Origin of the sequence: Polyangium spumosum, from assembly GCF_009649845.1 — a bacterium.
Taxonomy (GTDB): domain Bacteria; phylum Myxococcota_A; class Polyangia; order Polyangiales; family Polyangiaceae; genus Polyangium; species Polyangium spumosum.
The window spans coordinates 288,358-519,043 of the sequence record NZ_WJIE01000003.1 but is presented as its reverse complement, the minus strand read 5'-3'; the positions used below and the strand labels follow the sequence as shown (position 1 = coordinate 519,043).

Below are 230,686 nucleotides of genomic sequence, written 5' to 3'. Positions count from 1 at the left end.
CCCGACGCAGGCGGCGAGGGCGGCTTCGACGGCGGCGGTGCAGGGCCGCCGGCGCCGGATGCGGGTGGCTACTGCGGCAACGAGGTGCATCAGGCGGTCGTCGACGCGCCGAACCTCTACTTCGTGCTCGACGCCTCGGGGAGCATGCAGGCGCCCGCGCCCGGAGGCCTCACGCGGTACAACGCGGTGCGGGTCGCGGTCGTGGACCTCGTGCGCAAGCTCGGGCCGCTCGTGAAGGTGGGGGCGGCGATCCTGCCGAACCAAGGTTCGAACCAGGATCAATGCGCCGCGGGCAAGCAGGTCTTTCCGGTGACGCAGGGTGATCCGATCACGGGCGAGGACGGGCCCACGACCACGGGGATCCGGATCGCGACGGCGACGAACCCGGTCGGAGGGACGCCGATCTCGCCGACGATCGAAGCGCTCACGCCGATGCTGCTCGGGCTCGAAGGCAAGACGTACGTGATCCTCGCGACGGACGGCGGGCCGAACTGCAACGAGTCGGCGGCGTGCGGGGCCGACGCGTGCGAGCCGAACCTCGCGGGCGACGAGGCCTGCCTGGCCACGGGGACCAACTGCTGCGCGCCCGGACAACTTTGGGGTCCAACGTTCTGCGTGGACGAACCCGCGTCCGTGGCCGCGATCGAGGCGCTCCGCGCGGGAGGGGTCGAGGTGTTCGTCGTGGGGATCCCGGGCAGCGAGGCCTACGCGGGGGTGCTCGACGCGATGGCGATCGCGGGCGGATCGAAGAAGGACGCCGCGCCGTTTTACGAGCCGGTGACGGAGCTCGGATCCCTCGGCAGCGTGCTCGGGGAGATCGCCGCGGTCGCGGTGACGTGCGAGTTCGCGATCGTGGATCCGCCGAGCGAGGAGGACATGACGAACGTGTACCTGGACGATGAGGTCCTGCCGTACAACGATCCCGACGGCTGGGCCTGGAAGCCGCCGTGGATCGTGCGCCTGCTCGGCGAGGCTTGCGAGCGGCTGCAGGGCGGGCAGGTGAAGCAGGTGCAGATCGTGAGTGGTTGCCCGACGGAACTGCCGAAGTGAACGATCGTCTCCGGGTGGAAGTGGCGCGCGTCGAGCGCGGGGTCGAGGACGCGGAGGAGCTCGCGGAGATCGCGCGCGTGGCGTTCGCGGGGCCGTCGTTCTCGCCGGTGGACGAGCTCGAGCGGCCCTGGGCGCGCGTGTGGGTCGCGCGGGGCGGAGAGGCGGGCGAGGCGCCGCGGGCGCTCGGGTTCCTCGTCGCCTGGCACGTGGTGGACGAGCTGCACGTGCTCAACGTGGCGACGGCGCCGGCGGTGCGGCGTCGCGGGATCGGGGCGGTGCTCGTGGAGGCGGCGCTCGCGTTTGCGGTCGAGAGCGGCGTGCGACTCGTGCTGCTCGAGGTGCGACGCTCGAACGAGCCTGCGATCCGGCTCTACGAGAAGTTCGGCTTCAGCGTGTCGGGGGTGCGGGAGAAGTACTACGCGGACAACGACGAGGACGCGCTGGAGATGCAGCGCGTCCTCGGCTGATCGCTGGCGCTAGCGCCGGAACGGGTTCGGGAACCGCTCCTTCGGCTTGTCGACGTAGTTGCCGCCGCCGACGCCCGCGAGGCGCGTGCCCGAGATGCGGAGCGGGTTCAGGAGCAGCGGGCGGAGCAGCGCCTTGGCCTTCTCGTCGAGCGGCTGCAGGAAGGCTTCGACCTTCTTCGCGACGTCCGAGAGCTGCTCGCTCAGGTTGATCATGTCGTTCGACGTCGGCGGGCTGGGGAGGTCCTGCATCACGCGCCGCAGCTCGGTGAGGCTGTCGATGTACTTCAAGAGCGGCGTGTCCGTGACGGGCTGACCGGGGCGCGTGTTCTCGGGCGGGACGCCGAAGGAGATGAGCTTCTCGAACGAGGGCGGCACGGTGCTCGGGCGCTCGCCCATCTTCGTGACGTCGACGTTCGTGGTGACGCGCAGGCCGCCGGTCTTCTGCGAGAACTGCTGCTGGAGCTTGGTGTTGAACATCTTGTTCAACTCGTCCTTGTTCACGCTCGGACCCTCGCCCTTCTTGTACTTCTTCCACTGCGTGTGGTCCTCGACCGCGCGCAGGATCTGCAGGTACGGGTAGGGCGTGTTGAGCAGGATGTTGTAGAGGTCCAGCGCCTCCTTCACGGTCGACGGCGGGGCGATCGTGATGTCGGCGAGGAAGTCGCTCCACTGCTCGATGTAGCGCTGGTCGTAGTCCTGCGAGAGCCGCACCAGGTTGGTCTTGAGCTTGTCGACGCCCTCGTCGGCGCTGAGCGGGACCACCCATTGCTCGCTGAGCAGGAGCGCCTCGGCGTTCGCCACGTTGAGGACCACGATGTAGTGGCCCTTGTCCGTGTACGGCCCCTCGACCTCCTTGAAGCGTTTGTCCTTCTGGTACCGTGCGCTCTGGATGAGCTTCGTCGCGTTCGGGCGATCGACGAAGAGGTCGGCGAGGCTGAGCGGCGGGTACTTGCGGTTCTCTTTGCGGTCGTCGCCGGCCTCGTCGTACCGCTCGTCGTTCAGGCTGTTGACGAAGAGCTCGTAGTAACGGTCGTGGATGGGGACGGACTGGAGCGTCTTGCGGACGTTGTCGACGAGGACCTTGTCCGCGGGCAGCGGCAGGACCTTCTTCTCTTTGATGAGCTCGAGGTAGTACTTGACGTGCTTCTGGAGCCGCTCTTTGAGCTCGTACTCCGGCATCGTGCTGTTCGTGCCCTTGAGCAGCTCGGCCCAGAGGCCCGTGAGGCGGCCCGTCTCCCACTCGACCTCGAGGTTCTCGACGTCGCTCATCATGAGGTACGTCTTCAGGTCCGTACGCTCGCGGAGGTACTGCTTGCCCTTCGCCGCCTTGAGCCGCTCCTCGAGCTTGGCCTTGCAGGGTAGCACGAAGCCGGTCTGCAGGAGCGCGACGTACGCGGTGACCGCGGGGCGGTAGATCTCCTCGCCGCGGTACATGCCCCAGCCGTAGCTGAGGGGCAGGCTGGCGCGGTACTCGTCGAGGAGCTTCAGGCGATCGTAGACGGGGTCGAGCTGATCGAGCTTCGGTCCCGGCTCGCCGTCGCCCCAGTTGATCTTCATCGCCGTCTCCACGCGCTCCTGCGTGGTGAACATGAGCTCGCGGTTCAGGGCGAAGGAGCGGATGCTCGGGATCGAGAGGATCAGGCCGAGCGTGAAGGCCGCGCCGCTGACCGCGATGCGCATGATCTTCTGCCGCTTGATCTCGGCCGCGCTGCGCGAGGCGACGTCGCCGTCGGGGAAGACGACGTTCATGAAGACGTCGTGGAGGAAGTAGCTCTTCGACTCGGTGACCTGCTGCGCCGCGGTCTCCGGCGGGCGGATGCCCATCGCGTGGCCCATGCGCGCGAGCACGCGGTCGAGCGGGCGGCCCTCCTGCGTGCCGCTCGTGAAGTAGAAGCCGCGGAAGAGCGGCGTGCCCTGGAAGGCGTTCACCGCGAAGATCGTCTGCACGAGCTCGGTGAGGTTGCGCTTGATGCCCGCGAGCTCGAGCGGGAACTGGTAGATGCGCTCGCGCGCCTCGCGGTTGCGCTCCTGGGCGAGGCGCTTCAGCGCGCGAGCGTGGACCTTCTGGATGAGCCCGTCGAACTCGCGCTCGAAGAGCTGCTGCGGGTTCGACTTGTTCTCGGCGAGCTTGATCGTGGCGCCCCAGGCCTGGGCGCGGTCGCTCTTGCGGATGTCGCCGAAGAACTCGATGAAGCCGGCGATGAGGTCGCACTTCGTGAAGAGCACGTAGACGGGCACGACCATCTGGAGCTGGGTCATGACCTCGTCGATGCGGGCGCGGAGCTTCTTGCCGGTCGACTCGATCTGCTGCTCGGAGGCGTCGATGAGCTCGGCGATGCTGATGGCCACGAGCACGCCGTTGATCGGCTTCCGGCTGCGGTACTTCTTCAGCATCGTGAGGAACGAGATCCACTCGTCGTGGTCGTCGCCCTCGGTCGTGTAGCGGCCCGCGGTGTCGAGCAGGATCGCCTCGTTCGTGAACCACCAGTCGCAGTTGCGGGTGCCGCCGACGCCGCGGACGCCGCCGCCGCGCGGATCCGCGAAGGGGAAGACGAGGCCGGAGTGCTTGAGCGCGGTCGTCTTGCCGGCGCCCGGAGGGCCGATGATCACGTACCAGGGCAGCGAGTAGAGCGCGGCGGCGCCGCCCTTCTTGTTCTTGCCGAGCTTCGAGGTCTTGAGGGCGTTGATGCCGCCCTGGACCTGCTTCTGGAGCTCCTGGATCTCGGCGCGCCGTTCGGGCCGCGCGTTGAGCGCCTGCTGCGCGCCTTGTTGCGCGATGGCGCGCTCGAGCGCGGAGGCTGCGCGGCTCGCCCGGATGCGGCCCCAGAGCAGCCGCACGATCGCGACGAGCACGATGAGCACCGTGCCCACGATCGCGAGCCACAGGGGCAAGTTGAGGATGTACCAGAGCGCCCAGACGATCAGCGCGAGGAGCGCAGAAAGAACCCACCACACGGTGGAGCGACAGTATCACGAGGGGCCGCCCGGGCTCCGCATCCTTTGGATCGAGAGAAGACGCGTGTTCAGGAGTAGTCGTCTGGCTCGAGGTGCGCGTCGGCTTCCATGCCCGCGGCCATGCGGCGGGCGCGGATGGTCTCGACGATGATCTCGACGACCTCGAGGTGGGTCGAGGGCGCGTGGTACTCGGCGCCGGAGACGGGCGGGAGCAAGGCGAGGCGCTCGGCCACGGCCGCGCGGTCGTCCTCGTCGAGCTCGAGGAGCGCGGGGCCGAGGTCATCCGTGGGATCGGGGGGGATGAATTCGCCCGGCTTCTCCGTGCTCTCCGCGCTCACCTCTGCGGCCTCGGTCTCGTCGTCGTCATCGTCGTCGCCCTCGTCGTCGTCCTTGCGTGAGCGGATGGGCGTCGCGTCGCGCGGGGGCGCGGGGGGCAGATCGAGGGCGCGCGTGGCGAGCTCGACGGGGCGGATGATCAGGTAGACGGGCTCGAGCTCGACGCGCCAGGAGCGCGGGTCGTGTTCGTCTTCGAGGCGCCAGAAGCCGTGGAATTTGCGGCGCGTGATCTCGCCGAGGTAGGCGCCCACGGCTTGCGCGACGAGCGGGCGCGCCTCCTTGCGATCACGCGTCTCTTCACGCGCCGTCTCGAGGTAGTGATCGAGCACGGGCAGGGTCTCGGGCTCGAAGTCGAGCTTGAAGCCGATGGCTCGCTCGACGAATCGAACACACGACTCCGCGAGGTCCTGGATCACGCGCGGCGGCGGCGCGACGGGAGGGCCCGAGCGCGCGCCCGCGCTCGCCTCGCCGCGCGATGGGATCGCGTGACCGTTGGTTTTGCCGTTGCTTTTCCCGTTCGTGCCTGACACGCGAGCCTTCCTTCCATCTCTCCCGCAGAGGCTCGTCGAGCGCTCGCTTCGCGTTCACGAGGCCGTTCACGAGCCGCGAGAAAGTGCTGGATCTTCGTGTTCGTTCTCTAACGAAGGGGCAACGTTTTTGGCGACGAAACCCTTTAAAAAACGCGGTTCCGAAAGAAAATTTTTTTCTGCGAAAATACTACCGTAACGGCAGGTGCCTCATGCTACCCTCCGGTCCTCACGCACATGCGGATTGGAGTCTTCAGCGACACGCATGCCAACTACGAGGCGCTCAGTGCTGTGCTGGAGGCGTACCGGCGCGAGCGCATCGACGTCTACTACTGTCTGGGCGACACGGTAGGCTATGGCGGCAGCCCGAACGAATGCGCCGATCTGGTCCGGAAGATCGCCAAGAAGACGATCCTCGGGAATCACGATGCGGCCGTCGCCGGGCGAATGGACTACTCGTATTACTACGAGGCAGCCCGCCAGGCCCTCGACACCCACGCGTCGATGCTCTCGGCCGAGAACGCCGCCTGGCTCAAGAACCTGCCCTACCAGGAGAAGTTGACGGACATCGGCGTCGACCTCTGCCACGGATCGCCGGTTCGCCTCGAGGAGTTCGAGTACATCTTCGCCCCAGAGCAAGCACGCGAGTGCTTGCCGATGTACAGCGAGCTCGGGCATCTCACCCTCATCGGCCACTCGCACCTCTGCAAGGTCTTCGCGCTGACGCCGACGACCGTTGAAGAGCTGCCCGCGGTCGACTTCAACCTCGACGCGAACAGGAAGTACATCGTCAGCGTCGGATCGGTCGGACAGCCGCGCGACTACGACAACCGCGCGAGCTACACGATCTACGACAGCGAAGCAAAACGCTTCGAGTTCAAACGAGTCGAGTACGACATCGAGACCGCCGCAGAGAAGGTGCTGCGCGCGAAGCTCGAGCGTAACTTCGCGCATAGGTTGTACATCGGGGTTTAGTTACGGTGGGAGGCTCCGGTCGGCTCGCAAAGCGAGCCTTCCTCTGCCCCCCACACCCCCCGCGGGTTCGAGTTGAGGCGGGTTTCCTTGCGGGCCCGGGCTGGGAACGTCGTGCGCTCGCTGCGCTGAAACGTCGCGCTTGATCAGCGATGGCGGGCGCGGGTGCGTAGGACGAGCGTGATCGAGTCGCGGGTCGGGGGCGAGCGGTCGAAGTCACCCCACGCGTCGAGGAGCTCGAAGCCGTTGTAGTGGAGCAGGGCCTCGAGCTCGCGCGGGTAAAACTGGCGATGCGCGAGGGGCGTCATCCAGGGCTCTTCGCCGGAGACGGGCGAGAACTCCATCGCGACGAAGAGGACCTGGCGGATCGGGTCGTAGTCGAAGCGCTCGGTGTACCGAACAGGCATGCCCTTGCCGTCGAGCGTCGGGTAGTTGAAGCGCGGCGCCGCATAAGCGCGCGCCGGATCCCGCGCGAGCTCCTCGGGCTGGGGGATCGAGACGTCGAAGACGAACTCGCCCCGCGGCGCGAGGTGCTCACGGACGCGCGCGAGGAAGCGCTCGACGTCCTCCCGCGTGTAGAGGTGCAAGAAGGCGTTGAACGGGCAAAAGACGAGCGGGAAGCGCCGGCCGAGGCGGGCTCTGCGCATGTCGCCGCGCTTCACGGTGACGCGAGCCCGGACGTCCTCGGGCTCGGCGCGCAGACGCTCGCGCAAATCGGAGAGCATCTCGGCCGAGAGGTCGACGCCCGTGACGTCGACGCCGAGCCGCGCGATCGGGAGCGTGATGCGGCCGTTGCCGCAGCCGTACTCGAGGACGGGTCCGCCTCGCTCGGCCGCGTAGTCCGCGTAAAAACGAACGTCGTCGAGCCGCGCGCGGTAGGTCTTCGTGTAGTAGGCAGGGTCTTCGTAATGAGCCGAGGTGCCTGCCTCGAGCTCGAGATCCCGCCGAGCACGCGGGCGCGCGCTCTTCGTTCGGGGAGAGGACATGTCCGGGGCTGCCCGGCGTGTTTCTCAGCGGTCGAGGGCGTGCTGGTGGCGGAGCCACTCGTACACGACTTCCGAGGAGTTCCGGTGGAAGTGCACCTTGCCCGCCGCGATCTCGCGCAAGCTCGTCACGGCAGGTTTGTTCCTCGTCTTCAGCAGCGGCTCGGCGCCCTTCATGAGCTGCCGGGTGCGGTTCGAGGCCAGGACGACGAGGGCGAAGCGGTTCTCTTCACGCTCGAGGCAATCTTCGACGGTGACACGTGCCATAGGTGGGGTCCGGGAGGTTAGCCGTCCTCGCGGAGCGGCGCAACTTGCGTTCCTGATCTCGGTTTCGTCGAGGACGCGCGGATCACGCCTCGACGACGGTGCCGATGTTCTCGCCTTTGCAGACGCGCAGGATGTTCCCGCGGGTCGTCAACTTGAAGACGCGAATCGGGAGCTTGTTCTCGCGGCAGAGGGTGACGGCGGTCGAGTCCATCACGCCGATGCGATCGACGAGGAAGCGGTCGTACGAGAGCTTCGTGAACATCTGCGCGTTCGCGTGGGACGCCGGATCGCGGTCGTAGATGCCCTCGACCTTGGTGGCCTTGAAGAGGGCCTGCGCCTGGATCTCCATGGCCCGGAGCGCCGCGGCGGTGTCCGTCGAGAAAAACGGGTTGCCCGTGCCAGCCGCGAAGATGACGACGCTGCCCTTCTCCAGGTGGCGCATCGCGCGGCGCCGGATGTAGGGCTCGGCGACCTGGCGGATCTCGATCGCCGTCATCACGCGCGTGGGGACGCCGTGTTTCTCGAGCGCGTCCTGGAGCGCGAGCGAGTTGATGACCGTGGCGAGCATGCCCATGTAGTCGCTCTGGGAGCGATCCATGCCCTGGCTCGCGCCCTTCAAGCCGCGGAAGATGTTGCCGCCGCCGACGACGATGCCGATCTGCACGCCGAGGCTCGACAGCTCCGCGATCTCGGCCGCGACGCGCTGGAGCGTGTCGGGGTGGATGCCGAAGTTGCCCTCGCCGCACAGGGCCTCGCCGCTGATCTTGAGGACGATGCGGCGATACTTGAGGCCAGGAGCCGGGCTCGGCGGAGGAGGGAGGGTCGAGTCGTCGCGGTCTTGGCGGGTCGCGTCGCGGGTCACGCGGGTCTCGTAGTCCCGGTTCGCCTCGTCCGCAACGCGTCGTTCCGCGAGCCCGACCGGAGGGGCTCGACGGCTCCACGCCGTGGGCCGGAAAAGGCCGGAGAAGTGGGGGCATGCGGCGCGAAAACCTCGCAAAACCAACCCCCGGACGCGCCGAAGAAGTGCTAGACCGGCCGCTCGATGCTGGTCCGGCGCGCGCTCTCGTCCCTGTTCGTCGCGGCAATCGTCGCGCTCTCCGCGGGCTGCAACGACAAGGCCGTGGCGCCCCCCGCTGCCGACGCAGCGGCGCCCGCGGCAGGTCTGTCGCCCGAGCAAGCCACGCGTACGCTGGCGAAGGTCGGCGACCGCGTGATCACGCTCGGCGATTTCGCCGCGACGCTCGAGCGGATGGATCAGTTCGACAGGCTCCGCTACCAGACGAAGGAGCGTCGAAAAGAGCTGCTCGACGAGATCATCGACGTCGAGCTGCTCGCCGCCGAAGCCAAGCGCCGCGGGCTCGACAAGCAGCCGGAGACGGAGGAGGCGATCCGGCAGATCCTGCGCGACGCGATCCTCGCCGACGCACGCAAAGGCCTGCCCGCGCCGGGCGAGATCCCGCCGGCCGAGGTGCGCGCGTACTACGAGGCGCACGTGGAGCAGTTCCGCGAGCCGGAGCGGCGTCGCGTGGCGGCGATCGTGCTGTCGGATCGGAAGACGGCGGCGCGCGTGCTCGAGGACGCGACGAAGATCAAGACAGCAGCCGAGTGGGGCGAGCTCTTCCAGAAGCACTCGATGACGGCGCCGAAGGTGAAGGATCCGAACACGTCGCTCGACCTCGCCGGTGATCTCGGCGTGGTGGGCGCGCCGGACGATCCGCGCGGCAAGAACCCGAAGATCCCCGAGCCGATCCGCGCGGCGGTCTTCAAGATCCCGAGCGTGGGCTCAGTGCTCGACGAGATCGTGGAGGCCGAGGGCCGGTTCTACGTGGTGCGGATGAACGGGATCACGGCGGCGCACAGCAGGACGCTCCAGGAGGCCGATCGGTCGATCCGCGTGAAGCTCCTGCAGCAGAAGATACAGGAGCGCGAGAAGGCGCTCGAGGCCGACCTGCGGAAGAAGTTCCCCGTGGAGATCGACGACGCGGCGCTCGGGAAGGTGAAGCTGCCCGAGGGGGTCAAGCCGTACGAGGGCAAAGGCGCGGACCCGTGGACGTTGCCCGGGCAAGAGGCCGCAGACGGCGGCGCGGGCGACGCGGGATCGAAGTAGGGTTCGGAAGGAAAAACCTCAGCGCCTGCGCGGCAGGTCGTGCGCGACGCGGAAGCCGAGGTGCGTCGCGCGGGTGAGGGCGAAGAAGCGGGTGCGCGCGGCGCTGCGGATGTACTCGTGCGTGGTGGACCAGCCGCCCGAGCGGATGACGCGCCACTCGGAGGCGTCGCGCACGGCGCCGGGGATGGGCTCGGGCTCGGCGCTCGTCTCGGACCACGTGCGCTCGCCGTGCACGTCGCCGACCCACTCGCGTACGCCGCCGGCCATGTCGCGCACGCCGTACGGAGACGCGTCGAGCGGGAAGGTGCCGACGGGCTCGGGCTGCGGGAGGTAGGGGCGCGAGGCGCGCATGAGGCAGAAGGTGGGGTCGAAAGGATCCCCCCAGGGATGGATGCGGCCGTCGGTGCCACGCGCGGCCTTCTCCCACTCGAGCTCCGTGGGCAGCCGGATCTCGAAGCCCTCGCGCTCGCTGTGGAAGGCGCAATAGGCAGCGGCGTCGAACCAGTCGACGAGCAGGACGGGGACGTCCATGAGGTGCCCCGCTTCGTGCGGGAAGGCCTTGCGCGCCTCGCCCTCGATGAGGCCGGGGATCGGCTCCCACTGGCCGTGTTCGCCGCGGCGCACGACGTAGCCCTCGGTGCCGCGGAAGTCGCGCGGGGCGCGCATGAGCGCGAGGGCGTGCGAGCGATCCTCGATGCGGTCGAGGAAGTCGCAGTACTGCCGGAAGGTGACGGGGAAACGCGAGATGGCGAAGTCGGCGACGACGGGCTCCGTGCGCGCGAGCGAGTCGGGCGCGTCGTCGTCGCCGCCCGCGATGAACGAGCCGCCGGGGACGTAGACGAAGCCCTCGCCGATCTCCTCCTCGGTGTAGAGGTTGACGGCGGCCTCGTGGCGTTCGCCGCGGCGGAGCAGGACGGGGTAACGGACGTCGCGAAAGCCCGGGCGACGCAGGACGAGGAGGTAGCTGCCCGGCGAGAGGCGGACCTCGGCGACGGGGGTGCGGCCGAGGTAGCGCTCTTCGCTCGGGACGAGGACACGATCCTTCTCGACGTAACGATACGCGAGCACGCGCGCGCCGGGCGGGTTCGTCTCGATGGCGAGGCAGGCGTCTGCGCGCAGGAGCGCGGCGTAGCTGCCGACGTCGAACTCGGAGACGAGGGCCTCGTAGTAGATGCGGCTCGCGTGGCGTCGCTCGGCGTCGGCGGCCTGGGCGCGGGCCCAGTAGAGATCGGCGAGGCCGGAGCGCGCCTCTTCGAGGTCGGGATCGTAGGCGAGCGCCTTCGTGTAGAGGTCGATCGCCTCGGCCATGGCGCGCGCCTGCTCGCGCTCGACGGCGGCGGCGCGATCCTCGACGGCCCACGCGGGGCGCTTGCGATCGATGGGATCGTAGCTCTTCACGTCCGCGAGCAGGCGCCTCGCCTCGACGTCGAGCCCCGCGCGCTCGAGGCGCAGGGCCTTGTCGCGTTGCGCCGGCTCGCGCGCGAGCTCGCAGAGAGAGCGCGCTTCGGCCCTCCGGCGATCTCGCTCCCTCGCGCCTTCGAGGAAGGCCTCGGCGCCGCCGGCGACGCGCTCGGCGCACGCGGGCCGCTTCGCCGGATCCTTCGAGAGCATGGCGAGGCAGAGGTCTTCGAGCAGCAGCGGGCAGCTCGGGCTGATGGCGCGAGGCGGCTTCGGATCACGCGTCTGCGTCGCGAGGATCACGCCGAGCACGGTGGGCGCGTCGAAGGGGTGCTCGCCCGTGAGCATCTCGTAGAGCACCACGCCGAGCGCGAAGATGTCGGTGCGGTGATCGATGCCCGCGCGCTCGCCGCGGATCTGCTCGGGGGCGATGTAGCCCGGGGTCCCGGACAAACCGCTCGGGTAGCCGCCCTCGCCGCGGATGAAGAAGGGATCGTCGTCGGGCAGCGAGAGCGGCGAGGTGGGCTCGATGCCCGTGAGCATGCGCGCGTTGCCCCAGTCGCTCAGGTAGACCTCGCCCTCGTCGCCGAGCAGGATGTTCTCGGGCTTGATGTCGCGATGCACGACGCCGCGGCGGTGGGCGTAGGCGAGGGCGCGCGAGATCTGGACGAACGCGGAGGCGAGGCGCGCGAGCGGCCATTTCGGGCGCAGCTCGGGCAACGCGAGCACGTCGTGCAGGCTCTGCTGCTTGACGATGCGCATCGTGTAGTAGGGCCGCCCGTCGGGCAGGCGGCCGACGTCGTAGACGGGGACGATGTTCGGGTGCTCGAGCTGCGCGGCGACGCGGGCCTCGTGGAGGAACAAGCCGGCGCTGTCGTCCGGATCGTCGCCGTCGAGCTTCCGCGTCTTGAGGGCGACGAGGCGGCTCGCTGCGCGGTCCTCGGCGGCGTAGACCACGCCCGTGCCGCCGATGCCGAGGCGCTCGACGATGCGGTACCGATCTCCTCCGTCAGGGAGCGTGGGCGCGTGGCCCTCCGTCTCCTCGAACGAGGGCGCTTCGCCTCTGGCGATCGGCTGTGCCGACGCTAGAGCCTCGCAGGTCGGGGCAGGCTTCATGAGCTCGTTGCCGGAGCGGGCGCGGCCCCCCTCTTCTCATCCGTCGCACATCCGTCACCACGCAGGCGCGGGCTCGCTCGGCAGGGAAATCGTACTTGGCGACGCGCGCGGCGCAACGCCCGTTCGGCCGCTCTCGTGCCGGGGGAGGCGGCGCGCGCGCGCCCATGGTAGGGGCGAGGTCGCGATGTCCGAACAACAGAGCTCCCGCGCGAAAGACGCGATCGAACGACTCGACGACATGAACCGCCGCGCCCTCGAGGGGGGCGGCGCGGCGCGTATCGCCAAGCAACACGAGGCTGGCAAGCTCACGGCGCGCGAGCGCGTCGAGCTTTTGCTCGACCCTGGATCGTTCGTCGAGCTCGACCGCTTCGTCGTGCACCGTTGCAACGACTTCGACATGGAGAAGACGAAGGTCCTCGGCGACGGCGTGGTCACCGGCTGGGGCCTCGTCGACGGCCGCAAGGTCTGCGTCTTCGCGCAGGACTTCACGGTGATCGGCGGCTCGCTCTCCGGGGCGTACGCGCAGAAGATCTGCAAGGTGATGGACCTCGCGATGAAGATCGGCGCGCCGGTGATCGGCCTCAACGACTCCGGCGGGGCGCGTATCCAGGAGGGCGTCGAGTCGCTCGCGGGTTACGCGGACATCTTCTTGCGCAACACCCTGGCGAGCGGCGTCGTGCCGCAGATCAGCGCCATCATGGGCCCGTGCGCGGGCGGCGCGGTGTACTCGCCGGCGATCACGGACTTCGTCCTGATGGTCGAGGGGACGAGCTACATGTTCATCACGGGCCCCGAGGTCATCAAGACGGTGACCAACGAGGACGTGACCAAGGAGGACCTCGGCGGCGCCTCGGCGCACGCGGTGAAGAGCGGCGTCTGCCACCTGACGGCGCCCGACGATCGCGCGGCGCTCGCGCGCGTGCGGGAGCTCGTCTCCTTCCTGCCCTCGAACAACACCGAGGATCCGCCGCGCAGGCCCTCGACCGATCCGACGGACCGCGAGGTGCCCGAGCTCGACACGATGGTGCCGACCGAATCTTCGAAGCCGTACGACATCAAGAGCGTCGTCCGCGCGGTCGTCGACGACGGCTACCTCTTCGAGGTGCACGAGCGGTACGCGCAGAACATCGTGTGCGGCTTCGCGCGCGTCGGCGGGCGGACGGTGGGCGTCGTGGCGAACCAGCCGAACGTGCTCGCCGGTTGCCTCGACATCCGCGCGAGCATCAAGGGCGCGCGCTTCGTGCGGTTCTGCGACTGCTTCAACATCCCGCTCGTCACGTTCGTCGACGTGCCGGGCTTCTTGCCGGGCACCGATCAGGAGTACGGCGGCATCATCACGCACGGGGCGAAGCTGCTCTACGCGTTCGCCGAGGCGACGGTCCCGAAGATCACGGTGATCACGCGCAAGGCCTACGGCGGCGCGTACGACGTGATGGCCTCGAAGCACATCCGCGCGGACTACAACCTCGCCTTCCCGACGGCCGAGATCGCGGTCATGGGGCCGGACGGCGCGGTGAACATCGTCTACCGCAAGGAGATCCAGTCGGCCGCGGATCCCGCGGCGGCGCGGGCGCGCTTCGTCGAGGAGTACAAGGCGAAGTTCGCGAACCCCTACAAGGCCGCGGAGCTCGGCTTCATCGACGAGGTGATCCACCCGAGGACGCTCCGCATCCGCCTCGATCGCGCGCTCGAGCTGCTTCGTGACAAGCGCGACAAAAACCCGCCCAAGAAACACGGCAACATTCCGCTCTAGTCCCGAGGGGGATGCCTCGCATCCCCCTCTCGTCCGGGCAAAGCCCGGCCGATTCACCCCCTGGAGTGAGCTCGCTTCGCGATCTCGTTGCCTTGTCGCTGGGGCGCGTGTACGGACGCGTTTGTCCTTGGAGGTTTCCGATGATGAAGTGGACGTTCGCGGCGTTGGTCGTGTCGCTCGGGGCGCTCGTGGCGTGTAGCAGCGGCGGCAGCAGCGGTAGCGGTGGTAGCGGCGGCGAGGGTGGTGACGACTGGGGCGGTAACGGCGCCAGCGGAGGCGGCAAGACCACGTCGTCGGCCTCGGGCACCGGCGGCATGGGCATGGGCGGCGCGGGAGGCATGGGCGGCGCCGGCGGTGGCGGCTCGACCTGCGACGACACCGGCAACTGCCAGGGCTGCCAGCAGTGTGCCCAGACGGCCGGTGGTCCTTGCCAGGACGAGGCCGGGGCGTTCCAGATGACCACGAACTGGCAGACCTTCTACCAGTGCATCACGCCCTGCACGATGCTGCCCGCGGCCGAGCAGCAGATGTGCTTCCAGACCTGCTGCATGGCGAACCAGCCCGAGTGCGCGGCGTACGGCACCTTCGTGAATTGTGTCGTCTGCGACACGTGCCCCAACGACTGCGCGCAGCAGGCGGCCATGTGCCCGCCGTGACATAGTCTGTCCGATGTAGGGCGGTGTGCCCCTTTCGCGTGTAGCCGCCCCGAAGTACGCTGATCCGTTGCACTCATGGCGCAACGGAACGGCATCTTCGGGGCGGCGCTCGTGTTTCTCCTGGCCTGCTCGCAGGCTGACGAAGCGGGGCGGTTTTCCGGAGGAGACCAGGGCGCCGGGGGCCTGGGGACCTCGGGGAACACCGGCAGCGGCGGCGGAGGTGGCGGCGACGAGGCCGACGCCGGCCCCATCGAGCCCCCCGAGGTCTGCGACGAGCTCGGCTCGTGCGGCGATTACAGCCGCGGCTGCACGGACTGCGCCGTGAAGGGCCCGTGCCTCGAGGCCTACGAGGGCTGCTTCAACGACAAAACCTGTGTCGAATTCAACATGTGCATGGCCGCCTGCAAGAACGACGTCGGCTGCCAGAACACGTGCGCCACGGCGAACCCCCTCGGCGCCGAGCGGTACAACACCCTCGTGACCTGCATCGTCTGCGACACCTGCAAGGCCTCGTGCGAGGCGAGCGCCAGCATCTGCCCCTAGATCGGCGGAAACCTCCATCTTTTCCGGTACTTCCTCACTTCGGCCCGCGAGGCCGGTCAGGCGCGCCGGCCTCGCCCCGGCGGCGCTCGGTCGAGCCGATGGGGGCAGCGGCGGAGCGGGGGTCCGTCGGGAAGGACGATCCCTGAACGAAAGGCGAGCCAATCGGCTTCATGGCCCGGGCTTGTCGTGGTAACCCTTCGCTCGCGGCGCGGTAAGAAGGGCGCTCCAGTGGGCATGGGTAAGAATCTCCTCGTCATCAACGTCGACATCCGCGAGACGCGAGTCGCCCTCATCGAAAACGGGATCATCGCCGAGCTGCACATCGAGCGAGATGCGCAGAAGGGGACCCTCGGGAACATCTATCTCGGCAGGGTCAGCCGCGTTCTCCCGGGCATGCAGGCCGCGTTCATCGACATCGGCCTCGAACGCGCGGCCTTCCTGCACGTCGAGGATCTGATCCGTCCGGACGATTTCGACGCGTATCTCGCGGGTCGGCACACACACAGCTCGGCGCACGAAGAAGAAGAGCGCCCGGCGCTCGTGGCTCCGCCCGAGATCACCGCGCACATCGCCGAAGAGGCCGTGCGCAACGAGCGCGACGTCTCGATCTCGTTGCCGACCGCGCTCGACGTGATGGCCGCGCCGAGCGCCGAAGAGGTCTACGAAGAGGGCGAGGAAGAGCCGTCCGCCGAGGCCCAGAGCGCCGAGGAGCCGGCCTCGGACGAACCCAGCTCGGAGGAGCCCGTCGCGGAAGAAGACGCCACCGCCGAGCCTGCGTTCGAGGTCGGCGAGGTCGCTTCGGACGAGGTGCGCGCCGAGGACGAAGCGGAGTCCGAGGACGAAGCGGAGTCCGCGGACGAAGGTGAGCAAGAGGAAGCTCTCGCGGCCGACGAGGGCGCGGAGGCGCCGGCGGCCGAGGTGAAGGCCGAGGGCGGCGAGGCCGTCGAGGTCTCGCCGACGGAGCCGCGTGGGGGTCGTTCGCGGCGCGGGCGTGGGCAGCGTGGTCGCGTGCGTCGGTCCGGACGAACCCGCGATCGTGCAACCGCAGCCGTGACGGCGGCCGTGGCGGCGGCGCCGGTGAAGGAAGCGCCCAAGGAGGCCGCGCGCGAGGCGAGGGCGCCGAAGGAAGGGCGCAGCCGGGACCGCAGCGAGAAGGGTCGCGGCCGGGATGGCGGCGGCCGCGGCGGTCGTGATCGCGGAGGCGAGCGGGCGACGACGAAGCGCGCGGGTGGTCATCACGAGCCGATGCGCGTCTCGAAGACGACGCCGATCCGCGAGGTGATCCGCGAGGGCCAGGAGGTCCTCGTGCAGGTCTCGAAGGAGCCGATCGGGACGAAGGGCGCGCGCGTGACGAGCCACGTGTCCTTGCCGGGCCGGTACGTCGTGTACCTGCCGACGGTCGATCACGTGGGCATCTCGAAGCGCATCGGCTCGGAGAAGGAGCGCTCGCGGCTGCGCGAGGCGATCGAGTCGATGAAGCCGCCGCAGGGCGGGCTCATCGTGCGCACGGTGGCCGAGGGCCTGACGAAGAAGCAGCTCAAGAGCGACGTGGGCTACCTCGTCCGGCTCTGGGGCGAGGTCGTGAAGAAGCGCGAGAGCGTGGTGCGCGGCCCGGCCTGCCTCTACACGGAGCTCGATCTCGTGCTGAAGACGGCGCGGGATCTGTTCACGGACGACATCGAGAAGATCGTGATCGACAGCCGCGAGGAGTACGTGCGGCTGAAGCGCTTCATGGAGATGTTCATGCCGGAGCGCGTGGACGCCGTGGAGCTCTACGAGGGCGAGGAGCCGATCTTCGACGCGTACGGCATCGAGGACGAGATCCAGCGCGCCTTGTCGCGCAAGGTCCCGCTGACCTCGGGCGGCCACCTGATCATCGACCAGGCCGAGGCGCTCACGGCGATCGACGTGAACACCGGAAAGTTTGTGGGCAAAGGATCGAGGGATCTCGAGGAGACGATCCTCACGACGAACCTCGAGGCGGTCGAGGAGATCGCCTACCAGCTCCGCTTCCGCAACATCGGCGGCCTCATCATCCTCGACCTCATCGACATGGAGCGGGCGGGCAACCGCGAGAAGGTGCGCAAGCGCCTGGAGGAGCTCCTTTCGCGGGACAAGGCGAAGACCACGTTCAACCGGATCTCGGAGCTCGGCCTCATCGAGATGACCCGCAAGCGCACGCGGGAGAGCCTCGGGCGCATCATGCTCGAGCCTTGCTTCTACTGCGACGGCACCGGGCAGCTCCAGTCGAAGCAGAGCATCGCGTACGAGATCTTGCGGCAGATCCGGCGCGAGCGCATGAACCTGCCGGGCTACGTGGTGATCGTCAACGCGCACCCGGCGATCGTCGACCTCCTGAAGAACGACGAGCGCGTCGCCGTGCAAGAGGCCGAGCGGCTGTTCACGCGACGGATCGAGCTCGTCCCGCGCAAGGAATACCACCTCGAACAGTTCGACCTGCTGGGCAGATGAGGTGACGCATGAACGAGAGCGACCGTCCTCCTGTTGAACATGCCTCGCGCAAGGACGAGCGCGTCACGATCAACAAGGAGTTCGAGAGCTACGACTCGTTCATCAACGAGTACGTGTCGAACATCTCCCGCACGGGCGTGTTCGTCCGCTCGAAGACCCCGCTCGAGGTCGGCACCCAGGTCAACCTGCGCTTCACCGTGATCATGGACGACATCGAGACGATCGAGGGCGTCGGCGAGGTCGTTCGCGTGCACGACGATCCGCCCGGCATGGGCGTCGTGTTCACGGAGCTCAGCGAGGAGTCGAAGCGGATCGTCGATCGGCTGCTCGCCGCGCAGGCCAACAAAGAGTAAGCGCTCGACAGGATGTTCACGGGCCTCGTCGAGACCATCGGGATCCTCCGGCAGAGGGCCGGCAGCCCCGTCGCGCGCGCGTTCATCGAGTGCTCGCTCGGGCCGCTCGAGCTCGGCGAGTCGATCAGCGTGAACGGCGCGTGCCTGACGGTGGATCGGATCCGACCGAGCGGGTTCGAGTGTGACATGTCCTCGGAGACGCTCGCGCGGACGACGCTCGGCGCGCTCTCCGTCGGCGCGCGCGTGCACCTCGAGCGGGCGATGAAGCTCGGCGGGCGGATGGGCGGGCACATGGTGCTCGGACACGTGGATGGCATCGGGCGCGTGAGCGAGCGGGCGCCGAGCGGGGACGCGACGCGGGTCGTGGTCGAGGCCGAAGGCGGGCTCGCGCCGTACCTGGCCGACAAGGGCTCGGTGGCGATCGACGGCGTCAGCCTGACGATCAACCGCGTGACGGATCAGGGGCAGGGGCGCTCGTCACGGGTGCTGTTCGAGGTCATGCTCGTGCCGCACACGCTCGGGCGGACGAACCTCGGCGATCTTCGGCCGGGGCAGGCCGTGAATCTTGAAGTCGATGTGCTCGCGCGCTACGTCGCGCGGCAGCTTTCGATCGCGAGCGGAGCGCGCGCTACGCCTTCGTCGGAAGAGGCGCCGGGGTGGGGAGGAGAGGCCAGGGAGAACGATGAGCACCACCACGACGAATCCAGGGACAGCCGCCTCCTCGCGAAGCTCCGATCGGGGGGATTCGTTTGACGAGCTCGTTCACCCTTCCCACGCGGGAGACAAGGGCGGTGTCACCATGCCGCATCGACTGACGATCGATTCTGCCGTCCTCAGCCGCGTGAACCGCGCGCTCGACGAGATCCGCAACGGTCGGATGGTCATCCTCGTCGACGACGAGGACCGCGAGAACGAGGGCGACCTCTGCATGGCCGCCGAGCGCGTGACGCCGGAGGCGATCAACTTCATGGCCAAGCACGGCCGCGGCCTCATCTGCCTCACGCTCGAGGAGGAGCAGGTCGACAGGCTGGAGCTGCCGATGATGAGCGCGCCGGGGCGCGGCGGTCCTCCGCTCGGGACGGCGTTCACCGTGAGCATCGAGGCGCGCACGGGCGTGACCACGGGCATCAGCGCGGCCGATCGGGCGCGGACGATCCAGGTCGCGATCCAGCCGGACGCGCGGCCTTCGGACCTCGTCACGCCGGGGCACGTGTTCCCCCTGCGCGCGCGGCGCGGCGGCGTGCTTGTTCGGACCGGACAAACCGAGGGTTCGGTGGACATCGCGCGGCTCGCGGGGCAGCGGGCCGCGGGCGTGATCTGCGAGATCATGAACGACGACGGCACGATGGCGCGCATGCCGGACCTCGAGAAGTTCGCGGCGCAGCACGAGCTCGTGATCCTGTCGGTCGCGGACCTCATCCAGTACCGCCTGCAGAAGGAGCGGCTCGTGCGGCGCGTGTCGGAGCGGCAGATGCGGCTCGATCTGACGGGCACGACGTGGACGGCGGCGGTCTACGAGATCATCGGCGAGGCGCGGCAGTTCCTCGCGCTCGTGAAGGGCACGGTGGACGGCTCGAAGCCCGTGCTCTGCCGCGTGCACGCGGGCGCGCTCGTGGCCGATCTCTTCAGCTCGACGCCGTTCGAGGGGGGATCGAACCTGCGCGAGGCGATCTCGCTGATCGAGAAGGCCGGCGAGGGCGTGGTGCTCTACATCCCGCCGCGGCTCGATCTCGCGGCCGAGCTCGATACGAAGGGGCGCGCGGCGTCGCCGGACGCGCGCGCGCCGCAACAAGCGCTGCGCGAGTTCGGGCTCGGCGCGCAGGTGCTCGCGGACCTCGGCTGCCAGAAGCTGCGGCTCTTGACGAACAGCCAGACGAAGATCGCGGGGCTCGACGGGTTCGGCCTCGAGGTGGTCGAGCGCGTGCCGCTCGTGTCGATGCAGGGCGAGGCTTGAGGATCCTATGAGCACCAACGGTGAGCGCGGCACTCCGCGCACGGTCGAGGGCCACCTGGTCGTCCCGGCGGGGGCGAAGTTCGCCCTCGTCGTGAGCCGGTTCAATCACTTCATCGTCGACCGGCTGGTCGAGGGCGCGCTCGACGCGATCACGCGGCACGGAGGCTCGAACGGCGACGTGACGATCGTGCGCGTGCCGGGCGCGTGGGAGATCCCCGTCGTGGTCCGGAGGCTCGCGGAGAAGAGCCGCGTGAGCGCGATCGTGGCGCTCGGCGCGGTGATCCGCGGCTCGACGCCGCACTTCGAGTACGTGGCGTCCGAGGTGACGAAGGGGATCGCGCAGGTCTCCTTGCAGACGGGCGTGCCCGTGACGTTTGGCGTCCTGACGACCGACACGATCGAGCAGGCGGTCGAGCGGGCCGGCACGAAGGCCGGTAACAAGGGCTGGGAGGCCGCCGTGAGCGCGATCGAGATGGTCTCGCTCGCCTCGGCCCTCGACGGCGCCGGGCTTTAGTCGAAAGCTTCGGGACCATGGGCGCTCGGTCGACGGGCCGCGAGGCCGCGCTTCAAATGTTGTTCGCGCTCGAGCAGGGCACAGGCTCGGCCGAGCGCGTGATCATGCATTACTGGCGTCTCACGCCGGGGGATCCGGAAGGGCGGGAGTACGCCGATCAGATCGTGCGAGGCGTCGAGAAGGACCTCGGGAAGGTCGACGAGACGATCCGCAAGGCGAGCGTGAACTGGCGGCTCGAGCGCATGGCGCGGGTCGATCGGAACGTGCTGCGCCTCGGCGCGTGGGAGCTGATCAACGGCGGGGACGTGCCGCGCGCGGTCATCCTCGACGAGGCGGTCGAGCTCGCCAAGCGCTTCGGCAGCGAGGACTCGTCGGCGTTCGTGAACGGCGTGCTCGATCGCATCGCCGAGGACCTCGGCCGCGTGGATCGGGATCGCGCCGCGGGCGGAAAGCCGGCCGAATCCAGCGGCAAGGGCGACGGCAAGCGTGGCGGCGGGGGCGGCGGAGGACACCGGCCCGCTAAGCGCGGAGCCAGACGACCGTGACGCCGTCGCCGCCCTCGCGAGGTTCGCCGGGGCGGAGGCGGGAGACGTAGGGGCTCTGGCGCATCGCGTCCCGCACGGCGTCGCGCAGCGCGCCCTTGCCGTGGCCGTGGATCAGGAAGGCCACGCGTCGGCCGGCGCCGACGGAGCGATCGAGGAACTGCTCGGCCATGCCGACGGCCTCGTGCGCGCGCAGGCCGCGGAGATCGACGGTGTTGTCGCTCGTCTGGATGGGGACGTCGGGATCGGAGGCCGCGTCGAAATCGACGCGTTTCTTGGCGCCGCCGGCGCGGGTTTTTTCGGACGAACCCCCGTCGGCCGCGCGCACCTCGCCGACGGAGGTCGTGAGCTTGAGGGGCCCTGCCGCGACGCGGAGCTGTCCGCCCGCGAGGACCTCGACCACGTCGGCTTCGGCGCGCAGGCGCGGGACGTAGACGCGCGTGCCGACGCGGATCTCCGACGGCGCGAGGGTCCCGCGGGACAAACCTTCGTCGCGGCCTTGGGGCTCGAGCTCGCCGAAGGTGCTGGTCTTCTGGGCGACGGCGTCGATCGCGCGGGCGGCGGCGCGAAGGTCCTCGGCCGTGGGCTTGGCGCGGAGGCGCGCCTGCGCGTCGCGGATGTCCTGCCGCGCCTTGCGGATCGACTCGACGATCTCGCGGCCCGCCTCCGTGATGTAGCGGCGCTCCTCGGCCTTGAGGCGCGCGAGCTCCTCGTCGAGCGCGCGCTGTTTGTCCCGCGCGATCCCGGCCTCGCGCTCGGCCGACGCGCGCGCGAGCTCGAGCGCGTTTCGCTCGGCCTGGAGCTTCGCGACCATGTCCTCGAAGCGCACGGTCTCGGTCGACAGGAAACGCTCGGCGCGGTCGAGCACGGTGCCGGGGATGCCGAAGCGCCGCGCCACGGCGAGCGCGCTCGACGCGCCGGGGATGCCCATCGAGAGCCGGAACGTCGGGCTCATCGTGGCGATGTCGAAGCCCACGGAGGCGTTCGTGAAGCGCGGATCGGCGAGCGCGAGCGCCTTGAGGCCCTCGTAGTGCGTCGTCGTGGCGACGGTGCCGCCGCGCGCGCAGAGCGAGTCGAGCACGGCGGACGCGAGCGCCTCGCCCTCGCGGGGATCGGTGCCGCCCGCGAGCTCGTCGAGCAAAACCAGCGCGCCCGAGCGTGTGTCCGCGAGGATGTGCGCGAGGTTCTGCACGTGCGCGCTGAACGTGGAGAGGTTCTTGTGCAGGCTCTGATCGTCGCCGACGTCCGTGAGCACGACCTCGAAGACGTCGACGCGCGAGCCCTCGTCGGCCGGCACGGGCAGGCCCGCGCGGACGCAGAGCGCGGCGAGGCCGAGCGTCTTCAGCGCGACGGTCTTGCCGCCCGCGTTCGGGCCCGAGACGATCATCGCGTGGCCCGCCGTGATCCCGAGGTCGCTCGGCACGACGGAGACGCCGTCGAGCGCGAGCAGCGGATGGCGCGCTCCGACGAGGTGGATCGTGCCTTCGGCCGCGCTCTCCGGCACCTCCGGGAACGTGAAGCGTAGGTCCTTCGCGAGGCGCGCGGCCGCGGCGCGGATGTCCGCGTGCGCGAGGGCATTGACGGCGGCCGCGACCGAGTCGATCTCGTCGCCGATCTTCGCGCTGAGCGCCGCGTAGACGAGCTCCTCCTCGTGTTGCGCGAGGGCCTCGACCATCTTCAGGCGGTTGCCCATGTCGACGACGACACGCGGCTCGACGAAGAGCGTCGCGCCGCTGCCGCTCGTCGCATGCACGATCCCCGGGAAACGCTCGTGCGCGTCGGCGCGCACGGGCAGCACGTACCGGCCGTCGCGCTCCGTGTAGTACGTGTCCTGCAGGATGTCCGCGTGCTTGCGCATGATCTCGTCGAGCTTGCGGACGAGGCGATCCCGGAGGTTCCGCCGCTCGGCGCGCAGCTCGGCGAGGCGCGGCGAGGCGCGATCGGAGAGCGTGCCGTCGGGGTCGAAGGACGAGCTCACCTCGCGCTCGAGCACGTCGAGGCCTGGATCGGTCGAGCAGGCGCGGAAGAGCAGCGGCAGGCGCGCCTTGCGCGCGGCCAGGAACCGACGCAGCCGGCCGGCCTCCGCGAGGCAACGGCCCACCGCGCGTAGCTCTTCGTTCGACAAGGTCGCGCCGATGCGCGCGCGATCGAGCGCGGCCTCGACGAAGGGCACGTCGGCCGCGGGCAAGGGCTCGGCCGTGTGATCGAGGTCGACGGCCTCCTTCACCTCGCCGAGCGCGACGAGTACGCCCTCGTGCGTCGAGGCGAACGGGAGATCACGGGCGATGCGCTTGCCTGCTTCGCTCGCCGCGCGATCGGCGAGCGCCGCGAGCAGCCGATCCCACTCGAGATCGGAGCGCGTTTTGTCGGGGCAGGGGTGGGGGAGGGTCCGGGCTTCGGTGATGTCCATTCAGCCTTCGGAGGGATCACGCGGCGTGCCGCCCGCGCCGCTCGGCATCGGGTTCTGCTCTTTCTCCAGGTACCGGAAGATGGTGCGTGGATCGACGCCGAGGTCGCGGGCGGTCTGCGTGCGGTTCCCGTTGTTGCGTTCCAGCACCTCGAGCACGTACCTGCGCTGGAATTCTTCTTTCGCTTTCTCGAGCGGCAAGATGGCCGTCTCCGCGCCGGGACCGAGATCGAGGTCTTCCGGCCCGAGCAGCGTCTTGTCGCAGAGCACGAGCGCCTTCTTGATGCGGTTCTCGAGCTGCCGGATGTTCCCGGGCCAGCCGTATTTCTTGATCGACGCGAGCGCCGCGGGGCTGTAGCCGCGCACCGCGCTGCCGAGCTCGTCCGCGTACTTCGAGAGCAGCGCCTTCGCGATGATGAGTACGTCGTCGCCGCGCTCGCGCAAGGGCGGCAGCCAGAGGTTGACCACGTTGAGCCGGTAGTAGAGGTCCTCGCGGAAATTCCCCGCGCGGATCTCCTCTTCGAGGTTCCGGTTCGTCGCGGCCACGATGCGGATGTCGACCTTCTCCGGCTTCGAGTCGCCGACGCGGAAGACCACGCGCTCCTGCAGCGCGCGGAGCAGCTTCACCTGCAAGTTCAGCGGCAGCTCGCCGATCTCGTCGAGGAAGAGCGTGCCCTTGTCCGCGACCTGGAACTTGCCGGGCCGGCTCGCGATGGCGCCGGTGAACGCGCCCTTCACGTGGCCGAAGAGCTCGCTCTCGATGAGGCTCTCCGGGATCGCGCCGCAGTTGATCGTGACGAACGGCCCGCCCTCGCGGTTCGAACGCCGGTGGACCTCCCGCGCGATGAGCTCCTTGCCCGTGCCGGTCTCGCCCGTGATGAGCACGCTGATGTCCGTCGCGGCCACCTTCGTGAGCTTGCGGAAGACCTCCAGCATGCTCGCGCAGGCGCCGATGATCTCGCCGAACTTCTTGTCCTTGAGCTCCGCCTCGAGCTTGGCCTTGTCGGCACGGAGCGCGGAGAGGAGCATCGCGTTCTGCAGGATCAGCGAGGCCTGCGAGGCGAAGATGCCGAGCAGCTCGAGCTGCGTGCGATCGAAGAGGTGCTTGACCTTGTCGTTGCCGACGTAAAGCGCGCCGATCACCTCACCTTGCGAGAGAAGAGGCGCGCACATGACGCTCGAGAGCTTCATCGCGATCACGCTCTCGCTGCGGCCGAACTGGGTGTCGGCGAGCGCGTCCGAGACGATGATCGGCCGACCCGAGGCGAGGACCTGCCGCGCGATCGAGTCCGAGATCGAGCCCTGCGCGTCGGTGATCGCCTCGCGTCGCACGTTGCGCGACGCCCGCACCACGAGCTTGCGCTCCTCGCCCTGGGCCTCGCGGCGCGCGCCCTTGCCGGGATCCGCGGCCGCCTCGGCGCCCTCGACGAGCAGCAGGAATCCCTTGTCTGCGTGGGTGAGCTCGATGATGTCGTCGAGCATCGCCTCGAGCAGCTCGTCGACGCTGCGCCGGTTGATGAGCTTCTCGCTGAACGCGAAGAGCTTGCGCACGCCCGCGAGCTCGTTCGAGACGCCGGGCGCCTCGCGCTTGTCGCCCTCATCGTCGTCTGCGCGGGCCTTCGTCGACTCGGAGAACATCGAGAACCCGAGCTCGACCGCGCCGAGCGCGATACGATCGCCGTGCACGAGGCGGGCGCGACGCTTCTTCTTGCCGTTGATCTGGATGTCGCCGTCCCGGTCGAGCTCCTCGAGGACGAAGTCCCGGCCGTCGAAGGAGATCTGCGCGTGGTGGTCGGCGAGACCCGCCCCCGCGAGCGCGACGTCGTTTCCGAGCGCCTTGCCGATCGTCGTGACCGGCTTGTGCACGGCATACACCCGAGGCGCCCCGCGGGCGGCGAAGTACTTCAGTGTCGGCATGGGGACCCGGAGGATAGCGCTTTTGCCGCGGGCGTCGGCCCCGGCAGACAGCGTTCGAGGAAGGGACGCTTTGCTACGTCGCGGAGCGTCAGTAAAGCTCGCCCACGAGCGAGATGCCGCCGCCAGGACCCTGGACCGGCATGAAGGTCGGGCCGAGGATGCGCGCGAACTTGGGGTGGTTGCCGAGGCCCATCATCGCCGGCGGCTGCTGCGGCGCCGTCTGGCTGCGGCCCTCGGGCGCGCCGATGAGCGCACCGCCGGCCGCGCCGAGCAGGGAGAGGACTCCCTGGAAGATCAGGCCGCTGCGCGGGTCGGCGTCGTCCGAGAGCGCATAAAACGGGTAGACGAGCGCGGAGACGGCCGCGCCGGCGCCGAAGCCGCCCCACATCCAGCCGAGCTGGTTCCACGAAGGTGTCCACACGACCGAGACGCCGGCGGCCGCGGCCATGCTGAGGTTGTAGCCGAGCAGGCTGCCGAGGAAGACGCCGTCGTTGGCCCACGCGCTCCACGATCCGCTGCTGCCGCCGCCGCCGAACGCGCCGCCCGCCATCGCGCCCCACATCGCCGCCGAGCCGACGAACATGCTCGTCTGCGGGCGGAACTTGAGGCCGTAATGCGCGACGAAGCCGCCCACGCCGCCGAGCGTCGAGCTGATCACGTGGGCGCGGAAGTACTCCTTCGGGCCCCACTCCTCGCCCGCCTTGGCCGTCGTGTACTGGCGTGACCAGATGAGCGCGGCCTCGCCCGAGCCGAGCAGGACGCCCGTGGCGATCGCGGCGGGGCGGCCCTCGGGCATCTTCGGTCGGTCGAGGAAGAAGATCGCCGTCGGCGCGGCGGCGCCGAAGAGCGCGGGCGCGATGAGCGCGAGGCCGGGGTTCTCCGTCTCCGCTTCGAAGTCGATCCAGATGCCGGTGGAGAGGCCCCAGGCGATCGAGGTGCCGTAGAGGTAGCCGATCTCGAGCTTCGAACGATCACGCGGCCCCGTGATGATCGGCTGCTGCGGCGGGCAAGGCGGGCCGTAAGGCTGCTGCACGCAGGGCTGCTGGCCATAAGGTTGCTGCCCATAAGGTTGCTGCCCATAAGGTTGCTGGCCATAAGGCTGCTGTCCGTAGGGCTGCTGTCCGTAGGGTTGCTGTCCGTACGGCTGCTGTCCGTAGGGCTGTTGCGGCTGTCCATACGGGTTCGGCGCCGGCTGCGTCGGCTGCGTCGGTTGCGTCGGCTGCTGCGGGACGAGCGGGGGCAAACCCGGGATGGGCGGCAGGCCGGGGATGATGGGCTGCGGCTGGTTCGGATCCGGCTGCTGCGGCTGCTGCGGCGGCGGCTGGTTCGGATCGGTCGGCGCGGGCTGCTGCGGGACGAGCGGGGGCAAACCCGGGATCGAGGGCAACGTCGTCGGCAGCGGGAAGGGCTGCGGAGGCGGCGGCTGACCCGAAGGATCCGGGACCGGGTTCTGCGCCGCGGCGGAGGCGGCGACACCAAGGGAAAGAGCAGCAGCAAGGAGAGCGAACCAACGCGCACGTAGCATCGCGGGTCCGAGTCTACACCTTTCCGTCTCTCCAGCGAGGCGGGATCCGCCGCGTCACTCCTTGCGCAGCGCCCGGTTCATGAGGTCGACGACGGCCTGGAGCGGGGTCTTTTGCTCGTAGAGCACGCGGTAGACCTCGGCCGTGATGGGCAGGTCCACGTCGAGCTTCACGCCGAGATCGTAGGCGCTTTTCGCGGTCTTGACGCCCTCGGCCACGTGGCCGAGGTGGGTGAGGACGTCCTCGAGCGTCCGCCCGCGCCCCATTTCGTAGCCGACGGTGCGGTTGCGCGAGAGCTCGCCGGTGCAGGTGAGCACGAGGTCGCCGAGCCCGCTGAGGCCCGCGAGCGTGAGCGGGCTGCCGCCCTTGACCATGGCGATGCGCGCGATCTCCGCGAGGCCCCGCGTGATCACCCCGGCCCGCGCGTTGTGCCCGAAGCCGAGCCCGTCCACGGCGCCCGCCGCGATGGCGACGACGTTCTTCAGCGCGCCGCCGACCTCCACGCCGACGACGTCGTCCGACGAGTAGACACGCAGCCGCTCCGAGGCGAACGCGTGCTGCACGGCCAGGGTCTCCTCGTTGCTCTTGCCCGCGACGACGACGGCCGTCGGTTGTCCCGCGGCGACCTCCTTCGCGAAGCTCGGCCCCGACAGGTACGTGAGCCGCGGCTCGACGGCGCGCCCGAGCTCGTCGACGACGACCTCGCTCATCAGCATGAGCGAGTCGTTCTCGATGCCCTTCGTCGCGCTGCAGAGGAGCGCGCGCTCCGGGATGTACGGCCGCGCCTTCGCCACGACCTCGCGCATCGCGTGCGAGGGCACGACGAGCACGACGAGCTCGGCGCCGGAGAGGGCCTCCTCGAGATCACCGGTCGCGCGTAGCGTCGGCGGCAGCGGGGCCGAGGGCAGGTAGCGCTCGTTCACGCGCCGCTCGTTGATCAAGAGCGCGAGCTCTTCGCGGTGCGACCAGAGGAACGTGGGGTTCTGTTTGTCTGCGAGGACCTTCGCGAGCGCCGTTCCCCACGCGCCCGCGCCGAGGACTGCCACCTTCGACATGCGGCCGAAACGCTAACATCCGCCAGAGGCCCGGTGTATGCACTATTCTCCCCCGCCATGTCCTTCCGTGCCGTCACGACGCGCCTGCTCTCCGTCGCTTTCGCGCTCTCCTTCGTGGGCGCGAGCTGCGGCCAGACGTCGCTCGCGGTGATGCCCGGGGTCGTCAACGATCCGGGCAACCTCACGCTCCGCCGCGGCATCTTCTCCTTCGCGCGCGGGCAGATCTGCCGCGAGGTGCAGAAGCGGAGCATCCCGCTCATGCTGCGCGAGGAGGACCCCGCGACGGGCCGCTTCTTCCCGCTCTCCTGCGCCGCGCAGGAGCTCGCCTCGGGCAACCTCTTCCTGCAGTTCGGCGGCTACGGCTACGCCTGGACCAACCTCACGAAGCGCATCGGCTTCGATGCGAGCGCGGCGGTCGAGTACGACCACGACTTCCTGATGGATGGCAGCACGATGTACATCTACTTCCGCGAGCGATCGACGAGCGCGACGACGTTCACGTCGCGCCTCGTCGAGCAGCCGCCGCAGCCCGGGACCTTCGGCCTGCCCGGCGGATCGCCGCAGGGCTTCCTCGACACCGTGGGCGGCGCCATCCTGAAGAAGGAGATCAGCCGCGGATTCACCGTCATCCGCGACGCCGACGGCAGCGTCGACTTCGGCCTCGGCATCGTGGAGAAGGGCAAGCGGCCAGGATCGCCGTACGAGAGCGCCGACAACGGCAGGCTCGTGCTCGCGAACGAGCGCGTCGAGGTGCACCAGGGCCAGCGTGATCACGTCGGGCCCTTCGAGGTGAAGGGGAAGGGGCAGGCCCTTTACCTGAGCGTCGCCGTCGACGGCGCGCCCGCGGTCGACGTGATCGTCGTGCATCGCGGCGTGGGTGACGCGTGGCTCCAGCACTACACGACGGCGGTGGGCCTCGGGCCTCCGCCCGCGGCCCCCGTCCTGGACGAGCCCGTGTCCTCCGGCATGGTCTGGCGCAGGCCGCTGCCGCTGCCGGCCGGCCAGTACTACGTGGTCTTCGACAACACGGCGGCGGCCGGCAGGACGGCTCCGCCCACCACGGCCGGTGATGACCGGGCCGCACTCGTGAGTTACGCGGTCGAAGTCGGGGCCGCGCCTTGAGCCCCGCGACGCCTCCCGCCCTTGCCCTGCCCCGGGGCGGCGTATAGAAAGGCTAACCCCTTGGCAACCACGCCGGATGAACGGTCCCCCGAGAGCTCGCCCGCCCTCGCCAAAGAAGGCGGCGCGGCGGAGGGGTCCGATCCGTCTCCCACGCAGCGGCCGAACTCGAACAACCCAGGACCGTCCTGGCTCCGCGGGCTCTTTTACGCGATCTGGATCGTCACGCTGCCGTTTGTCCTCGCCATCCTCGCCGTCTGGCTCTTGACGCCGGCGCCCGGCGACGTCTCGGCCGGAGGCCTGCGTGTATTCGTCGCGGAGCAGCAGATCCCCGCGGGCATCGTGCTGTTCACGATCTTCGCGATGCTCGCGTGGCACTACCGCTACGAGCTCCCGCTCTCGAGCGCGATCGGCGTGGGCCGCAAGGACATCCCGCCGCAGGCGCGCGCGCGCTTCGAGGAGGCGCAGGCGCTCGTCGACGAGGCGCGGCGTATCCTCAAGCAGAACGCGCGCGAGGTGCAGAAGGGCCTCCGGAGCGCCGAGCGCGAGCGGCTCGAGGAGGCCATCAGCGGCCTCGAGAAGGTGATGCGCGCCGAGACGTTCGAGCTCGCGGAGTTCGACACGGCGCACGCGCGGGCCGACCGCGCGGTGGGCGAGCACCTGTCGCGCTGGCGCAAGGGCGAGATGCGCGAGTACGCCGAGTCGATCGGCGTGGCGGTCGCGGTGGCGCTCATCCTGCGCGCGTTCGTGATCGAGGCCTTCAAGATCCCGAGCGGCTCGATGATCCCGAGCCTGATGATCGGTGATCACATCTTCGTGAACAAACTGACCTACGGCCCCTTGATCCCGTGGACGGAGAAGCGGCTCTTCTCGAGCCTGCCGCCCACGCGCGGGGACGTGATGGTCTTCAAGTTCCCGGAGAACAAGGAGCAGGACTTCATCAAGCGGGTGATCGCGGGCCCCGGCGACACGCTGGAGGCGATCAACGGCCGGCCGATCATCAACGGCTGGCTCGTCCCGCACTGCTACGTCGGGCGTTACGGCAACGACGGCTGGCTCTACGTGGAGTTCCTGGAGGACAAGTCGTACTTCACGCTCTTCGCGCACGACGACATGCACCCGAACGGCCCGGACGAGCCCACGTGCAAGGGGCAAGAGGACTGCGGGCTCGGCCAGTCGTGCAAGGCGGGGCTCTGCGGCCATCACCAGGGCCCGTTCAAGGTGAGCGCGGACGAGGCGTGGGTGATGGGCGACAACCGCTACAACAGCCACGACTCGCGGAGCTGGCGCGGCGGCATGGGCGCGGGCGTGCCCTTCGAGAACATCAAGGGCCGCGCGATGTTCGTGTGGATGAGCTTCGCGCCGGGCGGCGGTATCGCGCAGGACAGGCTCTTCGTGAACGTGATGGGCCGTCCGAAGCTCCCCGGCGGGCTCGACGCGACGCTGCAAGCCGGCCTCGACAAGTGCATGCGCGAGCGTCCTCCCGTCTCGCAAACCACGCCGCCTTCCGCCCCGCCACCCCAGCCCCGCAAGCCGCGTTAACCCGCTGCGTCAAGCAGCGTTCGTTCGCCTTGGGACTTGCGCAGTCCTGCGCCACGACGACACTGGCCGACGTGTCTTTCGAGGAGGCGCCCAACGTGAGCGACGCGATGCAGGCTCTGACGTACGACCGCGAGACCGATCCGTGGGAGAGCTCCACGGGCCTGCGAAAGACCGAGGTGGAGCGGCCCCGCATCGACGAGGCCAGCGACTACCACGACCGGTCGATGGTGCTCATCAAGCCCATCATGACCGGCTTCTGCGGCTCGGACCGCGGCATCTGGTTCCGCACGGCCTTCAAGGACATGATCTTCAAGTCGCTCGAGCGCGACAAGAAGGCGACCCGCGTGATCGGCCACGAGCTGCTCGGCCGCGTGGTGGAGCTCGGCACGGACGCGAAGCGGCACCACGGGCTCGAGGTCGGCGACGTGGTGACGACGGAGAGCCACATCCCCTGCGGCGTCTGTTACCAGTGCCGGATCGGCGACACGCACGTCTGCGCCGACGACAAGATCATCGGCATCAGCGAGGACGGCTGCTTCGCCGAGCTCGTGAAGCTGCCGGCGAAGAACCTCTGGCGCACGGACATCACGAAGATCCGGCCGGAGGTGGCGGCGATCCAGGAGCCGTTCGGCAACGCGGTGCACGCGTGCACGAAGGTGAACCTGCGCGGCAAGCGCGTTGCGATCGTCGGGTGCGGGACGATCGGCCTGTTCGCGGTGGCGATCGCGCGGGCGATGGGCGCGAACTACATCATCGGCGTCGAGCCGCTGGAGAACCACGCGGAGATGGCGCGGCGGCTCGGCGCGGACGTGGTGCTAAGGCCGCAGAAGGGCGCGCCGGACCGGCCCCACGCGAGTGATCCGGAGCTGACGGAGCGGATCCGGAAGCTGACGGACGGCGTCGGCGTGGACGTGGCGCTGGAGATGAGCGGCGTGAACTCGAGCGTGAACAACGCCATCCACGCGGTTCGTCGCGGCGGCGACGTGATCCTGTTCGGGCTGAAGAGCGGCGACGCGGTGATCGAGAACTTCGATCGGCTGATCGTCGACGGGATCAGCCTGCACAGCGTGATCGGCCGTCGGATCTTCGAGACGTGGCACATCACGCGGCACCTCCTGGAGTCGCGCGACCCGAACATCCACGACCTCATCTGGGAGGTCATCCTGAAGCGCGGCGAGGGGACGATGTTCGACTTCCGCGACTACGACCCGACGACGTTCGAGAAGGCGATCACGACCTTCCCGAAGGTCGTCATCCGCTACTGAACGTCCTTCCTCTTCCGAGCCCTCGCGTCCCGCGAGGGCCGGGTGTCGTTCCGCGAGGGCCGGGTGCCGTTCCGCGAGGGCCGGGTGCCGTTCCGCGAGGGCCGGGTGCCGTTCCGCGAGGGCCGGGTGTCGTTCCGCGAGGGCCGGGTGCCGTTCCGCGAGGGCCGGGTGCCGTTCCGCGAGGGCCGAGTGTCGTTCCGCGAGGGCCGGGTGTCGTTCCGCGAGGGCCGGGTGTCGTTCCGCTTGGACCGGGTGTCGTTCCGCGAGGGCCGGGTGTCGTTCGGCAAGGGCCGAGTGCCGTTCCGCTTGGACCGAGTGTCGTTCCGCTTGGACCGAGTGACGTTCCGCTTGGACCGAGTGACGTTCCGCGAGCGCGGAGCTGTCAGCCGAGGACGCCGAGCTTCTTCCCGACGCGGGTGAACGCGTCGATCGCTCGCTCCACGTGCTCCGGCGTGTGCGCCGCGCTGAGCTGCACGCGGATGCGGGCCTCGCCCTTCGGCACGACGGGGTACGAGAAGCCGATCACGTAGATCCCTTCCTCCAGCATCGCCGCGGCCATGTCGGCGGCGAGGCGCGCGTCGCCGAGCATGATCGGCACGATCGGGTGGATGCCGTTCTTGATGGTGAAGCCCGCGGCCGTCATGCCCTCGCGGAAGCGGCGCGCGTTCGACATCAGCCGCTCGCGCAGCGCGGGCTCTCGCTCGAGCAAGGCGAAGACCGCGAGCGAGGCGCCCACGATCGGCGGCGCCACCGTGTTCGAGAACAGGTACGGGCGCGAGCGCTGGCGCAGGAGCTCGATGATCTCGCGCCGGCCCGTGGTGAAGCCGCCGCTCGCGCCGCCGAGCGCCTTGCCGAGCGTGGAGGTCATGACGTCGATGCGGTGCAGGACGCCACACTCCTCGGGCGTGCCGCGGCCCGTCGCGCCGATGAAGCCCGTCGCGTGCGAGTCGTCGACCATCACCATCGCGCGGTACTTGTCCGCGAGGTCGCAGACCACGTCGAGCTTCGCGAGGTAACCATCCATCGAGAAGACGCCGTCGGTGGCGATCATGCGGATGCGCTTGTCCTGCGTCTTGCGCAGCGCCTCCTCGAGCGCGGCCATGTCGCCGTTCGGGTAGCGGTGGCGCTCGGCCTTGCAGAGGCGGACGCCGTCGATGATCGAGGCGTGGTTCAGCGCGTCCGAGATGATCGCGTCCTCCTCGCCGAGCAGCGTCTCGAAGAGGCCGCCGTTCGCGTCGAAGCACGACGAGTAGAGGATCGTGTCGTCGGTGCCGAAGAAGCGGCTGATCGTGCCCTCGAGCTGCTTGTGCAGGTCCTGCGTGCCGCAGATGAAGCGCACGCTGGAGAGGCCGAAGCCGTGGGAGTCGATCGCTTGCTTGGCCGCCTCGATCACCGTGGGGTGCGAGGAGAGGCCGAGGTAGTTGTTGGCGCAGAAGTTCAGGACCTCGCGCGGCGCGCCGCTCGCGGGGTCGCCGCTCGTGCGGATGTTCGCGCCTTGCGGCGTGGTGATGACGCGCTCGTCCTTGTAGAGGCCGGCACCACGAATCTCGCTGAGCGTCTGGGCGTAGATGGGCTTCGCGACGTCGAACATGACGCGGGCAGTCTAGATCGAGCCGCGTTCGTGGTCGATGGCCACCGGATCGAGCCATTTCCCGAATAACGGGCTCGATCGCGCAACCGTCGCCTCCGCTGGGGCGTAGCCGACGCACCCCGATAAAGGGGTATCGCGGGTCGATCCACGTATCCTCCCTCGCTGCAGCGCGTGTCACTTCCTCGCATTGTCGTGACACGTGCCGAGCGCGGCGGCTGGGTGGGCAGGCCCATTGAAGGAGGAAGCATGAGGGAAACGAGGCATCACCGCCTCTTGCGCCCCATCGCCGTGACGAGCTTGCTTATCGCCGCCATCGCCGCTCAGGGTTGTGGTGACGATCCGCCGCCTCCGAACACGACGACGTCGAGCTCGAGCTCGTCCGGCATGGGCGGGGCGGGCGGGGGCACGGGGGGCACGGGTGGCATGGGGGGCGCCGGCGGCATGGGCGGCGCCGGCGGCTCGGCCGAATTCAACGCCGCGCCGGCCGCGAATGGCATGCAGTTCCGCCGTCCGTTCGACGCGACCCCGGATGTCGCGGGCGCCGACGTGTATTTCACGGCGCTCGACGCGAGCGGCGCGCCGGCCCTTTTCAAGGCGAAGGGCGATAACTCCGCGCCTCCGACGGCGCTCCATACGGGCGCGCCGCTGGTCGCGCCGCTCAACCTCGCGACGCGCACCGACGGCGCCGTGCTCTTCATCGCCGACGTCGGCGCCGAGGATCCGACCGGGGATCGCGGGCGCATCTTCACGATCGCCAACGACGGCGGCGCGCTCACCCCGATCACGGCGGCGGACGGCTACCGGCCGCGCGGCATCGAGATCCGCGACGAGGGCGGCAACGACGTCATCTATTTCGCCGGCACCGATCCGCAAGGCCAGCCCGGCATCTTCAAGCTCGCCGCCAATGGCAGCGGCAGCGTGGCCACGGTCGTGAAGGGCGCTCCCTTCCAGGATCCCAGCGGCGTGGCGATCTCCGTCGAGGGCACGGTCTACGCCTGCGACACCACGCAGGGCGACGGCCTCGGCAGCATCATCAGCGTCGCGCCGAACGGCACGGCGACGACGCTCCTCTCGGGCATTCGCGTGGGGTACCCCTGCGGCGTCGCCCTCATGGATGGCGACCAGACGCTCCTCGTCTCGGCGTTCAGCCCCGACAAACGAACCGACGCGGTGATCTCCGTGGATCTCGCGACGAACGCGCCGACGTACCTGTCGAAGGGCATCGACACGTTCACCGAGGCCGGCGGGATGCATCGCGCGAAGAAGGGCGGCAATACGTTCGCCTTCGTCGATGGCACGGCCAATGGCGGGACCGTGTTCCGTGTGACGTTCGAGTGAGCGCCAGAGGGCGAAGAAAGGAGTTTGTCTCATCATGATGAAGCGAATGACGTGGACGAGCGCGGCCCTCGCGGCGCTCACGACGCTCGGCACGGCGGGTACGGCGATGGCCTCGAGCCACGCCGAGGCGCCGGGGATCGGCGAGGACCCGCGCGCCGACAACACCGATCTGTATGCCTGGGTCGAGGGCGGAAACCTCGTGATCCTGGCGAACTACATCCCCCTCGAGGAGCCCGCGGCCGGCCCGAACTGGCACAAGTTCTCCGACGACGTGCTCTACGAGATCCACATCGCGCGTGGCCCTTCGAGCCTCGAGGACGCGCTGACCTACCAGGTCCGCTTCTCGTCGACCCCGTACCCCTACGTCGACCCGGCGGACATGAACGCGCCCGTCGGTAATGGCAAGGAGTTCTTCTCGCAGCTCGCGGGCTCGACGCAGTCGTATTCGGTGACGAAGCTCGTCAATGGGCAGAACCCCGTGGTCCTCGTGCAAAACGCGCCCGTCGCGCCGCCGAACGTCGGCCCGCGGACGAACGCGCTCGCCTATCAGATCCCGATGGGCAAGACGTACGAGCAGTTCTTCGTGGACGACGGCCCGACGAGCGTCGTCCGTCCGCTCGGCGGCGGCGCCGAGGGGCGGGCCTTCGCCGGCCCGCGCGACGACGGTTTCTCCGTGGATCTCGGCGCGATCTTCGACCTCGCCGGCCTCGAGACCGTGCTCGGCGGCCAGCCCTACGACAACGTGTCGGGCTACAACGTGCACACGATCGCCCTGGAGATCCCGCTCGCGGTGGCGAACGGCGGCGCGGCCGTCGTGCCGGGCACGGCGAACGACAACCAGACGATCGGCGTCTGGGCCTCGGCGAGCCGCCGCAAGACGCGCATCCTGCGCAGGAACGAGGCCGCCGACAATTTCGGTCCGTGGGTGCAGGTCTCGCGCCTCGGTCTGCCGCTCATCAACGAGGCGGTCATCGGCCTGCAGGACAAGGACAAGTACAACCGGACGCACCCGAAGGACGACGTGGCGAATTTCGGCGCGTACATCCTGAACCCGGTGATCGTGCGTGACGCCGAGTTCGCCGGCTTCTACGCGGCCGGCGGCCCGCTCGCGGCTTGCCCGGGCGGCGCGGCGGGGCACAAGACGAACCGCACCGATATCATCGACGTGATCAGCCTGAACGGCGGGCTCGGGCACAACATCACGGCGATCGGCGACGTCTTGCGCGTCGACCTCGGCCTCGCTTCGCAGTTCCCGAACGGCCGCAAGGTCGAGAAGGGGACGAACAAGGAGGAGGACGTGACCGATATCGAGCTGAGCCTCCTGCTCTGCAAGCTCGCGGCGAACGTCCCCGACGGCGTGGACACGAACGACGCGACGTTCAAGAGCACGTTCCCGTACCTCGCGCCGCCCTGGGAGGGGTCGACGCGGGGCAAGGGCGAGGCGCCCTGAGCGCGGCGCTCCGATCGACATCGATTGCAATGGATAGCCTCGCGCATGCGGGGCTTTTCCTTTTCGGCGTCTCGTTCAGGGCTCGGGCGGCGCGAGGCGTGTGCTCGCGGGCAAACCCCGCAATGTCGGGTCGTCGACGTATTTCTGCACGTAGGCGCGCTTCGACGCGAGGACGTCCTGCACCGCGGGCGAGGCGCCGGCCGCGATCTCCTCGAGCGCGCGCGCCAGGTGCTCGGCGGCGCGGGGCACCGTGAGCGTGGTTCCGCGGAGGAGCGTGATCTTCTCCTCGTCCGTGGGCGCCGCGCGCAGGGCCTCGATCACGATGAGGTCCGGGAGGACGTCCGTCGCGAGGCGCTCGGCGATCTGCAAGCGACGCATCCCCTCGCCGCCGTCGAAGGCCGCGAGCACGGCATTCTCGGCGTCGTCGTAGGAGACCAGGATCCAGGGCTCGCCGACCCTGGGCGGAGGCGTGACACGAAACCCCTCGTCCGGGAGCTCGAACCCCGAGATGTGCCGCACCGACAAACCCGCGGCGAGCCGCTCGGGTCGCTCGAGCGGCGAGAGGCCCGCGAGCGCCGCGATGTATGCGACGAACGAGGGCGAGGCGGCCTTCGCGAGCGCCGCGTCGATGTGCGCCTGCGTCATCCGCGCGGGCAAACCGTACGTCGGGCCGAGGGCCGTTCGAAACGTGATCCGGCGGCTGCCGCTGCCGAACAAGGCGAGCGCGACGAGGAGCAAAGCCGCGCCGATGCCGACGGGGAGCCCGCGCTTGCCGAGCCGCGCGGCGATCTCGGGGCGGGAGAGGGCGACGACGAGCGCCACGAGCCCGAGCACGGCGGCATAAAACCCCAGGAAATGCCCGCCCGACATGCTCCCGCTCATCGGGCGACCTCGGCCGCGCACGGGCAAGGGCGTTTCGCCCGGAGGAGGGTCGGGATACGATGAGCTTTCGTGGAGGTGGGCATGCTGCGGCGCTGGGTGACGAGGGGTTTCGTGATCACGGCTCTTTGTGCCTTCGGGTCGGGATGCGTGGATCCGGGTCGAGAGGACCGGGCGCTCGCCGAGATCGAGGCCGTGCGCCGGGAGGCCGCGGCGCGTGAAGGGCAGATGCGCATGATCGAGGAGCGGCAAGCCGCGTTCATGCAGCAAATGGCCATGGTGATGACCATGGCGCAAGCGAGCTTCCATCGTGACGCCCGCCGCGACGACGAGGGCGACAAGCGGATCGGCGAGATGGACGCCCGGCTCGCCCGCGTCGAGGAGAAGGTGTCGCGGACGCGCGCGCCCGAGGCGCCGGCCGAGCTCGACATCGCAGCGGCGCGGCGCGCGTCGGAGCTCGGCCCGGCCGAGGAGCGCGCGGCGGCCGTGCGCAAGGTGCAGGCGCTGCTCGACGCGGGGCAAGCGAAGGTGACCGTGCGCGGGGGGAAGGTGCAGATCACGCTGCTGCGACCGCTCGACGGCAAAGACCCGTACACGGGACGGCCGACGCCGCGGCCGAAGCCCGCGACGCCGCCGCCGCGGATGGATGACGACATGTTGCAGTGGCGCTGAGCAGGGTGTTCCACAGGCTGCTGCGCGGCGCGATGCGTCGGTCGGACTCGCTCAGCGTACAAAGTACGCCTCGCTCGCCCTCCCTAACCTCGCGCCGCTCGCGACGCCTGTAGAACACCCTCTGAGCCCGCCCCGCCGCGCCTTCACAACATGCGGCACTTCATCCCGCAGGTGCCGCCCTTGCCCGCGTCGCCGCGCAGGCAGCCGCCGCGGCACTCGACGTCGCCCTCGCAAGGCGCGCCCTCCTCCTTCGGCCCCACGCACGTGCCGTCTTCGCAGCGCAGCCCCGCGGCGCAGGCGCGCTTGCAGGCTCGTCCCTCGCCGGGCAACACGCCCGCGCGGCACGTGCCCTCGTCGCAGAGCTTGCCCGCGCCACACGCGACGTCGGCCTTGCAAGCGCCGCCCTCGGCCACGAGGTCGCGGCACCTGCGCTGCGCGCAGTAGCCGCTGCACTCTGGGTGGCGCGCCTCGAACGTGTCCTGCCGCGTGAGCGCCGCGAGCGTGTCGACCGAGACGCCGCACGGAAAACCCTTCGGCAGCGGCTTGCGACAGACGCCCATGTCCGTCGGCCCCGCGCCGAGGCACCGGAGCCCGTCGTCACACTCGAGCGAGGATCGACAAGGTTTGCCCTCGTCGACCGTGCCCCGCACGAGGCCGTCACACGCCGCAGGCAGCGCCGCGCCCGCCGGCCCGACCCAGCCGCACCCGTCGTGTGCTTTTTCCATCGCCGCGACGCACGCGTCGGCGCCGGCCGGGTCCACGGTGACGGCCTTCTCCCGCAGCGCGTAGCTCAACGTGCGCGTGCACTCGGCGGCGAGCGAGAAGCCGGGCGCGTGTCCGCAGCAGCTCGCCCTGCGCTTCGTGGGCAGACCGTGCAGCGCCTCGCAGAGTCTCTCCGCGAGCGGGTCCGGCGGATCGTTCGTCTTCGGATAAACCGGCTTCACCTCGTCGTCGGGCGCCGGCGTGTTCGCGGCGGGGGCCTTCACGCTCGGCGCTGCGGAGGCGGGCGCGCTCGCCGAGGGCGCGGCGCCCTCGCCCGCGTCTCGCCCGCACGTGCAGCCTCCGAACACGCCGAAAACGAGGAGCAGAAGGTAAGCGGGCCTCATGCGTCGTCATCGAATCGCAGAGACGGTCCCCGCCCAGCAAGGCTTTTTTTTGATACGTTTTCGCGGGGCCGGAGCGGCCCGTCGCGCGTAGCGCGTGAAGCCACCGTGCCCCCGAGCGAGACCTCCCGAACCCCGCGCCGGCTCCTGCTCGCCGCCCTGCTCGTCCTCGTGATCCCGGCCTGCAAGAAGGCCGAGAGCGAAGCACGACCCGCGCCCACGTCATCCGCCGCCGCGGCGCCTCCCGCCGAGGACGAAGGCGCGAGGACGACGCGCGCGCTCGCCCTGCAAAAGCCGAACGGTTCGAGCGTGATCGACAAGGAGATCGAGCTGCTCGAGCGTCGCATCGAGAAGACGCCCGAGCCGATCGATCCGTGGATCCTGCTCGGGCGCGCGTGGATCCGGAAGGCGCGCTTCGAGGCGGATCCGGGCTACTACCTGAACGCGGGGGCGGCCGCGGACCTCGTGCTCGGCCGCGCGCCGAAGAACCGGCCGGCGCGGAACCTGCGCGCGGCGGTGCTGCTCGAGAGCCACGCGTTCGTGGAGGCGAAGGACCTCGCCGCGCAGATCCTCGCCGAGGATCCGGACGATCTGCTCGCGCTCGGCACGAAGAGCGACGCGGCGCTCGAGCTCGGCCACTTCGACGAGGCGCTCGCGAGCGCGCAACGTTTCATGGATCTGAAGCCGAGCCTGCCTTCGTACGCGCGCGCCGCTCACCTGCGCTGGCTCCAGGGCGACGCGACGGGCGCGAAGAAGAACTACCGCGCCGCGATGGACGCGAGTGATCCGCGGGATCCCGAGCCGTTCGCGTGGGTGCTCGTGGAGGCGGCGAAGGTGTTCTGGCACGAGGGCGACGTCGACGGCGCGGACAAGGGCTTCGATCGCGCGCTCAGCGCCGTCTCGGACTACCCGCCGGCGCTCGTCGGCAAGGCGCGCGTGGCGCTCGCGAAGGGCGAGACGAAGCGCGCCGTGGAGCTCGCCGCGCGCGCGTTCGCGAGGAGCCCGCTCTGCGAGACGGCGTGGCTGCTCGGCGACGCGCGGAAGGCCGCGGGCGACGAGAAGGGCGCGGCGGAGGCGTACGAGCGCGTCGCGCAGATCGGCCGCGCGAGTGAGCGGCGCGCGCTCGCGGCGTTTCACGCGACGAGGGACGAGAAACACGACGAGGCCCTCGCGCTCATCCGGGAGGAGATGGCCGTCCGCAAGGGCATCCACACGACCGACGTCCTCGCCTGGGCCCTCTACCGAAAGGGTGATCTCGCCGCCGCGCGCAAGGAGAGCGACGCGGCCCGCGCGCACGGCACGCGCGAGCCCACGCTGCTCTTCCACGCGGGCGCCATCCGCATCGCGCAGGGCGAAAAAAACGAGGGCGAGGAGCTCGTCCGCGAGGCGCTCGCCATGAACCCGCACTTCGACCCCACCGCCGCGGCCGAGGCCAAAAAGCTCCTCGGCCAGGGAGATTGACGCGCCGATGCCTCGCGCTTCGTTCGCCGCGCTGATCACGCTCGCCGCGCTCCTCCTCGTGCTCCTGCCGAGGGCCGCCTCGGCCCACCAGGTGGGTTTGTCGCGGGGCGAATACCGCATCGACGGCGCGACGATCGCCGCCGAGCTCGTCTTCGCGCGGCGCGAGGTGCTCTCGCTCGTCCGCGTGATGGACGAGGACGGCGACGGCGCGGTCTCACCGACGGAGATCCAGCACGCCCGCGAGGCGCTCGGCCGCGCGGTGGTCGATCGCGTCTCGGTGCGCGCGGGCGAGGGGGTCTGTCCGGGGACGCTCGACGACGCTTTCCTCGTCGAGGAGGACGGTTTTTCCCTGCGCGTCGTCTACCGCTGCCCGGCGGCCCCCCGCGCCGTGCGCGTGCGGCTCGATCTGCTCGACGACCTGCCCTACGGCCACCGCCACGTCGCGCGCGCCGACGCGGGCGCCGGCCCCACCGAGCACGTGCTCTTCGGCGCGAGCCGCGAGTTCGGCCTCGTCGGGATCCCGGGGAAAGAGGCCCCCGCCGCGAAGAAGTCCGAGCACGAGGGAGCGGGCTTCTTCGGCTTTTTTCGGATGGGCATCGAGCACATCCTCTTCGGCTACGACCACCTCGTCTTCCTGTTCGGCCTCGTGCTCGTGGGCGGGCGCCTGCGCGCGCTCCTGCTCGTCGTCACCGCGTTCACGGTGGCGCATTCGATCACGCTCGGCCTCGCGGTGCTCGGGGTATGGGCGCCGAGCGGGCGGATCGTCGAGCCGATCATCGCGCTCTCCGTCGCGTACGTGGGCGTCGAGAACCAGCTCGTGAAGGACGCCGAGAAGCGCTGGCGCATCACCTTCCCGTTTGGCCTCGTGCATGGCTTCGGCTTCGCGGGCGCCCTCGGCGAAATCTCGCTCCCGCGCCCCGAGATCCCGGGCGCGCTTTTCGCCTTCAACCTGGGCGTCGAGGCCGGGCAGCTCGCCGTGCTCGCCGTCGTGCTCCCGGCGCTCGTCGCGGCCCAGAAGCGCAAGTGGCTCGACAAACGAGGCGTGAAGGTCCTGAGCCTCGGCATTGCCGCGCTCGGCCTCGTCTGGTTCGTCCTGCGTGTCTTCGATTCGGGAGGTTAACGTTTCCCCTCGTCCGTGACCGGCGCGGGGATCGAGATGCGGGGCGGGTGCGGGACGAAGGGGCGGGGCACGCGGATCGTGGACGCGACCTGCGCGACCTCGGGGAACATCTTGCCGAGCCCCTCGACGAACGCCGCGCGGGTTGCGTCGTCGGGCGACCGCGCCGAGGCCCCGGCCGAGGCGAGCGCGGCCGAGAGCTCGTAATACCAGGCCGAAAGAGATGCGTGCGCCTCCAGGAGATCCCGGAGCGTCTCCTCCGACACGATGACGTTTTTACCCATACCCGCGCAGCATAACCGAAAGCGCACTCAGCCAGGCAGCCAGAGCAGCCCGTCCATGATGGGCTCGAGGCAACTCACGACCTGCGAGCCGACGTCGCCGCACGAGATGTTTTGCAGGCAAACCTCGAACGCCGCGCGGCCCCGCCGGTTCATCGCGCCGACGGCGCGCTCGAGGTGCGGCCGCAGGCCGTTGCCGAGCTCGCCGCGGCACTCGTCGTACGTGGCCTCGCCGCACCGGGACATGCGCCCGCAGATCGCCGCGACGTACGGCGTGATCTCCTCGATCTTCGCCTCGACCGCGTCGAGCGCGGACGAACCGCAGCGGCTCACCTCGGCCGCATAAGCGCTCGTGAACGGATCTCCGTCGAACCTGTCGAGCGCCGCGCGCGAGCAGCTCGCCGTGCGGCGGAGCATCTCGGGCGACGCCATCGTCCTCGCCTCGACGCACTCGGCGCGGCTCGGCCAGGCCTCGTTTTCGCCCGTCGCGCGGTGGTAGAGCGCCTCGAGGTATTCACACCAGGCCTGCTGCGCGGCGCGCTCGTCGGCCGCCTCCCGGATCGCCGGATCTTCGTTCGTTCCCGCGACCCGCACGATGCTCGGATCGGCCGAGCGGGCGGCCTGGTTCCCCTTCGGCGCCCCGCCACAACCGGCGGCCGTGAAGGCGGCCCCGGCCGTCGTGATGGTCAGCAGAAGAGCCCCGAGGGAGCGACGACGTTGATTGCGAGACACGAGCCACCTGACCTTCCCGGGCGGAAGCCCGCGAGCGAGAGGGGCAAACACCGGGCCTCGGCGATGGGCAGATCGGAGCCGCATGGCCGGAGACGTCCGGGGTGAAAGGCCTCGCCGTTCACGGCCTGGCCACCAGCATCAATTTGAACATCGCCCCTTCGAGCTCCTGTCCCATCGCAATACGAGGGACGTTCAGCGCGTCGACATGGCCCTTCACGCAGAAGCCCGTCGCATTCGTGAACCCGAGGTCGAAGCCCGCGTCTTTCGCCACGCGCAAGAACGGCCCGTCGATCTGGTGCCCCACGGGATAAGCCACGGAGCGCACGTCCTCGTCGAGCACGTCGGAGAGCACGCGGCGCGATCGGCCGAGGTCGGAGAGCGCCTCCTCCGGCGTCATCGTGGCGATCACGCGGTGCTCGTGCGAATGCGAGGCGACGCTCATCCCGGCGTCCGCGAGCGCCCGGACCTCGCGGAAGCCCATGATGGTGCGCGCCGCGATCGACCGCTCCTCCGCCGGGTCGAGCGTGACGCCCGAGGCGCGCGCGAGCTCGTCGAAGAAGCGCACGAGGTCGAGCCCCGGCGTGCGTTTCACCAGGCTGAGCAGGTGGCGCTTGACGCCGCCCGGGTCGCGCCGGAGGTCGAGCACGATCGGGCGCGGGTAGTGAATGACGAGCGCCGCTCTCCGACATCGCCGGAGCAGGAGCGCGATTCGATCCCACCAGAACATGCGGCCCGCGTCGGGGTAGGCCGTGGGCACGAAGAAGGTCGCGGTCGCGCCGGCTCTCTTCAGAATGGGCAGGGCGACGTCGTGGCAATCACGATAGCCGTCGTCGAAGGCCAGCATCACGGGGTTCGGCGGCAGGGGCCCGCCCCGGAGGAAGCGCCGCACGTCGGAGAGCGACACGAACGCGCCGTGCGCCTTCACCAGCGTGACCTGCTCGGCGAGCCCACGCGCGTCGGTCTCGCGCACGTCGCCGTCGAGCTCCCCGACCGACGCGGCATCGGCGATCCGATGGTACGTGAGCACCATGAGAGCGCGCGCGGCGAGCCTCGCGCGTAGCGAGAGCAGCCGATCCAGGATTCCCAGGGTGTCGAGCGCACGCGCGAACCGCGCACGCTTGGAGGACGGTGACGTGGAGCGCACGGGATCGAGGCGCATGCAGGTGGTGTAGTTCAGCACACTTTCGGAGAAGTGCTCGTCCCCCCTCGTCCTCCTCGCGCTGGCCGAATATTCCGTCTCGGGTGTCCACAAAACGCGTCAGGGGACAGGATCCGCCGACAGCGTGCCTGCGATTTGGGGAAGACGACCTGGCTCCGGTATCATCGCCCCCATGTTCCCGAGTGAGCCCGTTCCCGAGCGTATCGGGGCGTACAAAGTGCTCCGCAGGTTGTCCGGAGCGGGCTCGGCGGAGGTGTACGTCGGACGCATGGAAGGTCCGATGGGCTTCTCGCGGCTCTGCACGCTGAAGCTCGTCCGGAACACCATCGAGGGGGACGCGATCTTCGCCGAGGAGCTCGTGCGCGAGGCGGCGATCTGCGCGGTCCTGAACCACCCGTCGATCCAGCGGATGTTCGACTTCTTCGAGCACGACAGGCACCTCGTGCTGGTGCTCGAGCACGTGGAGGGCGTGACGCTCGATCGGCTGCAGGAGCTGCTCGGGCGGCAGCAGGCGAAGCTCGACGACAAGACGATCGCGTTCCTCGGCCGCGCGCTCTCGGGCGCGCTCGCGCACGCCCACGCGGCGAAGGACGAGGAGGGCACGCCGACGCCCGTGATCCACCGGACGATGCACCCGGAGAACGTGCTCATCGGCTGGGACGGGCAGGTGCGGCTGACGGGCTTCGGCCTCGGGAAGATCCTCGGGCGGAGCCCGGACACGGTGGCGTTCGTGATCAAGGGCGCGCCAGGGTTCATGGCGCCGGAGCAGGCGCGCGGCGAGCGGGTGACGCCCAAGGCCGACGTGTACGGGCTCGGGATCCTGCTCTGGTCGCTCTACGCCGGGACGAAGCCGCCCGAGGTCGGCACGAGGCCGAAGCCACTCGCGACGCACAGGCCCGATCTGCCGAAGGAGCTGACACGCGCGATCGACGCGGCGCTCGAGCCCTCCCCGGACAAACGCCAGGTGTCGTGCCAGGAGCTCGAGCGGATCCTGAACAAAGCGCCGGGGATCGAGGAGGGGCAGAAGGACCTCGAAGCGAAGGTCGCGCCGCTCAAGGCGCCGCGGACGAAGCCGCCGGAGGGAGACGGCGGGCCGCGGCGGCGGGTGCCGCTGGAGTCGGTGCGTCCAGCCAAACCGTCGGGGTCGAGCAAGCAGCGCCTGTCGGTGCCGCCGCCGTCGAGGCCGCCGGGGCGTTTGTCGGAGCGGCCGGGCGACCCGGGGGACGCGCCGCCGGCGTCGGTGTACCCGCTCTTGCGCGCGCTGGCCGAGCGGGTGCCAGGTCCGCCGAGGTTGCCGATCGCGGTGACGGAGGAGGAGGTCCACCCGGAGGCGCCGACGGTGCGCTCGGCGCCCGTCGCCCCGGCGCGCCCGGAGCGAGGTCCCTCGAAGCCGACGATCGCCGCGCCGATCGGGTCCGTGGTGCCGGAGAGCGAGTGGAAGGAGTCGGTGCCGGACGAGGCGCTCTTCGACCAGCTCTTCGACGACGCGACGTCACGCTCGGACATCAGCCTGGCGGCGCTGGGCATCGGGGCCGAAGAACGAGAGAAGGCAGCGCTCGCGATCACCGAACCCGATCAGGTCGCGGCCAAACACGCGAAGGTCACGACCGGCGCGGGCAAGGTGCTGCCCGGGCCGGCGAAGGTCATGACCGGGCCGGAGAAGGTCGTGCCGTTGCCGGGCAAGCTCACGCCCGGCGCGGGGAAGGTCGAGCCCGGTCCGCCGAAGCTGCCACCAACGCTGCCCGAGGTGCTCGACCCGGCCGCGGCCGGGAAAATCGGCAACAAGCGGCTGGAGCTCGCGGACACGCTCATGGCGTTGCCGACGCTGCCCGAGCCGACGCCCGCGCCCCTGCCCGCCTTCGCGCCGCCGCCCCTGCCGCCGGCCGCAGGCGCAAAACCTGCCCTGACGCCGCCGCCGATGGCGCCGCCCCCGGTGCCACCTCGGTTCGGAGCGCCTGCGCCCGTTGCCGCTGCGGCGCCCGCTGCTGATGCCATCACGGCCCCCGCTCCCGTTCCGGCCCTCCGGAAGAAGCGGCCGCCGCCCATCGCGCTCGTGGCCGCGGGCGGCGCGGTCGCGCTGATCGCCGCGGGCGCGGTCCTCTTGAGCGGCTCGGACGAGGCGGCGCCGGACGTCGCGGCCTCCGCGGCCGCCGCCTCAGCCGGTCTCTCTCTCGCGATCCCCGAGACCCGCCCGCCCGAGCCGTCCGTCGCCCCGCCGCCCGCTCCGCCGCCGCCTCCCGCAGGGTACGGCGTGCTCACGGTGAACTTCCCCGCCGAGGGGCACGTGTACCTCAGCGGAAAGAAGCTCGGCCGCACGAACGAGCCGTTCCAGGTGCCCTGCGGCAACAAGTTCGTGCGCGTGTCGAGCACGGCCGAAGGGCGCTACCCGGAGTGGCTCTCGGCAGGGGTGACGGTCCGCGTGCCTTGCCAGGAGTCGCTGAAGATCGACGTGGTCCCGGGTCGCCCGCCGCCGCAGGTTCCGCGGAAGAAGAAGCGGTGAGCGCGCTTCAACCCGCCCGCGCCAGGCAAAACGCAACGACCTCGCGCGCGCCCGCCCGGAGGAGCGCACCGCGGCAGGCCTCGAAGGTCGCGCCCGTCGTGGCCACGTCGTCGACGAGCAGCACCCGGAGGCCCCGCACGGCCCGCGGCGCGCGCACGAAAAAGGCCTGCTCGACGTTCACGAGGCGCTCGGCGCGGCCGAGGTGCGCCTGCTTCGGGGTGTCACGATGCCGCACGAGCGCGCGCGCCGCGAGGGGGACGCCGAGCTCGCCCGCGGCCGCGCGCGCGAGCAACGCCGCCTGGTTGTAGCCGCGCTCCACGAGGCGCCGCGGATGCAGCGGGACGGGGACCACGACGTCCACCGCCGGCGCCTGCTCGCGCACGAGCCGGCGCAGGAGATGGCCGAGCGGGCGCCCGAGATCGGGACGCTCCTCGTACTTGAACCGCCGGAGCGCGACGGCGAGGGCGCCGCCGAAGGCTGCGAAGGCGAGCGGCTCGCCGGGGAGGTTCTCCGCGCGGAGCACGGTCGCGGCGCAGCTCGGGCAAAAGACGCGGGCGCGAAGGACCGGTGCGTCACAAGCCGCGCAGGCCGGAGGGCTCAGCGTGTCGAGGAGGGCACGCGCGGCCAGCGACAGGAGAGACGCGAGGAAAAAGGGGAGCCGCAGCGACATGCACGAACATCGACGGCGAAGGCCCGCAGTTGCGCGGGGGCGAACGAAATTCCGCGCATCGTCGCGGGGGTCGCTGTACGATTCGCGCGAGGTGCTCGCCCGAAACCAACACGAATCGGGGTCCCCCCGGAGGCCCGCGTGACCGGCCGCGACGAGTGGCGCTGGACCGACGAGCAAGGCGTGCAGCGGCTCGTGCGGACCGAGGAGCTGCGGGAGGCGATCGCGTCACGCGTGCTCCCGCCGTCGGTCCTCGTCTGGCGCGAGGGCATGGACGAGTGGGTCCCCGCCTTCACGGTGCCCGCGTTCGCCGACGCGACGCCGACGACCGAGGAGCCCGGCGCGCCGCAGCACCAGGTCTCGGCCCCGCGCATCGGCGGCGGCCCGATGCCCGAGAAGCGCGGGCAACTGAGCACGCTCCTCGGGATCACGGGGCCCGCCGCGCCGCCCAGGACCGCGCAAGGCGCGCCGATCGTGGTGCCCTCGGGCGCAGGCATGGACGCCGCACCCCCAGGCGGCGCGCCGATCACGTTGCGCCCGGAGTACGGCGGCGCGGCTTTCGAGAACGCGCTGCCGCGTGGCCCGAGCGCAGAGCCCCCGGCCCCCGTCCGCCCGCCGCCGCCCGTGGGGACGGGCGCGCCAGGCCCGAAGCGCACGACGCCGAGCGCGATCGACGCGCTCTGGAACGACGTCAGCGACGACGAGACCACGAACGTCGGTGAGCTGGCGCCGCCGGCCGCGAAGCCCGCGAAAGAGACGACCACCCAGACGCCGAAGCCCGCGATGGTCGCGCCGCGCGCCGCGGAAGGACCCGCGAAGCAGCCGCTGCCGCCGCCCGTCGCCGCGCCCGTCAAGCCCGCCGAGGTCACGCGCCCCAAGGCCAGCGTCGGCGCGGAGAACACGTCGATCGGCCCCCTGCCGAAGGCGAAGGGCTCCGAGCTCTCGACGGTAGGGCCGAGCCCGGTGCGCGCCCCGTCGAAGGTGCTCACGAAGCCAACGACGGGCGAGGCCACGCGCCCCGCGGTCGGCCCGGCGATCCCGCGGCCGGTCACGGACAAGGCCGCGGACAAGCCCTCGGCGATCCTGCGGCCGTCGGCGCTCCTCAGGCCCACGCCCGCCGTCGCGCCGCGCGCAGGCGGGCCCGCGAAGGCCACGCCGAGCACGCCTCCAGCCGCGCCGGTCGAGCCTGCCACCGCAGCACCTCCGGCCGAGCCGCCCGCGCCCGCCGCGGCCCTCGCGCCGACGGTGCCCACGCCGCTCGAGCCTCTCGCCGCCGCGCCGCCCGCGGCCGAGGCCGCGCCCATCACGGCGCCTTCCCGCGTCGACGAGCTGCCGCCGGCCCCGCCTCCACGCGAGCCGAGCACGACGGCGATCCTGCCGCCCGACCTCACGGCGGGTGGCTACACGGGCCCCTCGATGGCCGGCGCGGTGAAGCTGTCGCACGAGGTCTCGAGGACGATCCGCATCGAAGGGCTGCTCGCGGATCCCACGACGTCGCCGCTGCCCGACAAGGACGCGGCAGCGCCCGCGAACGGCGCGTCCGAGCCGAAGACCACGCCGCCGCCGCCCATGGACGCCTCGCCCACGTTGCCCTCCGAGAAACACGCGCTGGAGGCCCCTTTCGGCGCGGCGAGCTCGGGCGAGCCGTACACGTACAAGGAGCTGCCGGGCGCGCGATCCGCGCTCGCCGCGACGACGCAAGGGCTCCGCGCGGCCGCGGCCGCGCCCGCGCCCGCGCCTAGCACGTTGCCCGTGAAGATGATCGCGACGAGCAGCGGCTTGCTCGTGGCGATGGTGATCTCGGCGTTCTTCGTGGGGCGTTGTTCGGTCAAGCCGACGGTGGCCGGCGGCGGCGCGCGCGCGGTCCTGGCGAACACGGTCCGCGAGATCCGCGACGCGCTCCCGCAGCCGCCCAAGCCTTGCTGGGTGGCGAAGCAGCCCGTGCGATGGGCGCCCGTCGTCTCGCACAAGGTCCCCTTCGAGCTCCTGCCGCTCGCCTCGGGCAACGTCTCGATCGGCTACGCGAAGAGCTCGGACGAGGCCGTGGGCATCGAGGTCACGCCGTCGAGCGGCCAGGTCAACGAGGGCTTCGTCGACAGGGTCAGCGGCGAGATCGATCGCGTCGCGCCGACGGGGACCGACAAGGGGTATTTCGTCGCGGCGAAGGAGTCGTCGGGCACGCTCGCGTCGGTCGTGCAGGTGCCTGCGGCCTCGCCATTTTTCGTGGGGCTCGCCGAGGGCAACCTGGCGACGGCCGATCGTGTCGACGCCGCGCCGCAGCCGCTCTGGCCGGTGAGCGGCGCGGATCCGCTCGATTCTGCGCGCGTGATCGTCGCGGGCGACAAGGGCTACGCGGTCTCGTTTCGCCGCGACGGCGTGGTGATGGGCGGCTTCGTCGGCCCGGATCGCAAGCCCAGCGGCGAGCTCGTGAAGGTCGTCGGATCGGGCGGGCAGGTGGGCAAGCCGATGAGCGGATGGAACGGCCGCGAGGTCGCGATCCTCTTCGCCGATCGCGAGAGCGACGAGGGCCCGTGGAAGATCCGGCTCGGTCACGCGCCCGCGCCCACGATCCCGGCCTCGACCGAGGTGATCGAGCTGCCGGCGGGGGGCCCAGGCGGCGACGCGTTCGCGCCGGGGATCGCGGGCCTGCCGGACGGGCGATGGGTGCTCATCTGGACCGAGGGATCGGCGGGCGCGCGCGCGGTTCGGGTGCAGACGCTCGGCCCGGATTTCGCGCCCGTGGGGGATCCGATCGCGCTCTCGCCGCCCGCGGGCAACTTCGGCCAGGGCGTGGCCGTGGTGGCCGGCGCGTACGTGACCGCGGTGTTCCTCCAGAAGGGCAAGTCGAGCTACGAGCTTTGGGGAGGCGTGCTCCAGTGCGGATGAGAGTTTCGTCGTGGCGAGGGATCGCGGCTTCCGTCGTCGTGGCGGCGAGCCTGTCCACGCTCGCGGGTTGCGGGCCGTCGCTGTCGCAGATCGAGCAGGGCAAGGCGATCACGACGAAGGAGCCCACGCTCGACGAGTTCCTCAAGTCCGTCGTCGCGCTGCGCGGCGAGGTCGATCGTGCCGAGGGGGATCGCAAGGCCGCGCGCGCCGAGCTCGTGAAGGCGCTCGGCCTCGCGGAGACGGCGGACGCGTCGGAGGCGCTCGAGGCGGCGACGAAGAAGGCGAAGGCGCTCGACGAGGCGGGCACGGCGCTGCACCTCGAGCTCACGCCCGACGCGAAGCTGCTCGTGCTCGTGCAGAAGCGCGGCAAGAAGACCGAAGATCCCGAGGCGCTCGCGAAGGCCGTGGAGGCGTCGGTGAAGGCGTCGCTCGACGTGGCGCGGCGCATGGGCGAGCTCGAGCAACGCGCGCGTTTCCTCGACACGAAGCGGACGGAGCTCTCGACGACGCCCGCGGCGAAATCGGGCGATGCCGCGCGCGAGCTTGAAGGCGCGCGGATCGTGCTCGCGGATCTCAGGGCGCGCGCGACGAGCGAGGCGGGGCTCGCGTCGTCGTTCGTCGTGGGCCTGGCGATGGCGCTCGAGACGGGCGCGGCCGAGACGGCGCTCGCGAAGTTCACCGGCAAGTCCACGCGGCCGAGGTACGGCGGGGGTGGCGGAGGCGCCGCGCCCGCGGGAGGCTCCCCGGCGCCGAAGCCCAAGCCGAGCGACGATTTCGAGCCCTGACATGACCAGATCCCAAGCCACCGCCATCGCCGCGGCCGCCGCGCTCGTGTTCACGCTCGCGAGCCCCGACGCAGAGGCCCAGGCGACGCCGCTGCCCGCGTCGATCCCCGTCGGGTCCTTCACCTTCCGCCCCTCGTTCGAACTGCGCGTGCGCGGCGAGCTCCGCACGAACCCGTTCGACATCGGCGGCGTGATGTGGACACGCGGCGCGGTGCTCGAGGACGCGTACGGCACGAACCTGCCGCCGCGCTTCGACGCGCCGACCTACGCCATGCTGCGTTACGACGCGCAGTGGGCCGCGACGAGCCGCGCGCGGCTCGGGCTCGCCGTGGATCGCGGGCCGGTGACGGCGGCGATCGTGCTGCAGGACGCGCGCCCCGTGGCGGGATCGATGGGCTACGGCGTGCTGCAAGGCAGCCAGCTCGGCGCGGGCCTCGGCCTGTTCGAGGCGTACCTCGACGTGCACAAAAAGAACCGCCGCCTGTGGTTCCGGCTCGGCCGTCAGCGCGTCATGTGGGGCGACGGGCGCCTGCTCGGCGAGAGCGACTGGACGCAGCGGCCGCGCGCCCTCGACGCGGCGCGGCTGGGTTTGTCCTGGAAGCATGTCGACGTCGAGCTGCTCGCCGCGCTCATCGGCGTCACGCCGCTCGGGGGCCTCGGCGGGCTCGGCGGCATGCCGGGCTCGGGCTCGGGATCGGCGGGGGACACGGACACCACGGTCCCCGAGACCGTTCGACCTCAAACGGGCAGCCAGCTCTACGGCGCGCATGCGGTCTTCCGCGTCTACCCGCTCCTCAACGTCGATCTCACGGCGCTCGCGCGGATCGTTCGCCCGCCGGCCGCGATCGATCTCACGCCGAGCGACACGTACGTGATCGACGCGCGCCTCTCGGGCGACTACCGCGGCTTCCGCTACGCCGTCGAGGGCGCCTACGAGCTCGGCCGCGTCGCGAGCTTCGGCGCGAACCGCGATCTGCGCGCCTTCGCCGCCGCCGCGCGTGCCCAGTGGGAGACGGCGCTGCCGTGGCACCTCACGTTCGGCGCGTCGGGCGCGTACGCCTCGGGGGACAGCGGCAGCACCGACCCGCTCGCCGTGCAGACGCGCTTCGATCCGATCCTGCCCGAGGAGCGCCCCATGCACGGCCGCATGGGCCTCTACGCGTGGTCGAACCTGGTCGAGGCCGGCGCCGACGTCTCGATGCGCCCCACCGACACGTTCTCGATGAACCTCGGCTACCGCTTCGTTGGCCTCGCCGAGCCGAAGGGCCGCTGGACCAGCGCGTCGCTGATCCCGATCGGCGCCTCCGCCACGAACGAGTCGCGCGTCCTCGGCCATCAGATCGACGCGACGCTGGGCCTTCGTGTCTGGGATCCGCTCGCGATCGAGGCCTCGTACGGCCTCTTCCTGACCGGCGAGGGCGCGCGGAACATCCTCGAGGCCTCGGGCCGCGGCAGCCCCGACATGCAGCACTTCGCTTATCTGCAGGCCGTGCTGCGCGCGCCCTGATCGTTCGACCTCGAAGCTTCGAAAGACGAACGCCGCCGCCCGGATGACGAGCGGCGGCGTGTCCTTGCCTGGAGGGGCGCTCAGGTGCTCGGAGCGGGCTTCGGCGCGCCGAAGATGCTGGCGGCGCGGCGCTTCTCCTTCGCGGCTCGCTCGCGATCGGCGTAGGTCGGGATGACGACCTTCTGCCGCTCGGGCAGCTCGCGACCGGCCACGATCGCGTCGACCTCCTCGGCGTCGAGCGTCTCGCGCTCGAGCAGCGCGTTCGCCAGCTTGTCGAGCGCCTCGCGGTGCTCCTCGAGCAGGCGGCGCGCCTCGGCGTGGCCGTCGAACACGAACTTGCGGACCTCGTCGTCGATCTGGTTGGCGACGGACTCCGAGTAGTTGCGCGATTGGCTCGTGAAGTCGCGGCCGAGGAAGACGCTCTCCTCGTTCGCGGCGTACGAGATCGGGCCGATGACGTCGCTCATGCCGAACTCGGTCACCATGCGGCGCGCGAGGTTCGACGCTTGCTTGATGTCGTTGCCCGCGCCCGTCGTGAACTGACCAAAGACGAGCTCCTCGGCGACGCGGCCGCCCATCAGCACGGCGAGGCGCGCCTTCGCGAAGTCGCGCGACATGCTCAGGCGGTCCTCCTTCGGGAGCTGCTGCGTGATGCCGAGCGCCGGGCCGCGCGGGATGATGGTCACCTTGTGCACGGGGTCGGCGTTCTTCTCGAGCAGCTTCGCCACGAGCGCGTGGCCGGCCTCGTGCCACGCCGTCGTCTTCTTCTCCTCCTCGCTGATCACCATGCTGCGGCGCTCGGTGCCCATGAGGACCTTGTCCTTGGCCATCTCGAAGTCGACCATCGAGACGAGGTCCTTGTCCTGGCGGGCGGCGAGCAGCGCGGCCTCGTTGACGAGGTTCTCGAGGTCGGCCCCGACGAACCCGGGCGTGCCGCGAGCGATGATGTCGAGGTCGACGTCCGGGCCGAGCGGCACCTTCTTCGTGTGCACGCGGAGGATGCCCTCGCGGCCGCGCACGTCGGGGCGGTTGACCACGATGCGCCGATCGAAGCGGCCGGGCCGCAGGATCGCGGGATCGAGGACGTCCGGCCGGTTCGTCGCGGCGATGATGATCACGCCCTCGTTCGACTCGAAGCCGTCCATCTCGACGAGGAGCTGGTTCAACGTCTGCTCGCGCTCGTCGTGCCCGCCGCCGAGGCCCGCGCCGCGATGCCGGCCGACCGCGTCGATCTCGTCGATGAAGATGATGCAGGGCGCGTGCTTCTTGCCCTGCTCGAAGAGGTCGCGCACGCGGCTCGCGCCGACGCCCACGAACATCTCGACGAAGTCCGAGCCCGAGATCGAGAAAAACGGCACGCCCGCTTCGCCCGCGATCGCCTTCGCGAGCAGCGTCTTGCCCGTGCCCGGCGGGCCCATCATGAGCACGCCCTTCGGGATGCGGCCGCCGAGCTTCTGGAACTTCTTCGGATCCTTCAGGAAGGCGATGATCTCTTCGAGCTCGTCCTTCGCCTCGTCGATGCCCGCGACGTCCGCGAACGTCACCTTGTTCTGCGACTCCGAGAGCAGCCGCGCGCGCGATTTGCCGAAGCTCATCGCCTTGCCGCCGCCCGCCTGGAGCTGCCGCATGAACAGGTAAAACATGACGAGCAGGAAGACCATCGGCAGGATGGTCACGAGCGCGCCCGACCAGAACGGAGAAGCGTCCTCTTTCTCGAAGGTGACGGCGACCTTGTTGTCGACGAGCGTCTTCGTGATCTCGTCGGCGTTGTCCGGGCCGATCGTGATTTTCTTGACCTTCGAGTTGCTCTTCGGGTCCTTCACCCAGAACGTGTATTCACGATCCTTGATCGAGACGGAGTCGACATGCGGATCCTTCTCTCGATCGGCCCGGACCTGGGTCATGAACTCGCTGAACGAGACCTGCGTCGCGGGCGGGCGATCCGGGCTCAAGAACTGCCAGATCACGAGGAACATCATGATCAGCAGGACCCAGAGAAGGAGCGTCTTGTGCGATTGCTTCACGAGGATCCTCGGGTTGCCCGCCCCGATCTCCTCGGGACGAGCAGACTGCGTCCAAATGTAACGCTTCTCTGCACCAGCATGCCACGCGGTGGCATGCCCGTCGATGGAAGCCAGCCGCGCCGTCCATTCGGTACGGACGCGGCCAGGCTCATTTCTTTTCGTTAAGGACGATCTTCCCCGCTGGGAAGGTCACGTCGAGCTCCCGCCCCCCCTTCATACGAATCTTCACAGTCCGCATCCCCTTCTTCTGCGCTCGCTCGATCGCCCCGCGTTGCGCACGGCCGAGCCCGCCCATCGGGTCCTCCGACGGACAGACGTCGCCGAGCATGTCCGCGAGGGCACACAGATGCTCGATGATCCGCGGTGAGAGCTCCGTGAGCAGCGGAATCAGCTCGCGGCGCACCCGGACACGGGTGAATCGAGGGTCGAGGTTGGAAGGATCGCGGGCAAACACGAGCGCATGCCGTTCGAGGTGGGAAAGGACGTCGGCCCGGCGCGCGCGGATGAGCGGACGCACGAGGTCCCGCGGCGAATCGGCCCCGCTCGGAGAAACAGGCGAGGGCGCGCGAGGCTCGAGCACCGCGAGCCCACGCGGTCCCGCGCCCCGCAAGAGGCGCAGGAGCACGGTCTCGGCCTTGTCGTCCGCCGTGTGGCCCGTGGCGATGACGGTCGCGCCTCGCCGCACCGCGGCGTCCTGCAGCGCCCTATGCCGCGCCTCGCGCGCCCGCGCCTGGAGGTTACCGCCCGGCTCGACGTCGACCCGCGTCACCTCGAAGGGCACCCCGAGCTTCTCGGCGAGCTCGGCCACGAGCGCGAGCTCACCCCGCGCCTCGGGGCGCAGTCCATGATCGACGCCGTGCCCGATCACCTCGTGGCCGATCTCGCGGCGGAGCATCACGAGCACGTGGAGGAGCGCCGTCGAGTCGGGGCCACCCGAGCAGGCGACGAGCACACGATCACCGCGGCCGAAGAGACTTTCGTCGCGGAGGGTGCGCAGAGCGAGGCGCCGCAGAGAAGGCGGGTGGGATCTCAACAGAGCTCGAAGGCCTTGCAGAAGACGACCTCGTCACGCGCGTCGAGGTCGGGCTCCTTGTGCATCACGTGCGGATAACCAAGCGAGCAACGATCCCCCTCCGGATCGTACTGCGCGCACGCGCCACACGTGAACACGAGGCGGAAGCGGCGCGCCTCGTCGCGCAGTCGTTCGTCGACGGGATGGATCATCCGCCGAGAGCCTAGCGCGCGCCGCGGCGACGCACGAGGCGCGCCACCGTCTCGACGTGGCTCGTCTGCGGGAAGAGCTCGACCGTCTCGAGGTGCGTGAGCGCGTAGTTCGCCCGCACGAGCACGCCGAGGTCCCGCGCGAGCGTGGCCGGGTCGCAGGCGACGTACACGATCCGATGAACCCGCGAGGCCGCGATCGCCGCCGTCGCGCCCTCGGCGCCGGCGCGAGGCGGATCGAGGACGACGACCTCGGCGCGTGGCGGGATCGGGTGAGCGTCCGCGTCCGCGACGACGACCTTCCCGGCAAGATCCCGCGCCGACAAGTTCTCCCGCGCCGAACGTGCGGCCGCCTCGTCCGACTCGACCGCCACGAGCGAGGCCGCCCCGCGCGCGAGCAGGATCGAGAGCGTGCCGCTGCCGGCGAAGAGCTCGAGCACGTGCCCGTTCGCCGGTACGTCCGCGCCTTCGCGAGGTGCATCCACCTCCACGCGGGCGAGCTCCGCCACGCGCCGCGCGAGCAGCGCCGCGCCACGATCCGAGCTCTGCGCGAACGATCCCGCGGCGACGACGAGCGGCGCCCCATCCGCGCCTTCGAGCACCGGCCGCGGATCACCAAACACGGCCGGCGTCTTCGCGCCTTCCATCCGCACGCGCGCCCCGGCCCACGCGCCCTCGGTGATGCGCCGATCGATCGCCGCCCACGCCGAAGGCGCGAGCTCGCCGCGCCAGGTCACGTCCACGACGAGCCGCCCGCCCGCGCCGAGCGCGACCTGCACGTCCCCTTCGCCCGACGATCCCGCGAGCACCTCCGGCAGCTCGCCGAGCGCGGCGGCGAGCGAGGGCGCGAGGACCGCGCACGAGGAGACGGGAGCGAGCGCATGCGATCCGACCGCGCGATATCCGACGCGCACGCGGCCGCGCTCGCCCCGCGCGTAGAGGCGCGCACGTGTGCGGTACGCGAGCGGCTCGGGCGCGGCGTGCACGCGCACGGGCGGAGGCTCGGCGCCGATCGCGTGGGCCACCGCGGAGCGGACGATCTCGGCGTGCGCCGCCTCTTGCGCGCGCACCGACAAGTGCATCCAGTCGCAGCCGCCTCCGCAGCAGGTGGCCTCGACGCGCTCGGGGCTCGGCGCGATCACGCGCAGGAGTTTTCCGCGCGCGGGCCTCGTGTTGCGGTCGACCTCGGCTTCGATCTCTTCACCTGGCGCGGTGCCCGGCACGAACACGGCCGCGTGATCGGCGAGGTGAGCGACCCCCGCGCCGCCCGCGGCGAGGCTCTCGATGCGGAGGACCTCGGTCGAGGGCCGACGCTTCGGGCGTGGGTGCTGGTCTTGCGCTCGAGGCCTGCGAGCGGCGCGTGGTCCTTGCGGCATCGGGCCGAAGGTTACTTCATCGACACGCGTTGCGCCGTCACCTGGCCGCTCACGACGATGACCGAGATGACCTTCTTCATGTCGCCCTTCTTGAGCGTGATGCGGTGCGAGCCCGGCTTGACGGAGGTGTGCACGATCGGCGACGGGCCGAGCGATCGACCGTTGTCCAGCACGTCATCGCAGAACGGGTTGCACACGATCGTCAGGAAGCCCGGCTCCCCGGACGCGGCCGCTGCGGTCGCCGTCGCGGTGGGCGCAGGCGCGGTCGTGTTCGTCTTCGCTGCGGCAGGCGCGGTCCCGGGCGCGGGGCCCGGCGCGGGCGTGGGCGCGGCGATCTCGGTCGGCGCGGCTGCGGCCGTCTCGGTCGGCGCGGGCGCGGGTGCGGGCGCAGGCGCGGGCACGGCGACCGTGGTCGGGATCGGCGGCGTCTCGGGGACGGCCGTGGCCGTGGGCTGCGTCGCCTCCTGCGGCGGCTGCTGCTTCAGCTTGAAATACACGAGCACGCCGATGCCGATGACGCTGAGCGCGACGAGCGCGACGACCAGGACGAACACGCCCGTGTTGCGCTTCGGTCCGCCTTGCTGACGAGCCGCTTCCTGCTGCGCCATCCAGAGCGCGGCGGGATCGGGGCGCGGCAGCGACATCGCGGTCTCGATCTGCGACTGCGCCACGCGCTGGCCGTACTGCTGCGGCACCTGCGGGTTCGGGTTGCTGATCGCGCTCGGATACGCCGGCTGCTGCTGCCCGTACATCTGCGGATGTTGCTGCGGCTGCTGCCCGAAGCCGAAGCCCGGCTGCGGCCCTCCGTTGAAGGCTGCTTGCGGCGGCGCGGGGTATCCGCCGCCAAACCCTGGCTGGGGCGGCGCGCCAAACCCTGGCCGCGGCGGCCCGGGATCGAGGATCTTCGCGTTCGCCGGCAGCGCGACCGTCGCGTTGAGGTCGTCGGCGTCGCCCGGATATCCGCCGTTCGGCAGCGCGGCCGTGCGCTCGTTTTGCCCCGGCCCGGGCATCCCTGCGGCGGGCATGGGCGTCGTGAGCTGCGGCCGCGGCCCCGGCATCGCCCCGGGCCGGCCTGCGCTCGGCAGCGGCGCTCCCGAGGACCTCTCCATGTGCTCGCGCGTCGCGACCGTGGTGGGCACGTCCTCGTCGTCGTCCATGAGCGACGTGGCGGCCATCTGCTGTGACGCGGATCGATCTTCGGGCGGCGGCATCGCCGCGGGCGCGCGGTTCGCGATCGGCTGCGCGGCCGACTTCGACGGCGCCGTCCCGCTCGCGCGGCCGCGGCGATCGTCGTCTTCGTCCTCGAGGAGCGAGTCGTCGCTCAGGCCGCCCTGCGCGCGGAGCTGATCGACGTTGACCGTCGACGTGACCTCCGCGGCCCACGCGAGGTGCGCCTCGCGCTTGGCGATGCGATCGGTGAACACGTGCCGGACGAACTGCGCGACCTCCTCGGGGCCGACGAACGCGCCGCTCTGGTTGAGGTAGACCTGCAGGGCGCGGGAGAACTCGCGGGCCGTCTGGTAGCGGTCCTTCTTGTTCTTCGCGAGCGCCTTCATGACGACCGCCTCGAGCCCCTGCGGATACCCACGCACGATCGTCGAGGGCAGCGGCACGTTGCAGGCCTGCACCTTCTCGAGCGTGTCGAGATCGGTGTCCATGCGGAAGAGCCGCTGGTTCGTGGTCAGCTCCCAGAGCACGACGCCGAGCGCGAAGATGTCCGTCGTGCGATCGACGTCCGCGCCGCGCACCTGCTCGGGCGACATGTACGCGAGTTTGCCCTTGAGCGTCCCGGCGCGGGTCGACGCGAGCCGATCGGCGACCTTCGCGATGCCGAAGTCGACGACCTTCGTGTAGCCGTCGTACGTGACGAACAGGTTGTGCGGCGTCACGTCGCGGTGGACGAGCCCGAGGAGCTGACCGTTCTTGCCGCGCAGCTCGTGCGCCGCGTGCAGGCCCTCGGCTGCGTCTGCGCAGATGCGCGCCGCGAGATCGGCGCTGATGAGCATCCGCTTCTCCTCGGCCCGCCGCATCACCTCGCGCAGCGGCTCGCCGTGGAGGTACTCCATCGCGATCCAGTAGGTGTTGTCGTCTTTGCCGAGATCGAAGACCTGCGCGACGTTCGCGTGGTTGATCCCGGCCGCGATGCGCGCCTCGTCGAGGAACATGTCGACGAACTGATCGTCCTCGACGAGGTGCGGGTGGATGCGCTTGATCGCGACCCACTTCTGGAAGCCGCCGGGGCCGTCCATGCGCGCGAGGTGCACGCTCGCCATGCCTCCGACGCCGATCTCGTCGACGACGCGGTATCGTCCGAGGAAGAAGGTCCCAGGCTGCTGCTTCTCGGGTTCTTTCGGGCGGGGACCGGACGAGGAGGCGGGGGCGCTCCTGTTGTTCGCCGGTGCCGGACCGCCCGGTCGCGAAGCAGCGGGTCGAGGCGGAGGTTGAGCCATGACGCGTTGATGAATCCTACCGCGAAAACGCTTCCACTTTCCATGCACGCCAGCGAGGGCATGGTCGCTTCCGGATGTTCAGCGGGCTCGCACGCAAAGGAAGCGGGGTTTCGGGGGCATCACCCGGCTCGCCCGTGAGCCCCCCGAGCGTCGAAAACTCAGGGGAAGGGCTGACCGGGCTGGCCGCGCTCGAAGTAGAAGCGGAAGAAGCCCGTCACACGTGATTGCAGATCCTTCGGGATCTCGTTGGCGGGCGCGTCGACGGGGGCGTCGCGGGGATCACCCATCCACACGTCGAACTCCGCGTCCGTGTACTTCTCCGTCGCGTCCGCCTCGTTCGGATCACCGCTGAAGAGCGAATGAAACGTGACCGAGCCATCCACGGCGTAGAGGATCACGTTCTGGTTGTGGCAGGAGCGCTGGAGGTAGAGCGCGATGTGAATCGCCGGCTGACCCTCGGGCGGCGGGTCGGGGAAATCCGAGCCAGGGGGCAAGACGCCCGGCGAGAGCGTCACGTCGAGCGGCTTGCCGAGCAGCTCCTCGCGGATCTGGCCCACGTCCTCCACGAGCACCGCGAGCCCGTCCGAGACCTCCTGCAAATCCGTCCCGCGCTGCACCCGCATCTGGAGCGTCTCGCGGTACGGCACGGCCGCGAAGAAGTCGGGCTTCAGATCGTAGGCGTCGAACCAGCACTCCTTGGCGACGAGCGCGTCGCTCTTGACCTCGCCTTCACCCTGGCCGAGCGAGCAGCCCATCACGCCGAGCGCAAAGAGCGTCGAGGCCACGAGGGAGGCGCGCGCCCTCATGCGGCGCCTCCGGCGCTCCCGTGGATCGCAGCCTTGATCAAGGCGCCGCCGTAGACACGGTCGCCGTCGTAGGCCACCGCCACCTGACCGGGAGATACGGCCTTCACCGGCGTGCGGAAGCGCGCGACGAGCACCTCGCCTTCGTCCGGATCGACCACGCGCTCGATCGTCGCGCGTTCTCCCTCGTGACGCGCGCGCACCCGCACGTCGGCCTCGAGCGGGAACGTCACGTCGAAGCTCCACGCGCCCGCCTCGAGCAGCGCGCCCGTCGCGAGCAGCGCGTCCTCGCCGCCGAGCCGCACCGCGCCCGACTCCGCGTCGATCCCCACCACGAACGCCGGCCGCCCGAGCGCCACGCCGATGCCTTTTCGCTGGCCGATCGTGAACCGATGCACGCCCTCGTGTTGCCCCACCGTGCGCCCTCGCTCGTCGACGATCGGGCCCGGACGAACGCGCTCCCGCCCCGCGCGGTTCTCGACGAACGCGCCGTATCCGCCGCTCGGGACGAAACAAAGCTCCTGGCTCTCGCCCTTGTCCGCGCGTGGGATCCGCCGCGCGTGCGCCTCGGCGCGCACCTCTTCCTTCGTCGCGTCGCCGAGCGGCAGGACCAGCCTTCGTAGCTCGTCCTCGCGCAGCATGTGCAGGAAGTAGCTCTGATCCTTGACGCGATCCTTCCCCCGATAGAGCCGCCCCCGCCCGTCCTCGCCGATCTCCGTGCGCGCGTAGTGCCCCGTCGCGACGAACGACGCGCCGAGCCGCTCGGCCAGCGGGAAGAGCTCGCGCATCTTCACCGAGCGGTTGCAGGCGACGCACGGGCTCGGGGTCTCGCCTTCGAGGTACGCGTCGACGAACGGATCAACCACGTGCGCGCGGAAGAGCTCGCGACGATCGAAGGTGTAATGCGGGATGCCCAGGTGATCGGCCGCGCGCCGGGCGTCGTGTTGATCCTCGGGCGCGCAGCAACGACCACGCTCGCTCCGGTCGTCGGGGTAGTCCCAGAGGTGCAGTGTCACCCCGATGACGTCGTAGCCGGCGTCGCAGAGGCGCGCCGCCGCGACGGAGGAGTCGACGCCGCCGCTCATGGCGACCACGATCCGGGTTCCTTTCGTCACGGGGCCCAGCTTAGCGCCGAAAGGTCCCGACGGCGGGCCGATTCCAGCCCGGGCCGGCCGCTGCCCGGACGAAACCGACCGGGCGGCCCCCTTGCCACTTGGCCCCCCGAAGGGCGCACGTGATACGGTTCCGCCAATGCCCCGAGGGCTCGTGCTCGTGATCGAAGACGACGAGTGGGTCAGCAGCCTGCTCTCGGGCGCGATCCGTGACGCAGGCTACGACGTCATCGTCTGCAGCACCGCGCAAGCAGGCCTCGATACGGCCTGCGATCGCGAGCCGGACTGCATCATCTGCGACATCGATCTGCCGGACAACGACGGCTACTGGGTCGCGCGGAACGTCCGCACGCAGCCCTCGCGCGTGTCGGTGACGCCCTTCCTCTTCCTCTCCGCCCTCGACGATCAAGAGGCGCGGCTCGAAGGGTTTCACGTCGGCGCCGATGCGTACATGACGAAGCCCTTCCGCGTCGACGAGGTCGTCGCGCAGGTCGGCGCGCTCGTGCAGATGGCGTGGCGCTTGCGCAAGCGGCGCGACTCGCTCGTCTCCGTCCCGCCCTCGTCCACGACCGAGACGACGGCGATCCAGGGCGACCTCAGTCAGATGTCGATCGCCACCGTGCTCACGGTGCTCGAGCTCGAGCGACGCACGGGCGTGGTCGAGGTCGTCAGCAAAAAACGCAAGGTGCAGCTCGACGTCGCCTCCGGGTTCATCGTGTCCGGGACCATCGGCGGCACGAGCACCGACGCGATCACGATCCTGCGCTCGATCCTCGGCTGGAAGGTCGGTCGGTTCTCGTTCGTCCCGCAGCCCGATCGCCCGCCGTCCGGAAATGCGCAGCCGATCGGTCACCTCTTGCTCGAGGCCGTGCGCCTCGAAGACGAGAGCGTGCACAACGGCGAGCAGCCGCGTTCGAGCAAGGCCGCGCCCTCCACGCGCCTCTCCGCGCCCTCGATGGGCGGGCCTCCGTCGCGGCACACCGACCTCGGTCCTCCTTCGTCGAAGGCGTTCGCCGAAGCGCCGAAGCCCCACGCGCCCCGCGCCGCCGCCGCCGCGCAAGCGCAGGCGCACGCGCACGACGATCAAGAAGCCGCGGATCGGAAGGCCTACTACGACTGGGCCGACTTCGGCATGGACGAGCCGGTCGCCGCGCCGCCGAGCGGCGGCCGCGCGGAAGCCGTGCCGGGCTCGCAGGAGCTCGTCCCCGAGTCGCTGTACGGCGACGAAGCGCAGCTCGTCGAGGAGCCGGGAGAGCTCACCGAGCTCTCCGCCGAATCGCTCGACGAGGTCGACGAGACCCCCGCGTCCGAATACCAGCTCGACGAGGAGGATCTCGAAGGCGCGCCGGCCTATCGCCCGAACTCGGGCGGAGCGCCGCGGCGCCCCGGCATGGGGTTGACCACGACGAACGCGGGCGCAGTACGACCCGGCGCGGGGTACGGCGCGGGGCCGGTTCGTCCGGGCGCGATGGCGCCGCGCTTGCCGGGTGGCCCTCCGCCGCGCCTCACGCCGCCCGCGAGGCCCGCGGTCTCTGCAGGTCTGCCAGGTCCGCCGCCGGGCCGGCCCGCGCCCACGCGGACCGCGGGGGGTTTGCCCGGACCACCCCCCCGCGCGCCCGGAGGCGCGACGCGCCTGCCGGGGCCGCCGCCGCGACAGCAGATCACGCCTTCCCGCACGAGCGGCGAGTATCCGGCGTACACGCGTCCGTCCGCCCCTGGTCCCGCGCCGCGCGCCCCGGGGCAGGCTCCGGGCGCCCATTCGAAGAGCACGCCTCCGCCGCTGCCGCATCCGGGCACGGGCACGGGCCCGGTGCCGCGTTCGCCCACGCCGCCGCCGCGTCTCCCCACGCAGACGCGTCCCGATCTCAGCGACAGCGGCGTGCGTCCCGCGCCTCCGCCGCTCCCGCCGCGTCACCCGCAGACGGGGCCGAGCAACGACAAGAAGCGCTGAACCTTCAGGCGAGGTTCTGCTCGGGATCGTTGCCCGGGTCGTGATCGCGCAAGTAACCGAGGTTCACCGCGTTCACGATCGCATGCGCGAGCAGCGGGCCGACGAGCGAGCCCGTGGCCGCGAAGATCGCGCCGAGAAGCAGGCCCACCGCCGTCGCCCACGCCGTCCAGACCCAGCGGCTCGGCCCGCGGATCTGATGCAGCAGACCGAAGAGCACGCCCGACCCGATGACGCCGATCACCGGCGTGAGCAGCCCACGAAAGAGGATCTCCTCGCCGAGGCTCGACAGGCCCGCGAGGATGAAGATCTGCCCGACGGAAAGATCCTTCGCGACCGGACGAAGCTCGCCGTGCAGGCGACGCGCCCAGGCGAACCGTCCCACCGCGAAGCGCGTCGTGACCACGAGGATCATGGCGAGCGCGATGCCGAAGAGAGCGCTCGTGAGCGTTCCGACCGTGGGCGTCAGGGCGAGCCACGGATCCGGGTGGACCCACGGCGTGCCGTCCCGGAGCGCCAGGGCGAGCGCGGTCGCGAGCACCGCGAGGAGCGCATAACCGGCGGCCACGCTCCACGCTGCAGCGCTCCGGCCCGTCCGGGTCCACCGTCCCCGCATGCCCGTCATGTTGGCACGTCCGCGCGCCCTCGGGAAGCGAACCGCGCCGTCCCGGTCGGGCGCCCGTCCACGTGCGCCGGGCCCGGAGCGAGGATCGGTGCGCTCTCCTCTGGCCGTGGGGCTCGCGTCGGATTAGATGCGCCCATGATGCACGCGACCGTGTTCATCATGCCCGCTCTGAAAGGCGCGAGGGCGTCGTGACGTCCAAACCGGAAGACGGCCGCTGCGTCGCTTGCGGCGTCGACGTCCCTGCCGGGGCGCCCGTTTGTCCTCGCTGCGGGACCTCGCAACGCATGGAGGTTTGTCCCCACTGCGGCGCCACGGCGGGGGCCACGCGGGACGCGGAGCTCCGGTTCCGCTGCGACGTGTGCGGCGGCCCGCGCGTGCCGCTCGACAGGAAGAAGCTGCGGCGGAGCGGCAAGGAGGTCTCGGCGCTGAAGCGGGCCGAGCTCGCGCGCAAGGGCCGCGCGAAGAACCGCGCGGCCGCGGTGTTCACGGGTGTCGCGCTCGCCGGCACGATCGGCCTGCTCGCGCTGTACGGGCTGCTCGGCGTCATCGGCGTGGTGAACCCGGGCCTCGGGTTTGTCCTCGTCAGTTTGTTCACGGCCGGCCCGCTCGCCGCGCTGGGCGCGTGGTTCGTCGCGCGCTCGCGGGCGCGGGGCAAGGAGATCGAGCCTGCGCTCGACGAGGCGTGGATCTCGGTCGCGGCGGACGTGGCTTCGCAGATCGAGGGGCCGGTCACGGCGCGCAAGCTCGCCGAGGCGATGCCGATCGCGGAGCCGCAGGCCGAGGAGCTGCTCGCGCTGCTCGAGGCGCACGAGATCGTCCGCAACGACGGGAGCCTCTCCCGCCTGCGGATCGGCGCCTCCCCGGACAAACCCGACCTCGCGGCGATGGAGGCCGAAGCCGAAGCCGAAGCCGAGGCCGAGGCGCGCGCGCCCGGCGTCACGCGCGAGAAGCTCTGATGCGCGAACGAACCAAGCCAAGCGAGCGGACGAAGCCCAACGTGCGCCGCGCGCTCTCCCACGTCGGTGGCGAGACGACCATCGAGGGGGATCCCAGCCGCGGCGCGTTGCTCGTCGCGGCGCTCGACGTGCCCCCGTCCGAGGTCGCCGAGGAGGCCGCGCGCGCGCACGTGCACGGCTTCCACAGCTACCCGGCGCGTATGCACCCGGTCACCGCGCAGCGGCTCGTCGAGTCCTTCTCGCGCCCCGGCGACGCCGTGCTCGATCCGTTCTGCGGCAGCGGCACGGTGCTCGTCGAGGCGCGTCTCCTTGGCCGAAAGGCCGTCGGCGTCGACGCGAACCCGCTCGCCGTGCGCCTCGCCGCGCTCAAGCTTCGCGACACCACGGAGGCCGATCGCGCCGCGCTCCTCGAGGCCGCGCGCGCGGTCGCGGCCTTCGCCGACGAGCGCCGCAAGGCCAAGAGTGGACCCACGCGGCGTTACGGCCCGGAAGACCTCGCCCTCTTCGATCGTCACGTCCTCCTCGAGCTCGACGGCGTGCGCGCCGGGATCGATCGCGTCGATGGCCTCACCACGCGCGCCGAGCTCGAGCTCGTGCTCTCGTCGATCCTCACCAAATTGAGCCGCCGCACCTCCGACACCTCCGAGCGCGAGCTCGAGCGCCGCATCGCCTCGGGTTACGCCGCGCGCCTCTTCGTGCGCAAGGCCGAGGAGCTCGCGCAGCGCCGCGCCGAGGTCGAGACGAGGCTCGCGTCCGCGCCGCCCGCGCGTGTGCTCGAAGGCGACGCGCGCCGCCTCGAGGGCATCGACGATCGCTCGATCGACCTCGTCGTCACGTCACCGCCGTATCCGGGCGTCTACGACTACCTCGCGCATCACGAGGCGCGCCTGCGCTGGCTCCGCCTTCGCCCCGAGCGCTTCGAGCGCGCCGAGATCGGCGCTCGTCGCAGGCTCGATCCCATGGGCCCCTCGGAGGGCGTGACGCGCTGGGAGCGCGAGATCGGCGACGTCCTCGCCGCGCTCGGCCGCGTCATGCGCCCCAGGGCGTGCGCGATCCTCCTGCTCGCCGACAGCGTCGTCGCGGGTCGCCCCGTCTACTCCGTCGACGTCATCCGCCGCGTGGCGCCGCGCGCGTTTCTCCGCCTCGACGCCGTCGCTTCGCAGCCGCGCCCGCACTTCCACGCGCCCACCGCCCGCGCCTTCGCCTCGCGCCCGCGCCGGGAGCACGCGATCCTGCTCATCCGCGACTAGCGCCGTGCGCCGCCCCGTCACGAACTGTCCCCACCGGGGCCGCGTGTGGCAGGATGCGCGCCGGCTTCTCACGGAGACGGACCGAGATGCGAAGAGAGTCGATCGTGTGGGTCTGCGCGGCTTCCCTGCTGATGTTCGGCTGCGGCAAGAGCAGCGACGACGCGGAGGGGACCGCTGCGGAGTCCGAGGGCGCGATCGGCGTCGCGGAGTGCGACGCGTACGTGAAGAAGATGGAGGCCTTCCTCGAGGGTTTGCCCGAGGAGGCGCGCGCCGCGCGTGAACCTGGATTCAAGGCGATGCAGAAGGCGTGGCGTGAAGCCGCGCAGACGCCCGGCGGCAAGGAAGGGCTCGCGGCGACGTGCAAGCAGAACCTCGACACGTTGCCCTCGAAGTAGCGCTCCTTCAGGCGAACGTGGGCAGCTCGGCGGGGTAGTGATCGCGGAGGAACGAGGCCCACGGCGGGCGGCGATCGACGTGGAAGACGTCGCCCGAGAGCATCGACGTGATGATCTTCCGGATCGTCGGGCGCTGGTTCGGCTCGAACAACGTCTCGCGGAACTGCCCCGCGTAGAAGCTCTGCACGACGCCGAGGAAGAGATCGACGGCGTACCGCACGTTCGCCTCGTACGCGACGAACGACGCGCGCGACACGTCGCCCGCGCGGAGCGCCTGATCGATCGCCTCGGCCGCGAGCGCGCCGCCCTTGATCGCGAGGTGCGCGCCCGTCGAGAACAGCGGATCGAGGAAGCCGCCGGCGTCGCCGACGAAGAGCCAGCCATCCCCCGCGAGCTGGTCGACGCGATACGAGAAATCCGCCAGCGCGCTCACGGGCCGGAGCCGCTCCGCGCCCGCGATGAGCTCGGCCGCGAGCGGCGATCGAGCGAACGTACGATCGTAAAAGGCTTCGAGCGGCTCGCCCTTCTGCTTCTGCTGCATCCACGAAGACGAGACGACCACGCCCACGCTCGTCACGTCTCCGCGGAAGGGGATGAACCAGAACCAACCGTGCTCGAAGATCACGATCTGGATGTTCCCCTCGTCCTGCCCGCTCTGCCGGAACGCGCCTCGGTAGTGCGAGAACAGCGCGGTCTTGTCGAGCCGCGTGATGCTCGCCTTGCGCCGCGTCCGTGACGCCAGGAGCGTGTCGCGCCCCGTCGCGTCGACGACGATCGGCGCGAAGAGCTCCACCACCTCGGAGGGCTCGCGGAGGTTCTTCGCGCGCACCCCGACGGCGCGGCTCCCATCGAAGAGCACGTCCTTCGCCTCCCACTCTTCCCGCACCTCGGCGCCGAGCTTGCGCGCGTGCTCGAGCAGCACCTGATCGAACTCGGCCCGCTCGACCTGATAGGCGTGATGGAACCTCGGCTCGAAGCTCTCCGCGAAGCGGTACGTGCTCTCGCGCCCCGTCGCCCCGCAGAGGAAACGCGCGCCGTACTTGCGCAAGAACCTCCGATCGAGCTCCTCGTCCACGCCGAGCTCCTCGAAGACCTCACGCGAACGAGGCAAGAGCGACTCGCCGATGTGAAACCGCGGGAACCTCTCTCGTTCGAGCACGAGCGCCCGCCGCCCACGTCGCGCGAGGCTCGCGGCGAGCGTGGACCCACCGGGCCCGCCCCCCAGGATCAACACATCCCAGCCACGCTTCTCCATCGCCCCTGGATATCGCGCTCGCTCCACGTCGCCAATGCTCCCGTCGCCTGGTCGACGGCGCGCGCCGCATCCGTTACAGGTGCGTCGTGATCCGCGTCGAGTTCCTCGCGAACGAGCTCGGCCCTGCAGCGGGCGCGAGCGCCGAGCCTGGCGACGCGCTCGTCGACGTCTCCGATGCGTGCCGCGCGCCCGTCTCCTTTTCCTGCCGCTCCGCGAGCTGCGGCACGTGCCTCGTCGAGGTCCTCGAAGGCGCCTCGTTGCTCGCGCCGCCTTCGCCGGACGAGGCCGAGGTGCTCGACATCTTCGGCGCGCCGGCTGCGCAGCGGCTCGCTTGCTCGGCGCGCCTCGTGGCTCGTGGGGAAGGTCTCGTGCGGCTTCGGTGGGCGGGGTCTGACGAATGATCGACGCTGCGGCGCTCGGTTCGCGCCACGCGTCAGTCGAAGACCCAGGCGCCGCGCAGGCCTCGTGACAGGCGCCGCTCCTCTTCCCACTTGGCGATCCAGGGCGCGACGATGCCTGCCGTGAAGGCCAGCGCGAGGCCCGCGAAGACGTCGACCGCGTAGTGCCAGCGCAAGAACACCGTCGAGAAGATGATGTTCGCCGCGAAGAAGCCCGTCACGATCCCGGGCCAGAGCCAGCGGCGGTCCGTCTTCGCGTTGTGCAGCGCGTGCAGCGTGAACCACGTCGGCGCGGCTGTGTGCAGCGAGGGGAAGATGTCCTTCATCGCGCTGCCGGCCTGCACCGTGTCCCAGACGCAGCCCCAGAAGAACCCGCCGTCGATCGGGCCCTTGAACTGCGCGGCGAGGTACTGGTGCGGGCCGTAGCCGGGCACGGCCATGTAGCCGATCTGCCCCACGCAGTAGACGAACAACGTCCCGATCGCGAACGCGGTCGTCTTCCGGCTCGGCTTCGCCAGCCACACGCTCACGACCATGTAGCCGAGGCAGATGAAGAAGTAGCTGAAGTAGAAGAACGAGAACCACTCGACCACGGGGCGCACGTTGAGCGCCTCGAGCACGAGCGCAGGCTCTCGTCCGAAGATGAGCTCGTCGATGCGCAGCAGCGTCCCATCCACCGAGTCCGGCCGCACGACGGGCAAGAGCCAGCGCAGCACGAGGTAGTTCTGCAGCAGCACGCCGACGAGGCTCACGCGGTAGACGATCTTCCGGACGATGGGCGGGATGCCCGGGATCACGCGCCCGATCAGCGCGGCGAACAGGATCACCCCGATGCAGAGCTCCGTCGTCCGGGCGCACGAGACCTGATCGGCCGTCGCCTCTCGCTGCGCGAGCAAGAGCCGCACGACCGTGAGGTACACGAGCAGGATGGTGTCTTGCGCGGTGAAGGTACCGAACAAGACCTTGAGCCACCCGCTCTGCGTGGCGCTGACTTGCGCGGGGGCTCCCTCGATGTGCTGCTCAGAGGCACGCATGTCCGACGGGCTCCAGAGTCCGTTGTGGTGCGTGGAAGTGCTCACTTGTCCTCTCCGCGTAGCCCGCATCCAGCGACGCACCGCGACGTTGCCGCGGGAGATGACGCGGCGGAGTCTAGGAGGGAAGACCACTCGGGTCGAGGCTTCATCGCCATGGTGGGTGCGGCGAGCTCAAGCAAGATCGGCGCCCGCGGAACGTGCGCAAAACGTCGAGGTTTTGTCGAATTCGCGGGAACGACGTGGGGCGTCTTGGAGAGCGGCGCGTAGCGGCATGCGCTGTCGTCTCGATCTCGGAAATCCTCTACGCACCCGCGTCGTCGGCGTCGCTCGCGCGCATCGGCGCAGCATAGGATGCCGGCATGTCCGTGCGCGCCGCTCGAGCGCTGCTGCTCGTGTTTTTCCTGGGTCTCGGGCTCGCGTGCGCGGCCGACCCGAAGAAGGGCTCCATCGGCGCCGTGCTCTCGCGGCACAACGACACGGGCGCGCTCTACGTGCGTGACCTGTCCCCGGGCCTCGCCGCCGAGCGCGCGGGGCTCTTGCCGGGCGACGAGCTCGTCATGATCGAGGGCCGCTACGTGCGTGACCTCGACGCGAAGGAGATCCGCGCGCTCCTGCGCGGCGACGTCGGTTCGTCCGTGCGCCTCACGATCGTGCGTGGGGAAGAGGTGCGAAGGGTGCGCGTCGAGCGTCGCGCCCTGCTCGACGCGAAGAAGGAAGAGCGCCCGCGCACCGAGACGATCGCCGAGTGACGGCGTTCGGCCCGGACGCAGCCTGACGCGTCACGCGCCGGCGAGTTTGTTCACGTCCTCGTGGTGTTTGTCGGCGTAGAACGAGAGCACGTCCACGGCGTCCCGGATCTCGCTCGGGTCGAGGTGCTCGATCCTGTACTCGACGCTCAGGATGATGTCGCCGTCGTCGTCGACCGAGTACTTCGCGAGGTTGATCTCCCGGTTCAGCTTGAGCAGGCGCGACATGAGCGCCTCGGCGGAGTCCGGGTCCTCGGGCAAACGCGCGAAGGGGATCACGGCGAACGTCACGAAGAGCGGTTCGAGGTGTACGAACAGCGGAAAAATACGGTCCTTGCTGCGGAAGCGGCTGCGGATCGTGGCCTCGGAGAGCCGCTCGACCGGCCATCCTTGCGCCTCGAGGACGGCGCGGATCTCGTCCAGGGTCATCGGGTCGTTATCATCAGGGTTTTTCGCGATGCGGCAACGTGAATAACGTCGACGGCCCATCGTCCACCGTCCCGTGCTGCCCTCTTCCTGGAACGCGAGGCTCGATGCTGCGGTGCATCGTGTGTGCGTGCGGGGCGAGCCTGTCTGTTCGAGAGCGACGAGCTCCGGTATACGAACATGCGCAGGCCAGGAGAAACCCTCGAGACACGTCGCGTACGAGGGTCGGAAGAACCGAGACGGAGGCTTCTCATGATGCTGCGAAGAGCGATGGTGAAACTGCTCGGCGCCCTGACGGTCCTCGCGGGGATCGGCGCGTCGCAGGATGCGAGTGCGGCGGACGTGATCAAGATCGGCACGCTCGCGCCGAAGTCGAGCCCCTGGGGGCAGGTGTTCAGTGTCTGGGAGAAGGCCGTCAAGGAGAAGAGCGGCGGCCGGCTCGAGCTGCAGTTCTTCTACAACGGCCAGCAGGGCGACGAAGGCGCGATGGTCGGCAAGATGAAGGCCGGCCAGCTCGACGGCGCCGCGGTCACGGCGGTTGGTCTCGGCAAGGTGTACAAGCCGATCCTCGCGTTGCAGATGCCGGGCCTCTTCTCCTCGTGGGCGAAGCTCGACGCCGCGCGCGAGGCCATGCGGCCCGAGTTCGAGAAGGGCGCGGCGGACGCTGGTTTCCGCATCCTCGGCTGGGGCGACGTCGGCCGTGCGCACCTCATGTCGAAGGGCTTCGCCATCCGCTCGCCGGGCGATTTCGCGGGCAAGAAGCCGTACGTGTGGCGCGACGACGCGGCGATGCCGGTGTTTTTCCAGGTCGTCGGCGGCGTCACGCCCGTCCCGCTCAACATCCCCGAGGTCCTCCCCAACCTCAACACGGGCGCGATCAACGTCCTCGTCGCGCCGGCGCTCGCGGCCGAGCAGCTCCAGTGGGCGTCGAAGCTCGATCACATCGTCGCAGACACCTCCGGCTTCGCGATCGGCGCGCTCGTCGTGAACAGCAAGAAGATCGACGCGCTGCCGGGCGACCTCAAGGCCATCCTCCAGGACACCGGCAAGGTCGCCGCCAATGCGCTCACGCAACGCATCCGCAAGGAGGACGACGCCGCGTTCGGCCGCCTGAAGGGCAAGATGACGGTCGTCGAGCTCACGGCCGACGAGAAGGCCAAGTGGCAAGGGCTCTTCAAGCAGGTGCGTGGTCGCCTCACGCAGGGCACCTTCGCTCCTGGCCTCGTCGCCAAGCTCGAGGGGCTGGGCGGCTGACAGTTTTCCAGCGAGAGTGTCGCGCGCGCCGGGCCGCCATCGAGAGGCCCGGCGCTTCGCTTTTGTCGTGTTCGGCGCGTTGACGGTGCATCGTCCACGGCGTATGCGTACGCCCCGTCCGTCCCAAGGAGCATCCATGCGCCGTTACCAGTTCACGTCCGAGTCCGTCACGGAAGGCCATCCCGACAAGATTTGCGACCAGATCTCCGACGCCATCCTCGACGGCATCCTCGCGCAGGATCCGGGAGCGCGCGTCGCGTGCGAGACGATGGTCAAGACCGGCATGGCGATCGTGGCCGGCGAGATCACGACGACGGCCTGGGTCGACATGCCCGTGGTCGTTCGCAACACGATCAAGGACATCGGCTACACGGACTCGTCGATGGGCTTCGACTTCGAGACGTGCGCGGTGCTCACGGCGATCGAGAAGCAGAGCCCGGACATCTCGCGCGGCGTGACGGAGGGCGAGGGCCTGTTCAAGGAGCAGGGAGCGGGGGACCAGGGCCTGATGTTCGGGTACGCCACGGACGAGACGCCCGAGCTCATGCCGGCGCCGATCTCCTTCGCGCACCGCATGGCCCGCAAGCTCGCCGAGGTCCGCAAGTCGAAGAAGGTCGGCTGGCTCCGGCCCGACGGCAAGACGCAGGTGACGATCGAGTACGAGAACGACGTCCCCGTGCGTATCGCGGCGGTCGTGCTCTCGACGCAGCACGGGCCCGACGTCAAGCACAAGGAGATCGTCGAGGCGATGCGCTCGCTCGTCATCGACAAGGTCGTGCCGCAGAAGCTCGTCGACAAGAACACGAAGTTCTACATCAACCCGACGGGCCGGTTCGTCATCGGCGGCCCTTACGGCGACGCGGGCCTCACGGGCCGCAAGATCATCGTCGACACGTACGGCGGCATGGGCCGGCACGGCGGCGGCGCCTTCAGCGGCAAGGACCCGTCGAAGGTCGACCGCTCGGCCTGTTACTACGCGCGTTACGTCGCGAAGAACGTGGTCGCGGCCAAGCTCGCGGCGCGCTGCGAGGTGCAGATCGCCTACGCGATCGGCGTCGCGCAGCCGGTGGGCGTCAACGTGAACACCTTCGGCACGGGTCGTGTCGCCGACGAGGTGCTCGAGAAGTACATCCTCGAGAGCTTCGACATGCGGCCGAAGGCGATCATCGAGCAGCTCGACCTGCTCAAGCCGATCTACCGCAAGACGGCGGCGTACGGTCATTTCGGCCGGGACGACTTCTCGTGGGAGAAGACGGACCGCGCCGCCAAGATGGCCGACGACCTGCTCCGCCCGACGGTCTCGGCCGCGGCCGGAACGAACGGCTCCTCGCACACGAACGGCACCGGCAAGAAGGACCAGAAGAAGCGCAAGAAGGCTTCTGCGGCCTCGCCCGAAGCCTGACATCGCGCGCCCACCGCGTTCTCTCTCACCTTCCCTCCGTTCTCCCCTCAGCCTCACCGAGCGTTCCTCGGGCCCTTCGCGGGGCCCGAGCGCGTGACAGCCTGCCCGCCGTTCGGCTAACCTGGGCATGCTTGCGCTCGCCGTGTCCAGCGATACGCGCGACTTCCTTTCCCCCAAGGTCCCGTTCGTCATGGCGATCCAGGCGGGCCCTGGGCCTCTGGCGACCGTGAGCCCGGGATCTTCTTTTTCATCACGAGGGCGTCGTCATGAAGCGGCTGAGAACATCGTCTTGGTTCGGGGTCGTCGGGTTGTGCGTGGTCGTCGCGGCGGCGGCGGGCGCTTGCGCGGCGGGCGGCGGCGGCGGCGGTAACGGCGGGGATGGGGCCGGCGGCGCGGGCGCTGCCGGCGGCATGGGCGGCTCTGGCAACAACGGCCAGGGCGGCGACGGCAACATCCTCATCACGACGAGCAACTCGTCGAGCGGCTCGGGCGGCGCCGGCGGCGGCTCGCTCTGCGACGAGGGCTTGCCCGACGCGGACAACGACGGCGACGGCTTCACGGAGCTCGAGGGCGACTGCAACGACTGCGACAAGTTCGTCAACCCGAGCGCGGTCGAGGTCATCGCCGAGCCGGACGAGATGGGCAACCTCCCCGAGCCTGCGGACGAGGACTGCGACGGCACGGTCGACGTCCTGCCGCCGGCCTGCGACAGCGGCCTCGCGCTCGCGAGCATGGATCCGGTCGACGCGGCCAAGGCGATCGGCGTCTGCAAGTTCTTGAAGAGCGCGAAGTGGGTGCTCTCGGACGGGAGCCCGCCGCCGGTCGACGAGGTGAAGGCCGCGAGCTTCCACCTCGGGCATGGCATCGTCCCGAAGCTCGGGACGAACAACAACCCGCAGGAGGGCAGCTCGATGCTGCTCTTGTCGTCGGGCAAGGCGCGCGACAAGGGCGACCCGGACGCCACGTACCGCAACTTCGAGAAGGGTTACACGAGCAATCCGCCCTTCGGCTTCCCGAAGACGAGCCCTTCGTGCCCGGACAAACTCGCGGGTTTGCCGAACGACGCGACGGGCGTCGAGCTCGAGCTGACCGTCCCGACGAACGCGCTCAGCGTCTCGTTCGACTTCCAGTTCTTCAGCTACGAGTGGCCCGACTGGTTGTGCACGGAGTACAACGACTTCTTCATCGCGTACATGATCCCGTTCCCGATGGGGCAGGGCGACGGCAACATCGCGTTCGACATGTTCGGCGCGCCGATCAGCGTGAACAACAAGTTCTTCGAGGCGTGCGGCTGCCCGAACAACCCCCCGAACGAGTGCATCGCGAGCACGTTCCCCTTCAAGTGCGCGCTCGGCAAGTCGCCGCTCCTCGGCACCATGTTCGAGAAGGACGACGCCAACCTCGGGTGGACGCACGGCTCGACGGGGTGGCTGCGCACGACGACGGCCGTGACGCCGGGCGGCGCGCCGATCCGGCTTCGCCTCGTGATCTACGACTCCACCGACGGCAAGCTCGACTCGTCCGTGTTGGTCGACAACTGGCGCTGGTCTGGAAAGCCCGGCACGACGGTCACCGAGGTCATCATCCCGAAGTGACGCTCGCGCGTGCCCGGAGCGTCATGATCTTCGTGTCGCTCCGGGCGTGATCTCTGGTTTCCGAAATCCATCACGTTGGTACACTTTCGAACCGACCGCGCGCGCCGGGTGTGCGGCTCTGCGCGCGTTTGCGTCTGGCTTGGCTTGTCCTCCGCGCGAGCGGGGGTGGAGAAGGATCATGAAGCGTAGCCATCTGGTTCTGTTCGGTCTCGCCGCGGTCCTGGGCGTCGCCGCGGCGGGCTCCGGCGGTTGCACGGCGACGGGTGAACGCAGCGAGTTCCCAGGCGACGGCGGGGCCGGCGGGGAAGACTCGTCGGGCAAGGGCGGCAGTGGCGCGGGGCAGCCGACCTCGAGCTCGGACGGCGTCGGCGGCTCGTTCGTCGGGCCGGGCGCGGGCGGCTCTGGCGCAGGCGACGCGCAGTGCAGCAACGACCCGAACGTCGACGACGACGGAGACGGGTTCTCCGAGGCGCAGGGCGACTGCAACGACTGCGACGCCAACGTCTCTCCCGGCTCGATCGAGGTCGCCACGGATCCGAACGATCCGATGGCGAAGCCTGCGGATGAGGACTGCGACACGGTCGTCGACAACGTCGCGCCTGCGTCGTGCGACGACAACATCGCGCTCCAGGACGCGGATCCGCAGAACGGCGCGCGCGCGCTCGACCTCTGCCAGTTCATCACGCCGGACGAGAAGAAGTGGGGCGTGCTCAGCGCGCAGTACGTCCGCGCGAACGGCGCGCCGGCGAACTACTCGCGGCACATCGGCATCCAGAGCGGCTTCGGGCCGAACGTGAACGTGCAGAAGGGCACGCGCATGCTCACGCTCTCCTCGGGTTACGCGCGCTTGCCGAGCCAGGCCGGCTCTTGCGGCGGCCTGAGCTGCAGCGAGATCGGCGCCGGCACCCCGCCTCCCGGCTTCCCGCAGGACGTCCCGGGCTGCTCGGGTGATCCGGACATCAACGACGACGTCGGGCTCGAGGTGAAGGTCCGGTCGCCGAAGAACGCGACGGGCTACAGGTTCAAGTTCAAGTTCTACTCGATGGAGTTCCCCGAGTGGGTCTGCACGTCGTACAACGATCAGTTCATCGCGCTCGTGCAGCCGGCGCCGATGGGCTCGATCAACGGCAACATCTCCTTCGACCAGAACACGAACCCGGTGAGCGTCAACATCGCGTTCTTCGACGTCTGCCAGTACGACTCGTTCTACCCGCAGTTCCTCTGCCCCTCCGGCCCGGCCGAGCTGGCGGAGACGGGCTTCGGCACCTGGGACGAGGCGGGCGCCACGTCGTGGCTGCAGACGCAGGCCCCGATCAAGGGCGGCGACGAGGTGACGATCCGCTGGGCCATCTGGGACACGGGTGACACCTCGTGGGACTCGACGGTCCTCGTCGACGGCTTCGAGTGGGTCGCGAACGGCGGCACGGTCGTCGTCGGCACCGATCCGATCGAAGATCCCAAGTGAGCCGCTCGCGCTGAGGAGGACGCCCTGCATGCGCGGGGCGTTTTTCTTTTGTGCTCCAAAGGTTCGTCAAACCAAACCGAGGTCCCGGCGGGCCACGAGGTCCGCGAGCGTCGCGCCTTCGAGCGGTATGTCGGGCGGCGGGGCGTCGCCGTGGGCGATGCGATCGAGCGCGAAGCGCGGCGCGAGCACGTCGCCGCCGAGCCACACGTGGCGCTCGCCTCCCTCGGGCGACGTGCTGGCCGACTCGAGCCACCCGATCGGGACACGCGCGGCCGGATGCAGGACGAACGCCTCGGGCACCGGATCGAGCGCGCTCGTGATCGGAGCGAAGGGGCTCGTGTCGAGCTCGCCCGTGTCTTGCGCGAGCGCGGTCGCCGGCTCTTCCACGCGCGCCAAAAACCCCTCGAGCAGCGCGTGGGCGAACGCCTCGGGCGCCGCGCTCGGCATGATCTCCGAGAGCGAGGTTGGTTGCTTGCCGCCGAAGCGATCGAGCGCGCGTTCATGGACGCTCGTCAGGCTCGTGGGCAGCGCGATCGGCTCGTCGTGACCGACGAACACCTCGATCAGGACTGCGCCCGAGGGTGTCACGTCGAAGCCGAGCAGCGCGGCGGGCCGCTTTCGCAGCGAGATCCACTCGCGGCCGAAGTAGTGGGCGAGCGCGCCCGCGTGAGAGAACCCTCGCAGCAGCGGCCGCACGTTCCGGTTGAGCAGCGTGCGCGGCGTCGCGTCGGCCACGAGCGCGGCGACGTGCGGGAGCGCGAGCGTGACGACGAGCCCGCGGCCGCCGAGCCACGCTGCCGTCCCTGTCGTCGCGCGGCGCAGCACCACCACGCCTCGTGTCGTGCACGCCGCGAGCTCCACGACGCGTCCTGCTCGTTGTGCTGCGCCGAGCACCACGGCGGGCCCGTCGACCAGGCTCAGCGCCACGTGGACGGCTTGGGCCTGCTCGGCCCGCCCGAGCAGCGCGGGGCCGAGCGCGAGGGCCTCGGGGATCGGGCGCTTCTTGGGCTCGATCGCGTGCATTTTCGTCCTGCTCCGGTTGACAGCCTCCCGTGGGCCGCCTAAACCTTCCGTTAGGTCACCCTAACGCATACGTGAGGGTTGGAGTTCGGGATGCGGTCGGTTCGGCATTTACCTTTAGCGCGGGGCTACGAGAGGGGTGTCCTTCCTCTCCCGGATGGCGTTCGTGCTCGGGGTGTGCAGCGGGCCGATGCGGGGCTCGTTCCGCCGGATCTGGACGAGGATCGGGACGGGCAGGGGGGCGAGCGTCTCCTCCAGGTCGGGGACATCGCGCGTGCCGTCGGCAAGACGGTGCGGGCGATCCACCACTACGAGGAGGTGGGCTTGCTCCGGCCGCATGCGCGTTCGAAGGGCCGGTATCGGCTCTACGATCGGGCTGCGGTCACGCGCGTGCGGTGGATCGGCAAGCTGCACGATCTCGGCCTCAGCCTCGCGCAGATCCAGGAGATCGTCGCGCTCTGGGAGAGCGCGCCGTCGGCGCCGGAGGCGATGGCGCGGATCCGGTCGATCTACCTGCAGCAGCTCGAAGAGACGCGCGCGCAGATCACGCGGCTCTCGTCGCTCGAGCGTGAGCTCGTGGCGAGCATCGATTACCTCGACACGTGCGACACGTGTGATCCCGAAGAGCTCGTGGCTGCTTGCACGGACTGCAGCGTGCACGACCGGACGCAGGCCGAGCCCGAGCTGGTGGCCGGAATTCATGGTGGAAACGGGCATTCCCGAGGCGGCGCGGATCGCTAGAGGGTGGCTCGAAGAGAGACGAAAGTGATGTCGATCCAGATCCCGATTTACATGGACTACCACGCCACGACGCCGGTCGATCCGCGCGTCGTGGAGGCGATGTTGCCGTATTTCAACGCGAAGTTCGGCAACGCAGCCAGCCGCAGCCACGCCTTCGGGTGGACGGCGGAGGAGGCGGTCTCGCGTTCGCGGGAGATCCTGGCGAAGCTCGTGGGCGCGTCGAACCCGAAGGAGATCGTCTTCACGTCGGGCGCGACCGAGAGCGACAACCTCGCGATCAAGGGCGTCGCCGAGCTCTACAAGGAGAAGGGCAACCACATCGTCACCACGGTGATCGAGCACAAGGCCGTGCTCGACACGTGCAAGCGCCTGGAGAAGCAGGGCTTCGAGGTGACGTACGTGCCGGTGGGCAAGGACGGGCTCGTCGATCCGGACGACGTCGCCAAGGCGATCACGGACAAGACGATCCTCGTCTCCGTGATGCTCGCGAACAACGAGGTCGGCACGGTGCAGCCGATCGCCGAGATCGGGAAGATCACGCGGTCACGCGGCGTGCTCCTGCACTCGGACGCGGTGCAGGGCGTGGGCAAGGTGCCGTTCGACGTCGAGGCGATGCACGTCGATCTCGCCTCGATCACCGCGCACAAGATGTACGGGCCGAAGGGCGTCGGCGCGCTCTACGTGCGCCGGTCGAAGCCGCGCGTGCGCCTCGTCGCGACGATGGACGGCGGCGGGCACGAGTTCGGCATGCGCTCGGGCACGCTGAACGTGCCGGGCATCGTGGGCTTCGCGAAGGCCGCGCAGATCATGCTGGAGGAGGGCCGCGCCGAGAGCGAGCGCATCCTCGCGCTCCGGGAGAAGCTGCGGCGGCGCATCACGGGTGAGCTCGAGGAGGTCTTCGTGAACGGCTCGCTCGAGCACCGGCTCCCGGGCAACCTCAACGTCTCGTTCGCGTTCGTCGAGGGTGAGGCCCTCATCATGGCGATCAAGGACGTGGCGGTGTCGAGCGGCTCGGCCTGCACGAGCGCGAGCCTCGAGCCCTCGTACGTGCTTCACGCGATGGGCATCGGCGACGACCTCGCGCACTCCTCGATCCGCTTCGGCCTCGGCCGCTTCACCACCGAGGAGGAGGTCGACTACGTGGCCGACCTCGTGATCCGCAAGGTGAACAAGCTTCGCGAGATGTCCCCGCTCTACGAAATGCACAAGGAAGGCATCGATCTCGCCTCCGTGCAGTGGGCAGCGCACTGATTTTCGATTCGAGGTAGGAGAGTTCGGAGCCATGGCATACAGCGAGAAGGTCATCGAGCACTACGAGAACCCGCGCAACGTGGGCACGCTCGACAAGAACGACGAGCACGTCGGCACGGGCCTCGTCGGCGCGCCCGCTTGCGGCGACGTGATGCGCCTGCAGATCAAGGTGAGCGACGCGGGCGTCATCGAGGACGCGAAGTTCAAGACGTTCGGCTGCGGCTCGGCGATCGCCTCTTCGTCCCTCGCCACGGAGTGGCTCAAGGGCAAGACGATCGACGAGGCCGAGCAGATCAAGAACAGCATGATCGCGGAGGAGCTCCACCTGCCGCCGGTGAAGATCCACTGCTCGGTGCTCGCCGAGGACGCGATCAAGAGCGCCATCGCCGATTTCCGGTCGAAGCAGACGGCGAAGAAGGCCCTCTCGGGGCAGTGACGGCGCGCGGCCGTAGGCGGACGGAGAACGTACGATGAACGCGAGCAGCGAGATTTCGCAGGGCAACCAGGCAGAGCAGCGAGCGCCTGCGCCGACGGACGCGAAGAAGACGATCGGCGTGACGACCGCGGCAGTGGAGGCGATGCGGACGAACCTCGCGAAGCGGGGCACGCCCGACGCTGCGATCCGCATCGGGATCCGCGGCGGCGGCTGCTCGGGGTTCTCGTACGTCATCGAGTTCGACGACGACGCTCCGCGCAAGGGCGACCTCGTGCTCGAGTTCCCCGAGGAGGGCAAGAGCACGGTGCGCGTCTATTGCGACAAGAAGAGCATCCTCTACCTCGGCGGCTCGGTGCTCGACTGGGAGAAGACCCTGATGTTTCAGGGCTTCAAGTTCAAGAACCCCAAGGAAGCCAGCCGCTGCGGCTGCGGCCACTCGTTCACCGTCGGTTGACGCCGCGGCGCGGCGGGTGCTTTCCCACCGCTCCTTCCACGATGATCGATCCCTTCAAGACGCTGGGCGTCGAGGCCCGCTTCGACCTCGAACCGGACGAGCTCGCGCGCCGGCATCGCGACCTCTCGCGCGCGCTCCACCCCGACCGTTACGCCGGCGCGCCCGCGGCCGAGCGGCGGTTGTCCCTGTCGCGCGCGATCGAGGTGAACGACGCCTTCCGCGTGCTCAAGGATCCGATCCGCCGCGCCGAGGCGCTCCTCCGGCGCGCGGGCGTGCCCGTCGGCGAGACTGCCGAGCCCAAGCCGTCGCCCGATCTCCTGATGGAGATGATGGAGCGGCGCGAGGAGCTCGGCGACGCGCGGCGGCGCAAGGATCTCGCGGCCGTACATGCGCTCGCGGATGTGGTGCGCGGGCGCGAGCGCGAGGTGCTCGCCTCGATGGCGCGTCAGTTCGCGGCGTCCGATCCGGATCCGAAGAAGCTCGCGGTCGTCCTGCCCGAGCTCGGCGAGCTCCGTTATCTTCGGCGGTTCCTCGACGAGGCGGCGGCCATCGAAGAAGAGCTCTCTCCCTGATCCCTGAAAGAGATCCTCCATGGCTCTGCTCGAAATCTTCGACCCCAAGGCGGCCCCGAGGCCGATCGGCATCGACCTCGGCACCACGAACTCGCTCGTCGCGCGCGTGCGGGACGGCAAGCCCGTGGTCATCGCCGACTGCAACGCGGAGAAGCTCGTCCCCTCGGTCGTGCACTACGACCCTCGCGGCCGCGTGATCGTCGGCAGGGACGCGCAGCGCATCGCGGTCGACTTCCCGCGCGAGACCATCGTCAGCGTGAAGCGGTTCATGGGGCGCGGGGCCGACGATCCCGAGACGCGAAGGCTCGGCCCTTACGAGTTCGCCGAGCCGAAGACGCCCGAGGAGGCGAAGAGCGTGCGGTTCCTCGTGCGTGGCCGCGCCGTCACGCCCGTCGAGGTCTCGTCCGAGATCCTGAAGGCCCTGCGTTCGCTCGCCGAGGACGAGCTCCGCTCCGTCGGCGGCGTGGTGATCACCGTGCCCGCCTACTTCGACGACGCGCAGAGGCAAGCGACGAAGGACGCGGGCAAGCTCGCGGGCCTCGACGTCCTCCGGCTCCTCAACGAGCCGACCGCCGCGGCGCTCGCGTACGGCCTCGAGAAGCAGAAGAACGGCCTCTTCGCCGTGTACGACCTCGGCGGCGGCACCTTCGACATCACGATCCTCCTGCTCGACGACGGCGTCTTCCAGGTGCGCTCGACGGGCGGCGACAGCGCGCTCGGTGGCGACGACATGGATCGCGCGCTCGCCGAGCGGATCCTCCAGGACCTCGGTGTCTCTCCGGAGAGCCGACCTCGCGAGCTCGTGCGCCTCGCGCTCGATACGGCGCGCAAAATCAAGCACGGGCTCACCGAGAGTGATCGCGTCGAGGCCGACATCGAGGGGCGCAAGGTCCTCGTGACGCGTGACGAGTTCGACGCGCTCATCAAGCCGATCGTCGAGCGCACGGGCGTCGCTTGTCGGCGCGCGCTCCGTGACGCGGGCGTCTCGGCCGACGAGCTCGACGGCGTCATCCTCGTCGGCGGCTCGACGCGCGTGCCGTTCGTGCGCACGTACGTGGAAAAACTCTTCGGCAAGCGCCCGCTCAGCGACCTCGATCCCGAGGAGGTCGTCGCGCTCGGGGCCGCGATCCAGGCCGACATCCTCGCAGGATCGACGGAGCGTGAGGGCGAGGTCCTCCTCCTCGACGTCCTGCCGCTCTCGCTCGGCCTCGAGACCATGGGCGGCGTCGTCGAGAAGATCCTGCCGCGCAACACCACGATCCCCGCCGGCGCGCGGCAGACCTTCACCACCTACGCGGACAACCAGACCGGCTTCGATCTGCACATCGTGCAGGGCGAGCGTGAGCTCGCGACCGACTGCCGCTCCCTCGCTCGGTTTGTGCTCAAAGGAATCCCGCCCATGCCCGCGGGCCTCGCGCGGCTCGAGGTCACCTTCCGCGTCGACGCGGACGGCCTGCTCAGCGTGACCGCGAAGGAGCTCACGACCGGCGTCGAGCAGAAGGTCGAGGTCAAGCCGAGCTACGGCCTCAGCGACGAGGAGGTCGAGGCGATGCTCATGGCCGCGCTCGATCACGGCGAGGAGGACCTCGAGAAGCGTCAGCTCATCGAGGCGCGCGTCGAGGCCGAGCGGGTCGTGCTCGCGACGCGCAAGGCGCTCGTGGCCGACGCGGATCTGCTCGAAGGTGACGAGGAGCGCGCGCGGATCGAAGAGGCGCTCGCCGGGCTCGAGGAGGCCATTCGGGGCACGCGCGCGGCGATCATCCGCGGCCGCACCGAGGTCCTCGACGACGTCACGCACGACTGGGCGGGTCGGCGCATGGATCGTGCGATCGCCAGGGCGATCGCGGGCAAGGACGTGGGGGCGATCGAGACGACCGTGGCGAAGGCTCGGGGCGTCGAGGCGCACCTGGCTGAACACGCGGGGCAGAGCGCAGAGGCTGCGGACGCCTCCGAGACGGGAAGCTGATGGCAAAGGTACGGTTTCTGGCGCACGGGTCGACGTACGACGTCGAGGTACCGGTCGGGACATCGCTCCTCGAAGCGGCGCGCAAGGTCGATGCGCCCGAGGGCTCGGCGTGTGGCGGCGTGTGCGCGTGCTCGACGTGCCACGTGTACGTCTTGCGTGGCAAGGAGCTGCTCTCCGAGTCCGAGGAGGACGAGGACGACATCCTCGACAAGGCCTTCGACGTGCGGTTGAACTCGCGCCTCGGCTGCCAGGCGAAGATCGAGCGCGAGGGCGACATCGAGGCCGAGATCTCGCGCGAGAGCCTCGATGCCTTCTACAACGAGCACCCGCAGCACACGGACCCGCGCAAGGTGAAGAAGGGCTAACGCAAGGCTCCGCTCGCGGGCTTCGGCTTCGCGTCGGGCAGGGCCGGGGCGCGCTTGGCTCGCTCCACGTTCTTCGCGACCTCCCGCGCGAGGTCCTGCGCGGCGTGGGCGAAGGCCTGGGCCGCCTCGCGCGCTGGCTTCGTGGAGAAGATCGCCACGACGTGTTGCGCCGACGTCTTGCCTCCGACGGGGACGAGGAAAAACGCGAGGCTCCCGAGCAGGAACACCACGCCGTTCACCAGGCGCTTGACGAGATCACCGAGCACGTAGGGCCGACCGTAGCCCGCCCACCTCCCTTTCCCCCAATTTTCGGCCGCGATCCTTGCGACGGAGTAAGCTCTTGCTGCGATCGCGGCCCGCTTGAACATCCCGGGGCGCGGGCGCACCTTACGCGGGGCCGAAAAGCTCGGCCGCCCCTCGACCTGCCCTGCCGTGAACGACGCCTCTGGAAGCTCGCCCCTGACGCCCAAGCCGATCTCGGCCGTCGAGCGCGCGCCCGAGGGGGCCCTGAGCCCGGCCGTCGTCTGGCAGATGGTGCGCAAGTACTGGTCGACGGCGCTCGCGGCGGCGCTCGTGGTCTCGCTCGCGGCCACGTTCAACACGCTCGGCCAGGTCAAAATTTACCAGGCGCAGGCGACGATCCTCTTCGACCCGAACCCACCGCGCCCGCTCGGCCAGAAGGTCGAGAACATCGTGGATCTCGGCTCGGGCAGCTTCTGGGACAACCGCGAGTATTACGAGACGCAATACAAGATCATCCAATCGATGAAGGTCACGACGGCCGTCGTGAGCGAGCTCGGGCTCCAGCACGACGGCGCGTTCCTCGGCAATCTGCCGCCGGGCGCACCCGCGCCCGAGGCCCAGGTGTCCGAGGAAATCGCGGCCGAGGTGCTCCGCGGTCGGCTCAAGGTCGAGCCGATCAAGGAGAGCCGGCTCGCGGTGGTGAAGCTCGAGGACGCCGACCCGCAGCGCGCGCAGCGCATTTTGAACGTCCTCGTCGATACGTACGTCCAGCAAAACCTCGACGACGCGGTGACCTCCACGGCGACGGCCGCGGATTGGCTGCGCAGCCAGCTCGACAAACTCAAGGTCGACCTCGAGTCGAGCGAGATGGCGCTGCACGAGTACAAGGAGACCAAGAACATCCTCTCCGTCGCGATCGACGATCAGTCGAACATGCTGCGCGAGGAGATGAAGCAGCTCAATGACACGCTCACCTCGGTCCGCACGCGCAAGGAAGAGGTGCAGGCGCGGCGCGACGAGCTCGCCAAGATCAAGGGGGACAACCCCACGGATCTGCCTGCGAGCGAGCTGCTCGAGAGCAACGTCCTGATGGGCCTGCGGACCTCGTACGAGGAGGCGATCCGCACGCGGGACGGCCTGCTCGGCGAGGGCAAGGGGCGCAATTACCCCGACGTGAAGGAGGCCGACGCGCGGGCCGAGGCAGCGAAGAAAGCCTTGCTCGCCGAGGTGAAGAACATCCAGCGCGCGCTCGACAAGGACCTCGCCGTCCTGAAGCGCCAGGAGGCTGGTTTGTCGGGGCTCTTCGAGCGGGCGAAGAAGCAGGCGCTCGATCTGAATTTGCTCGAGATCGAGTACAACCGCCTCCGCCGCTCGAAGGAGAACAACGAGAAGCTCTATTCGCTCGTCCTCGAGCGCACGAAGGAGAGCGACCTCGCGCGGGTCTTGCGCGTGAACAACATCCGCGTCCTCGATCGGCCGCTCGTCCCGCGCGCGCCGGTGCGGCCGCAGGTCACGCGCAGCATCGCGATCGGGGTGTTTCTGGGCGTCCTGCTCGGCATCGCGACGGCGCTCGCCCGCGGCCTGCTCGATCGAAGCTTGAAGACGCCCGACGAAGTCGAAAAGGACCTCGGCTTGGCGTTCCTCGGCCTCTTGCCCGAGATCGACGACGGGGGCAAACCCGGCACGTATACGCCGCGGCGGCAGCGGGGCAAGCCGGTGCGCGTGACGAACTCCGAGCTCATCGTGCACGAGCAGCCGACGAGCGGCATCGCCGAGGCGGCCCGCACCATCCGGACGAACCTGCTCTTCATGGCCCCCGACAAACCTTATCGCACGCTGCTCGTCACGAGCGCGGGGCCCTCGGAGGGCAAGACGACGGTGGCCACGTGTATCGCCATCGTCATGGCGCAGGCGGGGCAGAAGGTCGCGCTCATCGACTGTGATCTGCGCCGGCCGCGCGTGCACCGCGTCTTCCGGAAGACCTCCGAGGTCGGCGTGACGACGGCGATGATCGAAGATTCGCTCGACGACGCCGTGCTCGAGACGGACGTGCCGAACCTGTGGGTCATCCCGGCGGGCCCCATTCCGCCGAACCCGGCGGAGCTGCTCCACAGCGACAAGTTCAAGAAATTCCTCGACGACGTGAAGAAGCGCTTCGACCGGGTGATCATCGACAGCCCGCCGATCGTGCCGGTCACGGACGCGGCCGTGCTCTCCACGCTCGTCGACGGCACGGTGCTCGTCGTGCGCGCCTTCAAGACGACGAAGGAGCTCGCGCGGCACGCGGTGCGGGCGCTGCAGGACATCGGCGCGACGAAGGCGGGCGCGGTGCTGAACGCCGTGAACTTCAGCAAACACGAATACAAGTATCGATATTATTATTACCAGCGGCAGGGATATTACGAGGCCGACCCGCCGCCTCGTCGATCCCGCAAGGGCGGCGATCCCGACGCGGACGGCGCCGCGAGCGCGCCGCCCTCCTGACGGCCGATCAGAACATGTCCATGTCGGCGTCGCGATACTCCCACGCCCGATAGCGTGAGAGATCCGCGCCCGACGTCGCGATCGCCACGATGGGCGTCGTGCTGCGCCTCGATAAAAAACCCAGGGCGGAGAGCGAGCTCCCGATCCGCGGCGAGCGCGCGATCGTGTAGACCTGCTCGAGGGAGCGGCGGCGGGCTTCCATGGCGCAGGCCGCAAAAAGCGCCCGGAGCGCGCCGCGGCTGCGCGGATCGACGAGGAAATCGCCGACGTGCAGGCGCGACGGCTCGCCCGGTACGGGCAGGCGGGCCGCAGCCCAGGCCCGGAGCACGCCGCGCTCGTCCCGCAGCAGCACCTCGAGGTACTCGCGCCGCGGACGCGACAGGCGAAAGCGGACGTACGCGCGCGGGCGCTCCAGCATGCAATCGGCGTCGGCGATCACGCGCGCCATGAACCCCTCCCATTCGTGCTCGGAGGCAGGCCCGATCTCGTAGCGGTGACGCCCGAGGCGCAGCGGGAGGATTCGATCGAGCGCGGCGCCCGCACATGCGGCGACGAAGACGCCTGTTTTGCCGAATCTCGCGCCGAGCGGGCCAAAGGACACCGGGCGGGCGGATCGGTCCACGGGAAACAGCGCCGAGAAGCCGAGGCGGCCGAGATAGATGCGCAGCGCGGCCTCGTTCGGCCAGCCGAAGACGGCCTCGTGGCCACGTTCGCCCGCGACCTCGACGAGGTACCGGATCAATCGCTGGAAGAGCCCTTTGCCGCGATAATCGGGGTGCGTGAACGCGCTGCTCAGGATCGCGGCGGAGACGCGCCGCCCCTTCACGCGCAGGTGCTGCGCCGCGAACCCGACGTACCCCACGAGTTTGTCGGCGTCGAACACACCCGCGAGGAGCCCCTCGTGCGTGGGGTTCTGGAAGAACCACCAGTCCATGAAATCGACGTCGAAATCCTCCGGCCGCACGCCGTGGAGCTGCGCGAACGCCTCGACGTGATCCCGGACTTCCTCGCGCGAAAATGCCCGAACCGAGAGATCCGTCATGGCTCCTCAGGCGCGGTGCAGGCCCTCACGCAGGCGGCGCTCGACGCGGAACGTGAGGAGCGCCCGCGCGACGGGGGAGAGGCGATAACGATCCCGCAGGCTGCGCATCGACTCGCTGATCACGTCGCGATACATCCAGAAGATCGACGTGGCGTCGTTCCGCGCCGGGCCGTAGCTCGAACACGCGGCCTCGTAGCCCGCCCGGCGCACGGCGCGGACCACGCGCGCGGAGAGCGAGCCGCCCGGATACGCGAACAACGTGACGGGTTTGCCGAGCAGATCCTCGAGGTCTTGCCGGCTGCCGCGCAGCTCGTCGTCGAGGCGTGTATCGTCGAGGCGCGCGAGGTCCGGGTGCGTGCGCGTGTGCGAGCCGATCGTCATGCCCGCGTCGGCGAGCGCCCGGAGCTCGGCGGGGCCCATTCGTTTCGCGCACGCGCTCTCCTCGCGGAGATGGCTCGTGGTCACGAAAAACGTCGCCGGGATCCCGAGCGCTCGCAGGATCGGCAACGCGTGCTCGTACTGGTTTCGCCAGCCGTCGTCGAACGTCACGAACGCCGAGCGGACGTCCTCCCGGGCGCCGCCGTCGAGCTGACGAACGAGGCCGTCGAGCGAGCCGAATCGATATCCTCGGCGCCGGAGCTCCGTGAGGTGGAATCGGAGGCCCTCGGGGCTGTGCCGGAACGTGAGCCCGTCCTCTTCGGCAAACCCAGGGGCCGGGCCCTCGGGCAGGATGTGATGATAAAGAAGGATCACCGCCCGATCTCCGAGGCGGCCGCGAGCGCCGCCGCTTCGGGCGCCTCCGCGTCCGCGAGCACCCGCGGCGCGAGCAGGCTCCCGACCCGCGACAAACTCGCCTCCACCATGTCGGTCACGACCTGCAAGAGCACCTCGGTCTGCGGCGAGACGTCCCCGAAATCGCTCCGGAAGCCGAATTTGAGCTCCGCGCGCGCCGCGTCGTCCCGGCCGATCGGATAACGCGCCGACACCACGTCGCGGCCGAAGGGGTCGTCGTCCTTCGGGTTCGTCCAGCGAAACGCCGTCGGCTCGCCGCCGGTCACGGGGAGGATCTCGACGAACGAGAGCTGCCCTTCGAGCGCGAAGAGCCCGAGCGCGGAGAGCACGTCGGCCTCCGATCGAGCCGCCTCGAAGCGCGCCGGGAGCCGCGGCAAGAGGCGGCGCAGGATCTCGCTGTCGCGCGAGCGGAGCCGCTCTTTTTGGCGCCGCCGCCCGTGGACCTCCTCGAAATACCCCACGGCGCGGACGAGGCCCATGAACACCACGCTGCTCGCGACGAGCGCGAGCCCCACCTGCCAGCTCCGGCCGAGCGAGATGCCGATCGCCGCCACCGTGAGCAGCACGCTCACGCCGTAAATGATGAGCACCGCGCGGCGGTGCGTGATGCCCATGTCGAGCAGGCGGTGATGAATGTGGCCGCGGTCCGGCGAGAAGAGCGGCCGTCGCTCGAGCCAGCGGCGCACCATCGCGAAGAGCGTGTCGAAGATCGGCACGCCGAGGGCGACCACGGGCACGAGCAGCGAGACCGCGGTCGAGGCTTTTTGCGTCGCGCCGATGAGCGAGGTCGAGGCGATGACGTATCCGAGGAAATAACTCCCCGAGTCGCCCATGAAGATACGCGCCGGGTTGAAATTGTAGAAAAGAAACCCGATGATCGTGCCCATCATCGTGGCCATGAAGAGCGCCGGCAGTGTGCCGAACGAGAGATACGCCACGACGAAATTGGTCAGGCCCGCGAAGAACACCACGCCCGCGGCGAGGCCGTCGAGGCCGTCGATGAGGTTCACCGCATTCACGATGCCCACGATCCAGAGCACCGTGACGGGCAAGGCGAAGATGCCCATCGAGAGCTCGCCCACGAAGGGCAAGGAAATCGCGTCGATCCGGAATCCGCAGGCGAACGCGAGCACGGCCACCGCGACCTGCGCATACAGCTTGTGCAGCGCCCGGAGCCCGCGCGTATCGTCGATCGCGCCGACGCCGCAGAGCAGCGCGCCGCCCGCGAAGAGGCCGATGACCTTGCGGACGTCCTGCGTGAACGCCTGCGCGACGACCGATTGCACGAAAAAGAGGCCCATGAGCGGCGCGAAGAACCCCGCGAAAATCGCGAGGCCGCCGAGCCGCGGGGTCTCGCGGCCGTGCACGTGCCGGCCCCCGGGGCGCGAGACCGCGCCGATCCGGAACGCGAGGAGGCGCACGAGCGGCGTGAAAATCCCACTGACGAGCGCCGAGAGCGCGAACGCCGCCAGGTAGGTCCTCATGCGCCGATGCCTCTCGTCATCGCTGGATCTTGGTTGTTCGGACGTCCTTCCACATTCAAGAGCCAAAGGCGAGCGGGGGAGGTTCCTTCGACGCCTCCTGCAAGAGGGCGCGGAAGCGGGCCGAGGATACGGGACGATCGTACCGTTCGTCGAAGATCCTGCGGGCCCGCGCGCCCTTTTCGTCCCAGGCAGCTCTTCGCGTGGCCGCGTCCTCGAGCGCGCGGCAGAGGCCCTCGACGTCGCCGGGCCGTCCCGTCCAGCCGAGATCGTCCTCGCGCACCACGCGGGCGACCTCGCAGCGCGGCGGTCCGAGGTAGATCACGGGCCGGCCCGCGGCGAGCGCGCCGTAGAGCTTGCTCGGGACGAGCAGTCCTTCGAGGTCCTCGCGCAGCGAGACGAGGTGCACGTCCGCCGCCGAGAGGCTCTCGCCGATCGCGTCGTGGGGCTGGTACGGCAAAAATCGCACGTTTTCGAGGCCCTTTGCGAGCGCCTCCGCCTCGGCGCGCCGCACGCCGTCGCCGATGAAGAGCACGACGAGCTCGGGCACGTGGTCTTTCAAGCGCCGCGCGGCCTCGACGAACGTCCGGACGTCGTGCCCGATGCCGAGGTTGCCGCTGTACATCGCCAGGAATTTGCCTTCGAGCGCGTGGGTTTTTCGGAAAGGGTGGCCTTCGCGTCCGCGGGGCGACACGAGGCGACCGTCCGACCAGTTCGGCAACACGCGGATTCGCTCGCGTGGCGCGCCCTGGGCGACGAGGCGGTCGGCCATGCCGGAGGAGAGCGCGACGATGCGGGCGGCGGCGCGGTGCGTGGCGTGGCCGAGGGCCGAGAGCGCGAGCGAGGCGGGGCCGCGGGGCGCGAGGTACCCGAGCTTCGTCGCCGCGTCGGGGTAGACGTCCTGCACCCACGTCACGAGCGGCAGACGGCGTGCGAGGGCGACGAGCGCGCCGCCCGCGGCGATCATCGGCGGGGTCGTGAGCACGAGCAGCACGTCGGGTTTGGCTTCGAGCGCGGCGGCGAGCACGCTCGTCGCCCAGAACGACAGGTAATCGGCGAGGCGGCCGGCCATCGTGGCCTTGCCGAAGCGCGTGGCCGGGGGGCGGACGACGTCGACGCCGCGGATGTGCTCGCGGGTCGGAAGGGGAGGTGCACCTCCGCCGAGGTATCCGCCGCGGCTCGCAATGACCGTCACGTCTTCGCCGGCGTCGGCGAGGTCCTCGCAGAGCTCGGTGAGGAGCTGCGAGGTGGCGGCGTGGTCGGGGGCATAAAATTGGTTGACGGCGACGACACGCATGCGAAGGGATCCCGCGGGCCTCGGGCGGAGCCGGCTTGACGCTGCCCGCTTTTGGTCGTTACCTTTCGCCTCCGCGCGTCCTCCGCGCAACGGAGAAATGAATGTCTCGTCTGGTCTTGGGCATCAATTCGGCCCACGGGGATGCGTCGGCGGCGCTGGTCGGTGAGGGAGGGATCCTCGCGGCGATCGCCGAGGAGCGGATCAACCGGAAAAAACACTGCGCAGGTTTCCCGCGCCTCGCGGTGTCCGAGGTCCTGCGCCTCGCGGGGGCGACGCATCGGGACGTGACGGACATCGCGGTGGCGCGTGATCCGCGGGCGAACGTGGCGTCGAAGGTCGCGTTCGTGGCGTCGCGGCCTTTTTCGGGCGTCCCGAGCGTGGTGAAGCGGCTCGCGGTGCACCGGGAGGTCGCGACGAGCGCGGGCCTCGTGGCCGAGGCGCTCGGCGTGGCAGAGGCCTCGATCCGGGCGAAATTCCATCGGGTCGAGCATCACCTCGCGCACGCGGCGAGCGCGTTTTACTGGTCTCCGTTCGATCGGGCGACGGCGATCACGTGTGACGGCGCGGGTGATTTCGCGACGAGCCTCGTCGGGCTCTGCGAGGGCAATCGTATCGACGTCCTGCGGAAGAACCTCTGGCCGCACTCGCTCGGGGTGTTTTACACGGCCATCTGCCAGTTCCTCGGCTTCGACAGGTTCGGCGAGGAATACAAGGTGATGGGTCTGTCGGCGTACGGGGTGAATCGATTCGCCCGGGAGATGCGCCGCGTGGTGCGCTGGGATCCGGAGCAGGGGATCCGGCTCGATTTGACGTGGTTCCGGCACCACAAGACGAGCGAGGGGATGGAGAGCGTGGACGGCGCGGAGATCAAGGTCCCGCGGCTCTGGTCGGACGCGATGGCGTCGCTCTTCGGCCCGGCGCGGCGGCGCGAGGATCCGATCACGGACCGGGAGAGGGACGTGGCGGCGTCGCTGCAGACGCGGTTCGAGGAGGTGTACCTCGCGCTCGTGGCGGACGCGGTGGAGCGGACGGGCGTGCGCCAGGTGGTGATGGCGGGCGGGTCGGTGCTGAATTCGGTGGGTAATGGTCGAATGATCACCGAGGGCTGGGTGGACCGGGCGTATTTTCAGCCTGCGGCCTCGGATGACGGGACGGCCGTGGGGGCGGCGCTCTGGGTGAAGCACGGCGTGCACGGCGAGGCGCGGACGCCCGAGGTGCGGCACGCGTACTGGGGGACGAGCTTCCGGGACGACGAAATCGAGGCTGCGCTCGTGGGCTCGGGCCTGCCCTTCCGCAAGCTCGGCCGGGGCGAATTGCTCGGGGCGGCGGCGCAGGCGCTCTCCGAGGGGAAGATCGTGGGCTGGTTCCAGGGCCGCGAGGAGTGGGGCCCGCGCGCGCTCGGCAATCGGAGCATCCTCTGCCACCCAGGCTGGCCCGGGATGAAGGCCACGTTGAATGCGCGGATCAAGAACCGCGAGCCTTTCCGGCCCTTCGCGCCCGTGGTGCGGCTCGAGAAATTGAGCACGTGTTTCCGCGGTGATCACGAGGTGCCGTTCATGATCATCGTCTACAAGGTGCGCCCGGAGTGGAAGGACAAACTCTCGGCGATCACGCACGAGGACGGCACGGGGCGCGTGCAGACGATCCGGCGCGCGGAGAATGGGCTGTATTACGACCTGCTCGGGGTCTTCGAGGAGAAGACGGGGATCCCGGTGCTCTTGAACACGTCGTTCAACGAAAACGAGCCGATCGTGCACACGCCGGAGCAGGCCATCGATTGTTATCGGCGGACGAGGATGGATGCGCTGGGGATCGGGTCGTTCTGGCTGGAAAAACCGGGCGGCGAGGGGGGCTGACGGGGGAAGGGCGGGCGTGCTACGCTGAGGGTGGAGGTTCGGTCATGTCGGAGCCGGCGGGGAAGCTCAAGGTGACGATCGCCGAGTATCTGGCCCTCGAGGAGGCGAGCGAGACGAGGCATGAGTTCCTGGACGGACAGATCTACGACATGTCCGGGGGGACGCCGGATCATGGGCTCCTCGCGGGTAACGTGCTCCGAGCGCTCGGCAACCAGCTCGAAGGGCGCCCTTGCCGCGTGCACCCAGCGGACGTTCGCATCCGGGTCCAGGCCACAGGCTTATCGACCTACCCCGACGTCAGCGTCGTCTGCGGCAGGCTGCAGGTGGATCCCGAAGACAACAACGGCGTCGTGAATCCCGTCGTGCTCGTCGAAGTCCTCTCGAAGAGCACCGAAGGGTACGACCGTGGCGAGAAGTTCGCCCATTACCGGCAGATTCCCTCGCTCCGTGAATATGTGCTCGTCTCGTACCAGACGAAGCGCATCGAGGTCTATCGCCGGGCCCAGGAAGGAGCTTGGGCCCTGCACGAAGCGCGCAGCGGTTCGATCGACCTCTTATCGATTGGCTGTTCGCTTTCGGTGGACGCCGTTTATCGAGGAGCCTTCGAGGAGCCCGAGCTCGCCTCCTGACCCCACGCCCCTACCAGAATAGGTGCAACACGAGGATCTCCCGGCCTGTCGGGGTCTTCGTGTGCTCGATGCAGGGCTCTTTTTCGCTCTCCCCCGTGTGAACCAGCACGAATGCGCCATGCGCCGCCTCGACGCTTTTTAGATAGCGGTCGAGTTGCATGAGCCCTGCATCGTGAAGATTCCCGGACGCCTTTCTGGCAAGCTTTACTTCGACGACCGAGCGGACCGCCGGCGCTTCGTTGAGGCTGCCGATGAGGATGTCCGGTCGCGTCCCGTCGGAGAGCAAGGGCTGAACGGAGACCGGCCCATCGACGACGTGACCGAGCGCCGCGGCGATGAGCTGCGCGAGGATCTCTTCGCGCGCCGCGCTCTTCGCTACTTTGCCGCGAACCTTGTGGTGAATGAACTCCGCCACCCGCGAGAGCGCCTTCTCCAAAAATTGCGGATCCGACCGTGGAATCCGCGTCGGTCCCCCCGCTTCGAGCTCGTCCGCCGCCGTCTTGCTCAGCGCCGTGCTCATGCGTTGCTCGTCCACCACGTTCGCGAGCATCGCCGGATCGTCCACCTTCGCCGCGGCCGCCCGCGCCACCTTCTTCGCGACCTCTTTTGACATCCGGCTGCTCGGCGCCTCGATGCCGAGCACCTTCGCCACTTGCCTTTGCACGGCCTCCGGCGCGGCTTCCACCGCCTCCTCCGCCGCCTGCGCCAGATGCCGCCGCAAGACGCTCGGCGTCCGCTTCTTCCCGGGCACGCTGAACGTGTGCGTATAGCCGTCCTTGGCGTCGTCCGGAAATACCCTCGTATCGAGCACCCACGGATCCGCGCCCGAAGCGTACGCGTACGGGGTAATACGAACCTTCCCCGCGCGTGGAAAGAGCTCACCGAGCAGGCAGCCGTTCGGCCAGGGGCTGCCCTGGTAGGCCGACGGCGCCGCGAGCTCGACGAACCCGCCGCGCTGCGAGGCGATTCCGCGGCTCTTTTGCTGGTGCATGTGGCCGCGTAACACGATATCGAAGACCCGCTCGAAGCGGTGCTCGATGACGTCGCGCTCGAGCTCGTGGAGAGCCTCGAACGGGTGGTGCAGGAGCGCGATCGCGGCACGCGCGCCTTCGTCGGCGATACGATCGCCCGCGCGATCGATGTTCGGCTCGCCCAGCCAGAGTTTTCCTTGATCGTCGTCGCCCTGCGCGAAAAATGCCGAGTTGAACGAGGCCACCGCAATCCGCGCGCCGCGCACCGTCACGACCTCCACCGCATTCGCGCCGACGCCGAGCCCAAGCGCGCGGTCCTCCCCGAGCAGGGACCCGAGCGCCTGGCGATACGCTTCGAGCTTTTGCGTGTGGAACCGCCGGGCGTGCTCGTCCTCGAAGAATGTGATGGCCTCCTCGTCCTTGTCGAGCGTGCGCCGCAGCCACCGACCCACGTCGCGGTCGACGTCGTGGTTGCCGGGGACGACGAAGAAATGCGCCGGCGCCACGCCCGTCACGTCGAGGATACGCTGGAAGAGGTCGACCACGAGCTCGAATTCGTCCGGTTTGCCGCTGTGGGCAAGGTCGCCCGTGACGAAGACGAGGTCGAGCGGGAATCGCTCGCGGTCCTGCGCGAGGAAATCGACGAGGCCGCGCAGGACGCGGTCCTGATCGTATCGCTTCACCCGCTGCGGCCTCAAATGCAGGTCCGAGAGGTGGAGGAACCGAACGGGCGGCTCCTCCGCGGCGTCGCCGGCCGCGCGCTCGGGCAATGCGCCGACCTTTCGGGCGATGGCGACGAGCTCCGCGGGCGCGGGCAGCTCGTACGTCCGCGCGGCCCACGTGAAGAAATCGGGCGCTTTTTGCCGGAGGATTCGCTCGGTCTCGCGGGAGACGACGAGCAAGACGGGGCCCGCGAGCCGGCGCAAGAACTCGCGCTCGGCGTTCAAGAGGCCCGCGAAGGCGCCGCCGCTGAACGGGCCCCACGGCGCCGCGGAGAGCACGTAGGCGTCGGCCTCGTGCTCGTGCGTGAGCTCCGCCCAGCGCGCCGGGCCCGTGTCGACGTCACACGCGCCGAGGTCCTCGACCCGCATCGGCGCTTTTCGGAGAATACCCACGAGCAGGCCGCGGGCCTCGTCGAGCGTCGCGTCGGATTCGGCCACCACGACGAGCAGGGAGGGCGAGCCTTGCGCCAGCGAGAGCCGCGCGGAGAGCTCCTCGATGCGTGCTTCCGGGGTCATCCGGCCCAGTTCTCCATTTGCCGCAGGAGCTGCTCGACCGGGTCGGGCAGGCAATACCAGGCGATACCATTACGATATTCGATCACCCAGAGCCCGTAGAGGAGCTGCTTCGTGACGTCGCCCTGGCCTTCGAGGCGGAACTCGCGCCGGACCTTCTCCAGGACCGACAAGAATCGCGGATCGTAGGCGCGGCGGAACGACTCGCGCTGGTCGGCGATCGCGGCGGCGACGTCCTGCTCCTCGATGAACGTGCCGCGGCGGACGTGGGCCTTCACCACGCTCGATTGCAAGAGCCGCGCGAGCTCGCGGATGTTGCCGCCCGAGCCCACGATGGCGCGCTCGACGGCCTCGGGCATCACGATCCGCGGGTCGATCGGCTCGACGCGCGCCTCGACGATGCGGCGCATGATGGAGACGCCCTCTTCGGAGCGCCTCCGCGTGTTCGTGTGCGTGTCGAGATCGTAGAGACGGACCGCGGGGAGGACGGCGCTGCCCGCGTTGTTGTACCTCTCGGAGAGGACGTTGAACGTGGGCTCGTAGATCAGCGAAATGGGGATCGTCAGGATCGCCGCGCCCGGCGCCTCGACCATGGGCTTCTTTTCGTCGCCGAGGAACGCGTCGCGCGCCTGCACGGGCGGGAGTTTGTCGAGGCCGTCCAGGAGCACGACCGGCCGGTGCTCCTCGAGGTCGTCGAGCAGGCCGGCGAGCAGGTCGATCGGCTCGAAGCCGGACTCCTTGATTTGCCGGCGCAGCTCGTCGCGCAGGAGCTTGCTCTCGCGCACGGTGGAGAGCAGCCGGCGGAGCGCGGCGCCGAGGGCGTCGAGGTCGGGCGCGACGGGCGAGGAGAGCAGGCGTTCGAGGGCAGAGCGGAGCGTCTCGGTCGTCTTCTCCGAGAGCCCGAGGCCCGCCTTTTTCACCTCGGCGACGAGCTCCGCCTTGGCCGCGAGGTACATCTCCAGCGAGCCGAGGTCCTGCACGGCCGTCTGCGCTTCGAGGTCGACGAACGCGACGAGCCTCCCTTCGCGCCGGAGCCTGTGCGCGATGCTGAGCAGGAGCGTGGTCTTGCCGCAGCCGGGCTGGCCTGCGAGCAGGAGCTTGGCGTTGTCGTTCAGGTCGAGCGCGGCCTCGAGCTCGGAGCGATAACGCTCGTGGGCCTCGGGGACGTACGAGGAGCCGGGGCCGTCGTCGGCGTCGAGGTACGGCCGGTAAATCGGGTCGAAGACCTTGGTCAGGGCGCGGAACTTCGCTCGGGGATCGGGGCTCATGCGAGAACCTCCGAGGAAATTAGCGGCGCCTCGGCCGGGGAGCAAGCGGGCCGCACGGTCATGCCCCCGGCTTCTGCGCGACGAGGAGCTGGATGTCGCCGATCTGCGTGACCACGCTCTGCCGTCTCCGGCTCCACGCGCCCGGGTCGAAATGGCGGAGCGCGCGCCCGAGGACGGCGCCGACGAGCAGGTTTCTGAGGCGCCGCGCGACGTACCGCGGGGCCGAGCGTTCGAAGGAGGGCGTCGAATGGACGACGTCGAGGCCCGCCGCCCAGACGAGGCGCGAGAGCGATCCGTACGAGAACACGTGAATGTGCTCGGGAGGGCAGAACCAGTGTGAGCGCGCCGCGACGTGGCGCTCCGAGGCGTCGCCGCAGAGGGGCGTGTCGCAGAAGAAAAAGCCGCCGGGTTCGAGGACGCGGCGCACCTCGCGCATCGCGGCGTGGGGGTCGCGGACGTGCTCGATCACGGCCCAGGACGTGACGGCGTTGAAGCTCGCGTCCTCGAAGGGCAAGCCGCCCTCGGCGTCGAGGTTGCCCGGAAAAACCCGTACTCCGGGCGGATATTCCTTCCGAACGGAGTAATCGCAGCCGACGGCGTCGAAGCCTGCTTCGAGGGCCTGCGCGAGGAACCCGCCCTCGCCCGAGCCGACGTCGAGCAGGCGGCCTCCGGGGCAGTACCGGCGAACGAGCGCGAGCTTCGCGGCGTGGCGCTTCGGCATCTCGCGGGCGAACCGCTCGGCGCCCATGCCCGCCGTGTAGCTCTCCGAAAAACCAGCGTAATGCCGGGCGAGCTCTTCCACCGTGGGCAGGACGAGCGATTGCACGGTGCCGCAGGTGGCGCAGCGGAAACATGCGATCTCGTCGAACCACTCTTCCGCCGCGCGCGCTCCGCAGATCCGGCACGTCGGGGCCGCATTGCTTTCGCTCGTCGTGCTCATCGCGCCGCGGAACGTAGCGGCAGGGCGCCGCGGGGGCAAGCGCGTGGTTTCATCGTACACGCAGCCGATCGAGCCGCGGGCCGAGGGCCGCGAGCGCCCGCAAGGCGAGGCTCCCGAGGAGCGGCGGCCGCGCGCGGGCCGGGCCCTCGGCGATCGCCCGCGCGACGGGCAAGAGCCGCAGAGGATCCTCGTCCCGCGGAGGCCCCCGCCGCACCTCGCCCCGCGTATACCGGAGGAGCGCCGCGCGCAGGGATCCGGCGTCCTCGACGACCTCGACGCGCCCTTCGTCCCCGAGGGCGGCGACGATCTCGAGCTGATGGTCGTTGACGATCTCGCCGAACGCCGCGCGGCGCGGGGCGACGATCGGGCGGTGGCCGCGGCGAATGGCGTCCGAGAGCGTGCCGACGCCCGCATGGCAAATCACGACATCCGCGTCGTTCATCTCCCGCTCGAATTCGGCGCGCGAGAGGTGCTCGCGCGGCGTGAGCGCGCCGGGACGAACCCGGCTCGGGCCGCGCTGGCAAACGCCCTCCACGGGGACGGGCAGCGCGGACGTGGCCTCGTCGACCCAGCGGAGGAGCCGGTCGAAGGGGACGAGCGCATTGCCGACGGTGACGAAGATCCTCATCCGAAATGAATGCTCGCCTTCTCGGCCCGCGGGAAGAACCACGCGAGCGTGTCCCATTGATAGAAGAAACGGTGCGCGAGGGGCGCCATCAGCCGGCCCGTGAGCGTGGGGCGGACGATCGCCGCGGCCGTCTCGACGAACACGACCCGCGCCCGCGCGCCGATCCGCGCGACGAGCGCGACGGGGACCGCCGGGCCCGCGCCGGCCGAGAGGACGATGTCCGGATCCTCGTGGCGCAGGATCCGCGCAGCTTCGAGCAGGTTGAGGAGCACGCGGACGTCCCTCTCGGCGTGGGCGATGCGGTAGACCCGGACAAACGGAAAATCGGGCAAGGGGGCCTCGTCGTTCAGCACGAGGACGACCTCGTGGCCGGCGAGGACCGGGGCGAGCTGCATGATCTCGGTCAGGTGACCGCCGACCGACGAGACGACGAGGATCTTCACGGCCGCCTCCCGCGCGCCACGATGTCCTCGTAAGCCCCTCGCATCTGTTTTGCAATGGCATCCCAGGCGAACGCCGCGGCCACGGCGCGCCCCGCTTCTCCCATGCGCCGGGCCCGCCCGCGGTCGTTCAGGATGGCGAGCAGGGCCTCGGCGACACGCTCGGGCGTGTTCTCGACCCAGAGCCCCGCGCCGCGCTCCTCGAGGATGCTCCAGGGGCAATTCTTGCTCACCACGACGGGCGTCCCCGCGGCGAGGGCCTCGGCCACGACGATGCCGAAGTTCTCACCGTGCGAGGGCAAAACGAGCGCCGCGGCCGAGGCGAGGAGCGCCTGTTTGTCTTTCCCGTACACAGGCCCGAGGAACCGCACGCGGGGGCGCGGCGTGGCGCGGGCGAGGAGGGCCTCCACGCGCGCCTGCTCGCCATCCTCGTCCGGGCCGGCGATGAGCGTCTCCACCTCGGGCATCACGGCCGCGACGCGGGCGAGGGCCGGCACGAGCACGTCGAACCCCTTGACGGGGTGGATGCGGCCCAGAAAAACGATCCGCGCCCGCTCGCGCGGCACGTCGGGGAGCGACTTGGGCAGGTCGACACCGTTTGGCACGACGAACGTGCGCGCGCCGGGCACGTGCCGCAGGATCTCGCGCGCCTCCTCCTCGCTCGTCGCGTGGACGCCCGCGGCGGAGAGGACGTTCCTTCGCTCGACGAGCTCGAAATACGGCGCCTTTTTCCAGCGCTTCGAGCCGAGGGCCCAGGGCATGAGCGTGCCCTGCGGCGAGAGGACGGCGGGCACACGCGCGCGCCGCGCGAGGGCCATGGCCGCGGCCGAGGAGAACGAGAAGAGGGCCGTGACGTGGACCAGATCCCATTGCTGGATTTCCCGCGCGAGATGCACCGCGAGCGGCGCCGAGAACGCAAATCGGGTGCGCGGCCTGCGCGGGAAATAACGGACGGGGACCCCCTCCGCGAGAGTCTTCTCGGCGCGGGGCACGTCGAGATTCCCCGGCCCGTCGGCGTCCGTCGTGACGACCTCGACCGTCACGCCGAGGCCGAGGAGGCGCTGGCAAAGGCGGAGCACGCCCTCGATCGGGCCGCCATACCGCGTCGCGGGCCAGAAGCTCGGAATCACGTGGAGGACGCGGAGGGACATCGAAGCACTAGCGGAGATCAGCGAGGATCTTCTCGAGCCTGTGGCGATACGTGTGCTCGGCGAGGGCGCGGCGCGCGCCGGCCTCGCGGATCGGGAGCATGTCGGCCGGGAAGCGGCGCGCGTGTTCGAGGTGGCCCCAGAGCTCCTCGTACGTCTCGAAGGCGAGCACCTCCTTGCCCGGCTCGAAACATTGCAGGAGCGTCGGCCGGAACTCGACGAGCTCCAGGCCGCCCGCGCCCGCGATCTCGAAGGCGCGGCAATTGAGCGAGTTGCCCTCCGCCAGTGCGAACGTGTTGAGGCAGACCATCCCCGAGCCGAACACGCGGCTCTTCTCCTCGCGGACGACGTATTTCCCGGAAAAACTCGCCCGGATCTCCTTCGCCGACCAGGGCGGCGGCTCGGCGCCATAGAGCTCGAGCCGCGCGCCGTCCCGGAGCAGGCGCGAGAGCACGGCCTGGCGGAACGCATAATAGTTCCCCGCGACGACCACGGCGTCGCTCGTTTGTCTCGCCAGGGGCCGATGCCAGCGCGGGTTCATCGCCTCGTGGAGGAGCGCGGTCTCCTTGCCCGCGAGCCGGAGCTTCTTCACGGCGTCCGGGTCCTTCACGTAGACCTTGTCCCAGAAGGGATTCACGAGCCCGAACCTGCGGCTGTTCGCGGGCGCGTCGCCCCACCATAAAATGCGGCGCCCAGGGACGATCGCGCCGAGCTCGTCGAGGATCTCCGGGTGCACGTCCCAGGTGAGGGCGAGCAGGACGTCCGGGCGGCGATCCTTGGCGAGGCGGAGCAGCTTGCGATCCTGCGGCAAGGGCGCGTCCCCGAACACCCGCTCCTCCACCATCCGGAGCGCGCGGCGCGGGACCGACCAGTAGGCGGCGTGATCGACCTCCGCCGCCCCGAGGACCTCGTGGCCCATTTCGACGAGGGTTTCGGCGACGTTGTCGGCGAAGCCGTCCGCGAATCGCGGGCCGAGGACGAGGATACGCACGGCGCTCAGGCTCCCTTCCGCAACCGGAAGAGCATGTCGGACGAATAAATCCCCCCGCGCGAGGCCCCGTTCTCCACGAGGAACCACGCCGCGATCGCCCCGCGCATCATTTGCCAGGCGGCGTAACGGATCGCGCTCTTCACGCCGTACGGCACGGGGCCACATTCGCGAAAATCCACGCCGTCGCCAAAGCCCGTCATCGCCGCGAGCTGCGTGATGCTGTTCGGCGTGAACGCGATCTGGTGCGTGATGTCCCAGTAACGCGCGGCGGCGCCGAAGGGAGAGACGGCGTTCGGCACCATGCCCACGAGCGCGCCGCCGGGGCGGAGCACGCGGCGCGCCTCGCGGAAGAAGTCGACGAGCCGCTCTTTCGGCAGGTGCTCGACGATGTTGAAGGCCGTGAGGAAGCCAAAAGAGCCATCCGGTTGCGCGGCGAGGTGGTCGACGACGTCGCCGAGGACGAGCTCGCCGCGCACGAACTTGCGGGCCTCGTCGAGCTCCTCGGCGCAGAGGTCGACCCCGTGCGTCCGGTCGAACCCGCGGCGTTCGAGCGCGAAGATGAGCTCGCCGCAGCCGCAGGCGAGGTCGAGGCACGGCGTCTTCGGATCCGCGGGCAGCCACGGGCCGAGGCGGCGCAGGAGGCCGGCGGCGCTCGTCTCGTAGTACCGGGCGGTCGGGCGGTGGCCACGCGAGGCCGTCGTCTCGTAGTAACGCTTGGTGATGTCGTCGAGCGACGCCATGTGCGACCCGCATGGTGATGAACCCGCGGCGCCAAAGCAAGGGCGCGCGAGCGGATCAGCCCGCCGACATCTCGCGATACTGCGCCACCGTGAACCGCGCCCAGGCGCCACGCGCGTCGCGCAGGTGCACGGCCACGGGCTCGAGCGCGTCGAGCGCGCGTGGATGCAGCTTGCACTGGAGCGAACGCGCGCCGCGCCGATCCACGGCGAAATCGGGCGGCGTCTCGGCTCGGGCCGGCTCGGCCGAGGCCGCCGGCTTCGCGTCACGCCCGCCCTGCAAGGCGCGTGTCGTCCTGAGCTCGAGCACCGCGCCCGAACCCGAGAGGCCTCCGCGTCCGGATTCGAGCGAGGTCGACGTCGGGAAGACTGCGCCCGTACGCTCGTTCACGGTGGGCCGGACCCCCGACCGCAGAAGCACGTTGAGCCCGGCGTACGTCGTGGCGTGATAAAGCGACGAGCCTGGCGCCAGCGTGAACGCGCCGTTTTTCCCGACAGGCGCCGCCGCGCGTTGTGCGGACGTCGAACCGTTCGTCCTCTGCACCGTGGCCGGATGCGGCGACCTCTCCTTTCGCGCGCCGCCCGGCGCGGCGGCCTTCTTCTGCACCGTGGCCGGATGCGGCGGCCTGCTCGGTCGTTTCCCGGGCTGCGCCGTCGTTTTCCTCTGCACCGTCGCCGGGTGTGGCGCCCGCTGCTTTCTCCCGTCGCCCTCTTCGCTCGCCATCGCCGTTTCCTCCGCCGCTCAGAATGTACTTTATCGCAGCTTCTCGTACACGTCACGTGGCCCGCGCACGGCGCCGCTCACCGGCGTCTTCACGTCCGCCGCCCGGAGCACGTCGAGCGCGAAGGCCGAGCATTGCTTCCATTGCAGGTTGAACCGGTGCCGCCCCGACTGGTATTCGGCCACCTTGGACATCGCCGCCTGCGCCTGCGCTGCGTCGATCGTATACTCCTTGACCCGCACCCCTGGCTTCTCGAATGCCGACCTGTCGTCGTGCACCACGCCCGGGACGCCCGACATGAGCTTGCCGAGGTCGCGGTGCGGGTCGTACTCGCCGTAATCCCGGGGAGAAAAACCCCAGGCGTGCCGCTCGCCGCCCGGCTCCTCCAGGGCCACGAAGCTGTGGCCGGAGAGGGGCTCCGGCAAATGCTGGTCCTCGTGCATGTACGTCCCGAAGATGAGCCGGTAGTCCGCGCCCTTCGCCTGCGCCGCCCGCATTTGCAGGCGACCGACGCTCTCGGCCGGCGGCCCGAAGGCGGGGAAGGGGCGCGCGCTCGCCGCCATCTTCGGTTGCCCCGTGGCCACGGCCTTGCCCATGCGATCCGCCTCGGCCTCGAGCTCGAAATCCTGCACCACCGCGATCCCATCGCCGAGCGGGTTCGCCACCCGCCCGTCGCGCTGCTGCACCACGTGCGTCAGCTCGTGCCCGAGGAGCTCCTGCCCCCGCACCGTGTGTGGCTCGTAAAACCCGGGCGCGAAATGGATGTCGGCGCCCAGCGTGAACGCGATCGCCCCGATGGACGCCGCTTCGCCGCCGACGTGGACGCGCACGTCGGTGAAATCGGCGTCGAAGAAGCTCTCCATCTTGCGGAGCACCGAGGGCGGGAGCGGCTGCCCCTCGCAGGCCTGCTTGCCTTCGAGGAAACCCGCGGGCGGCTGGAACGCGTGTACGCCCGAGGGCTGGGCCGCGCCGGACGCGGCCGATTCATCCGCGCCGCGCCTCTGCAATGCGGCGCCGCCGCGAGGCGCCGTCGCGGCGTGGGGCGGACGCAGGGTCATCCCCCGCGGCTCGCTTTTTCGTTGCGTCACGGTCGCCGGGTGCGGGGGGGCGGAGGGGGCGCTCCGCTGGATGGCTTTTGCTGCGTGCGGCGGCCTCGTCGCGTGGGGCCGGAAGAAGGCCTGCGCCAGCATCGACGCGGGGATTCGATTGGCAGGATAACACGCCTGGATGACGCGGTGTTTCGGGCTCATGGCGTTCGCGTCCGGGAAGCGCGGGAGCCGGGGCCGTGCCCGGGGCCCGCCGGGGCCAGATGAGATTGAACGTACCACCGCACGCGGCGGACCAGCAAAGGAGCAGCAGGTTCGGGCTCGCCCCGGAGCGTCACCGTGCTCGCGGCGAAGAGGAGCAGGACGAGCGCGGGCAATACGACGAGCGCCGGCCGAAACCGCTGCAACAGGGCCTTTCGTGCCTCCGCGCGACGTAAAAGCTCCACGCGTCGCGCCTCCTCGCGCCGCGCGCGCGCCTCCGCGAGCGCCTCCTCGCCCAGCGTCCGGTCGACGAGATACACGAGGCTCGCGGCCGCGCTCCGATGCCCCAGCGGGTCCTCCACGTTCGCGGCCACGGAAAACCAGAAATCGTGCTCGGGCCATCGCGCCCGCAAGAAAAGCGCGATGTCCGAGGCGAGGGCCGACACCTCGGCGTCCACCGCCGCGGCCTCCGCCCGTCGCGCCTCGATGTGCGCGGGGTTCGTCAGGGCGCCGCGATCGGCTGGCAACATCCGGCCATACCGCGCAAAGAGCTGATCCCTCGCGGCCGCGTCCTCGTCGTCCGAGCTTCCGAGCGCGACCAGATCCGCGTACTGGATCTGCACGGCAATGGGGATGTCGCGGGCATCTCGGCCCAGGCGCGCCGCGAATTGCTCCACGAAGGCCATCGCGGCGTCGAGCCGCGCCTGCACCTCCGGGAGCTGCGCCGCGACGGGCTCGGCCGTCCCTTCGCCCGCGGGGAAAAGCTCTCCATACGCGGGCACGAGCGACGGAAACACGTGCCCCGAGACGACGCCTTTTCCGCGCGGCGGCGCGGGCGGCGCCACGCATAACACGATCCCCCCGACGCGCCCGGCCCGCGCCTCCAGCGTATCGCGCAGCGCCCCAGCCTCGTCCCGCGCGGCGTCCACGATCGCCCCCGGCACATCGAGGACCCGCACCGCGCGCTCGCCGATCTCGACGCGGTGCTCCGTCACCGCCGCCGTCGGCGCCGGGCTCGCCCCCGTCTCCACGCGCGGAGGCCCGATCCCCTCGGCCGTCACCGGCGCCATGCGGGCATACTGGCTCCACCGCATTCGCGTCCGGGTTTTTCCGGACCGACGCCAGCCGACGAGCAGGATCGAAGGCTCGTGATCTCGATCCGGCGCGGAGCTCCCGCTCATGTTCGCCCCTCGGCGATCCGCGCGCCGAGGGCGCGGAGGGCAAACCCCGTCACGCGCGCCCGCTCGCCCTTGCCGATCCACTCCACCGCGGGCAACCCCTCGATCTCCTCGGGTCGAATGCGGTCCGTCAAGAAATGCAGCCCCTGGTTCGACGAGCCCCGCAAGGGCAGCCGCGCCGCGTGATCGGCCTCGTATCGGCCGTCGATCAAGAGATCGACCTCGGCGAGGAGCTCTCGGGCGTGTGGCCGCACCTCGGACGTGATCTCGTCCCGGGAAAAACCCGAGAACACCACGACGTCCGCGCCCTCCGCCCGGAGCGCGCGGCAGAGCGCCGCGAAGCCGAGCGCCTGCTCGAACGGCTCGCCGCCGCTCAACGTGACCCCTCGCAAGTCCGGAAACGAGCGCACCCAGGACGCGGCCGATTTCACGGTGCATACGCGCCGCGGCGCCTGTCCCCACGTGTGCGGGTTGTGGCAACCGCGGCACCGGAGCGAGCAGCCCTGCGCCCAGAAAACAGCGCGTGCTCCAGGGCCGTTCGCGCGCGACGGCGCGACCGCGTCCGCGAGGTTCAGCAAAAGGTCCGTCACGACGAACCGTGCCTCCCCGTCACCGTCACGTTTTGCAGGACAACCTCGGCGCCGCCCGCGCCGTCGCCGCCCGCCGGCCACAAGGCGCGCCCGTCCTCGGCGTAGAGCTCGGCCTCGACGCCTTGCGCGCGGAGCGCCCCGAGCACGTCGGCATACCCCCCGTGCACACAGGCCGGGCCGTCCCACTCCGCGGGCCCGCGCATTTCGATCGCGTCGATCTCCGGGAGCGCGGCCCACGACACGAGGTGCTCCGCGATACGCGCGAAGACGCCGTGATCGTCGGAGAGCTCGGCGACGAACGCGCCTTCCCGCGCCTCGAAGCGGACCTCCGAAGCCCGGAGCCCCGCCGCCTCTCCGCCCTCGCAAATCGACACCACCCGCGCCCGCGCTCGCGCCGCGAGGAGCGCGTCGAGCTCGCCGAGCAGGCCCGCGATATGCGCGGCGCTCTCCTCGACCCTTCGTCCGGCCAAACCTCGCAGATCGTCCGCGAGGCCGGGCCGAAACGCTTCGAGCTGTCCCTGCCATTCGGGCGCCGAGAGCACGGCGAGCGCCCGCGCGAGCGCCTCTTGCCGGGCCGCGATCGCCTCCTCCAGCGAGCGCGGCGAGGCACGCAGGGCGAGCGCCTCCACGGCGCCGATGCGCGCGGCGTCCGGCTCTTGCGTGAATTCGGTGAGTTCGCGTCGGGCCTGCTCTGCCTCTCGATCGAGGGGAATGCCGAGCGCCCCGCAAGCCGAAAACAGCCCGAGCGCCCGCTCGGCGCGCCGGAGGCAGGCCTCCACGGCGGCCGACCTCGGCAAGACGGCCTTCGAGGGCGGCTTCGAAGCCTCCACCTTCGAGGCCTGCTCGGTTGCCTTCTTGGCTCGTTCGGCCGCGGCCCTCCGCAGGGCCTGCTCGTCCCGCTTTCCTGACCGGATGCGCAGCGATTTCACCCCGCTCATGGCCCTAGCTCCCTTGCCAATCGATCTGGGCCTCGATCCGCTTCAATGCTCCATCCTCGCCGCTGTCGTCTCCGGGCGGGGAAGGAGGCGCTTCGGCGGGGCGGGGGAGGGGGCGGGGCCGCTTCGCGGGCGGCGCAGGTGGTCGGAGGCACGTGTATTCGAAAATGGGCGCCTGCCCGCAGCGGAGGTCGTGCCGGTGCGTGACGAGCCAGCCTTCGAGTCGCCGCAGGAGCCCATCCCGATCCTCGGGGTCGAGCCGCGGCCCGCCGGTCTCGATCTCCCATTGCGTGAAGAGCGACGCGGCGAGCGCGGAGAAGCTCTGCCGGCGGTCCAGCGTGAGCTCGCAGAGCGCAGAGCGTCCCTCGTCGCGCGTCGTTCGAATACGAAGGGTGACCAGCATGCGGGCCTTCCGGTCGGGCCTACCCCGCCGGCGGGACGAGGGTACCAGGCGCCCCGAGGGCAGGGCCAAGAAGGTGGCGAAGGCGCGGATCGCGTGGTTGTGCCGTCCGAGGGATTCGCGTACGATCCACTCGAAATGTCGCGCTTTCCCCGCCGATGGGCCCTCGTCGCCGCGTTCCCCCTCTCTCTCGGCATGGGATGCTCGCTCATCCCGCTCCACGTGCAAACGAGCGGCTTCGGAGAACCCGAGCCGGTCCCGCTCCCCGCGGAGAATCGCGCCCAGCCGGACGCGCAGGCGCGAGAGGCGCAAGACAAAGAGGACGAGCGCGCGGAGGAGCTGAAGGACGAGCTCGCGTCGCTGCGCGCCAGGATCGCCGAGGGAAAAGATCCCGTCGAAGACGCCCGAGGCTTCGCCGAGCGTGTCATCGAAGCACGCGGCACGAAGGCCGCGAGGCGCGGCGAATTCGAGGTGCCGAAGCTCGAAATGGAGGCTCTGGGCTACCTCGACGATGCGATCGAAAAGGCTCCTTCGCTCGAGCTCTTCGACCTGCTCGTTGATGTCGCGAAGCTCCCCGAGGCCGACGCCGTCGTCCTCCGGGCCTGCCCCCGCGTGAGGTCGAAGGTCCCCGCGGCCGACGTTCATTCCTTCGTGGGGGAGTGCCTCCATCGCGCGGACGATGACGCGAAGAAGCTGAAATGGCAAAACGCGGCTGGCGACGTGGCCCGGTTCCGCAAGGCCGAAGCCGAGCGTGTCGCCGCCGAGGCGGCCGCCCGGGAGGTCGAACGAAAAGCGCAGGCGAAGACCACGCGTTACGTGTCCGCCGCGGTCTTCGCCTCGGGCCGCTGCAAGTTCAGCAATTGCCTGAAGGACGGCTGGACGGCCTCGACGCCCGAGGGCGACATCGACGTGCGTTGCTCCTTCGGCGACTGCCTGAAGGACGGCTGGGAGGCGCGTTTCCCCGATGGAACGACGGCGCGCACGCGCTGCTCGTTCTCCAATTGCATGAAGGACGGCTGGGAGACGAGCTTCCCGGACGGGACCACGGCGCGCACGCGGTGCTCGTTCTCCGATTGCATGAAGAATGGCTGGGATACGGACCTGCCTGGTGGTGAAACCGCCCGCACGCGGTGCTCGTTCTCCGATTGCGGGAAGGACGGCTGGACCACGGACCTGCCGGGCGGCCGGTCCGTTCAATGCCGCTGCAACTTCCAGAAGTGCTTCGTGGACGGCGCCACCTGCAATTGAGGCCTCTTCGCGGAAAACTTGCCCCGCGGCGAGCGTCCTGCTCGTCTGCCCCGGCGCCGCATGGAGATCCCCGCCCTCGTCCAGAGCCTCGACCTCTCCCGCGAGGATGACGTCCCCTCGCTCGGCTGGCTCGCCGAGAGCTGCGCGTCCCCCGATCCCTTCTGGTCCGACCTCTTCGCGTTCGCCTGCGAAAAGGGGCCGCCGCTCCGGAGCCGCCCAGGAAACCCGCAGGATCTCTATCACGACGCCATCTCTCGTCACGTCGCTGCGGGTCGGCCGGCGTTTGTCTGGTATGAACGTTCCGCGCCGCGTTCGCTCTCGTTCTCGGCGATCGACGCCCGCGCCTCCGCGTGCGCCGCCGTCTGGGCGCAGCGCGGCGCCAAGGCGGGCGCGCCGATCGCCCTCGTCCTTCCCCTCGGCCCCGCGTTCGTCGTGGCCCTCGCCGCGGCCTTGCGCCTCGGCCTCTGCGTCTCGATCCTCGAACCCGCGGGCGAACACGCGCTCGTCGCGCGCCTCTTGGCCCTCGCGCCGGCGCACGTCGTCTTCGATCCCGATGATCCACCGCCGCTCGGCGATTTCGACAAGCTCGCCTTGCCCCTCGTCGAGGGCGGCCCGGCCTTGCGCGCCCCTCCGTATGCGTACGCGCCCGACGAACCTTGCGCCCGGCTCTTCTCCCCGCTGCGGGCGCCGGTGCTCGTCCCCGTCGATCTCCCCGCCGCGCCGGCGCTCGAGAACGCGCTGCGGGACGCCGTGTTCGCCTATCGAATCGGCCCGGGCGACGCCCTCGCGGCGCCGGGCTTTATGATGCAGCAACACATGCCGGCCCTGCTCCTGTCGACCTGGCTCGCGGGCGCGACGTTTCACCATCTGAAGATCTCTGAAATCGAAGAAGACCCGAGCCTCCTCGAAAAAGCGCCCATCACCACGCTCGGCGTCTCGCCTGCCCTCGCGGCCCACCTCCGCGGGAGGCCCGCGCGCCTCTCGCGCCTCCGCCACGCCTTTCGTAGCGTCGACGAGCCGCTCGACTGGGTGGTCCACAACGATTTCGTCAAAAAAAACGAGCTCGCTCGGGTCCTCGTCGGCAATGTCCTCGTCGACGCGGCCTCGGGCGGCTGCCTGCTCTTCTCGACCCGCCGCCCCGGCAGCAGCAGCGCCCGCGCCTTGCCCGCGCCCGGCCGCCCTTACGCCCTCCTCGACGCCGGCGGCAGCGGCGAGCCCGCCGTGGGCGGCACCGGGATCTTCGTCCCCTCGCCGGAAAAAGAAGGATTCTTCATTCTGGCCAAACTCGGGACCGAGTTCCTGTATGGCTCGACCCTGCTGCCGCGCCGCGCCGCGCGTGTCTATCCGGCGAGCGAGGTCACGGCCCGCGTCTCCATGCTGCCCGGCGTCGCTGGCGCCGCCGTCGTGCCCGTGCCCACGGGAGAGCCGGGCGCCGGCTGGGCCTTCGTCCTGCTCGTCTTCACCGGCGCGAGCGGGGCCTCCGACAAGGAGGTCCAGAGCCTCGTCTCCCGCACGATCCGCGCCGATCTCGGCGAGGATTTCCTCCCCGAGCGGGTGGACGTCTTCCCCCTCCACCCGCGGCGCGTCGGTCAGGAAGTGGACCTCGACTGGTGCCATCGGCAATACTCCTCGGGCACCCTCCTGCGGAAGGCGGGTAGCCCCGTGTTTCGTGACCTGACCTCCCTCCGGGCGCAGTTGCTCGGGGACGCCTAGTTCGTCCCGACATACACGTCCGGTCCGCGGCCTTCGATATGCTCGATCCGAACCTCGTCTCGCGCGCCCTCGCCGGCCCTGGAATGGATGCGACCTCCGCGGCCGTCGACGACACGTTGCGCCTCGCCCAGGGGGGCGAGCTCCGCGCCGCCGCCGAGCGCGCCGCCCTCCTGATCGAAGACGGCGCCACCGACGCTCGGCTCGTCGCGGCCTTCCTGCTCGGCGTCTTCGCCGAGCGTGGCCCCTCCGCGTTGCCCGAGATCCTCGCGATCACGCGATTGTCGCTCGCGGAGGGTTTTCGCGCGCTCCGCCCGGAACAGCGCAAGGCGCGCGTCGCCGACTCCGCCTTCACGCTGCTCTTTCGAGGGATCCGCGCCTCGATCGATTTCCACGAGGCCAAGCGTGACGCGACGTGGAAGACCTGGGCCGCCACGATCCCGCGCGATTTGCCAGCGAGGACCGCCGCCGAAGCCGAGGCGGCGCTCGGGGCCCTCACGGCCGCGATCGAATCCTCGCTCTGCGTGCGTGAGCTCGCCGCGCTCCGCGCGCGCACCGAGAGCGTCTTCCAGCGAATGCCGCCGCCCCCTCCTGCGCCTCCGCCCGCCCCGGCGGAGCCGCTGCCCGAAGCGCCCTCCCTCGCGCCGATCGAGGAGGAGGCCGCGGCCCCTCCCGAGGCCGAGGAGCCGCTCGCGCCCGAGTCATTGTACGACTCCGAAAAACCAGTTCCCAGCGCGCCGCCCGTGCGCACCATCGAGGTCTCGGCCGCGCTCGAGCAGTTCATTCGCAAGCTCGAGGCCTTCGAGCTGCTCGTCCAGCGCGGCGAGATGGGCAAGGCCGCCATCGTGGCCCAGGACGTGCGCCGGGTCGTCGAGCGCTTCGATCCGCGCCTCTACCTGCCTGCGCTGCTCGCGCCCCATTTCCGCCTCCTCTCGTCCCACATCGGCGATATCGCGCCCCACTGGGAGGCCGAGGGCGGCCCCGCGTGGCAGGCCCTCGAACAGCTCTACCAGGTCGACCTCGACGCCTTCGTCGGGACCTGACGCATGGACGGGCCGTCGCCGCTCTCCTCCGAAATGCCGCCTGCGCCTGCCGGCGCGGGGGTCGCCGCGCTGGAGGAGGCTCTATCGCGCGCCGCGCCCGCCTTCGAGCTCCCGGCCCTCGTCGCCTTGCTCCGCTCGCGTTTCCCCGAGCGTCGCCTGCGATTTCGTAGCCACCCCTCGCTCGCGCTCGAGCCCACGCTCGTACGCGCGGTCGCGTTCGTCGGGGCCGAGATCGAGATCACGCTGAACCTCGGCCTGCGCGCGGTCACGACCCCGCTGCCCTCCTATTTCACCGAAATCTTCGCGCATCCCCTCGCGGGCCCTTCGCTCGAAGGGGTCGTCGCGCTCGCCGATCACCGCCTCCTCGGGGATCACGCCGAGGCGAGCGCGCCCGTCGAAAACGAGCGCCTCGTGCCGCGCCACGCCTCCTTGCGCCGCTCGGCATTCACGCTCGCCCGCCCCTCGTCGCCGATCACGCTCGGCTGGCTCTTTCGCAAGGTCTATCCCGAGCTCGAAGTATCGGTGCGGCGCGCCGGGCACGAGCGCCGCCTGCCGGCGCCCGACGCGCGTATCGGCCAGGCCACGCTGGGGATCTCCGCGCTCGGCGGCGAGGCGGAGGTCTCGGTGCCCGGGGTCGACGCCATTCTGGTCACGGACGCGTCGAGGACCTGGGCGGACGAGCCGTGGACCCGTGAGGCCCGCGCGCGCCTCTTCGCGCGCGTCCTGCCCGCGCTCTCCGGCGCGGCCGTTCACCTGCGCGTGTTGCTCGTCGATCACGAGGCGTCGGGCAAGCTCGTCGTCCGCGGGCCGGGCGAGCTCGGCTGGGATCCGCTTGCGAAATCGAGGCCTTCCGAGGTCCACACCTTGTTCGAGGGGCGCCCGCCCGATCGCTCGATGTGACGGCAAATTTGTCCCGACGAGCGCGCTCGTGAAACCGTATGCGCGATTGGAACCGTAAAGCCCCGAGCCCCCACGGTTCGGTCCTCGGGTTTTCTCACGAGGGGGGCCCAAGCGCATACCGGTGAAACCGGAAGGCGTCTTGTGTCGTTTCCACGACTGGTGGGGAAGGAGAACCGATCTTGAGCAAGTACATCCAGGACCAGATCTTCAAGTCCAGGCTCACCATCACCTACCGGACCAACATCACCGGCACGCCGCAGCAGGAAAAGCTGCCCTACCGGATCCTGGTCCTGGGTGAATTCGAGGGCCGCTCCAAGCGCGCGGCGGGGCTGCTCCCGGCCCTCTCCGAGCGGAGCGTCCGCTCCATCAAGCGCGGGACGACCGTCGACGATCACCTCCACGAAGTCGTCCCCACCTGGCATTTGCCGAAGGCGCTCTCGCACCTCAAATCGACGCTGCCCGGCACGGTCACGCTCGACCGTATCGTCTGCACGGTCCCGAGCGGCGCCATCGCCCGCAAGGAGCCTGGCAAGTATCCGATCACCGGCGCGGCGCATTTCGAGAGCACGCCGGAGGACAACGGCCTCAGCCGCGTCGACGGCCAGATCGTCGTGGGCGGCACGCTCGAGGTGAGCGCGATCGACGACGCGGGCAACCTGACGGTTCAGGGCGCGACGATCACGTTCTCCGGCGAGGTCGTGGGCGATACGGTCGATCCGTCGACCCGCAAGAAGGTCGGCCTCGTGACGGGCCTCTTGCGCAATCGCCAGATCGTGCTCCCCGCGGACCAGGTGCCCGCGCCGGTGGCCGACGAGAACGACGACGAGACGTCGAAGAGCCGGGTCTTCGTCCTCTCGTTCACGAAGCCGATCCCGGTGAGCGCGGAGCGCACGGTGCCCTTCGCGTCGATGAGGGATTTCTCGCCGGACGCCGTGGCAAGCAGCATCCCCGAGCTCCAGCGCCTGCGCGTCATCAAGCTGATGATGCTCGAGCTCCAGTCGATGCTGCGCAACCGCCCCGAGCTGCGGGCCCAGATGAAGCGCGCGATCGCCTCGCCCGACGGGCTCAAGGAGCTCCAGAAGTGGGCGAAGGACAATTACAAGATGCTCGAGATCTGAGGTCGAGGAACGATCATGTCTACGCAAAGAACAGCCGAAGAGCTCAAGGCGGATCTGCTCGGCGCATTCGGTGAGACCCCGGGTGATCTCAAGGAAGGCGACTCGCTGAAGCTGCTCATCAGCGAGGTCCAGCCGGCGGCCGCGCCCGCGACGCCGGACCCCGGCGCGCTCACCCTCTCGGACGATTCGGGCGCCCTCGCCCCGCTCAAGTTCGACGATCGCAACGTCAACATCAACGACGGCGCGCGGTTCATGAACGACCTCGCGGCGCTGCTCGTCAACTGCAGCGACGAGCTCACGCTCTCGCGCGGCGACGACATCGATCCCTTGCACGCCTTCGCGAGTTATTCGAATGTCGTGGAGGCGATCGCGCTCGTCGCGCAGAAGGTCGACGAGAAGCTCGGCAAGCACCTCGACGACGTCTTCCACGACGACGATTTCCAGGCGCTCGAGTCGACGTGGCGGGGGCTGCACCACCTCGCGTCCGGCGTCGAGAGCGAGGACGTCATCATCGATTTCCTCGACGGGAGCAAGGCGGAGATCGGCGCCGACGTCATCGATCACGACACCGACATCTTCGGCGGCTCGCTCTTCAACAAGGTCTACATCCAGGAGTACGATCGGTACGGCGGAAAGCCCTTCGCCACGATGATCGGCCTCTACGAGTTCGACTCGTCGGACGAGGACATCGACTGGCTCAGGGCCATGGGCCGCGTGGCGAACGCCTCCCATTGCCCGTTCGTCTCCGCGGTCTCCCCCACGTTCTTCACGCCCTGCAAGACGATGCAGGAGGTCGCGGAGATCGGCGACCTCGAAGCGGTGCTCACGCACCCGCACTTCGGCAAATACAACGAGCTGCGCGACACCGACTATGCCGCGTACATCGGGCTCGTGCTGCCGCGGTACCTCCTGCGCCGCCCCTACGGCCACGCGTACAAGCTCGAGCCGGGCAACGCCGTGGGTTACAAGGAGACGGTTCATCCGGGCCGCACCGACGACGCGAGCAATTTCCTCTGGGGCAACGCGGCCATCCTCTTCGCGAAGAACATGGTCCGCTCCTTCGAGGGATCCGGCTGGGCCCAGCACATCCGCGGCCCGCGCGGCGGCGGCATCGTCGAGGGCCTCACGGTCTACACGTACGAGAAAAACGGCTACGAGAACGTGCAGCCGCCCGTGGAGATCGCGATCCCCGATTACCGCGAGCTGCAGTTCGCCTCGAGCGGCTTCATCCCGCTCGTGCACAAGAAGAACGAGTCGGTGGCCACGTTCTTCAGCTCGCAGTCGATCAAGAAGCCGCGCACCTTCGTGGAGGACCTGAGCACGAAGAACGCGCACCTCGTGACGAACCTCGCGTACACGTTCTCGATCACGCGCATCGCGCATTTCGTCAAGCGCATGATGCGCGAGTACATCGGCAGCACGGCCGACGGGACGTACATCCAGCAGGTGCTCGCCAACTGGCTCGGCGGCTACGTCACGACGGTCGTGAACCCGGACGACCTGACCTTGCGGTTCTATCCGTTCAAGGCCGTGAACGTCACCGTGGAGCCGAAGCCTGGTCCGTTCGGCTGGTACAAGTCGATCATCTCGGTCCTGCCGCACGCGCAATTCGAAGGAATGGACGTCGAGCTCCGGCTCGAAGCGGCCCTGGGCGGGCCCTGAGACGGGCGTAAAGGGCGACAAACCGTAGAAAGGATGAGCGGCCATGCCGGAATTTCGTAAAGTCCTCGACGTTTATCAGGGCTTCAACTACAAGAAGGACAAGCAGACGTCCGTCGGATTCATCACGGAGCTGAAGGTCGGCGACACGAAGCTCACCGCCGATCTCACGTGCAAGAACCCGATGAACCCGACCGAGGACCTCGCGGTCGTCGCGGTCCTCCGGGACATCCTCTGGGAGACGGGCGTCACCGACGCGGTGTATCTGACGGGGCAGGTCTCTGCGACCAACAAGCAGAGCATCGCGCTCTTGATCTACACGTCGATGACCAACGTGCTCGTCACGTTCCAGTTCTCGGTCTACGAGTACGACCCGGTGCAGAAGGAGTATTACCTCTGCTTCCACTCGAACTCGACGACCATGAACGGGATCCTCGAGAAGCGGGGCGACGACCTGAACCTCTCGGTCGCGGACGACGCCTCCACCGAGGTGCAGTCGCCCATCAACTTCACCTTCAACACCGGTATCAAGCCCCAGCCCTCGGCGCAGTCGCTCCAGGTCGCCGTCGGCAAGGGGAAGAACTTCGCCAAGCTCTGGGGCTTGGCGCAGAGCTAGCCGGGACGAACCGTGGCGGCGCTGGCACGGCCGAAATGGCGGATCGGGCAGGTCCTGCTCCCCGAGCATTTCCTCGGTCTCGAGGAGGCGCTCTCGGCCGAAGCCGCGCTGCGCGCGGGTCATATTGGTTTGCCCCTCACCGGGATCGCGCGCCTCGAATGGAACGGCGACGACCCCAGGAGCGGCGTGCTCTGGGTCTTTGGCCTCACGGCGGTCCTGCCGGACGGCTCCCTCGTCGACGTGCCGGGTAATGCCCGGCTCAGCGCGCCGCTCGATCTCAAGGCCGCCGGGAAGAGGCGCGTCGAGGTCTTCGCCCACGTATTGCCTCCGGACGACGAGGAGAGCGCGGAGGGGGCGCTCGAGCCGCCTTCCCCCAAGGAGATCCCGCGCGTCTCTCTTCGCGTCGTGCTCTCCTGCGAGCCGAGCATGGAGGGCAGCATGGGCCGGGCCGAGCTCGGCCAGTTCGAGCTCACGACCGGGGGCCAGTTCCGCCTCTCGCCCGATTTCATCCCGCCGCTCGTGCGGATTGGGCCCACGCCTTACCTCGCGCGGCGGCTCGAGCGCCTGCGCGGCGAGCTCGCCGAGATCGAAGGCGCGCTCGACGAGCTCGCGCTCGAGGCCATCGCGCAGGGCAACTCGGCGACGTCGCTCTTTCGGGTGCGCGTCGAGGCCCGCAAGCTCGGCGCGTTGCTCGGCGACATCGATCGCGGGCTGCACCTGCACCCGTATCCCGTGTATTCGGCGCTGCGCGGCTTCGCGCTGGAGCTCGGCCTGCTCGACGAGCGCTCCGCGCCGTTCTCGCCCCCTGCCTACGATCACCACGATCTCGCCCGCGTCTTCAACCTCGTGCTCGACGAGATCTCCGCGCGCGCCCGGGTGCCTCTGCCCGAGGAGCCCGCGATCTCGTTCGTCGCCGAGAATGGGCGCCTCGTCGCGGGGGATCTGCCGCAAGAGGCCCTCGGGGCCACCGAGCTTTACGTGGTGGTCCTCAAGCATCGCACCTCGGACAAACTCCCCCTCGAAGGCACCGTCCTCTCGAGCCCGGGGCGGCTTCGCCTCGTGCGTGAGCACGCGCTCCGGGGCATGCGGCTCGTGTCTTCGCCGAATCCGCCGTTTCGACACCGGTTCGGCGGGCCGGTGGATTTTTATCGGATCGCGGGGGCGGGCTCCGGGGCGGGCGAGGACGCGCGCGAGTGGGGGGCCGTGCTCCGGGAGAAGGCGATCTGTTTCCTCATGCCCAGGGAGCTCGAAGGCTTGTCGGTGCTGCTCTCCTGGAGGCGGTCGTGATAGAAGGGACCGCGGAGGAGGCCTTCGTTGTCGTTTTACGGCAAGCTCAAGGGCGATCACGAGCCCCGGCTGGAGAGCATCGCGCGCAACCTCGAGGCTTCGCTCAACGCGAAGGGCGGGTACGCCTCGCCGGTCGAGGTGTACGGGCTCGGCCGGTACGACGGCCATTTCGCGACGAAGCCCCTGCTCGACGAGCTCTGCGCCGAGATCCTCGGCGTCGTGCGGGCGTACGAGCCGCGCCTCTGCGAGCCGAAGCTCTCCTTGAGCGGCCGCGATCGGGGCCTCTGGGTGCGTTTCTCGCTCACCGGGCTCGTCGGGGGAAAACCCGTGACGTATCACGTGTTTTTTCACAGCGTCTTCCGGAACGTCTCCGTGCGCCGCGGGTAGGCCCTGCGGGGGGAGGGGGGCCTTGAGGGAGAACCTCGAGATCTCGCTTTCGCTCTCGGTGGGGGGGACGGCGCACGTGATCCCGGGCGGCAACGTGCGGGGTTTTTCCTTGCGGATGGAGGCGTGGGGCGTCTCCGGCTCGGTCGAGTTCGTCATGCAGGACGACTCGTCCTGGGGCGGGAAATACACGGACGACCTGCTCGCGGATTTCGTGAAGGCCGACCTCGGCGAGGTTTCGATCTCGATCAAGCCGGGGCACCTCGAGACCAGCACCGAGGCGGACGACGCGGAGCTCGCGACGAGCGGGATCGTGCTCGAAAAGTCGGTCCGCGAGGAGACGACGCAGCGGGTGATGGACGAGCCGGCGGTCCTCTTCCGGCGGTACCGCGTGACGTTCGTGGACCCGGCGCAGGCCCTCTGGAGGCAACATTTCCCCTGCGCGCTTTACACGCAGAAGTCGTTCAAGGACGTGATCGAGGCGCACAAGGGCGACAAGATCAGCCTGACCTACGACTGGGACGTCGTCACGACGACGGCCTCGCAGATCTTCTTCCACCTCGACCCCGCCGCGCGCTCGAGCTTCTACGACCTCGTGATCTGGTACGTCCGCCACCGAAATGGCGTGTTCACGTTTGATCACGCGGAGGGCACGTATTCGATCAAAGGCGCCAAGGACACGAGCGGGGAGGCAAAGGAGCTGCTCCTCGACGACCTCTCGGCCATGACCTCGTTGTTCCCCGAGGTCCCGCGGTACAAGCCGCGTGTCCTGAACTCCTGCACCGAGAGCACGGCGACGAACCTCATCGACAACACGAACGCGGCCACGGGTATGGTTCGCGATACCCTGCTCCGCACCCCGATCGCGCAGGACGTCGACGATCGGGTCACGCTGGAGACGGCGCGGCCCCTCCTGCCGAAGCGCGAGGTCGAGCTCTCGTTCCGGCGTTTCCCCACGGTGCCCGTCTCCCCCGGCAGCCTCGTCGACATCTCCACCACGGGCGGCCACAGCTCGAATTTGATCGCGGCGACCGAGTCGTTCCGGGTGATTCTCCTCTCGCTCGAGGCGCGCGCCGCCGACGACGGGCCCGAGCGCACCTACGGCGACACCCGGGCGAACTTCTCGCTCGAATGCACGGCGCGGCTCGAAGAGAAGAGCGAAGCGCGTGTCCGTTTGCCCTCGAGCGTGGATCCCCGCTTCCCCGGGTTTCTCGAAGGCAAGGTCGTGAGCGCGATCGGGGCGGACACCGACATCACGTACGATTTCGCGACGGACGCCGATACCTCGATCGATCAGTACACGGTCGAGATTCCGCTCTTCGAAGATCAGGAGATCAGCGCGCCGTACGAGCCGGAGAGCGGGGCGGGGAACCTGTACCTGCCGCTCTACAAGAACCAGCGCGTGCTCGTGGCCCTCGATTTCACGAGGTCCACGGTCGTCCGGATGATCGACTGGCGCGCCGAGGCGAAGGTGGCGAAGGACGGGCAGGGGCAGCACCTCTTCCTCGGGAAGACCTCGACGAACAACACCTCCGTGCTCCACGATTATCAGGACGACAAGCCCGTCCTGCGCGTGCTCCGCACGAACGACAAGGACACCGTGCTCCTCCGATTGGAGGAGGGCAAGATGACCCTCAAGGTCGAGGAGACGGAGGGGTAGCCCGTCATGCCGCTCGTCTGCACCATCGAGATGGACAAGGCGGCGGGGATCACCCTCACGGTGGTGAACGCCGACGCCAGCATCACGCAGACCATCGTGATGGACGGGACCAAGATCGAGATCAAGGTCGCCGGCGATTCGGCCACGAGCACGATCACCCAGACGTCGGAGAAGATCGCGATCGCCTGCAAGCAATTCGAGGTCACGGCCGACGAGACGATCACCATGACCTCCACGAAGGCGTCGAGCTTCACGAGCCAGGACACGTTTTTGGTGCAGAGCACGAAGGACGCGACGATCACCTCGGACGCGAACGTGGCCATCTCGGGGGCGCAAGACGTGACCGTGGAGGGGACGACGAAGGTCGGCCTCACGGGCGCGAGCACGAATACGCTGACGCTCGAGAGCGCGGGCGCGTCGCTGAAGACGACGGCGACGCTCTCGCTCGAAGGGACGACGCAGATCTCGGCGAAGGGCGCGATGATCGAGGCCAAGGCCGACGGAATGATGAACCTCGAATCGTCGGGGATCGCGACCCTCAAGGGCAGCATGACGAACGTGCAGGGAAACCTGGTGAACCTCGGATAGGAGGGGACGATGGCAGAGGCCGAGACCTTGAATGCGCTCTTCCTCGAGGAGCTCTCCGCGCTCGACGCCTTCGCCGCGCGCCGCGAGGCGGAGGGCGCGCTCTCGCTCGGGGCCGAAGATCCCGACGTGCGCCGGATCCTCGAAGCGCAGGCCTTTTTCTCCGCGCGGACCCGCGCCGCCGCCCAGCGGGCCACGGCCGCCGCCGTGCGGCGTATCGCGGCCGGCACCCTCGACGAATTGCTCGTCTCGTCGCCCGCGTCGATGATGGTCGAATGCGTGGCCTCCGAGGAGCGGGTCGAGCCCGCGATCCTGCCGCGCGGCACGCTCCTGCGCGCCGTCTCGGCCGAGGGCAAGGTGGGGCTCTTTTCGATGATGCGGCCCCTCCCGATCCTGCCGATCGACGTCGCGGGCGCGCGGCTCGTCGAGCAGAACCGGCGGCTCTACGTGCGCATCCGCCTCCGCGCGCGGCGCTCCTGGAAAAACCCGGCCGCGCTCTCCTTTTACGTGAGGCGCCTCGACGATTACCGCGCCTCGCTCGCGCTCCACGACGCGCTCTCTCGCCACCTCGTGCGCGCCTTCGCCGTGGCGACGGCGGACGGGCCGGAGATCACCTGCCGCGCCTCCTTCGGGCCCCCGCGCGGGAGCGCCCTCGAGGACGGCGACGACCGCGGCCCGCTCGCCCGCATTCGATCGTTTTTCCACCTCCCCGAGCAGGAGCTCTTCGTGCAGGTCGAGGTGCCGCCGATGCGCGCGGCCTGGGACACGCTCGACCTCTTCCTGGAGCTCGACGAGGAGTTCCCCACGAGTTTGTCGGTCTCGAACGATACCTTCCGCCTGCACGTCGTGCCCGTGGAGAACGCGTGGGTCGATTTCGCCGAGCCGATCCTCTGGGACGGGACACGCGTGGCGGCGCCCGTGCGTTCTCCCTCGCCGCTGCTCGAAGGCGTGGAGCCCTCGGGGGTGCGCGGGGTCTACAAGGCCACGGATCGCGGGCTCGTGCCGCTCCTGCCGGCGGCGCTCGCCGCGGACGGGGATACCTACGAAATCGAGGAGGGGGACGGGACGACCACGCTCCGGCTCTCGATCGACGGCGCCTTCGAAGCGCCTCGCAAGGTGCTCGCGGAGGCGCGTTTTTCGCAGCCGGTGCTCTGGTCGGCGTCGCCGGGCAAGCTCGCGCTCGGCCTGCAGACGCGGCATTTGCCGGGCGTATCGTTCCGGCTCGTGGGCAACATGCGCGCGCCTTCGGAGAGCCCGCTCGTGCACGATCCGGCGCGCACGCTCGACGTGCTCTCGCTGCGCATGCGCCCGGCCCTCGGGCGGCGGGACCTCGTGGGGATGCTGGAGATCCTCGGCGCGAGCGGGGACGGGCCGTATCGAGGTTTCGCGCACCTCGTCGACGAGCTCGATTCACGCGAGGCGCCGGATCCGGCCCGGCGCGCGGGCGGAATCCGGCGCGTCTACAAGCTCGCGGTGAAGCAGCGTAGCCCCGAGGAGGCGCCGCTCGTGCGCAGGCTCGCGGCGCAGGTCGCCGCATTGCTCGACGCCTGGACCGAGGAGCCCGTGGACGTGGAGATCACGACGCGCCCCGTGACGGGCCAGCGCGCGCTCGCCGGAGCAAAACCATGAGCCAAACGGGCACGCTCGAACCCCGCGCGTTCGCCGAGGTCGTCGCCTGCATCGAGGATACCGGGCGCATCGTCGACGCGGCCGTGCGCAACCACAAGACCCGCGACGTCGAGGCGCTCCGCGGAAAGCTCCGGCGCAGGCTCGACGATCTCGACACGAAGCTCGACAAACTCGTCTCGCCCGCGACCCTGGAGGCCGTGCTCGTCCCGCTCGTGGTTTTCCTCGACGAACGCGTGCAGACGCGGCTCGCGCGTGAGGGAGATCCGGAGAGCCCGCCGTGGCCGCTCCTCCAGTGGGATCTGCTCGGCGAGACCGACGGCGGCGACGAGTTCTTCGAGCGCGCGGCGTTGCTCGTCCCCGAGAGCAAGCCCGAGCCGCTCGTCGTCGCGACCTACCTGCATTGCCTCGAATCTGGCTTCGTGGGGCGCCATTTCGACGATCCGCAGGAGATCCGCGCGTGCAAAGAGAGGCTCTCGCGGTGCCTGCCGCGGGGCGACGCCCCGGCCGGCGCGAGCGCCGCCCCCACGGTCCGGGCCCGGGCCGCGCTGCGGTACGGGCTGCTCGCGCTGGGCGTGGCGGCCGGCTTTCACGCGGTTTTTGCCCTCGTCGCCCTTCTGTGGTGAACTGCCGGGGCAATGGCGTCCGGAGACAAGGAACGTGAGGCGCAATCCTCGCTGCTCGCGCGATGGCGAGCGAGCGGGCGCCGTCCGTCCGCGCCTCCGCCGCCGCCATGCGCCCCGGCCCTCGCTGCGCCCCGCTCGCCGCCTCCGCCGGACGCGGCGGCCCTGCTCGCGTCCATCGAGGCCGCCGCCGCGGGCGTCGTACCCGAGACCGTGCTCGCGCCCTTCGTAAAACCCCTCCGCGAGGCCCTCGCCTCGCCCCCCGACGAGCGGGACCCGGAGGCGCTCGCGCTCGCCTTCGATCGGCTGGAGGATGTGCTCGAGGCTTTTTTCTTCGCCGGGCCACGAAGCCCTGCGGGGGGTTAAGGCGGCGAGGAGGCGCGCGTCATGCAGCAAGCCGCAGCGCAGGCCGCTTCCTTGAGCCCCTGGGTGATCGCCGCGATCGCCCTCGTGGGGGTCTTGCTGCTCGTCGTCGGCACTTTTTTGTTCCTGCGCGCGCGCAAGAAATCCGGCGAGGAGGCGCCCAGGTTGCCTTCGCCGCGCTCGCTCGGCCGGGTATGGGGCGATTTCGTGCGCCGGCTGCCGGAGAGCGTGCAGGGCGCGCCGATCGTCGTGGTGCTCGGGGAGCGTCGGGCGGGCAAGACGAGCGCGATTCAGGCGGGGCTCGCGCGCTCCGGGTCGGCCTCGCAGGTCGCGCCGAGTGATACCTCGGACGCGCGCCTCTCGATGTTCGCGGGGCAGCACGCGCTCGTGCAGGAGATCAGCGGCGAGCTGCTCGAAGACACGCGGCCCGAGGCGCGCGCTTCGTTATCGGACCTCTGGAAGCCGGTCGCGCTCCGGGTGCCGGTCGTGCTTTTCGTGATCGACGCGCGCTCGACGTCATTCACGCCCGCGGGCCTCCGGCGCCTCGGCGCGCTCGGGCGGGACGTCGTCGACAGGCTCACGTCGCTTCGTCGCGGGCGCGCGCCGCGGGTGCGGGTCGTCCTCTCGCACCTCGACGAGCGCCTCGACGGGTTTGTCCCGCTCGCGCGGGTGGCCGAGGACGAGGGCCACGCGGCGCAGACGTTGAAACCTGCGGGCCGGCGCGCGGCGGACCTCGAGGTCCTGCTCGCGCCGCTCGAGCCGTGTTTGTCCTCCGCGATCAAAACGCTCCCGGCTGCGCAGACGGCGGCGGTGACGAAGCTGCTCGCGGGCGGCGGGGGGAGCGTGTTCGCGGCGCTCGAGCCGTTCCTGGATGCGCTCGTCGGGAGCGCGACGCAGGTGGCGACGCCGGCGCTCGACGGGATCGTGGTGGCGGGTTTGCCCGAGGGCGCGGACGCGGGGATGGTGGGCGAGCCGCTCGGCCTCGACGCGCAGGTGGTGCAATCCGATTTTCATGCCCACGAGCAGCGGCGGACGCTCGGGGCGCTCGTCGTCGGGGCCTCGATCGCGGGCCTCATCGGCGGGCTTTATCTGTGGCATTGGCAGGACGTGAAGGCCGCGCCCGGCGCGGTGGAGAACTTCCTCCTGCTGCGCCCGCCGCGTCATGCGGCGCTCGACGGCGCCGAGGAGAAGGCCGGCGAGGCGCTCCGGGCCGCGCTCCGGCCGCGCTGGTGGCCCTTGCGATGGGCGTACCCGAACAAAAAAGAAGAGATCGACAGGCCGAAGACCGAGCGGGACGGAGGGGGCGCACGCGAGAGGTTCCTCCAGAAGATCCGCGACGTGTATCTCCTGCCGGCGGCGAAGGAACCTTCGCTGCCGGTGCGGCTTTACGCGGTGGCGCTCCTCCGCGCCTCGGAGGCGAACGATCTCGGCGAGCTCGCGCTGAATGAAAAAGAGACGTTCGCGCGGGTGCTCGGGGTGCCGGGGGGCGTGGTCGACGATTACGTGACGTTCTCCTATTCGCCCTGGCGAGGAGCGATCGAGGGGCTCGACCAGGGCATTCCGCGCGGGGACTGGGACGGGTTCCTCGGCTCGCTCGACGAATCCTTGAAGAAGGGCGCGGTCCCGCCGGAGGAGATCGGGGCGCTGTCCGAGAGCGCGCGCCGGCTCTCGGACGCGCTCGCGGGCGTGGACGACGCGCCCTCGCAGAAGGAGCTCGAGTCATTGCTCCGCGCGGAGAGCCCGGAGGACGCTTCCAGCCTGCTCGGCCCCGGCGGCAGCCACCAGATCCCGGACTGGGCGCAGCAGAGGAGCGAGGAGCTCGAGGGGCTCTTCGGCGAGGTGGACGGCTCGAAGGTGGAGGTGCCGAGCGCGGAGAACCGGACGCTCCGGCAGATCGTGACGGACCTCGAGGGGATGAAATGCCCCGCGGGGGACGCGGCCTCGAAGGAGACGTTTTCGATCGACAAGAACCGCGTCTATCGCGCCGAGGACTGGGACAGGCTCGTCGCTTCGAGCAAGTCGAGCGCGTACGTGAAGGCGTTCGTCGACGACGTCCGGGCGAAGCAGCGCTCACCATTCTTCGGGCCAAACCAGGTCTTCCCGGCGGTGGGCGCGAGCGACATGCCGGGGCGCGGGCCGAGCCGGCCTTTGCCGGGCCTCTACACGGCGCGGGCCGTGAACGACGAGCTCGTCCCCGCGTTCACGAAGCTCGACGGGGCGCTCACGGCGGCGTGTGTCGCGCAGGCCCAGCGTGACGAGCTCGCGCGGCTCGTGCGTGACGGGATGGATCAGTACGCGACGGCCTACCAGAGCGCGCTCTTCGCCTACGTGCAGGGCTTCGGGTTCTCGTCGGGCTCGCTCGCCTCGCTCCGCACCGATCTGCAGGACATGGCCACGCCAAACTCGTGGTTTGGCCAGTTCTGGACCACGGTGGCGGAGAACGCGGCCGTCGATCCGGGCAATGACCCGAACCTCATGATCCTGCGTAATGCGCTCCGCTCGTTTGATGCGATCGTGGCGCTCCAGCCCGAGAAGGGCAAACCCGTCAACCTCGAGAAGTATTATGCGATCCTGACGCCGCTCATCGCCTCGCTGGAGGACGGGCCGCTCGCGGCGGCGGGGGCGCCGCTCGGGGACCGCTTGCCGCTCGTGGGAAAGCTCGGTTTGTCCCTGCTCGACCCCGACCCGAAGCACCCGATGCCGCAGGTGAAGGCCTGGCTCGACGCGGCGAAGATCCCGGGCGGCGACATGCGCAGGCCCTTCCTCCTGCCGATGAACCAGGTCTACGAGTATGCCCTGACGAACGTCGAGAAGGCGGTCGACAAGATTTACAAGGGCGAGATTCGCCCGCTCGCCGCGCCGCTCTGGGCGCGTTTCCCGTTCCTGCCGACGGCGAAGACGGACGCGCCGCCGGGCGAGGTCGACGCGGTCTTCGGCGCCAAGGGCACGATGCGCCTCGCATTTAATGACGGCGTGGCGCCGGCCGCGCGGCGGAGCGACGGCGGGGCGTGGGTGGCGAAGCGCCCGCTCGATTATCGCGCCGTGGCGCTCCCGAAGGAGGCGCTCGAGGCCGGCGGTTGGCTCGACGGACTCTTGGGGCTGCTCTGGGACGAGGCGGGCAAGGCGAAGGCGCTCGCGCTCTCCGTGCGGCCGCTGCCCCTGCCCAAGGTGGAGCGGGATGATCGGGTGGCCGTGACGATGTCCTCGCTCAGCGCGGGCGAGACGACCGTCGCGGGCTTCAATCAGGCGCCGGCCTGGAAACCCTTGCCCGTGATATGGTCGACCTCGACGCCGGCCGTGGTCAGCGTGGAATGGACCGACCTCGCGAGCGGCGGGAAGACGTCGCGGTCGCAGGAGGGGACGGGCGAGTTCTGGCAGGCGCTCCGGCTCGTCTGCGAGGCGCCGGCGTCGTGGCGGGGCGCGACGCTTTCGTGGATGCTCGGCGCGCGTGTGGCCTTCGACGTCTCGTCGGATCCGTGGGAGGTGCTCCTGCCGCCGCCGAACCGCGCCTCTCGTTGCCCCTCGCGCCCGCCGCCCCCCAAGGCCGCGGCCACGCAAAGTGGACAGGCCACCGGCCCTGGTTGATACTGCGCTCGTGGCAGGACACGCCGCTCTTTGTGTCACGATCGCGCTCCTCGCCTCGGCGCTCGGGGCGGGGTGCGGGTCGTCGACGAGCTCGCAGATGGTGCTCACGCTCCGCACGGCGGCGGACGCGAATGGCGCCCGCTCGGTCTACGTGCTCGCGCGCGCGATCGACGAGAAACATTTTGGCGCGGAGTCGTACGAGTCGGTGGTCTCGCGGGTGACGTCGCCGGACGAGTCGGTGCAATCGGCGGTCGTGGTGCTGCCCGGGCAGACGAAGGTGGTGAAGGTGCCGGTGCCGGAGAAGGGGACGCTCGCGATTTACGCGCTCCTCGAGCGGCCGGACCGCGACGCGTGGCGGATGCTTTTATCGTCGCCGCCGCCGGAGAAGCTCGAGGTCCGGATCGAGCGCAGCCGGCTCTGCCGCGTCGAGAAGGCGGGTGAGACGTGTGTGCCTGCGGTGGAGTGAAGTGAGGGCGCGGCGCCGGCGCGCCGCCTGAAGGAGGCGGGCGCCGGCGCGTTATCGACTGGGATCAGCCGTCGTTCCGGTTCATCTCGTTCTCCGGCTCGGCCGTCTCGCCCGATTTCGCGCGGGTGGCGGCGCTCTTCTGGGCGGGGCCATATTGATAGGTGAAGAGGTCCTCGAGCGGGCCGAGGATCTCCGGGCCCATCGGGTCGCGCTGGCCGCGCCGCCGCGCCTGCGAGGCGATTTCGCCGAGCAGCAAGGCGAGATCGTGGCCCCGCGAGGCGCGGGTCTCGATGAGCATCTCGGTGAGCTTCTCCGCCGCGGGCACCATCGCGTCGAGCCGCCCGTGCTCGTCGGCGATATCGAGGGCGCGCTGCACGTCCCCTGCATTGAGGCCCGCGCGGTCGATCTGCGCCGGGGTGAGCTTCCTCAGATTGGCGATCGCCTTCCCGACGCCCTCGCGAATCTTGATGAACTTGAACATCTGCTCGGGGTTCACATCAACGAGGATGAGGTCGGTCGCGTCGATGTGCTTGTCGCCGGGGAGGGGGTTCTTGGGATCACTCATGGTCGGCCTCCAATGGGGTCGTTCGGGTTTGTCGTGTGGCGCCAGACGGGAGAGGTCCCGTCTCGTGCGCCGTGCCCAGATGTATTGCACGGGGTATGCCAGGGCCGAGGCGAGGGCGCGCGGAGAGGTCACGCGCGAGCGAGGCGAGGGTCTCGCGGGCGCGTCTCGGAGGCGCGTGGGCGCAAGAAAACGACGCGCGGGCAGGAGGCGAAGGCGCGCGCGCGTGACGTCGAGGCGCGCGCGCGTGACGTCGAGGCGCGCGCGCATGACGTGGAGATCGTTCGGGAATGTCGTGAAGGCGCGCGCGCGTGACGCGAGGTCGCGCGGGCAAGACCCGGAGACACGCGCGCGGGACCTGGAGACGTGCGCGCGAGACCTTCAGGTCTCGTGCAGGCGACCTGGAGACGCGCGCACGAGACCTTCGGGTATCGTGCAGGTGGTGAAGAAGCTCACGAGACGCGCGAGAATTTGTCCGGACATCTTCGGAATTTGTCCGGATTTGTCCGGATTTGTCCGGATCGTGTGGGCGGGGGTACGTGCGGAGGTGGCGGGTGGGGTCAGACGTCGAAGAAGGGCAGCTCGCCGATGAAGTCGAGCTTGCCCACGTCCACGCCGTTGTGGCGGAGGATCGCGTAGGCGGTGGCGGCGTGGAAGTAGAAGTTCGGCAGGGCCATCTTGACGAGGAAGTCGAGCCCCTTCAGGCCCTTGCCCGGCATGAACGGCAGGACGATGGTGCGGGCCTCGGCGCCTTCGAACTGCGCGGGCTCGAGGGTCTTCAGCCAGGCGATCGTCTTGTCGAGGCGGGCGCGCACCTCCTCGACGGTCTTTTCATTGTCCTCGAAGACGGGCGGCGTCACCCCGGCGAGGCGCGCGGCCGTGAACTTGGCCCCGTCGCTGATGGACTGAAACTGCCGCACGAGGGGATACTGATCCGGCGCGAGGCGCGCGCCGAGCAGCACGTCGATGTCGAACTTCTTCTGCTCGGCGAGGGCCTGGGCCTTGTCGAGCCATTTCCGAGCCTGGCCGACGGTCTGGATGAGCTGCGGAACGAAGGGATCGTAGAGGTTCATGAGGGTCTCCTTGGTCGAGGGGGAACGGGTGTAGCACGAGCGGACGGTATGCCAAAGGCGGGAAGGGAGGCGGGGGGCGGGGAGGAGCTTGGGGTGGGGATGGCGCGGGGGCGGTCGGGGTTGGTGCAGGCGTTCGCGACACCCCGTCTTGTCCGTAAACCTTCAGAGGACCGGACGGGATTCAGGTGGCTGAGGAATTCCGTTGCAGCCATAGACTGTAAATTCTAATTCGATGCGGTATTCAACTAATATCTTCAGGAAATCGACGTCGGCGTGAATGCAAAAATATGGATTGGGGGCCATGTCGTCAGGATCGATGGCAACGTCTACGCTGACGTTGCCGCCGCAGTTTGCTACTCTTCGGATTGGCTCCGAGCAATCGGTGACAAACTGAACGATCGCGCGTTGGTGGCCTTTCCAGGACGGATCGGCCGAAATGTCGCATACAACAACGCCGTCCCTCGGTCGTCGCTCGGCCCTCACATCGGGTCGGATACGCTGAATGTCTTTGAGTACCGCCTGAATGCTTTCGAAGTGCGCCGGTGGCCCGGCTACGCGCATCACTGTGTACATCATTCCCTCCTGGCCGTCGTGAACACCCCTGGCTGATCCGGATCGTCCACGCGCGCCGTACGGGTGTCCAGCAGGAGATGCAGGTAGCCCTCCGCTCCGCCGGGCGGGGTGACCTCGAACCCGAGCGGCGTCCAGTGGTCGATGCTCCAGGCACGGGACCCCCCGCGGTTTTTGCTAAAGGTCGTCGGGGTCGGGTTCCCCGTCGTGGTCGTAGTCAAGCTCTGCTTCAAGCCGATAATCGTCCGCTACACGCCACTCGGTGCCGTCGTACTCGAGCGTCCCCGAGATCTCGGCAGTGATCGCATTGCCGCATGCGACGTGATCAGGCTCTTGGTCTCCAGAAAAGTGTGCCTGTGCGCGAAACGGGATCCGAGGCACGTTGAGCTCCAGCGGTCCAACGCTGAGAACATCCAGCTGATCCAAGTAGTATCCCGAGGCGTTGGTTTCGGCCATTAGTCCTGTAATGGTATCGTTCTCATCGACAAGACGCATTGCGAACCGCTCGACGACCTCTTCCGCAAGCTGTTCAAGGTCGACCTCTAATTCCTGTTGAACGACCTCTTGTTGTTCGCTTGTCGGTTCGAGCGCTGTTGCGGGGGTTATGCTCCCGAAGAACGCCTCAGCCCACTCCGGGAAACGCTGAACGTCCTTCTGCCGTATCCAGGTGGATGCCACCATGCCCTCCGCGGGCGGAAGCTGCGCCATCGCCTCGGCGGTAGCGTCGCTGGCGCTCCACCACCCGCCAACGAGACGGTCCAGCGATTCGATACGAAGGTAGAAGTAGCCGGCGATCGCGTCGTTGAACCAGCGGTATCGCCCGAATAAAGATCCATTCTCGATCCGCAAGGAATGGTACTCGCCGGTGAGTTTGTTACCGGTACCATAGGAATATGGGCAACGGAGTTCGCCTCGCACCATCCGCATGCAGTAGGTTGACCCTGACTCCACGTTTACCCATAGCCCTTCCAGCGCTTTCAACTCGCTGATACTCGCGACGCCCACCCCTGCCCCTGGCGTACGTGCGCTTTCAACTTTGGGCGCGACCGCTGTAATCGACGCCAGGATTTCGCGGATACTGCCAGTTTGAAAGGCGAGTTGTTCCTTTTGAACCCCGAGCTGTTCCTTCAAATGAGCGATTTCCTGAATGACCGAAGCCATCTCGGGCCCCTGTTGCTTTTGAGGAGCCCCGACCGCCGCTCGGCTTGGAAATGAAAAATTCCTCCACTCCTCGGTCACAAACCTATAGAGGAACTGCGCAGCAATGAAGGCAGCATAAGGCTGCCATGAATCGGTCTTGTTCGCTGCGAAGTCGCTGATCGCTTTGACGCACAGGAACCACGGTTTGGGCGTGCAAGCGTACTGACAAGCGAGATGGATGCCGTGCGCCTCCATGTCGATGCCAATGAGCTTGCGCCAGTGCTCCACGATGTCGGTGAGCGGCTTCTTCGAGTCAAGGACTGCGGAGCCCGAGCCCATCGGGCCGATGTGGATCTCGAGCGAAGTCCTGGGCTTGTCGCTGCGCCATGCCTGACGAATGGTGTCAACGTGCCGGCGTTGTCGCTTCCAATCCTGCAAGCGTGCAGTGAGGCGCGGCTCGATCGCGAGAGGTTTCGGATCAGGTTTGAGCTTCAGGCCGTCGCCATCCGAGAAAAGCTTGCCGGAGCCGTAATCGAAGGTCGTGTCCGGTGCGAGTATATCGCCGAAGCCTTGCTTTGCCTCATCAGCGCCCGCCGCAATTCCAACCATTGCGACCAGATTCGGAGCGAAGTGCAATATCATCTTCGTGGCTAGCACGGCAGAGTCCGGCATACCCATTTGCGGCGCCGCCGCGGCAACGACCCGGAGCGGTGCGCCGTCCGTGCGGACAAAGGTCGTCTGATAGTAAGTCGCAGGATCATTGTCAAAATGAAGAGGCTGCCAGGGCGTCACTCCAGTGTCAAGGACGCAGTCGAGTTCCTTCTCGTTCAGCGCGCAGACGATGGCGATATCGAAAGAATCCATTGGGTCGGCTTGGTCGGGCAATGTTGTGGTCTGTTCGTCGAACGGGCTCGCAATAGGGGTTTGGTTTGCCACTATGAGCTTTTCGACATAATCGACACCTTCCACGGTGATCGCGACGATCATACCGGTACCACGCGTTTTCACCCACCTCTGCTGCTGGAAGTAGTGCCAGGCCGCCTTGATCTCTTCGTAAGGTATCGATTCACGCTCCCCGACCTCCTTGAGGTCAACCGCGCAGGCGAGGTTGCCTCCGCGCGCGGCTTCGTACAGGGCTCCGATGAGTCGATCTCGCAGGATTCTGCGCTGCTCGATTTTCTTGGCGTCCACGGCAGTGTCCCGATTGATCAGCTTACCCGAACAGAAGGCCAGAACGCACGCCGGTTCCTCGTGCGGAGCGCACCGCCGCGCTCAAGGTGGTTTTTCGCACAGGTCGCGCTGTTCCACAAGACGGATGGGGGGCAGGGCGCGTCGATGGTAGGTGCAAGGAGCGTGCAGCGGCTGGTCAGGGATGCCTCTCCGCCGCCTCAGGCGAAGGGTTCGGCAGAACCTTGAACACCCCTGGCTGATCCGCACCATCCACGCGCGCCGGGCGGGTCTCCAGGAGGAGATGCAGGTAACCCTCGGCTGCGCCGGGCGGGGTGACATCGAGCCGAGCGGCGTCCAGTGGTCGATGTCGCGCTGGGAGGCATACGGGAGGATGGCGATGGTGCAGCCTTGCGCCACCGTGTCGCAGAGCCGGTGCACGAGGGTGAGGTCGATGGTGCGGCCCTCGTACGCGGGGTCGATGACGAGCTCGCTGATGTAGAGGGCGTCGTTGCGGCCGCCCGCCCCGCTGTCACGGCGAGCGGCGATCGAGATCCACGCGAAGCTCATTCGTATCGCGGAGCTCCATACGAAGCTCCTCGACTTTGCGGAGCAACTCGACCTCCGTCCCCGAGGGGACGTCGAGCCACCCCAACGCGCGCCCCATTTCGGTGGCCGAAAATGCTCGGTATCCCGGGACCCCTGCGCCAGGATGCACGAGCGCTCGGTAAACTTTGCCGACGAACCACCCGTCGCGCCTGAGCGCCTCCAGCGCGTTGACCACCCCGCGCACGAAGAGCGATTCCGTCACGACCGCGACTCTCGCTTGTTCTGGCGGATGGCTGCCCCGGGACGCCCATAACTCCACCCAGCGCGACTGCTCGACACGAAAGCGCTCCGTCATGCGCTGGCGCTGGGCCGCGGTCGGCGCTCCACCGGCGGTGATGACGAGCTGTCGCATTCGTCCCGCCTGCCGGTAGGTCTGCTCTGCCCAGAAGTTCATCCAGGCTTCCCACTCCGGATCCGTCGGCGCCTCCTTGGCATGAACGAGGACGAACACCCCCGCCACGGCCCCGAACGTGAGCGTCCGCTGCATCATCGTGGACAGTGTACCGCGTCGCGGGCCGTCGATGGTAGATCCATCCGTGATGCCGAGCGCCTGACGCTCGCAGCCCGCTACGGCGAGCTCTTCACCCCCGGCGCGCCTTCGGGACCTCGATCTCCGTGACGACCTCGCCCTCGATATCGAGCACCGTCGGAGCCCGCTCGCACTCCCAGGTCGTCACGTTCGCGAAACACGTGACGCCCTCCTGGCGAAAGACACCGCCATCCTCGTGGATATGACCAAAGAGGTGGAGACGGGGCTTCACCTGAAGAACACGCGCCATCAGATCGGCACAACCACACCGCTCCTCGAACCACGAGCGATCCCCGATTCCGAACGGGGGCGAATGCGTGATGAGGACATCGAGCCCCTCGGGGATGGCGGACCATTTCTCCGCGAGCGCCTCGCCCCGCGGGAGATTAAATGCCCAGTCGTGGAACGCCGGCTGCCAGGGGCTGCCCCAGAAGGTGACGCCCTCGATGCAGGCCCCGGAGTCTTCCAGGTAAACGACTCCCTCGCCGAGCAGCGCGCGTGCCTCGCGCGGATGGTGGACGAAGGCCCAGTCGTGGTTGCCCGCGACCACGACCTTGTACCGATGGGGCAGGCTCCGGATCCACGCGGCGGCCTCCGCGAGCTCGTCGAGATCCCCGAACCGGCAGAGGTCTCCCGCGTGAACGAAGACGTCGCCCTGTGGGACGACGAGCTGCGTGTGAAAGAGGTGCGTGTCCGCGACGGCGACGATCCGCATGGGGGCGAGGATAGCAGCATGGAGTGAGGTGTGGACAATCGTTCGAAGTTGCGTGATCGATGAACGTTTTCCCGCGACCGGGAACAGATGGCTGATGAACCTTCGCAACTTCTCCTTCAAGGCAGCCATCCCGTCCCTCCTCCTCGCCTTGCCGGCCCTCATGGGCTGTGGCGGCTCGGAGCCCGCGGAGCCCGGGCAGCCTGGGCCGGAGCTGCTCGCGCCCCCGGAAGCGGGCAAGGGCGTGCAGTTCAAGATGGTCACGAAGCTCGACCCCGGCACCGAGGGCGAGCATTGCATGTTCGTGAAGGCGCCCGCGGAGGGGCTCTTCGTCAACCGTGACGAGGTGCGCTACTCGAAGGGGAGCCACCACTTCCTGCTCTTCCAGACGAGCTACGACGACATCCCGACCCAGAAGGAGGACGGGACGGCCGTCGATACGAGCGGCGTGTTCGACTGCTCCGACGGCGCGACCGACGGCTGGGAGGTGGAGAAGCTCGTCGCCGGCTCGCAAAACGCCGACGGCGACTCCATGCTGCGTTTCCCCGAGGGCGTGGCCATGAAGGTGCGCCCGGGCGCCGTGCTCCTCATGAACGCGCATTACATCAATGCATCGATGAACGTCATTGAGCCCGAGGTCCGGGTGAACCTCTACACGATCCCCGAGGCCGAGGTGAAGACGGAGGGCGACATCCTCTTCCTCTACAACCCCTTCATCCACGTCGGGGCGCAGGCCGAGGGCCGCGCGCGTATGCGGTGCCCGGTGCACGCGGACATCACGATCGCGAACGTGCAATCACACATGCACGCGCGCGGCGTCGGGTATGCCGCGTCGATCGTCGGGCAGGCGGATCCGTTCTATACGAGCACCCAATGGGAGAACGTGACCGTCGAGGATCTCGGCGAGGGCCTGAAGGTCGAGGCCGGCGCGTGGTTCGATTACTGGTGTGACTACTCGAACGCGGAGGCGAGGGACGTCTTCGCGGGCCCACGCTCGACGGACGAGATGTGTATGCTCATCGGCTCGTATTACCCGGCCGATTGGGCGACGACGCATTGCCGCGCCGAGCCCACCGGCCCCGACCAGCCGAACTTCATCGGCGCCGAGTGGGTCGGCAATGGCGAGGCGACGTGCGCCGAGTCGTTCGCCTGCGTGGAGCAGGCCCTCAACGCGGGCCAGGAGATCACGACCTGCGTGACGAGCTCCGACGCCGCGGTCTCGCGGGAGTTCTCCGACGCCTTGCGTTGTTTCCTCAAGAAAGCCGGCCCGGACCAGGATCCGGCGATCGTCTGCAAGACCGAGCTCGACGCGTGTCTCGCGAAGTGATCGTGTTCATCGGCTGCAGGAAGGAGCGGACGCATCTCACGTTTGCCCGAGCGATCCGCGCCCGCCCTTCTTGTACCGGTCGAAGAGCTTGCGCAGCTCTCCGAGCTCGATGCCGTATTCCCTGGCGATCTCCTTGTGCCCGCGCTCGCCCACGAGCATGTGACCAAAGGCCTCCTCGAGGCGCTCGAGCTCGATCGGCAACGGTACCTGCTCGATCGGCGCCGCGGGCGCTTGTACCTGGCCAAACCCGAACACACTCGCCGCCGTCGGGGCGGGGGAATCCGGCGGAGCGGCCTTTCGCGCCCTCGGCACGCCGAGGCGCACCGCGGGATCGCCGAGGAGGATGTAACCGGAGAGGTCCTGCCGGAGCATCCAGAGGTGCCCGAGCCGGGCCTCGTCGCGCCGGCCCCCGCCCGCTTCGAGATCGTAGAGGCTCGTGAGCTCGGTGTTCGCCTGCTCGAAGAATCGCACGAGCTCGCGAAAGGAGATGCCCACGCGGTCGCCGCGCACGAGCGAACGCACGACGGAGAGGAAGCGGGCCGGGCGGGCGATCGGCGTGCCCGCGTCGCGCTCCTCGAAGCTGTAGGTCCAGGCGAGATCGACGTGCCCGAGGAAGGCGAGGGGGCCGTTCGGGTTGGCCAGCGCGGCGCGAGGTAACGAGGCGATGAAGGGGGGCGCATTGCGCGGCAGGGCGCGGAGGACCTCCTCGGCCTCGCCGCCATATTGCCCGAGCTTGTACAATCGCTCGAGCCAGTGGCGATAGGCGCTCTTGTCCGGGGTGCCGCCGCCATAACAGGCGACCATGAACCACACGCCGCCGGGCACGAAGGGGCGCTCGCCCATGTCACTCGCGGCGAAGGTGCCCTCGCGGCCGAAACGCATGGCCCCCTGGCGCGCGTGTTGCTCCGCGAAGTTTTTCCAGCCCTCGCGCGGGGGGCCGGCGCCGTGGCTGACGCTGAAGAGCACGCCGGGCCCGGGGCGAGAGGAGGCTTCGAGCCATTCGTCGGGGGAGGGCGCGTCCACGCGCCCGCATTCCTCGATGGTGCTCGCGTAAAACTCCCCGGACGCGGCGCGGCTCCGCGCGAGCTCGAGGCCGGGACGCACGAGGGACCGGTACGTGGCGGAGGTCGCCGCCGTGCCGTCGTGCACGGTATAAAACGTGGCGCGCGGGGGCGAATCGTGGGCCGCGGCGCGCTCGGCCGCTAGGATCTTGTGGACGTAGGCCTCGTAGCCGCGTTCGTCCGGAAAAGCGAGTCGCCCGACGTAGCCGTCCGATTGCTGGGCCTGCTGGATCGCGAGGGGGACCTGGTCGAGATCGCCGAGGATGAGCTGATAACGCGGAAGGTCGACCGCGAGGTCCGCGCCACGATCGAAGACGTCCTTGCGCCAGCGCGCGGCGCCCGCCATGTCGAGGCGCGGCGGGGCGCGGAAGACCTTGACCTCGCGGCCGCCCTGCGCCGCGCGGCGCGCCTCGACGAGCGGGCGCACGATTTCGAGGAGGCGGTCGCCCGTTTGTCCCTGGGGTACAATGAGGCCCCAGCGCTGGGCTTCAAGGTCGTCCGGGTCGTCGCCCTCGTCCCAGAGGTGCGTCGGGCCGGGGCGCGCCTCGGGGCACTCTACGTCCTTCGCGGCCGCGGTCGTGGGCAGGCCGCCGCCGAGCACGGGGCTGCCGTCGTCGTCGTGGCTGAGCAGGAGGTGGAGGTCGTTCGCGGGCATGGCGTCCTCGAGGGGCGACGTTATCACTTCTTCGAGGGCCCGGGCGCGCCGGTCTTCGTATCGCGCTCGCAATTCGACGGGTCGAGGCCCTGCTTCTCGACGCACGCGAGGCAGGCCTTTCGCGCGGTCTCTTCGTCCTCGGCGAGGTAGCGCCGCCGGAGCGAGGTGGTGGCGCAGTCGTCGTTGGCGCGCTCGAGGCTCGCGACGATGGCCGCGGGCTCGGCGTCCCAGCGCTGGAGGAAGCCCTGCGCGTCCACCGTGAGGATGCCATTTCCCTTCACCTCGAATGCGGCGATCGGGAAGGTGGACCCGGCGCTCGCGAGGGCGAATACCTGGCCGGAGCCGTCGAGCTTCCACAGGTCGACGGTGTTGTCCCGGGCCCGCGTGAGGACACGCTCGCCGCGCGCGTCGAAGACGACGGAGAGGACCGGGGCCGGATGCGCGAGCTCGACGAACGCGCCGTCGCGCTTCCATACACGCACGGTCCTGTCCTGCGAGGCCGTGGCGACGCGCTCGCCGTCGGGGGAGAATGCGACGGCCGTGAGGGTGCCCCCGTGACGGCCGAGCACGAGAGGTTTTTCCTGGCCGTCGATATCGACCCACCAGGCGCAGCCGTCCTCGCGGCCGAGGACGACGTGGCGCGCGCCGGGGCGGCCGCTCCAGGCGACGGAGGTGAAGCCGCCCGAGGTCGCGGAGACGAGTTTGTCGGAGGCGGCGGCGCCCGCAGCCTCGCATTTCTCGGCGGAGGCCCGGAGGGGGACCGGCGCGTGGTCGCTTTTGTCGAGGTCCCATACGAGCGGCGCGCCCTCGGAGGCGACGCTGATGAATCGGTTTCCCTCGCCATTCCACGCGAGCCCGACGATCGGCGCGTGGTGGTGCCGCGGGAGGGCCCGCGAGGGGAGGACGGCGAATGCCGCGGGCGAAAGGGTCGGCCGCGCGTCGATACGCGTGAGCGCGACGTGGCCGTCCTCGTCGCCCGAAAGGACGTGTTTTCCATCCGGGCTCCACGCGGCCGTGAGGATGTGCCTTTGCCCGTGGGAGAGCACGCCGAGCGGGTGGATGTCGTCGTGGACCTCGGCGTTCGTCGACAAACGATAGAGGGCGAGCTCGCCCTCGGGTGTGCTCTGGAGCAGGTGGTCCTGCGTCGGGCTCTCCCACGCGGTCGTCACGTAATGGCCGAGGATCCGCGGGAGGACGGGCCGCGGCAGGCGCGCGAGGTCCCAGATGCGCGCGGTCTCGTCCCAGGAGCCGGTGACGAGGCGGCGGCCGTCCGGCGAGAAGGCGACGGTGGTGACGTCGGCCTCGTGGCCATTCAGGACCGCGAGCTGGGTGGGGGAGGCGGGGTCCTCGTGGTCATTCGCCCAGATACGCACCGTGTTGTCGTCGCCGGCCGTGGCGAGGACACGGCTGCTCTTCGGGTGGAAGACAGCCAGATTGACGGGGCCGATGTGGCCTTCGAGCGTGGCGATCTCCCTGCGCGTCGCGACGTCCCAGAGGCGCGCGGTGCCGTCGTGCGAGGCGGTGACGACGGTCTTGCCGTCCGGGGAGAATTCGGCCGAGGAGACCGGGCCCGTATGCCCTTCGAGGCAGGCGCGTGTCCCTCGCCGGGCGTCCCAGAGGCACGCCGTGCGGTCCCAGGAGGCGCTGACGAGGCGCTTGCCCTCGGGATCGAAATCGAGGGCGACGACGCCGTCCTCGTGCCCGGTAAAACGATTTTGCAGGACGGGGCCGGTGACCGGGGAGAGGTCCCATATCTCGAGGGCCCCCTCGTCGGTCGCCGTGGCCACGCGCTCGCCTCCGGGGGAGAAGACGGCCGCGGAGATGCTCTGCGCCTCGCTCGGGAGCTCGGCCACGACCCGGGGCTCCGGGCCGGAGAGGTCCCAGATCCTCGCAATGCCGTGGAGGGAGGCGGTGAGCACGCGGCGGCCCTCGCCGTCGAAGACCGCGGAGGAGAGGGGCTCGGCGTGCCGGAGGACGAGGGGTTTGCCCCGGCCATTGCCGTCCCATACGTGGGCCTCGCCGTCCTCGGAGGCCGTGACGAACCGGCCGCCGTCCGGGGACCAGGTGGCGTGCCATAACTTCTCGCGGTGGCCGGAGAGCGTGACCCTGGGAATGGGCAGGCCGAGGAGGCTCTGGGTGAGGGAGAGGTGGCGATGATCGGTGAGAAGATCGGGGAAGGGGCCACTCCGCTCGGAGAGGACGGACGCGGCCGCGGCGTGCTGATGGCGCGCGACGAGGTTCAAGGCGCCGCCGATGCGGAGCTGCTTCTCGGCGGCCTCTTGCTCCTCCTCGGCGGCCTTGCGCGCCTCGTCGGCCCTGGATTGGGCCTCCTGCGCCCGTGTTTGCGCCTCGACCGCGGCGTCCCTGGCGCGGCTCGTTCGAATGGACTGGAAGGTCATGGCGACGGCGACGAGCGCCGCGCCGACGGCGCCGAGGACGAGCTTGCGCCGCTCCTCGCGCTGTTTGTCGCGGGCCTTCTGGGCCTCGGCCTCCTCGGCGTGTTCGCTCGCCTCGATCATCGCCCGCGTGTCGGCGTCGAGCTCGTCCTCGGCCTGCGCGCGGATCTGCCTGGCATAACCGAGCTGGGCGCCGCGGAGGAGGGCGCCGTGCGCCTTGTAATCGGCGGCCCAGCGCTCGAGCTTGCCGATCTCGACGACACGCGCGCGGTCCTCGGCGAGCCAGGTGGCGAGGCGCTTCCACCGGCGGAGGAGGGCCTCGTGCGCGACCTCGACGACGATGCGGCCACCCTCGTCCTGCCGCGAGACGAGGCGCGCGGCGATGAAGCGCTCGAGCAAGGCGTCGAAGCGCGCGCGGCGCTCTGGTTCGGCGGGGGCGAGGCGGGCGAGGGGGACGCGGCGCCGGGTATTCGAGGCGCCGCCCTCGCCGAAATGGGTGAGGCGCGAGAAGAGCCAGCGGGCGAGTTTTTCGGACGGCTCGTCGAGCTCGGCGACGACGGCGTCCGCCATTCGCTCGAGCGCGCCGAAGACGCCGCCGAGCTCTTCGTAGCGGGCCGCGTCGAGGGTCTTTCCTTGCCGCTTTTGCCAGAGGAGGTCGAGGACGTAGGCGACGAGGGGTAATGCCGTGGGCTCGGCGCCGACGTCGGCGATGATGCGGCTCGCGAGGCCGTGCGAGAGGGAGAGGCCGACCTTGCGCGCGGGCTCCTCGATGACGGTGCGGAGCTCGGCGGGGCCCATCTGCGCGATGAAGACGCGGTGCGCCTCGTCGTAGGCGACGCGATCGAGCCTCTGGCCCGTGGCCTCGTCGAGCACGAGCTGGCCGCACTCGCCCACGAAATCGACGCGCATGCTGGTGATGCAATGGAGGTTGCCCTCGCCGGAGGCGCGCTTCCATAACTCGGCGACGAACGCCTGCCGCTCGGCCGGATCCTGCACGTGGGTGAAGACCTCCTCGAATTGATCGACGACGAGCAGGAGCGGGAGGTCCGGGTCGCGGCGCGCGGCGAGCGCCGATTGCAGGGCGGCGAGCGGAGACGCGCCGGGGCGCATGACGATGGCCTCCCAGGCGCCACTCGTGGTCGAGGCGAGCGAGGTGATCTCGCGGTGGAGCACGGAGAGCGCCTGCTGCGCGGCGGTGCCGGCGCGTTTTCGCCCGAGGAGCTGCGCGAGCCGCTCGACCGCGCGCCGGAACTCCTCGGCGTCCGCCACGTCGCCGCGCGCCTCGCCGCGCTCGAGCAGGCGCGGGACGACGCCGGCGAGGACCATGGACGATTTCCCCGTGCCCGAGCCGCCCGCGACCACGAGGAACCGAGGTTTGCCCGCGGCGGCGAGCGCGGCGAGGTCGGCGAGCGTCTCCTCGACCTCGGCCTCGCGGCCAAAGAAGAACCGGCGATGCGCGGCCTGGAAGGCGAGCAGGCCTCGATAAGGGCGAAAGGCGATCGGGCGGGAATCGTCGCCGTCCTCGGGGCGGGCGTGCAAGGTGAGGCTGGCCCAGTCGAGCCGCCCCGCCCCTTCGCGGAGGAGGGTTTGTCGCGCGGCGAGCAGCGCGTCCTCGACGGAGGAGGGCTCGACGAGCAGTTTGTCGTAAAAAACGCGGGTGAAGGTGATGGAGCCGAGGGCGGAGAGGGGGAAGCGGGAGGCGACGACGGCCTCGACGCCGGCCTGGTGGAGGTTCTGGGCGACGCTGCCGAGGTGATTGCCGATCTGGCCAGGATTGCCGCTGTCGCAGGCCGAGAGGACGACGAGGCGGATCCGGCCCGCGTGGGGCGCGAGGATCTGCCGGAGCTTGCCGGCGTCGAGCAGGACGCGCTCGCCGCTGCCGTCGTCGCTGTCGAGGGCGAGGCCGTGGGTCCGTCCGACCTCGGCGCCGTGGCAGAGGAGGTGGAGGACGTTCACGATCGCGCCCGACTCCGCGGCTTCTTCGAGGGCGCGGGAGAGTTTGCCCAGGGAGAGGTGATCAATCAGGTCGCGGGCGGGATCAAAAGGATGATGGCCACGCTCGGCGGCGGCGCGCAGGGCGCTCGATTGCTCGGCGAGGGGCACGGCGCCGGCGGCGGCGGACCAGCCGAAGAGGATACGGCCGCCCTCGGGCATCGGGGAAGGGTCCTCGGGGCGCGTGGCCGTCTCGGGCCAGGCATAACGGACGAGGACACCGGGCAGCTCGCCGAGGTGCTGGCCGCTCGATTTGAGCGTCAAGAGCTCCCAGGGCAATGCATAAAGCTCGGCGGCATTCGAGCGGAAGGTGATGCGCACGGGAGAGCCGCGCGAGGACGCAGCGGTGATGTCCTCCTCGTGGCGAGACCAGCCCGCGGGCGCGAGGAACCGGCGCAAGGCGCGGCCGAGGCGCTGGACGATGGCAGGATCGCAGCCCGGGCGGCGTACGGCGTCGAGGTCGGCGAAGAGGGCCGGGGTCCAGTCGATGGTGACGGTCTCGGCGCCGCCGCCCTCGGTATGGAGGACATACCCGACCTCACCATCTGGCAAGACAAACGACTCGTCGGCCTGCGCGGTGCGGGTGAATTCGAGGAGGAGGTTCTCGCCGGGCAGCGCGGTCACGGGGGGCTCATCCGCCGGCCATGACCTTGAACTGGCCGGGGCTCAGGATCTGGATGACGCCGCCATAGGAGCACATGAGTTTGCAGGTGTTGTGGAGGGTGGGCAGGCTCTTCAGCAGGACCTTGGTGCTGCCGGGGAGCCACGTGCCCGCGGGGACGGGGACGCAGGGCATGGGGGTGAGGACGCCCAATGCAGCGGCCGTGGCCGAGGCGACCGTGGGATTCGCCATCGAGGTGCAAGCGCCGAAGGGGGGGACGTTGACGACCGGCGCGCTGTCGGCGATGTTGCCGGCGGGCGTCGTGGCCATGACCGCGTTCGCGGGCAGGACCATGATCGAGGCGGGAGCCATGCCGAAGCTGCACATCGCGGTCGCGCCCATGGCGACTTGAACGGCCATCGTTTCACCTGCCACACGTGTTCGGGGCGAGGCGAGCGTAGCCGGAGGGGCGAGGGTGGGGCCAGTTTGTGGCAGTCAGGCCGCCGGGGCGGGCGCCCCGGGCTTCGGGCGGAGCGATTTCGCGAGGCGCCGCGCGAGCTTCTGGGAAGGGTCCTCGCAGAGCAGGAAAAACAGGTACGAGGCGCCGAGCGAGAGGGCCATGAGGAGCGACCAGTCGAGGAGGTAGCCGAGCTTCAGGTGGTAGTATTTCTTGAAGAGCTCCCACGCCGCGAGGTGGACGAGGTAGAGCGAGTAGCTGAAGAGGCCGAGGCGCTCCGAAGAGGCAGGCACGCGCGAGGCGGCGAGGTGCGGGATCTCCACGAGGAGCCACGCATAAACGAGCAACGAGAAGGCGTTCAGCGTCCAGGGATAACCGATCGGAGAATGGAACCGGAGCGCGAGGGCGACCGCGCTCGCGAGCCAGACGCCGAGGCGAAAGGCCCAGATACGAGGGTGTCTTCGGGGCGGTCGCTCGTGGAGCCGCTCGGCGAGCAGGCAGCCGAGCAGCCAGCAGGGCAAGCCGACGACCCATTGTAATGCCCAGCCATACGCAGGGTATGGGAGCGCGCGCGGATCGACGAGGACGATCACCGCGGTGGAGAGGGCGAAGGAGAGGGCGACGAGCGGGCGCCAGCCGAAGCGATCACGCAGCGCGAGGAGGAGCGGGTAGAGCGTGTAGTAGACGAGCTCGCACTGGAGGCTCCAGAGGATCGATTCGGAGAGGCCGACGTAAGGGATGCCGACGGCGGACGAGAGGGCGATCGAGGCGAGGAGAGGAACGCCGATCCGGACGTAGCGGCGGACGAGATACTCGGGCCAGTACGGGCGGCGCGAGAGGCTCGGCCAGTGAATGCAGAGGCCCGAGATGACGAAGAAGACGATCACCGCGGCCGGGCCGTTCCAGGCGACGCCATACGAGGCCGAGAGGAACCAGGCAATGGGGTGCGTGCGCTCGAGGCCCGCGAGCACGGGCGGCGGGCCGAGGTGGCTCATGACGACCATCGCCGCCGCGAAGAAGCGGAGCGTGTCGAGGCCGGCAATGCGGGCCGGCTCGGCGGCGAGGGGAGAGGCGGCGGCGCTCATCACGCAGCACGCGCTCCGGCGAGGGGCTCCGCGCGTTTTCGCGCCGCGCGGTCGAGGAGGAACATGGACGGGACGAGGACGACGGCGCGGAAGGCGATGTTGACGACGGTGGTGCCCGCCTCGGCCATGTCGATCATGTTGAAGACGATGCCGATGTAAAGCACGATGCGGATCGGATCCTGCTCGGGGAAGGCCGTCGTGAGCCGCCAGAGGGCGCCGAACAGCGCGCCGATCGCGCCGAGGCCGAGGACGACGCCGGGGAAGCCGAAGTTCCAGTAGAGCTCGCCGGCGGCGGTCTGGGCGATGGAGGTCGTGGCCTCGGCCTCGGTGCGGGCGGCGCCGATGTAATAGTAGAACCAGCCTCCGCGGGAGACGGTGGGTTTGTCGGGCCAGAAGAGGCGGGGGACGAAGGCGTAGGCGAGGTAATCGAAGGTCTCGCCCCAGCGGTGGCCGTGTCGCTCGACCTCGCCATAGAGGAAGGCGGCGGGGATCGGCTCGAAGGAGCGCTCGAAGAAGGCGGTGGCCTGCTCTGCGACGCCGTCGCCTTCGCTATAATCGCCCTGCGTGTAGGTGCGGACGATTCGATCGCTCTGGCTCTCGCCGGCGATCTCGTTCGCCTGGCGGGAGGCGGCGATGACGGGCGCGACGACGCCGAGGTAAAACGCCGTGAGCGCCATGCCGAGCACGGGCAACCAGCGGCGCAAGGCGCGCTCGCGGGCGAAGAGCAGGCCGGCGGGGAGGAAGCTGAACATGAGGAACGCCTTCGAGCCCGCGCGGAGGTTGACGACGAACTCGATGGCCGTGCCGAGAATCACGAGCAGCCAGAACGAGGCCCGCCGGTGATCTCGGGACTGGTCGATGACATATCGAGTGAGCGCCGCGAGCGAACCCCATTGCAAGAGGCCGCCGAACGCGCCGAGCCCGACGATGAACTTGTCGCCGAACCGGACGAGGATGCCGATCACCCAGAGGAGCAAGAAGCCCGAGCCCCCGGGCGGCGAGCGCTCCCCGGGCCTCGGGATCGGGCGCATGAGCTGGAGCCCCGCGTGGAGCCCGAACGTGCCGAGGAGGTACATGACATACCCCGCGGCGAGGTCGTCCGGATAGATGGTCTGGACGCTGAAGCGGATGGGGATGCCGTCCGCGAGCTTGTTGCCGTGGTGGATGGCCGCGAGGCCGAGGGCCACGGTGTTCCAGCCGAAATAAAAGGAGACAGGGGAGAGGCCGAGGGGCGCGCGTCGAATCTCGAGATAAATGATCCACGGGAAGACGACGGTGACGGCGGCGCCGGTGACGTAGAGCGTGGTCGCGGGCTCCTCGGCGAGCCAGAGCGTGACGAAGCCGATGAGGAGGAGCCACGCATGGAGCACGAGCGGGCCATAACGCCGATCGAGGAGGCCTCCCGAGCGGGCTCCTGAAGGAGGGGCGAAGGTATTTGCCAGCGTCGCGCCCATGCCGTGCTCGGGCTCAGCCGACCTCGGCGGCGGGGGTATGCGCGGGGCGGCGCTCCGCGGGGCGATAATCGGGGAAACCCTCGGTCGTGGCGGGGGCGGGCGGGAGTGCGCTCCTGCGCTCTCGTTCGGGTTTGTCGAGGTCCTTCACGGCGAGGAGCTGGCCGCCGGGAGGGCCGTAGGTCTGCCAGAGGGCCATCGCGAGCTGGAGCGGGGCGCGCGGGCCCGGCTCGACCTTGCGGCCGCAGCGAAAGCCGAGCGAGCGGAGCTCGGCCGGCGTGAAGGCCGAGCGGTGCGTCTCGGCGAATGCCCAGGCCTGGACGTCGGGGTCGGCCGTCTCGAGCTTCAAGAAGGCGCGCTCGTCGTGGCCGGTGTGCGGGTCGAGCGACTCGCGCGGGACGGTGATGACGATACGCTTGCGGGCGATCCGCTCGAAATCGCGCAGGGCGCGGAGGGCCGCGCTTTTGTCGAGGTGCTCGAGGACCTCGATGCAGAGGAGCGTGTCGACGTAATCGTCGGGGTAGGGCAGGGCGTCGGCGCTGGCGAGGACGAGCTCGTCGTAGCTCCGGTGGTGGGCGGTGCGGCGGAGGTTGTGGACCGTGAGGTCGCAGCCGCTGAGGAGCTCGGGCTCGTCGAGGCGCGGGTCGCGGCGGTCGTATTCGCGGACCTGGCGGAAGCCGATCGGCGTGTCCTGCCAGCGGTGCCGGAGCATGAAGCCGTAGACGCCGACGCCGCAGCCGACGTCGAGGATCCGGGTGCCCTCGATCTCGTCGAGGACACGCGGGATCATGCCGAGGGGGCTCTGGCCGACGAGGAGGGAGGTCTTCACGAGCGTTTCTCCGCAATGGGGGGTTTGGGGCGCAGAACGCCGAAGGCGACCCGAAGCCCCAAGCGCTGAACCGATTCGAGTGGGCCCACGAGGGGCAGGAGGGCGCGGGAGATCGGGCCCGCATTCTCGCGGAGCGGGCCGAGCGAGGCGCCGAGGCCGATGGGTTTCTTGTGGCGGAGGCGCGAGGCGACCTCGTGGAGGACCTGTTTGTCCGCGCGCAGGGCGAGCTCGGCCTGCTTGACGAGGCGCGTGGGGCCCTGGAAATGGCGGGGCACGTACTTGCGGTGAATGGCAAAGGAGAGGGCGTGGATCGGCCAGGGGTTGACGTCGACGTCGTGGCCGTCCTCGCGGTTGCGAACGCGGACGAGCGGGCGGGCCGCATAAGCGACGTCGCCGTGTTCCGAGAGGCGCAGCCACATCTCGACGTCGGCGATGAAGCCGAAGGCAGGGTCGTAGAGGCCGTACCGCTCGTGGGCCTCGCGCCGGACGAGGGTCAAGGCGCAGACGGGGGAGCTGAAGCTCTGGAGCATGGTGCCCTGCCAAACCCGGCCACGCGTGAGCTCGGGCCAGGGGCCGACGTGCACGGCGCCGAGGGGCCTGTCGTCCTGGTCGACCATCTCGAGGCCGGTGTGCGCGAAGAGGGCGCGCGGGTGGCGATCGAGCAGGCGCACGAGCTCGGCGAGGAAATCGGGGTGGTAGAGGTCGTGGTCGTGGCAGACCGCGATGAGCTCGCCGAGGGAATCCTCGATGCCGGCGTTGAGGTTCGCCGGCATGCGCAGGTTCTTCGGGTTCCGGTGGTATTTCACGCGTGGATCACCGGCCGCGGCCTCGCGCACGGCCTCCTCGGTGCCGTCGCCGCCCGGGCCGTCGTCGCGGACGAGCAGCTCGAAATCGCGAAACGACTGGTCGAGGATCGAGCGGAGCGTGGCGCCGAGCAGGCGCGCGCGTTTGTACGTCGGCATGACGACGGAGACGCGCGGACGCGTGTCTCCGTCGCGGACCTCGGGCCTCGGCGAGAGCTTCGGCGGCAAGGGAGTTTCAGTCGAGGCGCCCCGCACGAATGTACTCCACGCTGTCGCGAATGACGGTGTCGAGGTCGAACCGAGGACGCCAGCCGAGCTCGCCCATGGCCTTGTCGGCGTCGGGGTACTTGTCGTTGGCCTCCTCGAAGAGCGGGCCGAAGAGGGCCTTGGGGTCGACGTAATCGATGCGGCTCTCGGAGGCCGTGATGCGCACGGTGCGCTCGGCGAGCTCGCGGATGCTGATCTTGTTCTGCGGGTTGCCGATGTTGTAGGCCTCGCCGCGGCGGCCGTGGCGCGCGGCGCGCACGATGCCGTCGGCGACGTCGATGACGTGCGTGAAGGCGCGGATCATGCCGCCGTCGCCGTAGACGGTGAGCGGCTCGCCCGCGAGGCATTGCTTGATGAAGCGCGGCAGGACGAACCCTCCCTTGCCGGACTGGCGCGGGCCCGCGATGTTGAAGGGGCGGATGATCACGGCGAAGAGGTCCGAGACCTTGCACGTGTTGACGAGCGCGATCTCGCACGCGAGCTTGGCCACGGCGTACTCGAGGCGGACCGAGACCTTCGGCGTGATGATCTTGCTGTCGTTCTCGGAGCAGTAACCGTCGCGGCCGCCGCCGTAGATCTCGCTCGTGGACACGTCGCAGAGGCGCGCGTTCGTGCGGTTCGCGATGTCGATCACGCGGTAGGTGTCGTCCGTGATGCTCTTCGTGATCTTGCCGGCGTGCCCGAGGACGCCGACAGGGCCGACGACCGAGGCGAGGTGGTAGATCTCCTGGTACGGACCGAATGAACCACGCGCGAAAAAATCCTCGATGGAGAGGACGTCGTACGTGAGGCGCGGATCGTTCACGCGGCGCACGAAGGCCTCGTGATCGAGGGGGCTCGTGCTGAGGTTGTCCACGACGTGGACGCGCGCGTCTTCGTCCACGAGCAAGCGCTCGACGAGGTGGCTGCCCAGGAAGCCGAAGCCTCCGGTCACGAGGATGTGTTTGTCTTTCATGATGCCTCTTCCTTCGCGTGCCTGGTCCTGATCATGCGGCATCTCCCCGCGTGCCGCCGAGCTTTCGACGGATCTTTCCGGCGATCCGCCTCGCCGCGTCGCGCTCCTCGGGGGCGAGCGCGATCCAGAAGAGCCCGAGCGCGAGCGCGCCGAAGACGGGCGGGACGACGACGGCCCGCGCGAGGCCCTCGGGCAACGACCACCAGACGAGGGCCGAGAGCGCGGCCGGCAAGAGCAAGCCGAGGCCCAGCGCGCCGAGGATTTCGCGGGCATAACCGCCGAGCCGGTCGCCGAGCGCGTCGCAGGCGGCGCGCGGGACGAGCCAGGTGGCGAGGGCGAGGTCCGCGAGGAGCGAGGCCGCTGCGACGCCCCGAATGCCGAAGCGCGGGACGAGGAGGACAGACAGGACGAACACGAGAGCCGCGTTCGCCGTGAGCAGGACCGCGAGGCGACCCTGGCGGTTCGTCGCGAGCAGCGCGATGGAACCGACGCCCCAGAAGCCCCAGAGGACGGCCTGCGCGACGAGCATGCCGAGCGTGGGCAGATCGAGCGAGAGTTTCTTCAGCGTCCACGCGGCGTAGACGGGCTCGGCGAGGGGCAAGAAGCCGAGGAGCAAGAGGCCCACGAGGAAGCCCGAGAGCTTGGCCGTGGTGCGATGAGCGCGTACGAGCCGCGAAGGATCCCCGAGGGCGTCGAGCGCGGTGAGCTCGGGCCAGACGACGGTGGTGAACTGGATCGAGACCATGCGGCCCATGTTCGCGATGTTGCGGTGGGTCGCGAAGCGCGAGACCTCCTCGCCGCCGATGACGGACTGCACGACGAGCAGGTTGCCCTGGCTCGAGAGGAAGTCGCCGAGGCCCGCGAGCAAGAAGAGCGCGCCAGGCGCGAGCATCGCGAGGCCCGCCTTGCGATCACCGCCGAGGGGCGTGAGGCGAAACCAGGCGTGTTGCTTGTGCAGGTCGCGGATCACGTACGCGTCGAGCGCGAGGGCCCAGGCGACGCGGGCGAGTGCGACGAGGGGGAAGCGGGCGCCGGCGAGCATGAGCACGGCGGGCAAGGCGAGCTCGACGGCGCGCTTGAGGGCGGTGAGGTACGCGGCGCGGACGAGCTGGCCGGTGGCGCGGTAGGTGCCGCGGACGGCGCCGAGCGGGACGCCGAGGAGGAGCTCGGCGCCGAGCAGCGCGAGCGTGAGGTACGTCTCGACGCGTGTCGCGGTGGTGATGCCGAGCCACGTATCGAGCGGCAGGAGCGCCGTGACGATCGCGGCGAGGATCCAGAGGCCGATCGCGAGCGGGCCCTGGAGGCGGAGCGCGCTGTGCAGGTCGTCGAGGAATCGATCGTGCTCGCCGCGCGCGTGATGGGCGCACATGCGGTTGACGACGTGTGACTGGACGCCGAGGTCGGTCATCGTCAAGAACGCGACGAGGGCCGAGAGCGAGGTCCATTCGCCGTAACGTGCCGGGCCCCAGGCGTGCATGCCGATCGGAACGAGGACGAACTGACCGACGTAGCCGACGATCGCGACGACGCTCATGGCGGCGGCGCCGCGCAGGACTCGCTCGGCCATGCCGGGCGCGCCGAGTCGCTCGGCCCCGGCCGCGCTCATGCGGCGCCTTCGCGGAAGGCTCGGGGGTGGAGCTCGGCGAGCGCGTCCCAGATACGCGCGCCGAAGTGGTCTTCGGTGAAGGAGGCGAGGACACGCGCGCGCGCCGCGCGGCCGAGGCGATCCCGGAGAGGCGCGTCGGTGAAGAGCTGGAGGATGGCGCGGGCGAGCCCCTCCTGATCGCCGTAACGCACGGAGAGGCCGGTCTCGCCGTGCACGATGACCTCACGCGCGGCGTCGTCGAGCGAGCCGATGCAAGGGACGCCCGCGGCCATGGCTTCGAGGTAGACGAGGCCAAACCCCTCGCCGCGGCTCGGCATGGCGAAGACGGTCGTGCGCTGGTAGAGGGCGCGCAGCTCCTCGTCGGGGATGCGGCCCCAGAAGCGGACGGCGCCGCTCTCGAGCAGGCCGAGGCGCCTGGCCTGGGCTTCGTAGTCGGGGCGCGCGGCGCCGTCGCCGACGATGTCGAGGCGCGCGCCGGGACACTGGCGGCGGACCTGGGGCCAGATCGAGATCAGCTCGGCGTGGCCCTTGTAGCGCTCCTCGGGGTGGATGCGGCCGACGATCAGCGCAGACAGCGCAGGCGCATCTCCGCCCCTCTCCCCTTCGCCCCTCTCCCGCGAGGGAGAGGGGTTGGGGGTGAGGGAATCGCTCACGGGGGTGAGGGAATCCCGATCCCTCGAAAGCCCGAGCCAGCAAACCCGACTCGGCGTGCCCCGAAACGCAGGGTTCCACTCGTGAAACCGATCGAGCGTGAAGCCACTGTTGCTGATCAAAAGGTTGGAGCCCCAAAGACCGACGCGCTGACGCACGGGCAAGGGGCGCCAGCACTCGACGCCGTGGAGGAACTGCACGATCGGCGCATGCCTGGGACGCAGCAAGCGCGCGACGGGGCCGAGGCCGATGTGGGTCGTGAAGACGAGGTCGGCGTTCGAGCGCTCGCGCGCGGCGGCGGCGAGCATGCCGAGCCGCGATCCGCCGAAGGAGCGGAAGCGCTGCGGGGCGCGCTTCAGGCCGACCTCACGCGCGACGTCGCGCCCGTCGTGATGTGCGTCGTGCAGGGCCCAGACGTCGAAGTCGAGAGGGACGCGGCGCTCCGCGGCGATACGCTCGAGCTGGCGCAGGATCTGGCGGCTCACGGTGGGGATGCCGCCGTGGGGCGCGTCGACGAGGTCGGGGCAGAGCAGCGCGAGCTTCATGAGCGCGAGGCGACAGCGCGGGCCGCGCGGACGAAGCCCTCGGCGGTGTGGGGGATGTCCCAGCCCGCGATGCGGCGCAGCGAGGCCCTCCCGCGCGAGGCGCGGGCCTCGTGGCTGCCGAGCGCCTCGTCGAGGACGCGGGCGAGCGCGGGGACGCTGCCCGCGGGGAAGACCCAGCCATTGTCGGGGCCGACGAGGTCGGGGACGGCGCCGACCTGATCGGAGGCGACGATGGGCAGGCCGAGGTTCATGGCCTCGTTGACGGCGAGGCCCCAGGGCTCGAAGCGCGAGGGCAAGACGAAGACGTCGCCCATGGCATACGCAGCCGGCATTCGCTTCTGGTTGACGAAGCCGACGAAATGCACGCGGGCGGAGAGGGATTTCGCGAGGGATTCGAGCTCGCCGCGCAGCGGGCCGTCGCCGACGAGGACGAGGTGGGTATTCGGGCGCGGGCGCGCGGCGAAGGCGCGGATGAGGTCGGCGCAGCCCTTCACGGGGATGAGCTTGGCGGCGTAATTGACGACGAGGTCACCCTCGGGGATGCCGAGCTCTTTGCGGAAGGCGCGGGCCTCTTCCTCGACGGATCCGGCCTGGGACTGGAAAAACGAGTTGTCGACGGTGTAGGGCGCGATGAAGACGCGCTCCTTCGGGACGCCGTAGTGCTCGAAATACCGGGCGGAGAGGGTGCCGATGGCGAGGGCGCCGCCGAGGCCGCGGAAGATCGCGGGCAAGGCGAGGCGCTTGGCGAGCTCGACGTGCGGCGGGCGCTCGGCGAGCAGGTTGGATTCGCCGCGGAGCAGGACGGGGATGCCCTTCCTGCGCGCCCGGACCATGACGTCATTTTCGGTCGCGTGGGCATAACCGTGGACGATGAGGACGTCGGGGCGGAAGGCCTCCATCCGCGAGAAGGCGCCGGGGTTGACGAGGCCGAAGAAATGGTCGGTGCCGGGGCGCTTCGAGACGTTCGGCACGAATTCGTGGTCGTACCCTTCGAGGAGCGGGACGTCCCAGCGGATGGCCTTGCCGAACCCGGGGTCGCGGGTCTCCTTGACGCCGAAGTCCCAGCAGAAGAAGAGCTTGATGGCGACGTCCGCGCGGGCGGCGAGGGCGCGGTAGAGCGGCGCCTGGTACTGGATCGGGTGCGTCGCGAGGATGGCGATCCGGACCATGTCGGAGCCTATCGTCCTTTCGATGCGCGCTCGGCGAGCCGGGCCTGGAAATCGGCGACGGTGGCGCGTAGGCCCTCGCGGAGGCCGATCTGCGGCGAGAAGCCGAGCAGCTCGCGGGCGCGGCTGATGTCGGGCTTGCGCTGGCGCGGGTCGTCGGCGGGCAGGGGCTGGTGGATGATCTCGAGGTCCGAGCCGACGATACGGAGGACCTCCTCGGCGAGATCGCGAATGGTGAACTCTTCGGGGTTGCCGAGGTTCACCGGGCCCTCGATCGGCTCCGGCCGGGCGAGAGAGAGGATCCCTTCGAGCAGGTCCTTCACGAAGCAGAAGGAGCGGGTTTGCCGGCCGTCGCCGAAGAGGGTGAGGGGCGAGCCGCGGAGCGCCTGGACGATGAAATTGGAGACGACGCGGCCGTCGTCGAAGGCCATGCGCGGGCCGTACGTATTGAAGATGCGGGCGATGCGGACGTCGACGCCCCAGGCGCGGCGGGCGTCATTGAGGAGCGTCTCGGCGCAGCGTTTTCCTTCGTCGTAGCAGGAGCGGTCGCCGATGGGATTGACGTTGCCCCAGTACGACTCGGGCTGCGGGTGGACCGTGGGGTCGCCGTAGACCTCGGAGGTCGAGGCGTGGACGATGGTGCAGCGGCGGCCGCGGGCCATCTCGACGAGGCGGAGGGCGCCCATGACGCTCGTGGTGAGCGTGGCGTACGGATCGCTCTGGTAATGAATGGGCGAGGCGGGGCAGGCGAAGTTGAAGACGAGCTCGGCGTAGACGTGGATCGGCTCGCGGACGTCGCCCATCTGGAAGTGGAAATGCGGGTCGCGGCCGGCGCGCTCGAGGTTGCCGAGGTCGCCGGTCATGAGGTTGTCGATGCCGACGACCTCGTAGCCCTCGTCGAGCAATCGATCGACGAGGTGCGAGCCGAGGAAACCCGCGGCGCCCGTGACGAGCGCGGTCTTGCGTGCAGCGCCGAGTCCCATGTCAGCAGCGTCCTCCGTCCTGTCGTTTCGTCATCCCCGCGCCCGCTTTTCCCGCGCCGCGAGCTCGAGGTCCGCGTCGACCATGCGCCGCACGAGCTCGGGAAACGTGACCTTCGGCGCCCAGCCGAGTTTCTCCTTCGCCTTCGTGGGATCGGCGAGCAGGACGTCGACCTCGGCGGGTCGGAAGTATTTCGGATCGATCCGCACGTATTCTTGCCAGTCGAGGCCCGCGTGGCCAAAGGCGAGCTCCAGGAACTCGCGGACGGAGTGGGTCTCGCCGGTGCCGATGACGTAATCGTCGGCCTGGTCCTGCTGGAGCATGCGCCACATGGCGTCGACGTAATCCTCGGCGTGCCCCCAGTCGCGGCGCGCGTCGAGGTTGCCGAGCCACACCTCGCGCTGGAGGCCGTGCTTGATGCGGCCGACGGCGCGGGTGATCTTGCGCGTGACGAACGTCTCGCCGCGGCGCTCGCTCTCGTGGTTGAAGAGGATGCCGTTCGAGATGTGCATGCCATACGCCTCGCGGTAGTTCTGCGCGACGTAAAACGCATACGCCTTGGCCGCGGCGTAGGGGCTGCGCGGGTGGAAAGGCGTGGTCTCGCGCTGGGGGATCTCGAAGGCCTTGCCGTAGAGCTCGCTGCTGCTCGCCTGGTAAAACCGCGCGGAGACGCGCATCTTGCGCATGGCCTCGAGGAGGCGAATCGCGCCGAGGGCCGTGACCTCGGCGGTGTACTCGGGGATGTCGAAGGAGACGCGGACGTGGCTCTGGGCGCCGAGGTTGTAGATCTCGGCAGGCTGGACGTCGGCGAGGATGGACTGGAGGGACGAGGCGTCGTTGAGGTCGCCGTGGTGCAAGAAGAGGCGGACGCCGCGCTCGTGGGGATCGCGGTAGAGGTGGTCGATGCGCTCGGTGTTGAAGGAGCTCGAGCGGCGAATGACGCCGTGGACCTCGTAGCCCTTCGCGAGCAGGAGCTCGGCGAGGTAGGAGCCGTCCTGGCCCGTGATGCCGGTGATGAGCGCGCGTTTCATGGGGTTCGAGGGAGCATCCGGCGACCGACCCGGGGGGCGGACCCTAGCATCGGGGGTGGGGGGCGCCAAGACGGACGCCGGGCTCGCGGAGGGCTTGGTTGCGCGGGGAGCGGGAACGTTCGAACCTGGCAGGCGACGTGGCCCCGTCAGCTCTCGTCCCCGGTTTTCCAGTACTCCTCGTGCTGCTTGAAGGAACGCTGCACGATCTCCTGCTGCTTCTTGCCCGTCGGTTCGAGCGGCGCGTAGCGGAGGGTCAGCTTGCCGTCGGTGTTGGTATTGCGGACCGAGATGACGCCCTTCGGCTCGAGCGGCAACAGGGTCTCGATCCCCGGCTTCTCGAAGAAGATGACGTTGTCGCCCTTCTCCATGGGCGAGAGCCGCGCGCTCTGGACGGTGAGCCCCTCGAAGAGATCCTCGACGCGCCTGGACTTGCTCCACTTGGCGCGGTTCGCGAGCGCGATCGCGGTGGCGATGGAGCGTCCGCCCGCGTAATCGTGCGGGTCGAGCACGAGGCTCTCGAGCCCCTCGAGACCGAAGCGCTTCAGCGTCGCGTACTCGCTCGCGCGCTCGAGCAGGGCCCTGACGTCGACCATCTTGACGGGCCGGATCGTCTCGACGTGCATGACGAGGTCCTTCATGAACGCGAGGGGTTCGAGCACGACGTGGCCGTTCTTCGTGAGCACGGGGAGCGAGCCGTATCCCTTGATCTGCGTGGGGTCCTGGTGGACCGCGTAATGAATCTTCTCGGCGCTCACCGCCTCGGCCTCGCCCCAGTACGACGCCGCGACCCCGTCGTTCACGTCGTGGAGGAACGTGCCGCTCCACCGATTCGTATCCTTGAGCTTGTTGTGGAGCGAGAGCTTGATGATCTGGTCGCGCGTCAGGATGTAATTCGGCTGCGTGACGCGGACGAGCGGCTTCTTGGCTGGCAGCCAGAGCACCGGCACGCCGCCTTTTTTCGCGAGGTCACTGACGACGTCGAGCAGGTTGTTGTGCAGGGCGACGTTCAGGATCTTCTTGCTGTGGTTCTTGAGGGTGTGGGTCAGCGGGGTCATGGGCGGGCTCCTGGAGGCGGGATGGGACGTATCTTGCCATCACCGAGCGATCGGATTCCAGGATTCTGTTCGCGGGGCGGGGTTCAGGGGGCGGGATACGGGGATTCCGGGGGTGCGGCTGCGGCGGCGGCGGCCGGGATTCCCTCACCCCTGGCCCCTCTCCCGCGGGCGGGAGAGGGTGTTCGGGCGCGGGTCAGGCGGGGTTCGGCGACTGGGCTTCCGTGGCGGGCTCGGCGTTCGTCTCGGCGCGCGCTTGTTTGTTCTTGCGGCGCTGGTTTGCGGCCTTCTTCCCATATCGGGAGCGGTACTCCAGGGTCTTCTGGAATGCTGCCCGCACGGACGGGTCGCTGTGCTGGGCGGTGGCGTCGACGAATCCGCCGATCCGGCTGATGTCGGCCTCGCGCGCGTCCTCGTAGTAGATCTCGCTCTCCGTGAGGACCTCCGCGAGCTTGAGGACATCCTTCTTGAGCGCTCGTATCTCGTCGAGCGTGGCGGTCTTCTCGACGACCTTGTGCCACAGGCTGAGGTGAATGCCGAGGGCCTCGCCGTACTGCGGGATGGCCTTCGAAAGCTCGTCGTACACCTCCGGAAAGCCATCCTTCTCGCGCTGCGCGCCCGCGAGCGTGCCATTGATGAGGTCCACGAGCCTGACGCGAACACCGGAGACGTCGATGGTGCTGGGGCCCGTGTAGGGAGCGAAAATGTCATTCTTCATGAGAACCTCCATGCCCGCACCCTCAAGGAAGGGAGCGGGACGAATTGGGGTGAGGACCGCAAGATAAACAGGAACCGGAGGCTGTCATCGGCGGAATCTTGCTCTGTGGACGGTCACCGAGAAGGCTCGGACGCGGTTGGCGAGGACGAGGGCGCGGTGGGGGAGGGCTCGGACGGGGTTGGCGAGGGCTCGGACGGGGTCGCCGAGGGCTACGACGGGTACTGATCAAACTTGATCAGCCGGTTCGGCGCGACGAACGCGCGGCCCTTCCCGATGAGCCCCATCCGATGTCTGGCGAGGTGAGTACATGTCCTTCCTGAACGCGTGGCGCGGACCGGCATCGTCCGCCCTGGTGTTGGCACGCTTGACCCGCGGATCGCCGTGCCGATCTCCTCGGGCAAACGGCCCTACCTCGGACAATTCATGTCCTAGCACATTGCCGAATAACCACGAATTCCCGACGAATCGTGATAGATTCATCCCATCGAGTGAGCCGCTGAAACGGTCGAGCCGACAACGCGCATGGGGCGCGACGCGGCGCCCGTGGCGGCCCTTGCTGGGGTCTCGCGTCGTGGCGAACGTCCTGCCCATCGAGAAGCGCACCGACGTGGTGAAGCACCTCGTAGAGGGCGCGAGCGTGCGCTCGACGTCGCGGCTCACGGACGTGTCGCTTCCGACGGTCCTCTCGACCCTGCTTCGCATGGGCGCGGGGTGCGACAACCTGCACAACCTGCTCGTGAGGGACCTCGACATCCACGAGATCGAGTGCGACGAGCTGCACGCCTACGTCCAGAAGCGCCAGAAGAACGTGACGCCCGAGGACTCGCCCGAGGTCGGGGAAAGCTACACCTACCTCGCACTCGCCAGGACGAAGAAGCTCCTCGTGTCCTACCGCGTGGGCAAGCGGAACGAAGCGGACACGCAGGCATTCGTGGCCGATCTTCGCGCCCGGCTCGTGACGATCCCGCAGATTTCGACGGACGGATGGCAGCCGTATCAGGCCGCCGTGGGGCAGAGCTTCGCAGGCGCGGTGGACCACGCGGTCATCCAGAAGAACTACACGAGGAAGCCTGGACGGCGCGAGCACGGCTCGGATCGGTTCGACAAATACGCGCCCGAGGACGCGCCCAAATTCATCACGAAGAAGGTGGTGCACGGCGCGCCGAACCTCGACCGGGCCTCTACCTCGCACGTCGAGCGCGCGAACCTCACGGTCCGGATGCACATTCGGCGTTTCATGCGCCGCGGGAACGCGTTCTCAAAGAAGATCGAGAACCACCGCGCCGCCGTGTCGCTGCACGTCATGTGGTACAACTTCTGCCGCGTGCACGAGAGCTTGCGCGTGACGCCGGCCATGGAGGCGGGCATCACGGATCACGTGTGGAGCGTGCAGGAGCTTGTCGAGCGCGCCCTTGCCGCGGAGCCGTGCGCGCCCCCGGAGCCTAAGAAGCTCGTGCCGCCCGCGCCCATCGAAGGGGTGAAGCAGGGTGCCGCCCGCGAGCTCCCCAACGGCAAAGGATGGCTCCGCGCCCTGCCCGGGGGGAAGGGGAAGCCGAGCGACGCTCCGCGGGCGCCTACGCCGCCCACCCCGTCCCCGGCGAGGGTTGGGACTGGGGAGGTCCCGCGCGAGGCGCTACCGCCACGGGGGACGCAGTTGCAGTTGTTCGAGTGGCGTCCGAAGTCGCGAGACGGTGTGCGGTTGCCGCTCTGGGGGGACGAATGAGCGACGACTCCGACTACTCAGGTCCGCAAAGCGGCGTGCGCGCATTCCTTGGTGGGTCGCGAACGTCTCTACCTGACGCGACGACAATGTTGGCTACGATTGCGAAGGAGCGCGAGAATGGCCGATTGCCATATTGGACCGGAAGGACCCCAGCGATTGTGTATCAGGAGGGGGTGCCGCGTGACGAGCAATGGGAGCCATTAATCGACGGCGACGTCTTCGTCGGGTATCGCCGCATCAGGTGACCTTTTGAGCGCGCTTGGCCATATCTTTCAACGTGTTACGAAGAGTGTCCCATATAACGGGGCTGAACTCCGGTTTCATCCGCACTCCTGCAACGTCGATTGAGACGCCTTCGCGCATCGCTTGAGCCTGGAATTGAACCATAATGCGGTATCCGTCACCAACATCGAGCCAGAAGTTGGCCCATGCGCCGCTTCTCTCAACCACAATGTGACGCGTGCCAGGGGCACGTCGGGAACCGACGTGAATCACTTCGTCACGAACATCCATGGGGCCCCAATCATCTGGTGACAGCCCCAGCCGCGCGAAGATCTCCGGCGCGGCATCAACGATGCTTTGGGCATAGTCGACGACGTGTGCTTCGGTGCGCGCTTTGCTCAATTCATCCTTGAAACTCATGCGTACCTCGTGGACGATGCCGTGATACACGCCGATCCCTTGACGTGGGGTCGGTGCCCTGGCATGGTCGCGAGCATCCTTCGCGGGGATGACGGGCGAGCATGACGGGGCGATAGCCACGCGGCTCGCCCTTCTCTTTGGCGGACCGACGAGCCCAGGATGGGCACGCCGTGCCGAACGGACGGCGAACCGCTCGCCCGGCACGGTCATGGAATACAGGCTACAGGCTAGGGGTCAAGAGGCGGGATCAGCGCTTCCGCTTCCGGCTCTTCCACGAGGGGCGTGGAGCCTGCTTCGGGGCGGGAGCCGCGCCGAGCTTGCGGAGGGCGGCGCGGAGCTTCTTCTCGCTCTTGTAGAACGACGTCCGCGGCTGTCCCGCGGCGCGCGCGGCGTCCGCGCCGAGAAGCCCGCGCGCGGCGAGTTCCACGACGTGGGCGACGTTCGGGCTCGACGCCATGACCCGCGCGAGCAGGTCCGCCGCTTCGATCCCCGGCATCGGGTCCGGCGACAGGAGGATCGGCACCGACCGGAGCGAGGACACGGGATCCTCGCGCCCGGAGCCGCGCCGCGAGAGGTTCATGGCGTGGAACCACGCCGTCATGCGAGCGAACCCCCGGAGCGCCGCATCGGGCGGCATCTTCTCCGATCCGCGGACGCGCTCCTCGTGCAACGCGGTCCACGTCGTGATCATCGTCTCCTGCACGACGTCGGGCACGTGGCGCTCTTCCACGCCGATCACGCGGACGTGACGGAGGAGCATCGGGCGCATGGCCTCGATGTCCTCCGCCCCGGCCTCTACGATCGGCGCGCCCCCGCCGGGGGAGGCGCGATACCGGATCACGTCCCGTCCCCTCGGACGAGGGCTTCCACGTCGACGTCGAGCGCGTGCGCGACGCCCGTAGCGAAGTGCAGCGTGCAAGCAAGCTGCCCGCGTAGGAACGCCTGGACGTACATCGGCGCGTAGCCGATCGCGTCGGCCATCTTCCACAACCCGCGCGAGGCGACGACGGGCGCGAGGGCTTTCCGCACGCGTTCCGCCTGCTCGGTCGAGAGGACCGCGGGGAGGCTCTCCGGGGCCTTGTCCTGGTCGTGGGGCTCGGTCATGACGCGCCTCCCTTCCGGCGAGGGGAGGACACGAGAACGAGCGCGGGCGCCTTGCGGGGCGGCGCCTTCCCGGCGAGGGCATCGTCGAGCGACAAGCCCACGGCGCGCGCGATGCTCCGGGCGAGCGCCATGTTGCCGGGGTTCGTGCCGTCGCAGAACGCGAGGACCACGGCGCGCCGGAAGCTCACGAGGTGGGCGACCTTCGTCCACGTCCCGTGTTCGCGGTGAAGGTGGCGCAGGAGCGCGCGGAGGTTCGACCGCTGGATCTCGACCAGACCACCCGGGTAGAGGGGAGCGGCCATCACGACGCGCCTCCCTTCCGACCGCAAAGGGAGCACGCGCCCGCGACGTGGGGACGCCCGGAGAGCACTTGCTCGACCGTGATGCCGCCCGCCCGCGCGAGCAGGACGGCCACGGCGTAGGACGAGCCGCGGACGATGTTGTTGAGGGCGTCCTTCGACACGCCCATCACCGACGCGAGCACGGTGCGACCGCCGTAGGCGCGAGCGATGTTGCGCTCGGCTGCGCGCATGTGGGCGCGCTCGGCTTGGGAGGGGTAGAGGGCGGGGCTCTTCCGACCAGAAGGCGGACGAGTCCCTTGGCCCCGCGGGGCGGGGTGGACTAAACGAAGCATGGGTTGCGACTCCGGCTCTAACGGGGTTGCGGCCAAGTCGCCCCGGGGGTTTGCAGACCCTTCGGGGCGGCGCCTTTTCAGGCCCGCCGAACCTACGCGCCGAAATCGCAGCCCGCTACGGCCGATCGCCGAACTTGATCAGTCGGGGCCGATCTTGATCAGCACCCTACGACGCGGTTGGCGAGGGCTCGGACGGGGTCGCCGAGGGCTACGACGCGGTTGGCGAGGGCTCGGACGGGGTCGCCGAGGGCGCGGACGCGGGTACCGAGGGCTCGGACGGGGTAGAGATCCGCTCGGACGCGGTTGCCGAGGGCTCGGACGCGGTAGAGATCCGCTCGGACGGGTAGTGTCCTAATGGGGGCGAAAGTGTCCTAACGGCGATCGGCGGGTTGATTTCGCGGCTAGGGTTGTCGGGCCCGAAAAGACGCCGCCCCGGAAGGTCTGCCAACCCCCGGGGCGACTTGACGCAACCACGCTTGCACGAGGCCACGCCCATGCATGATCTAGACTGGCCCGGTTCGTACGGCCAAGAGAACGATCCGCCCTGCCCGCCCGATCCCCCCGCCGCGTCCGAGAAGCCGCAGAAGCAGCGCCGCTCGGACGCGCTGAAGCTCTCCCCCGAGGAGGTGAAGGCCGTGCGCGTCGCGGTGCGGAAGCTGCGCCGCGCGTTCGGCAGCTTCAACGCGCTCGCCGCGCGGCTGAACATGCCCGCGAACACCGTGCGGCGCATGGCGAACCCGAACGGCATCCCGCCCACCGGCACCTTCGCGATCCGCCTCGCCGCTGCCGCTGGCGTCGCGGTCGAGGTTCTTCTCGGCGGCAAGCTCGTCGTGACCACGCCCGTCATCGGGAGGGCAGCATGAAGCGCTCCCGCGTGAGGGAACGTGAGCGCCTTCGGGCGCCCGTCGAGACCACCGACCCGGCCGCGCTGGCGGTCTACGCGGGCGCGCTCCGCCCCGTCGTTGCGAGCCTCCGGGCACTGGTCGAGGATGCGACCGCGGCGCCGTCGCAACGCGTCCACGCTCGCGCCTTCCTGCGTCGGGAGATCCTCCGCGGCATCCGGGAGCTTGAAGCCCGGCTCGACGCCGCCTCGCCCCACCCGAACGCGTAGCCGTCCCCACGTGGGTACGCCTTGACCCATGCGGTCAGCCGTGCTCCACTTCCAATCGTTCCGCACATAGACAACAGGCGCCCTGGCAGGCGCCTGTTGGAAGGCCGAAGTCATCGGCCTACGTGTTCCGCACGTCCAGGCATCTTCGCGCACGCGGCGGGGGATGTCAAGGCGCTGCGGTACACGCCCTCCGTGCGGGTCTCGGAGGAAACATGGTCTACATACCGACATTTACGCCCGAGGAACTGCGCGCTAAGGACGCTGCCGAGCAATTGATGGATGCTGCGTTGGAGGCAAGCGGCGGCGCCTCAAACTTCACATTCGGACAAGTGCAGGCAAAAACGCCTGGGCTTACGCAACGGGTTTGGCGCGCGCTAATCAACGCCTACGAAGAGGCTGGTTATCACGTCAAGGTCCAGGGCTCGATCGTTCACGATTACGAGATTGTGTGGCTTAGGTACACCCCTCGGGTGCAAAAGCGGTGATCGCTATGGTCGCTTGTGCGGCCCGTGGATCACGATCCGGCTTCCCGGATGCACCGTGACGAACATGCCGGGCACGCAGTCGATCTCTACCAAGTGACCGCTGCCGAACCGCACCGACACACCCGCCATATCTTCAACGCCAACCAAGGCCAGCGTCTTTGGCGGCAACGGGCTGCCCATCGCCTGATCCGATAATTCCGTGCGCTCGCTCATGGGTTTGATTGTTGCACATCCAGTGCAACATGTCTATCCATCCGGGAAGAGCGAAAGCTGCCCCTTCGGGCGCCACGCGAGCAGGTTGCCTTGCCCCTTCTCATCGAACAGGGGTTCCACGGGCGCCGCCACGACCGGAGCCGGTGCCACGGGGGAAGGCGTAGGGGCCGGAGACGCACCCTTCCCACCGCCCACGACGCGGAGGAAGCCTCGCCCATTAGGCAGCTCCCGCGCCGTCGTCTCTGGCGCGCGCGGCGCGAGCGGCTGCTTCTCCGGCCCCTCGCACGGTCCCGCGGTCATCAGCACAGCATCAAGCTCCGCCAAGCTCCACACGGAATCGGCGATCCCGAGCTGCATCGCAGGCGTCACGCGGAGCGTCTTCACGACGTGGCAGAAGTTGTAGTGGACGTACCCCAGGGCGACGGCGGCGCGATGGCTCGGAAGGCGCTTGCTGAACGCCTGGCAGAGTCGGCGCATGCGGCCGACATGGTGCCGCATCGTTCCGTTGTTGCGCTCGATGTACGCCGTGCTCGCCGCGTCCAGGTTCGGCGCGCCGAAGATCGTCTTCTTCGTGATGAAAGGATCGCGCGGGGGCTCGTAGCGGTGATCGTCGCGACGCGGGCGCTTGCTGCCGTAGTTCTTCACGGTCATCGCGTAGTCAATGCCCGGACCGAACGCCGCGCCGATCGCGCCCACGTACGGCGCGAAGCCGTCCGAGGTCATGGCGGGCATCACGACGAGCCGCGCGCGGACGTCGTTCATGAAGGCGCGGGCGCTCTCCTCGTTCCGCTTCCCCACGTACCAACCGAGGACGAAGCGGCTCGTCGCGTCCAGGGCCGTGAACGTGTACGCCTCGCCGACGTCGGGCCCGTCCTCCTCGGTCACCCGGGCCTGCTTCTTCTGGACGAAGCTCCACACCTCATCCACCTGGATCAGGGAGCACGAGAGGCCCCGGGCAACGCGGTTGTGGAGGTTCTGCGCGCCATCTCCCCAGGCGAGGCCAAGCCTCATGACCGTATCGCGGTGCACACCGGTCATCCGCTCGACCGCTCGGATGCTGTTGCCGTCGCAAAGGGCCGCGAGAACGGCGAGCCGCTTCTCGGGCGCTAAAGGCGCTCCCATGGTCCCCTCATCCCGCCCCGGCGTCGCGTCGCTGCGACCCATCGGGGCATCAAGTGATGAGGTGATTCTATCAGGAATCGCCGTGGTTTCTACGATTCTCGCGAGCGGATAGGACACTAATTGTCCTATCCATGCTGGTTCGTCCTGGTACACAATGGCAAGATTCATCGAGTCAAGCTCATTCGTCAGATGGTAGGACGGGCGGCGTCAGGGCTCGCGTGTTCAGGTGCCGATCCCGACCAATCGAGTGTCCTAACATCGGGCGCGAGTGTCCTTGCTGGGACACTACCCTCGGACGGGGTTGGCGACGGCTCGGACGCGGTTATCGAGGGCTCGGACGCGGTGGGGGAGGGCTCGCTGTCGTGCTCCACGTGTTCGCGGGTAATGGGGGAGGTGATTCGTACGCCTTCCATCCGCCTGGCAAGGCGCCGCGCCCGAGCCTCCGGTTCTGCAGGCGGTCGATTGGGATTCGTACGAAGCCATCGACACGAGGCCGGGAGCTGGTACAAGGACGCCCGATGTCGCAGATCGCATGGCTGTTTCTTCACACGAATGATGTCGACCGCGCCCGCGAGGCGGCGACGACGCTCCGCGAGCGCGGCGAGATCTGCGCAGCGGACGGGTGCGGGTGGGTGCGGTTCGACCGGGCGAGCATCGATTCCGATACGGTGTGTGCGCTCGGAAGGCGCTTCAGCGGCGCGCTGGGGTGCGAGGTCATCACCATCCAGTCGCACAGCGCCGTCTCGTGGGTGCGGTCCACCTCGTACGATCGAGGCGAGCAAGTACGCGTCATCGAGTTCGACGAGGATGGATGGAAATGTGACGGTATCCCTCGGAGCTGGGAGTCACGGCTCATGGCCGACCGAGCGTCGAGCGTCGATGACGATTGCGAACCAGCCGTCCTTGCGGCCTTGTCCTCGGGCCACATCCCCGAGGGCGCGCTTCATCCGTCGTGCGACGCCTGGGACATCGTGAAATGCCTCGGGCTCGAAGGCCTCGTGCGCCATGAGACGAGGCGCCACAAGGTTGGTCGCTGGTGGTGGTTTTAGCGGCGCAAAGGTCGGGCTTGTTCGGCGTGGTGTCACGCTCTCGATACAATGTCACACGACCGTGACACGTCCCGTCACGCGCACGTACCAGCCCCCGAGAGAGGCCTGAGAGCCGCGCGGCTGCGCGCACGCAGCCTCCGCCCGCCGCCACGCACGCGCGCTGGCACGTGGCTTGCTGGACATTCGTGTACGGTTCGCAATACCGGCTGCTCGTGACGCAAGGGCGGCCAGGGCATCATGCGCTCTTGGAGCTCGAGCCCTCCACATGCTCGGAGTCTCGGGTCCTGCGCATTTCAGGACAGCACACGCAGGTCACGCGAAAACCGCTGTCTGGTTGGAGGACGACGAAATGCAACGTACGCGCCGCAAGCTGAGAGCTACGACGGCTGGACTATTTCTGCTCTCCGGAGCCGTGACCTGGTCGTGTTCGCAGGGCACGCAGTCGAGACCTGAATCGACTTCGCCGGCCGAGGAGCTCGCATCGGCGCAGCAAGCCGTGAACATCCCCTCCATCCTCGCGGATGATTATCAGGATCTGAGCTGGTTGTTGTCAGCGACGCATTGTGGGACTCGACTCTCCAAGCGCACGGACCTGGAGCACGAGAAGGGTTGTATCGCGGCCGTGGTCCACGGGACCCGGATCGTCGCGATCGGCGCGTCGGGGCTGGCCTACAAGAACCGTTCGTTCTGGAATGCGCCCAACGCCCCTGCGACGAAGGACATGGAGATCAATGACGCGTTTCAGCTGGGCTCCGTCTCCAAGGTGTACACCGTTCTTGCGTTGTCGAAGCTCATCGAGTCGGCCCCGACGATCAACGGCCACACGCTCACCTGGGAGTCGACCCTCGCGGACGCGATGCCGTGGGTGAACCTCAACACCCCGGAGTGGGACTTCCGAAAGCAGAAGAAGCTCAAGCACCTGGTCTCGCACAGAGCAGGGTACTGCAAGGAGCCCGGCTTTCGGGACACCGGGTATTGCTCGACGAGAGGAGCCGCATGCACGCAGCAGAACGAGGCGACGGTTTGTGACGGCGGCGCGTGTGGTGGCGACGGCACGTGCAGGCAGAAGGGCTGCGATGCGAGCGCCGACTGCAACGTGAGCGGGAGCTGCGTGACCCCCGCTGAGAAAGGGAGGGCTTACCCCACGCCGGCGGAGACGTACTGGAAGCCGCGCTCTCCCGCCGAGATGCGAGAAGAGGTGTCGTTGTTCTACAACGACAGCACGAACGGCGTCCCCAACTGTCCCGTTCCCATCACCGTCGATTACGACGACGGGAACGACAACAACGACGAGTATTACTCGAACACCGGCATCTTCATGGCCGCGGCGGTCATCGACTACTGGTCTCAGACCGGCCTGGAGTCCTACCTCCAGACAGCGCAGCCCTGGGGGCCGAACGTGTCCAATACCTTCCTGGGATACCCGGCGGGCCTGGACCGAGACTCGACGGCGTTCACCGGCAACGCGGCCGAAAAAGCGAACTGGCTCGGGAACCTGTTCGACGAGTCGCACCCGATGATCGTATCGAAGAACTACGCCATCGAGAATGGCTACAGCGCGTCGGGGGCCAACACCTGGAATACCCGCTGGGTCTCGCCTGCGCCGCAGGGCTCTTACGCCGTCAACGCGTATGACGCGGCGCGGTTCTTGATTCGCATGAACCGCGAGCTCGCGCCGGAGATCAAGCGGATGACGAGGGATTCGTCTTTCTTCTCGAGCACGGGGCGCAACCTGGCGCTGAATCGATCGAACACGACCAGTCTGGGCTTCGTTCGGAATCGAAAGCTGCTGCATCATCGAGGCGTGCTCTACGGGAGCACGTGGTATCAGTTCGTACCCGAGTCGGACATCGCTTACATCGCCTTCGTCCACAACACGGGCGACGATACCGGCGCGGTGGGCAAGGTCGTCGCCGATCTGAAGCGGCTCTACCCGTTCAAGAACAACCTCGGGGTATGCGACGGGTGGCTTCCGTCGTCGTGCGAAGACAACGAGGAATGCGACAGCGGCGTATGCAATGGCGGCCTCTGCGCCGAGCTGAGGTGTGACAGCAATGCGGACTGTCCCGTCACCGGCTCGTGCGAGAGCACTTCCGAGCTCGCGGTGTCCCATGGGTGCACGGACGCGGATGGCGGCGGCGTCTCGAACGTCCAGCGTTTCTATACGAACCCGAACCAGGCGCTCAGCGGGACGAAGATGTTCGGCTGCTCCGGCGCGGTGACCTGGCAAGATCGCGCGACCCTCTGCGCGCCGGGGTTCCATGTCTGCGAGGCGAGCGAGTACGTGAATCTGAACACCGACAACGAGCGCCCCCTCTACAACTACTGGACGGACGACAATCTCGGATATCTCGCTCCCTCCGTCGGCGGAATGCCGCCGTCCGGAAGCTGCACGGTAGGCACGGGGCCGGGCTACTGGGCCTGCGGGCTCGGCAGGGGGCCCATGCGCGTCACCACGGACGACACGACCGACGCCCTCGGCAGAGACGTGAACATCATCGAATGTGGGCTCAACGGGAGTCTGCAGAACAAGTGGTTTGGTGGTTGCGCCACGACCACGACCAACAACACGGCAGGCACACTCTGCTGTGGCGATAGGGCTTATATGCCGCCGACGCCGGAGCCTTCTCCGCCCGGGCCGCCCGACGAATGCCCCGTCGAGGGCTGTGGCACGACAGAGGGCGGTCTGTGCGCGACCGTCCAGCTGCCGTACCTCTCGCCGCTGGATGAGTATCGGCACCCGGACGGCAACTTCGCGTCCGACAAGTATTGCCTGGACGACTATCCCGACGCGGGCATCGAGCGCGTGTGCGTCGCGTACGGCACCAACCCCAACCAAAGCGTGGGTGTTTGCCGCACGTGCACGGATGATGCGAAGTGGCCCGGCTGCGAATGCAACCCGAACAACCCGGACTCGTGCGGCGCGCAGACCCCCGCGCTCGTGTGTATCCCGACGACGGGCTACGACAGCAACGGACAAGGTACGTTCTCCTCGGGTAAGTGCGCCTTGGCGAGCGAGCCGTTGCCTTCGTGGGACTGCCCGGCCGACTGCACGAAGATCTACGGCGATACGGGCTATTGCTATCACCGCGAAGAGGGCGGCCTGTTCGCGATGTGCGCCGACGAGCTCGACGGCCTCGACGGCGTCATCTGCGCGATCTCGGGGACGGTCTGGAACGGCAGCCAGTGCGTGAACGAGTGCGCGTCCACCGCTCAGTGCCACACGATGGGGTACCCGAGCGCATTCGTCTGCAACCAGGATGGGCGCTGCGTTCTGTGAGAGCTCAGGCCGGCGCAGCGCCACGACGGGCGCTGCGCCGCGGGCCTAATGCACCCCGAGCGCCTTCGCCCGCTCCTCCGCGATCCTCTTCCGGAGCACCTCCGTCATCCCCCCCTTCTGCGCCGCCCGCTCCAGCGCGTCCGCCGCCTGCGCGTGCGCCCCCGCGCGGCTCGCCGCGTCCGCGAGCGCCATCCACCGCGCCTCCGTCGGCTCTTCCCTCGCCGCTCGCGCGAAAAACGTCAGCGCCGAACCCGTGTCCCCGCGCCCCTCGCGAATCCGCGCCAAAAATCCCGCCGCCTCCGCGCACGCGCTCGCCGACAAACACGTCGCGGCGAGCAGATCCTTGCTCGCCGCGTCGATCCGCGAGACGCCCGGCACGCGCGACGCGATCTCCACCCGCGCGCGCAAGCACGACGCGCGCTCCTTCACGAGCACGCACCGCGCCGCGAGCCGCGCCTCCGCCTCCTCGCTCTTGCCCTCGAGCACGAGCCGCTGCGCCCGGATCCTCTCCGCCACGAAATCACCCGGGTGCGCCGCTTCCAGCGCCGCCGCGTGCGCCTCGATCTCCCGCGCGCACCGCTCACGATCGTCACACGTGCCCTTCGCGAGCGCGTCGAGCACCACCTCCGCCGCGCGCACGCGCGGGCCGCGCGCGCCCGGGTTTCGCGTGATCGCCTCCGCGTCGAGGCGCGCGGCGAGCTCGGCTCGTCCCAGGTTTCGCGCCTGCACCGCGAGCTCGTCGAGCATGGGCACGCCCGCTTTTCCTTCGGGCGCCGCGCCGAGCAGCTCGTCGAAGTCTCTCGAGATGCGGGCCGCGAACACGCCCGCCGGGCCCACGAGCGAGCTGTCCTGCGAGGCCGCGATCCGGAGCTCGAGCAAGGCCTGCCGCCGCGCGCCGCGGCTCGCGAGGACCTGCGCGAGCAAGAGGTGCGCGCGGCCGTTCACGTGGCCTCGTTCGAGCGTGCGCTGCAGCCACGGCAGCGCGCGCTCGCGTTTGCCCTGGTAGGCCGCGAGCCCCCCGATGAGCGGGAAATACGGCTCGGCCGGGTGCCTCCGCATCGCCGCGTGGAGCTCGCGCTCGAGCACGTCGTGCGAGGCCGGGTCCGCGAGGTTCGTCGCCTCGAGCTTCCTCCGGATGAGGTCACGCTCGGCGCTCACCTCGGGATGGCCAAGCGCGAGCGAGAGCGCCGCGAGCACGAGGCCCACGACGAGCGCGACGGCCGGCGCGAGGCGCGCGAGCCTCCCGGGGGCCTTCGCGGCGAACGCGCGTGACGGTCGTGATCGCGCGCGATCGCCCCACAAGGAGCCGAGCACCACGGCGAGCGCGTAGCAGACGGCGGGGATCTCCAGCGAGAGGTCGGCGAGGTTCTGGAGGAGCACCACGACGACGCCCGCGAACGCCGACGCCGCGAGCCGGCTGCGCAGGGCGCCGAGCCGAGACGGCGCGAGTGACCACGCGAAGAGGACGAGCGCCGCGAGCGCGACGGGCGCGCCCCACTCGACGAGCCACTGCGCCGGGAAGTTCTCGACGTACGCGAAGACCACGTGCCCGGGGCTCGATCGATACGCAGGAAAGACGCTCTCGAAGGCGCCGCGGCCGATGCCGAAGATCGGGTGCTCGCGCAGGACGGGCAGCGCCCAGAGCACCATCGAGAGTTTGTCGAGGTTCTTGTCGTAGAGCTCGAACCATGTGTCCCGCGTGCCGCCGAGCGAGGCGAGCAGCGCGCCGCCGAGCAGCGCCGCGCCGAGCAGCCAGCGGAGCGAGGGTTCGGCTCCGCCGCCGCTGCCGCCGCGACGCGCGGCCCGGATGCGGAGCAGGAGCACGAGCAAGAGGACGCCGAGGATCAAGGCGATCACGCCGCCACGCGAGGCCGAGGTGACGTCCACGGCGACGAGGAACGCGACGCCCGCGGCGACGAGCCAGCGCGGGGCGACGGGCTCGTGCATGAGGACGAGGCCCATGCCCGCGAGCGCGCCGAGGTTGAGGTACCCCGCGAGGGTGTTCGGGTTGATGAGAGGTCCGACGTGCCACGGCGGGAGCGGGGCCGAGGGCGTGTAGAAGCCGTAGACCTCGGTCGAGCCCGCGAGGCCGTGCACGACGGTGACGAGCGCGACGGCGAGCGCGGAGAGGAAGACGGTGGCGACGCCGGTGGCCGCGCCGCGACGCGCGGACACGGCCGCAGAGGCGGTGAAGATCGCGGCGTAGGAGGACCACTTCAAGGCCTCGACGACCGTGGCGCCTGGATCGAGCGAGAGGCTCGCGAAGCGTGGTCCCGCCTCGCCGAAGGGCAGGAGCGCGCGCGCCCAGACGTCGGCGTTGCTCGGCGCGATACGCTCGAGCAGGGCGACGGGCAGGGGCACGGCTTGCAGGAGCGTGTAGGCCGCGAGCGCGGTCGCGACGATCGCAGGCAAGGCGAGCGAGACCGAGCCCTTGCGTTCTTGCTCGCGGCGAAGCGCGAGGGCGGCGGCGGCGAAGGCGAGGGGCGCGATCAGCGCGACGACGCGGGCGTGCACGCCGCCGAGGGCGAGCGCGGAGCCAGCGACGGTGAGGGCGACGAGGGCGACGAGGGGCCGCACGGAGCCGGCGCTGCCGCGATCTCGGCTCGGGCTGGATCGGGAGGTGGGGGGCATCCGAGGCTCGTGCGGGGGGCGCACGGGAGGGCCGAGTGTATCGCAGGAGCGGGACCGGGGGCGCGAGTTCTCGCCACGCGCGTTGACGCCGGGTCGGGTTCCGCTGAGGATCGGTGGTCATGGAACGTTCGTCTCGCCGCGGGCGTCGCGGCCTTGCTTCGCTTGTGCTCTCCAGCATCGCCACGCTCGTCAGCGGCGCGTGGCTCGTCGCATGCCTCGATCAGCAGGGCTCCCTGCCGCCGGGGCAGAGCCCGTCGAGCTCGAGCTCGTCCTCGTCGACGAGCGGGAGCGGCGGCGGGATGGGCGGCGCGGGCGGGATGGGCGGCGCGGGCGGCGTCGCGGTGGGTGGAATGGGCGGCGTCGGTGGAATGGGCGGCGTCGGTGGAATGGGCGGCGCGGGTGGAATGGGCGGCGCGGGTGGAATGGGCGGGGGGCCGGTGGTCCTCGAGGAATGGACCGCGACCGAGCCCCCGGCACCCGATCTGCCGATGTACGTGCTCCCGATCGATTGGCTCAAGATCGAGTGCCCGACGAGCGACAGGACCTCGCAGGTGGGCCCGCACAGCTTGAAGCGCGGCTATCTTGCGAACGCGGCGCGTCCGAGGAACGTGGGCTCCGGTTGGGGCCTCAGCGTGGAGAGCGCGCGGAAGAACAAGATCCGGAACAGCGATTCGTGGAGCGGGATGGGCTGGTCGACGCCGGGCACGCCGGGCGTCGCGATGATGGCCACGCCTTTGCAGCAGGATCCAGCGGGAGGCCTCAGCGCCACGAGGTTCGACTCCACGGGCTCCCAGCAGTCGAATTACGCGACCGTTCCCAGCGGTTACGCCTCTGCGTGGCTTCGTGGGCAGGGCGCCGCGGGGCCCTTTGCTTATCTGGTCACGGAGCCCGGAAATGCCGATTGGAAGGTCGACGTCGTCGACGACGCCATGAACTGGAAACGTTACGAGGTCGGCGTGGATGACGGCTATTTCCTCCTGGAGACCCGCGGTGACGCAGACGGGGATCCCATGGCGATCGCGACGCCGACGACGGTGCTCGCTTATGGTGCGCAGCACGAGACGAAGGCCGACAACAAAGCCGTCAAGTATCCATCGAGCTACATCCCGACGCTGGACATGGAGCGGACGCGCGAGGCTGACGTGCTCTCGATCATCGCGCCGACGGACGTCGCGCCGGACGGGTTCTTCCATGTGAAGATTCGCTTCGCGCCGAACTACGCGACCGGCGAGAACTTCGAGAACGAGCATGATCTCCTGTTCATCAACGCGGACAACCGGATCTTTTTCAGGTTCTCGGACAACAAGATCGTCTTCAAGATCGAGAAGGACGATCTCGTATCCGCGTCGCTCACGTGGATCCGAGAGCAGCCGATCGACGTGGAGGCGATCCACGCGCCGTCCGGGCGCAAATTGATCGTCTCCGGCGGAGGCGGGAGCTTCTCGGGGCCGGCGCTGGCCCCCGTGCCGACGAACAACCCGTTCTACCTCCTCGGGCGGTCGGCGGGCGCCCAGGAATGCGCGGATCTGCGCGCGATCATGTTCTATCAGCCCAACTGACGATCGAGGCAAACCATCATGAAAAAAGCTCTCCCGGTCGTTCTCGCTCTCGGCGTCGTCGGCGGCGCCGGCGTGGCGGCGTTCGCCTACATGAAGAAGCCCGAGCGCGCTGCCTGCGTGCGGATCGCCGACCTCTGCGGCGAAAAAAACGGGACGAAGGAGGACCTCGACCGCTGCGTCGAGGAGGTCGAGCAATGGCGCAAGGTCGCCGGCGAGGAGCCGGTTGACAAGGGCATCGAGTGCGTCGACGAGGCCAAGACGTGCGGCGAAGCCATGGGCTGCGTCGCGGGCGCCGGCATGAAGGGTTTTCAGAACGTCGTCGACGACTTCTTCAAGGGCCTCGGCAAGGGGCTCGGCGGCGGCGAAAAGAAGTAGCGCCTCAACCCCTCAGGTAGGCTTTCCCCGCCGCCCGCCCGCCCGAAGGCAAGGGCGCCTCTTCGTCGAGGTCGAGGCAACGGACGATCCCTCCCTCGACCCGATATCGATATCCACTCTCGGGACAAACCATGACGCCGTCGGGCCCGGGCCGGCCGAGCTTCTGCCCGTGCCGGCTCATGGTCCCCGTCCGCCGCGCAGGGACGCCGGTCACGAGCGCATAATCAGGGACGTCGCGCGTGACGAGCGCGCCCGCGCCGACGAACGCATATCGACCCACGGTCGTGCCGCACACGATCGTCGCATTTGCGCCGATCGTCGCGCCGCGGCGGATCAAGGTCTTCTCGTAGAGGCCCCGGCGATCGAGCTCCGCGCGCGGGTTCGTGACGTTCGTCAGGACGCAGGAGGGGCCGAGGAACACGGCGTCCTCGACGATCGTGCCCTCGTAGAGCGAGACATGGTTCTGGATACGCACGTCGTCCCCGACGACGACGCCGCCTGCGACGAAGACGCCCTGGCCGAGCACGCACCGCCGGCCAATACGAGCGCCCGGCATGACATGGCAGAAGTGCCAGATTCGTGTGCCTTCGCCAAGACACGAGGGCTCGTCGACGATGGCGGAGGGGTGGACGGAAGGTGGTTGCATCGAATCAATGGCTCCCGTACTGCCAGAGCCCGAACGGCCCAACGACGGCGCGCGGCGGGCCGAGCTCACGCGCGGCAGGGCTCGAGGTGCGGCCGAGGAGGAAACGCGCGCGTGTCTCTTCGAGGCGGCGCGGGAGGCCCTCGGGGGCGTCGAAGCTCGAGGCCGCGGCGGGTTTGCGAGGATCGAGGTCACGATCGAGGACGACGTCCTCGGGGCGGCCGAGCGCAGCGGTCACGGCGAAATGGCCATAATCGCGCACCTCGACGAGGATCCGCTCGCCAGGCGGGACGAGCGCACGCGCGGCGGCGCCGATGGCGACCTCGTCGGCGCGCGGGACGAAGCCCTCGCCGCGATACCAGCGGCGCACGATGACGAGGCTGAAGACGAGGAGCAAGGCCGCCGCCACGCCCGCGCCGAGGCGAGCCTTTTGGCTCGCGCGAGGGAGCAAGGTGGCCGCGAGGTCGCCGACGAGCAGCGCGCAGAGCAGCAGGCCCACGAGGAGCGCACGCTCGGGGTGATGGGTCGGCGCGCCATCCTTGACGAGCGCCGCCGAGAGCGCGAGGAGCTGGAAGACGGCGAGGGCGAGCGGGCGAGCGTAAGGACGAAGGGTCTCCCGCGCCGAGGCGCGGAGCGTCGGCAGCGCGGCGAGCCCGAGGAGAATGGCGAGCGCAAAAAAGAGCTCGGGCTCGTGGCGAGCCATGGCAATCGGATAGGCAAAGAGGCGCGCGAGAGGAGCGTCGTCCCCGCCGCCGAGGGCGCGGCGATACGCGGCGACGCGGTCGAGGGAGTCGAAGGCATTGCCGCGGGCGAAGTGGTTCCACGTGACCCAGAGCAGAGGGCCGAGCGCCGCGACGGTCGCCCCGACGAAGTAGAGGGCGCGGTCCCGCGCGTGGAAGGAGCGGTCCGCGTCGCGCAGGGCGTCGAGGGTGGTGAGGGCGGCGAACGCCGCCGCGATGGGCCAGACGTCGTAACGCGAGAGCGTGGCGCCGAGCAGCGCGAGGCCGCCGAAGAGGCGCGCGCGCGGGTCACGCGGGCCCACGAGGGAGGCCATCGCGAAGAGGGTGAGCGCCGCGGTGGGCAGCTCGGGGACGGTGGCGACGCCGAGGCGCGCGCTCCAGGGGAAAGCAGCGGCGAGGACGGCGCCGAGCAGCGCCGCCGTGCGGTTCTTCGCGAGGCGCTGCGCGGCGAGCGCGACGAGCACCGCCGAGATCACGCCGAGGAGGAAGGCCGTGATACGAGCGACGAGCAGCGTGCGCCCGGCGCCGAGCATCGCGGCGCCCGTGATCCAGAAGGGGAAGGGCAACCAGCTCGTGCCGGTCGGGTCGAGCTTCGGCTTGAACGCGAACTCCTGCGCGATGACGACGCGCGCGAAATCGTCATCGCTGACCGCGCGGAAGCCGGTGGCGATCACGATCGCCACGGCGATCGTCTTGACGAGCGCGACGAGCGCGAGATCGCGCTTGCGATCCACCGCGGGGGCTACTTGCCTTGCTGGGTCTCGAACTGCTTGAGCTCGCGGTCACCCGCGGAGGACAGGTACGCGAGGGACATGCTGGTGAGCATGAAGATCGCGGCGCAGATGGCGGTGAGGCGCGTCATGAAGTTGCCCGCGCCGCGCCCGCCGAAGACCTGCGCGCCGCCGCCGAACGACGAGCCGAGGCCGCCGCCGCGGCCCTGCTGCAGGAGCACCACGAGGATCAGGAAGAAACAAACGATGACGTGGAGGACGTTCAGCACGGAGGTCAGCATCGGCGCTCGGCGACGTTCTACCCTCGTTCCGCCGCTTCCGCCAGCCGCTCGGCGCTGTCGATGATCTTGCCGAAGCCAGCCGCGTCGAGGGAGGCGCCGCCGACGAGGGCGCCGTCGACGTCGATCTGGCCGAGCAGGCCCTCGGCGTTGTCGGCCTTCACGCTGCCGCCGTAAAGGATCCGCGTGGACGTGGCGAGCTCCTCGGAGACGCTCGCCAGCAGGCCGCGGATCATGGCGTGGACCTCCTGCGCGTCCTCGGGGCGGGCGACCTTGCCCGTCCCGATCGCCCAGACCGGCTCGTACGCGATGACCCCGACGCCCGGGCGCTTGGCGAGCTCGTCGAGGAAGGCGCGCGTCTGGCGCTCGACGACCTCGAGCGTCTTTCCTGCGTCGCGCTCCTCCAGCGTCTCGCCGACGCAGGCGATCGGGCGGAGCTCGGCGCGCAGGGCCGCGGCGACCTTGCGCTCGATGAGCTCGTCGGTCTCGCCGAAGATCTGCCGGCGCTCGCTGTGGCCGAGGATCACCCAGGTCGCGCCGGAGTCTTTCAACATCGACGCGCTGATCTCGCCGGTGAAGGCGCCGGCGGGCTCGGGGTGCATGTTCTGCGCGCCGAGCATGACCGCGCTCTTCGACTCCCAGAGCTCGTGCGCGGCCGCGGCGAGCGCCGTGAACGGCGGGCAAATCACGACGTCGACGCGGGCCGAGCGGCGCGCCGCCTCGACCACGCCCATGGCCAGGCTGCACGCGTCCTGGCCACCGGCGTTCATCTTCCAGTTGCCCGCGATGAGGGGGCGGCGCGCGACGTTCACGACGCTTCCTCCGCCACGGCCGAGCGGAGCGCTTCCACGCCCGGCAGCTTCCGGCCCTCGATGAGCTCGAGCGCAGCGCCGCCGCCGGTCGAGATGTGATCCATGCCCTTGGCGATGTCCTCGCCCGCGGCACGGACCGCCGCCGCGCTGTCGCCGCCGCCGACGACGGTGAAACCCTCGGCGCGGCTCATGACGCGGGCGATCTCGAAGGTGCCGTTCGAGAACGCCTTCGACTCGAAGAGGCCCATGGGGCCGTTCCAGAAGACGGTCTTCGCGCGATCGATCGCGCCGCCGAAGAGCTCGACGGTCTTCGGGCCGATGTCGAGCGCCATGGTGCCGTCGGGGATCCTGTCCACGCTCACGGCCGTGCCGCTCTCCGCGTCGAGGCCCTTGGCCACGACGACGTCGACGGGCAGCAGCACCGAGGCCCCGCGATCACGCGCCTTCTGCAGGATCGTGCGGGCGAGCGGGAGCTTGTCGTCCTCGATCTTGCTCGACGCGACCTTCTTGCCGAGCGCCGCGAGGAACGTGTTGGCCATGGCGCCGCCGATGCAGAGCGTGTCGACGACGTTGAGCAGCGACTCGACGACGGCGATCTTGTCCGAGACCTTCGCGCCGCCGAGCACCGCGACGTAGGGCTTCTCGGGCCGATCGAGCAGGCGCGCGAGCGAGCGCAGCTCCTTCAGCATGAGCAGGCCGGCGCCGCGATCCCGGATCATGCGCGGCAAGGCGTGCACCGAGGCGTGGGCGCGGTGGGCCGCGCCGAACGCGTCGTTCACGTAGATGTCGCAGAGCTCGGCGAGCTGACGCGCGAAGTTCTCCTCGTCCTTCTCCTCCTCCTCGTGGAAGCGGAGGTTCTCGAGCAGGCAGACCTGGCCGGTGCGCAGGTCGTGGATGACCTTCTTCGGCCCGTCGCCGACGCAGTCGTCGGTCAGGTGCACCTCGTAGCCCGTGAGCTCGGCGAGGCGCGCGCCGGCGGGCTCGAGCGACGAGCCCTCGTGCTTGCCGGGCTTCGGCCGGCCGAGGTGCGAGGCGAGGATGACCTTCGCGCCCGCGTCCATCACGAGCTTGATCGTGGGCAGCGACTCGCGGATGCGCGCGTCGTCGGTGATCGCGCCCGTCTTCTTGTCGAGCGGGACGTTGAAGTCGACGCGGATGAAGACGCGCTTGTTGGCGAGTCCAGAGTCCTTGGCGAGGTCCTCGATCGTGCGGATGCCGGTGAGCTTCATGGCCTCACACGCCCTTCGCGACCATGAGCTTCGCGAGGTCGATCATGCGCTGCGAGAAGCCCCACTCGTTGTCGTACCAGGAGAAGATCTTCGCGAACCGGTCGCCGACGTGTTGCGTGAGCGTGGCGTCGAAGATGCTCGAGTGCGGGTTGCCGATGTAGTCGCCCGAGACGAGCGGGAGCTCGGTGTACTGGAGGACGCCCTTCATCGGGCCCTCGGCCGCGCGCTTCATGGCGGCGTGGATCGCGTCCTTCGAGAGCGGCTTCTCGGTCTCGAGCGTGAGGTCCACGAGCGAGACGTCGACCGTCGGCACGCGGATCGCCTGGCCGTCGAACTTGCCCTTGAGCGAGGGGATGACCTCGCTGAGCGCCTTCGCCGCGCCCGTCGAGGAGGGGACCATGTTCACCGCCGCCGCGCGCGCGCGGCGCAGATCACCCTTGCGATGCGGCAGATCGAGGATGTGCTGGTCGTTCGTGTAGGAGTGGATCGTGGTCATGAGGCCACGCACGATCCCGAACTCGTCGAGCATGACCTTCGCGACCGGCGCGAGGCAGTTCGTCGTGCACGAGCCACACGAGATCACGCTGTGCTTGGCCGCGTCGTACTGGCCCTCGTTCACGCCCATGACGATGGTGATGTCGTGGTTCTTCGCGGGCGCGCTGATGATCACGCGCTTGGCGCCGGCGTTCTGGTGCAGGGCGGCCTTCGTCTTGTCGGTGAAGAGGCCCGTGCACTCGAGGACGATGTCGACGCCGAGGTCCTTCCAGGGCAGCTCCGCGGGATCCTTCTTCGCGAGGACCTGGATGCGCTTGTCGTCGAGCGCGATGAAGCCGTCGCCGTGGCTCACCTTGGCCGCGCGGAACTCGCGGTGGATGGAGTCGAAGCGCAAGAGGTGCGCGAGCGTGCCGGCGTCCGTGAGATCGTTGATCGCCACGATCTCGAGATCCTTCTCGCCGCGCTCGACCAGCGCGCGGACGATGCAGCGACCGATCCGGCCGAACCCGTTGATTGCAATCCTCGTCGCCATCGGAGACTCCTGGAAAAAGGGGTGGTTTCGGGCGCTGTACGTAGCCAGGCCTCCTCCCCAGGTCAAGCTACGCCCAAGGATCGGGGGAGAATCTGCCCATGACGGTCGCCAGCGCTCGACACGTGGGGCAGGGGAGCCCGCCGAGCGAGGGGTGGGCAGAGATCAAGGCTTGTTTTTCGCGCCCGTCTCGGGGGCGCCGGCCTCGCTCGGCGCTTCGACGCTGGCCACTTCATCACCGCTCAACGTCCGGCTCGTCGGCCGCACGCGCTCGGAGAGGTCTTTTCGACCGGAGAGCCGCCACAGCCCCGTCAGGCCATCGGCCACGCCCTGATAATCGTCCACCCAGACGGTCGCCACGCTCTCGCGCTTGCCGAGCACGTCCGCGAGCTCCTGGTCTTCCCGGGCGAGGTCCTTGATCACGAGATCGAGCGCGCCCGCTTTCGCGTGGAGCATCGCGGCCATCGCGGCGCTGTCGAACGACGCGCCGTCCACGGTCACGGCGAACGGCTTCTTCTCGAGCAGGTTCGCCACTTTCCTCGCGTGGCTCACGGCGTCGCGTGGCGTCCGGGGCGTCGGGCCGTCGAGGCCGTAGACCTTCAATGCCTCCGGCCCGAGCGCGTCGAGGACATTCGAACGCACGCGCACGGCGCGATTGTAGAGATCCGCGGCGCGCGTGTCCCGGCGATCGCGGGGCTCGACATCGTCCGCGCGCTCCGCGACGACGGCGAGCTCGGCGTCGTCGAGGCGCTTGGCGCTATGGCGCAGGGTCGAGGCGAGGAAATCGATGACGATGCCGAACACCTCCTTCGTCGCCTTCGTCTCCGGCCCCTCGACCTCGATCGCCCGCGCGGCGAGCCGCTCCGCGACCTGATCCCGATGCGCCGTCGCCGCGCCGACCACCTCGGCGCTCGATTGAATGCGGTTGTCGATCAGCTTCGACTTCTTCGCCATGCGGCTCGTCTCCTCCGTGGGCCGCGGAGCCTACGCCCTCACCCGCGCGACGGGAAAGCGAGAAGAGAGGGGCGCGTTCGGGAGTTGCGCGGCATGAGCGGCGCGCGCGCGTGTCGTCGAGGCGAGGTGTCGCCGCGAAGGCGCGCGCGCGAGGCTCGCGGAGGTGGTTCGCAACGTGCGAAGAGGGTGCGCGAGCGGCGCGGAGGCGTCGGAGGAGGGCCGCGGCGGATGGACGAGCGAGGGAGGCGCGTCGGGGGAGGTGCGCGGGAGGTCGACGAGGGGCGCGGGCGCGTCGTAATGGCGACGAGCGAGGTCCACGAGGCGCGTGGAGGCGCCGGAGTCGCGACAAACCCTACGATCCAGGGCCGATCGGCCGGCGCTCCTCTCGTGCAGCTCCTCCTCGGAAAGGTGCGCTTCGTTCAGCGCGCGTCGTCGTGGAAAAATGCCGAGCCGTCCTCCGCGACCACCGTGACCCGCGGCGCGCGAGGCCAGACGAGCACGAGCGCAGCCATCACCGACGGATCGAGCGGGACGCGGATCCACCCGCCCTCCTGCCGCTCGACGAGCCGCGCGTCCGCGCCCACGGCCCACGCGACCCCCGTCGACGGATCCACCGCGACGCCGAGCAGATCCCGCGTCGTCTGCACGCTCTCGAGCGTCGCCACCGCGCCGCCGTGCGCCGGCTCGACGCGCAGCGCATGTCCCCCGCTGCCGACGGCGTACGCGACGCCGCCCGGCCCCGCCGCGATCGCGTAGAGGTGCCCCGTGCGGCCCCACGGCACGTCACGCGCGCCGCGTTCGCCGAGCTCCACGAGCGTGCCTTGTGTACCGACCGCGATCACGTGCCCGCTGCTCGTGCGCGTCACGCCCGTGAGGCGCGCTGTGTCCGGCGCGGCGAGGATCGTCGGCGCTCCTTCGTGCGGGACCAAGATCGCCACGCCGCCCGGGCGCGAGGCGCGCTCGCCGACGAGCACGAGGCCACGATCGTCCGCGTGCGCCGCGAGCAGCGTGAGGTCGCGCTCGGGGAGCGGGATCCGACGCAGGCCCGCGCGCGGCGAGAGCGCGGCGCACAGGCCCGCGTCGCCGAAGAGGAGCAGCTCGCCCGAGGGCAGGCGCGAGAGGCCCCGCACGGCCCGCGCGTCGATCCCCGCAGGCAGCGGCGCCGCGGACCACTCGCCGTGCGCGAGCCGGTAGAAACCTCGCGCGCCGAGGGCGACGATCGCGCGGCCGTCCTCCACGACGAGCGCGGCGCGCAGGCGCTCACCCGCGATCGGCGGGCCGAGCATGCCCCACGCGGGCATCGGCGCGGCGACCGGCGCGGCCGAGGGCGGAGGGATCGGCACGAGGCGCGCGCTCTCGATCGATCGCGGGAAGATCGAGTCGAAGCTCACGGGCTCGTCGGGCGCGCTGCCGCCGCTCGCCGTCGGGCGCACGGCTTCTCGCAAGAGCGGCTCGAGCGCGAGCCAGAGCTCGCGGATCGAGCCGTGCCTCTGCTGCGGGTTCGCGCTCGTCGCGCGGGCGATCTCGCGATCGAGCCCGGCCACGAGGTCCGGCCGATCGCGCAGCTCCGCCGGCAACGTCGCGCGCACGCGGCCGAGCTGCGGCCTGTCGCCCGAGAGCAGGCGCACGAGCGCCTTCTGCCGCGGCTCACCCGGCCTCGGCGCGAAGGCCGCGGTCCCGCACAGGAGCTCGTACAGGATGGCCGCGAACGAGTACACGTCCGTCTCGGGCCCGAGCGGGCCGTTCATCGCGCCGAAGCTCTCGGGCGCGCCGTAGAGCAGGTTCGGCGGATCGAGCGGCTCGTCGGCGCTGAGGGCGGTGATGCAGCCGCCTTTGATCCGCGCCGTCTCCTGGCCTCGCTCCTGCGTGATGAGGACCTGCGACGGCTTCAGATCCCGATGCACGTAGCTCGCCTCGTGCAGCGCGAAGAGCGCGCGGGCCACGTGCCCCATGATCCGCCGCGCGCGCGCCGCGGGCAGGCCGAAGCCGCCGTGCGCCGCGATCACCCGCGTGAGGTTCTGCCCGGGCAGATACTCGCGGACGACAAACGGCGCCGGGCCACGCGGGCTCTCGAAGGCGCCGTGATCCATCACGTGCGCGAGCCCTCGACGATCGGGCAGCGCCGCGAGCAGACGCTCGAGCTGCATCACCTCGCGCGTGAACCTCGCGAGCGCCTGCGGGCCGCGGAGGAGCTCGGGCCGGAACACCTTCACGGCCGCCTGTGCGCCGAGGACGTCTTGCGTGGTCTTGAAGACGAAGCCCGAGCGGCCCTCGCCGACGAGCTCGGCGAGCTCGTAACGGACGCCCTGGGCGCCTTCCAGCACCCGCCCGATCAGGCTTTGTCGGAGTTCGGCGTCCACGAGAGCCAAGCTCTACGAGGAAAATGACGCCGCGAAAAGTCACGAGCGCGAACCCCTCGTACGGCCGGGGCCCGCGCTCGTGAGGATGTCCGTGATCCGTTGCGGGTCTTACACGCCGAGGAGCTGGACGAGCTTGTCGCGGTTCGTCAGCCCCACGTGTTGTCCGATCTTCACGCCGCCCTTGAAGACCATCACGGTCGGGACGCTGCGGACGGCGTACTTCGCGGCGAGGTTCGGCGACTCGTCGATGTCGAGCTTGCCGACCCGGACCTTGCCCTCGAACTCGTCGGCGACCTTGTCGACGATCGGGGCGAGGGCCTTGCAGGGACCGCACCACGTGGCCGTGAAGTCCACGAGCACGGGGACATCGGATTTCAAGACCTCGGACTCGAAATTGACTTCATTGAAGGTGAGGACGTTCTTGCTCGCCATGGTGCCTCGCTCTCCGTCGTGCGGCCTGCCGCACCCGGTCCATCGGTAGGGCCACGAAACGTAACTTCGAGAAATGGAGCCGACAAGGCTTCCTGCAGAGGCTTTTCTTCTGCTACATGACCCCACGCTCCCGCCCGTCGGGGAGCCCACGAGCTCGAATGGCCCCGCGGATCCTCGTCGTCACGCCGACTTACAACGAGCGTGACAACCTCCCGCGCTTCGTGCGCTCGGTGCTCGAGGTCGTCCCCGAAGCGCACGTTCTCGTCGTGGACGACGCCTCGCCCGACGGCACGGGCGAAGTCGCCGACGCGCTCGCCGCCGAGGACACGCGCGTGGCCGTGCTGCATCGCCCCGGCAAGCTCGGGCTCGGCACGGCCTACGTGGACGGTTTTCGGCGCGCGCTCGAGCGCGGCTACGACGTCGTGGTCGAGATGGACGCGGATCTCTCGCACGATCCGAAGTACCTGCCCGCGTTCCTCCAGGCGATCGAGGAGGGCGCCGACGTCGTGCTCGGTTCGCGCAACGTGGCCGGAGGCGGCGTCGTCGGCTGGGGGCCCGGGCGGCACGTGCTCTCGAAGGGCGGGTCGCTCTACGCGCGGACGATCCTCGGCGTGCCGATCCGCGACCTGACCACGGGCTTCAAGGCGTTTTCGCGCCGCGCGCTCCTCGCGATCGACATCGAGACGCTCCGCTCGAACGGCTACTCGTTCCAGATCGAGACGACCTACCGCGCGCTCCGCAAGGGTTTGCGCGTGGTCGAGGTGCCGATCGTGTTCGTCGACCGGCGCGCGGGTCACTCCAAGATGAGCCGCTCCATCTTCGCGGAGGCCGTCGTGGAGGTGTGGCGCCTGCGCCTCGACGCGCTGACCGGCAAGCTCTGACGTCAACGCATGAAGCCGCGTCGTTGCAAGCTGACGACGCGGCCGAGGGCGACGACCTTGAGCGCGGCCGGGTGGTTCTCGTACTCGTCCTGCTGCATGTGCGCCTCGGCGACGATACGCGCCTTGAAGCGCTGGAACATCGGCAGCTTCTTCGTGAGGCTCTCGGGCAGGTACGCGGGCATCGGCGACGAGGAGCCCTGCGGCACGAGGACGCTGCGGATCCAGGGCTCGCCGAAGACCGTACGTTTCTGGTAGTGCCGCTGCTCGAGCAGCATGCGCTCGGTGTGCGAGTCGAGGTAACTCGGCGGCAGCATGCGGTTGCCCTGCGCGAAGGCGTCCTTCACCTGCTGCGTGAGCCGCTCGGCGACGCCGCTCGACGAGGAGAGCCACGGCGTCTTGAGCAGCTCGTTCACCGTGTCGACGGTCTCCTTGAGCTTCTTGTCGCCGGCGATGAGCGGCGAGACGGCCGTGACCGTGGCCTTCAACGTCTCGAGCTCGTCGAAGGGGAAGGTGAGCTCGGCCGAGACGAGCACGAGCGGCGGCGTGAAGGTGCCGTCGTCGGCGACGGCGTCGCCGATGGCCTCCTGGATGCCCTCGGCGTCGGTCGCCACGCCCCGCGTGAGCACGGCGAAGACGTCCTTGCGATCACGCACGTCGGGCGGCTCCTCGGGCGGCGGTTCGTCGTCGAAGTCGAGGTCACGCGGCTCGGGCTTCTTGTCGAGCAAGAGCTTCCAGCTCGGGTGCTCGCGCATCTTCGGCGCCGACTTCGGGTCGAACCAGATGAGGTCGACGACGTCGCGCACGGGGCCACGATGCGTGTAGGCGCGCGGCGCGACGGCAGGTGAAGGCGAGGGCGCGTCGCTCGGCGCAGACCAGGTGCTCGCCGCGGCGGCGGCGTTCGAGGCCGCGGCGGCGCCGACGGTGGCGGCGTTCGCGACGGCGACGGGCGGCGGAGGCGCGGCTTGCGAGGCGCTGGAGAAGGCCGCGACGGCGGCCGCGCCGGCGAGGCCCGCGGCGGCCATGGCAGTCGCCGACGTCGGGGCGATCGGGCTCGGCGGGGACAAACCCGCGGCCATGTTGCCCACGGCCTTGGCCGGCATGGCGTCCCCGCTGCCGGGGCGCGCCGACGGGTTTGCCCAGGGGCTGTCGAGCGCCGAGGGGCTCGGCGAGGGCGGAGCCTGGGGGATACGCGCAGGCGGCGGCGGCGGCGCGGGCTGCGCGGCCGGCGGCGAGAAGGGCGTCGCGTTCGTCAGGGCCGGCGAGGGGACGCTCGGGGACGAGGCTTTCCGGGAGGCCGCGAGCCAAGGCGGCGCGGCGTCGCCGGGCGGAGGACGATCGGCCGGCGGCTGCGGCGCGCTCGCGGCGGGCGAGACGTTTTTCGGCGCGATGAACGGCAAGCCGCTCGCCGCGGGCGCGACGCGGGGCGGAGGAGGCGCGTTTTCGGGGCGCGGCGCGCTCATCTGGCTGAGCGCCGAGACCGCAGGCGTCGCGGGTTTGGCCGGGACCTCGCCGGCCACGTCGGGCCGCAGGAACGGCACGGTCCCCGGTCGATGAGGTTTGTCCGGGGGAGGGGCCTCGCGCGTGCCCTCGGCGAGCGGCTCGCCGGCCTGCCCGCTCGCCACGAGCAGCCGCTCGACGTCGGCCCACGTGAGGCGCTGGCCCGGCTCCTCCATCGCGACCACCACGCGACCGAGCCCGTGGGGCCTGTCGAGCCCGATCTGCGCGCGCCACGTGAGCGTGCATTGCGCTCGGTCCGTGTCGATCCAGAGCGTGTCGCACTTCATCGTGAGGTCTTGCGGGCTGCCGCCCGGCCGGACCACGAAGGCGCGCGGGTGCAGCCCGGGCAAGCTCGTCACGAGGCGCGGGTGCTGCGGGTGCAGGTTCTCGAGCACGATCCGCTCGTTGTCGCGGAGCTCGTCGAGCTGCTGATCCCGCGGGGCGCAGTTGAAGTACGCGGGGTCGATGTCGTCGGGCACCGGCTGCTCGCGGACGACGAGCATCGAAAACGTCGGCGCATGCCCGCCGAGCATCTCCATCCGGCCCGGCCACGTGGGCGCGAGGGGGCCGTAGCCGATCGGGTTGATCACGTCGGCGCGGCTCTGCACGAGCATCCCGGGCGGCTGGAGGTTCGGCACGGGCGCGACGCCGTACGCGTCGGGCTCCGCGCCCTGCCGGACGCCCACCGGGTTCGGCGTGTCCGGCCCTCCGGCGGCGCGCTCGTAGCGCAGCGGCACCTTCGTCACGCCGCGCGTGTCGCGCACGCCGCCGTCCGGGCCAAACGCGCGATCGCCGAAGGCCTCGATCGATTTGTCGATCCCGCCGACGACGAGGCGCGTGAGGATCGATCGGGCCGCCTCGCCGCGCGGGGCGAACGCGTTGCCCACGAGGACCACGTCGGCGCGCACCTTGAACGGAACGAGATCACTCGGCGAGTACACGCTGCGCGCGGGATCGTCGTTCCAGTGGTTGTCGTCCTCGTTCGGATCGTCCTGGTCCTGCGCGAGGCGCGACTGGACGGGCGCGAGGTCGTACGTGGCCTTGCAGACGACCGTGAGGACCCACCCGCCGCGCCGAGGCTGCCAGAGCAACGACGCGACACGGAAGGGACAAACCGTGACGACCTCCATGACGGGGTGATACTAATCGACCGTCGCTCGAACGGATATGGGGGTTCTGGCATGAAGGCGATGATCTCGGCGCGTCCTTGGTTCCTGGCGTGTCTGCTTTCGCTTTTTGCGGTCGCGTGTGGGCCGCCCTGGGTCGTGGTGGCGAAGGCGGTGCCGAATCCGTTCGTGAACCAGCGGAGCTTCGCCGTGGAGCCCGTGCACTTCGAAGGGGTCCGGATCGGCGACAAGAGCGAGGAGGAGTACCAGGCCTCGAAGGACGCGGAGCAGCAGTCGAGCTGGGTCGAGGACAAGCGCGCGTTCGCCGGTGAATTCGGTCGCGAGCTCGCGGAGGAGCTGCCCGAGGTCCAGTTCGTGTCGGCGCCCGCGGCGAGCCCGTTCGTCGTGCGGCCGGTCGTGACCTTCGTCGAGCCGGGTTTTTACGCCTACGTCGCGGCGCGCGCATCGGAGGTGCGGATGATCGTGGAGATCTGGGGCGCAGGAGACCAGCGCCTCGACGTGATCGAGATGCGCGCCGTCGTGCCCGCCACGATGACGAACCCTTCGAGCGGCGGGCGCCTGCGCACCGCGGGCGAGATGCTCGGCGCGCAGATCGCCGAGTACCTGCGGACGCGCGTCTTCCCGGGTTAATGCAGCGTATGCCAGTCGCCGTCGTGCTCCACCTTGGGCACCTCGGTCTCCGGCGGGAACGTCTTGCCGATGTCGACGCGCTCGCGCTCGGCGTCGATGGAGTCGATCCGCTCGATGAGGAGCGGCGCGGGCCGCGAGCGCGGAGGCGGCAAGATCGGGGGATCGACGAGGAGGGGGCGCGCCTCCTTGCGTGGCGCGGGCGCGGGCGCGGCCTCCACGCGGCGACGCTCGAGCGCGCGCCGCGCGACGAGGACCAGCGCGCCGAGCGCCCACGCGCCGATGCCCGCGAGGAACACGGGCAAGAAGCCATACCGCCGGGCGAGATCCTCCCGCCACGCGAGCTCGATCTGCGCGAGGGGCGCCTCGTGCGCAGCCGCGAGCGCCTGCTCGAACGGCTCGCCGCCGCGGGCCCGATCGAGCGCCGCCACGAACGCCGCCCGCCGGGGTTTGTCCGTCAGGAACCGCGCGAGGTCGGCGGCCTGCGCGTAGGCGAGCGAGGTCTCGGGCGCGTCGGCCGGCAGGCCCCCTTCGAGCGCCGCGATCCCATGCAGGCGTCGCTGCAGCGTGGCCAGGAGGAGCGACTGCGCGCGGAGGGCCGAGGCCTCGCCCGCCACGTGCGCGGCGAAGCCCTCGTGCAGCCAGAGCGGCGCGGGCGCGTGGTCGAGCGCCTCGTCGAGCGCGACGTGGGCGAGCGCGTGCGGGAGCGCGACGCCGAGATCGGTCGGCTCGAGCGAGCGAAACGAGCCGAGGCTCGTCACGACGAGCCGTTGCTTCGAGAAGGCGAGCGCCGCCGCATACCCGGGCACGTCCTCCATCGGGCCGAGCGAGCGCACCTCCTCGGGCACCGCGGCCACGCGGATCTCGACCGCGCCGAGGACCTCGCGGCCGAAGAGCTCGCTCATGGCCTTGCGCGCCCGCAAGACGGCGGGGATCGCGGCGCGCACGCGCTCGTGCGCGGAGGGGTGATACACGAAGGTGAGGCCCGCCTCCTGGAGCTCGAGGTAACCCGTGGGACGCGCGGGCACGTCGGCGCGTGGATCGGTCACGGCCGGCGCGTCGTGCGGGCGCGGGGGCGCGGCGAGGGCCTCGGCGGCGAGGAGGCACGAGGCCACGGCGACGAGGACGAGCGCCCCCACGGCTGACCTCCGCCGCGCGCTCACGGGGCGACCTGCCCTCGCAGCCGGACCATGCCGGTCGAATCCTCCGTCACCTGCGAGGCGATCAGCACCGCGGCGCCTGCGGCCACGACCGCGCCGAGCGGGCCCCAGAACCAGGCCGATTTGTAGAACGGCTTGCGCGTGGGCACCTCCGGCTTGCGTGGCGCCGGCGTGCTCGTCTGTCTCGGTACGATGGGCGCGGCCACGGGGACGACCACGAGTTTTCGTAACGTCGTCGCGGCGCCGGGCCAGGTGTAGCGGGTTTCGCCGGCCTCGGTTCGTTCGAGGGTGGGCCCGAGCTCGATCGGCTCGTAACGTGCCGTCCCCACGCGCAGCACGCGCGCCACGGGCCTCTCTCCGGCCATCGACACGGCGACCACGAGCTCGGCTTTTTGCTCGACGCCGAGCGAGGCGAGCAGCCTGCGGCTCGGCGCGTCGTCGTTCGTCGTGAGGGCGCTCCGGACCTCGGCGAGCTCGCGCTCCTTCGGGGGCGCGTCGTCCGCGGCGGGCTCTCCGGCGAGCACGCGCGCGACCCGATCGTCGAGGGCCGGCCTCAGCGCTTCGTCCCGGTAGATCTCGCGCGCGAGGGGTTTTGCCGCGACAGACGCGCCGTCGCCGATCGCGACCACGATCGCGCCGCGCGTGGCCTTGGTGGAGGCCGTCGTCCCCTGTCCACGCACCTCGGGCTCTGCCGCGAGGCCTGTGCCCGCGGCGCCGAGCCACGTCCCGCACCCGGCGAGGGCAAGGGCGAGCGCACGAGAACGCATGGGAGGATTTTACGGAGGGCCCTTCGCCCCGTCAAAAAGTTTCTCTCGGAGCGCCGGGGGCCATTTCGATCACAGCTCGCGCTCGTAGACGCGATATTTCTTGTAAATGCGGCCGCCCATCAGGCGGATACCGGCATTGATGGCCGCGTTGTCCTCGACGGTCCAGGAGAGCTCGCCGCGCTCGAGGCCGAGCAGGTGGGCGGACCGGTTCATGGCGACGTACAGGAACGCCGAGAGGCCGGCGTACTTGCGCACGTGCCGGTACTTCTTCTTGATGCCGAGGATGATGAGCCGCGCGCTCTTCGGACCCTTCACGCGCAGGCGATAGAGGAGCTTCGCCACGTTGAAGGGAAAGAGTTTTCCGTCGAAATCGGAGATCACCTCGTTGATGTTCGGCAGCGCGAGGGCCACCGCGGCCGGCTCGCCGTCGATCGAGACGAGGTAGGTGATCTCCGGGAACAGGATGAGCTTCATGTCCGCGGCCATCTTCGCGAGCTCGCGCTCCGAGAGCGGCACGAAGCCCCAGTTCTCGCTCCAGGCGTCATTGAAGATGTCCATGAGGATGCGGACCTCGTCGCCGAAACGCTCGGGGTCCAGGTGGCGGGCCGAGATCTCGGGCAAACCGAGGATCTCGTCGTGCGCCTTCTGCGCCCGCGCCGGGACCGCGCCGACGTCGTACGTCCAGGCATAGAAGTCTTTCAGCTTCGTGAGGCCCGCCTGCTCGATGAGCCCGCCCTGGTAGGACCGGTGGTGGGGCATCATGATCATCGGCGGCGTATCGAAGCCCTCGACGAGGCAGCCGAGCTCCTCGTTGATGTTGAGCGAGAGCGGGCCGCGCAGGCGCTTCATCCCGCGGGCGCGGTTCCACGCGGCCGCCTTCTCCAGCAGGGCGCGGGCGACCTCGGGATCGTCCACCGTATCGAGGAACCCGAAGAACCCCGCGGCGTCCTTGTGCCGCTCGAGGTGCGCGTGGTCGATCTGGGCCGTGATACGCCCGACGCGGCGCCCATCCCGGTAGGCGACGAAGCCCTGCGCCTCGCCATGGTCGAAGAACGGGTTCTTCTTCCGGTCGAGGCGATCCTCGATGTCCATGTCGAGGGGACGCACCCAGGCCGGATCGTCCGCGTAGATGTCCCGCGCGACGTCCAGGAAATCCCGCCGCCGCTTCCTGTCCTTCTCGCCGAGCTCGAGGATCTCGATGGCCATTGCCCGCCGTCCGTACCGTCCGGACGGCGGCGACGCAAGAAGAAACGAGGAGGCTGGAAACGAAGGCGGCGGCCCACGTGTGGAGCCGCCACCTTTCATTTCCGCGCGAGCGCGCCGCTTCAGTTGATCTGGATGTTCAGACCGGAGGTGCCGTTCAGGCCCTTGCCGCCGACGCCGCCCTCGGGGTTCGTCCCGCCGTTCGCGCCGAGGCCGACCGCGCCCGTCGAGCAGCTATTGCCGTCGTACGTGAACATGACGCCGGCCGCGCGCGCCAGGCACGCGCTCGGTCCGCCGCCGCCGCCGCCGCCCGGGCCGCCCGCGCCGCCCTTGCCGCCGTTGCCGCCCTTGCCGCCGGGGCCGCTGTCGTCGCTGTTGCCGCCGCCGTTGCCACCGATGCCGCCGCTCTGGCCGAGCGCGCCATTGCCGCCGAGCCCGCCATTGCCGCCGGCGCCGGTCTGGATCTCGTTCTTCACCACGATGAGCCGGCCGGACGCGGCGAACACGCCGAAGCTGCCGCCGCCGCCGCCGCCGCCCTTGCCGCCATTACCACCCTTGCCGCCGCAGCCGCCGCTGCCGCCGCCGCCGCCCTTGTCCCATTCGCCGAAGCAGAACCCGTCGCCCTTGCCGCCGCCGCCGCCGCCGCCGCCGCCGCCGCCCTTGCCGATCTGGGCGTTCATTCCGTCGCTGCCGCGGGCCGGCAGGTAGAAATGGCCCATCACGCTGCCGAGCGCCGTGCCGCCCTGGCCGGCCTGGCCCTGCGAGGACGCCTCGCCATTCTGCCCGGGACCGCCCGGATCACCCGCGTCGCCGATGCCGGGCGCGCAGGCGTTTGCCGCCGAACCCGCCCCGCCGGGCGTGCCGCCGAATCCCGTCGAGCCGCTCTGCCCCGAGGACGAATTCGCGCCGCCGTCGCCGCCCTTGCCGCCGGGCGCGTCGCAGACCGGCGCCGCGCCGCCGAAGCCGGAGTTGTTGTTCTCCGCCGCGCCGTTCGTCCCGTTGATCCCGTTCGGCGCCGTGGACTGCGCGTGCGACATTCCATTCGCCCCGACGTCCCCGCTGGTGCCGTTGCCGATCACCATCTTGTTGTACCGGACGAACAGCTCCCCGACGCCGCCGCCGAGGCGCACGCCGTACGTACTCTCGCTCACGCCCTGCGGCGCCGTGGCCTCGATCGTGATCCCCTCGATGTGCGTCTCCTGATCGATTTGCGGCGCGTAAAACACCGTCCCCACGGCCTTCACCGTGGTCGTCACGGCATTCGTCCTCCGGAATCGGAAGTCGGCGTTGTTGTGGTCGAATCCGCCGTAAATGCTGATACCCGAGGTCACGGTCACGGCCTCGTTGTAGATCTCGCCCGAGAGGCAGACGGCCGGGACGCCCTTCGCCTGGGCCTGCTGGATGGCCGCGGCGATCGTCTTCATCGGCTCCTGCCGCGTGCCCGCGCCCGCGTCGCTGCCCGCGCCGGTGGAGACGTAGATGCACTGCTCGGCGACGCCGTCCGTCCCGTCGCAGTTATCGTCCTTGTACTGATCGTCGATCGGATCCTTGTCGGCGCTCACCAGCGTGCACTGGTATTCGCAGCCGCATTGATCACCGGTGAGCGGGTTGCCGTCCACGTCCCAGAAGCCCGCGGGACAACCCATCGAGCAGGGATCGACCATCCCGCCGCCCGTCCCGCCTTCGCCGCCCATGCCGCCTTCGCCGCCCATGCCACCTGCGCCGCCCATGCCACCTGCGCCGCCCATGCCGCCCGCGCCCATGCCGCCCATGCCGCCGGAGCCGCTCGACGCGCTCGAGCTCGACCCGGAGCCGCCACCCGCGCCGGCCTCACCCCCCGAGCCGCCCATACCGCCCGAGGCCCCGGAGCCCCCGGATCCCCCGGTGATGCCGCCTCCCGTCGTCACGGCCCCGCCTTCGGCGCAGCCCGTGATGGAAACTGCCCCTACCAACCCGCCAACCAAACCCAGTGTCGTACCAAGAAGATAACGCGCGCGCATGCGGCGATCTTTCTCCCCCGCGCCTTCGCTTGGCAAGGACTTTCTTCCAATTCGACGAACGCGGTACAGCCCGAATGTGATCATCCGACCCGGGCCGGCGCCGTTGACGAGCCCTCCCCCGATCGTGCACCATCCGGACATGAACCGTATCCACGCCGCTTTGCTTGTTCTATCGGCATGCGCCCTCGGCGGCGCGTGTGCGCCCGACTCGAACCTGCCTCCCGCGGGCAATCCCAGCGGCGCCGGCGCCGGGAGCGGGAACGGCGGCGCGGGCGGCATGGGCGCCGGAGGGGATATCTTCGTCGGCCCCGGCAGCTCGAGCTCGAGCGGCGTGATCGATCCGGGGTGCGGCCTCATCACCGAGGAAGGGAAGGCCGTACCGCTCTCGCTCTACATCGCGTTCGACAAGTCGAGCTCGATGGTGGGAACGAAGTGGAACAGCGGCGAGGCGGGGCTCGCGGCGTTCGTCAACGACCCGAGCTCGGCCGGCACCTCGGTCGCGCTCAATTTTTTCCCGCTGCCCGACGAGTCCACCTGCGATCAGACGCTCTACAAGGCGCCCGTCGTGCCCTTCGGCGAGCTGCCGGCGAACGCCGAGCCCATCATTCAGGCGATCGCCGCCGAGGACCCGAACGGCTTCAAGACCCCGATCTACCCGGCCCTCGGCGGCGCCATCCTCGCCTGCGCCGACGCATTGCAGCAAAAGCCGGGCACGTCCTGCGCCGTGCTGCTCGTGACGGATGGGGCGCCCGTCGGGCCCGCGCCGATCTGCAGCGGGGTGAACCCCGAGGATCCGCAGGTGATCGCCAATCTCGCGGCGAAGGGCCTCTCGCAATTCAAGGTGCGGACGTTCGTGATTGGCCTCCAGGGCGTCCCTCAGGACACGGCCAACCTGATCGCGTCGTCGGGCGGCACCGATTCGGCCATCCTCGTGGGCAGCGTCAACGTCCAGGTCGAGTTCCAGAATGCGCTCGCGAAGGCCCGCGGCAAGGCCCTGCCCTGCGATTACGAGATCCCCACGAAGGTCTCGGGCGGCGAGGTCGATCCGGGCTTCGTGAACGTGCTCTTCACGCCGTCGAGCGGCGGCGAGCCCCAGACGATCCTCCAGGACGCCGATTGCACGAACGGGCTCGGCTGGTATTACGATAACCCCGTCATCCCGACGAAGATATCGTTCTGCGCGGCCACCTGCGACGCCGTCCGCAAAGACCTCGCCGCGAAGGTGCAGATCGGCCTCGGCTGCAAGACCGAGGTGGCCAAATAGAGCCTAACGCCGGGCGCGCCTCGACGCCCAGGCGATCCCCGATTGCAGATCGGCCCTCGTCACGAAGGCGCTCATGTCGACGCCGAGCTCCACGAGGGCCTGCGCCACGGCCGGCTGCATTCCCGTCAGCGCCACCTCGGCGCCGAGCAGCCGCACGGCCTGGGCCACGCGCAAGAGGCCGTCCGCCACCTCGTGGTCGACCGCAGGCACGCCCGTCACGTCGAGGATCACGTGCTCGGCGGCGCGCTCCGTCACGGCGTGGAGCAGGGTCTCCGTGACCAGCGTCGCCCGCTCGGGCGTCAGCGTCCCGACGAGCGGCATGGCGAGCGCGTTTGTCGCGAGCGGGATGATCGGCGCGCCGAGCTGCCGAAGCGATTCGCGTTGCGCGTCGATGATCTGCTGCTGGATCGCTTCTTTCTCCGCCTGCTCGCGCCGCTGCTCCGTGATATCGAGCACGAGCCCCGCCAGCCGATACGGCTTTCCGCTCTCGTCCCGATACGAGAACCCGTGCGCGCGCACCCACCGCGTCTCGCCTTTCGCGGTGACGATCCGGTGCTCGATGTCGTACCCCGGATCCGCGACCCGAAAGACCCGGTCGACCCGCTCCTTCAGCATGGGCCTGTCCTCCGGGTGGACGTGCCGGAGCACGCCCGCGTAATCACCCGTGAAGGTCGCGCGATCGATCCCGTACACCACGAGGACGCCGTCGGTCCACGTGACCACGTCGCGCGGGATGTCCCATTCCCAGGCGCCGATGCCCGCCTTGTCGAGCGCGTCGAGCACCCAGCGCGTGTCGTTTCGCCGCGCGTTCGCCGCGGCGAGCTCGGCCTCGAGCTCCGCGATGCGTCGCTTCGCCCGGCCGAGCTCGTCTGCGGGGTCGAGAGGAGAATCGTCTTGCTTCGTCATGCCGCTGGCACTCTCTCGCCAAAGGCATGGCGCGGTCAAGGCCCCGGGTTCGGGCTCGGCGCTTCTCCGGAGGGATCGTGCGGCAAGCTCCCGCGGCGCGATCGAAAATACGAATACGGCGTGTATCGGAGGAAATTCGAGACACGTGACGTGTAGATGTCCGCCGACCGCTCGATCTGCCGGGCGAGGTGGCTCTTGTCGTTGCCCGTGCGCAGCAGCAATCCCCAGCGCGGGTTCGATACCTCGGCCGCCGCCTTCGCGAGCGGGACGATCCGCTCGTCGAGCTCCACGATCGCCGTCTTGATCGCCGACAGCCGCGCGAGGACCTCGTCGCAGGAGGGCGCGTCCTCGGGCAGCGCATACGCCTCCTTGTGCCGCTGCGCGAGGAGCCGGAGCTGGCAGGAGGCGAGCTCGAGCGCCTCTTTCTCCTCCATCAACGCGACGAGCCGCGCCTCGTCCACGCGGGACGCATAGGCCGCTCGCACCTCCTCTTCGAGCTCCCACAGAATGAGCGCCGTCCGCCACCGGAGCACGCTCTTCGATACACGCACGTCGCCCCAGATGTGGTCGCCCACGTACAGGATCTCGTCGCCCGAGATCCCGAGCGCGCGTTCCACCTGCGTCGCGTCGCCGCCGAGATACGAACCGCCCTCCTTCAGCGGCCCGATCCAGGGCCGGAGCAGCCCGTCCTCGCTCACGACCTCGAAGAGCGGCGATTTCTGCATGAAGAAATCGGGCTTCCGCGCCTGCACGATCACCACGTCGAAGAGGTCACGCCAGCGCATCCCACCCGGCAGGAAGGGCTCGAATGCATAACGCATCATCGCGTCGGTGTATCCCCACTCCGAGTTCGTGATGAGCAAGAGCTTCTTGCCCGCCCGCTGCTGGTCGAGCAGCGCGAGCGGCGCCTCCGGGTCGAGCACCACGAATCGGTCCGGATCCGCGATGATCTCGGCCTTCATGCGGCCCTCCATGTGCGCCTCGTCGAGGCCGCTCTTCACGAGCCGATAGAGCTGCTCGTACCCCGTCCCGGCCGGCATGCGCCCGGCGTCCGCGAGCTCGACGAGCTGCGCGTACATACACGCCTCGGAGAGCGAGAAGAGCGTGTTCAAAAAGACGTACCGCGGCTCGGCGAGGTCGATGATCGTCCGGGCGTAGGCCTCGCGCATCGGCTCGAAATCGAGCAGCGTCGTCCCGTGCATCGCCCGCTTCACGTAACCGAAGCGGTTCACCTTGAGCAGGTTGCCGAGCTCGGTGTCGATGATGAGCCCCCGGATCACGAGCTCCGGCTCGAAGAAGAGCCCCTCCACCGGGTAGCCGCGGGCGAGCAGGCGCGTCCGCAGGTGCTCGTACGCGAGGCGCTCCCACTCCTTCACCTGGTAATGGATGAGGGTGTAGTCCATGTCGTAGCCGATCGCCTTGATCGACCGCATGTTCATGGTCCGGTTGCAGAAGATACCCCGCTCGCGCGGCGGCTTGCCCGGCAGACCGTCGAAATGGGACATTCGTCGAACTCTCCTGCGATTCTCGCGTCAATAAGGCGGCTTCGCCGTCGCGTTTGGCTCGGCGAGCCCCGTCTGGAAAAACTCCACGTACTGCGCGCGCCCCTCGGGCGAGAAGATGAGCTCGCCGTGCACGGCGAGCTTCGTCCCCTCGATCTTGTCGAACTGCGACATCACCAGCGTCGAGCCCGCCTCGCCGTTGCCCGAGAGCGGCCCCGCCGCCGCGGGCAGGCCGCTCACCGGGCGGATCGCATTCATGAGCGTCATGCCCGAAGCGCGCGCGAGCGCCTCGCTGGTCGAGTTCGGGACGATGGTGTCGTTCATGACCACCTGCAAGAGCACGTCGCGCGGCTTCGATTCCGGCGCGCCCGGGAGAGGCTCGCCCGACACGAAGCGAGCGTAGTTGATCGGATCGCCCGGGTCCACGATCGCCTGCGTCGCCGCGAAGAAGCGGGCGAGCGCCCCGTCCGGCGTCCTGGGTGGACGCATCGCGTCGACGAGGATCCCGAACGTCCCCGAGTCGCGCAGGAGCATCATGAGCCCGTCGCCGCCCACGTTCCAGACGGCCTGCCGGATCTCGGGCGCGAGCGCGAGGATCGTCGGCCCCTGCACGCTGCCGAACGAATGGCCGATGTAGAGGATCCGCGAGGTATCGAGGTCGGGCACGCCGTCCGGGGCGCCGACGGGCAAGAGGTCGAGCGAGGCGAGCGAATCGATGAGCCGCACGAGCTCGAGCTGATCCGAGGCCATTTGCCGGAAATTGTCCCGGGCCTTGCCGATGTCGAATTCGCCCGTCGTGTTGTTGATGCCGAAGAAGCCAAACGCGGCGACCAGGGCATTCTGGTCGGGGTTCTTGGCGCGCGAGCCGTGCTCGGGCGAGTCGATCCCGAAGACGGCCGCGCCGTTCGGGTGGATCTCCGCGAGCCGCTCGGACGTGCCCCAGGTGCCATCCTTGTCGCCGCCGAGCCCGTGCCCATAGATGACCACCGGCCGCTTGCCGCTCACCTCGGCTCTGGAGAATGAGAGGAACACCTCGAGCCCGACGTTCTTCTGGACGATGGGGCTTCCCCCCTCGAACGACCATTTCCCCGTCGCCTCGCCGCGATACTCGGGCGCCTCGTAGACGCCGCGAAAACGCACGCGCCCGCCCGGCTCGGCGGGCGTCTCGACCTCGAAGGGCGAGAGCAGCGCGGGCGCCGGGGCTTTCCGTGCGGCCACGCCCATCGCCTCGATCCCGGCGCGTACGGTGGCCGTGGTGAACGCCGTCGCGAGCACCACGTCCTCGGCCTGGAAGAGGCCGCTCGGCGCGACCTCGGCGATCACGCGCCGCACCTCGCTCCCGTAGGCGCCCTCGGCTTCACCTTCGAGCAAAGCTTCCATGTCCGGCGATCTTCGCACGGGGTTTCCATCCTCGCCGCGCAGCACGTTCGTCGCGACGAACAGGTATCGTGTCCCGGGGCGGAGCGGCGTCGCGGGCTCGGCGATCAGCGTGAAGTCGTCCGTATAAAAGCCATCGTCGGGCTGCGGGAACCAGCGGGGGACGAGGCCGACGGCCTCTCCGCGGTCGGGCGAGTCCGGGTCGACGTCGACGAGGTAGAGCGGCGCGCCGGGTTTTTTGTATTCCCCGGCGTCGAGGATGGGCCCCGTGAGCGGCGGCTCCGCGTGGGGCGCGAGCACGAGGGGGCGCGCGTCGATGGGGCCGCTGAAATTGACCACGACGCCGCCCATCGTGGAAAACCCGTCCATTTCATTGAGCTGCTCGACCGTGCCCTGGTATCCGGTCAGGAGCGGATCGGCCGCCGTCTCCGGTCCGATGTTCACGCGCAGGCCCGTCGGCGTGGTCGCGTCGGCGCGCGTGTATCGGTCGGACGGATAAGGCGAGAGGATCGTCTCCGCGGGCTTTCCGTAGAGCGCGACGACGCCGGACGGCGGCGGCACGGGCAGTTCCGCGGGGTCGGCGCAAGCGGAGAGGAGGGAGGCGAGGGGAAGGAGGAGGGCAAGGGCGCGGCGCACGGAGGCAGCCTACCAGAAATCGCGCCCTCGCAGGAGGGGATCGCGCGGGCTCAGGGCATCTTGCAGGCCATGAAGTAATTCGAGGTGCCGAACTGGAGCAGGCCGTCGCCGCCCCAGTCGGGGTAGGCGGCCTTGATCTGCGTCACGGCCTCGTCGACCGAGGTCGCGGCCTCGAGGATGGGCTTCGTGTCGTTGATGTACTTCTTGTCCTCCTCGATCACGGCGGCCGTGGCCTTCGCGCCGTGGCCCGGATAATACGTCTCGAAGCCCATGGCGGCGATGGCGTCGAGGTTCTTGATCCAGCCGTCGAACTGGCACTCGGCGAGCCAGAGGTGCTGCTTGTTGTAGACGAGGTCGCCCGCGAAGAGGGCCTTTTGCTCCGGGAGCGCGAGGCCGGCGGCGTCCACGCTCTCGCCCGCGTCTCCGATCTCCACGACGTCGAGCGTGTGCCCGTCGACCGTGATCGTGCTGCCCGCGAGGGCCTCGAAGGTCACCACGGTGTCGGGCACCTGGCCGGGGAAGTTCATTTTCACGAAAGCGAGCGCGCCCTCCTTCTTGGCGTCGTAATCGGCGAGGACGGCGGCCGTGGTCACGAATTTCGCGTCCGGGAAGGCCGAGCGGATGACCTCCATGCCGATGTAATGGTCGGGGTGGGCGTGCGTGAGGAAGACGGTGGAGAGCTTCTTGTTGGTCGCCTTGACGAGGTCGACGACCTTCTGCGCCTCGGCCGAGAAAAACTGGCCGTCGACGAGGACGACCTCGGTCTCGCCGACGATGAGGTGCGAGTCGACCGCGAAGCCGTCGGGCGAGACGTGCGTCTGCACCTCGAGCGCCGCCGCGCCGCCGCCATTGCCACCGCTGCCGCCATTGCCACCCGACCCGGACGAGGAGGACGCGGTCGTGTTGTTGTTGTTGTTCGTGTCGTCGCCGCAAGCGACGACCGCGAGCGCCGCCCCGAGGCCGAGCGCGCAGAGAAGGCCCTTCTTCATGATGGTATCGCTCCTTGAAAGGATGAAAGCCCCACGAAGCTAAGGGACGCCGATACGAGAGTCAAACGAGGATCGCAATGGCGTGGGCGATGGTACCCATGCACGAAACGAATACGATGGAGGGGGCGGGAGGGTTCGTGGCGCCTGCGTCAGCCGCCCGCGGCTTCGCCTTCGCCGGGCGTCGGTTCGTCGGCCGCGTCCTCGGGCCGCGCCTTGCGCGCCGCGCGCCCCGCCGTGACGAGGGAAGGATACGCCGCCGCGCCGCCCTCCTTGCGCCGGAGCCACGCCGCGGTGGCCGTCACCTCGCCATAAAGGCTGGAGAGCAAGGTCCACGCGCGCTGGACCCGCTCGGTCCAGAGCGCTTGCTCCTTGCTGCGGGAGGTGGAGAGCTCCTTCAGGATACGGTGGGAGAGCTCGTCGGCGCGCGTGGCGTCGACGGCGCGGTAATGGACGCTGTCCTTGGCGAGCTGCGTCTTTTCGGCGCGATACACCGCGGCGAGGCGCGAGAGGTCCTGGGCGAGGTCGCGGTAGCCGATCCCGGCGCGAATGGCGATGATTTCACGGCCGGTGGGGGAGGTCGGGGCGAAATGGTATTCGCCGACCTTGAGCATGTGGGCCTTGAGCGCCGTCGCCTCGTCGACGAGGTCGACGGGGAGCTTGGCCTCGGTGGCCTGGGCATTGGCCGCGAGCAGCCTCGTCGTGGCATACCAGGCCGCGAGGGCGGCTGGCTCGAGGTCGTCGAGGGCGGTGATATCGAAGAGCTGCGCGGGCACGAGCTCGAAGCGCGCGCGCATCGCGGGCATCGAGAGCTCCCTGGCGACGCCGAGGGCGACGATGGCCGCGGCGTCGACGCTGGTATTGACCGGCGCGAGGGTCTCCTTGGGGAGCTGCTCGAGGCGCGGGAGGAGCGTCTCGAAAGCCACCTTGGCGGCCTCCGGGTCGATGGGAATGGGGGGAAGAGGGGGACTCATGGTGGGGACCCTACCATGAGGATGGGCTTACAGGAAATCCTGACGGAGAGCGACCGAGCGTCGTGAGGGGAGGCCCCGCTTGTGGGGTGGGGGCGGGTCGATAGAGTGCTGCAGATGAGGTCGCTGGCGACGAGGTTCGCGGCATTCCTGGTGTTCGCCCTCGGCTCGGGGGTTCCTCTGACGGTGCGACGGTCCCGGCGGCGACGGTCGCGCGACTGCGGGCGTGCGCCGAGCATGGCGCGGGTCGGCTGACGGATACGCACTATGCGATCATGCTCGACGTCCACGTGACGGAGAGCGGAGAGGTCCGCGAGGCCAAGGTCCGGGAGTCGTTGCTCGGCGATCGCGAGATCGAGGCGTGCATGGAGCGTGCGCTCGCAGGGATGACGGTCCCTGCGTCCGTCACGGGGGTGCATCGCTTCACGCGGCCGGACTCGGTGGGTAGGGTCGCGCCGCAGGCGCGCGCTCCCATGGGCAATGTCGTGGTCCTGGGGGGCGCGGTGAACCTGGTGCCGGTGCTGATCGTCGCCGCAGGGGTTACGTTCACCGTGGTTGTCACGGTGTATGTGTCGTGGGCGAAGCGGTCGAGGCGGCTGGGCGGAGGCGCAAATGGGAGAAACTATGCTACCCGCTGCTCGAGGAGTGCCTGGAAGATCGAAGACAACCGGACCGGAACAAGGAGTATGGCGAGTACAAGCAGTGCAACGAATGTTTCAACTATTGCAAGAACCATAACGAATGGGATCACAAGAAGTGTCCGCGTCCTGGAGCTCGTCCCAACTGAGTCCCATGCACGAACCAAACGACGAGCCGTCTGCCGGTGATGAGCCCGAGCTCTGCTGGTCTTGCCGAGAGAACGAGGCGACGGACCCGTTCGCGTACCGAGGGGGACCCATCACCTTGGTTTGCGCGCGGTGCCTCGAGTGGCTGAGGCTGCGAGATGAACTGGAGCAGGTGTGCAGCCGGAGCCTGGAGCTCACCGAGCTTGGACGATTCGATGAAGCGCTCGCATGCCTGGATGCGTTCTCGAAGAAAAGTGACCATTGCGACCCGAGTCGAGAGTTCGCCCGAGGGTGCGCGCGGTACCGCGCGATGATCCTCTGTGACGCAGGGCGGTACGCCGAGGCGGAGCAGGCCTGTGAAGCGTGGGCGCAGCTAGGATTTCGCTCCGCCTGGGAGCGACGCGAGCATGGCCTCGAAAAAGCCCGAGTATTGGTGGCGCTGGGGCGGCCCCGAGAAGCGCTGGCCGCCATCGAGGAGGCGCTCGGCCACCGGGACACCTATCTTCTCGATATAGGGGAGCCGCTCGTCGCTCTCGTGGAGCTTTCGGGGGAGCTCGGACAGCCAGTCGACCCGAAGTGGAGGGGCCTCGCGGCAGCGGTGTCCGAGGCCTATGGCATCGAGATGCCGGCCCATGATTCACTGGAAAAGATCATGCTCGCTCTCGCCGAGACGACGAAGCAACTGCTGCCGAAGCGGGCGCGTGATGCGTACCACGTCGGCGCCGGCGAGGACACACCGTGAGCCGAGCCCTCGGAGGCTCACGCGAGCCTCCAGGAGGATGGTAGGCACCCGCCGGGAGGCTCACGTGAGCCTCCGGGCGAGTGGCAGGCGTTCGCCTTTGAGATGAAGCCAACCTTCGGAGGGTGGTAGGTACCCGCCGGGAGGCTCGCGTGAGCCTCCGGGCGAGTGGTAGGCGTTCGCCTTTGAGATGAAGCCAACCTCCGGAGGGTGGTAGGTACCCGCCGGGAGGCTCGCGCGAGCCTCCGGGGAGGACGTTCGACCCCATGATCCGCCTCGACGAGCTCCCCTGGTTCGCGCGTCTTCTCAGGAGCCAGGGAAACTTCGGATTCGGCCTGGCGCCGATCGACCCCGAATTCGTGACCTATCTCGAAGCCGTCGCCGCGGAGGCGTCTTCGGCGATGGATCGGCCCTGACGAGCAGCCATCGGGCCCCCTGCGTCAACATCCCTGTTGACGTGCGTCCCAGCACAGTCTTTGATGTCCCCGACCGGACCCAAGGACCTGAAAGGTCGTGCAGCGGCGGCCTACCCGGAGGACCGAACGATGACGAAGTTCCTTATCTCCTTCCCCGCATCGGCGATGGATATCCCCGACGAAGACATGGCTGCCGTCGGCGAAGCGTCACACGCGGTCATACGCGAGGCGAAGGATGCCGGCGTCTATGTGTTCGGCGGTGGTATCAACGAGGACGTCGCGCCGCTGATGGTCGCCGCCGACGGCACCGTCACGAACGAGACCTACCCGCAGACCAAGGAGTTCGACGGCGGCTTCTGTGTCCTGGAACTCCCGTCGCGCGAAGCCGCCGTCCAATGGGCCGCGAAGATCGCCAAAGCCTGCCGCTGCTCGCAGGAGCTCCGCGAGTTCGGGTACGACCCCGAGAGCTGACCATGGTCGAGGAACGGTGCAGGGGGCCAGCTACTGCGCCGAGTCGTCATCTGGCATGAGAGGGGTGACAGATACAATGGCTTTATCGGCCAGAGCAAAGAAACTCGTCGCGGAGCTCACCAGCGGAAACCTGAAGCTGGGCGACCTCAAAAAGCGTGGCAACGAGATCAAGAAGGACCACGGTCTGGCAATGGAGCTCTGGTCGACGGGCCAATACTACCCTCGACTTCTCTCGACCCTCATCTTCGACAGGAAGCTCCTCGCAGAAAATGTCATCGATCAGCTTGCATCCGATGTGCTCCGGCATGACGCGAAAGAACGCAGCCAACTGGCGGACTGGCTGCTGGCAAACCAGCTAGCCAAAGACAAGAAGCTCGTCTCCCTCGTCGCGACATGGGAGAAGAATCCCTCCCCGATTCTGCGTCGCTTGTTCTGGTATCACCAAGCTCGCTTGCGCTGGACAGGGCAAGTTCCTCCCGACAATAGTGCAGACCTGCTCGATGCCCTGGAGAACGATATGGCCAACGCTGAACCCGAAGTTCAGTGGGCAATGAATTTCTGCGCTGGCCAGATTGGTATTCACGAGCCTCGATTTCGATCCAGATGTATCAAGCTCGGGGAAGCCCTGGGGCTCTACAAGGACGAGCGTGTTTCCAGGAACTGCACACCGTCGTACCTTCCCGAGTTCATCAGGATCGAAGTAGCCAAGCGTGAATGACCGAATGGGACGAATCCGACCGAGCGCGAGCAGCCCCCTTCTTCATGGCCGCGTCACGCCGCATATCCTCCGAAACGTCAAATTCATCCGCGCCCCCCGCCCCGCCTGCTTCGGCACCCCGTGCCGATAATGGTGCTGCGTCGTCCCCGCCATGATCAGCAGATTCCCCTCGCCGAGCTCCAGCGTGACCTTCTCCCCGCCCTTCTTCGGCTCCAGGACGAACCTCCGCCGCGCGCCGAGCGAGAGCGACGCGATCACCGGGTCCTGCCCGAGCTCGGGCTCGTCGTCGGAATGTTTGCCCATCGAATCGTCGCCCCCGCGGTAATGGTTCACGAGCACGCTGTTGAACGTGCACGCGGCCGCCTCCTCGACCCGCGCACGCAGCACGGAGAGCGCAGGGGTCCAGGGGTGCGGCAAGAGCGAGAGGCCCGAATACGTGTACGACGCGCCCGGATCACCGTGCCAGGCCGAGAGGCGCGGCTGGAGGATCGATTTGCCGAAGAGCCGGATCGTCTCCTGCCGGAGCGGGACCTCCACGAGCAACGCGGCGAACGCAGCCGAGGCCTCGTCCGGCGAGAGAAACGGGTCGTGAAACAGCAAGAACCCGCCGTGCTGGAGCTCAACCCTTGTCACGCGGGAACGCCCCTCCACGAGGGCCGCGCCGCGCCGCGATCGCGATCGTCCCAGCCCCGCCCGCGAAGAGGAGCACGCTCGATCGCGACGAGCCAGCGAGCGCGAGGCCCGAGATGACGCAGACCAAGCCAAACGCGAGCGTCGGTCCCGAGAGCCGATCACCCTCCGGCGAGCCGTCAGGGGGCACCGTGGGCCTCGTACGGTACGGATGCGCCATGGGATCATTGTACCCGCGCAGAGGGACGAACGGTATGCCCCCCGCAGGTGTCATCTCCCGTGACCACCCCTTCGTCGCCGTGACGCGGCGCACCGCGCCACCCGGACGGGCTCGACGCAATCGGCGTGCCGAACTCCTTTCGCAAGGAGCGTCAAGGAGAGCACGCTCGAAGCGGCTCGGCGACCACCTCCCGCGTCGTTTCGGGGTCTCGCTCACGCAGGATGCATGCTCGTCGCGCTAGGGTTTTTCGGCGCGCCGCCATAGAATGCGTGCCGCGATGGTGACCAGGAGCAGCGCGAAGGGCGGCACGATGAAGACCAAGGGGAAGACGCAGGGCGGGGTCAAGGGCGCGGCCAAGAAGGCGAAGGCGACGAAGGGCGCAGCAAAAGCAGGAGCGAAAGGCGGAGCGCGGGCGACGAAGAAGAGCGCGGCGGCGAAGGCAGAGGCGAGGGTCAAGGCGACGGCGAGGGCCTCGGCCAGGGCGCCGGTGGAGGTCCTCGACGAGCCGCCGCCGAGCCTCCTGGGTCGACCGTTCCGGCGCCTGGCCTGGGGCTACGCGCTCCTCAACGAGATGGGCGACGACGCGATGAACGACTTCGAGGTCGACGCAGGCACGAAGGTCGCCATCGAGGGGGAGCTCGATCGGCTGGCGTACGTGTACGTCGTGCAGATCGCGGCGGAAGACAGGTCGGTGGAGATCCTCTATCCGCCGAAGGGCGGGGCGCGGCGCATGCGCCCCGGCGCGAAGATGCGTATCCCCGGGGGCTCGGGCTGGATCGTGACCACGAAAAAAGGCAGGATCCGCACGATCGCCTCGTCAGCCCCGATCACGGACGTGCAGGGTATCGGTATCGACTGAGGCCGCCAGGGCCGCGGCGCCGGGAGCTCAGCGCCTCGCGCCGCGCTCGACGTAACCGCGAAGGAGCTCCGGCGTCTGCAATGCATAGGAGCGAATCTTCTCCTGGAAGAGGAGCTTGATGACGCCGAACTCGAGGTGCAATAACGCGCCGTAGGTGAGCAGGGTCCTCCCGCCCTCGGCCGGATCGACCCGGAAAAAACCCCAGCAATCGCCGATGTCGTGGGGCCTCGTCGGATCCATCCAGAATCGGACGAGCGACGGGGTCTCGCGGCGCGCGCGGACGGTGTATTCGCCCGAGACCCTGGCGCCGCCCTGGCGGAGGGTGAGGAAAAAGTCGTCGCCCGTTCGGCCCACGAGGCGCGCCTCCTGGGTCAAGGGGAAGATGTACCGGTAGGAGCCCGGGTCGAGGAGCACGTCCATGACCTCGGCCGGCGACGCGGCGATGATCACGTAGCCGAGGCCGCCGATGAAGTCACCCTGGGGGAGCTCGACGTCGAAGGTGCGCTTGACGACCTCGCCCCGGGCGAGGCGGGTCTTCTCGTCGGCGGTGAGCGATCCGGCGCGGGCGCGGCGAGGCGCGGCGCAGACGAGGGCGCAGAGGACCGCGAGGAGAACGAGGAGGCGGCGCGCCATGCCCCCCACCGTGAGGTCGCGCCGGTCCGGACGCAAGCCCCCCCGCGAGGGCAGCGCCTCGGCAGGCTGCCGGTCCGTGGACGCCGGTATGCACCCGAAGGACGATTGCGAGGGGGTCGACGGGCAGGAGCGGGGGTCTGACCCGTAAAACGTTTTACGTTGACGACGCGGACAAACCAGCCTAACGAGCGCCGGTGCCGTCCCTGCGCCACGAAGCGCTCGTCGAGCTGTTTCGCAACCGTCCCGTGCTCGCCGCGGAGCTGCTCGCGGAGGCGCTGTCCGTGCCGCTGCCGCGCTTCACGGAGGCGCGGATCGAGTCGGCGGATCTGGCAGACGTCGTGCCGCGGGAGTTACGCGCGGACCTGCTCGTGCTGCTGGTTGACGACCGTCCGGTGCTGGTCATCGTCGTCGAGGCGCAGCTCTCCGACGATGGGGACAAGTCGTATGCCTGGCCCGCGTACGTGGCGGGCGCGAGGGCGCGCTACCGCTGTCCCGCGTGCCTGCTCGTGGTGACGCCGGACGCGGGGCTGGCAGCTCGGCTGGCCCGCCCGATTGTTCTGGGTCCCGGGGATGGACGGCTCACGCCGTTCGTGATTGGACCCCAAGGCGTCCCGGTGGTGACGGACATTCCTGCGGCAAAGGAGAGACCCGAGCTGGCGGTGCTGTCGGCGATGGCGCACGGACAGACCGGGTACGGGATCGACGTGGCGACGGCCGCGCTGGCAGCGAGCGCAGGCGTGGTGGACGAGGAACGGAAGGCGCTTTATCTCGATCTCGTGCTAGCTTCGCTGGAAGAGTCGACGCGGAGAGTGGTCGAGGGGCTCATGATGAGGAACTACGAGTACCAGAGTGAGTTCGCCCGAACGTACTTCCAGCGGGGACGCGAGGAAGGGTTCGAGAAGGGGATCGAGAAGGGGATCGAGAAGGGGATCGAGAAGGGCATCGAGAAGGGCATCGAGAAGGGCATCGAGAAGGGGGCCCTCGAACCGGTGGTCCACCTCTTCGAACGCCGGCTCGCCCGGCCGCTCTCGACCGATGAGCGCGATCGCCTGGCCGAACGTCTCCACGTCGAGGGGGCCAACCGGCTCGCCGATAGGGCCCTCGACATGTCCCCCGAGGCCCTCGCGGCTTGGCTCGTCGGGAAAAACGGTCCTTGATGCGGCGCGCTCAGCCCCGCTCGAAATCCGAGGGGCGGCGGCGAGCGAGGTAGTCGGCAATCGCGGGCAAGGCCCGGACGTCGTCGAGGAAGCGCTGGAGCGAGCCGTGGCCGTCGAGGCAGGAGGGGACGACCTCGCAGTGAGATTCGAGCACGGCGAAGACGAGGAAATCCGCATACGTGGGCGAAGGGCCCGCGAAGTAGAGGGCGCCTTTCTCCTCGGATGACTCGAGCAGCCCCTCGAGGATGGCGCGGAAGCGAGGGAAGACGTCGCGGAAGTGGGCGTCGGTGGCGGCCTGGTCCTTCAGCCAGCCAGGGTTGTAGGCGACGCGGGCCCACGCGGCGCGGAGGTCGTGCGTGGTCTCGGCGACGACGTCGGCGCGGACGCGCTCGTCCTCGTTCGCCCCGTCGAGCCCGAAGACGCGGGCGAGGTGGCGGAGGATGGCCGCGCTCTGGGGGATCACGCGTTCGCCCTCGGCCGAGCGCTCGATGAGCACCGGGACCTGGCCGAGGGGGACGGTCTGCTTCAGCGTGGGCCAGTCGGCGCGCGGGACGCCCCGATCCACGTACGGGGCACGGACATAGGCGAGCAGGAGGCGGATGGCCTCGGCTCGGCCGCGGATGTCGAAGTAGACGAGCTCGCGCTCGGGCTCTTGGCTCATGACGACGAGGAGAGCCGAGCCAGGTAGGGGCGTCAATCGGCGGGAGGGCATGTTTGCCCGAGGACGAGGCGGGCCCCGAAAGACACTCGACGCCGCGTGGGATCCCTTGCTAGAAGCGCGAGGGGAATGGCGACCATCGAGCTCTTGCGTCACGGCCGAGAGATGGGGGCCCGGCTCGCCGCGGAGCTCGCCGAGGCGAGCCGGGTCTGCGTCGCGGTGAGCCGCGCCGAGGCGAGCGCGCTCGCGGTCGTGGATCTCGTGCGGTTCGTGGAGCGCGGCGGCGAGCTGATGTTGCTCGCGGGGCTCGACGGCTACGCGACGGAGACGGCGCTGCTGCGGCGCTTCGAACGGACGCCGGGCGCGCGTTGCCGCGTCTATCACGCGCTCTCCGGGGCGGCGTTCGTGCCGCGGCTCTGGGTGCTCGACAGCGGCGCGCGGCGCGTCGTGTACGTGGGCGGCTCGGATCTCGCGGCGGCTTCGCTCGCGCAGGACATCGCGGTGAACGTGCGGATCGAGGGCGACGCGTCGGAGCCGGAGCTCGAGCGGCCGATGCGGCTCTTCGAGGAGCTCTTCTGGTCGGAGCTGTCGTGGCCGATCACGGAGGCGGAGGAGGCCGCGTACGAGGCGCTGCGCGCGGCGCGCAAGGCCGCCGTCGAGCGAGCGCCGGACGGTCGCGCCGAGGCGCGGCTCGTCTCGCTCGTGGCGCAGCGGATCGGCGAGTCACGCGGCAAGGCGGCGGCGCGGCGGCACCTGCTCGTGGTGACGGCGAAGAACTACGCGCTCTGCATGCAGACGAAGAGCTTCGGCCGGCGGAGGCAGGCTGAGCTCGAGCGGTACGGCAAGGGGGATCCGTTTTTTTTCCACGTGACGGGTCGGGGCGGCGGGCTCCGGGCGATGGGGATGTTCGTGGGGGAGACGTTCCGGGACGAGGCGCCTTCGTTCCGGGGGATGGACGGCGGGGCGCAGCCATTCCGCAAGAAATTCGTGGTGCTGGGGGAGCTCGGCAAGGAGATCCGGACGCGGCCCATCCTGGAGTCGCGTAGGCCCGGCGCGCCGAAGCACTGGTTCAATGGGTTCGTCCAGGATAGCCATACGCTCTCGGTCGAGGACTTCGAGGCGCTGCGGGGCGCGTTCGTCGCCGCGCTCGCCGAGGAGCAGGGCGCGGCGACGCCGGCGAAGAGCTGAGCCCAGGACGTCCGGACCGGACCCGGCGAGGGACAAACCATCGCGGACAAACCAGTCGCCCCGGAAAAACCAGGGGTAGACGTTCGCGGTAAAACCAGGGCTTGACGTGCGCGGAAAAACCGACCAAGAAACGGGCCTTGGCCAGGCGCACAGAGCAGATCGGCGTCCGCCGTTCTCGTTTCGGGTACGAGGACGCGCACCATGCGAAAGGTATCGATGCGACCGCAGGCAACGAGCACGAGCAAGAAGGCCACGGCGGTGGCAACGGGGGGGCGAACGAAGAGAAAGGCAGGAGCGGCGGAAGACGAGGCTCCGCCGGACCTGACGACGGAGCTCGCGCTGGGCAGCGACGGCGTGATTTACGTGAATGCCGAGGGCGTGGACCCGGCGCGGTATGCCGGGCGCAAGATGTTCCAGGGCTTCGCGATGACGCCGGAGGAGGCGGAGATCGCGGTGATGGAGATCCATCGGCTCGCCTTCAACGTGACCGTCAGCGCGCAGGCCGGCGCGCGGAAGGCGAAAAAGGGAAAACCGATCAAGGGTCGATGACCCGTACGTCGAGGAACCAGGGCCCGGCGTCCTGGCCGAGCCCGTCGATCTGGAGGAAGTACATGCCCGGATCGAGGGTGAGGTCGAGGAAGCTCTTGTTCTGGCCGTAGCCGACGGCGCAAGCCTTCGGGACCTCGACGCCCGGACAATCGGGCCCTTTGCGGACGTCGAGCAGCGTCGTGTAGCCGGACCCGGACATGTCGAGCACGACGCGTTTCTTATCAGAAAGGGAGAGCCCGAGGAGCTGGTCACGCGCCCCGCCCTCGGGCCCTCCGCCTTGATCACAACCCGCGTTGAAGCTCGCCGTCGCGTTCGCGGTGTTGCCCTGGAAAAAACCGCCCGTCTCCGGGATCATGAGCACGTCCGCGCAAGCGTCGGCGAAAGGCACGACGAGGGGCGGCGCGCTCTTGCGCACGAACGCCGTGACCTGCACGGGCTGGCCGAGCAGAGACTCGGCGATGACACGGTACTCACCCGCGGGCACGTTGCGCTTGCCGACGCGGAGCGGCGATTGCCCGCCGGCGACACACGCGAGCTCGTCCGAAGGTTCGGCGCAGAGCGGGAGGGCGAGCGAGACGGCGGCGGAGTCACCCTGGGAGATACGCTGGACGAGCAGGACGTCGGAGGCGACGGGCAACGAGAGCGTATACGCCGCGTCGACCGCGCCAGGCAGGCAGCCGAGCTGGACGTCGTCCTGGCGTTCGAGGAGGTCGACGTCACGCGTGACGTTGGGCGTGATCGTCGGGGCGCCCGCGCAGGTCTCGTCGGGCAGAGGCTCGGTGGGAGGTTCGATCACGACGGTCGTGGAGACGGTCGTGGGCGCGCCGGCCGCGACGGCGACGTGGTAGGTGCCCGCGGGCAACGCGTGGCGGAAGACGTCGACGATCTTCGCGCTCTGGCAGGTGATCTCGTCCTCGGGCAGCGCGCAGGCCGCGTCGCGGAGGGAGATCACGGGGGCGCCGTCGCCGTCGACGGAGCTCGCATAGACGTGCACGTTCGCAGGGGAGGCGAGCTCGAAGCTGTAGAGGAGCTCGCCCGTGAGCGGCATGCAGGCGATGCCGACGTCTTGATCGACGTCGATCAAGGTCGAGAGGAAAGGCACGCCGAAGGAGATGGGCTCGGCCGTGCCGCAGGTCTCGTTCGTGGCGACGGGCTCGGGCGGGAGGAAGGCGACGTCGAGGACGACGGGCGTGTTCGCGTCGGTGAAGACGTAGAGGGGCAGCGCGACGCTTTGGGCGGGATCGCCGAGCGAGCGGCCGCGGATCTTGGCGAAGCGGCCACCCTGGGCGTTGAAGAACGACTTGCCGCAGGTGATCTCGCTCGAGGGATCGCCACACTGGCCGAGGAGCGCGAGGGCGACGTCGGCGCCGTTCGTCCGGGCAGAGATCTCGACGTCGAGGGGCGGGCCCGCAGGCAGGACGATGGCGGCGACGACGTCACGCGCGCCGGCCTGATTGTCGACGTTGCAGGAGGCGGCGAAGTTCGAGGCGGCCGCGGTGGTGTTGATCGTGTACGCGCCGGGCGCGTCGATGACGAGGGGATCGGCGCACGTGTCGTGCTCGGGTGAAGCGCAGCCGGCTTCGTCGACGGCGCCGTCGCAGTCGTCGTCCTTGCCGTTCGCGCAGACCTCGGGCAGCGCGGGCGAGACCTTCGGGTCGTCGTCGTTGCAGTCGCCGTTCGCGACGCAGTGGCCGTCGGCCGTGCCGTCGCCGTCGGCGTCACGCAGGACGTGCGTGCAGGCGCCCGTGGACTCGACGCAGGTGTCGATGGTGCAGACGTCGCCGTCGGAGCAAGCGACGGGAGCGCCGGGCAGGCAGCCGAGCTTGGGTTCGCAGCGCTCGACGCCGTCGCAGTAGAAGCCGTCCTGGCAAGCGCCGTCGTCGGGGCTGTGGCGGCAGCGGCCGAGGGCGAGGTCGCAGGTGTCGACGGTGCAAGCGATGGTGTCGTCGCACTGGGCGTCGTCGTTGCAGGGGCCGCCGAGGGTGTCGTCGGGCGGGGCTGCGTCGCCGGGATTACCGCCGCCGGTGCCGCCGGCGTCGGGGTCCTCCGCGGCGTCGGGGCCGGCGTCGACGGTGAAAGGGTTCGGCGCGGTGGATGGCCCACAAGCACCGGCGAAGACGGCCGCGGGGAGGAGGGGCGCGAGCCAGCGAAGGTTTCGCAGGGGCCGCGTCGGCGGCGGGGCCTTCGTCTCGGCGCTCGTCATGGCAAAGGAAGAGAGGTCGGGTCCGCCTTCAGCGTAGCAGGGCAGGGCGGGTTCTGGCATCATGCCCCGGCGCGATTTCTCGAAGAAAGCGCAGAGGACGGAGATCGGGTGACGAGCGATCGATTGACGCGCAACGAGCTGACGTGGCTGCTCGCGCAGGAAGCCCGCACTGCAGCGCAGAAGCTCCGCCAGGGAGTGATCATCCAGGACGGGCCCCCGGGCTCCGTTCGCGTGCCCGAGGGCGAGAGCACGGTCGCGGTGGAGACGACGCTGAACCAGCTCGACGAGGCCGTCGGGATGCTGGCCTCGCTCCACGGGCACCCTGCGACCCGAGGGCGGCGAGGCAAGATCGATCTCGCGCAGCTCCTGTGGGAGGTCGCGCCCGAGGCGCGCGTGCAGATCGAGATGGGCGAAGGCACGACGGTGTTCGGCGACGAGGCCGAGCTACGTCGCATGTTGCTCTTGCTCGTCGGTCAGGCGGGCGATCCGGCGAACGCGAAGGGCACCGCCGAGGTGAGCGTGCGCCGCGAGGGCGAAGAGGTGAAGGTCAGCGTGGTGCTCGGCCCGGACCAGCCCGCGACGTTCGAGTCGGAGCGCGCGTGGCTGTCGCGCATGGCGATCCGGCACGGAGGGCGGCTGGAGCTCGACGGCTCGATGCAGACGCTCGTGCTGCCGGCCGACGTGGACATGCAGCGGCAGGAGCTCGAGAACCTGAAGCGCGAGCTCAAGGCGGCGCAGGAGCAAGGCGAGGCCTACGCGCGCGAGCTCGCCGCGGTGTTCGCGAGCGGCGCGAAGGTGGCGAGCACGCCGCCGGCGAGCGCGTCGATCGAGCCCGTGAGCAGCGAGGGGCTCGCGGTGCTGGTGGCCGGCGTGCGAGGGCTCGTGTCGGAGCTGCGCGGCATCTTCTCGGCGATCACGCGCGACCTCTTGCCGCTGCGTGATCGCGGGGGCGAGGTCGGCGACATCGTGGCGAGCTCGATGCGGCACGTGACGGCGGCGTCCGAGACGATGGGCGACCTCGCGCGGCTCGGCGCGTGCCCGATCGGCGAGCTGCCGCGGCACGTGGACATCGCCGAGGCGCTGCGCGACGTGGTGCGCGACGACGTGGGGCGCGCGGCGCGGCACGACGTGCGCGTGACGCTGAACGCGCCGCAGACGGCGTACGAGGTCGCGCAGATCGGGGCGCTGACGGTGCTGATGCACGCGCTGCTCGATCATGCGATCAGCGCGTCGCCGCCAGGCACGGAGGTGGTCCTGACGCTCTCCGAGCAGCAGGGCGGCGGCTTCACGCTCACCGTGGACGACGCCGGGCACCCGCTGCCCGAGGCGGCGCGGACCGGCGTCTTGAGCCGGGACTTCGAGATCCTCGCGGCAGGTCGTCCCGCGGGGATCTCGCTCATCGCCGCGACGGCGATCGCGGCGCACGTGCGCATGCAGCTCGAGATCGACGATGCTCCGAGCGGCGGCGCGCGCGTGCGCCTGACCATCCCGAAGATGAGCGCTTAACGCGCCCGCCCGCCGGCCGCGCCGAGCAGCGTGATCGCGCGCTGGAGGTCGGCCGGCGTCACGAGGCCGACCACGTGTTCGCCCTCGTCGAGCACGAGCACGGCCTCGGCGTCTCCACCCACGAGCGCGTCGAGCGTGGCCGCCGCGTCGTCCCGGGTGTGCACGCGTGGCACGTCCGTCCGCATGGCCTTGCCGACAGTCGCGTCGGGCGCGCGGTGGAGCTCGGGCCGCGCGAGGTCCCACGCCGTCACCACGCCGAGCACGTGATCCGGATCGTGCCCGTCGTGCTCGCCGTCGCCGTCGACCACGAGCGCGCCCGCGAGGTTCTGCCGGAAGAGCCGCCGCGCGACCTCGCCCGCGCGTTCGTCCGCGTGCGCCTCGCCGAGCCGGCTCGTCATCACCTCGGCCACGGGCAAACCCTCGAGGACCTGCCGGAACTGGCTGCGCCCCTGCTCGCCGGCCGCGCCCATGTACACGAACACCGCGATGAGCACGAGCAGGATGTTGAACGAGAGCAGGCCGAGCAGACCAAAGAGCACGGCCATGCCCTTGCCGATCGTCGCGGCCACGCGGGTCGCGCGGCGGATGCCGAGCCGCGAGGAGAGCAGCCCGCGCAGCACGCGCCCGCCGTCCATGGGGAAGGCGGGCAAGAGGTTGAACGCGCCGAGCACCGCGTTGGCGAGCGCGAGCGCGAGGAAGGCGACGCGCACCTCGGCGGGCAGGGGCAGGAGCGAGAAGAGCCAGCAGCCGAGCGCGATGCCGAAGCTCGAGAGCGGCCCGGCGAAGGCCATCCACGCCTCGCGCTCGGGCTTCACGTCGCGCTCCATGCGCGAGACGCCGCCGAGCATCATGAGCGTGATCGACCGGACGCGGACGCCGTTCGAGAGGGCCACGAACGAGTGCGCGAGCTCGTGCAGCAAGATGGAGACGAAGAGCCCGACCGCGAGGATCGTGCCCCAGACGAGCGGCGGCAGGTGCACTTCGCTGCGCGGCAGCCCGACGGCCTCGGCGATCACCCGGAACTGGGTAGACGTGACGAACGCGACGTACGGGAGAAACAGGACGAGCGTGATGTGCAGCTTCACGGGGATGCCGCGAATGCGGAAGATCGTCCAGCCACGGTCGAACATGGTGCTTCCTCCGGTGGCAGCGCGCGCGCCGGGGCCGAGCTGCGTGAGCGGACAGGGCAACACGCGTGCCCCGAGGTCGCTCGACGCGCCTTCGGTTACGCAGCCTCGTCCACCACGTCGCTGTCGATGTGAAACCCTTCGCCGTCGGGCGTGCTGATGAAGCGCAGCGCGCCCGAGGCCTCGAGCGCGTCGCAGAGCTCCTCCGCGTCGAGCTGCGAGATGCCGAATCGTTCGACGAGCGCGTCACGCATCGCCGTCTTGCCAGGAACGTAGTCGGCGCCGACGAACGTGCCGAACCGGTCGCGTAGCGCGCGCCCCGCGCTCGCGGGCCCGATGACGAAGGGTTCCGCGGGCTCTCCGAGGTGTTGCATCGAAAGGCTCCCCCCCCGAGGATCATGGAGACGGACACACGAGGCACAAGGCCCCCACCTCGTGCGTGATCAACGAGGGTTCGTCGGGACGGACCTGCCGAGCGGGTGCTCGATCTGCAACGAGAGATCCAGGCCGAGCCAGAGCCCCTCGACGGCGCCGCCGAGCCCGCCCGTCGTCTCGAAGCGCGCGGGTCGGAGGAGGGCGCCCGGGCTCAGGTGCAGGCCGAGCCACGCAGGGCCGAACGCGCGCACGTCGACGCCGAGGAGGCCGCCCGCGCGGCCAGACATCACGTCACGCGCGCCGAGGACGCCGTCCGTCGCGCGCACGTCGCCGAGGTGCAAGAAGGCGAGCGCCGCGTCGGCGCCGAGCGCGAGGCGCACCGACGGGTCGAGCCAGAGGCGGTAGTCGACCGCGAGCCCGACCTCGAACCACCGCGTCGCGCCGGCGCTCGTGGGGCCCGTGAGCCAGCGGGCCGTGGCGCGTTCGCTCACGCCGGCGCCGCGGAAGCCGAGCGAGGCGCCCGCGCCCCACAAGGCGCCGGACGAACCGGGCAACAAGGCGAAGCTCGGCGCGGCCGACCAGACGATCGCAGGCGCGCGCCGGGCCACGAGCTCGAGCTCCTCGGGCGAAGGCGATCGCGGGGCCGGGGGCCTGCGAGGCCTGAGGGGGCGCGCCTGCGCGCGGACGAGCTCGTTCGCGGCGATGGCCACGAGGCGCGCGGCGACGTCGGGGTTGAGGCCGCGGATCAGGAGGTAGCGGCGCGTGATGGGGCGCTCGGCGAGCCTCGCTTCGATGAGGACCTCCGAGGGGCTCGGCAGGTCGATCCAGACGTGCGCCACGTGGTCGCCGAGTGGTCCGCCTGCGCTCGGCGCGAGCGAGCCTTTGTCGTCGAGCTCGATCTCGAGCAAGCGACGCACGCGTGGCTCGGCGAGGATCTCGGCGGCGGCGCGCGAGAGCGACAGGCGCACCTCGACGCGGCGCGGGGCCGTGGAGGCCGGCGCGGGCGTGGTCGGCGCGGGCGCGGGGCCCTCGGCGCGGACCTCGCTCGGGGCGAGCGTCGCGAGGACGGCGAGCGCTGCGCCCGCGGCGCTCGAGCGCCACGCCGATCGCGTCTCAGGGAGCGCTTGCGTCGCCTGCTCCCGCGTCCGGTGAAGCTTGGGGCTCCTCTTGCGCGGGCTCCTCGCCCGAGAGAATACGCTCCACGTCTTCCTTGCACCGGCCATCGGGGTACTTGCTCAAATACTCCGTGCCCATCCGCGCCGTCTCATCCTTCCGACCGGCGCGGTGCTCGGCGCGGATCTGCTTGCAGGCGGCGTCCTCGGCGAGGACACCTTTGAGGCTCCGGGCGCGCTCGAAGTACTTTTGCGCTTGATCGGCTTGCCCCATCTTCTCGTACATGCCGCCGAGCGTGTAGGCCGCGATCTCCGCGTAGGGATCACTCGGGAAGTTCTCGACGACGCGGGTGAGCGCGAGCAACGCGGCGGAGGGATCTCCGCCCTTGGCGCGAGCGATGTCGCCGATCACGACGAGCTCGCCGGCGCTGCGCGCGGCCGCGATGGCGCCTTCGATCCCACCGGGCTGCTGGCGCAAGAGCTCGAGGGCCTGGGCGAGCTCGCCGGCGTTGTACTTGGCGCGCCAGTCGGGCGCCGCGATCGCCACGGCCTCGGCCTCGGGCCGGAGCGGCAAGGTGAGCGGACGCGCGGAGATCTCGCGCGGCATGGGCGCGATCGCGCGAGGCGCGCGACGCGGATCGTGGTTCTGTGGATCGTGCGCGACCTCGGCGATCGTGATCATCGGGACGGCCTCGAGCCCGTCGCCGCCCGCGAGCTCGCGCGAGCCTGCGGGCCAGGAGACGCGCGCCGAGCCGCTGGCGACGCGCACGTCGATGTCCGCCTCGTTTCGCCGGACGAACACCACGCTCCCCGTGCGCGGATGGAGGCTCGCGCCCTCGGCGACGACCGCGAGATCCGCGGCCCTGGGCGCGGAGTCCGTGTCGACCGAGGCCTCGCCGCGCAGGAGGCGCAACGTGAGCGACTCACCCTCGCCGCGCTCGACCTCCACGGTGGTGCCTGGCGAGAGGGTCAACGTGCCGCCGCCGGGCAGCGGATAACTCGCCTGCCGGCTGCCTGCCGCGAGCACGCTCGGCGTGGCGTCGTTCTCGGTGGCGATCGCGTGGACCTCGGTCGGGACGCCGCTCGAGCTCTTGCTCGTCCCCACGTAGAGGCCTGCGCAGAAGGCGCCGATCGTCGCGGCGGCGACCGCGATCAGCGTGCCGGTCCATCGCGACCGCTCGGGCTCACGGCCGGGCAGCTCGTGCTCGAGCCGCTCCCAGACGCGATCGATCCGGGCCGGAACCGCGTGGTCCCGCAGGTCTTGCGGGCGCAGGGGAGGCACCACGCGGCGGGTCATTGGTCCACCTCTTTGCTCACCGGTTCATCCTTGCCGGTCGGGTCGACGAAGTGTTCGTCGAGGAAACGCTGCGCGCGCGTGATACGACGTTTCACGGTGGCGAGCGAGCAGCTCGTGAGGTTCGCGACGGCCTCGAGCTCGTGCCCTTCGATGCAGCGGAGCGTCCAGGCGATGCGCTCGTCCGTGGGGAGCGTGCGCAGCAGCGCGTAGATCTGGGCGAGCTGCGCGCGCACGTGCGGCGAGGCCTCGGGGCTGGCGATCGCGTCGAGGTCGACGGGCTCGCTCGCGCGTCCGAGGCCGAGGAGGTTCAGGAGCTTGCCGCGGCGCATGCGCGAGCGCACCGCGTGCACCACGATGGAGCCGAGCCAGCCCTTGAAGGCGGCGCGATCGGTGAGATCACGCAGGCGCTCGAAGGCGCGGAGGAACGCGTCATGGACGATGTCCTCCACGTCGCGCGGCGAGCCCTCGATCCGCGTGGCGAGGTTGATCGCGAAGGCCGCGTGGCGCCGGTAGAGGATCTCGAGGGCCTGCACGTCGCCCTCCGCGCCGAGGCCGACGAGCTGCGCGTCCGGCAGGTTCGCGAGCGCCGAGCGGCTGCCTTTGGGGCCTCGCCTGGTCTCGGGCGGCGTTCGGGCTTCGGCGCGATCGTCGTGGATCGGCATCGCGGCCACCTCCTCACCCTCGGCGGGGCGGGAGGCTGGCTCGACGAGCCGTAAGCGACCGCGCTGAAGTCTGGGCGCCATTTTCGATAATCCTGCAGCTCTAAGGACGCTCAGGGTGTGGCAGGTGGCTCACGGCAGCCACAAAGATTTTTTTGGAGCTCGCGTGAGCCGTTCCCAGGACCTCAGGCGTCCAGGGGAGTGCCGCAGGTCGGACGTCTGCGGGAGCTTCTTCAGACAGTACGGAGGATCACATCATGATCAAGCACATCATCCTCGCCCTTTCGGTCTCCCTCCTCGCGGTCGCTTGCGGCGGCGGCACGCCGGAGCCGGCGGCGGCCGAGGGCGCGCCGGCGGACCAGGCTGCGCCCCCGGCCGGTGGCGAGGCCGCTCCGGCGGACCAGGCTGCGCCGCCGGCTGGTGGCGAGGCCGCCCCGGCGGGCGACCAGGCCGCTCCGGCCGACGCCCCGAAGTGAAGCGACTTACACCCCGGCGATCCGTTTTTGCGGGTCGCCGGGGTGTCCTTTTTTGTGCGCCTGCACGAAGGCCGCGTGGGCGCAGCGCGGGGAGACCGGCTCGGGTAGGATCGAAGCTCGCTCGCTTCGTTTCCTTCGTTCCGGCAGGTGGATCCCATGCAGAGCTCGCGGCGCTTCTTGCAGAGGTCGTTCGTCGGGGTGGTGTTGCTCGGCGCGCTCGGCGCGTTGTTTCCCTTCGCCGGATGCGGCCGCACGGGCATCACGCCCTCGGAGGGGGCGTTCGCGGGCGACGGCGCGTGCGGCGACGGCGCGTGTGACTCCGACGAGACGTGCGCGAGCTGCGCAGAGGACTGCGGCTTCTGCGCGGGATGCGGCGACGGCGCGTGCGCCGGGATCGAGGCCTGCGAGAACTGCCCCGTGGACTGCGGCGTGTGCGCGAGCTGCGGCGACGGGGCGTGCGGCGAGGGCGAGAGCTGCGCGACCTGCGTGCTCGACTGCGGCAACTGCCAGAGCTGCGGCGACGGCGCCTGCGGCGCGAGCGAGAGCTGCGCGACCTGCCCCGTCGATTGTGGGCTCTGCCAGACGTGCGGCAACGGCGCCTGCGACGCGAGCGAGACGTGCGCGTCGTGCCCGACGGACTGCGGCGCGTGCGCGAGCTGCGGCGACGGGTTCTGCACGGCGTCGGAGGATTGCCTGTCCTGCGCGCCGGACTGCGACGCGTGCCCGAGCTGCGGCGACGGCGCGTGCACGGCGGCCACCGAGAACTGCTTCACATGCCCCGGGGACTGCGGGAAATGCCCGGGCTGCGGCGACGGGTTCTGCACCGGCACCGAGACGTGCGCCTCGTGCCAGGCGGACTGCGGCGTCTGCGCGGTGTGCCCGAACGGCAAGTGCGAGCCGTTCGAGACGTGCTCGATCTGTCCCCAGGACTGCGGGACGTGCGAGGCGAAAGGTTGCCTCGAGGTGGTCACGTGCGCCCTCGGGTGCATCGATCTCGGCGCAGAACCCCCGAAATTCAGCGTGACCTGTGTGGCGAACTGCGTCGCCCAAGGCTGCGCCGACGTGCAGTTCTTCGTGGATCAGGTGCTCACCTGCGCCGTCGACGTGTTGCCCATCTGCGGCGGTGACTTCGCCTGCATCCAGAGCGAATGTGGCGAGGAGTTCGCGGCATGTATCGGCGCGACGTGTGATTGACGCGCCGCCCCCACGGGCGAACGGGCGCCCGCTGCCCGGGGCTTGCTCGATCCGCGGGCAAGCCGTGTAGCATCGAGGCGTGGCCGAGAACGACGAGCGACCCGACGAGACGAATGCCGAGGACAAACCCGCCCCGCAGGCGCGGCCCGCCATGATGTCCGTGGACGCGGGGTGGGACGAGGCAGACAAGGGCAAGCCCCCTCCGTTGCCCACGAAGACCGCGTCGCCCACGCAAGCGGCAGGGCCGAAGCCCGCGCCGCCGGGCAAGGTCGTCCCCGCGGTCGGGCCGCTGCTGCCGAAGCCCGCGACGACGCAGGTGCGCGCCGCGCCCGAGGCGGCCGCCGCCGCGCCCGCGCCGCTGCCGGTGATGTCGCCGCCGCCGCTGCCGCCGATGTCGCCACCGCCGCTGCCCGCGCGTCCCGCTTCTCCGCCGCGTCGCGCGACCACCCTCCCGACGGGCGTCGCCCCTGCGCCTGCCGCGCCCGCGCAAGCCGCCGCGGCGCCCGCCGCGCCTGCCGCCGCCGCGCCCGCCACGCCCGCCGAGGCCGCTCCCGTCGAGCCGCTCACCGTGGGCGTCGAGCTCACGCGGCGCGCCGAGCGCCTCACGAGCGCCGATCCCGTGGCCGCGGCGCGCGCACTCGTCGAGCGGGGCATGGTCGAGGAGCGCGTCGAGCACGATCGGATCGCCGCGCGCCGCTCGTTCGCGGCGGCGCGCTCGATCACGCGCTCGCTCGGCCCGGCGCTCACGCGGCTCCGGCACCTGTTCGAGCCCGAGGATCGGCTGGAGCGGATCTCGGTCGTCGACGACGAGCTCGTGGTCGCCGAGAGCGACGGCGAGCGCGCGGATCTGCTCGTCGAGCGCGCGCGGGCCTCGGCCGATCTCGGGCGCTGGCCCGAGGCACGCGCGGCCTACGGAAAGGCCCTCGACCTCGTGCCCTCGCATCCGCACGCGCTGCGCGGGCTCGAGGCGGTCCTCCGTCGCGAGCTCGAGCGCGGCAAGGCGCGTGATCTCGCCGAGTCGCTCGCCAAGCACCTCGAGCGCATGGCCGACGCGTACGCCCCCGAGGCGGGAAAGACCGACGGGGACACGCGGCTCGCCGCGTGGCTCCACGTCGAGCGCGCGGCGGTGCTCGACGACATGCTCCAGCAGCCGGCGCTCGCCGCCACGGCCCTCGAACGAGCCGTCGGCTTCGAACCCGCGCCGGGGCCCGTGCGCGCCGCGCTCGCACGGCACCACGTCCGCCACGACGATCCGCGCGCGTTCTGCGACGCGCTCTCCGCCGAGGCCGAGCACGAGCTCGACGACGATCGCGCCTCGCGGCTGCTCTACGCCGCGGCGCGGATCCAGGCCGAGCGGCTGCGGGATCCGCACGAGGCGATCGCGCTGCTCGGCCGCGCCACCGCGCGCGCGCCCTCGGGGACGCCGACCTCGCGCCGGATCCTCTCCGAGCTGAGCCGGCTGCAGGAGCAAGAAGGCGCGCTCGAGCAGGCGTCGATCACGCGCAAGCGCGAGCTCGCCACGTTGACGGGGCAGGAGGCGATCGCGCACGCGCACGTCCGGCTCTCGGAGATCTACGACGCGCTCGGGCAAGCGGAGAACGCGGCCGCGCACGCCGAGCAGGCGCTCCGGCACGATCCGGTGGACGAGTCGACGCGGGAGCGGCTCGACCGCGCGCTGCAGCGCCTCGGCCGGCACGAGCGCCGCGTCGAGGTCTGGGCTGCTGAGGGCAACGCCGAGCGCCCCGCGCACCAGCGCGTCGCCTCGCTCATGCGCGCCGCCGACATCTGCGAGCGGCACCTGCGCAAGCGCGACGAGGCGATCACCTACCTGAAGGCCGCGTGGACCGTGAACCCCGGCGACGCCTCGGTCTTCGACACCCTCACCGCGCTGCTCGAGAAGCCCGCGCGCGAGGCCGACGCGGGCGTGCGCGCGCGGATCGATCTCTACACGCAGGCCGCGCAGGCCCAGGCCGAGGCGCCGCGCAAGATCGCGCTGCTCGAGAAGCTCGTGAGCATCTGGGAGGACGAGCTCGGGCAGCCGGAGCGCGCGCTGGAGGTGCTCGAGCAGATCCTCGCGCTCGACCCCGTGCGGCGCACGGCGGTCCTCGCGATGCAGCGGAACGCGCAGCGCGCCGGGGATCATCGAAGGCTCGCGCAGGCGCTCGTGGCGGAGTCCGAGCTGACGGAGGATCCGGCCCTGAAGCGCAGGCTCTTGCTCCGCGCCGCGGATGTGGTCGGCGAGCGCGTGGGGGATCGGGATCGCGCCGTCGAGCTCGTGGATCGTGCCCTCGCCGTCAAGGCCACCGATCCGGACGCGCTGCGCGCGCGCTTCCGCTTGCTCAGCCGCGCGGGCCGGAACGAGGAGGCAAAACAAGCGCTCCTCGGGCTCATCCGCTGCGATCCCGCGGGGTCGTTTGGCCTCTGGATCGAGGTGGCGCGGTTCGACGAGTTGCGCCTCAAGCGCCCGCAGGACGCGGTGAAGGCCTACGAAGAGGCCGCGCGCCTGCGCCCGGATCACCCGATGCCCGCGCTCGAGATCATGCGCTTGCTCCGCGCCACCGGGGATCATCGCCGCCTCGTCGCGTCGCTGAAGAAGCTCGCCGAGGGCGCCACCGGGCCCATCACGCGCGCGAGCTTCCTGTTCCAGGCCGCCGAGGTCGAGGAGCTCCTGCTCGGCGACGATCAAGCCGCGCTCGCCACCCTCGCGGCCGCCGACGCGCTCTCCACGGCCGCCGAAGGCGCGTTCGATCCGGCCGTCGTCGAGGCCATGGAGCGCATCCTCGTGCGGCGCCGCGCGACCGACGAGCTCGCCGCGCTCTACGCGGGCTGGCTCGCGCGCCACCCGCCGGCCTCGGTCGATCACGCCATCCGCGTCGCGTTCGCCGACGTGCTCTGCCGCAAGGATCGGCGCGAGGCCGTGGCGCTGCTCGAAGGGCTCATCGCCGTCGTGCCCGATCACGTCCCCGCGCTGCGCATGCTCGAGCACCTGCACAGGAGCGCGCAGGCCGTCGCGCTCGCCGACGTCCTCCGCGGGCAGGCCGCGGCCACGAGGTCGGCCGTCGCGCGCACGGGCGCGCTCGCGCACCTCGTCACGCTGGAGGAGCGCATCCCGAGCGACGCGCTCCTCGACGCGCTCGGCCGCGTGGTCGCCGAGCGGCCCGCCGACAGCAGCGTGCACGACGCGATCATCCGCATCGCCGGTCGCCTCGTCGAGGGCGCCGTCTCGCCTGCAGCGACCGGCCCGGCAGGCGCGCTCCTCCTCGCGTCGATCACCGCGCGCAAGTCCCTCGCCCGCGAGCCCTTCGCCCGCGGCTTCTTCCAGCTCGAAGAGGCGCTCCTCATCGAGGCCAAGGCCGCGGGTGACGCCTCGCTCGCCCGCGCCTCGCTCGCCGGCTACCGCGAGACCCTCGTGCTCTTCCCCGACAGCTTGCTCGCGGCGCGTGGCCTCGATCGCCTCGCCGGCGAGCTCGGCGATCGCTCGGCGCTCATCACGGCGAACCGCGCGCTCGCCCGCATCGTCGAGGGCGCCTCTCGCCGCGCCGCGCACCTCGTCCGCGCCGCGCAGCTCACCGCCGAGGAGCCCGGCCTCATGGGCGAGGCGCTCGAGCTCTACGAGCACGCCCTCCGCGAGGACCCCGACTGCGAGGCCGCCGCGCGTGCCCTCGCGCGGGGCCTCGCCCTCGATCCTGCGCGCCTCGCCGATCGCCTCGGCGCGGCGCTCGAGCGCGCCACCTCCGCGGCGCAGATCGTCCTGCTCGGCACCGAGATCGGCCGCGCGGTCCTTCGCCACCACGAGGCGGGCGGCACCTCGCCCGATCCGAGCATCGGCGTCGCGGCCATGCGCCGCGTCTTGCACGAGACGCCCGACGACGTCCCCGCGCTCATGCTCACGGCGCGCCTCTACACGGCGCAACGCCTCCCTGCCGAGGCCCGCGACGCCTGGCAACGGATCGTCACGATCGGCGCCGTCCCCGAGGCGCGCACGGCCGCGTACTTCGAGCTCGCGACCCTCTACGAAGGGCCGCTCGCCGATCTCCCCCGCGCCGAGCAGTGCATCCAGGCCGTGCTCTCCTCCGAGCCGTCGAACCACCGCGCCCTCGACCGCCTCTACCACGTCGCCGCCAAGCGCGGTGATCACGCGCTCGCCGTGCATGCGCTCACGCGCCTCGCCGATGCCTCCCCCGACGCGCGCGCCCGCGTCGACGTTTGCCTTCGGCTCGCCGAGGCGCAAGCGCAGGCTGGGGATCGTGCGGGCATCGTGCGCGCGCTCTGCGACGCCATCGCCCACGGCCCCACCGACATGCGCCCGTGGGGCGGCCTCGCGCGCCTCTACCGCGTCGAGACCCCCGACGGCGCGGCCCAGTACGTCGCGGCGATCGGCCAGGTCCTCGAGATCGCCCAGGCGCGCCGCCTGCCCATCGATCCTCGCTGGCTCACCACGATCGGCCTGCTCGAGGTCACCGTCCTCGTGCGCCCGCGCGACGGCGTCGCGCACCTCCAGCAGGCCGTCGCGCTCCCGACCGCTGGGCCCGACGCTCGTGCTGCGCTCGGCCGCGGCCTCGACGCGGCCAACCGCAACGCCGAGGCCGTCCAGGTCCTGCGTGACGTCCTCGCGACCGACATGGAGACGCTCGCCAAGAGCGGCGAGCTCTCGTCGGCCCTCGCTGGGCTCGAGTCGGCGCTCGCCAAGGATGGCCGCGCCGAGGAGCGCCTCACCGTCGAGGAGGCGCGCGCTTGCCTCGGCGACGTCAAGCCCGAGCGTATCACCCGCCTCCGCGCGCGGCGCATGCCTCCCGACGCGTTGCCTCCGGGCGTCTTCGCTGGACCGGAGCTCCACCGCCTCCTCGTCCCCGAGGCGCAGAGCCCCATGCTCCTCGCGGCTGCGGCCATCGCGCCCATCGCGCACAAGGCCTTGCGGTTCGAGCTCAATAGCCTCGGCGTTTCTTCACGCGACCGCATCGGCTCGCGTGACAACAGCGGCACCTACCGCATCGCCGATCGTATCGCCAAGAGCCTCGGCGTCGAGGGCTTCGAGCTCTACCTCTCGCCGACCTGGCAGGGCATGCCGCGCGTCTATCCGGGTGATCCGCCGGCGATCGTCGGCCCTGTCTCCTTCATCGAGCTGCCCGAGCCCGAGCAAGCCTTCGCCCTCGGCCGCCTCTTCGTGCGTATCGCGCTTGGCCCCACCTGGCTCGACGAGCTCGCGCTCGAGTCTTGTGACGCCCTGCTCGTCGCGGCCATGCGCACGGTGGATCCCTCCTTCGGCGCGCGTGAGATCGGCCCCGTGCGCGAGCAGGCCGTCCAGGCCTTCAGCGTCCACGTGCAGCGCGCCATCGGCCGCAGGCAACGCAAGCTCCTCGAGGAGATCCTGCCCTCGGCCGCGCCTGGTTACGACATCCGCCTCCTCGCCGCGGGGGTTCGTCGCAGCGAGAACCGGCTCGGGTATTTGCTCTCCGGCGACCTCGTCGCGGCGGTCGATCACCTCTGCCGCATCGATCGGGACGTCGCGCGCGCGGCCGAAGATCCGCGCCTCGTCGTGCTGCATCCCGTCACCGGCGATCTGCTCCGGTATGCGCTCGGCTCGCCCTCGTATGCCGAGCGGCGTCGCGCGGGCACCGTCTGGACCAGCGCTTGATCAACGACGCCGGCCGAGCTCCGAAGGTTCGCCTTCGGCGCTCGGCGGCGTGCTCGGGGACGTGCTCGGGGACGTGCTCGGCGCGGGGCTCGGCGCCGAGCTTGGCGATGAGCTCCGCGCGGGCACCACGCCGCTCGGGGGCGGGATCGTCGTCAGGTTCGTCCGCCACGACGACGACGCTTCTTGCTTCGACGAGGGCGGCCCTGGCAGCACCGACGACCTGTCCGACCGATCCGTGAACAGCGCGGCTTTCACCGCCGAGTAGCTCATCGCCGGCGGCGTGAGCCTCCGCGCGTTCCCTTGTGCTTGCTGGGTTCGTTCGAGGCGCACGGCGAGCTCGCAGGCCGTCGCGCCCGTGAGCATGCAGCGGATCTCTTCGATCAACACTGGCTGCTCCAGGTTTGCCCCCATGCCCCGCACGATGCCCTTGATCAGCGCGCAGTGCTTCAGGTGCGACTGGTAGGACAGGATCACCTCGCCGTCCTTGCCCCAGCGGCCGGTCAGCGGCGATTGCGGCGTGATGTCCCCGTTGCGTTGCGCCATGCGCTCGACGAGCTCCTCGCTGTGGATGAGCACGTCGAGCACTCTCCATCGTGGATCGAGCAGCCCGCCGTAGACCCGCAGGAGCTCGGCGGCGAGTTTGTCGCCGAAGCTCTCGAGCACGAGCGGCATCGTCATGCCCGTCAGCCGCGACAGGCTCGACACGAGCGCTTGCAGCTCCTCGCCCGGGTAACTCTGCGAGGGCAGGTACACGCGCCCGGCGACGCCGGCTTCGGTTTGCACCGTGCGCCAGAGCTCCTCGCCGAGCCGGTCGCGTACGTAGTTTTGGAACCCGAGGAGTATGACGCCCAGCACCACGGCCCCCTGCCTCACGCTTTATGATCGCGCGAGGCGTAAACGGATCGAGTCATGCAAGATTAGCGCCGAAACCGGCTCGGATGCGCTGTTTCGCGTCCTGCGGGAGCTTTTCCGCTCGGCCTCTGGCCCGCGGGACGAAGGCTCACGTTCGCCTGCGCATTTTTGCAAGCGATGGATTGCGTCTTTGCAATGCGCGCGAGCTACTTGTCCCAATTGACTTTGTCCCAGTTTCGCTTGCCTTTGGGCTTTTTCGACGACTCCTTGCTCGTCGTCGGCGCGCCCGAACCGGCGTTCGCCTTGGTCGTATTCGAACCGGGCTCGGAGGCCGTCTCGTCGTGCCCGCGGAACACCGCGACGCCCACGAGGAGCAACACCAGGAGCACGAGCGCCCCGATGATCGCCGGGATGAGCGGGATTTGCCGGGGCCCTGGGGGCGAGGCGGCGGTCGTCCCGATCAGGCTCTTCGCCATCGGCGGCGGCGTGTGCGCGCTCGACGCGGGCGCGGGCGTGGGCTCCGGCGTGTGCGCCGCGGCGAGCGCCGGCGTCGGCGCCGAGGGGAGCGACGCGCGGGACGGCTGCGTCGACGGCGGCGCCGTCGGGCCCGCCGGCGCGTAGGGCGCCGCCGCGACCGGGCTCGGCGCGGTGGGCGCGCCCGTCGGCTCGGACAAACCCAGGCTCGCCACGCTCGCCATCACCGTCGGCCCGTACAGGATCGACGCGTTCGCCTGCGCCGCCGTCGTCGATCGCGGGCCCGCGCCCGTCGGGCTGCTCGGAGGCCCTGCGCTCGTCACGGCGGTCACGGGCATCATCGGGGCCGGCGCGCCGATCCCTGCGGCCGTCGCCGCGTCCCGGAACGACTCGCCTGCGGGCATCGCGGGCGGCGGCACCGTCGGCGCTTCGGCGAGGTCGACGTTCATCGGCGCGGCAGCGGGCGCGACGAGCGCGTTCGGCAGGTCTCCGGCCGCGAGCTTCTCCATCGCGTACGGCGGAGGCTCTCCTTGCAGGAGCGCGCGCACGTCGCGTTGCATCGTCGCCGCGTCGGGGTACCTGCGCTCGGTCCGGAACGCGAGGGCGCGATCGACGACCATGCAGATCGACGGCGACACGTCCTTGACCAGCGTCGCGAGCGGCGGCGCCGGCTCCGTCGACATCCTCACGAGGATCTCGGCCTCCGTGTTCCCCTCGTGGATACGACGCTTCGCGAGCATGCGGAACATCGTCGCGCCGAGCGCGAAGATGTCCGCGCGCCCGTCGATCTCGACGCCGCGGATCTGCTCCGGCGGCATGTACGGCAAGGTCCCGAGCATCGAGCCGATCTTCGTCTGCACCGCGTGGGACGCGTTCCGGAGCCGCGCGATGCCGAAGTCGAGCACCTTCACGCGCCCGTCGCTCTGGATGAAGACGTTGTCGAGCTTGATGTCGCGGTGGACGATGTTCTGCGCGTGCGCCGCGCCGAGCACCGAGAGCACCTCGTCGACGTACCGCAGCATCTCGTCGGGCGGGATCGCGCCGAGCCGCTTCACGCGCGCGGCGAGCGACTCGCCTTCGAGCAGCTCCATCACGAGGAAGGGCAGCCCGTCGTTGGTCGTGCCCATGAACAGGACCTCGACCGCGCCCGGGTGGCGGAAGCTCGACAGGACACGCGCCTCCTGCTCGAAGCGCGCGCGGAGATCCTTCTGCCGCGCCACCTCCGGGTGGAGGACCTTGACGGCGTCGCGCCGGCCGATCGCCTGCACGCCGACGTACACGGCGGCCATCCCCCCGACGCCGATCAGGCTCTCGAGGCGCCACGTGTTGTGGAGCGTCGTTCCGATTCGTCGCTCCCAGAGCTCTTGGTCCTCCATGCCAGCGCCTCCGATATGACCGTTTTCGGGCGGCCCGGTCAAGCGGCGCGCGCGGGGGTGGTATCCGCGCTGCCCGCCTGCTGTGGGCCGGAGCGCCGCAAAGCTCCAGTCGCAACCGAAAAACTCGAAGCGTACGTCGGGCGCCTGCAGGAATCCAACCATTCGTGGACGGAACCGGTTAGGATGCCCGAAGCAGGCTTCGCTTGGCGCGGGCCGCGACGTTCTGGAGGTGTGACGTGCGGATGCAATCGAATTCGCGTGGGCTTGCGGCCATGATGGCGATCGTGGGGCTCACCTTGATGGCGCCTTTTGCCGGGTGTAGTGGGGACGACCCGAGCAAGCCGCCCGGCACGGGGGGCACGGGAGGCGCCGGTGGCGACGGGGGCATGGGCGGCGCTGGAGGTGAGGGCGAAGCCGTATGCGGCAACGCCAGGGTCGAGGGCAGCGAGGCGTGTGACGATGGCAATATCGTCGTCGGCGACGGCTGCGAAAATGACTGCTCGTTCACCTGCAACAGCGCGAGCCCCGCCACCGGCGACGTGAAATGCGACGACGGCGACCCCTGCAACGGCGACGAGACCTGCCAGGACGACCACACCTGCGCGCCCGGCACGCCTGCGGCCGACGGCAAGGACTGCGGCGCGGGCAAGATCTGCAATGCGGGCGTCTGCGTCGACGACACCTGCGGCGACGGCTTCGTCAGCGGGAGCGAGGAGTGCGACGACGGCAACCTCGAGAGCGGCGACGGCTGCGATAGCTGCAAGTGGAGCTGCGTCTCGAGCGACCCGACGCGCGACTGCTCGAACATCGACCAGTGCGTCGGCACGACCTGCGACGACGCCACGCACACCTGCGGCAAGCCCCTCAGCAGCGGCGAGGTCTGCGCGGCGGGCGCCGTCTGCGTCAATGGCGCCTGCACCCCGACCGTGTGCGGCGACGGCGTCGTCGACCCCGGCGAGAACTGCGACGACGGCAACCTCGCGAACGGCGACGGCTGCGACGCCGATTGCACCCTCTCCTGCGAGGATCCCGCCACCGATTGCCCTGCGGCGCCGGCTTGCCAGGTCGCCACGTGCAACGCGAACAACGTCTGCGCGAATGCCCCCGACGCTGCGCAGAATGGCCAGATGTGCGGCGCGCCGGACCTCGTGTGCCAGAACGGCGCCTGCCTGCCGCCCACCGCGGTCTGCGGCAATGGTACGGTCGAGGGCGGCGAGGAGTGTGATTTCGGCGCGCAGAACGGCCCCGGCACCGGTTGCGAGACGACCTGCCAGTTCTCCTGCGACATGGACGCCGATTGTGTCGACGCCGAGACCTGCAACGGCAGCGAGACCTGCGTCGCCGTGACGGTGGGCGGTAATGCGGGCAAGGCTTGCTCGGCGGGTATGCCGCAGGCGAATTGCTCCACCTGCGCCGGCGGCGTCTGCTCGGGCGGCGCTTGCAAGCCCTCGAGCTGCGGCGACGGCTGCGTCGACGCGAGCGCGGGCGAGGAGTGTGATCCCCCGGGCGCGAGCTGCAGCGCCGCGTGCAAGCTGCCCGCGGTCTGCGGCGACGGCGTCCGCGAGGGCGCCGAGCAATGCGACGACGGCAATACGACGAACCTCGACGGCTGCGACTCCGCGTGCAAGTTCGAGCAGATCCAGCGCGCGCAGTGGCTCAAGATGCAGTACGCCACGGACGCGTTCTGCATGGCGAATCGCCTCGGCGGCGCCATTGCCAGCGTCGCGCAGAGCCAGCTCCAGACCTCGCTCGACGGCGGCGTCCTCGACGGCTCGATCAACATCATGTTCGCGGCCCTCGGCCTCGACGACCTCACGGGCACGACCGATCCGATGATCCAGCTCGGCGTCCTCCGCGGCTCGCCGCAGATCCCCATGGGCGCGACGTACGACGGCACGGCCGATCTCGATTGGTGGTACACGATCGACCCGAATTCGATCGACGCGAACCGCAATCCGCTCGACAAGCTCACGGGCGCGATCAACGCGAAGGTGCTCACGGCCGGGCCGGGCAAGATATCGATCTCCGTCAACTTCTCCGGCGTTCCGGCCCTGCTCGACATGACGAGCACCCGGATCACCGCGTCCGTCGGCGCCGTGAGCACGCCGCTCACCTCGGCGGGCGGCCCCCCGGGCCACCTCGCCTCGGAGAACCTCGACCCGGCGCTCCAGACCTTCGCGAGCAACGGGCAAAAGAACGACAATGGCGCGGGCAAGCTCTGCGGCAACGTCAGCGCGGCCTCGCTCGCCAAGGTCGCGGTCCCCGACGATCTCGTCGCGGGCGGCGCCCTCGCGTGCAACCAGGGATACACGGCCTCGAACTCCCTGCTCGACGTCATCGTCAATGGCTGCAACGTCACGTTCTTCAACATCGCGGCCATCAATGCCAGCGACCCCGACCTGTCGGATCCGGGCGCGCCGGTCGCCGGCGCGGGCCACCCCTACGATCTCCAGGTCAATGCCCAGACGAAGGTCGTGAGCACGTGCAGGGACAAGAACGGGGCGACCGTCGACCTGCAGACCTGCCTCAACGCCGCGGCGTACTCGTCGTTCTACAAGTTCGCCACCGGCCGCGTGATCGCGAAATAGAGCGTTCCTGCCCGCAATGAACGGCGCGACTGTCGGCGACCGATCCAACGGCTACGAGGCAGTCGCCCCCGAATTCATTCGGCGGCGGGAGCAGTCGAGCATCGGCATCGCAACCGTGCGAATGTGGTCTCGACTGCTCCCGCGAGGCGGTGTGATTCTCGACCTCGGTTGTGGATCCGGGGTGCCGATCTCGACGACGCTGAACGACGAAGGGTTCGTGATCCACGGCATAGATGCCTCGGCGAGCCTGACTGCGGCGTTCCGCCGCCGGTTGCTTCATTCGCAAGGTCGCCGCTGCGCTGAACCCCGACGGTAGGAGGAAGTATATGTGCTGCTTCTCGAAGCCCGTGCGATCCGTGTCCGCGACCAATATCTTCGCTCGCGAGGCTCCCGAGGGACGTCAGTACCTGGCGTACAGCATGACACTCTCTGCGAGCGAAGACCTGGCGATGATCCTGCCATTGCCGGTACCACAAGGCACACGGGACGACGCCGTCACGTTCATTGACCTATCGGGTTACGCAGAGTTCTTCCGCGACCTCGCCAAAGCCTTCCCGGAGCCGATGCCTGCCAACGCGCCGCGTTCTGCGCCGGCGCCGCAGGCCCGCGCGCCCCTCGCGGTCGTGGAGGTCGGCAGCTTCGAGGCGTCTTTCGTGCCAACGATCGACGACTTCACCCGTCTCGATCCCCGATTCCGTCTGCCCGCCGAAGTCTGGTCCAGGCTGCCTGGCCATGATCGGTTCGGCTTCGCCGTCTTCAAGCTCATGAAGGGCGAAAAGCGCATCCACCCGATGGCCTTCACGTTTCCGCGTGCTGCGGCCGGATCGGTCTTTTTTCCCACCGTGCACGTTCATGACGGGCAGGTGCATGCCCAGGCCAGGTTCGATCACGCCCTGTTTCTCCAGCGTAGTCCGCGCGCTCGGGCTGGCACTCCAGATGGATGGCGGTCCTCCAAGAAAGCTCGTTATTATGTGGACGTCGAAAGGGCACGTGGGCTCGTCGACGGAGACCAGCCCGTCCATCGACTACGGCTCGCGGGGCGCGCACCCAATCGCGACATCTACGTGGATGACTGAGCCGACCCCGCGGAGCGTCGTCAACTCGTATCTTCAAGACAAACGCCGCGGACAAACGATTCCGCGAGCCCCAGATGTGGTTAGCTGGCCCACTCTCGGTGTCGCAGAAGGGTCCTACGGCTGCGCGAGGCGTCCCTCTCAGAATAAGGCTCTTCCCCCCTTCCCACCTCCCGCGATTTCGACTAATCGACCTTTCATGGAGCTCGGGACCGCGGTTCGTCACGACGTAACGCGCCTCACGGAGGAGGACTATTACCTCTTCGCCGAGGGCACGCACACGCGCCTCTACGAGAAGCTCGGCGCTCACCTGATGGTCGTGGACGGCGTCCCGGGCACATGCTTCGGCGTCTGGGCCCCGGACGCCGAGCGCGTCTCCGTCGTGGGCGACTTCAATGGCTGGGACCGCGAGGCCCACTCCCTCGCGCGCCGCGGCAGCTCGGGCATCTGGGAGGGGTTCGTCCCGGGCGTCGCGAATGGCGCCGTGTACAAGTACTTCATCGCGTCGCGCTTTCACGGCTACCTCGTGGAGAAGGCCGATCCGTTCGGCTTCCGGCACGAGACCCCGCCGAAGACCGCCTCCGTCGTCTGGGACCTCGCCGCGCTCGACGAGGAGCCGAGGACGCCCCGCCAGAAGCGAACGAGCCACGACAAACCGGTTTCGATCTACGAGGTCCACCTCGGCTCCTTCCGCCGCGTCGTCGAGGATGAGAACCGCTCGCTCACCTACCGCGAGCTCGCCGTGGAGCTGCCCGAGTATGCCGCGCGCATGGGGTTCACCCACGTCGAGCTCCTCCCGGTCATGGAGCACCCGTTCGGCGGCTCGTGGGGCTATCAGGTCACCGGTTATTATGCGCCCACCTCGCGGTTCGGCGGCCCGGACGATTTCCTTCACCTCGTGGACGCCCTCCACGAGGCTGGCCTCGGCGTCATCCTCGACTGGGTCCCCTCGCATTTCCCCTCGGACGAGCATGGCCTCGGGTATTTCGACGGCACCTACCTCTACGAGCACGCCGACCCGCGCAAAGGATATCACCCCGACTGGAAGAGCCTCATCTTCAATTATGGCCGCCACGAGGTGATGAGCTTCCTCCTCTCGAACGCCCATTTCTGGCTCGACAAATACCGGGCCGACGGCCTGCGCGTCGACGCCGTCGCCTCCATGCTCTACCTCGATTACTCGCGCAAGCAGGGCGAGTGGGAGCCGAACCGTTATGGCGGGCGCGAGAACCTCGAGGCGATCGATTTCCTGCGGCGCCTCAACGAGTCGATCTCGCGCGCCTTCCCCGAGGTCCAGACCATCGCCGAGGAGTCGACCTCCTGGCCGATGGTCTCGCGCCCGGCCTATGTCGGCGGCCTCGGGTTTGGCTACAAATGGGACATGGGCTGGATGAACGACACGCTCAAGTACATGTCGAGCGACCCGGTCTACCGCAAGTTCGTCCACAACCAGCTCACGTTCCGCATGATGTATGCCTTCAGCGAGAGCTTCGTCCTGCCGCTCTCGCACGACGAGGTCGTCCACGGCAAGGGCTCGCTCCTCGGCAAGATGCCGGGCGATGAATGGCAGAGATTCGCCAATCTGCGCCTGCTCTTCGCGTACATGTGGTCCCAGCCCGGGAAGAAGTTGCTTTTCATGGGCGGCGAGATCGCCCAGAAGCGCGAGTGGAACCACGAGTCGAGCCTCGACTGGCACCTGCTCGACGAGGGGCCTTACCACGCCGGCATGAAGCGGTTCGTCCAGGCGATGAACCGCCTCTACCGCGAATACCCCGCCATGCACGAGCTCGACACGCACCCCGAGGGGTTCCAGTGGATCGACTGCAACGACGCCGATCACAGCGTCGTCGTCTTCTACCGCCGGGCCCGCTCCACCGACGCCCTCGTCCTCGTCGCCCTGAATTTCACGCCCCTCCCGCGCCAGCGTTATCGCGTCGGCCTGCCCCGCGGCGGCCGCTGGAAGGAGCTCGTCTCCAGCGACGCCCTCGAGTACGGCGGCAGCGGCATGGGCGGCGGCGGCGACGTCGTCGCGGAGAATATCGAATGGCATAGCCGGAAAAACTCCGTCGAGATCACGCTCCCGCCCCTCGGCGCCGTCTTCTTCGTGCACGAGGGCCTCGCCGTCTCCGAGCGCCCGCTCGGCGCCGTCCACCTCGGCGAGGACAAGGCGCGCTTCCGGGTCTGGGCCCCGAAGGCCTCGAAGGTCGAGCTCGTCCTCCTCGAAGGAAAGACCGAGCGCCGCGTCCCGCTCGAGCCCGAGGCGAACGGGTATCACCACGCCCTCGTCGACGGCGTCCTCCCCGGCGCGCGATATCGATTCGACCTCGACGGCGAGCTCCGCCCCGACCCGGCCTCGCGCCTGCAGCCCGAGGGCGTCCATGGCCCGAGCGAGGTCGTGCGGAGCTTCTCCGACCATACCCCGGGCTGGACTGGCCGCCCGCTCGACGAATACGTCATTTACGAGCTCCACGTCGGCGCCTTCACCCCCGAGGGCACCTTCGACGCCGCCATTTCGCGCCTCTCGTACCTCCGCGAGCTCGGCGTCACCGCCGTCGAGCTCATGCCCGTCGCCGCGTTCCCCGGCGAGCGCAACTGGGGCTACGACGGCGCATATCCCTTCTCCGTCCAGGCCTCCTATGGCGGCCCCGAGGGCCTCCGGCGGTTCGTCGACGCTTGCCATTCCGAGGGCATCGCCGTCATCCTCGACGTCGTCTACAACCACCTCGGCCCCGAGGGCACCTACCTCGCCGATTTTGGCCCCTATTTCGCCTCGTATTACCGGACGCGCTGGGGCGACGCCCTCAATTTCGACGGCCCGCACTCGGACGAGGTCCGCAAATTCTTCATCGAGAGCGCCCTGCATCTCGTCACGCAGATGGGTATCGACGCCCTGCGCCTCGACGCCGTCAACGCCATCGTCGACAACTCCCCGCTCTCGTTCTTCGAGGAGCTCAGCGAGGCCGTGCATCGCCGCGCCTCCGAGCTCGGCCGCCTGGTCCACCTCATCGCCGAGAGCGACGACAACGACCCGCGCCTCGTCACGCCCTCCTCCCAGGGCGGCCACGGGCTCGACGGCCTCTGGAACGACGACGTCCATCACGCGCTCCTCGCCCTGCTCTCGGGCGAGCGCGTCGGGTATCTCCAGGACTTCGGCCTCGTCGAGCAGCTCGCCAAGACGTTCCGCGAGAATTTCGCCTTCACCGGCGAATATTCCAGATATCGTCGGCGCCGCCGGGGCCGCCCGGCCGGCGGCCTCGATCCGCGTTGCCTCGTCACCTTCGTCCAGAATCACGACCAGGTCGGCAACCGCCCGCGCGGCGAGCGTATCTCGCGGCGGGTCTCCTTCGACAAACAGAAGCTCGCGGCCGCCGTCGTCCTGCTCTCGCCCTTCGTGCCCCTGCTCTTCATGGGCGAGGAATATGGCGAAACCGCGCCGTTTCCGTATTTCACGAGCCATGGCGACCCCACGCTCATCGCGAACGTCAGGGAGGGCCGCACGGAGGAAATGGCGCGACTTGGATATCCGGAAGAGCCGTTCGATCCCCAGGACGAGGCCACGTTCCTCCGCGCCAGGCTCGATTTCGAGCTACGCACCACGGGGGATCACGCGCGGCTCTTCGCGTGGTACAAGGAGCTCCTCCGGGCGCGGCGCGACATTCCCGCCTTCGCCCCGGAGGGCGGACGGCAGGCCGTCGCCTTCGAGGACGAGCGCCTCCTTTACGTGCGGCGCTGGAACCGTGACTCCGAGGTATTCGTGATTTACCATTTCGGCGACCACCCCGTCACCGTCACCTTGCCCGTGCCGGGCGGCACCTTCCGCCGCTCGCTCGCCTCCTTCGAGGAGCGCTTCGGAGGCAAAGGTGATCTCCGCGCCCCCGAGGAGATCACGTCGAGCGGCCTCGTCCGCGTCTCGCTCGGTCCCTGGGAGGCCGCGCTCTACGTGAGGGCTCGATGAAGGCTCCCGAGAGATACGTCTGCGTCCACGGCCATTTTTATCAGCCTCCCCGGGAGAACCCCTGGCTCGAGGCCATCGAGCAGCAGGACTCGGCCGCGCCCTGGCACGACTGGAACGCGCGGATCACGGCCGAGTGTTACGCGCCAAACGCCGCCGCGCGTGTCCTCGACGGGGAGGACCGCATCACGCGGATCGTCAACAACTACTCCCGCATCAGCTTCAATTTCGGCCCCACGCTCCTCGCGTGGATGGAGCACCACGCGCGGGAGACCTACCGGGCGATCCTCGCGGCGGACGAGGCGAGCGCGCGCCGCTTCGGTGGGCATGGCTCGGCCATGGCCCAGGCCTACAACCACCTCATCATGCCGCTCGCGAATCTGCGCGACAAGATCACGCAGGTCCGCTGGGGCATCGCCGATTTCGTCCATCGATTTCGCCGCAAACCCGAGGGCATGTGGCTGCCCGAGACGGCCGTCGACACCGAGACCTTGGAGGTCCTCGCGGCCGAGGGCGTCTCCTTCACCGTCCTCGCCCCTCGCCAGGCCGCGCGTGTCCGCAAGCTCGGCGGCAAGGAGTGGATCGACGTCCGCGGCGGTCGCGTCGACCCGTCGATGGCGTATCGCGCTCTGCTCCCCTCCGGCCGCTCGATCGCCGTCTTTTTTTATGACGGCCCCGTCTCCCAGGCCGTCGCCTTCGAGCGCCTCCTCGCGAACGGAGAGCATTTCGCCGGCCGGCTCGCCTCCGCCTTCGACAGCAAGCGCGCGTTCCCGCAGATGGTCCACATCGCCACCGACGGCGAGACCTACGGCCACCACCACCGGTATGGCGAGATGGCCCTCGCCTGGGCGCTCGGCCACATCGAGGCCCATGGTTTGGCCAAATTGACCAATTACGGCGAGTTCCTCGAGCGGCACCCCCCGACGCACGAGGCCGAGATCCTCGAGCGCACCTCCTGGAGCTGCGCCCACGGCGTCGAGCGCTGGCGCGCCGATTGTGGCTGCCGCGCAGGCTCGCCGCACGGGTGGGACCAGTCCTGGCGCAAGCCCCTCCGCCACGCCCTCGACACCCTCCGCGACGAGATCGCGGGCCCCTACGAGCGCGCGGCCGAGCGCCTCTTTTTGGACCCCTGGGCGGCGCGGGACGCTTA

197 protein-coding genes and 2 pseudogenes (2 of these 199 running past the window's edge) are annotated in these 230,686 nt (G+C 69.7%); 91 read left to right on the top strand and 108 right to left on the bottom strand.

Annotated elements, in window-relative coordinates:
• Both GF068_RS12170 and rimI read left to right on the top strand, forming a co-directional pair.
• Positions 1-1,050: the 3' portion of a vWA domain-containing protein gene (locus GF068_RS12170; protein ID WP_153819527.1), read on the top strand. It extends 141 nt beyond the left edge of the window; only the last 1,050 of its 1,191 coding nucleotides appear in the window; its start codon lies off the left edge, out of view; its stop codon occupies positions 1,048-1,050.
• Positions 1,047-1,517, top strand: coding sequence for a ribosomal protein S18-alanine N-acetyltransferase (gene rimI / locus GF068_RS12165; protein ID WP_338046340.1), 471 nt, complete (start codon positions 1,047-1,049; stop codon positions 1,515-1,517). The genes GF068_RS12170 and rimI overlap by 4 nt, the downstream gene beginning before the upstream one ends.
• A 9-nt stretch (positions 1,518-1,526) precedes the next feature.
• On the opposite strand, the gene tssM is transcribed toward rimI, so the two are convergent.
• Both tssM and GF068_RS12155 read right to left on the bottom strand, forming a co-directional pair.
• Complete coding sequence (tssM, locus tag GF068_RS12160) at positions 1,527-4,472, bottom strand: type VI secretion system membrane subunit TssM (protein ID WP_153819525.1); 2,946 nt, start codon at positions 4,470-4,472, stop codon at positions 1,527-1,529.
• Between the two features lie 68 nt (positions 4,473-4,540).
• Positions 4,541-5,338: a hypothetical protein gene (locus GF068_RS12155; protein WP_206079456.1), complete on the bottom strand. Its 798-nt coding sequence runs from the start codon at positions 5,336-5,338 to the stop codon at positions 4,541-4,543.
• 234 nt (positions 5,339-5,572) lie between these two features.
• On the opposite strand from GF068_RS12155, the gene GF068_RS12150 reads away from it, so the two are divergent.
• Complete coding sequence (locus GF068_RS12150; RefSeq protein WP_153819524.1) at positions 5,573-6,310, top strand: metallophosphoesterase family protein; 738 nt, start codon at positions 5,573-5,575, stop codon at positions 6,308-6,310.
• 143 nt (positions 6,311-6,453) lie between these two features.
• On the opposite strand, the gene GF068_RS12145 is transcribed toward GF068_RS12150, so the two are convergent.
• The 3 genes from GF068_RS12145 to pyrH all read right to left on the bottom strand — a co-directional run bounded on the left by GF068_RS12145 (position 6,454) and on the right by pyrH (position 8,332).
• Positions 6,454-7,293 (bottom strand): class I SAM-dependent methyltransferase, encoded by an 840-nt coding sequence (locus GF068_RS12145; protein WP_153819523.1) that lies wholly within the window; start codon positions 7,291-7,293, stop codon positions 6,454-6,456.
• A gap of 24 nt (positions 7,294-7,317) precedes the next feature.
• Positions 7,318-7,557, bottom strand: coding sequence for a DNA-directed RNA polymerase subunit omega (rpoZ, locus tag GF068_RS12140; protein WP_136930313.1), 240 nt, complete (start codon positions 7,555-7,557; stop codon positions 7,318-7,320).
• 82 nt (positions 7,558-7,639) lie between these two features.
• Positions 7,640-8,332, bottom strand: coding sequence for a UMP kinase (gene pyrH / locus GF068_RS12135; protein ID WP_420814120.1), 693 nt, complete (start codon positions 8,330-8,332; stop codon positions 7,640-7,642).
• Between the two features lie 267 nt (positions 8,333-8,599).
• On the opposite strand from pyrH, the gene GF068_RS12130 reads away from it, so the two are divergent.
• Positions 8,600-9,664, top strand: coding sequence for a peptidylprolyl isomerase (locus GF068_RS12130; RefSeq protein ID WP_153819521.1), 1,065 nt, complete (start codon positions 8,600-8,602; stop codon positions 9,662-9,664).
• A gap of 18 nt (positions 9,665-9,682) precedes the next feature.
• Here the strand turns inward: GF068_RS12130 and GF068_RS12125 are convergent, their stop codons facing one another.
• Complete coding sequence (locus tag GF068_RS12125; RefSeq protein WP_153819520.1) at positions 9,683-12,178, bottom strand: bifunctional serine/threonine-protein kinase/formylglycine-generating enzyme family protein; 2,496 nt, start codon at positions 12,176-12,178, stop codon at positions 9,683-9,685.
• 184 nt (positions 12,179-12,362) lie between these two features.
• Between GF068_RS12125 and GF068_RS12120 the strand changes: the two genes are divergently transcribed.
• The 9 genes and pseudogenes from GF068_RS12120 to nusB all read left to right on the top strand — a co-directional run.
• Positions 12,363-13,931, top strand: a complete 1,569-nt coding sequence (locus tag GF068_RS12120; RefSeq protein WP_153819519.1) for an acyl-CoA carboxylase subunit beta — start codon at positions 12,363-12,365, stop codon at positions 13,929-13,931.
• A gap of 140 nt (positions 13,932-14,071) precedes the next feature.
• Positions 14,072-14,587, top strand: a complete 516-nt coding sequence (locus GF068_RS12115; RefSeq protein ID WP_153819518.1) for a hypothetical protein — start codon at positions 14,072-14,074, stop codon at positions 14,585-14,587.
• A 75-nt stretch (positions 14,588-14,662) separates the two neighbouring features.
• The gene (locus GF068_RS12110) at positions 14,663-15,130 is read left to right on the top strand and encodes a hypothetical protein (RefSeq protein WP_153819517.1); all 468 of its coding nucleotides are present in this window, start codon (positions 14,663-14,665) and stop codon (positions 15,128-15,130) included.
• Positions 15,131-15,364: 234 nt separating this feature from the next.
• Positions 15,365-17,602 carry an Rne/Rng family ribonuclease gene (locus tag GF068_RS12105; RefSeq protein WP_153819516.1) on the top strand — a complete coding sequence of 746 codons (2,238 nt, stop codon included), beginning with the start codon at positions 15,365-15,367 and terminating at the stop codon, positions 17,600-17,602.
• A gap of 8 nt (positions 17,603-17,610) precedes the next feature.
• Entirely contained in the window at positions 17,611-17,955 is a 345-nt protein-coding gene (locus tag GF068_RS12100; protein WP_153819515.1) for a PilZ domain-containing protein, read from the top strand.
• A 12-nt stretch (positions 17,956-17,967) separates the two neighbouring features.
• Positions 17,968-18,708, top strand: coding sequence for a riboflavin synthase (locus GF068_RS12095; RefSeq protein WP_153819514.1), 741 nt, complete (start codon positions 17,968-17,970; stop codon positions 18,706-18,708).
• A 46-nt stretch (positions 18,709-18,754) separates the two neighbouring features.
• Entirely contained in the window at positions 18,755-19,909 is a 1,155-nt protein-coding gene (gene ribB, locus GF068_RS12090) for a 3,4-dihydroxy-2-butanone-4-phosphate synthase (RefSeq protein WP_153819513.1), read from the top strand.
• 7 nt (positions 19,910-19,916) lie between these two features.
• Positions 19,917-20,423 carry a 6,7-dimethyl-8-ribityllumazine synthase gene (gene ribH, locus GF068_RS12085; protein WP_153819512.1) on the top strand — a complete coding sequence of 169 codons (507 nt, stop codon included), beginning with the start codon at positions 19,917-19,919 and terminating at the stop codon, positions 20,421-20,423.
• A 17-nt stretch (positions 20,424-20,440) separates the two neighbouring features.
• Positions 20,441-20,860 (top strand): annotated as a pseudogene (gene nusB, locus GF068_RS12080) (transcription antitermination factor NusB); the annotation flags it as partial.
• An 82-nt stretch (positions 20,861-20,942) separates the two neighbouring features.
• Here nusB and GF068_RS12075 read toward each other — a convergent pair.
• The 4 genes from GF068_RS12075 to GF068_RS12060 form a co-directional block, all read right to left on the bottom strand.
• On the bottom strand, positions 20,943-23,375 hold the full coding sequence (locus GF068_RS12075; protein ID WP_153819510.1) for an endonuclease MutS2: 2,433 nt from the start codon (positions 23,373-23,375) through the stop codon (positions 20,943-20,945).
• A complete protein-coding gene (locus GF068_RS12070; RefSeq protein WP_153819509.1) occupies positions 23,376-25,289 on the bottom strand; it encodes a sigma 54-interacting transcriptional regulator in 1,914 nt (637 codons plus the stop codon).
• A gap of 88 nt (positions 25,290-25,377) precedes the next feature.
• Complete coding sequence (locus GF068_RS44225) at positions 25,378-26,814, bottom strand: hypothetical protein (RefSeq protein WP_206079455.1); 1,437 nt, start codon at positions 26,812-26,814, stop codon at positions 25,378-25,380.
• Positions 26,815-26,868: 54 nt separating this feature from the next.
• Positions 26,869-27,867 carry an NAD(P)H-dependent glycerol-3-phosphate dehydrogenase gene (locus GF068_RS12060; protein WP_153819508.1) on the bottom strand — a complete coding sequence of 333 codons (999 nt, stop codon included), beginning with the start codon at positions 27,865-27,867 and terminating at the stop codon, positions 26,869-26,871.
• Between the two features lie 57 nt (positions 27,868-27,924).
• Here GF068_RS12060 and GF068_RS12055 point away from each other — a divergent pair, with 57 nt between their 5' ends.
• The 3 genes from GF068_RS12055 to GF068_RS12045 all read left to right on the top strand — a co-directional run bounded on the left by GF068_RS12055 (position 27,925) and on the right by GF068_RS12045 (position 31,793).
• The gene (locus GF068_RS12055; RefSeq protein ID WP_153819507.1) at positions 27,925-28,989 is read left to right on the top strand and encodes a hypothetical protein; all 1,065 of its coding nucleotides are present in this window, start codon (positions 27,925-27,927) and stop codon (positions 28,987-28,989) included.
• Positions 28,990-29,049: 60 nt separating this feature from the next.
• Complete coding sequence (gene lepB / locus GF068_RS12050) at positions 29,050-30,528, top strand: signal peptidase I (RefSeq protein ID WP_153819506.1); 1,479 nt, start codon at positions 29,050-29,052, stop codon at positions 30,526-30,528.
• 95 nt (positions 30,529-30,623) lie between these two features.
• The gene (locus GF068_RS12045; protein ID WP_338046338.1) at positions 30,624-31,793 is read left to right on the top strand and encodes a zinc-binding dehydrogenase; all 1,170 of its coding nucleotides are present in this window, start codon (positions 30,624-30,626) and stop codon (positions 31,791-31,793) included.
• A gap of 382 nt (positions 31,794-32,175) precedes the next feature.
• Here GF068_RS12045 and kbl read toward each other — a convergent pair whose 3' ends face one another.
• A complete protein-coding gene (gene kbl, locus GF068_RS12040; RefSeq protein ID WP_153819505.1) occupies positions 32,176-33,384 on the bottom strand; it encodes a glycine C-acetyltransferase in 1,209 nt (402 codons plus the stop codon).
• A 246-nt stretch (positions 33,385-33,630) separates the two neighbouring features.
• Between kbl and GF068_RS12035 the strand changes: the two genes are divergently transcribed.
• Together GF068_RS12035 and GF068_RS12030 are read left to right on the top strand one after the other, a co-directional pair.
• On the top strand, positions 33,631-34,722 hold the full coding sequence (locus GF068_RS12035) for an SMP-30/gluconolactonase/LRE family protein (protein ID WP_153819504.1): 1,092 nt from the start codon (positions 33,631-33,633) through the stop codon (positions 34,720-34,722).
• 34 nt (positions 34,723-34,756) lie between these two features.
• Positions 34,757-36,172 carry a DUF4331 domain-containing protein gene (locus GF068_RS12030; protein WP_153819503.1) on the top strand — a complete coding sequence of 472 codons (1,416 nt, stop codon included), beginning with the start codon at positions 34,757-34,759 and terminating at the stop codon, positions 36,170-36,172.
• A gap of 75 nt (positions 36,173-36,247) precedes the next feature.
• On the opposite strand, the gene GF068_RS12025 is transcribed toward GF068_RS12030, so the two are convergent.
• Positions 36,248-37,054, bottom strand: coding sequence for a hypothetical protein (locus GF068_RS12025; protein ID WP_153819502.1), 807 nt, complete (start codon positions 37,052-37,054; stop codon positions 36,248-36,250).
• Between the two features lie 111 nt (positions 37,055-37,165).
• On the opposite strand from GF068_RS12025, the gene GF068_RS12020 reads away from it, so the two are divergent.
• On the top strand, positions 37,166-37,723 hold the full coding sequence (locus tag GF068_RS12020) for a hypothetical protein (protein ID WP_153819501.1): 558 nt from the start codon (positions 37,166-37,168) through the stop codon (positions 37,721-37,723).
• A 143-nt stretch (positions 37,724-37,866) separates the two neighbouring features.
• On the opposite strand, the gene GF068_RS12015 is transcribed toward GF068_RS12020, so the two are convergent.
• Positions 37,867-38,829: a hypothetical protein gene (locus tag GF068_RS12015; protein WP_153819500.1), complete on the bottom strand. Its 963-nt coding sequence runs from the start codon at positions 38,827-38,829 to the stop codon at positions 37,867-37,869.
• Positions 38,830-38,934: 105 nt separating this feature from the next.
• On the opposite strand from GF068_RS12015, the gene GF068_RS12010 reads away from it, so the two are divergent.
• Both GF068_RS12010 and GF068_RS12005 read left to right on the top strand, forming a co-directional pair.
• Positions 38,935-40,287, top strand: a complete 1,353-nt coding sequence (locus GF068_RS12010; RefSeq protein WP_206079454.1) for a hypothetical protein — start codon at positions 38,935-38,937, stop codon at positions 40,285-40,287.
• 7 nt (positions 40,288-40,294) lie between these two features.
• The gene (locus GF068_RS12005) at positions 40,295-41,407 is read left to right on the top strand and encodes a HupE/UreJ family protein (protein ID WP_153819499.1); all 1,113 of its coding nucleotides are present in this window, start codon (positions 40,295-40,297) and stop codon (positions 41,405-41,407) included.
• On the opposite strand, the gene GF068_RS12000 is transcribed toward GF068_RS12005, so the two are convergent.
• The 3 genes from GF068_RS12000 to GF068_RS11990 all read right to left on the bottom strand — a co-directional run bounded on the left by GF068_RS12000 (position 41,404) and on the right by GF068_RS11990 (position 43,576).
• Complete coding sequence (locus GF068_RS12000) at positions 41,404-41,688, bottom strand: hypothetical protein (RefSeq protein ID WP_206079453.1); 285 nt, start codon at positions 41,686-41,688, stop codon at positions 41,404-41,406. The genes GF068_RS12005 and GF068_RS12000 overlap by 4 nt on opposite strands.
• A gap of 27 nt (positions 41,689-41,715) precedes the next feature.
• The gene (locus GF068_RS11995) at positions 41,716-42,417 is read right to left on the bottom strand and encodes a hypothetical protein (protein WP_338046336.1); all 702 of its coding nucleotides are present in this window, start codon (positions 42,415-42,417) and stop codon (positions 41,716-41,718) included.
• Between the two features lie 118 nt (positions 42,418-42,535).
• A complete protein-coding gene (locus GF068_RS11990; protein WP_153819850.1) occupies positions 42,536-43,576 on the bottom strand; it encodes a polysaccharide deacetylase family protein in 1,041 nt (346 codons plus the stop codon).
• A 172-nt stretch (positions 43,577-43,748) separates the two neighbouring features.
• On the opposite strand from GF068_RS11990, the gene GF068_RS11985 reads away from it, so the two are divergent.
• Positions 43,749-46,076, top strand: a complete 2,328-nt coding sequence (locus GF068_RS11985; RefSeq protein ID WP_153819498.1) for a serine/threonine protein kinase — start codon at positions 43,749-43,751, stop codon at positions 46,074-46,076.
• A 7-nt stretch (positions 46,077-46,083) separates the two neighbouring features.
• On the opposite strand, the gene GF068_RS11980 is transcribed toward GF068_RS11985, so the two are convergent.
• The gene (locus GF068_RS11980) at positions 46,084-46,746 is read right to left on the bottom strand and encodes a ComF family protein (protein ID WP_153819497.1); all 663 of its coding nucleotides are present in this window, start codon (positions 46,744-46,746) and stop codon (positions 46,084-46,086) included.
• A 138-nt stretch (positions 46,747-46,884) separates the two neighbouring features.
• Between GF068_RS11980 and GF068_RS11975 the strand changes: the two genes are divergently transcribed.
• The 3 genes from GF068_RS11975 to GF068_RS11970 are packed head-to-tail and all read left to right on the top strand — an operon-like array spanning position 46,885 to position 51,921.
• Positions 46,885-49,629: a GYF domain-containing protein gene (locus GF068_RS11975; RefSeq protein WP_153819496.1), complete on the top strand. Its 2,745-nt coding sequence runs from the start codon at positions 46,885-46,887 to the stop codon at positions 49,627-49,629.
• Positions 49,626-50,414, top strand: coding sequence for a hypothetical protein (locus tag GF068_RS43540; RefSeq protein ID WP_170319442.1), 789 nt, complete (start codon positions 49,626-49,628; stop codon positions 50,412-50,414). Before GF068_RS11975 ends, GF068_RS43540 begins: the two co-directional genes overlap by 4 nt.
• 1 nt (position 50,415) lies before the next feature.
• Positions 50,416-51,921 carry an alginate export family protein gene (locus tag GF068_RS11970; protein ID WP_170319441.1) on the top strand — a complete coding sequence of 502 codons (1,506 nt, stop codon included), beginning with the start codon at positions 50,416-50,418 and terminating at the stop codon, positions 51,919-51,921.
• Positions 51,922-52,001: 80 nt separating this feature from the next.
• Here the strand turns inward: GF068_RS11970 and ftsH are convergent, their stop codons facing one another.
• From ftsH to mnmA, 7 genes are all read right to left on the bottom strand, one after another.
• The gene (gene ftsH, locus GF068_RS11965; RefSeq protein WP_338046335.1) at positions 52,002-53,945 is read right to left on the bottom strand and encodes an ATP-dependent zinc metalloprotease FtsH; all 1,944 of its coding nucleotides are present in this window, start codon (positions 53,943-53,945) and stop codon (positions 52,002-52,004) included.
• Positions 53,946-54,093: 148 nt separating this feature from the next.
• Positions 54,094-54,978 (bottom strand): tRNA lysidine(34) synthetase TilS, encoded by an 885-nt coding sequence (gene tilS / locus GF068_RS11960; RefSeq protein WP_240806832.1) that lies wholly within the window; start codon positions 54,976-54,978, stop codon positions 54,094-54,096.
• Positions 54,975-55,169, bottom strand: coding sequence for a hypothetical protein (locus GF068_RS11955; RefSeq protein WP_153819494.1), 195 nt, complete (start codon positions 55,167-55,169; stop codon positions 54,975-54,977). Before GF068_RS11955 ends, tilS begins: the two co-directional genes overlap by 4 nt.
• Positions 55,170-55,180: 11 nt before the next feature.
• The gene (locus GF068_RS11950; RefSeq protein WP_153819493.1) at positions 55,181-56,542 is read right to left on the bottom strand and encodes a class I SAM-dependent RNA methyltransferase; all 1,362 of its coding nucleotides are present in this window, start codon (positions 56,540-56,542) and stop codon (positions 55,181-55,183) included.
• A gap of 11 nt (positions 56,543-56,553) precedes the next feature.
• Positions 56,554-58,992 carry a serine/threonine protein kinase gene (locus GF068_RS11945; RefSeq protein WP_153819492.1) on the bottom strand — a complete coding sequence of 813 codons (2,439 nt, stop codon included), beginning with the start codon at positions 58,990-58,992 and terminating at the stop codon, positions 56,554-56,556.
• A gap of 158 nt (positions 58,993-59,150) precedes the next feature.
• A complete protein-coding gene (locus tag GF068_RS11940; RefSeq protein ID WP_153819491.1) occupies positions 59,151-59,798 on the bottom strand; it encodes a hypothetical protein in 648 nt (215 codons plus the stop codon).
• Positions 59,795-60,910: a tRNA 2-thiouridine(34) synthase MnmA gene (gene mnmA, locus GF068_RS11935; protein WP_338046334.1), complete on the bottom strand. Its 1,116-nt coding sequence runs from the start codon at positions 60,908-60,910 to the stop codon at positions 59,795-59,797. The genes GF068_RS11940 and mnmA overlap by 4 nt, the downstream gene beginning before the upstream one ends.
• A gap of 136 nt (positions 60,911-61,046) precedes the next feature.
• On the opposite strand from mnmA, the gene GF068_RS11930 reads away from it, so the two are divergent.
• On the top strand, positions 61,047-62,858 hold the full coding sequence (locus GF068_RS11930) for a response regulator (protein ID WP_153819490.1): 1,812 nt from the start codon (positions 61,047-61,049) through the stop codon (positions 62,856-62,858).
• Positions 62,859-62,862: 4 nt separating this feature from the next.
• On the opposite strand, the gene GF068_RS11925 is transcribed toward GF068_RS11930, so the two are convergent.
• The gene (locus tag GF068_RS11925; RefSeq protein WP_153819489.1) at positions 62,863-63,471 is read right to left on the bottom strand and encodes a CPBP family intramembrane glutamic endopeptidase; all 609 of its coding nucleotides are present in this window, start codon (positions 63,469-63,471) and stop codon (positions 62,863-62,865) included.
• 197 nt (positions 63,472-63,668) lie between these two features.
• Between GF068_RS11925 and GF068_RS11920 the strand changes: the two genes are divergently transcribed.
• From GF068_RS11920 to GF068_RS11910, 3 genes are all read left to right on the top strand, one after another.
• Positions 63,669-64,436 carry a zinc ribbon domain-containing protein gene (locus GF068_RS11920; RefSeq protein WP_153819488.1) on the top strand — a complete coding sequence of 256 codons (768 nt, stop codon included), beginning with the start codon at positions 63,669-63,671 and terminating at the stop codon, positions 64,434-64,436.
• Positions 64,436-65,686 (top strand): DNA methyltransferase, encoded by a 1,251-nt coding sequence (locus GF068_RS11915; protein WP_153819487.1) that lies wholly within the window; start codon positions 64,436-64,438, stop codon positions 65,684-65,686. The genes GF068_RS11920 and GF068_RS11915 overlap by 1 nt, the downstream gene beginning before the upstream one ends.
• An 86-nt stretch (positions 65,687-65,772) precedes the next feature.
• Positions 65,773-66,081 (top strand): hypothetical protein, encoded by a 309-nt coding sequence (locus tag GF068_RS11910; protein ID WP_153819486.1) that lies wholly within the window; start codon positions 65,773-65,775, stop codon positions 66,079-66,081.
• A gap of 7 nt (positions 66,082-66,088) precedes the next feature.
• Here the strand turns inward: GF068_RS11910 and GF068_RS11905 are convergent, their stop codons facing one another.
• Positions 66,089-67,363 carry an NAD(P)/FAD-dependent oxidoreductase gene (locus GF068_RS11905; RefSeq protein ID WP_338046333.1) on the bottom strand — a complete coding sequence of 425 codons (1,275 nt, stop codon included), beginning with the start codon at positions 67,361-67,363 and terminating at the stop codon, positions 66,089-66,091.
• Between the two features lie 59 nt (positions 67,364-67,422).
• Between GF068_RS11905 and GF068_RS11900 the strand changes: the two genes are divergently transcribed.
• The gene (locus tag GF068_RS11900) at positions 67,423-67,737 is read left to right on the top strand and encodes a 2Fe-2S iron-sulfur cluster-binding protein (protein ID WP_338046332.1); all 315 of its coding nucleotides are present in this window, start codon (positions 67,423-67,425) and stop codon (positions 67,735-67,737) included.
• Positions 67,738-67,769: 32 nt separating this feature from the next.
• On the opposite strand, the gene GF068_RS11895 is transcribed toward GF068_RS11900, so the two are convergent.
• The gene (locus GF068_RS11895; protein WP_153819485.1) at positions 67,770-68,768 is read right to left on the bottom strand and encodes a phosphatase PAP2 family protein; all 999 of its coding nucleotides are present in this window, start codon (positions 68,766-68,768) and stop codon (positions 67,770-67,772) included.
• A gap of 359 nt (positions 68,769-69,127) precedes the next feature.
• Here GF068_RS11895 and GF068_RS11890 point away from each other — a divergent pair, with 359 nt between their 5' ends.
• Positions 69,128-69,517, top strand: coding sequence for a PDZ domain-containing protein (locus GF068_RS11890; protein WP_153819484.1), 390 nt, complete (start codon positions 69,128-69,130; stop codon positions 69,515-69,517).
• Between the two features lie 30 nt (positions 69,518-69,547).
• Here the strand turns inward: GF068_RS11890 and GF068_RS11885 are convergent, their stop codons facing one another.
• Positions 69,548-69,943, bottom strand: a complete 396-nt coding sequence (locus tag GF068_RS11885; protein ID WP_153819483.1) for a T3SS (YopN, CesT) and YbjN peptide-binding chaperone 1 — start codon at positions 69,941-69,943, stop codon at positions 69,548-69,550.
• 249 nt (positions 69,944-70,192) lie between these two features.
• Between GF068_RS11885 and dctP the strand changes: the two genes are divergently transcribed.
• From dctP to GF068_RS11865, 4 genes are all read left to right on the top strand, one after another.
• The gene (gene dctP, locus GF068_RS11880; RefSeq protein WP_170319439.1) at positions 70,193-71,194 is read left to right on the top strand and encodes a TRAP transporter substrate-binding protein DctP; all 1,002 of its coding nucleotides are present in this window, start codon (positions 70,193-70,195) and stop codon (positions 71,192-71,194) included.
• Between the two features lie 136 nt (positions 71,195-71,330).
• The gene (metK, locus tag GF068_RS11875; RefSeq protein WP_153819481.1) at positions 71,331-72,596 is read left to right on the top strand and encodes a methionine adenosyltransferase; all 1,266 of its coding nucleotides are present in this window, start codon (positions 71,331-71,333) and stop codon (positions 72,594-72,596) included.
• Positions 72,597-72,862: 266 nt separating this feature from the next.
• Positions 72,863-74,191, top strand: coding sequence for a choice-of-anchor L domain-containing protein (locus tag GF068_RS11870; RefSeq protein ID WP_153819480.1), 1,329 nt, complete (start codon positions 72,863-72,865; stop codon positions 74,189-74,191).
• A 178-nt stretch (positions 74,192-74,369) separates the two neighbouring features.
• Entirely contained in the window at positions 74,370-75,656 is a 1,287-nt protein-coding gene (locus GF068_RS11865) for a choice-of-anchor L domain-containing protein (RefSeq protein ID WP_153819479.1), read from the top strand.
• 66 nt (positions 75,657-75,722) lie between these two features.
• Here GF068_RS11865 and GF068_RS11860 read toward each other — a convergent pair whose 3' ends face one another.
• Positions 75,723-76,679, bottom strand: coding sequence for a lipoyl protein ligase domain-containing protein (locus tag GF068_RS11860; RefSeq protein WP_153819478.1), 957 nt, complete (start codon positions 76,677-76,679; stop codon positions 75,723-75,725).
• Positions 76,680-76,853: 174 nt separating this feature from the next.
• Here GF068_RS11860 and GF068_RS11855 point away from each other — a divergent pair, with 174 nt between their 5' ends.
• Genes GF068_RS11855 through GF068_RS11825 form a run of 7 tightly spaced genes read left to right on the top strand, consistent with a single transcriptional unit; the run spans position 76,854 to position 82,461 of the window.
• Positions 76,854-77,417: a MerR family transcriptional regulator gene (locus GF068_RS11855; protein WP_338046331.1), complete on the top strand. Its 564-nt coding sequence runs from the start codon at positions 76,854-76,856 to the stop codon at positions 77,415-77,417.
• Positions 77,418-77,450: 33 nt separating this feature from the next.
• Positions 77,451-78,668, top strand: a complete 1,218-nt coding sequence (locus tag GF068_RS11850; protein WP_420814119.1) for an IscS subfamily cysteine desulfurase — start codon at positions 77,451-77,453, stop codon at positions 78,666-78,668.
• Positions 78,669-78,699: 31 nt separating this feature from the next.
• Positions 78,700-79,104 (top strand): Fe-S cluster assembly scaffold IscU, encoded by a 405-nt coding sequence (gene iscU / locus GF068_RS11845; RefSeq protein WP_153819475.1) that lies wholly within the window; start codon positions 78,700-78,702, stop codon positions 79,102-79,104.
• A gap of 34 nt (positions 79,105-79,138) precedes the next feature.
• Positions 79,139-79,558: a HesB/IscA family protein gene (locus GF068_RS11840; RefSeq protein WP_153819474.1), complete on the top strand. Its 420-nt coding sequence runs from the start codon at positions 79,139-79,141 to the stop codon at positions 79,556-79,558.
• Between the two features lie 41 nt (positions 79,559-79,599).
• Entirely contained in the window at positions 79,600-80,130 is a 531-nt protein-coding gene (hscB, locus tag GF068_RS11835) for a Fe-S protein assembly co-chaperone HscB (protein ID WP_153819473.1), read from the top strand.
• Positions 80,131-80,149: 19 nt separating this feature from the next.
• Positions 80,150-82,096: a Fe-S protein assembly chaperone HscA gene (hscA, locus tag GF068_RS11830; RefSeq protein WP_153819472.1), complete on the top strand. Its 1,947-nt coding sequence runs from the start codon at positions 80,150-80,152 to the stop codon at positions 82,094-82,096.
• Positions 82,096-82,461 carry a 2Fe-2S iron-sulfur cluster-binding protein gene (locus GF068_RS11825; protein WP_153819471.1) on the top strand — a complete coding sequence of 122 codons (366 nt, stop codon included), beginning with the start codon at positions 82,096-82,098 and terminating at the stop codon, positions 82,459-82,461. Before hscA ends, GF068_RS11825 begins: the two co-directional genes overlap by 1 nt.
• Here GF068_RS11825 and GF068_RS11820 read toward each other — a convergent pair.
• Positions 82,458-82,727, bottom strand: a complete 270-nt coding sequence (locus GF068_RS11820; RefSeq protein ID WP_338046330.1) for a hypothetical protein — start codon at positions 82,725-82,727, stop codon at positions 82,458-82,460. The two genes, GF068_RS11825 and GF068_RS11820, sit on opposite strands and share 4 nt — an antisense overlap.
• Before the next feature lie 166 nt (positions 82,728-82,893).
• On the opposite strand from GF068_RS11820, the gene GF068_RS11815 reads away from it, so the two are divergent.
• Positions 82,894-85,188: a GumC family protein gene (locus GF068_RS11815; RefSeq protein ID WP_338046329.1), complete on the top strand. Its 2,295-nt coding sequence runs from the start codon at positions 82,894-82,896 to the stop codon at positions 85,186-85,188.
• 7 nt (positions 85,189-85,195) lie between these two features.
• On the opposite strand, the gene GF068_RS11810 is transcribed toward GF068_RS11815, so the two are convergent.
• From GF068_RS11810 to GF068_RS11795, 4 genes are read right to left on the bottom strand one after another with little or no spacing between them, the layout of a single operon-like run.
• Positions 85,196-86,230: a GNAT family N-acetyltransferase gene (locus tag GF068_RS11810; protein ID WP_153819470.1), complete on the bottom strand. Its 1,035-nt coding sequence runs from the start codon at positions 86,228-86,230 to the stop codon at positions 85,196-85,198.
• A 6-nt stretch (positions 86,231-86,236) separates the two neighbouring features.
• Positions 86,237-86,983, bottom strand: coding sequence for a polysaccharide deacetylase family protein (locus GF068_RS43535; RefSeq protein ID WP_170319438.1), 747 nt, complete (start codon positions 86,981-86,983; stop codon positions 86,237-86,239).
• Complete coding sequence (locus GF068_RS11800) at positions 86,980-88,506, bottom strand: glycosyltransferase family 4 protein (protein WP_153819468.1); 1,527 nt, start codon at positions 88,504-88,506, stop codon at positions 86,980-86,982. Before GF068_RS11800 ends, GF068_RS43535 begins: the two co-directional genes overlap by 4 nt.
• A gap of 55 nt (positions 88,507-88,561) precedes the next feature.
• A complete protein-coding gene (locus GF068_RS11795; protein ID WP_153819467.1) occupies positions 88,562-89,800 on the bottom strand; it encodes a glycosyltransferase family 4 protein in 1,239 nt (412 codons plus the stop codon).
• 101 nt (positions 89,801-89,901) lie between these two features.
• On the opposite strand from GF068_RS11795, the gene GF068_RS11790 reads away from it, so the two are divergent.
• Positions 89,902-91,656: a carbamoyltransferase family protein gene (locus tag GF068_RS11790; protein WP_153819466.1), complete on the top strand. Its 1,755-nt coding sequence runs from the start codon at positions 89,902-89,904 to the stop codon at positions 91,654-91,656.
• Between the two features lie 44 nt (positions 91,657-91,700).
• Entirely contained in the window at positions 91,701-92,285 is a 585-nt protein-coding gene (locus GF068_RS11785) for a Uma2 family endonuclease (protein ID WP_153819465.1), read from the top strand.
• Positions 92,286-92,295: 10 nt separating this feature from the next.
• On the opposite strand, the gene GF068_RS11780 is transcribed toward GF068_RS11785, so the two are convergent.
• Genes GF068_RS11780 through GF068_RS11720 form a run of 14 tightly spaced genes read right to left on the bottom strand, consistent with a single transcriptional unit; the run spans position 92,296 to position 105,718 of the window.
• Entirely contained in the window at positions 92,296-94,494 is a 2,199-nt protein-coding gene (locus tag GF068_RS11780) for a metallophosphoesterase family protein (RefSeq protein ID WP_153819464.1), read from the bottom strand.
• Positions 94,491-95,759: an ATP-binding protein gene (locus GF068_RS11775; RefSeq protein WP_153819463.1), complete on the bottom strand. Its 1,269-nt coding sequence runs from the start codon at positions 95,757-95,759 to the stop codon at positions 94,491-94,493. Before GF068_RS11775 ends, GF068_RS11780 begins: the two co-directional genes overlap by 4 nt.
• A gap of 58 nt (positions 95,760-95,817) precedes the next feature.
• Positions 95,818-96,699, bottom strand: coding sequence for a class I SAM-dependent methyltransferase (locus tag GF068_RS11770; protein WP_153819462.1), 882 nt, complete (start codon positions 96,697-96,699; stop codon positions 95,818-95,820).
• Between the two features lie 49 nt (positions 96,700-96,748).
• Complete coding sequence (locus GF068_RS11765) at positions 96,749-97,327, bottom strand: glycosyltransferase (protein WP_170319437.1); 579 nt, start codon at positions 97,325-97,327, stop codon at positions 96,749-96,751.
• On the bottom strand, positions 97,324-97,770 hold the full coding sequence (locus tag GF068_RS11760) for a glycosyltransferase (RefSeq protein ID WP_153819460.1): 447 nt from the start codon (positions 97,768-97,770) through the stop codon (positions 97,324-97,326). The genes GF068_RS11765 and GF068_RS11760 overlap by 4 nt, the downstream gene beginning before the upstream one ends.
• Positions 97,767-98,918, bottom strand: a complete 1,152-nt coding sequence (locus GF068_RS11755; RefSeq protein WP_153819459.1) for a glycosyltransferase — start codon at positions 98,916-98,918, stop codon at positions 97,767-97,769. The genes GF068_RS11760 and GF068_RS11755 overlap by 4 nt, the downstream gene beginning before the upstream one ends.
• 7 nt (positions 98,919-98,925) lie before the next feature.
• A complete protein-coding gene (locus tag GF068_RS46995) occupies positions 98,926-99,906 on the bottom strand; it encodes a glycosyltransferase family protein (RefSeq protein ID WP_170319436.1) in 981 nt (326 codons plus the stop codon).
• A gap of 5 nt (positions 99,907-99,911) precedes the next feature.
• Positions 99,912-100,646, bottom strand: a complete 735-nt coding sequence (locus tag GF068_RS11745; protein ID WP_153819457.1) for a class I SAM-dependent methyltransferase — start codon at positions 100,644-100,646, stop codon at positions 99,912-99,914.
• A 55-nt stretch (positions 100,647-100,701) separates the two neighbouring features.
• Complete coding sequence (locus GF068_RS11740; protein ID WP_153819456.1) at positions 100,702-101,367, bottom strand: hypothetical protein; 666 nt, start codon at positions 101,365-101,367, stop codon at positions 100,702-100,704.
• Positions 101,368-101,397: 30 nt separating this feature from the next.
• Positions 101,398-102,615 carry an eCIS core domain-containing protein gene (locus GF068_RS44220; protein WP_206079452.1) on the bottom strand — a complete coding sequence of 406 codons (1,218 nt, stop codon included), beginning with the start codon at positions 102,613-102,615 and terminating at the stop codon, positions 101,398-101,400.
• Positions 102,612-103,793 carry a hypothetical protein gene (locus tag GF068_RS11730; protein ID WP_153819455.1) on the bottom strand — a complete coding sequence of 394 codons (1,182 nt, stop codon included), beginning with the start codon at positions 103,791-103,793 and terminating at the stop codon, positions 102,612-102,614. The genes GF068_RS44220 and GF068_RS11730 overlap by 4 nt, the downstream gene beginning before the upstream one ends.
• Positions 103,790-104,380 (bottom strand): 4Fe-4S cluster-binding domain-containing protein, encoded by a 591-nt coding sequence (locus GF068_RS43530; RefSeq protein ID WP_170319435.1) that lies wholly within the window; start codon positions 104,378-104,380, stop codon positions 103,790-103,792. Before GF068_RS43530 ends, GF068_RS11730 begins: the two co-directional genes overlap by 4 nt.
• Positions 104,377-105,318, bottom strand: coding sequence for a hypothetical protein (locus GF068_RS43525; protein WP_170319434.1), 942 nt, complete (start codon positions 105,316-105,318; stop codon positions 104,377-104,379). The genes GF068_RS43530 and GF068_RS43525 overlap by 4 nt, the downstream gene beginning before the upstream one ends.
• 4 nt (positions 105,319-105,322) lie before the next feature.
• Positions 105,323-105,718 (bottom strand): hypothetical protein, encoded by a 396-nt coding sequence (locus tag GF068_RS11720; RefSeq protein WP_153819454.1) that lies wholly within the window; start codon positions 105,716-105,718, stop codon positions 105,323-105,325.
• Positions 105,719-105,853: 135 nt separating this feature from the next.
• On the opposite strand from GF068_RS11720, the gene GF068_RS11715 reads away from it, so the two are divergent.
• From GF068_RS11715 to GF068_RS11640, 16 genes are all read left to right on the top strand, one after another.
• Positions 105,854-106,963 carry a hypothetical protein gene (locus GF068_RS11715; protein ID WP_153819453.1) on the top strand — a complete coding sequence of 370 codons (1,110 nt, stop codon included), beginning with the start codon at positions 105,854-105,856 and terminating at the stop codon, positions 106,961-106,963.
• A 60-nt stretch (positions 106,964-107,023) separates the two neighbouring features.
• On the top strand, positions 107,024-108,676 hold the full coding sequence (locus GF068_RS11710) for an AMP-binding protein (RefSeq protein WP_153819452.1): 1,653 nt from the start codon (positions 107,024-107,026) through the stop codon (positions 108,674-108,676).
• A 38-nt stretch (positions 108,677-108,714) separates the two neighbouring features.
• Positions 108,715-109,716 carry a type VI secretion system protein IglI family protein gene (locus GF068_RS11705; protein WP_153819451.1) on the top strand — a complete coding sequence of 334 codons (1,002 nt, stop codon included), beginning with the start codon at positions 108,715-108,717 and terminating at the stop codon, positions 109,714-109,716.
• Positions 109,717-109,719: 3 nt separating this feature from the next.
• Positions 109,720-110,616, top strand: coding sequence for a type VI secretion system baseplate subunit TssG (locus GF068_RS11700; RefSeq protein WP_153819450.1), 897 nt, complete (start codon positions 109,720-109,722; stop codon positions 110,614-110,616).
• 179 nt (positions 110,617-110,795) lie between these two features.
• Positions 110,796-111,734: a type VI secretion system contractile sheath small subunit gene (locus GF068_RS11695; RefSeq protein WP_153819449.1), complete on the top strand. Its 939-nt coding sequence runs from the start codon at positions 110,796-110,798 to the stop codon at positions 111,732-111,734.
• Positions 111,735-111,749: 15 nt separating this feature from the next.
• Complete coding sequence (gene tssC / locus GF068_RS11690) at positions 111,750-113,396, top strand: type VI secretion system contractile sheath large subunit (RefSeq protein ID WP_153819448.1); 1,647 nt, start codon at positions 111,750-111,752, stop codon at positions 113,394-113,396.
• Positions 113,397-113,439: 43 nt separating this feature from the next.
• Entirely contained in the window at positions 113,440-114,009 is a 570-nt protein-coding gene (locus tag GF068_RS11685) for a hypothetical protein (RefSeq protein WP_153819447.1), read from the top strand.
• 12 nt (positions 114,010-114,021) lie between these two features.
• Positions 114,022-115,296: a type VI secretion system baseplate subunit TssK gene (gene tssK / locus GF068_RS11680; RefSeq protein ID WP_153819446.1), complete on the top strand. Its 1,275-nt coding sequence runs from the start codon at positions 114,022-114,024 to the stop codon at positions 115,294-115,296.
• Positions 115,297-115,323: 27 nt separating this feature from the next.
• Positions 115,324-115,683: a GPW/gp25 family protein gene (locus GF068_RS11675; protein WP_153819445.1), complete on the top strand. Its 360-nt coding sequence runs from the start codon at positions 115,324-115,326 to the stop codon at positions 115,681-115,683.
• 22 nt (positions 115,684-115,705) lie between these two features.
• A complete protein-coding gene (locus GF068_RS11670; RefSeq protein ID WP_153819444.1) occupies positions 115,706-117,340 on the top strand; it encodes a hypothetical protein in 1,635 nt (544 codons plus the stop codon).
• A 6-nt stretch (positions 117,341-117,346) separates the two neighbouring features.
• The gene (locus tag GF068_RS11665) at positions 117,347-117,928 is read left to right on the top strand and encodes a hypothetical protein (RefSeq protein WP_153819443.1); all 582 of its coding nucleotides are present in this window, start codon (positions 117,347-117,349) and stop codon (positions 117,926-117,928) included.
• 9 nt (positions 117,929-117,937) lie between these two features.
• A complete protein-coding gene (locus GF068_RS11660; protein ID WP_153819442.1) occupies positions 117,938-119,554 on the top strand; it encodes a type VI secretion system baseplate subunit TssF in 1,617 nt (538 codons plus the stop codon).
• Positions 119,551-120,177 carry a DotU family type IV/VI secretion system protein gene (locus tag GF068_RS11655; RefSeq protein WP_153819441.1) on the top strand — a complete coding sequence of 209 codons (627 nt, stop codon included), beginning with the start codon at positions 119,551-119,553 and terminating at the stop codon, positions 120,175-120,177. Before GF068_RS11660 ends, GF068_RS11655 begins: the two co-directional genes overlap by 4 nt.
• Before the next feature lie 12 nt (positions 120,178-120,189).
• Entirely contained in the window at positions 120,190-120,540 is a 351-nt protein-coding gene (locus GF068_RS11650; protein ID WP_153819440.1) for a hypothetical protein, read from the top strand.
• A gap of 21 nt (positions 120,541-120,561) precedes the next feature.
• Entirely contained in the window at positions 120,562-124,122 is a 3,561-nt protein-coding gene (locus tag GF068_RS11645; RefSeq protein WP_153819439.1) for a type VI secretion system membrane subunit TssM, read from the top strand.
• Between the two features lie 10 nt (positions 124,123-124,132).
• A complete protein-coding gene (locus tag GF068_RS11640; RefSeq protein WP_153819438.1) occupies positions 124,133-124,588 on the top strand; it encodes a hypothetical protein in 456 nt (151 codons plus the stop codon).
• Positions 124,589-124,652: 64 nt separating this feature from the next.
• Here the strand turns inward: GF068_RS11640 and GF068_RS11635 are convergent, their stop codons facing one another.
• The 6 genes from GF068_RS11635 to GF068_RS11610 form a co-directional block, all read right to left on the bottom strand.
• On the bottom strand, positions 124,653-125,153 hold the full coding sequence (locus GF068_RS11635) for a hypothetical protein (RefSeq protein WP_153819437.1): 501 nt from the start codon (positions 125,151-125,153) through the stop codon (positions 124,653-124,655).
• A 557-nt stretch (positions 125,154-125,710) separates the two neighbouring features.
• Positions 125,711-126,223 carry a DUF1993 domain-containing protein gene (locus GF068_RS11630; RefSeq protein WP_153819436.1) on the bottom strand — a complete coding sequence of 171 codons (513 nt, stop codon included), beginning with the start codon at positions 126,221-126,223 and terminating at the stop codon, positions 125,711-125,713.
• Between the two features lie 162 nt (positions 126,224-126,385).
• Positions 126,386-126,787, bottom strand: a complete 402-nt coding sequence (locus GF068_RS11625; protein WP_153819435.1) for a hypothetical protein — start codon at positions 126,785-126,787, stop codon at positions 126,386-126,388.
• A 183-nt stretch (positions 126,788-126,970) separates the two neighbouring features.
• Entirely contained in the window at positions 126,971-129,124 is a 2,154-nt protein-coding gene (locus GF068_RS11620) for a 5'-methylthioadenosine/S-adenosylhomocysteine nucleosidase family protein (protein ID WP_153819434.1), read from the bottom strand.
• Between the two features lie 508 nt (positions 129,125-129,632).
• The gene (locus tag GF068_RS11615; protein WP_153819433.1) at positions 129,633-130,199 is read right to left on the bottom strand and encodes a hypothetical protein; all 567 of its coding nucleotides are present in this window, start codon (positions 130,197-130,199) and stop codon (positions 129,633-129,635) included.
• Positions 130,200-130,290: 91 nt separating this feature from the next.
• Complete coding sequence (locus GF068_RS11610) at positions 130,291-130,953, bottom strand: metallophosphatase domain-containing protein (protein WP_153819432.1); 663 nt, start codon at positions 130,951-130,953, stop codon at positions 130,291-130,293.
• Between the two features lie 94 nt (positions 130,954-131,047).
• On the opposite strand from GF068_RS11610, the gene GF068_RS11605 reads away from it, so the two are divergent.
• On the top strand, positions 131,048-132,277 hold the full coding sequence (locus tag GF068_RS11605; RefSeq protein WP_170319433.1) for a hypothetical protein: 1,230 nt from the start codon (positions 131,048-131,050) through the stop codon (positions 132,275-132,277).
• Positions 132,278-132,313: 36 nt separating this feature from the next.
• On the opposite strand, the gene GF068_RS11600 is transcribed toward GF068_RS11605, so the two are convergent.
• The 15 genes from GF068_RS11600 to GF068_RS11530 all read right to left on the bottom strand — a co-directional run bounded on the left by GF068_RS11600 (position 132,314) and on the right by GF068_RS11530 (position 152,579).
• Complete coding sequence (locus GF068_RS11600) at positions 132,314-133,993, bottom strand: hypothetical protein (protein WP_153819430.1); 1,680 nt, start codon at positions 133,991-133,993, stop codon at positions 132,314-132,316.
• Between the two features lie 23 nt (positions 133,994-134,016).
• On the bottom strand, positions 134,017-139,005 hold the full coding sequence (locus tag GF068_RS11595; RefSeq protein ID WP_153819429.1) for an nSTAND1 domain-containing NTPase: 4,989 nt from the start codon (positions 139,003-139,005) through the stop codon (positions 134,017-134,019).
• A 7-nt stretch (positions 139,006-139,012) separates the two neighbouring features.
• Entirely contained in the window at positions 139,013-139,402 is a 390-nt protein-coding gene (locus tag GF068_RS11590) for a DUF4280 domain-containing protein (RefSeq protein ID WP_153819428.1), read from the bottom strand.
• A 75-nt stretch (positions 139,403-139,477) separates the two neighbouring features.
• Positions 139,478-140,524: an acyltransferase family protein gene (locus tag GF068_RS11585; RefSeq protein WP_153819427.1), complete on the bottom strand. Its 1,047-nt coding sequence runs from the start codon at positions 140,522-140,524 to the stop codon at positions 139,478-139,480.
• Positions 140,524-141,978 (bottom strand): hypothetical protein, encoded by a 1,455-nt coding sequence (locus GF068_RS11580; RefSeq protein ID WP_153819426.1) that lies wholly within the window; start codon positions 141,976-141,978, stop codon positions 140,524-140,526. The genes GF068_RS11585 and GF068_RS11580 overlap by 1 nt, the downstream gene beginning before the upstream one ends.
• 13 nt (positions 141,979-141,991) lie before the next feature.
• Positions 141,992-142,804: a methyltransferase domain-containing protein gene (locus GF068_RS11575; protein WP_153819425.1), complete on the bottom strand. Its 813-nt coding sequence runs from the start codon at positions 142,802-142,804 to the stop codon at positions 141,992-141,994.
• Positions 142,801-143,835 (bottom strand): glycosyltransferase family 2 protein, encoded by a 1,035-nt coding sequence (locus GF068_RS11570; RefSeq protein ID WP_153819424.1) that lies wholly within the window; start codon positions 143,833-143,835, stop codon positions 142,801-142,803. The genes GF068_RS11575 and GF068_RS11570 overlap by 4 nt, the downstream gene beginning before the upstream one ends.
• 7 nt (positions 143,836-143,842) lie before the next feature.
• Positions 143,843-144,829, bottom strand: coding sequence for an NAD-dependent epimerase/dehydratase family protein (locus tag GF068_RS11565; protein ID WP_170319432.1), 987 nt, complete (start codon positions 144,827-144,829; stop codon positions 143,843-143,845).
• Between the two features lie 31 nt (positions 144,830-144,860).
• On the bottom strand, positions 144,861-146,435 hold the full coding sequence (locus GF068_RS11560) for a lipopolysaccharide biosynthesis protein (protein WP_153819422.1): 1,575 nt from the start codon (positions 146,433-146,435) through the stop codon (positions 144,861-144,863).
• Entirely contained in the window at positions 146,432-147,631 is a 1,200-nt protein-coding gene (locus GF068_RS11555; protein WP_153819421.1) for a glycosyltransferase family 4 protein, read from the bottom strand. The genes GF068_RS11560 and GF068_RS11555 overlap by 4 nt, the downstream gene beginning before the upstream one ends.
• Positions 147,628-148,800: a glycosyltransferase family 4 protein gene (locus GF068_RS11550; protein WP_153819420.1), complete on the bottom strand. Its 1,173-nt coding sequence runs from the start codon at positions 148,798-148,800 to the stop codon at positions 147,628-147,630. Before GF068_RS11550 ends, GF068_RS11555 begins: the two co-directional genes overlap by 4 nt.
• A gap of 8 nt (positions 148,801-148,808) precedes the next feature.
• Positions 148,809-149,780: a UDP-glucuronic acid decarboxylase family protein gene (locus GF068_RS11545; protein ID WP_153819419.1), complete on the bottom strand. Its 972-nt coding sequence runs from the start codon at positions 149,778-149,780 to the stop codon at positions 148,809-148,811.
• Positions 149,781-149,810: 30 nt separating this feature from the next.
• Positions 149,811-150,809, bottom strand: coding sequence for a GDP-mannose 4,6-dehydratase (gmd, locus tag GF068_RS11540; RefSeq protein ID WP_153819418.1), 999 nt, complete (start codon positions 150,807-150,809; stop codon positions 149,811-149,813).
• A 146-nt stretch (positions 150,810-150,955) separates the two neighbouring features.
• Positions 150,956-151,864 (bottom strand): hypothetical protein, encoded by a 909-nt coding sequence (locus GF068_RS11535; RefSeq protein ID WP_153819417.1) that lies wholly within the window; start codon positions 151,862-151,864, stop codon positions 150,956-150,958.
• Between the two features lie 193 nt (positions 151,865-152,057).
• Positions 152,058-152,579, bottom strand: coding sequence for a hypothetical protein (locus GF068_RS11530; protein WP_153819416.1), 522 nt, complete (start codon positions 152,577-152,579; stop codon positions 152,058-152,060).
• 571 nt (positions 152,580-153,150) lie between these two features.
• Between GF068_RS11530 and GF068_RS11525 the strand changes: the two genes are divergently transcribed.
• On the top strand, positions 153,151-154,302 hold the full coding sequence (locus tag GF068_RS11525; RefSeq protein WP_338046328.1) for an IS1 family transposase: 1,152 nt from the start codon (positions 153,151-153,153) through the stop codon (positions 154,300-154,302).
• 237 nt (positions 154,303-154,539) lie between these two features.
• On the opposite strand, the gene GF068_RS11520 is transcribed toward GF068_RS11525, so the two are convergent.
• From GF068_RS11520 to GF068_RS11500, 5 genes are read right to left on the bottom strand one after another with little or no spacing between them, the layout of a single operon-like run.
• Positions 154,540-155,154: a hypothetical protein gene (locus GF068_RS11520; RefSeq protein ID WP_153819415.1), complete on the bottom strand. Its 615-nt coding sequence runs from the start codon at positions 155,152-155,154 to the stop codon at positions 154,540-154,542.
• Positions 155,155-155,191: 37 nt separating this feature from the next.
• Positions 155,192-155,785 carry a sigma-70 RNA polymerase sigma factor region 4 domain-containing protein gene (locus GF068_RS11515; protein ID WP_153819414.1) on the bottom strand — a complete coding sequence of 198 codons (594 nt, stop codon included), beginning with the start codon at positions 155,783-155,785 and terminating at the stop codon, positions 155,192-155,194.
• Positions 155,782-156,048, bottom strand: coding sequence for a hypothetical protein (locus tag GF068_RS11510; RefSeq protein ID WP_153819413.1), 267 nt, complete (start codon positions 156,046-156,048; stop codon positions 155,782-155,784). The genes GF068_RS11515 and GF068_RS11510 overlap by 4 nt, the downstream gene beginning before the upstream one ends.
• A complete protein-coding gene (locus tag GF068_RS11505; protein ID WP_153819412.1) occupies positions 156,045-156,353 on the bottom strand; it encodes a hypothetical protein in 309 nt (102 codons plus the stop codon). Before GF068_RS11505 ends, GF068_RS11510 begins: the two co-directional genes overlap by 4 nt.
• Complete coding sequence (locus GF068_RS11500; protein ID WP_153819411.1) at positions 156,350-156,580, bottom strand: hypothetical protein; 231 nt, start codon at positions 156,578-156,580, stop codon at positions 156,350-156,352. Before GF068_RS11500 ends, GF068_RS11505 begins: the two co-directional genes overlap by 4 nt.
• 596 nt (positions 156,581-157,176) lie before the next feature.
• Here GF068_RS11500 and GF068_RS11495 point away from each other — a divergent pair.
• The 3 genes from GF068_RS11495 (at position 157,177) to GF068_RS11485 (ending at position 158,278) form a co-directional block, all read left to right on the top strand.
• Entirely contained in the window at positions 157,177-157,545 is a 369-nt protein-coding gene (locus GF068_RS11495; RefSeq protein ID WP_153819410.1) for a hypothetical protein, read from the top strand.
• The gene (locus GF068_RS11490) at positions 157,542-157,793 is read left to right on the top strand and encodes a hypothetical protein (RefSeq protein ID WP_153819409.1); all 252 of its coding nucleotides are present in this window, start codon (positions 157,542-157,544) and stop codon (positions 157,791-157,793) included. The genes GF068_RS11495 and GF068_RS11490 overlap by 4 nt, the downstream gene beginning before the upstream one ends.
• A 212-nt stretch (positions 157,794-158,005) precedes the next feature.
• Complete coding sequence (locus GF068_RS11485) at positions 158,006-158,278, top strand: hypothetical protein (RefSeq protein WP_153819408.1); 273 nt, start codon at positions 158,006-158,008, stop codon at positions 158,276-158,278.
• A gap of 3 nt (positions 158,279-158,281) precedes the next feature.
• Here GF068_RS11485 and GF068_RS11480 read toward each other — a convergent pair whose 3' ends face one another.
• Together GF068_RS11480 and GF068_RS11475 are read right to left on the bottom strand one after the other, a co-directional pair.
• Positions 158,282-158,491 (bottom strand): hypothetical protein, encoded by a 210-nt coding sequence (locus GF068_RS11480; protein ID WP_153819407.1) that lies wholly within the window; start codon positions 158,489-158,491, stop codon positions 158,282-158,284.
• Between the two features lie 33 nt (positions 158,492-158,524).
• Complete coding sequence (locus GF068_RS11475) at positions 158,525-159,613, bottom strand: transposase (RefSeq protein WP_153819840.1); 1,089 nt, start codon at positions 159,611-159,613, stop codon at positions 158,525-158,527.
• 518 nt (positions 159,614-160,131) lie between these two features.
• Here GF068_RS11475 and GF068_RS11470 point away from each other — a divergent pair.
• Together GF068_RS11470 and GF068_RS11465 are read left to right on the top strand one after the other, a co-directional pair.
• On the top strand, positions 160,132-160,662 hold the full coding sequence (locus GF068_RS11470; RefSeq protein ID WP_153819406.1) for a hypothetical protein: 531 nt from the start codon (positions 160,132-160,134) through the stop codon (positions 160,660-160,662).
• A 496-nt stretch (positions 160,663-161,158) separates the two neighbouring features.
• On the top strand, positions 161,159-163,942 hold the full coding sequence (locus tag GF068_RS11465) for a serine hydrolase domain-containing protein (RefSeq protein ID WP_170319431.1): 2,784 nt from the start codon (positions 161,159-161,161) through the stop codon (positions 163,940-163,942).
• Between the two features lie 45 nt (positions 163,943-163,987).
• Here the strand turns inward: GF068_RS11465 and GF068_RS11460 are convergent, their stop codons facing one another.
• Positions 163,988-166,519: an O-antigen ligase family protein gene (locus GF068_RS11460; RefSeq protein WP_170319430.1), complete on the bottom strand. Its 2,532-nt coding sequence runs from the start codon at positions 166,517-166,519 to the stop codon at positions 163,988-163,990.
• A gap of 173 nt (positions 166,520-166,692) precedes the next feature.
• Here GF068_RS11460 and GF068_RS43520 point away from each other — a divergent pair, with 173 nt between their 5' ends.
• Together GF068_RS43520 and GF068_RS11445 are read left to right on the top strand one after the other, a co-directional pair.
• Positions 166,693-168,132 (top strand): hypothetical protein, encoded by a 1,440-nt coding sequence (locus GF068_RS43520; RefSeq protein ID WP_170319394.1) that lies wholly within the window; start codon positions 166,693-166,695, stop codon positions 168,130-168,132.
• An 18-nt stretch (positions 168,133-168,150) separates the two neighbouring features.
• A complete protein-coding gene (locus tag GF068_RS11445; protein WP_153819402.1) occupies positions 168,151-168,507 on the top strand; it encodes a hypothetical protein in 357 nt (118 codons plus the stop codon).
• Between the two features lie 4 nt (positions 168,508-168,511).
• Here GF068_RS11445 and GF068_RS11440 read toward each other — a convergent pair whose 3' ends face one another.
• From GF068_RS11440 to trxA, 9 genes are all read right to left on the bottom strand, one after another.
• The gene (locus GF068_RS11440; protein ID WP_153819401.1) at positions 168,512-169,153 is read right to left on the bottom strand and encodes an acyltransferase; all 642 of its coding nucleotides are present in this window, start codon (positions 169,151-169,153) and stop codon (positions 168,512-168,514) included.
• Positions 169,154-169,157: 4 nt separating this feature from the next.
• Positions 169,158-170,624 (bottom strand): glycosyltransferase family 39 protein, encoded by a 1,467-nt coding sequence (locus tag GF068_RS11435; protein WP_153819400.1) that lies wholly within the window; start codon positions 170,622-170,624, stop codon positions 169,158-169,160.
• 8 nt (positions 170,625-170,632) lie between these two features.
• Positions 170,633-170,890 (bottom strand): preprotein translocase subunit SecG, encoded by a 258-nt coding sequence (secG, locus tag GF068_RS11430; RefSeq protein WP_206079451.1) that lies wholly within the window; start codon positions 170,888-170,890, stop codon positions 170,633-170,635.
• A gap of 29 nt (positions 170,891-170,919) precedes the next feature.
• Positions 170,920-171,711, bottom strand: a complete 792-nt coding sequence (tpiA, locus tag GF068_RS11425; protein ID WP_338046327.1) for a triose-phosphate isomerase — start codon at positions 171,709-171,711, stop codon at positions 170,920-170,922.
• Positions 171,708-172,940, bottom strand: coding sequence for a phosphoglycerate kinase (locus tag GF068_RS11420; RefSeq protein ID WP_153819399.1), 1,233 nt, complete (start codon positions 172,938-172,940; stop codon positions 171,708-171,710). The genes tpiA and GF068_RS11420 overlap by 4 nt, the downstream gene beginning before the upstream one ends.
• Before the next feature lie 4 nt (positions 172,941-172,944).
• A complete protein-coding gene (gene gap, locus GF068_RS11415; RefSeq protein WP_153819398.1) occupies positions 172,945-173,967 on the bottom strand; it encodes a type I glyceraldehyde-3-phosphate dehydrogenase in 1,023 nt (340 codons plus the stop codon).
• Between the two features lie 162 nt (positions 173,968-174,129).
• Entirely contained in the window at positions 174,130-174,918 is a 789-nt protein-coding gene (locus GF068_RS11410) for a hypothetical protein (protein WP_153819397.1), read from the bottom strand.
• Positions 174,919-175,337: 419 nt separating this feature from the next.
• Positions 175,338-177,278: a protein kinase domain-containing protein gene (locus GF068_RS11405; protein ID WP_170319429.1), complete on the bottom strand. Its 1,941-nt coding sequence runs from the start codon at positions 177,276-177,278 to the stop codon at positions 175,338-175,340.
• Between the two features lie 108 nt (positions 177,279-177,386).
• Positions 177,387-177,710 (bottom strand): thioredoxin, encoded by a 324-nt coding sequence (gene trxA / locus GF068_RS11400; protein WP_153819395.1) that lies wholly within the window; start codon positions 177,708-177,710, stop codon positions 177,387-177,389.
• Between the two features lie 158 nt (positions 177,711-177,868).
• Here trxA and GF068_RS11395 point away from each other — a divergent pair, with 158 nt between their 5' ends.
• Positions 177,869-178,591, top strand: a complete 723-nt coding sequence (locus tag GF068_RS11395) for a polyprenol monophosphomannose synthase (protein WP_153819394.1) — start codon at positions 177,869-177,871, stop codon at positions 178,589-178,591.
• Between the two features lie 2 nt (positions 178,592-178,593).
• Here GF068_RS11395 and GF068_RS11390 read toward each other — a convergent pair whose 3' ends face one another.
• A complete protein-coding gene (locus GF068_RS11390) occupies positions 178,594-181,218 on the bottom strand; it encodes a DUF2169 family type VI secretion system accessory protein (protein WP_153819393.1) in 2,625 nt (874 codons plus the stop codon).
• Between the two features lie 51 nt (positions 181,219-181,269).
• Between GF068_RS11390 and GF068_RS11385 the strand changes: the two genes are divergently transcribed.
• Entirely contained in the window at positions 181,270-181,845 is a 576-nt protein-coding gene (locus GF068_RS11385; protein WP_153819392.1) for a hypothetical protein, read from the top strand.
• On the opposite strand, the gene GF068_RS11380 is transcribed toward GF068_RS11385, so the two are convergent.
• The 4 genes from GF068_RS11380 to GF068_RS11365 form a co-directional block, all read right to left on the bottom strand.
• Positions 181,842-182,981 (bottom strand): peptidase MA family metallohydrolase, encoded by a 1,140-nt coding sequence (locus GF068_RS11380; RefSeq protein ID WP_153819391.1) that lies wholly within the window; start codon positions 182,979-182,981, stop codon positions 181,842-181,844. The genes GF068_RS11385 and GF068_RS11380 overlap by 4 nt on opposite strands.
• A 20-nt stretch (positions 182,982-183,001) precedes the next feature.
• Positions 183,002-183,769, bottom strand: a complete 768-nt coding sequence (locus tag GF068_RS11375) for a hypothetical protein (protein WP_153819390.1) — start codon at positions 183,767-183,769, stop codon at positions 183,002-183,004.
• Positions 183,770-183,838: 69 nt separating this feature from the next.
• A complete protein-coding gene (locus GF068_RS11370) occupies positions 183,839-184,975 on the bottom strand; it encodes a hypothetical protein (protein ID WP_153819389.1) in 1,137 nt (378 codons plus the stop codon).
• A gap of 119 nt (positions 184,976-185,094) precedes the next feature.
• Entirely contained in the window at positions 185,095-186,879 is a 1,785-nt protein-coding gene (locus GF068_RS11365; protein ID WP_153819388.1) for a PE-PGRS family protein, read from the bottom strand.
• 232 nt (positions 186,880-187,111) lie between these two features.
• Here GF068_RS11365 and GF068_RS11360 point away from each other — a divergent pair, with 232 nt between their 5' ends.
• Positions 187,112-188,236, top strand: a complete 1,125-nt coding sequence (locus tag GF068_RS11360) for a vWA domain-containing protein (protein WP_153819387.1) — start codon at positions 187,112-187,114, stop codon at positions 188,234-188,236.
• A gap of 3 nt (positions 188,237-188,239) precedes the next feature.
• Here the strand turns inward: GF068_RS11360 and GF068_RS11355 are convergent, their stop codons facing one another.
• From GF068_RS11355 to GF068_RS11335, 5 genes are all read right to left on the bottom strand, one after another.
• Positions 188,240-189,142 (bottom strand): PAS domain-containing protein, encoded by a 903-nt coding sequence (locus tag GF068_RS11355; RefSeq protein WP_153819386.1) that lies wholly within the window; start codon positions 189,140-189,142, stop codon positions 188,240-188,242.
• Between the two features lie 35 nt (positions 189,143-189,177).
• Entirely contained in the window at positions 189,178-190,647 is a 1,470-nt protein-coding gene (locus tag GF068_RS11350) for an HAD-IG family 5'-nucleotidase (protein WP_153819385.1), read from the bottom strand.
• A gap of 27 nt (positions 190,648-190,674) precedes the next feature.
• Positions 190,675-192,657, bottom strand: coding sequence for an alpha/beta hydrolase family protein (locus tag GF068_RS11345; protein WP_153819384.1), 1,983 nt, complete (start codon positions 192,655-192,657; stop codon positions 190,675-190,677).
• A 50-nt stretch (positions 192,658-192,707) separates the two neighbouring features.
• A complete protein-coding gene (locus tag GF068_RS11340; protein ID WP_153819383.1) occupies positions 192,708-193,646 on the bottom strand; it encodes an MBL fold metallo-hydrolase in 939 nt (312 codons plus the stop codon).
• A gap of 149 nt (positions 193,647-193,795) precedes the next feature.
• Positions 193,796-194,617, bottom strand: a complete 822-nt coding sequence (locus tag GF068_RS11335) for a hypothetical protein (protein WP_153819382.1) — start codon at positions 194,615-194,617, stop codon at positions 193,796-193,798.
• 272 nt (positions 194,618-194,889) lie between these two features.
• Here GF068_RS11335 and GF068_RS11330 point away from each other — a divergent pair, with 272 nt between their 5' ends.
• From GF068_RS11330 to GF068_RS11310, 5 genes are all read left to right on the top strand, one after another.
• Positions 194,890-195,441, top strand: coding sequence for a hypothetical protein (locus GF068_RS11330; RefSeq protein ID WP_153819381.1), 552 nt, complete (start codon positions 194,890-194,892; stop codon positions 195,439-195,441).
• Entirely contained in the window at positions 195,356-196,141 is a 786-nt protein-coding gene (locus tag GF068_RS47355; RefSeq protein ID WP_420814116.1) for a tetratricopeptide repeat protein, read from the top strand. The genes GF068_RS11330 and GF068_RS47355 overlap by 86 nt, the downstream gene beginning before the upstream one ends.
• A 263-nt stretch (positions 196,142-196,404) precedes the next feature.
• A complete protein-coding gene (locus GF068_RS11320) occupies positions 196,405-196,554 on the top strand; it encodes a hypothetical protein (protein ID WP_153819379.1) in 150 nt (49 codons plus the stop codon).
• Between the two features lie 129 nt (positions 196,555-196,683).
• Positions 196,684-197,025: a YciI family protein gene (locus GF068_RS11315; RefSeq protein ID WP_153819837.1), complete on the top strand. Its 342-nt coding sequence runs from the start codon at positions 196,684-196,686 to the stop codon at positions 197,023-197,025.
• A gap of 76 nt (positions 197,026-197,101) precedes the next feature.
• Entirely contained in the window at positions 197,102-197,743 is a 642-nt protein-coding gene (locus GF068_RS11310) for a DNA alkylation repair protein (protein WP_153819378.1), read from the top strand.
• A gap of 42 nt (positions 197,744-197,785) precedes the next feature.
• On the opposite strand, the gene GF068_RS11305 is transcribed toward GF068_RS11310, so the two are convergent.
• Together GF068_RS11305 and GF068_RS46990 are read right to left on the bottom strand one after the other, a co-directional pair.
• A complete protein-coding gene (locus GF068_RS11305; protein WP_206079448.1) occupies positions 197,786-198,376 on the bottom strand; it encodes an alpha-ketoglutarate-dependent dioxygenase AlkB in 591 nt (196 codons plus the stop codon).
• A complete protein-coding gene (locus tag GF068_RS46990) occupies positions 198,363-198,563 on the bottom strand; it encodes a hypothetical protein (RefSeq protein ID WP_206079447.1) in 201 nt (66 codons plus the stop codon). Before GF068_RS46990 ends, GF068_RS11305 begins: the two co-directional genes overlap by 14 nt.
• Positions 198,564-198,870: 307 nt before the next feature.
• Here GF068_RS46990 and GF068_RS11300 point away from each other — a divergent pair, with 307 nt between their 5' ends.
• Positions 198,871-199,452, top strand: coding sequence for a DUF4384 domain-containing protein (locus tag GF068_RS11300; protein ID WP_153819376.1), 582 nt, complete (start codon positions 198,871-198,873; stop codon positions 199,450-199,452).
• Between the two features lie 27 nt (positions 199,453-199,479).
• Here the strand turns inward: GF068_RS11300 and GF068_RS11295 are convergent, their stop codons facing one another.
• On the bottom strand, positions 199,480-200,085 hold the full coding sequence (locus GF068_RS11295; protein WP_153819375.1) for an SRPBCC family protein: 606 nt from the start codon (positions 200,083-200,085) through the stop codon (positions 199,480-199,482).
• A 281-nt stretch (positions 200,086-200,366) separates the two neighbouring features.
• On the opposite strand from GF068_RS11295, the gene GF068_RS11290 reads away from it, so the two are divergent.
• Positions 200,367-201,242 carry an RpnC/YadD family protein gene (locus tag GF068_RS11290; RefSeq protein ID WP_153819374.1) on the top strand — a complete coding sequence of 292 codons (876 nt, stop codon included), beginning with the start codon at positions 200,367-200,369 and terminating at the stop codon, positions 201,240-201,242.
• Between the two features lie 10 nt (positions 201,243-201,252).
• Here GF068_RS11290 and GF068_RS11285 read toward each other — a convergent pair whose 3' ends face one another.
• Positions 201,253-201,903, bottom strand: coding sequence for a glutathione S-transferase (locus GF068_RS11285; protein ID WP_170319428.1), 651 nt, complete (start codon positions 201,901-201,903; stop codon positions 201,253-201,255).
• A 126-nt stretch (positions 201,904-202,029) separates the two neighbouring features.
• On the opposite strand from GF068_RS11285, the gene GF068_RS11280 reads away from it, so the two are divergent.
• Positions 202,030-203,088, top strand: coding sequence for a phospholipase D-like domain-containing protein (locus GF068_RS11280; protein WP_153819372.1), 1,059 nt, complete (start codon positions 202,030-202,032; stop codon positions 203,086-203,088).
• Between the two features lie 201 nt (positions 203,089-203,289).
• A complete protein-coding gene (locus tag GF068_RS11275; RefSeq protein ID WP_153819371.1) occupies positions 203,290-203,637 on the top strand; it encodes a hypothetical protein in 348 nt (115 codons plus the stop codon).
• On the opposite strand, the gene GF068_RS11270 is transcribed toward GF068_RS11275, so the two are convergent.
• Positions 203,624-205,840, bottom strand: a complete 2,217-nt coding sequence (locus GF068_RS11270) for a putative metal-binding motif-containing protein (protein WP_153819370.1) — start codon at positions 205,838-205,840, stop codon at positions 203,624-203,626. The two genes, GF068_RS11275 and GF068_RS11270, sit on opposite strands and share 14 nt — an antisense overlap.
• A gap of 108 nt (positions 205,841-205,948) precedes the next feature.
• Between GF068_RS11270 and GF068_RS11265 the strand changes: the two genes are divergently transcribed.
• Positions 205,949-207,346 carry a sensor histidine kinase gene (locus GF068_RS11265; RefSeq protein ID WP_338046326.1) on the top strand — a complete coding sequence of 466 codons (1,398 nt, stop codon included), beginning with the start codon at positions 205,949-205,951 and terminating at the stop codon, positions 207,344-207,346.
• Here the strand turns inward: GF068_RS11265 and GF068_RS11260 are convergent.
• From GF068_RS11260 to GF068_RS11240, 5 genes are all read right to left on the bottom strand, one after another.
• Positions 207,343-208,476, bottom strand: a complete 1,134-nt coding sequence (locus tag GF068_RS11260) for a site-2 protease family protein (RefSeq protein ID WP_153819369.1) — start codon at positions 208,474-208,476, stop codon at positions 207,343-207,345. The two genes, GF068_RS11265 and GF068_RS11260, sit on opposite strands and share 4 nt — an antisense overlap.
• A 95-nt stretch (positions 208,477-208,571) precedes the next feature.
• Positions 208,572-208,847 carry a hypothetical protein gene (locus GF068_RS11255; protein ID WP_153819368.1) on the bottom strand — a complete coding sequence of 92 codons (276 nt, stop codon included), beginning with the start codon at positions 208,845-208,847 and terminating at the stop codon, positions 208,572-208,574.
• 69 nt (positions 208,848-208,916) lie between these two features.
• Positions 208,917-210,071 (bottom strand): hypothetical protein, encoded by a 1,155-nt coding sequence (locus tag GF068_RS11250; RefSeq protein WP_240806830.1) that lies wholly within the window; start codon positions 210,069-210,071, stop codon positions 208,917-208,919.
• On the bottom strand, positions 209,962-211,257 hold the full coding sequence (locus GF068_RS11245) for a FecR domain-containing protein (protein ID WP_153819367.1): 1,296 nt from the start codon (positions 211,255-211,257) through the stop codon (positions 209,962-209,964). Before GF068_RS11245 ends, GF068_RS11250 begins: the two co-directional genes overlap by 110 nt.
• Positions 211,254-211,919, bottom strand: coding sequence for an RNA polymerase sigma factor (locus tag GF068_RS11240; RefSeq protein WP_153819366.1), 666 nt, complete (start codon positions 211,917-211,919; stop codon positions 211,254-211,256). The genes GF068_RS11245 and GF068_RS11240 overlap by 4 nt, the downstream gene beginning before the upstream one ends.
• 254 nt (positions 211,920-212,173) lie before the next feature.
• On the opposite strand from GF068_RS11240, the gene GF068_RS11235 reads away from it, so the two are divergent.
• The 3 genes from GF068_RS11235 to GF068_RS11225 all read left to right on the top strand — a co-directional run bounded on the left by GF068_RS11235 (position 212,174) and on the right by GF068_RS11225 (position 219,221).
• Entirely contained in the window at positions 212,174-212,392 is a 219-nt protein-coding gene (locus tag GF068_RS11235; RefSeq protein WP_153819365.1) for a hypothetical protein, read from the top strand.
• Between the two features lie 156 nt (positions 212,393-212,548).
• A complete protein-coding gene (locus GF068_RS11230) occupies positions 212,549-213,586 on the top strand; it encodes a hypothetical protein (protein ID WP_153819364.1) in 1,038 nt (345 codons plus the stop codon).
• A 79-nt stretch (positions 213,587-213,665) separates the two neighbouring features.
• The gene (locus GF068_RS11225; RefSeq protein WP_170319427.1) at positions 213,666-219,221 is read left to right on the top strand and encodes a cellulose synthase; all 5,556 of its coding nucleotides are present in this window, start codon (positions 213,666-213,668) and stop codon (positions 219,219-219,221) included.
• Here GF068_RS11225 and GF068_RS11220 read toward each other — a convergent pair whose 3' ends face one another.
• On the bottom strand, positions 219,222-220,076 hold the full coding sequence (locus tag GF068_RS11220; RefSeq protein WP_153819363.1) for a heme NO-binding domain-containing protein: 855 nt from the start codon (positions 220,074-220,076) through the stop codon (positions 219,222-219,224).
• A gap of 203 nt (positions 220,077-220,279) precedes the next feature.
• The gene (locus GF068_RS11215; protein ID WP_170319426.1) at positions 220,280-221,923 is read right to left on the bottom strand and encodes a serine/threonine protein kinase; all 1,644 of its coding nucleotides are present in this window, start codon (positions 221,921-221,923) and stop codon (positions 220,280-220,282) included.
• Positions 221,924-222,165: 242 nt separating this feature from the next.
• Between GF068_RS11215 and GF068_RS44210 the strand changes: the two genes are divergently transcribed.
• The 5 genes and pseudogenes from GF068_RS44210 to GF068_RS11195 form a co-directional block, all read left to right on the top strand.
• Positions 222,166-224,511 (top strand): DUF4215 domain-containing protein, encoded by a 2,346-nt coding sequence (locus tag GF068_RS44210; RefSeq protein ID WP_153819361.1) that lies wholly within the window; start codon positions 222,166-222,168, stop codon positions 224,509-224,511.
• A 347-nt stretch (positions 224,512-224,858) separates the two neighbouring features.
• Complete coding sequence (locus tag GF068_RS11205; protein ID WP_170319425.1) at positions 224,859-225,587, top strand: hypothetical protein; 729 nt, start codon at positions 224,859-224,861, stop codon at positions 225,585-225,587.
• A gap of 196 nt (positions 225,588-225,783) precedes the next feature.
• Positions 225,784-227,697, top strand: a pseudogene (glgB, locus tag GF068_RS47350) (1,4-alpha-glucan branching protein GlgB); the annotation flags it as partial.
• Complete coding sequence (treZ, locus tag GF068_RS47345; protein ID WP_420814118.1) at positions 227,689-229,539, top strand: malto-oligosyltrehalose trehalohydrolase; 1,851 nt, start codon at positions 227,689-227,691, stop codon at positions 229,537-229,539. The pseudogene glgB and the gene treZ, both read left to right, overlap by 9 nt.
• Positions 229,536-230,686, top strand: partial view of a DUF3536 domain-containing protein gene (locus GF068_RS11195; protein WP_153819358.1) — the 5' portion only. The gene runs 1,336 nt beyond the window's last position; only the first 1,151 of its 2,487 coding nucleotides appear in the window; its start codon is at positions 229,536-229,538; the stop codon falls past the right edge of the window. Before treZ ends, GF068_RS11195 begins: the two co-directional genes overlap by 4 nt.

Bases quoted from the DNA above. Each gene is read 5' to 3' on its own strand.
- GF068_RS11535 (WP_153819417.1), bottom strand. From the start codon at position 151,864: ATGACCCCGCTGACCCACACCCTCAAGAACCACAGCAAGAAGATCCTG.
- GF068_RS11705 (WP_153819451.1), top strand. From the start codon at position 108,715: ATGCTCGATCCGAACCTCGTCTCGCGCGCCCTCGCCGGCCCTGGAATG.
- GF068_RS11645 (WP_153819439.1), top strand. From the start codon at position 120,562: ATGCAGCAAGCCGCAGCGCAGGCCGCTTCCTTGAGCCCCTGGGTGATC.
- GF068_RS11395 (WP_153819394.1), top strand. From the start codon at position 177,869: ATGGCCCCGCGGATCCTCGTCGTCACGCCGACTTACAACGAGCGTGAC.
- GF068_RS11320 (WP_153819379.1), top strand. From the start codon at position 196,405: ATGATCCGCCTCGACGAGCTCCCCTGGTTCGCGCGTCTTCTCAGGAGC.
- GF068_RS11885 (WP_153819483.1), bottom strand. From the start codon at position 69,943: ATGACCCTGGACGAGATCCGCGCCGTCCTCGAGGCGCAAGGATGGCCG.
- GF068_RS11215 (WP_170319426.1), bottom strand. From the start codon at position 221,923: ATGGAGGACCAAGAGCTCTGGGAGCGACGAATCGGAACGACGCTCCAC.
- hscA (WP_153819472.1), top strand. From the start codon at position 80,150: ATGGCTCTGCTCGAAATCTTCGACCCCAAGGCGGCCCCGAGGCCGATC.
- GF068_RS11485 (WP_153819408.1), top strand. From the start codon at position 158,006: ATGGTCTACATACCGACATTTACGCCCGAGGAACTGCGCGCTAAGGAC.
- GF068_RS11910 (WP_153819486.1), top strand. From the start codon at position 65,773: ATGCGAAGAGAGTCGATCGTGTGGGTCTGCGCGGCTTCCCTGCTGATG.
- GF068_RS12055 (WP_153819507.1), top strand. From the start codon at position 27,925: ATGTCCTTCCGTGCCGTCACGACGCGCCTGCTCTCCGTCGCTTTCGCG.
- GF068_RS11715 (WP_153819453.1), top strand. From the start codon at position 105,854: ATGTCGCGCTTTCCCCGCCGATGGGCCCTCGTCGCCGCGTTCCCCCTC.
- GF068_RS11605 (WP_170319433.1), top strand. From the start codon at position 131,048: ATGAACCTTCGCAACTTCTCCTTCAAGGCAGCCATCCCGTCCCTCCTC.
- GF068_RS11285 (WP_170319428.1), bottom strand. From the start codon at position 201,903: ATGAGCCAAGAGCCCGAGCGCGAGCTCGTCTACTTCGACATCCGCGGC.
- GF068_RS11590 (WP_153819428.1), bottom strand. From the start codon at position 139,402: ATGGCCGTTCAAGTCGCCATGGGCGCGACCGCGATGTGCAGCTTCGGC.
- GF068_RS11810 (WP_153819470.1), bottom strand. From the start codon at position 86,230: ATGACGGATCTCTCGGTTCGGGCATTTTCGCGCGAGGAAGTCCGGGAT.
- GF068_RS11665 (WP_153819443.1), top strand. From the start codon at position 117,347: ATGCCGCTCGTCTGCACCATCGAGATGGACAAGGCGGCGGGGATCACC.
- GF068_RS11780 (WP_153819464.1), bottom strand. From the start codon at position 94,494: ATGACCCCGGAAGCACGCATCGAGGAGCTCTCCGCGCGGCTCTCGCTG.
- GF068_RS11330 (WP_153819381.1), top strand. From the start codon at position 194,890: ATGCTCGACGTCCACGTGACGGAGAGCGGAGAGGTCCGCGAGGCCAAG.
- GF068_RS11600 (WP_153819430.1), bottom strand. From the start codon at position 133,993: ATGCCCGCGAACGACCTCCACCTCCTGCTCAGCCACGACGACGACGGC.
- GF068_RS12035 (WP_153819504.1), top strand. From the start codon at position 33,631: ATGAGGGAAACGAGGCATCACCGCCTCTTGCGCCCCATCGCCGTGACG.
- GF068_RS43520 (WP_170319394.1), top strand. From the start codon at position 166,693: ATGGAACGTTCGTCTCGCCGCGGGCGTCGCGGCCTTGCTTCGCTTGTG.
- GF068_RS11770 (WP_153819462.1), bottom strand. From the start codon at position 96,699: ATGAGCACGACGAGCGAAAGCAATGCGGCCCCGACGTGCCGGATCTGC.
- trxA (WP_153819395.1), bottom strand. From the start codon at position 177,710: ATGGCGAGCAAGAACGTCCTCACCTTCAATGAAGTCAATTTCGAGTCC.
- GF068_RS11615 (WP_153819433.1), bottom strand. From the start codon at position 130,199: ATGATGCAGCGGACGCTCACGTTCGGGGCCGTGGCGGGGGTGTTCGTC.
- GF068_RS11700 (WP_153819450.1), top strand. From the start codon at position 109,720: ATGGACGGGCCGTCGCCGCTCTCCTCCGAAATGCCGCCTGCGCCTGCC.
- GF068_RS11765 (WP_170319437.1), bottom strand. From the start codon at position 97,327: ATGAGGATCTTCGTCACCGTCGGCAATGCGCTCGTCCCCTTCGACCGG.
- GF068_RS12015 (WP_153819500.1), bottom strand. From the start codon at position 38,829: ATGAGGCCCGCTTACCTTCTGCTCCTCGTTTTCGGCGTGTTCGGAGGC.
- metK (WP_153819481.1), top strand. From the start codon at position 71,331: ATGCGCCGTTACCAGTTCACGTCCGAGTCCGTCACGGAAGGCCATCCC.
- GF068_RS11550 (WP_153819420.1), bottom strand. From the start codon at position 148,800: ATGGTCCGGATCGCCATCCTCGCGACGCACCCGATCCAGTACCAGGCG.
- GF068_RS11275 (WP_153819371.1), top strand. From the start codon at position 203,290: ATGCGAAAGGTATCGATGCGACCGCAGGCAACGAGCACGAGCAAGAAG.
- GF068_RS11315 (WP_153819837.1), top strand. From the start codon at position 196,684: ATGACGAAGTTCCTTATCTCCTTCCCCGCATCGGCGATGGATATCCCC.
- GF068_RS44220 (WP_206079452.1), bottom strand. From the start codon at position 102,615: ATGAGCCCGAAACACCGCGTCATCCAGGCGTGTTATCCTGCCAATCGA.
- GF068_RS11790 (WP_153819466.1), top strand. From the start codon at position 89,902: ATGTCTCGTCTGGTCTTGGGCATCAATTCGGCCCACGGGGATGCGTCG.
- ribH (WP_153819512.1), top strand. From the start codon at position 19,917: ATGAGCACCAACGGTGAGCGCGGCACTCCGCGCACGGTCGAGGGCCAC.
- GF068_RS12070 (WP_153819509.1), bottom strand. From the start codon at position 25,289: ATGCCGACACTGAAGTACTTCGCCGCCCGCGGGGCGCCTCGGGTGTAT.
- GF068_RS11945 (WP_153819492.1), bottom strand. From the start codon at position 58,992: ATGGCTCAACCTCCGCCTCGACCCGCTGCTTCGCGACCGGGCGGTCCG.
- GF068_RS11255 (WP_153819368.1), bottom strand. From the start codon at position 208,847: ATGCAACACCTCGGAGAGCCCGCGGAACCCTTCGTCATCGGGCCCGCG.
- GF068_RS11930 (WP_153819490.1), top strand. From the start codon at position 61,047: ATGCCCCGAGGGCTCGTGCTCGTGATCGAAGACGACGAGTGGGTCAGC.
- GF068_RS11350 (WP_153819385.1), bottom strand. From the start codon at position 190,647: ATGTCCCATTTCGACGGTCTGCCGGGCAAGCCGCCGCGCGAGCGGGGT.
- GF068_RS11335 (WP_153819382.1), bottom strand. From the start codon at position 194,617: ATGAGTCCCCCTCTTCCCCCCATTCCCATCGACCCGGAGGCCGCCAAG.
- GF068_RS11950 (WP_153819493.1), bottom strand. From the start codon at position 56,542: ATGCCGCAAGGACCACGCGCCGCTCGCAGGCCTCGAGCGCAAGACCAG.
- GF068_RS11745 (WP_153819457.1), bottom strand. From the start codon at position 100,646: ATGGCGTCGCTCGACGACATCACCAAGCGTTACTACGAGACGACGGCC.
- GF068_RS11245 (WP_153819367.1), bottom strand. From the start codon at position 211,257: ATGACCCGCCGCGTGGTGCCTCCCCTGCGCCCGCAAGACCTGCGGGAC.
- GF068_RS11440 (WP_153819401.1), bottom strand. From the start codon at position 169,153: ATGCAACCACCTTCCGTCCACCCCTCCGCCATCGTCGACGAGCCCTCG.
- GF068_RS12115 (WP_153819518.1), top strand. From the start codon at position 14,072: ATGATGAAGTGGACGTTCGCGGCGTTGGTCGTGTCGCTCGGGGCGCTC.
- GF068_RS11740 (WP_153819456.1), bottom strand. From the start codon at position 101,367: ATGGCGAGCGAAGAGGGCGACGGGAGAAAGCAGCGGGCGCCACACCCG.
- GF068_RS11870 (WP_153819480.1), top strand. From the start codon at position 72,863: ATGAAGCGGCTGAGAACATCGTCTTGGTTCGGGGTCGTCGGGTTGTGC.
- GF068_RS11685 (WP_153819447.1), top strand. From the start codon at position 113,440: ATGCCGGAATTTCGTAAAGTCCTCGACGTTTATCAGGGCTTCAACTAC.
- hscB (WP_153819473.1), top strand. From the start codon at position 79,600: ATGATCGATCCCTTCAAGACGCTGGGCGTCGAGGCCCGCTTCGACCTC.
- GF068_RS12025 (WP_153819502.1), bottom strand. From the start codon at position 37,054: ATGAGCGGGAGCATGTCGGGCGGGCATTTCCTGGGGTTTTATGCCGCC.
- GF068_RS11495 (WP_153819410.1), top strand. From the start codon at position 157,177: ATGCATGATCTAGACTGGCCCGGTTCGTACGGCCAAGAGAACGATCCG.
- GF068_RS11825 (WP_153819471.1), top strand. From the start codon at position 82,096: ATGGCAAAGGTACGGTTTCTGGCGCACGGGTCGACGTACGACGTCGAG.
- GF068_RS11260 (WP_153819369.1), bottom strand. From the start codon at position 208,476: ATGTTCGACCGTGGCTGGACGATCTTCCGCATTCGCGGCATCCCCGTG.
- GF068_RS11710 (WP_153819452.1), top strand. From the start codon at position 107,024: ATGGAGATCCCCGCCCTCGTCCAGAGCCTCGACCTCTCCCGCGAGGAT.
- GF068_RS11445 (WP_153819402.1), top strand. From the start codon at position 168,151: ATGAAAAAAGCTCTCCCGGTCGTTCTCGCTCTCGGCGTCGTCGGCGGC.
- iscU (WP_153819475.1), top strand. From the start codon at position 78,700: ATGGCATACAGCGAGAAGGTCATCGAGCACTACGAGAACCCGCGCAAC.
- GF068_RS11510 (WP_153819413.1), bottom strand. From the start codon at position 156,048: ATGACCGAGCCCCACGACCAGGACAAGGCCCCGGAGAGCCTCCCCGCG.
- kbl (WP_153819505.1), bottom strand. From the start codon at position 33,384: ATGTTCGACGTCGCGAAGCCCATCTACGCCCAGACGCTCAGCGAGATT.
- GF068_RS11410 (WP_153819397.1), bottom strand. From the start codon at position 174,918: ATGGCGAAGAAGTCGAAGCTGATCGACAACCGCATTCAATCGAGCGCC.
- GF068_RS12000 (WP_206079453.1), bottom strand. From the start codon at position 41,688: ATGGGTAAAAACGTCATCGTGTCGGAGGAGACGCTCCGGGATCTCCTG.
- GF068_RS12125 (WP_153819520.1), bottom strand. From the start codon at position 12,178: ATGAAGCCTGCCCCGACCTGCGAGGCTCTAGCGTCGGCACAGCCGATC.
- gap (WP_153819398.1), bottom strand. From the start codon at position 173,967: ATGGCGACGAGGATTGCAATCAACGGGTTCGGCCGGATCGGTCGCTGC.
- GF068_RS11795 (WP_153819467.1), bottom strand. From the start codon at position 89,800: ATGCGTGTCGTCGCCGTCAACCAATTTTATGCCCCCGACCACGCCGCC.
- GF068_RS12150 (WP_153819524.1), top strand. From the start codon at position 5,573: ATGCGGATTGGAGTCTTCAGCGACACGCATGCCAACTACGAGGCGCTC.
- GF068_RS11730 (WP_153819455.1), bottom strand. From the start codon at position 103,793: ATGAGCGGGAGCTCCGCGCCGGATCGAGATCACGAGCCTTCGATCCTG.
- GF068_RS11860 (WP_153819478.1), bottom strand. From the start codon at position 76,679: ATGCACGCGATCGAGCCCAAGAAGCGCCCGATCCCCGAGGCCCTCGCG.
- dctP (WP_170319439.1), top strand. From the start codon at position 70,193: ATGATGCTGCGAAGAGCGATGGTGAAACTGCTCGGCGCCCTGACGGTC.
- GF068_RS11310 (WP_153819378.1), top strand. From the start codon at position 197,102: ATGGCTTTATCGGCCAGAGCAAAGAAACTCGTCGCGGAGCTCACCAGC.
- GF068_RS11360 (WP_153819387.1), top strand. From the start codon at position 187,112: ATGAACCGTATCCACGCCGCTTTGCTTGTTCTATCGGCATGCGCCCTC.
- GF068_RS11580 (WP_153819426.1), bottom strand. From the start codon at position 141,978: ATGGGCGCGACGCTGGCAAATACCTTCGCCCCTCCTTCAGGAGCCCGC.
- GF068_RS43525 (WP_170319434.1), bottom strand. From the start codon at position 105,318: ATGAGCGGGGTGAAATCGCTGCGCATCCGGTCAGGAAAGCGGGACGAG.
- GF068_RS11480 (WP_153819407.1), bottom strand. From the start codon at position 158,491: ATGAGCGAGCGCACGGAATTATCGGATCAGGCGATGGGCAGCCCGTTG.
- GF068_RS11635 (WP_153819437.1), bottom strand. From the start codon at position 125,153: ATGAGTGATCCCAAGAACCCCCTCCCCGGCGACAAGCACATCGACGCG.
- GF068_RS11270 (WP_153819370.1), bottom strand. From the start codon at position 205,840: ATGACGAGCGCCGAGACGAAGGCCCCGCCGCCGACGCGGCCCCTGCGA.
- tssC (WP_153819448.1), top strand. From the start codon at position 111,750: ATGTCTACGCAAAGAACAGCCGAAGAGCTCAAGGCGGATCTGCTCGGC.
- GF068_RS11520 (WP_153819415.1), bottom strand. From the start codon at position 155,154: ATGACCGTGCCGGGCGAGCGGTTCGCCGTCCGTTCGGCACGGCGTGCC.
- GF068_RS11475 (WP_153819840.1), bottom strand. From the start codon at position 159,613: ATGGGAGCGCCTTTAGCGCCCGAGAAGCGGCTCGCCGTTCTCGCGGCC.
- GF068_RS11355 (WP_153819386.1), bottom strand. From the start codon at position 189,142: ATGACGAAGCAAGACGATTCTCCTCTCGACCCCGCAGACGAGCTCGGC.
- GF068_RS11490 (WP_153819409.1), top strand. From the start codon at position 157,542: ATGAAGCGCTCCCGCGTGAGGGAACGTGAGCGCCTTCGGGCGCCCGTC.
- GF068_RS11390 (WP_153819393.1), bottom strand. From the start codon at position 181,218: ATGGAGGTCGTCACGGTTTGTCCCTTCCGTGTCGCGTCGTTGCTCTGG.
- GF068_RS12005 (WP_153819499.1), top strand. From the start codon at position 40,295: ATGCCTCGCGCTTCGTTCGCCGCGCTGATCACGCTCGCCGCGCTCCTC.
- GF068_RS12120 (WP_153819519.1), top strand. From the start codon at position 12,363: ATGTCCGAACAACAGAGCTCCCGCGCGAAAGACGCGATCGAACGACTC.
- GF068_RS11370 (WP_153819389.1), bottom strand. From the start codon at position 184,975: ATGGCCATCGAGATCCTCGAGCTCGGCGAGAAGGACAGGAAGCGGCGG.
- GF068_RS11775 (WP_153819463.1), bottom strand. From the start codon at position 95,759: ATGAGCCCCGATCCCCGAGCGAAGTTCCGCGCCCTGACCAAGGTCTTC.
- GF068_RS11865 (WP_153819479.1), top strand. From the start codon at position 74,370: ATGAAGCGTAGCCATCTGGTTCTGTTCGGTCTCGCCGCGGTCCTGGGC.
- GF068_RS11800 (WP_153819468.1), bottom strand. From the start codon at position 88,506: ATGAGGACCTACCTGGCGGCGTTCGCGCTCTCGGCGCTCGTCAGTGGG.
- GF068_RS12110 (WP_153819517.1), top strand. From the start codon at position 14,663: ATGGCGCAACGGAACGGCATCTTCGGGGCGGCGCTCGTGTTTCTCCTG.
- GF068_RS11560 (WP_153819422.1), bottom strand. From the start codon at position 146,435: ATGAGCGCGGCCGGGGCCGAGCGACTCGGCGCGCCCGGCATGGCCGAG.
- GF068_RS11500 (WP_153819411.1), bottom strand. From the start codon at position 156,580: ATGCGCGCAGCCGAGCGCAACATCGCTCGCGCCTACGGCGGTCGCACC.
- GF068_RS11240 (WP_153819366.1), bottom strand. From the start codon at position 211,919: ATGCCGATCCACGACGATCGCGCCGAAGCCCGAACGCCGCCCGAGACC.
- GF068_RS11955 (WP_153819494.1), bottom strand. From the start codon at position 55,169: ATGATCCATCCCGTCGACGAACGACTGCGCGACGAGGCGCGCCGCTTC.
- GF068_RS11280 (WP_153819372.1), top strand. From the start codon at position 202,030: ATGGCGACCATCGAGCTCTTGCGTCACGGCCGAGAGATGGGGGCCCGG.
- GF068_RS11630 (WP_153819436.1), bottom strand. From the start codon at position 126,223: ATGAACCTCTACGATCCCTTCGTTCCGCAGCTCATCCAGACCGTCGGC.
- GF068_RS11340 (WP_153819383.1), bottom strand. From the start codon at position 193,646: ATGAAGAAGGGCCTTCTCTGCGCGCTCGGCCTCGGGGCGGCGCTCGCG.
- GF068_RS11230 (WP_153819364.1), top strand. From the start codon at position 212,549: ATGCAGAGCTCGCGGCGCTTCTTGCAGAGGTCGTTCGTCGGGGTGGTG.
- GF068_RS11295 (WP_153819375.1), bottom strand. From the start codon at position 200,085: ATGGCGCGCCGCCTCCTCGTTCTCCTCGCGGTCCTCTGCGCCCTCGTC.
- GF068_RS12095 (WP_153819514.1), top strand. From the start codon at position 17,968: ATGTTCACGGGCCTCGTCGAGACCATCGGGATCCTCCGGCAGAGGGCC.
- GF068_RS11720 (WP_153819454.1), bottom strand. From the start codon at position 105,718: ATGCTGGTCACCCTTCGTATTCGAACGACGCGCGACGAGGGACGCTCT.
- GF068_RS47355 (WP_420814116.1), top strand. From the start codon at position 195,356: ATGGGATCACAAGAAGTGTCCGCGTCCTGGAGCTCGTCCCAACTGAGT.
- GF068_RS11940 (WP_153819491.1), bottom strand. From the start codon at position 59,798: ATGAGGGCGCGCGCCTCCCTCGTGGCCTCGACGCTCTTTGCGCTCGGC.
- ribB (WP_153819513.1), top strand. From the start codon at position 18,755: ATGCCGCATCGACTGACGATCGATTCTGCCGTCCTCAGCCGCGTGAAC.
- GF068_RS11300 (WP_153819376.1), top strand. From the start codon at position 198,871: ATGGTGACCAGGAGCAGCGCGAAGGGCGGCACGATGAAGACCAAGGGG.
- GF068_RS11980 (WP_153819497.1), bottom strand. From the start codon at position 46,746: ATGTCGCTGCGGCTCCCCTTTTTCCTCGCGTCTCTCCTGTCGCTGGCC.
- GF068_RS12075 (WP_153819510.1), bottom strand. From the start codon at position 23,375: ATGGACATCACCGAAGCCCGGACCCTCCCCCACCCCTGCCCCGACAAA.
- rpoZ (WP_136930313.1), bottom strand. From the start codon at position 7,557: ATGGCACGTGTCACCGTCGAAGATTGCCTCGAGCGTGAAGAGAACCGC.
- GF068_RS11895 (WP_153819485.1), bottom strand. From the start codon at position 68,768: ATGCGTGCCTCTGAGCAGCACATCGAGGGAGCCCCCGCGCAAGTCAGC.
- GF068_RS12145 (WP_153819523.1), bottom strand. From the start codon at position 7,293: ATGTCCTCTCCCCGAACGAAGAGCGCGCGCCCGCGTGCTCGGCGGGAT.
- GF068_RS11470 (WP_153819406.1), top strand. From the start codon at position 160,132: ATGTCGCAGATCGCATGGCTGTTTCTTCACACGAATGATGTCGACCGC.
- GF068_RS11890 (WP_153819484.1), top strand. From the start codon at position 69,128: ATGTCCGTGCGCGCCGCTCGAGCGCTGCTGCTCGTGTTTTTCCTGGGT.
- GF068_RS11650 (WP_153819440.1), top strand. From the start codon at position 120,190: ATGGCGTCCGGAGACAAGGAACGTGAGGCGCAATCCTCGCTGCTCGCG.
- GF068_RS11925 (WP_153819489.1), bottom strand. From the start codon at position 63,471: ATGCGGGGACGGTGGACCCGGACGGGCCGGAGCGCTGCAGCGTGGAGC.
- GF068_RS11970 (WP_170319441.1), top strand. From the start codon at position 50,416: ATGACCAGATCCCAAGCCACCGCCATCGCCGCGGCCGCCGCGCTCGTG.
- GF068_RS11840 (WP_153819474.1), top strand. From the start codon at position 79,139: ATGAACGCGAGCAGCGAGATTTCGCAGGGCAACCAGGCAGAGCAGCGA.
- GF068_RS44210 (WP_153819361.1), top strand. From the start codon at position 222,166: ATGCAATCGAATTCGCGTGGGCTTGCGGCCATGATGGCGATCGTGGGG.
- gmd (WP_153819418.1), bottom strand. From the start codon at position 150,809: ATGAAACGCGCGCTCATCACCGGCATCACGGGCCAGGACGGCTCCTAC.
- GF068_RS11785 (WP_153819465.1), top strand. From the start codon at position 91,701: ATGTCGGAGCCGGCGGGGAAGCTCAAGGTGACGATCGCCGAGTATCTG.
- GF068_RS11565 (WP_170319432.1), bottom strand. From the start codon at position 144,829: ATGAAAGACAAACACATCCTCGTGACCGGAGGCTTCGGCTTCCTGGGC.
- GF068_RS11235 (WP_153819365.1), top strand. From the start codon at position 212,174: ATGATCAAGCACATCATCCTCGCCCTTTCGGTCTCCCTCCTCGCGGTC.
- GF068_RS12030 (WP_153819503.1), top strand. From the start codon at position 34,757: ATGATGAAGCGAATGACGTGGACGAGCGCGGCCCTCGCGGCGCTCACG.
- GF068_RS11555 (WP_153819421.1), bottom strand. From the start codon at position 147,631: ATGAAGCTCGCGCTGCTCTGCCCCGACCTCGTCGACGCGCCCCACGGC.
- GF068_RS11915 (WP_153819487.1), top strand. From the start codon at position 64,436: ATGCGCGAACGAACCAAGCCAAGCGAGCGGACGAAGCCCAACGTGCGC.
- GF068_RS11655 (WP_153819441.1), top strand. From the start codon at position 119,551: ATGAGCCAAACGGGCACGCTCGAACCCCGCGCGTTCGCCGAGGTCGTC.
- GF068_RS43540 (WP_170319442.1), top strand. From the start codon at position 49,626: ATGAGAGTTTCGTCGTGGCGAGGGATCGCGGCTTCCGTCGTCGTGGCG.
- GF068_RS11375 (WP_153819390.1), bottom strand. From the start codon at position 183,769: ATGCGTTCTCGTGCGCTCGCCCTTGCCCTCGCCGGGTGCGGGACGTGG.
- GF068_RS11610 (WP_153819432.1), bottom strand. From the start codon at position 130,953: ATGCGGATCGTCGCCGTCGCGGACACGCACCTCTTTCACACGCAGCTC.
- GF068_RS12100 (WP_153819515.1), top strand. From the start codon at position 17,611: ATGAACGAGAGCGACCGTCCTCCTGTTGAACATGCCTCGCGCAAGGAC.
- GF068_RS12130 (WP_153819521.1), top strand. From the start codon at position 8,600: ATGCTGGTCCGGCGCGCGCTCTCGTCCCTGTTCGTCGCGGCAATCGTC.
- GF068_RS11585 (WP_153819427.1), bottom strand. From the start codon at position 140,524: ATGAGCGCCGCCGCCTCTCCCCTCGCCGCCGAGCCGGCCCGCATTGCC.
- GF068_RS12105 (WP_153819516.1), top strand. From the start codon at position 15,365: ATGGGTAAGAATCTCCTCGTCATCAACGTCGACATCCGCGAGACGCGA.
- GF068_RS12060 (WP_153819508.1), bottom strand. From the start codon at position 27,867: ATGTCGAAGGTGGCAGTCCTCGGCGCGGGCGCGTGGGGAACGGCGCTC.
- GF068_RS11385 (WP_153819392.1), top strand. From the start codon at position 181,270: ATGAAGGCGATGATCTCGGCGCGTCCTTGGTTCCTGGCGTGTCTGCTT.
- GF068_RS11250 (WP_240806830.1), bottom strand. From the start codon at position 210,071: ATGGCCGGTGCAAGGAAGACGTGGAGCGTATTCTCTCGGGCGAGGAGC.
- GF068_RS11545 (WP_153819419.1), bottom strand. From the start codon at position 149,780: ATGGGACTCGGCGCTGCACGCAAGACCGCGCTCGTCACGGGCGCCGCG.
- GF068_RS11990 (WP_153819850.1), bottom strand. From the start codon at position 43,576: ATGCGCCTCGATCCCGTGCGCTCCACGTCACCGTCCTCCAAGCGTGCG.
- GF068_RS11660 (WP_153819442.1), top strand. From the start codon at position 117,938: ATGGCAGAGGCCGAGACCTTGAATGCGCTCTTCCTCGAGGAGCTCTCC.
- GF068_RS44225 (WP_206079455.1), bottom strand. From the start codon at position 26,814: ATGCTACGTGCGCGTTGGTTCGCTCTCCTTGCTGCTGCTCTTTCCCTT.
- GF068_RS11755 (WP_153819459.1), bottom strand. From the start codon at position 98,918: ATGTCCCTCCGCGTCCTCCACGTGATTCCGAGCTTCTGGCCCGCGACG.
- GF068_RS11985 (WP_153819498.1), top strand. From the start codon at position 43,749: ATGTTCCCGAGTGAGCCCGTTCCCGAGCGTATCGGGGCGTACAAAGTG.
- GF068_RS11530 (WP_153819416.1), bottom strand. From the start codon at position 152,579: ATGAAGAATGACATTTTCGCTCCCTACACGGGCCCCAGCACCATCGAC.
- GF068_RS11420 (WP_153819399.1), bottom strand. From the start codon at position 172,940: ATGAAGCTCACCGGCATCCGCACGATCGAGGACCTCGCCAAGGACTCT.